At 63.2% G+C, this 227669-nt stretch carries 224 protein-coding genes and 1 tRNA gene (2 of these 225 cut by a window edge); 112 read left to right on the top strand and 113 right to left on the bottom strand.

Features of this window, described 5'->3' with window-relative positions; all coding sequences use genetic code 11:
* On the bottom strand, positions 1-141 hold the 5' end (the start) of the coding sequence (locus tag CH268_RS10055) for an ABC transporter ATP-binding protein (RefSeq protein WP_052054970.1). Its footprint begins 645 nt before the window's first position; only the first 141 of its 786 coding nucleotides appear in the window; the start codon lies at positions 139-141; its stop codon lies beyond the left edge, outside the window.
* A 184-nt stretch (positions 142-325) separates the two neighbouring features.
* Here CH268_RS10055 and CH268_RS10050 point away from each other — a divergent pair, with 184 nt between their 5' ends.
* From CH268_RS10050 to CH268_RS10035, 4 genes are all read left to right on the top strand, one after another.
* Positions 326-1630 carry a PucR family transcriptional regulator gene (locus tag CH268_RS10050; protein WP_303396372.1) on the top strand — a complete coding sequence of 435 codons (1305 nt, stop codon included), beginning with the start codon at positions 326-328 and terminating at the stop codon, positions 1628-1630.
* A gap of 228 nt (positions 1631-1858) precedes the next feature.
* The gene (locus tag CH268_RS10045; protein WP_094663673.1) at positions 1859-4099 is read left to right on the top strand and encodes a VanW family protein; all 2241 of its coding nucleotides are present in this window, start codon (positions 1859-1861) and stop codon (positions 4097-4099) included.
* A 170-nt stretch (positions 4100-4269) separates the two neighbouring features.
* Complete coding sequence (locus tag CH268_RS10040) at positions 4270-4761, top strand: flavin reductase family protein (protein WP_094663671.1); 492 nt, start codon at positions 4270-4272, stop codon at positions 4759-4761.
* 572 nt (positions 4762-5333) lie between these two features.
* Positions 5334-6320 carry a hypothetical protein gene (locus tag CH268_RS10035; RefSeq protein ID WP_141215124.1) on the top strand — a complete coding sequence of 329 codons (987 nt, stop codon included), beginning with the start codon at positions 5334-5336 and terminating at the stop codon, positions 6318-6320.
* Positions 6321-6464: 144 nt separating this feature from the next.
* Here the strand turns inward: CH268_RS10035 and CH268_RS10030 are convergent, their stop codons facing one another.
* The 3 genes from CH268_RS10030 to CH268_RS10020 all read right to left on the bottom strand — a co-directional run bounded on the left by CH268_RS10030 (position 6465) and on the right by CH268_RS10020 (position 10093).
* Positions 6465-8300, bottom strand: coding sequence for an acyl-CoA dehydrogenase (locus CH268_RS10030; RefSeq protein WP_027495393.1), 1836 nt, complete (start codon positions 8298-8300; stop codon positions 6465-6467).
* A 79-nt stretch (positions 8301-8379) separates the two neighbouring features.
* On the bottom strand, positions 8380-9003 hold the full coding sequence (locus CH268_RS10025) for a class I SAM-dependent methyltransferase (RefSeq protein ID WP_094663667.1): 624 nt from the start codon (positions 9001-9003) through the stop codon (positions 8380-8382).
* A 22-nt stretch (positions 9004-9025) separates the two neighbouring features.
* A complete protein-coding gene (locus CH268_RS10020; RefSeq protein ID WP_094663866.1) occupies positions 9026-10093 on the bottom strand; it encodes a DUF4185 domain-containing protein in 1068 nt (355 codons plus the stop codon).
* Positions 10094-10270: 177 nt separating this feature from the next.
* Here CH268_RS10020 and CH268_RS10015 point away from each other — a divergent pair, with 177 nt between their 5' ends.
* On the top strand, positions 10271-10705 hold the full coding sequence (locus CH268_RS10015; RefSeq protein ID WP_032367083.1) for a MarR family winged helix-turn-helix transcriptional regulator: 435 nt from the start codon (positions 10271-10273) through the stop codon (positions 10703-10705).
* Positions 10706-10710: 5 nt separating this feature from the next.
* Here CH268_RS10015 and CH268_RS27885 read toward each other — a convergent pair whose 3' ends face one another.
* From CH268_RS27885 to CH268_RS09995, 5 genes are all read right to left on the bottom strand, one after another.
* Positions 10711-10872 carry a hypothetical protein gene (locus tag CH268_RS27885; RefSeq protein WP_167328661.1) on the bottom strand — a complete coding sequence of 54 codons (162 nt, stop codon included), beginning with the start codon at positions 10870-10872 and terminating at the stop codon, positions 10711-10713.
* Between the two features lie 175 nt (positions 10873-11047).
* Positions 11048-11704, bottom strand: a complete 657-nt coding sequence (locus CH268_RS10010; protein WP_094663665.1) for a TIGR04282 family arsenosugar biosynthesis glycosyltransferase — start codon at positions 11702-11704, stop codon at positions 11048-11050.
* On the bottom strand, positions 11701-12354 hold the full coding sequence (locus CH268_RS10005) for a glycosyltransferase family 2 protein (RefSeq protein ID WP_094663663.1): 654 nt from the start codon (positions 12352-12354) through the stop codon (positions 11701-11703). The genes CH268_RS10010 and CH268_RS10005 overlap by 4 nt, the downstream gene beginning before the upstream one ends.
* Positions 12347-13405 (bottom strand): NAD-dependent epimerase/dehydratase family protein, encoded by a 1059-nt coding sequence (locus CH268_RS10000; RefSeq protein ID WP_094663661.1) that lies wholly within the window; start codon positions 13403-13405, stop codon positions 12347-12349. The genes CH268_RS10005 and CH268_RS10000 overlap by 8 nt, the downstream gene beginning before the upstream one ends.
* Positions 13402-14199, bottom strand: coding sequence for an S-methyl-5'-thioadenosine phosphorylase (locus CH268_RS09995; protein ID WP_032369478.1), 798 nt, complete (start codon positions 14197-14199; stop codon positions 13402-13404). Before CH268_RS09995 ends, CH268_RS10000 begins: the two co-directional genes overlap by 4 nt.
* Positions 14200-14311: 112 nt before the next feature.
* Between CH268_RS09995 and CH268_RS09990 the strand changes: the two genes are divergently transcribed.
* Positions 14312-15595, top strand: coding sequence for a hypothetical protein (locus CH268_RS09990; RefSeq protein WP_255182347.1), 1284 nt, complete (start codon positions 14312-14314; stop codon positions 15593-15595).
* Here the strand turns inward: CH268_RS09990 and CH268_RS09985 are convergent.
* The 5 genes from CH268_RS09985 to CH268_RS09965 all read right to left on the bottom strand — a co-directional run bounded on the left by CH268_RS09985 (position 15582) and on the right by CH268_RS09965 (position 20988).
* The gene (locus CH268_RS09985; RefSeq protein WP_032367078.1) at positions 15582-16247 is read right to left on the bottom strand and encodes a methyltransferase domain-containing protein; all 666 of its coding nucleotides are present in this window, start codon (positions 16245-16247) and stop codon (positions 15582-15584) included. The two genes, CH268_RS09990 and CH268_RS09985, sit on opposite strands and share 14 nt — an antisense overlap.
* Positions 16244-16714 carry a hypothetical protein gene (locus CH268_RS09980; protein WP_027495403.1) on the bottom strand — a complete coding sequence of 157 codons (471 nt, stop codon included), beginning with the start codon at positions 16712-16714 and terminating at the stop codon, positions 16244-16246. The genes CH268_RS09985 and CH268_RS09980 overlap by 4 nt, the downstream gene beginning before the upstream one ends.
* Positions 16715-16816: 102 nt before the next feature.
* A complete protein-coding gene (locus tag CH268_RS09975) occupies positions 16817-17515 on the bottom strand; it encodes a hypothetical protein (protein ID WP_032367076.1) in 699 nt (232 codons plus the stop codon).
* 155 nt (positions 17516-17670) lie between these two features.
* The gene (locus tag CH268_RS09970) at positions 17671-19257 is read right to left on the bottom strand and encodes a GMC family oxidoreductase (RefSeq protein WP_094663659.1); all 1587 of its coding nucleotides are present in this window, start codon (positions 19255-19257) and stop codon (positions 17671-17673) included.
* A 42-nt stretch (positions 19258-19299) separates the two neighbouring features.
* A complete protein-coding gene (locus CH268_RS09965) occupies positions 19300-20988 on the bottom strand; it encodes an aldehyde dehydrogenase family protein (protein ID WP_255182346.1) in 1689 nt (562 codons plus the stop codon).
* A 224-nt stretch (positions 20989-21212) separates the two neighbouring features.
* On the opposite strand from CH268_RS09965, the gene CH268_RS09960 reads away from it, so the two are divergent.
* On the top strand, positions 21213-22400 hold the full coding sequence (locus tag CH268_RS09960; protein ID WP_032367074.1) for a PucR family transcriptional regulator: 1188 nt from the start codon (positions 21213-21215) through the stop codon (positions 22398-22400).
* 4 nt (positions 22401-22404) lie between these two features.
* Here CH268_RS09960 and CH268_RS09955 read toward each other — a convergent pair whose 3' ends face one another.
* From CH268_RS09955 to CH268_RS27880, 5 genes are all read right to left on the bottom strand, one after another.
* Positions 22405-23379: an esterase/lipase family protein gene (locus CH268_RS09955; RefSeq protein ID WP_094663862.1), complete on the bottom strand. Its 975-nt coding sequence runs from the start codon at positions 23377-23379 to the stop codon at positions 22405-22407.
* Between the two features lie 188 nt (positions 23380-23567).
* Positions 23568-23641: transfer RNA gene (locus tag CH268_RS09950), tRNA-Gly, on the bottom strand.
* 19 nt (positions 23642-23660) lie between these two features.
* Complete coding sequence (locus tag CH268_RS09945) at positions 23661-25454, bottom strand: putative bifunctional diguanylate cyclase/phosphodiesterase (RefSeq protein WP_052067107.1); 1794 nt, start codon at positions 25452-25454, stop codon at positions 23661-23663.
* A gap of 143 nt (positions 25455-25597) precedes the next feature.
* Entirely contained in the window at positions 25598-27712 is a 2115-nt protein-coding gene (locus CH268_RS09940; protein ID WP_176457908.1) for an Rv1355c family protein, read from the bottom strand.
* Positions 27709-28422 carry a hypothetical protein gene (locus CH268_RS27880; protein WP_167326571.1) on the bottom strand — a complete coding sequence of 238 codons (714 nt, stop codon included), beginning with the start codon at positions 28420-28422 and terminating at the stop codon, positions 27709-27711. The genes CH268_RS09940 and CH268_RS27880 overlap by 4 nt, the downstream gene beginning before the upstream one ends.
* 139 nt (positions 28423-28561) lie before the next feature.
* Here CH268_RS27880 and dcd point away from each other — a divergent pair, with 139 nt between their 5' ends.
* From dcd to CH268_RS09905, 7 genes are all read left to right on the top strand, one after another.
* The gene (dcd, locus tag CH268_RS09935) at positions 28562-29140 is read left to right on the top strand and encodes a dCTP deaminase (protein WP_027495411.1); all 579 of its coding nucleotides are present in this window, start codon (positions 28562-28564) and stop codon (positions 29138-29140) included.
* Between the two features lie 105 nt (positions 29141-29245).
* The gene (locus CH268_RS09930) at positions 29246-30775 is read left to right on the top strand and encodes an Hsp70 family protein (RefSeq protein WP_176457907.1); all 1530 of its coding nucleotides are present in this window, start codon (positions 29246-29248) and stop codon (positions 30773-30775) included.
* Positions 30776-30860: 85 nt separating this feature from the next.
* Complete coding sequence (locus CH268_RS09925) at positions 30861-32300, top strand: CYTH and CHAD domain-containing protein (protein ID WP_094663860.1); 1440 nt, start codon at positions 30861-30863, stop codon at positions 32298-32300.
* Positions 32301-32382: 82 nt separating this feature from the next.
* Positions 32383-33456, top strand: a complete 1074-nt coding sequence (locus CH268_RS27875; protein WP_176457906.1) for a hypothetical protein — start codon at positions 32383-32385, stop codon at positions 33454-33456.
* A 149-nt stretch (positions 33457-33605) separates the two neighbouring features.
* A complete protein-coding gene (locus CH268_RS09915; RefSeq protein ID WP_094663651.1) occupies positions 33606-33893 on the top strand; it encodes an ANTAR domain-containing protein in 288 nt (95 codons plus the stop codon).
* A 137-nt stretch (positions 33894-34030) separates the two neighbouring features.
* Positions 34031-34999, top strand: a complete 969-nt coding sequence (locus tag CH268_RS09910; protein WP_176457905.1) for an Hsp70 family protein — start codon at positions 34031-34033, stop codon at positions 34997-34999.
* An 83-nt stretch (positions 35000-35082) separates the two neighbouring features.
* Positions 35083-36162 carry a fused (3R)-hydroxyacyl-ACP dehydratase subunits HadA/HadB gene (locus CH268_RS09905; protein ID WP_032374830.1) on the top strand — a complete coding sequence of 360 codons (1080 nt, stop codon included), beginning with the start codon at positions 35083-35085 and terminating at the stop codon, positions 36160-36162.
* Positions 36163-36574: 412 nt separating this feature from the next.
* Here CH268_RS09905 and CH268_RS09900 read toward each other — a convergent pair whose 3' ends face one another.
* Entirely contained in the window at positions 36575-37129 is a 555-nt protein-coding gene (locus tag CH268_RS09900; protein ID WP_094663649.1) for a CGNR zinc finger domain-containing protein, read from the bottom strand.
* A gap of 52 nt (positions 37130-37181) precedes the next feature.
* Here CH268_RS09900 and CH268_RS09895 point away from each other — a divergent pair, with 52 nt between their 5' ends.
* Positions 37182-37772, top strand: coding sequence for a LysE family translocator (locus CH268_RS09895; RefSeq protein ID WP_094663647.1), 591 nt, complete (start codon positions 37182-37184; stop codon positions 37770-37772).
* Positions 37773-37795: 23 nt separating this feature from the next.
* Here CH268_RS09895 and CH268_RS27870 read toward each other — a convergent pair whose 3' ends face one another.
* Together CH268_RS27870 and CH268_RS09890 are read right to left on the bottom strand one after the other, a co-directional pair.
* Entirely contained in the window at positions 37796-37960 is a 165-nt protein-coding gene (locus tag CH268_RS27870) for a hypothetical protein (RefSeq protein ID WP_155290302.1), read from the bottom strand.
* 29 nt (positions 37961-37989) lie between these two features.
* Positions 37990-38460, bottom strand: a complete 471-nt coding sequence (locus tag CH268_RS09890) for a winged helix-turn-helix transcriptional regulator (protein WP_094621350.1) — start codon at positions 38458-38460, stop codon at positions 37990-37992.
* A gap of 93 nt (positions 38461-38553) precedes the next feature.
* On the opposite strand from CH268_RS09890, the gene CH268_RS09885 reads away from it, so the two are divergent.
* Positions 38554-39723 (top strand): thiolase family protein, encoded by a 1170-nt coding sequence (locus tag CH268_RS09885; RefSeq protein ID WP_094663646.1) that lies wholly within the window; start codon positions 38554-38556, stop codon positions 39721-39723.
* A gap of 69 nt (positions 39724-39792) precedes the next feature.
* Here the strand turns inward: CH268_RS09885 and CH268_RS09880 are convergent, their stop codons facing one another.
* Positions 39793-40506 carry a GntR family transcriptional regulator gene (locus tag CH268_RS09880; protein WP_094663644.1) on the bottom strand — a complete coding sequence of 238 codons (714 nt, stop codon included), beginning with the start codon at positions 40504-40506 and terminating at the stop codon, positions 39793-39795.
* Positions 40507-40625: 119 nt separating this feature from the next.
* On the opposite strand from CH268_RS09880, the gene CH268_RS09875 reads away from it, so the two are divergent.
* The 7 genes from CH268_RS09875 to CH268_RS09845 all read left to right on the top strand — a co-directional run bounded on the left by CH268_RS09875 (position 40626) and on the right by CH268_RS09845 (position 48055).
* Positions 40626-41672, top strand: coding sequence for an alcohol dehydrogenase catalytic domain-containing protein (locus CH268_RS09875; protein ID WP_094663642.1), 1047 nt, complete (start codon positions 40626-40628; stop codon positions 41670-41672).
* Positions 41669-42874, top strand: a complete 1206-nt coding sequence (manD, locus tag CH268_RS09870; RefSeq protein WP_032374833.1) for a D-mannonate dehydratase ManD — start codon at positions 41669-41671, stop codon at positions 42872-42874. Before CH268_RS09875 ends, manD begins: the two co-directional genes overlap by 4 nt.
* Positions 42875-42882: 8 nt before the next feature.
* Complete coding sequence (locus CH268_RS09865) at positions 42883-43818, top strand: sugar kinase (protein ID WP_094663858.1); 936 nt, start codon at positions 42883-42885, stop codon at positions 43816-43818.
* The gene (locus CH268_RS09860; protein WP_094663640.1) at positions 43815-45227 is read left to right on the top strand and encodes a mannitol dehydrogenase family protein; all 1413 of its coding nucleotides are present in this window, start codon (positions 43815-43817) and stop codon (positions 45225-45227) included. Before CH268_RS09865 ends, CH268_RS09860 begins: the two co-directional genes overlap by 4 nt.
* Positions 45224-45883 (top strand): bifunctional 4-hydroxy-2-oxoglutarate aldolase/2-dehydro-3-deoxy-phosphogluconate aldolase, encoded by a 660-nt coding sequence (gene eda, locus CH268_RS09855; protein WP_094663638.1) that lies wholly within the window; start codon positions 45224-45226, stop codon positions 45881-45883. Before CH268_RS09860 ends, eda begins: the two co-directional genes overlap by 4 nt.
* A 158-nt stretch (positions 45884-46041) precedes the next feature.
* Positions 46042-47439, top strand: a complete 1398-nt coding sequence (locus CH268_RS09850; protein WP_027495424.1) for an MFS transporter — start codon at positions 46042-46044, stop codon at positions 47437-47439.
* Between the two features lie 175 nt (positions 47440-47614).
* Positions 47615-48055 carry an Hsp20/alpha crystallin family protein gene (locus CH268_RS09845; protein WP_027495425.1) on the top strand — a complete coding sequence of 147 codons (441 nt, stop codon included), beginning with the start codon at positions 47615-47617 and terminating at the stop codon, positions 48053-48055.
* 68 nt (positions 48056-48123) lie between these two features.
* Here CH268_RS09845 and CH268_RS09840 read toward each other — a convergent pair whose 3' ends face one another.
* The 8 genes from CH268_RS09840 to CH268_RS09805 are packed head-to-tail and all read right to left on the bottom strand — an operon-like array spanning position 48124 to position 55122.
* Positions 48124-48744 (bottom strand): TenA family protein, encoded by a 621-nt coding sequence (locus CH268_RS09840; protein WP_094663636.1) that lies wholly within the window; start codon positions 48742-48744, stop codon positions 48124-48126.
* Positions 48741-49493: a glutamine amidotransferase gene (locus CH268_RS09835; protein ID WP_027495427.1), complete on the bottom strand. Its 753-nt coding sequence runs from the start codon at positions 49491-49493 to the stop codon at positions 48741-48743. The genes CH268_RS09840 and CH268_RS09835 overlap by 4 nt, the downstream gene beginning before the upstream one ends.
* Before the next feature lie 9 nt (positions 49494-49502).
* Positions 49503-50528, bottom strand: a complete 1026-nt coding sequence (locus CH268_RS09830; RefSeq protein ID WP_027495428.1) for a phosphotriesterase family protein — start codon at positions 50526-50528, stop codon at positions 49503-49505.
* Positions 50525-51559, bottom strand: a complete 1035-nt coding sequence (locus CH268_RS09825) for an ABC transporter permease (protein WP_094663634.1) — start codon at positions 51557-51559, stop codon at positions 50525-50527. The genes CH268_RS09830 and CH268_RS09825 overlap by 4 nt, the downstream gene beginning before the upstream one ends.
* The gene (locus tag CH268_RS09820; protein WP_094663632.1) at positions 51556-52341 is read right to left on the bottom strand and encodes an ATP-binding cassette domain-containing protein; all 786 of its coding nucleotides are present in this window, start codon (positions 52339-52341) and stop codon (positions 51556-51558) included. The genes CH268_RS09825 and CH268_RS09820 overlap by 4 nt, the downstream gene beginning before the upstream one ends.
* Before the next feature lie 4 nt (positions 52342-52345).
* Positions 52346-53359 carry a substrate-binding domain-containing protein gene (locus tag CH268_RS09815; protein WP_094663629.1) on the bottom strand — a complete coding sequence of 338 codons (1014 nt, stop codon included), beginning with the start codon at positions 53357-53359 and terminating at the stop codon, positions 52346-52348.
* On the bottom strand, positions 53356-54252 hold the full coding sequence (locus CH268_RS09810) for a carbohydrate kinase family protein (RefSeq protein WP_032387635.1): 897 nt from the start codon (positions 54250-54252) through the stop codon (positions 53356-53358). Before CH268_RS09810 ends, CH268_RS09815 begins: the two co-directional genes overlap by 4 nt.
* Positions 54253-54255: 3 nt before the next feature.
* Positions 54256-55122, bottom strand: a complete 867-nt coding sequence (locus CH268_RS09805) for a BtpA/SgcQ family protein (RefSeq protein ID WP_230073156.1) — start codon at positions 55120-55122, stop codon at positions 54256-54258.
* 202 nt (positions 55123-55324) lie between these two features.
* On the opposite strand from CH268_RS09805, the gene CH268_RS09800 reads away from it, so the two are divergent.
* Complete coding sequence (locus CH268_RS09800; protein WP_032406079.1) at positions 55325-56350, top strand: LacI family DNA-binding transcriptional regulator; 1026 nt, start codon at positions 55325-55327, stop codon at positions 56348-56350.
* On the opposite strand, the gene CH268_RS09795 is transcribed toward CH268_RS09800, so the two are convergent.
* The 3 genes from CH268_RS09795 to CH268_RS09785 form a co-directional block, all read right to left on the bottom strand.
* Positions 56311-57393 (bottom strand): M20 family metallopeptidase, encoded by a 1083-nt coding sequence (locus CH268_RS09795; protein WP_094663627.1) that lies wholly within the window; start codon positions 57391-57393, stop codon positions 56311-56313. The genes CH268_RS09800 and CH268_RS09795 overlap by 40 nt on opposite strands.
* 84 nt (positions 57394-57477) lie before the next feature.
* Positions 57478-58311: an alpha/beta fold hydrolase gene (locus tag CH268_RS09790; RefSeq protein ID WP_094663625.1), complete on the bottom strand. Its 834-nt coding sequence runs from the start codon at positions 58309-58311 to the stop codon at positions 57478-57480.
* 19 nt (positions 58312-58330) lie between these two features.
* Entirely contained in the window at positions 58331-59548 is a 1218-nt protein-coding gene (locus CH268_RS09785) for a lipase family protein (protein ID WP_094663623.1), read from the bottom strand.
* A 108-nt stretch (positions 59549-59656) separates the two neighbouring features.
* Here CH268_RS09785 and CH268_RS09780 point away from each other — a divergent pair, with 108 nt between their 5' ends.
* The gene (locus CH268_RS09780) at positions 59657-60427 is read left to right on the top strand and encodes a TspO/MBR family protein (protein ID WP_094663621.1); all 771 of its coding nucleotides are present in this window, start codon (positions 59657-59659) and stop codon (positions 60425-60427) included.
* Here CH268_RS09780 and CH268_RS09775 read toward each other — a convergent pair.
* Positions 60414-60854: a type II toxin-antitoxin system Rv0910 family toxin gene (locus CH268_RS09775; RefSeq protein ID WP_094663619.1), complete on the bottom strand. Its 441-nt coding sequence runs from the start codon at positions 60852-60854 to the stop codon at positions 60414-60416. The genes CH268_RS09780 and CH268_RS09775 overlap by 14 nt on opposite strands.
* A 150-nt stretch (positions 60855-61004) precedes the next feature.
* Between CH268_RS09775 and CH268_RS09770 the strand changes: the two genes are divergently transcribed.
* Together CH268_RS09770 and CH268_RS09765 are read left to right on the top strand one after the other, a co-directional pair.
* A complete protein-coding gene (locus CH268_RS09770; RefSeq protein WP_094663617.1) occupies positions 61005-62225 on the top strand; it encodes an oxidoreductase in 1221 nt (406 codons plus the stop codon).
* 90 nt (positions 62226-62315) lie between these two features.
* On the top strand, positions 62316-63026 hold the full coding sequence (locus tag CH268_RS09765) for a TetR/AcrR family transcriptional regulator (protein WP_141215122.1): 711 nt from the start codon (positions 62316-62318) through the stop codon (positions 63024-63026).
* Between the two features lie 14 nt (positions 63027-63040).
* Here CH268_RS09765 and CH268_RS09760 read toward each other — a convergent pair whose 3' ends face one another.
* From CH268_RS09760 to CH268_RS09750, 3 genes are read right to left on the bottom strand one after another with little or no spacing between them, the layout of a single operon-like run.
* The gene (locus CH268_RS09760) at positions 63041-64816 is read right to left on the bottom strand and encodes an FAD-dependent monooxygenase (protein WP_094663613.1); all 1776 of its coding nucleotides are present in this window, start codon (positions 64814-64816) and stop codon (positions 63041-63043) included.
* Positions 64813-65739, bottom strand: coding sequence for a fumarylacetoacetate hydrolase family protein (locus CH268_RS09755; RefSeq protein WP_094663611.1), 927 nt, complete (start codon positions 65737-65739; stop codon positions 64813-64815). The genes CH268_RS09760 and CH268_RS09755 overlap by 4 nt, the downstream gene beginning before the upstream one ends.
* A gap of 28 nt (positions 65740-65767) precedes the next feature.
* Complete coding sequence (locus tag CH268_RS09750; RefSeq protein ID WP_032367048.1) at positions 65768-66403, bottom strand: VOC family protein; 636 nt, start codon at positions 66401-66403, stop codon at positions 65768-65770.
* Between the two features lie 154 nt (positions 66404-66557).
* Here CH268_RS09750 and CH268_RS09745 point away from each other — a divergent pair, with 154 nt between their 5' ends.
* Positions 66558-67181, top strand: coding sequence for a TetR/AcrR family transcriptional regulator (locus tag CH268_RS09745; RefSeq protein ID WP_072692027.1), 624 nt, complete (start codon positions 66558-66560; stop codon positions 67179-67181).
* A 28-nt stretch (positions 67182-67209) separates the two neighbouring features.
* Entirely contained in the window at positions 67210-67869 is a 660-nt protein-coding gene (locus tag CH268_RS09740; protein WP_032387644.1) for an enoyl-CoA hydratase/isomerase family protein, read from the top strand.
* Here the strand turns inward: CH268_RS09740 and CH268_RS09735 are convergent.
* From CH268_RS09735 to CH268_RS09725, 3 genes are read right to left on the bottom strand one after another with little or no spacing between them, the layout of a single operon-like run.
* Positions 67838-68608: a TetR family transcriptional regulator gene (locus tag CH268_RS09735; RefSeq protein ID WP_094663609.1), complete on the bottom strand. Its 771-nt coding sequence runs from the start codon at positions 68606-68608 to the stop codon at positions 67838-67840. The two genes, CH268_RS09740 and CH268_RS09735, sit on opposite strands and share 32 nt — an antisense overlap.
* Positions 68609-68620: 12 nt before the next feature.
* On the bottom strand, positions 68621-69406 hold the full coding sequence (locus tag CH268_RS09730) for an SDR family NAD(P)-dependent oxidoreductase (protein ID WP_094663607.1): 786 nt from the start codon (positions 69404-69406) through the stop codon (positions 68621-68623).
* The gene (locus tag CH268_RS09725) at positions 69403-70383 is read right to left on the bottom strand and encodes an SDR family oxidoreductase (RefSeq protein WP_094663605.1); all 981 of its coding nucleotides are present in this window, start codon (positions 70381-70383) and stop codon (positions 69403-69405) included. The genes CH268_RS09730 and CH268_RS09725 overlap by 4 nt, the downstream gene beginning before the upstream one ends.
* A 118-nt stretch (positions 70384-70501) precedes the next feature.
* On the opposite strand from CH268_RS09725, the gene CH268_RS09720 reads away from it, so the two are divergent.
* Both CH268_RS09720 and CH268_RS09715 read left to right on the top strand, forming a co-directional pair.
* Positions 70502-71131: a TetR/AcrR family transcriptional regulator gene (locus tag CH268_RS09720; protein ID WP_094663603.1), complete on the top strand. Its 630-nt coding sequence runs from the start codon at positions 70502-70504 to the stop codon at positions 71129-71131.
* A 237-nt stretch (positions 71132-71368) separates the two neighbouring features.
* Entirely contained in the window at positions 71369-73726 is a 2358-nt protein-coding gene (locus tag CH268_RS09715; protein ID WP_094663856.1) for a transketolase-like TK C-terminal-containing protein, read from the top strand.
* 12 nt (positions 73727-73738) lie between these two features.
* Here CH268_RS09715 and CH268_RS09710 read toward each other — a convergent pair whose 3' ends face one another.
* Both CH268_RS09710 and CH268_RS09705 read right to left on the bottom strand, forming a co-directional pair.
* A complete protein-coding gene (locus tag CH268_RS09710) occupies positions 73739-73945 on the bottom strand; it encodes a helix-turn-helix domain-containing protein (RefSeq protein ID WP_027495448.1) in 207 nt (68 codons plus the stop codon).
* Positions 73945-74427, bottom strand: coding sequence for a DUF2975 domain-containing protein (locus CH268_RS09705; protein ID WP_094663601.1), 483 nt, complete (start codon positions 74425-74427; stop codon positions 73945-73947). Before CH268_RS09705 ends, CH268_RS09710 begins: the two co-directional genes overlap by 1 nt.
* Before the next feature lie 174 nt (positions 74428-74601).
* On the opposite strand from CH268_RS09705, the gene CH268_RS27565 reads away from it, so the two are divergent.
* On the top strand, positions 74602-75450 hold the full coding sequence (locus CH268_RS27565; protein WP_053068691.1) for a GAF and ANTAR domain-containing protein: 849 nt from the start codon (positions 74602-74604) through the stop codon (positions 75448-75450).
* 255 nt (positions 75451-75705) lie between these two features.
* Here the strand turns inward: CH268_RS27565 and CH268_RS09690 are convergent, their stop codons facing one another.
* A complete protein-coding gene (locus CH268_RS09690; RefSeq protein ID WP_032400438.1) occupies positions 75706-76368 on the bottom strand; it encodes a TetR/AcrR family transcriptional regulator in 663 nt (220 codons plus the stop codon).
* Between the two features lie 157 nt (positions 76369-76525).
* Between CH268_RS09690 and CH268_RS09685 the strand changes: the two genes are divergently transcribed.
* From CH268_RS09685 to CH268_RS09640, 11 genes are all read left to right on the top strand, one after another.
* On the top strand, positions 76526-77728 hold the full coding sequence (locus CH268_RS09685; RefSeq protein WP_094663854.1) for a cytochrome P450: 1203 nt from the start codon (positions 76526-76528) through the stop codon (positions 77726-77728).
* Complete coding sequence (locus CH268_RS09680) at positions 77725-77922, top strand: ferredoxin (protein WP_032389698.1); 198 nt, start codon at positions 77725-77727, stop codon at positions 77920-77922. The genes CH268_RS09685 and CH268_RS09680 overlap by 4 nt, the downstream gene beginning before the upstream one ends.
* Positions 77919-79061, top strand: a complete 1143-nt coding sequence (locus CH268_RS09675) for an NAD(P)/FAD-dependent oxidoreductase (RefSeq protein ID WP_094663597.1) — start codon at positions 77919-77921, stop codon at positions 79059-79061. The genes CH268_RS09680 and CH268_RS09675 overlap by 4 nt, the downstream gene beginning before the upstream one ends.
* 8 nt (positions 79062-79069) lie before the next feature.
* Positions 79070-79462 carry a hypothetical protein gene (locus CH268_RS09670; protein WP_094663595.1) on the top strand — a complete coding sequence of 131 codons (393 nt, stop codon included), beginning with the start codon at positions 79070-79072 and terminating at the stop codon, positions 79460-79462.
* Positions 79463-79468: 6 nt separating this feature from the next.
* On the top strand, positions 79469-80227 hold the full coding sequence (locus tag CH268_RS09665; RefSeq protein ID WP_094663593.1) for a 1-acyl-sn-glycerol-3-phosphate acyltransferase: 759 nt from the start codon (positions 79469-79471) through the stop codon (positions 80225-80227).
* Positions 80228-80261: 34 nt separating this feature from the next.
* Positions 80262-80807 carry a TetR/AcrR family transcriptional regulator gene (locus tag CH268_RS09660; RefSeq protein ID WP_094663591.1) on the top strand — a complete coding sequence of 182 codons (546 nt, stop codon included), beginning with the start codon at positions 80262-80264 and terminating at the stop codon, positions 80805-80807.
* Between the two features lie 107 nt (positions 80808-80914).
* Positions 80915-82504, top strand: a complete 1590-nt coding sequence (locus CH268_RS09655) for a GMC oxidoreductase (protein WP_094663589.1) — start codon at positions 80915-80917, stop codon at positions 82502-82504.
* 20 nt (positions 82505-82524) lie between these two features.
* The gene (locus CH268_RS09650) at positions 82525-83817 is read left to right on the top strand and encodes a lipase family protein (RefSeq protein ID WP_239535037.1); all 1293 of its coding nucleotides are present in this window, start codon (positions 82525-82527) and stop codon (positions 83815-83817) included.
* The gene (locus tag CH268_RS27865; protein WP_176457904.1) at positions 83802-84089 is read left to right on the top strand and encodes a hypothetical protein; all 288 of its coding nucleotides are present in this window, start codon (positions 83802-83804) and stop codon (positions 84087-84089) included. The genes CH268_RS09650 and CH268_RS27865 overlap by 16 nt, the downstream gene beginning before the upstream one ends.
* Positions 84076-84819: an EAL domain-containing protein gene (locus tag CH268_RS09645; RefSeq protein ID WP_176457903.1), complete on the top strand. Its 744-nt coding sequence runs from the start codon at positions 84076-84078 to the stop codon at positions 84817-84819. Before CH268_RS27865 ends, CH268_RS09645 begins: the two co-directional genes overlap by 14 nt.
* Positions 84820-84959: 140 nt before the next feature.
* Entirely contained in the window at positions 84960-85292 is a 333-nt protein-coding gene (locus CH268_RS09640; protein WP_094663585.1) for a DUF3140 domain-containing protein, read from the top strand.
* A gap of 117 nt (positions 85293-85409) precedes the next feature.
* On the opposite strand, the gene CH268_RS09635 is transcribed toward CH268_RS09640, so the two are convergent.
* Genes CH268_RS09635 through CH268_RS09620 form a run of 4 tightly spaced genes read right to left on the bottom strand, consistent with a single transcriptional unit; the run spans position 85410 to position 89126 of the window.
* A complete protein-coding gene (locus tag CH268_RS09635; protein ID WP_032371760.1) occupies positions 85410-86012 on the bottom strand; it encodes a methyltransferase in 603 nt (200 codons plus the stop codon).
* 22 nt (positions 86013-86034) lie between these two features.
* Positions 86035-87027 carry a Bug family tripartite tricarboxylate transporter substrate binding protein gene (locus tag CH268_RS09630; RefSeq protein ID WP_094663583.1) on the bottom strand — a complete coding sequence of 331 codons (993 nt, stop codon included), beginning with the start codon at positions 87025-87027 and terminating at the stop codon, positions 86035-86037.
* Positions 87024-88547 carry a tripartite tricarboxylate transporter permease gene (locus CH268_RS09625; protein WP_032371762.1) on the bottom strand — a complete coding sequence of 508 codons (1524 nt, stop codon included), beginning with the start codon at positions 88545-88547 and terminating at the stop codon, positions 87024-87026. The genes CH268_RS09630 and CH268_RS09625 overlap by 4 nt, the downstream gene beginning before the upstream one ends.
* A gap of 3 nt (positions 88548-88550) precedes the next feature.
* On the bottom strand, positions 88551-89126 hold the full coding sequence (locus CH268_RS09620) for a tripartite tricarboxylate transporter TctB family protein (protein ID WP_032392149.1): 576 nt from the start codon (positions 89124-89126) through the stop codon (positions 88551-88553).
* Positions 89127-89269: 143 nt separating this feature from the next.
* Here CH268_RS09620 and CH268_RS09615 point away from each other — a divergent pair, with 143 nt between their 5' ends.
* Both CH268_RS09615 and CH268_RS09610 read left to right on the top strand, forming a co-directional pair.
* Positions 89270-90109: a MurR/RpiR family transcriptional regulator gene (locus CH268_RS09615; protein ID WP_094663581.1), complete on the top strand. Its 840-nt coding sequence runs from the start codon at positions 89270-89272 to the stop codon at positions 90107-90109.
* Positions 90109-91278: an MFS transporter gene (locus CH268_RS09610; protein ID WP_094663579.1), complete on the top strand. Its 1170-nt coding sequence runs from the start codon at positions 90109-90111 to the stop codon at positions 91276-91278. The genes CH268_RS09615 and CH268_RS09610 overlap by 1 nt, the downstream gene beginning before the upstream one ends.
* Before the next feature lie 97 nt (positions 91279-91375).
* Here CH268_RS09610 and CH268_RS09605 read toward each other — a convergent pair whose 3' ends face one another.
* Positions 91376-91810 carry a GNAT family N-acetyltransferase gene (locus CH268_RS09605; RefSeq protein WP_094663577.1) on the bottom strand — a complete coding sequence of 145 codons (435 nt, stop codon included), beginning with the start codon at positions 91808-91810 and terminating at the stop codon, positions 91376-91378.
* Between the two features lie 31 nt (positions 91811-91841).
* Positions 91842-92261, bottom strand: coding sequence for a DUF4234 domain-containing protein (locus CH268_RS09600; RefSeq protein ID WP_027495463.1), 420 nt, complete (start codon positions 92259-92261; stop codon positions 91842-91844).
* Positions 92262-92475: 214 nt separating this feature from the next.
* On the opposite strand from CH268_RS09600, the gene CH268_RS28190 reads away from it, so the two are divergent.
* Positions 92476-92868 (top strand): ankyrin repeat domain-containing protein, encoded by a 393-nt coding sequence (locus tag CH268_RS28190; protein ID WP_231578196.1) that lies wholly within the window; start codon positions 92476-92478, stop codon positions 92866-92868.
* Positions 92869-92870: 2 nt separating this feature from the next.
* Here CH268_RS28190 and CH268_RS09590 read toward each other — a convergent pair whose 3' ends face one another.
* The 5 genes from CH268_RS09590 to CH268_RS27860 all read right to left on the bottom strand — a co-directional run bounded on the left by CH268_RS09590 (position 92871) and on the right by CH268_RS27860 (position 98652).
* Positions 92871-95009, bottom strand: a complete 2139-nt coding sequence (locus tag CH268_RS09590) for a catalase (protein ID WP_045841075.1) — start codon at positions 95007-95009, stop codon at positions 92871-92873.
* Between the two features lie 70 nt (positions 95010-95079).
* Positions 95080-95724 carry a GAF and ANTAR domain-containing protein gene (locus CH268_RS09585; protein WP_176457902.1) on the bottom strand — a complete coding sequence of 215 codons (645 nt, stop codon included), beginning with the start codon at positions 95722-95724 and terminating at the stop codon, positions 95080-95082.
* 161 nt (positions 95725-95885) lie between these two features.
* Positions 95886-97346, bottom strand: a complete 1461-nt coding sequence (locus tag CH268_RS09580) for an aminotransferase class I/II-fold pyridoxal phosphate-dependent enzyme (RefSeq protein ID WP_094663850.1) — start codon at positions 97344-97346, stop codon at positions 95886-95888.
* Between the two features lie 26 nt (positions 97347-97372).
* On the bottom strand, positions 97373-98425 hold the full coding sequence (locus CH268_RS09575) for a YihY/virulence factor BrkB family protein (protein ID WP_027495467.1): 1053 nt from the start codon (positions 98423-98425) through the stop codon (positions 97373-97375).
* A gap of 74 nt (positions 98426-98499) precedes the next feature.
* Entirely contained in the window at positions 98500-98652 is a 153-nt protein-coding gene (locus CH268_RS27860) for a hypothetical protein (protein WP_167326464.1), read from the bottom strand.
* A gap of 105 nt (positions 98653-98757) precedes the next feature.
* On the opposite strand from CH268_RS27860, the gene CH268_RS09570 reads away from it, so the two are divergent.
* Both CH268_RS09570 and CH268_RS09565 read left to right on the top strand, forming a co-directional pair.
* Positions 98758-99828, top strand: coding sequence for an NAD-dependent epimerase/dehydratase family protein (locus CH268_RS09570; protein ID WP_094663571.1), 1071 nt, complete (start codon positions 98758-98760; stop codon positions 99826-99828).
* 42 nt (positions 99829-99870) lie between these two features.
* Complete coding sequence (locus tag CH268_RS09565; protein ID WP_032406103.1) at positions 99871-100251, top strand: VOC family protein; 381 nt, start codon at positions 99871-99873, stop codon at positions 100249-100251.
* On the opposite strand, the gene CH268_RS09560 is transcribed toward CH268_RS09565, so the two are convergent.
* Positions 100238-101203, bottom strand: a complete 966-nt coding sequence (locus tag CH268_RS09560; protein WP_094663569.1) for a bile acid:sodium symporter family protein — start codon at positions 101201-101203, stop codon at positions 100238-100240. The genes CH268_RS09565 and CH268_RS09560 overlap by 14 nt on opposite strands.
* 97 nt (positions 101204-101300) lie before the next feature.
* On the bottom strand, positions 101301-101981 hold the full coding sequence (locus CH268_RS09555; protein WP_094663567.1) for a FadR/GntR family transcriptional regulator: 681 nt from the start codon (positions 101979-101981) through the stop codon (positions 101301-101303).
* A 51-nt stretch (positions 101982-102032) separates the two neighbouring features.
* On the opposite strand from CH268_RS09555, the gene CH268_RS09550 reads away from it, so the two are divergent.
* On the top strand, positions 102033-103847 hold the full coding sequence (locus CH268_RS09550) for a 2-isopropylmalate synthase (RefSeq protein ID WP_255182337.1): 1815 nt from the start codon (positions 102033-102035) through the stop codon (positions 103845-103847).
* Here CH268_RS09550 and CH268_RS09545 read toward each other — a convergent pair whose 3' ends face one another.
* Positions 103848-104987 (bottom strand): alpha/beta fold hydrolase, encoded by a 1140-nt coding sequence (locus CH268_RS09545; RefSeq protein ID WP_094663563.1) that lies wholly within the window; start codon positions 104985-104987, stop codon positions 103848-103850. It abuts the gene before it with no gap.
* A gap of 64 nt (positions 104988-105051) precedes the next feature.
* On the bottom strand, positions 105052-105831 hold the full coding sequence (locus CH268_RS09540; protein ID WP_094663561.1) for a GAF and ANTAR domain-containing protein: 780 nt from the start codon (positions 105829-105831) through the stop codon (positions 105052-105054).
* Between the two features lie 41 nt (positions 105832-105872).
* Between CH268_RS09540 and CH268_RS28185 the strand changes: the two genes are divergently transcribed.
* Entirely contained in the window at positions 105873-106538 is a 666-nt protein-coding gene (locus CH268_RS28185) for a hypothetical protein (RefSeq protein WP_239535040.1), read from the top strand.
* Here the strand turns inward: CH268_RS28185 and CH268_RS09530 are convergent, their stop codons facing one another.
* Complete coding sequence (locus CH268_RS09530; protein WP_094663559.1) at positions 106539-107333, bottom strand: hypothetical protein; 795 nt, start codon at positions 107331-107333, stop codon at positions 106539-106541.
* 137 nt (positions 107334-107470) lie between these two features.
* Between CH268_RS09530 and CH268_RS09525 the strand changes: the two genes are divergently transcribed.
* The 5 genes from CH268_RS09525 to CH268_RS09510 all read left to right on the top strand — a co-directional run bounded on the left by CH268_RS09525 (position 107471) and on the right by CH268_RS09510 (position 111942).
* Positions 107471-109354: a hypothetical protein gene (locus CH268_RS09525; protein WP_094663557.1), complete on the top strand. Its 1884-nt coding sequence runs from the start codon at positions 107471-107473 to the stop codon at positions 109352-109354.
* Positions 109351-109515: a hypothetical protein gene (locus CH268_RS27855; protein WP_176457901.1), complete on the top strand. Its 165-nt coding sequence runs from the start codon at positions 109351-109353 to the stop codon at positions 109513-109515. Before CH268_RS09525 ends, CH268_RS27855 begins: the two co-directional genes overlap by 4 nt.
* Before the next feature lies 1 nt (position 109516).
* Positions 109517-109936, top strand: coding sequence for a hypothetical protein (locus CH268_RS09520; RefSeq protein WP_255182336.1), 420 nt, complete (start codon positions 109517-109519; stop codon positions 109934-109936).
* Positions 109933-111249 carry a hypothetical protein gene (locus CH268_RS09515; RefSeq protein ID WP_094663555.1) on the top strand — a complete coding sequence of 439 codons (1317 nt, stop codon included), beginning with the start codon at positions 109933-109935 and terminating at the stop codon, positions 111247-111249. Before CH268_RS09520 ends, CH268_RS09515 begins: the two co-directional genes overlap by 4 nt.
* Positions 111250-111333: 84 nt before the next feature.
* Complete coding sequence (locus tag CH268_RS09510) at positions 111334-111942, top strand: hypothetical protein (protein WP_141215120.1); 609 nt, start codon at positions 111334-111336, stop codon at positions 111940-111942.
* Here CH268_RS09510 and CH268_RS09505 read toward each other — a convergent pair.
* From CH268_RS09505 to CH268_RS09495, 3 genes are all read right to left on the bottom strand, one after another.
* Positions 111922-112230: a hypothetical protein gene (locus tag CH268_RS09505; protein ID WP_053068687.1), complete on the bottom strand. Its 309-nt coding sequence runs from the start codon at positions 112228-112230 to the stop codon at positions 111922-111924. The two genes, CH268_RS09510 and CH268_RS09505, sit on opposite strands and share 21 nt — an antisense overlap.
* A gap of 45 nt (positions 112231-112275) precedes the next feature.
* The gene (locus tag CH268_RS09500) at positions 112276-112968 is read right to left on the bottom strand and encodes a hypothetical protein (RefSeq protein ID WP_094663551.1); all 693 of its coding nucleotides are present in this window, start codon (positions 112966-112968) and stop codon (positions 112276-112278) included.
* 128 nt (positions 112969-113096) lie between these two features.
* Complete coding sequence (locus tag CH268_RS09495) at positions 113097-113954, bottom strand: alpha/beta fold hydrolase (protein ID WP_255182335.1); 858 nt, start codon at positions 113952-113954, stop codon at positions 113097-113099.
* Positions 113955-114495: 541 nt separating this feature from the next.
* Here CH268_RS09495 and CH268_RS09485 point away from each other — a divergent pair.
* Positions 114496-115092: a hypothetical protein gene (locus tag CH268_RS09485; protein ID WP_094663547.1), complete on the top strand. Its 597-nt coding sequence runs from the start codon at positions 114496-114498 to the stop codon at positions 115090-115092.
* A gap of 104 nt (positions 115093-115196) precedes the next feature.
* Here CH268_RS09485 and CH268_RS09480 read toward each other — a convergent pair whose 3' ends face one another.
* Positions 115197-116111, bottom strand: a complete 915-nt coding sequence (locus CH268_RS09480; protein ID WP_094663545.1) for a COX15/CtaA family protein — start codon at positions 116109-116111, stop codon at positions 115197-115199.
* Between the two features lie 201 nt (positions 116112-116312).
* Between CH268_RS09480 and CH268_RS09475 the strand changes: the two genes are divergently transcribed.
* Positions 116313-117596 (top strand): MFS transporter, encoded by a 1284-nt coding sequence (locus CH268_RS09475; protein ID WP_255182334.1) that lies wholly within the window; start codon positions 116313-116315, stop codon positions 117594-117596.
* Here CH268_RS09475 and CH268_RS09470 read toward each other — a convergent pair.
* A complete protein-coding gene (locus tag CH268_RS09470; protein WP_032371778.1) occupies positions 117571-118593 on the bottom strand; it encodes an ABC transporter substrate-binding protein in 1023 nt (340 codons plus the stop codon). The two genes, CH268_RS09475 and CH268_RS09470, sit on opposite strands and share 26 nt — an antisense overlap.
* A 96-nt stretch (positions 118594-118689) precedes the next feature.
* On the bottom strand, positions 118690-119112 hold the full coding sequence (locus CH268_RS09465; RefSeq protein WP_255182333.1) for a hypothetical protein: 423 nt from the start codon (positions 119110-119112) through the stop codon (positions 118690-118692).
* Between the two features lie 133 nt (positions 119113-119245).
* Here CH268_RS09465 and CH268_RS09460 point away from each other — a divergent pair, with 133 nt between their 5' ends.
* Both CH268_RS09460 and CH268_RS09455 read left to right on the top strand, forming a co-directional pair.
* Positions 119246-119722 carry a DinB family protein gene (locus CH268_RS09460; RefSeq protein WP_032372002.1) on the top strand — a complete coding sequence of 159 codons (477 nt, stop codon included), beginning with the start codon at positions 119246-119248 and terminating at the stop codon, positions 119720-119722.
* 163 nt (positions 119723-119885) lie between these two features.
* The gene (locus CH268_RS09455; RefSeq protein ID WP_032371780.1) at positions 119886-120347 is read left to right on the top strand and encodes a hypothetical protein; all 462 of its coding nucleotides are present in this window, start codon (positions 119886-119888) and stop codon (positions 120345-120347) included.
* Positions 120348-120413: 66 nt separating this feature from the next.
* Here CH268_RS09455 and CH268_RS09450 read toward each other — a convergent pair whose 3' ends face one another.
* Positions 120414-121193, bottom strand: a complete 780-nt coding sequence (locus tag CH268_RS09450; RefSeq protein WP_094663541.1) for an NAD(P)H-dependent oxidoreductase — start codon at positions 121191-121193, stop codon at positions 120414-120416.
* A 150-nt stretch (positions 121194-121343) separates the two neighbouring features.
* Here CH268_RS09450 and CH268_RS09445 point away from each other — a divergent pair, with 150 nt between their 5' ends.
* A complete protein-coding gene (locus CH268_RS09445; protein WP_094663539.1) occupies positions 121344-122207 on the top strand; it encodes a helix-turn-helix transcriptional regulator in 864 nt (287 codons plus the stop codon).
* Here CH268_RS09445 and CH268_RS09440 read toward each other — a convergent pair.
* The gene (locus CH268_RS09440; protein ID WP_094663537.1) at positions 122170-123324 is read right to left on the bottom strand and encodes an FAD-dependent oxidoreductase; all 1155 of its coding nucleotides are present in this window, start codon (positions 123322-123324) and stop codon (positions 122170-122172) included. The two genes, CH268_RS09445 and CH268_RS09440, sit on opposite strands and share 38 nt — an antisense overlap.
* A gap of 136 nt (positions 123325-123460) precedes the next feature.
* On the opposite strand from CH268_RS09440, the gene CH268_RS09435 reads away from it, so the two are divergent.
* Both CH268_RS09435 and CH268_RS09430 read left to right on the top strand, forming a co-directional pair.
* The gene (locus tag CH268_RS09435) at positions 123461-124477 is read left to right on the top strand and encodes a redoxin family protein (protein ID WP_217900903.1); all 1017 of its coding nucleotides are present in this window, start codon (positions 123461-123463) and stop codon (positions 124475-124477) included.
* The gene (locus CH268_RS09430) at positions 124474-125088 is read left to right on the top strand and encodes a LysE family translocator (protein WP_176457900.1); all 615 of its coding nucleotides are present in this window, start codon (positions 124474-124476) and stop codon (positions 125086-125088) included. Before CH268_RS09435 ends, CH268_RS09430 begins: the two co-directional genes overlap by 4 nt.
* Here CH268_RS09430 and CH268_RS09425 read toward each other — a convergent pair.
* Positions 125072-125746, bottom strand: coding sequence for a TetR/AcrR family transcriptional regulator (locus tag CH268_RS09425; RefSeq protein WP_032392168.1), 675 nt, complete (start codon positions 125744-125746; stop codon positions 125072-125074). The two genes, CH268_RS09430 and CH268_RS09425, sit on opposite strands and share 17 nt — an antisense overlap.
* Positions 125747-125787: 41 nt before the next feature.
* Here CH268_RS09425 and CH268_RS09420 point away from each other — a divergent pair, with 41 nt between their 5' ends.
* The gene (locus tag CH268_RS09420) at positions 125788-126222 is read left to right on the top strand and encodes a GNAT family N-acetyltransferase (RefSeq protein ID WP_217900902.1); all 435 of its coding nucleotides are present in this window, start codon (positions 125788-125790) and stop codon (positions 126220-126222) included.
* Between the two features lie 147 nt (positions 126223-126369).
* Here the strand turns inward: CH268_RS09420 and CH268_RS09415 are convergent, their stop codons facing one another.
* Positions 126370-126984, bottom strand: a complete 615-nt coding sequence (locus tag CH268_RS09415; protein ID WP_139278401.1) for a hypothetical protein — start codon at positions 126982-126984, stop codon at positions 126370-126372.
* Positions 126985-127484: 500 nt separating this feature from the next.
* On the opposite strand from CH268_RS09415, the gene CH268_RS09405 reads away from it, so the two are divergent.
* Entirely contained in the window at positions 127485-128708 is a 1224-nt protein-coding gene (locus tag CH268_RS09405; protein WP_094663533.1) for an IS110 family transposase, read from the top strand.
* 146 nt (positions 128709-128854) lie between these two features.
* Here CH268_RS09405 and CH268_RS09400 read toward each other — a convergent pair whose 3' ends face one another.
* The gene (locus tag CH268_RS09400; protein ID WP_094663531.1) at positions 128855-129520 is read right to left on the bottom strand and encodes an epimerase; all 666 of its coding nucleotides are present in this window, start codon (positions 129518-129520) and stop codon (positions 128855-128857) included.
* 99 nt (positions 129521-129619) lie between these two features.
* On the bottom strand, positions 129620-129919 hold the full coding sequence (locus CH268_RS09395) for a putative quinol monooxygenase (RefSeq protein ID WP_032406119.1): 300 nt from the start codon (positions 129917-129919) through the stop codon (positions 129620-129622).
* A gap of 173 nt (positions 129920-130092) precedes the next feature.
* Between CH268_RS09395 and CH268_RS09390 the strand changes: the two genes are divergently transcribed.
* Complete coding sequence (locus tag CH268_RS09390; protein WP_032392177.1) at positions 130093-131001, top strand: AraC family transcriptional regulator; 909 nt, start codon at positions 130093-130095, stop codon at positions 130999-131001.
* A 512-nt stretch (positions 131002-131513) separates the two neighbouring features.
* On the opposite strand, the gene CH268_RS09385 is transcribed toward CH268_RS09390, so the two are convergent.
* The 3 genes from CH268_RS09385 to CH268_RS28180 are packed head-to-tail and all read right to left on the bottom strand — an operon-like array spanning position 131514 to position 133609.
* The gene (locus CH268_RS09385; protein ID WP_255182332.1) at positions 131514-132509 is read right to left on the bottom strand and encodes a hypothetical protein; all 996 of its coding nucleotides are present in this window, start codon (positions 132507-132509) and stop codon (positions 131514-131516) included.
* Entirely contained in the window at positions 132479-132808 is a 330-nt protein-coding gene (locus tag CH268_RS09380; RefSeq protein WP_141215119.1) for a hypothetical protein, read from the bottom strand. Before CH268_RS09380 ends, CH268_RS09385 begins: the two co-directional genes overlap by 31 nt.
* A gap of 21 nt (positions 132809-132829) precedes the next feature.
* Positions 132830-133609, bottom strand: coding sequence for a hypothetical protein (locus CH268_RS28180; RefSeq protein ID WP_255182331.1), 780 nt, complete (start codon positions 133607-133609; stop codon positions 132830-132832).
* Positions 133610-133956: 347 nt separating this feature from the next.
* Between CH268_RS28180 and CH268_RS09370 the strand changes: the two genes are divergently transcribed.
* From CH268_RS09370 to CH268_RS09305, 14 genes are all read left to right on the top strand, one after another.
* Positions 133957-135423, top strand: a complete 1467-nt coding sequence (locus tag CH268_RS09370; protein ID WP_255182330.1) for a sugar transferase — start codon at positions 133957-133959, stop codon at positions 135421-135423.
* A gap of 213 nt (positions 135424-135636) precedes the next feature.
* A complete protein-coding gene (locus CH268_RS09365; RefSeq protein WP_094663529.1) occupies positions 135637-136956 on the top strand; it encodes a UDP-glucose dehydrogenase family protein in 1320 nt (439 codons plus the stop codon).
* Between the two features lie 491 nt (positions 136957-137447).
* Positions 137448-138959 carry a sugar transferase gene (locus tag CH268_RS09360; RefSeq protein WP_094663527.1) on the top strand — a complete coding sequence of 504 codons (1512 nt, stop codon included), beginning with the start codon at positions 137448-137450 and terminating at the stop codon, positions 138957-138959.
* A gap of 61 nt (positions 138960-139020) precedes the next feature.
* Positions 139021-140043 carry a GDP-mannose 4,6-dehydratase gene (gene gmd, locus CH268_RS09355; RefSeq protein WP_037147620.1) on the top strand — a complete coding sequence of 341 codons (1023 nt, stop codon included), beginning with the start codon at positions 139021-139023 and terminating at the stop codon, positions 140041-140043.
* Positions 140040-141035: a GDP-L-fucose synthase family protein gene (locus CH268_RS09350; RefSeq protein WP_094663525.1), complete on the top strand. Its 996-nt coding sequence runs from the start codon at positions 140040-140042 to the stop codon at positions 141033-141035. The genes gmd and CH268_RS09350 overlap by 4 nt, the downstream gene beginning before the upstream one ends.
* 207 nt (positions 141036-141242) lie before the next feature.
* A complete protein-coding gene (locus tag CH268_RS09345; RefSeq protein WP_141215118.1) occupies positions 141243-142019 on the top strand; it encodes a WecB/TagA/CpsF family glycosyltransferase in 777 nt (258 codons plus the stop codon).
* 46 nt (positions 142020-142065) lie between these two features.
* On the top strand, positions 142066-143001 hold the full coding sequence (locus tag CH268_RS09340; RefSeq protein ID WP_255182329.1) for a glycosyltransferase family 2 protein: 936 nt from the start codon (positions 142066-142068) through the stop codon (positions 142999-143001).
* A gap of 25 nt (positions 143002-143026) precedes the next feature.
* Positions 143027-143698 (top strand): acylneuraminate cytidylyltransferase family protein, encoded by a 672-nt coding sequence (locus CH268_RS09335; protein ID WP_094663519.1) that lies wholly within the window; start codon positions 143027-143029, stop codon positions 143696-143698.
* On the top strand, positions 143698-144624 hold the full coding sequence (locus CH268_RS09330; protein WP_255182328.1) for a phosphoglycerate dehydrogenase: 927 nt from the start codon (positions 143698-143700) through the stop codon (positions 144622-144624). The genes CH268_RS09335 and CH268_RS09330 overlap by 1 nt, the downstream gene beginning before the upstream one ends.
* Complete coding sequence (locus CH268_RS09325) at positions 144621-145349, top strand: SDR family oxidoreductase (RefSeq protein WP_094663517.1); 729 nt, start codon at positions 144621-144623, stop codon at positions 145347-145349. The genes CH268_RS09330 and CH268_RS09325 overlap by 4 nt, the downstream gene beginning before the upstream one ends.
* Positions 145350-145351: 2 nt before the next feature.
* Positions 145352-146272: an SMP-30/gluconolactonase/LRE family protein gene (locus CH268_RS09320; RefSeq protein WP_176457899.1), complete on the top strand. Its 921-nt coding sequence runs from the start codon at positions 145352-145354 to the stop codon at positions 146270-146272.
* On the top strand, positions 146259-147098 hold the full coding sequence (locus CH268_RS09315) for a 6-hydroxymethylpterin diphosphokinase MptE-like protein (protein WP_176457898.1): 840 nt from the start codon (positions 146259-146261) through the stop codon (positions 147096-147098). The genes CH268_RS09320 and CH268_RS09315 overlap by 14 nt, the downstream gene beginning before the upstream one ends.
* Positions 147088-147921, top strand: coding sequence for a glycosyltransferase family 2 protein (locus CH268_RS09310; RefSeq protein ID WP_094663513.1), 834 nt, complete (start codon positions 147088-147090; stop codon positions 147919-147921). Before CH268_RS09315 ends, CH268_RS09310 begins: the two co-directional genes overlap by 11 nt.
* Before the next feature lie 7 nt (positions 147922-147928).
* Positions 147929-149368, top strand: coding sequence for a lipopolysaccharide biosynthesis protein (locus tag CH268_RS09305; protein WP_094663511.1), 1440 nt, complete (start codon positions 147929-147931; stop codon positions 149366-149368).
* A gap of 1130 nt (positions 149369-150498) precedes the next feature.
* Here the strand turns inward: CH268_RS09305 and CH268_RS09300 are convergent.
* The 8 genes from CH268_RS09300 to CH268_RS09265 form a co-directional block, all read right to left on the bottom strand.
* Positions 150499-151836, bottom strand: coding sequence for an O-antigen ligase family protein (locus tag CH268_RS09300; RefSeq protein ID WP_094663509.1), 1338 nt, complete (start codon positions 151834-151836; stop codon positions 150499-150501).
* A 798-nt stretch (positions 151837-152634) separates the two neighbouring features.
* Positions 152635-153324 (bottom strand): SGNH/GDSL hydrolase family protein, encoded by a 690-nt coding sequence (locus CH268_RS09295; RefSeq protein ID WP_094663507.1) that lies wholly within the window; start codon positions 153322-153324, stop codon positions 152635-152637.
* Positions 153325-153346: 22 nt separating this feature from the next.
* Entirely contained in the window at positions 153347-154441 is a 1095-nt protein-coding gene (locus tag CH268_RS09290) for a glycosyltransferase family 4 protein (protein ID WP_176457896.1), read from the bottom strand.
* Positions 154438-155670, bottom strand: coding sequence for a hypothetical protein (locus CH268_RS09285; RefSeq protein WP_094663502.1), 1233 nt, complete (start codon positions 155668-155670; stop codon positions 154438-154440). The genes CH268_RS09290 and CH268_RS09285 overlap by 4 nt, the downstream gene beginning before the upstream one ends.
* A complete protein-coding gene (locus CH268_RS09280; RefSeq protein ID WP_176457895.1) occupies positions 155667-156863 on the bottom strand; it encodes a glycosyltransferase family 4 protein in 1197 nt (398 codons plus the stop codon). Before CH268_RS09280 ends, CH268_RS09285 begins: the two co-directional genes overlap by 4 nt.
* A 65-nt stretch (positions 156864-156928) precedes the next feature.
* Positions 156929-158260, bottom strand: a complete 1332-nt coding sequence (locus CH268_RS09275; protein ID WP_176457894.1) for an O-antigen ligase family protein — start codon at positions 158258-158260, stop codon at positions 156929-156931.
* A 55-nt stretch (positions 158261-158315) separates the two neighbouring features.
* Positions 158316-159716, bottom strand: coding sequence for a polysaccharide biosynthesis tyrosine autokinase (locus tag CH268_RS09270; protein WP_176457893.1), 1401 nt, complete (start codon positions 159714-159716; stop codon positions 158316-158318).
* Between the two features lie 56 nt (positions 159717-159772).
* A complete protein-coding gene (locus tag CH268_RS09265) occupies positions 159773-160636 on the bottom strand; it encodes a TylF/MycF/NovP-related O-methyltransferase (RefSeq protein ID WP_094663494.1) in 864 nt (287 codons plus the stop codon).
* Positions 160637-161217: 581 nt separating this feature from the next.
* Between CH268_RS09265 and CH268_RS09260 the strand changes: the two genes are divergently transcribed.
* Together CH268_RS09260 and CH268_RS09255 are read left to right on the top strand one after the other, a co-directional pair.
* Positions 161218-161922 (top strand): acyltransferase, encoded by a 705-nt coding sequence (locus CH268_RS09260; RefSeq protein WP_094663492.1) that lies wholly within the window; start codon positions 161218-161220, stop codon positions 161920-161922.
* Entirely contained in the window at positions 161919-162881 is a 963-nt protein-coding gene (locus CH268_RS09255) for a glycosyltransferase family 2 protein (protein WP_094663490.1), read from the top strand. Before CH268_RS09260 ends, CH268_RS09255 begins: the two co-directional genes overlap by 4 nt.
* Here CH268_RS09255 and CH268_RS09250 read toward each other — a convergent pair.
* Positions 162809-163945 (bottom strand): glycosyltransferase, encoded by a 1137-nt coding sequence (locus tag CH268_RS09250; RefSeq protein ID WP_094663488.1) that lies wholly within the window; start codon positions 163943-163945, stop codon positions 162809-162811. The genes CH268_RS09255 and CH268_RS09250 overlap by 73 nt on opposite strands.
* Before the next feature lie 783 nt (positions 163946-164728).
* On the opposite strand from CH268_RS09250, the gene CH268_RS09245 reads away from it, so the two are divergent.
* On the top strand, positions 164729-166342 hold the full coding sequence (locus CH268_RS09245) for a polysaccharide biosynthesis tyrosine autokinase (protein WP_094663486.1): 1614 nt from the start codon (positions 164729-164731) through the stop codon (positions 166340-166342).
* A gap of 339 nt (positions 166343-166681) precedes the next feature.
* Here CH268_RS09245 and CH268_RS09240 read toward each other — a convergent pair whose 3' ends face one another.
* Positions 166682-168478, bottom strand: a complete 1797-nt coding sequence (locus tag CH268_RS09240; RefSeq protein WP_255182327.1) for a DUF4012 domain-containing protein — start codon at positions 168476-168478, stop codon at positions 166682-166684.
* 186 nt (positions 168479-168664) lie between these two features.
* Between CH268_RS09240 and CH268_RS09235 the strand changes: the two genes are divergently transcribed.
* The 7 genes from CH268_RS09235 to CH268_RS27560 all read left to right on the top strand — a co-directional run bounded on the left by CH268_RS09235 (position 168665) and on the right by CH268_RS27560 (position 182056).
* Positions 168665-178525, top strand: coding sequence for a non-ribosomal peptide synthetase (locus CH268_RS09235; protein ID WP_094663482.1), 9861 nt, complete (start codon positions 168665-168667; stop codon positions 178523-178525).
* Positions 178525-179400, top strand: a complete 876-nt coding sequence (locus CH268_RS09230) for a cyclopropane mycolic acid synthase family methyltransferase (RefSeq protein ID WP_094663480.1) — start codon at positions 178525-178527, stop codon at positions 179398-179400. The genes CH268_RS09235 and CH268_RS09230 overlap by 1 nt, the downstream gene beginning before the upstream one ends.
* A gap of 105 nt (positions 179401-179505) precedes the next feature.
* Positions 179506-179811: a hypothetical protein gene (locus CH268_RS09225; RefSeq protein WP_141215117.1), complete on the top strand. Its 306-nt coding sequence runs from the start codon at positions 179506-179508 to the stop codon at positions 179809-179811.
* A 26-nt stretch (positions 179812-179837) separates the two neighbouring features.
* Entirely contained in the window at positions 179838-180014 is a 177-nt protein-coding gene (locus CH268_RS27850; RefSeq protein ID WP_176457892.1) for a hypothetical protein, read from the top strand.
* A 629-nt stretch (positions 180015-180643) separates the two neighbouring features.
* Positions 180644-180898: a hypothetical protein gene (locus CH268_RS09220; protein WP_141215116.1), complete on the top strand. Its 255-nt coding sequence runs from the start codon at positions 180644-180646 to the stop codon at positions 180896-180898.
* A gap of 103 nt (positions 180899-181001) precedes the next feature.
* Positions 181002-181937 carry a hypothetical protein gene (locus CH268_RS09215; RefSeq protein ID WP_094663474.1) on the top strand — a complete coding sequence of 312 codons (936 nt, stop codon included), beginning with the start codon at positions 181002-181004 and terminating at the stop codon, positions 181935-181937.
* Positions 181907-182056, top strand: a complete 150-nt coding sequence (locus CH268_RS27560) for a hypothetical protein (RefSeq protein ID WP_176457891.1) — start codon at positions 181907-181909, stop codon at positions 182054-182056. The genes CH268_RS09215 and CH268_RS27560 overlap by 31 nt, the downstream gene beginning before the upstream one ends.
* On the opposite strand, the gene CH268_RS09210 is transcribed toward CH268_RS27560, so the two are convergent.
* A complete protein-coding gene (locus tag CH268_RS09210) occupies positions 182053-182289 on the bottom strand; it encodes a hypothetical protein (RefSeq protein WP_141215114.1) in 237 nt (78 codons plus the stop codon). The two genes, CH268_RS27560 and CH268_RS09210, sit on opposite strands and share 4 nt — an antisense overlap.
* A 21-nt stretch (positions 182290-182310) precedes the next feature.
* On the bottom strand, positions 182311-182604 hold the full coding sequence (locus tag CH268_RS09205; RefSeq protein ID WP_094663470.1) for a hypothetical protein: 294 nt from the start codon (positions 182602-182604) through the stop codon (positions 182311-182313).
* Positions 182605-182836: 232 nt separating this feature from the next.
* Here CH268_RS09205 and CH268_RS09200 point away from each other — a divergent pair, with 232 nt between their 5' ends.
* On the top strand, positions 182837-183511 hold the full coding sequence (locus CH268_RS09200; protein ID WP_094663468.1) for a hypothetical protein: 675 nt from the start codon (positions 182837-182839) through the stop codon (positions 183509-183511).
* A 7-nt stretch (positions 183512-183518) separates the two neighbouring features.
* Entirely contained in the window at positions 183519-184130 is a 612-nt protein-coding gene (locus CH268_RS09195; RefSeq protein WP_094663466.1) for a YveK family protein, read from the top strand.
* On the opposite strand, the gene CH268_RS09190 is transcribed toward CH268_RS09195, so the two are convergent.
* From CH268_RS09190 to CH268_RS09175, 4 genes are read right to left on the bottom strand one after another with little or no spacing between them, the layout of a single operon-like run.
* A complete protein-coding gene (locus CH268_RS09190) occupies positions 184096-185472 on the bottom strand; it encodes a glycosyltransferase (protein WP_094663828.1) in 1377 nt (458 codons plus the stop codon). The genes CH268_RS09195 and CH268_RS09190 overlap by 35 nt on opposite strands.
* 20 nt (positions 185473-185492) lie before the next feature.
* Positions 185493-186920: a hypothetical protein gene (locus CH268_RS09185; protein WP_255182326.1), complete on the bottom strand. Its 1428-nt coding sequence runs from the start codon at positions 186918-186920 to the stop codon at positions 185493-185495.
* Positions 186921-186928: 8 nt separating this feature from the next.
* A complete protein-coding gene (locus CH268_RS09180; protein ID WP_094663464.1) occupies positions 186929-188326 on the bottom strand; it encodes a hypothetical protein in 1398 nt (465 codons plus the stop codon).
* A complete protein-coding gene (locus CH268_RS09175; RefSeq protein ID WP_176457890.1) occupies positions 188323-189627 on the bottom strand; it encodes a glycosyltransferase in 1305 nt (434 codons plus the stop codon). Before CH268_RS09175 ends, CH268_RS09180 begins: the two co-directional genes overlap by 4 nt.
* A gap of 135 nt (positions 189628-189762) precedes the next feature.
* On the opposite strand from CH268_RS09175, the gene CH268_RS09170 reads away from it, so the two are divergent.
* Positions 189763-191043, top strand: a complete 1281-nt coding sequence (locus tag CH268_RS09170; RefSeq protein ID WP_094663824.1) for a glycosyltransferase — start codon at positions 189763-189765, stop codon at positions 191041-191043.
* On the opposite strand, the gene CH268_RS09165 is transcribed toward CH268_RS09170, so the two are convergent.
* The 3 genes from CH268_RS09165 to CH268_RS09155 all read right to left on the bottom strand — a co-directional run bounded on the left by CH268_RS09165 (position 191035) and on the right by CH268_RS09155 (position 193926).
* Positions 191035-191976 carry a glycosyltransferase family 2 protein gene (locus CH268_RS09165; protein ID WP_094663460.1) on the bottom strand — a complete coding sequence of 314 codons (942 nt, stop codon included), beginning with the start codon at positions 191974-191976 and terminating at the stop codon, positions 191035-191037. The two genes, CH268_RS09170 and CH268_RS09165, sit on opposite strands and share 9 nt — an antisense overlap.
* A gap of 91 nt (positions 191977-192067) precedes the next feature.
* Positions 192068-192874: an ABC transporter permease gene (locus CH268_RS09160; protein WP_255182345.1), complete on the bottom strand. Its 807-nt coding sequence runs from the start codon at positions 192872-192874 to the stop codon at positions 192068-192070.
* 44 nt (positions 192875-192918) lie between these two features.
* Positions 192919-193926: an ATP-binding cassette domain-containing protein gene (locus CH268_RS09155; protein WP_094663458.1), complete on the bottom strand. Its 1008-nt coding sequence runs from the start codon at positions 193924-193926 to the stop codon at positions 192919-192921.
* A gap of 680 nt (positions 193927-194606) precedes the next feature.
* Between CH268_RS09155 and CH268_RS09150 the strand changes: the two genes are divergently transcribed.
* The 4 genes from CH268_RS09150 (at position 194607) to CH268_RS09135 (ending at position 199912) form a co-directional block, all read left to right on the top strand.
* Positions 194607-196076 carry a condensation domain-containing protein gene (locus CH268_RS09150; protein ID WP_094663456.1) on the top strand — a complete coding sequence of 490 codons (1470 nt, stop codon included), beginning with the start codon at positions 194607-194609 and terminating at the stop codon, positions 196074-196076.
* A 13-nt stretch (positions 196077-196089) separates the two neighbouring features.
* The gene (locus CH268_RS09145; protein WP_141215113.1) at positions 196090-197577 is read left to right on the top strand and encodes a condensation domain-containing protein; all 1488 of its coding nucleotides are present in this window, start codon (positions 196090-196092) and stop codon (positions 197575-197577) included.
* 18 nt (positions 197578-197595) lie between these two features.
* Positions 197596-198303: a GAF domain-containing protein gene (locus CH268_RS09140; protein WP_032383068.1), complete on the top strand. Its 708-nt coding sequence runs from the start codon at positions 197596-197598 to the stop codon at positions 198301-198303.
* A gap of 166 nt (positions 198304-198469) precedes the next feature.
* Positions 198470-199912: a sugar transferase gene (locus CH268_RS09135; protein ID WP_094663822.1), complete on the top strand. Its 1443-nt coding sequence runs from the start codon at positions 198470-198472 to the stop codon at positions 199910-199912.
* A 12-nt stretch (positions 199913-199924) separates the two neighbouring features.
* Here CH268_RS09135 and CH268_RS09130 read toward each other — a convergent pair whose 3' ends face one another.
* The 5 genes from CH268_RS09130 to CH268_RS09110 are packed head-to-tail and all read right to left on the bottom strand — an operon-like array spanning position 199925 to position 203473.
* The gene (locus CH268_RS09130; protein ID WP_094663454.1) at positions 199925-200989 is read right to left on the bottom strand and encodes an isopenicillin N synthase family dioxygenase; all 1065 of its coding nucleotides are present in this window, start codon (positions 200987-200989) and stop codon (positions 199925-199927) included.
* Positions 200990-201039: 50 nt separating this feature from the next.
* The gene (locus tag CH268_RS09125) at positions 201040-201471 is read right to left on the bottom strand and encodes a Sec-independent protein translocase subunit TatA/TatB (protein ID WP_094663452.1); all 432 of its coding nucleotides are present in this window, start codon (positions 201469-201471) and stop codon (positions 201040-201042) included.
* Positions 201459-202238 (bottom strand): twin-arginine translocase subunit TatC, encoded by a 780-nt coding sequence (gene tatC / locus CH268_RS09120; RefSeq protein WP_094663450.1) that lies wholly within the window; start codon positions 202236-202238, stop codon positions 201459-201461. The genes CH268_RS09125 and tatC overlap by 13 nt, the downstream gene beginning before the upstream one ends.
* The gene (gene tatA, locus CH268_RS09115) at positions 202235-202441 is read right to left on the bottom strand and encodes a twin-arginine translocase TatA/TatE family subunit (RefSeq protein ID WP_032366957.1); all 207 of its coding nucleotides are present in this window, start codon (positions 202439-202441) and stop codon (positions 202235-202237) included. The genes tatC and tatA overlap by 4 nt, the downstream gene beginning before the upstream one ends.
* Positions 202442-202474: 33 nt before the next feature.
* Positions 202475-203473 carry a dioxygenase family protein gene (locus tag CH268_RS09110; RefSeq protein WP_094663448.1) on the bottom strand — a complete coding sequence of 333 codons (999 nt, stop codon included), beginning with the start codon at positions 203471-203473 and terminating at the stop codon, positions 202475-202477.
* Between the two features lie 169 nt (positions 203474-203642).
* Between CH268_RS09110 and CH268_RS09105 the strand changes: the two genes are divergently transcribed.
* A complete protein-coding gene (locus CH268_RS09105) occupies positions 203643-204665 on the top strand; it encodes an ABC transporter substrate-binding protein (protein ID WP_094663446.1) in 1023 nt (340 codons plus the stop codon).
* A gap of 72 nt (positions 204666-204737) precedes the next feature.
* Here the strand turns inward: CH268_RS09105 and CH268_RS09100 are convergent, their stop codons facing one another.
* Positions 204738-205712: a GGDEF domain-containing protein gene (locus CH268_RS09100; RefSeq protein ID WP_141215112.1), complete on the bottom strand. Its 975-nt coding sequence runs from the start codon at positions 205710-205712 to the stop codon at positions 204738-204740.
* Positions 205713-205963: 251 nt separating this feature from the next.
* On the opposite strand from CH268_RS09100, the gene CH268_RS09095 reads away from it, so the two are divergent.
* Complete coding sequence (locus CH268_RS09095) at positions 205964-206887, top strand: GGDEF domain-containing protein (RefSeq protein ID WP_141215111.1); 924 nt, start codon at positions 205964-205966, stop codon at positions 206885-206887.
* Positions 206888-206897: 10 nt separating this feature from the next.
* On the opposite strand, the gene CH268_RS09090 is transcribed toward CH268_RS09095, so the two are convergent.
* The gene (locus tag CH268_RS09090; protein WP_094663440.1) at positions 206898-207692 is read right to left on the bottom strand and encodes an SDR family NAD(P)-dependent oxidoreductase; all 795 of its coding nucleotides are present in this window, start codon (positions 207690-207692) and stop codon (positions 206898-206900) included.
* A 155-nt stretch (positions 207693-207847) separates the two neighbouring features.
* Here CH268_RS09090 and CH268_RS09085 point away from each other — a divergent pair, with 155 nt between their 5' ends.
* Complete coding sequence (locus tag CH268_RS09085; protein WP_141215110.1) at positions 207848-208171, top strand: hypothetical protein; 324 nt, start codon at positions 207848-207850, stop codon at positions 208169-208171.
* A 163-nt stretch (positions 208172-208334) separates the two neighbouring features.
* Positions 208335-209303: an AurF N-oxygenase family protein gene (locus tag CH268_RS09080; protein WP_032366953.1), complete on the top strand. Its 969-nt coding sequence runs from the start codon at positions 208335-208337 to the stop codon at positions 209301-209303.
* Here CH268_RS09080 and CH268_RS09075 read toward each other — a convergent pair.
* Genes CH268_RS09075 through CH268_RS09065 form a run of 3 tightly spaced genes read right to left on the bottom strand, consistent with a single transcriptional unit; the run spans position 209276 to position 211659 of the window.
* On the bottom strand, positions 209276-210013 hold the full coding sequence (locus CH268_RS09075; RefSeq protein ID WP_176457889.1) for a TetR/AcrR family transcriptional regulator: 738 nt from the start codon (positions 210011-210013) through the stop codon (positions 209276-209278). The two genes, CH268_RS09080 and CH268_RS09075, sit on opposite strands and share 28 nt — an antisense overlap.
* A gap of 53 nt (positions 210014-210066) precedes the next feature.
* Positions 210067-210423, bottom strand: coding sequence for an ArsR/SmtB family transcription factor (locus tag CH268_RS09070; RefSeq protein WP_032366952.1), 357 nt, complete (start codon positions 210421-210423; stop codon positions 210067-210069).
* 30 nt (positions 210424-210453) lie between these two features.
* On the bottom strand, positions 210454-211659 hold the full coding sequence (locus CH268_RS09065; protein ID WP_094663820.1) for an MFS transporter: 1206 nt from the start codon (positions 211657-211659) through the stop codon (positions 210454-210456).
* A 135-nt stretch (positions 211660-211794) separates the two neighbouring features.
* Between CH268_RS09065 and CH268_RS09060 the strand changes: the two genes are divergently transcribed.
* Positions 211795-213021: a sensor domain-containing protein gene (locus tag CH268_RS09060; RefSeq protein ID WP_094663436.1), complete on the top strand. Its 1227-nt coding sequence runs from the start codon at positions 211795-211797 to the stop codon at positions 213019-213021.
* Between the two features lie 335 nt (positions 213022-213356).
* Here the strand turns inward: CH268_RS09060 and CH268_RS09055 are convergent, their stop codons facing one another.
* The gene (locus tag CH268_RS09055) at positions 213357-213650 is read right to left on the bottom strand and encodes a hypothetical protein (protein ID WP_094663434.1); all 294 of its coding nucleotides are present in this window, start codon (positions 213648-213650) and stop codon (positions 213357-213359) included.
* Between the two features lie 77 nt (positions 213651-213727).
* Between CH268_RS09055 and CH268_RS09050 the strand changes: the two genes are divergently transcribed.
* Positions 213728-213910 (top strand): hypothetical protein, encoded by a 183-nt coding sequence (locus CH268_RS09050; RefSeq protein ID WP_027495532.1) that lies wholly within the window; start codon positions 213728-213730, stop codon positions 213908-213910.
* A 58-nt stretch (positions 213911-213968) separates the two neighbouring features.
* Here the strand turns inward: CH268_RS09050 and CH268_RS09045 are convergent, their stop codons facing one another.
* A complete protein-coding gene (locus CH268_RS09045; RefSeq protein ID WP_141215109.1) occupies positions 213969-214241 on the bottom strand; it encodes a hypothetical protein in 273 nt (90 codons plus the stop codon).
* On the opposite strand from CH268_RS09045, the gene CH268_RS09040 reads away from it, so the two are divergent.
* Positions 214216-214602 carry a hypothetical protein gene (locus tag CH268_RS09040; RefSeq protein WP_141215108.1) on the top strand — a complete coding sequence of 129 codons (387 nt, stop codon included), beginning with the start codon at positions 214216-214218 and terminating at the stop codon, positions 214600-214602. The genes CH268_RS09045 and CH268_RS09040 overlap by 26 nt on opposite strands.
* Before the next feature lie 50 nt (positions 214603-214652).
* Here CH268_RS09040 and CH268_RS09035 read toward each other — a convergent pair whose 3' ends face one another.
* Together CH268_RS09035 and CH268_RS09030 are read right to left on the bottom strand one after the other, a co-directional pair.
* Positions 214653-215138 (bottom strand): hypothetical protein, encoded by a 486-nt coding sequence (locus CH268_RS09035; RefSeq protein ID WP_094663430.1) that lies wholly within the window; start codon positions 215136-215138, stop codon positions 214653-214655.
* Positions 215139-215184: 46 nt separating this feature from the next.
* Complete coding sequence (locus CH268_RS09030; protein WP_094663428.1) at positions 215185-215517, bottom strand: hypothetical protein; 333 nt, start codon at positions 215515-215517, stop codon at positions 215185-215187.
* Between the two features lie 41 nt (positions 215518-215558).
* Between CH268_RS09030 and lepB the strand changes: the two genes are divergently transcribed.
* Entirely contained in the window at positions 215559-216299 is a 741-nt protein-coding gene (gene lepB, locus CH268_RS09025) for a signal peptidase I (RefSeq protein ID WP_094663426.1), read from the top strand.
* Positions 216300-216302: 3 nt separating this feature from the next.
* Here lepB and CH268_RS09020 read toward each other — a convergent pair whose 3' ends face one another.
* The 4 genes from CH268_RS09020 to CH268_RS09005 all read right to left on the bottom strand — a co-directional run bounded on the left by CH268_RS09020 (position 216303) and on the right by CH268_RS09005 (position 219666).
* Positions 216303-216620 carry a hypothetical protein gene (locus CH268_RS09020; protein WP_094663424.1) on the bottom strand — a complete coding sequence of 106 codons (318 nt, stop codon included), beginning with the start codon at positions 216618-216620 and terminating at the stop codon, positions 216303-216305.
* A 28-nt stretch (positions 216621-216648) separates the two neighbouring features.
* Positions 216649-217023: a PLD nuclease N-terminal domain-containing protein gene (locus tag CH268_RS09015; RefSeq protein WP_027495537.1), complete on the bottom strand. Its 375-nt coding sequence runs from the start codon at positions 217021-217023 to the stop codon at positions 216649-216651.
* Between the two features lie 215 nt (positions 217024-217238).
* A complete protein-coding gene (locus CH268_RS09010) occupies positions 217239-218567 on the bottom strand; it encodes a glycosyltransferase 87 family protein (RefSeq protein WP_094663422.1) in 1329 nt (442 codons plus the stop codon).
* Between the two features lie 64 nt (positions 218568-218631).
* Entirely contained in the window at positions 218632-219666 is a 1035-nt protein-coding gene (locus CH268_RS09005; RefSeq protein WP_094663818.1) for a LacI family DNA-binding transcriptional regulator, read from the bottom strand.
* A 246-nt stretch (positions 219667-219912) separates the two neighbouring features.
* Here CH268_RS09005 and CH268_RS09000 point away from each other — a divergent pair, with 246 nt between their 5' ends.
* From CH268_RS09000 to CH268_RS08975, 6 genes are all read left to right on the top strand, one after another.
* A complete protein-coding gene (locus tag CH268_RS09000; protein ID WP_027495540.1) occupies positions 219913-220854 on the top strand; it encodes a dihydrodipicolinate synthase family protein in 942 nt (313 codons plus the stop codon).
* 353 nt (positions 220855-221207) lie between these two features.
* Positions 221208-222386 (top strand): Nramp family divalent metal transporter, encoded by a 1179-nt coding sequence (locus CH268_RS08995; RefSeq protein ID WP_032383150.1) that lies wholly within the window; start codon positions 221208-221210, stop codon positions 222384-222386.
* A 200-nt stretch (positions 222387-222586) separates the two neighbouring features.
* Positions 222587-223060 (top strand): DIP1984 family protein, encoded by a 474-nt coding sequence (locus CH268_RS08990; RefSeq protein ID WP_032386796.1) that lies wholly within the window; start codon positions 222587-222589, stop codon positions 223058-223060.
* Positions 223061-223317: 257 nt separating this feature from the next.
* Positions 223318-223887 carry a cysteine hydrolase family protein gene (locus CH268_RS08985; RefSeq protein ID WP_094663420.1) on the top strand — a complete coding sequence of 190 codons (570 nt, stop codon included), beginning with the start codon at positions 223318-223320 and terminating at the stop codon, positions 223885-223887.
* Between the two features lie 27 nt (positions 223888-223914).
* Positions 223915-224358: a hypothetical protein gene (locus tag CH268_RS08980; protein ID WP_094663418.1), complete on the top strand. Its 444-nt coding sequence runs from the start codon at positions 223915-223917 to the stop codon at positions 224356-224358.
* A gap of 3 nt (positions 224359-224361) precedes the next feature.
* Complete coding sequence (locus CH268_RS08975; protein WP_094663416.1) at positions 224362-224697, top strand: hypothetical protein; 336 nt, start codon at positions 224362-224364, stop codon at positions 224695-224697.
* Here the strand turns inward: CH268_RS08975 and CH268_RS08970 are convergent.
* Entirely contained in the window at positions 224684-225328 is a 645-nt protein-coding gene (locus tag CH268_RS08970; RefSeq protein ID WP_027495545.1) for a TetR/AcrR family transcriptional regulator, read from the bottom strand. The two genes, CH268_RS08975 and CH268_RS08970, sit on opposite strands and share 14 nt — an antisense overlap.
* Before the next feature lie 224 nt (positions 225329-225552).
* Between CH268_RS08970 and CH268_RS08965 the strand changes: the two genes are divergently transcribed.
* Positions 225553-226677: a DUF5938 domain-containing protein gene (locus tag CH268_RS08965; RefSeq protein WP_032386519.1), complete on the top strand. Its 1125-nt coding sequence runs from the start codon at positions 225553-225555 to the stop codon at positions 226675-226677.
* An 11-nt stretch (positions 226678-226688) separates the two neighbouring features.
* Positions 226689-227669 carry the 5' portion of an AMP-binding protein gene (locus CH268_RS08960; RefSeq protein WP_094663414.1) on the top strand. 579 nt of this gene lie beyond the right edge of the window, so the window shows 981 of its 1560 coding nt (coding positions 1-981); it begins with the start codon at positions 226689-226691; its stop codon lies off the right edge, out of view.

Here is a 227669-nt window from a genome sequence, read left to right as displayed (position 1 = left end):
GAGACCGCACGCGACGTTGAAGAGTGTGGTTTTGCCTGCCCCATTGGGTCCGATGACGCCGAGGACTTCGCCGGGTCGTACCTCGATGGTCACTCCGGAGAGCGCGACGATGCCGCCGAAGGACACGTCGACGTCCGTCATGGTGAGGACCGGATCCATCGTGTCGAGAGAGTTCAAGTGATGCACCTCACAATCTGTTGGGTCCACTATGGGGCGTCCAGCACAACGCGCGGTATGGGCGCTCCGCACAGAATGTTTGGGTGTCTGGGCACCAGTAACGGTCAAATCACCCTGTGATGTGGGCTCTGTGCGCAAAAATGGGCGGATGGCTTCTCCCGGGGTGCGACGCGCTACGTCGCAATCCGCTGCGCGCGGCGCTGTGAAGCCCTCCGACCAGGAGAAGATTCGCGGTGCGTGGGCCGCGCTGTTGCCGCGGGCGGATGCGATCGCCGACTCGATCACGCTGGCGCTGATAGAGCAGGAACCCGCATACCTGGCAAGCACCACTCCTGACATCGCCGGCGAAATTCGTCGCAGTACTCGCGCGCATATCAGCCAGGGCCTACGCACGCTGTCCGGTCTTGCGGCCGCGGGCGACAACGCCCGAGAGGTATGGCGTCGCACCGGGAGAGAGCGTGCGCGCCAGGGCATTCCGATGGAGTTGGTGCTGAAGGCGTACACGCTCGGGAGTCGGACGCTGTGGGAAGAGCTGATGCTCGAGCGTGAACAATGCAGATCCGTGATCGACGAGCATCTCCTGCTCGTCGCCGGCCAGCAGTTGTGGAGAGCGCTGGACAGTCAGTACGAAACTCTCGTCGAGGCGTACCGCCAGGAGAGCGCGCGTATGCAGCAGCGTGATCTCGCCAATGTGCTGGTGATCTTGGACGGTCTCCGGTCGGGCCGAGGCGGTGATCCTGCTTTCGTGATCGAGGCCCGCGCGACCCTCGGCCTTTCGGCCTCACAGCAGATCGCTTGCGTGGTCGGCCCGCTCGACGATCAGGGGTCGCCTCCGCTCCCCGCGCCCGAGGACGCGATGGACCAGATCGGCGCAGTGTCCCACTGGAACACTCGGGACGGGCACCAATTCGCGCTCGTGGCACTCGGGACCGGATCGTGGAGATCGGTCATCGACGCCCTTTCCGCGCGGGCGGTCGGCCCGGTCGGTGTCGCGCATTCGCCCGAGGGCGTGGCGTCGTTCGCGGCGGCGTATCGCCTGGCGGCACTGACGGCCGAGACCATCACCGAAGACAGTGGCGTCGCGTTGGCGACGGACCGACTGCCGAGGGTGATCATGGCCGCCGACGATCAGTCGTCGGAACTGCTGGTTCGCCATGCGCTCGGCGCGCTGTTCACGCATCCGGAACCGCACCGAGAAACGTTGCTCGACACGTTGGCGCACATGCTCGCTTCGGACGGTTCGCCCACCAACGCTGCGAAGGCGCTCTACTGCCATCGCAACACCGTCATCTACAGGGTGCGTCGGATCGAGGAGTTGACCGGGCGTGATCTGACCGATGCACGCGACCGGCTTCTGCTCACTCTTGCGCTGGTCAGGACGGGACATTGGGCGCGGGCCGTGGAGCAGGACGACGGTTCGACGACCCACGGTTCATTCAATCGAATGAAATGACGATGGCAATTCCGAACTCGCTGTAACGAGTGGTTGAAGTCTGCATATATTCCGTGTGGCTCCGTACTGCTGCCTGACCCCCGACCCGGCAGCAGTGCGGGGCCTTTTGCGTACGGCGCACGCGAGGGTCTCGGAACGAGCGGTGCTGTGCGGTTTGCGTAAGCTCGTCCGCGGGGTACGCCGCGCAGCAGGCCGGAATATGAATCGACGGTCCTGGAAGGGTCGAATGTGAGCGAGGGCAACAGTAGGTCGGGTGACGCGCCGAAGGGTGCCGAGCCCCGCCCCGACGTACCGCCGTACGACACGCCGACCGAGGTGTTCGGGGCCATCCGCGACGACGCCGAGGCGCCGAAGCACGCAGAGCAGCCGGTCTCTGAGGGCCAGGACGCCACGGAATCCGACGCGAACGAATCCGATGCGAACGATGCCGACTCGAACGATTCCGAGCTGACGCAGGCCGAGGGAACCGAAGCCGATGGCACCGCCGAGGTCGACCGATCCGAGCCGGTCGCCGACCTCGGTACCCCCGGTGATCCGGACGTCGACCAGATCCACGAGGCCGAGTCCGCTGCACCCGGCGCGGACGCGCAGCCCGCACCGGTGGCAGACGAATCGCCGACGGTGGCGCAGCCCGTTGTTCTACCGTCCTCTTCTGACGCCGGGCAACCTCAGCCACCGGCCGAACCTCCCTTTACTCCTCCTGAGAACGGTTCGGCGGAGCACGACGCATCCGGGTCCACGCCGCCGTGGAAGAAGATTGCCATCGGTACCGGCGCGGTGGTTGCCGTCCTCGGGTTGCTGTACGCGGCGGACTGGATTGCCTCCAGCGATCGGGTTCCGCGCGGTGTGGCCGTCGCCGGTATCGAGGTAGGCGGCAAGAGTCATTCCGACGCCGAGGCCGTACTGCGTGCCGAATTGGGACCTCGGGCGGAGGAGCCGATTCAGGTGGGCATCGACGACCGGCAGGTCGAGGTGTTGCCTGCCGCGGCCGGGCTGGGAGTCGATTGGAACGCGACGCTCGATCGCGCGGGTACGCAGCCCATCAACCCGATCACGCGTCTGACGTCGCTGTTCGGAAGCCGGGAGATCGGCGTCGTCTCCACCACCGACGAGCAGGCACTCTCGGTCGCCATCGACGGCCTGCGAGCGGAGACGGACCGTGCGCCCGTCGAAGGCGACGTCGTCTTCGAAGGTGCCACCCCGGTAGCCGTCGAACCGCTGGCCGGGCGAGTTCTGGACGCCGACGGGACGCGTCGAAATCTGCAGACCGAGTGGTCGACGGGTGCGACCGAGGTCGTGTACGAATCCACCCCTGTCACCGTGACGCAGGATGCGGTCGATCAGGCACTGTCCAACGTCGCGGCGCCCGCGGTCTCGGAGCCGGTGGTCATCGAAGGCCGCCAGAACGTCGATGCAACGTTGCCGGTGGACCGTGTGGGTGAGGTGCTGCGCTTCGATCCGGACGGGCAGGGCGGCCTCACGCCGATCTACGACACCGGTATCGCCACCGGCATTCTCGCTCCGCAACTGGTCCGCACCGAAGTTCCGCCCAAGGACGCGTCGTTCACGTTCTCCGGCGGAGCTCCTACCGTCGTTCCCGGAGTGATGGGTGAGCTCGTCGAGTGGAACAAGACCCTCGAGCAGCTTCCCGCCCTGCTGGCTGCGGACGGTCCGCGCTCGACCGAGGCCGTCTACGAACCGGCGCCGCCTGCCCTCACCACCGAAGCGGCTGAAAATCTCGGCGTGCGAGAGGTGGTCGCGGAGTACACGACCGGAGGTTTCGAGTACGCGTCGGGCGTGAACATCGGGCTCACCGCGCAGATCGTCAACGGCGCGCTGGTCAAGCCGAAGGAGACGTTCTCGCTCAACGGGTACACCGGTCCGCGCGGGACCGCTCAAGGCTTCGTCGAATCGGGAATCATCGACAACGGTCGACCCGATCGTGCCGTCGGCGGCGGCATCAGCCAATTCGCGACGACGCTGTACAACGCGTCGTACTTCGCGGGCATGGAAGACACCGACCACACCGAGCACAGCTACTACATCAGTCGATACCCCGAGGCCCGGGAGGCGACGGTCTTCGAAGGTGCCATCGACCTGAAGTTCACCAACCCCAACGACACCGGCGTGGTGATCGAGTCGTTCGCGGATTCGTCGAGCGTCACCGTCCGGCTGTGGGGTACCAAAACCGTCGACGTCGAGTCGATCACCGGGCCGCGGACGCGGCCCACCTCGCCCAATACCGTGACATTGCCGGCCGGTGCCGGCTGCGTCGCGTCCGGCGGGGGACCAGGATTCACCGCCAGTGACACCCGGGTGATCAGCGACGCCGCGTCGGGCAGGGAGATCTCGCGCAACACCAGAACCGTGAAATACGACCCCATCCCGATCGTGAAATGCGTCCAGCCCGATCGTCCGGCTCCGACCCCCGAACCCGACGACCCCCCGCGCCCGAACGACGACGAGTGACGTCCTGTGCTCGACGTGTCACTTCGAATCACGCGGATTCGGACTGTGGCGTCGACGCTCGATCGGGTGTTTGCTGGATGTAGACGTATGCCCGGAACGAATGCCGCCGCGACGAGGTTGCAACAGTAGAGGTGCGCTCGGCACCGCACGATCGAAAGGGAGCATCCTTCATGACGCTCACACGCACCGTCCTCGATCAACAGACACTTCGTGAGGCGTACGCGCAGTTCCCCAGCGGCGTCGTGGCGATCGCTGCGAAAATCGACGGTGTCCTGGTGGGCTTGGCGGCCAGTAGCTTCGTGTCGGTGTCGATCGATCCGCCGTTGGTAGCGGTGTGCATCCAGAACACGTCGACCACGTGGCCGAAGATGGAAGTTGCGCCGAACATCGGCGTCAGCGTGCTCGGGGAAGCACACAACGATGCCGTCCGCACTCTGGCTGCGAAGACCGGTGACCGCTTCGCCGGTCTCGACCTCACCGTCACCGACGGAGGCGCGGCCTTCATCGTCGGTGCCACCGCCTGGCTCGACACCACCGTCGAGCAACAAATCCCCGCGGGCGATCACGCAATAGTGTTGCTACGCATCCATTCCCTCGAAGTGCAGAGTGAAGTCAATCCAATCGTCTTCCACGGCAGCAAGTTCCGCAAACTTCAGCAGTAACCGCTGTTCGACTTGGTTCGGCCCCCTTCGGCCTGTTCGGCCCGCCCACGGGTTCGGCCCTGTCCGCCCACCTTCGGCCTGTTCGGTTCGCCCTCCGGTTCGGCCCTGTCCGCCCACCTTCGGCCTGTTCGGTTCGCCCTCCGGTTTTCGCAAACGCGCGCGCACTTGCTGAACGCGCGCGAAATAGTGGCCCAATCGTGGGCAATTCTGCGCGCATCTGACAAATGCGCGCGCGTTTGTCGGATCGGTCTCGTGAAGTCGGCCAGCGACGCTTTGCCGAGCCGGTTCTTCTGGTGGTGCAGCTGCGCTTCGTTCGGTGCGGCCTCGTTTGCTCGTCCACCTGTTTCGGCTCCGTCTGCTTCGCAAACGCGCGCGCACTTGCTGAACGCGCGCGAAATAGTGGCCGAATAGTCGACAATTCTGCGCGCACCTGACAAATGCGCGCGCGTTTGCGGGACTGACAGCTAGGCGAACTGGTACGCCGGTACCTGTATTCATCCACAAGCCCGGAGTTGTGCACAGTCGTCAGCTTTCGAGCTCGACTCCGTCGACGCATGGCCGAGACTCGGAGCATGAAGGACGACCGAATGATTCGACGCTCCGAGGCGCTGGCAGACGGGAGCGCCGATCACGAGTTGCGCGCAATGTATGAGCGGGGTGGCTGGGAGCGTTTTGTGAATGGCGTCTACGTTCCCTCGTCGAGATTGGCCGGGCTGACAGAACAGGAGCGGCACAGACTGTTGATCGATGCGGTTTTGCCGATCTTGTCCGGTGGTTACGTCGTCAGTCACCGTTCGGCTGCACTGCTGCACGGTTTACCCTTACCCACTGGCGGATTGAACAAGGTTCACATCACCCGACACCGCCGCGGCGGCGGTCGTACGAATACGGCTGTGACCGTGCACTGTGCACCGTCCTTATCGAGCGTGACGGTCGACGGTGTCTCGGTGACCTCGCTGGCTCGGACAGTGGTCGACCTTGCTCGAACCGAGACGCTGCTGTCTGCGGTAATCGCAGGTGACGTGGCGTTGAAGTGCTGTGACGAGAGTGAGCTCGACGCGGAGTTGCAGCGGGCTCGGGGCTGGAAAGGTGTGGCGCAGGCGCGACGAGCCGTGAACCTCATGGACGGGCGCAGTGAGAACCCCGGGGAATCGCAGAGTCGAATCATATTGCGCGAGGCTGGATTCGACGTCGAGTCTCAGGTGGAGATCCTGGATCGAAGTGGGCGATCGGTGGCACGGATCGATTGGATGGTCAATGGCCTCGTCGTATGCGAGTTCGACGGTAAAACCAAGTACACCAAATACTTACGACAGGATGAGAACCCCGGCGACGTGGTGTTCAGGGAGAAGGTACGGGAGGACGCGGTGCGCGATCTCGGATATCCGGTGGTGCGCTGGACCTGGGCGGACCTGGCGAATCCAGCAGAGTTGGTGGCTCGCGTTGCCCGAGCTGTAGAACGGGCCGCTGCCTTGCCGCCACCGCGAGGCAGCGTGCGAATTACATCAAGTCGGGAGCAAACGCGCGCGCATTTGCCGAACGCGCGCGAAATCGCCTAAGTAATCCGCAGAATTCGCGCGCATCTGACAAACGCGCGCGCGTTTGCGCCGCTACGCAGGCCGTCAGCCGAGGCGAGACCGACGGCGCACAAACAACAACGGCCGCACCCGTGAACAGGTGCGGCCGTCGAAGGTTTCAGGGAATCAGAATGCTGCTTCGTCCAGTTCCATGATGTCGTTGTCGATGTTGGTGAGGATGGCGCGCGTGGCGGTGAGCTGCGGCAGGATGTTCTTGGCGAAGAACGAGGCCACAGCGATCTTGCCCTCGTAGAACGCCTTGTCCTTGCCCTCTGCGCCGTTGTCCAGTGCGGCGATGGCGATTTCGGACTGACGCAGCAGCAGCCAGCCGATGAGCAGGTCGCCGAAGCCCATGAGGAAACGCACCGATGCCAGGCCGACCTTGTACAGCTCGGTGGGCTGGTCCTGTGCGCCCATGAGGTGCTGGGTCATCGAGGTAACGATGGCCTGGACGTCCTCGAGGGCGGTAGCGAGCAGTGCGCGCTCGGCCTTGAGGCGTCCGTTGCCTGCTTCGCTGTCGATGAACGACTTGATCTGTCCGGCAACGTGAGCCAGGGCTACGCCGCGGTCGCGTGCGATCTTGCGGAAGAAGAAGTCCTGCGCCTGGATGGCGGTGGTGCCTTCGTACAGCGAGTCGATCTTGGCGTCGCGGATGTACTGCTCGACGGGGTAGTCCTGCAGGAAGCCGGAGCCACCGAAGGTCTGCAGCGATTCGGCGAGCACCTGGTAGGCGATCTCCGAGCCGACGCCCTTGACGATGGGCAGCAGCAGATCGTTGACGCGGTAGGCGATGTCTTCGTCGGCGTCCGAGACCTGCTTGGCGGTGATCGGGTCCTGGTGTGCGGCGGTGTAGAGGTACACCGCGCGCAGGCCCTCGGAGTACGCCTTCTGCATCATGAGGCTGCGGCGCACGTCGGGGTGGTGCGTGATGGTGACGCGCGGTGCGGTCTTGTCGGTCATCTGCGTCAGGTCTGCGCCCTGGACGCGTTCCTTGGCGTACTCGAGTGCGTTGAGGTAGCCGGTGGAGAGGGTGCCGATTGCCTTGGTGCCCACCATCATTCGAGCGTGCTCGATGACGTCGAACATCTGCGCGATGCCCTTGTGGACCTCGCCGACGAGCCAGCCCTTGGCGGGGACGCCGTGGCCACCGAAGGTGAGCTCACAGGTGGCGGAGGCCTTGAGGCCCATCTTGTGCTCGACGCCGGTGACGAAGGCACCGTTGCGCTCTCCCAGTTCACCCTTCTCGAAGTCGAAGAGGATGGACGGAACGAAGAACAGGCTCAGGCCCTTGGTGCCCGGTCCGGCACCTTCGGGGCGGGCGAGCACGAGGTGGAAGATGTTCTCGAAGAGGTCGTCGGAGACGGCCGAGGTGATGAAGCGCTTGACGCCCTCGATGTGCCAGGAGCCGTCGTCCTGCTTGATCGCCTTGGTGCGTCCTGCGCCGACGTCGGATCCGGCGTCGGGCTCGGTGAGGACCATGGTGGCACCCCACTGGCGCTCGACGGCGACCTTGGCCCATTCTTTCTGCTCGTCGGTTCCGTTGTGGTACAGGATGTTTGCGAAGCCGGGGCCTGCGGAGTACATGAAGGCGGCGGGCTGCGAGCCGAGGAGCATCTCGTTGATGCCCCACAAGAGGTTGCGAGGCGCTGCCATGCCGCCGACCTCTTCGTCGAGGCCGACGCGCCACCACTCACCGTCGGCGAGGGCCTTGTAGGACTTCTTGAAGGATTCGGGCAGCTTCAGGCTGTGGGTCTCGGGATCGAAGACCGGGGGGTTGCGGTCGGCGTCCGCGAAGGATTCCGCCAGGGGGCCCTCGGCCAGGCGTACTACCTCGCGCAGCATGTCACGGGCTACTTCACCGTCCATGTCGCCGAAGTTGTCGCCCTCGAGGGTCTCGTCGAGTCCGAACAGCTCGAAGAGATTGAATTCGAGGTCCCGGAGGTTGCTCTTGTAATGGCCCATTGCTCGTTCGCTCTCCAGTCGGTGGTGCGGTCTCGTGAGTACCGCCCAAGTTAGCTACTCGTCGGTAACTTAACGGATATTACCCCCGATCGGTTCCGCTGCCAAGGGCGGACCTACTCGCCAGTAATAGAGCGTCGATCGCTGTGCCGCCGGTCACGTCTCGATACCGGTTCTCGGCCGTGGTGACGGTGAGTCGGTCCCCGACGTCCGCCGCCAGATCCTCTGGTGTGTACAGGATCTCGGCTTCCTGTGGACCGCCGACACCGTCGGTGATGTTCGACGAGTGATGGCCGAGAATCATGAGGATTCCATCAGGTTTCAACGCCGACACCGCAGCCGATACGGCTCGGCGTCGCTCGTCCGGAGGTAAATGGAGGTAGAACATGAGCACCAGGTCATAATTGGGCTTGGTTGCCAGCTTCGTCACATCGGCGTGTATCCAGGTCAGGCGTTCGCGCACCGACCGCGGTGCCGACTCGGCAACTCGACTCGCCCGCGTCAATGCCACCGACGAGAAGTCGACGGCGTCCACGGTCCAGCCGCGCGTCGCGAGCCAGATGGCGTTTCGGCCTTGGCCGGCCGCCAGATCGAGGGCTCGACCGCGCGGGATTGTCGTCGCGACTTCGACCAAGGTGGCATTCGGGGCCTCGCCGTAGACGAGTTCTCGACGTTCGTACTTGCGATCCCATTCGGCAGCGTCCACGCCGGAAGCCTAATGGGAACTGCTACAGCGTGGCCCGCAGCAACAGCACGTTGTAGTTCTGGAACACCGTCGCCAGGAAGTAGAGGTCGCGGCCCGTCGAGAACGGGTGGATGTACGGGGCGTAGATGGAGCTGATCTCACGAGTGTCGACCAGTACCTCGGGCGGGCTCCACGGTCCGACGGGCGATGAAGAACGCCGCAGCACAATGGAATTGGCGTTGTCGGTGGTCATCATCAGGTACTGGCCCACCGCGGCGTTGTATGCAACCGACAGTTCGCCGACGCCGTCGACGATGGGGGCGGCCGCAGCAGGATCGCCCTTCTTCCAATCCTTACCCGTCCAATATTCGTATTCGCCGAGCCTCGTGATGTCCGCTTCTCTGACGCGAGCGACGTGGCCGAGTGTGGAGCGACCCGGCGGTGTGCCGTACTGGTAGATGTATCCGTTGTCCTTCAGGTAGGCGCTTTGCTGGAAGTTTCGATCTCCGCCGGCGCTGGGCCTGTGGGTCTCGGGTAGTGCGGCCCAGTTCTCTCCGTTGTCGGTCGAGGCGGCGAGGCCGGAGAAGTTGGTGTCCCAGGTACCTGCGGGTCCCCAGTTCTTGACCGACATGAGGTTGAGGTACTGGGTGTCGCCCACGGCGACTCCGGCGGTGGGGATTCGGCTGATTTCGACGAAGGGGATCTTGGGGCTGGGGACGACTTCTTTGGTCTGTCCGACGGCGTCCTTGACGACGCTGTCGAAGTTCATGCCGTCGGCGAGGTTTCGGTCGTTGCTGCGGACGATGGCGTTGCTGCGCCAGGACCAGAGGCTGCCTTGCAGGAGGTTGGGGACGCCGACGCCTGCGGTGTCGCCGAAGGCGGTCAGGACCTCGCCTCGGCCGTTGTCCCACATGATGCCGAGGTCGGTGCCGATCATGTTGACGTTTTGGGTCATGTTCGGGCTCGACATTCCGGTCACCTGGGCGACGGCCTGTGCGCGGCCGTGCAGTTGCGGTAATCCGAATGTTCCGTTGAGACCGGCGATGGGGTTGATCGCGTTGGGGTCGGCGAGGGCGGTTGGTCCTGTGACCAGCACCGATGCGGTCATCATCAGTGCTGCGACTGTCAGGACTCTGGATCCCACGCGTGTCAAAATTGCCCCGTTTCATGGTGTTTCCCCGATAACCCCTCGGAACCATAGCAGCGGTTTGTTATGGGCGAGGTAAATAGACTCGAGCCCGGTTTCCCGAATCGGGCGAATGCACCTCCGTGTCGTAATCTGGACACCGTGAGTGATCTACCCGATTCCCAACTGGCGCGGGATCTGTCCGTCAGTGCGATGCGGCTGAATCGGAGACTGCGTCTGCGGCATTCGAGCGACCGGTTGCCGGTGGCTCAGTTGTCGATTCTGACGACGTTGCTTCGTGAGGGTCCGATGACGACCGGTGAACTGGCTTCTCGGGAGCGAATCAAGCCGCCGTCGGTGTCGCGGTCGTCGCATCAGTTGGTCGAGGCCGGCCTGATTGTCCGTGAGCCGCACCCGACCGACGGCAGGCAGGTGGTGCTGCAGTTGACCGAGGCGGGCGTTGCGACTGCTCGCGACGAGGTGGCGTCTCGCGAAATCGCTCTTGCCGAACAGTTGGACGAGTTGTCGGCTCGGCAGCGGGAAACGTTGGCCGCAGCGTCGGCAATTCTGATCGAATTGGTCGATAGAGTCGACTGAGACCGTCAGTTCTCGTGTTGAACTTCGCGATCGAGACCGTCGATATTCCACTCGATGGTGGATCCGAGTTCCTCGGAATCTCCTCGGTGCGCGACGCGGCCGAGGACGGTGGCGACTATTGCAGCGCACACCATCCAGACGACTACGCCTATCAGCAACCCGGTCATGGACACTTTGTAGCACTGATGTCTGAGAATTCGCCGTGAAACGGTGGTTATGAAGTGTTGCTGTTCGATATACATCGCGTGCGGTCCGGCAAATGCGACAAAGTGAAGCTTCTTGTTCCCCAACAGATGTAGAGACCCGACGGAGTGTTTTTCGTGTCCTTCTCGAAAACAAAAATCAATGAGTTTTGCGTAATTGTTCGACGACTCGGCGAAAGCGACTGTTCGGTGTGCACATATTCGACACCACATCGAGATCGGACTCGAAATCCACATCTCGCAATTGCGACACCATGGTGACCTCGGCACCCGCAGCGGTCAGTGCCATCCGAGTGTCGTCGCCCGTCGACGGTGCAGACATCGGTACGTCCAGCAGTGCTCGGGCCTGAGCAGGATTCCGTAGACCCAGGATCCACCAACCGCCGTCCTCGGCGGCACCGAGTAGATCGGTGTCGGCCAGCAACGCGGCTGCGTCGCTGAGCAGTCGCCCGGTGACCTGCGGGGTGTCCATTCCGATCTGAAGTACCGCACCCGCGGGCGCGGCATCGGCGTGCGCATTCGCCAGCCGTTCGCCCAGTCCGTCGCCGCGCTGCGGGATCACGGTGAACGACGCGAGGGCTCGGGTGAGTTCCTCGGCGCGGGCCGCGTCGTGAAGATGGCCGGTGAGGGCTACGACGCGGTGGTCGACGTCCGCTGCCGCGACGGCGTCGAGGGTGTCCAGCAGTGCGGCGGCTGCTACTTCGGCGGCGGCCGCGTCGCCGATCGTGGCAGCGAGACGGGTCTTGGCAAGTCCTGGAACGGGTGCTTTGGCCACGACGAGGGCGGTGACGGTCACGAGAGCACCTTCCAGAAGTCGCGCACGGCCACGATGGTGCCGCGGACCGAGCCCGAGACCTTGGACGTGCCTGCGGTTCGTGGCCGGTAGTCCACGTCGTGTTCGACGACGGTCCAGCCGGCCTCGGCCGCGAGCACGAGTAGTTGCAGCGGGTAGCCGGAGCGTCGGTCGGTGACATCGAGGTCGAGTAGTGCTTGTCGGCGGACCGCTCGGATGGCACCGAGGTCGTGTACGGGCAACTTGTACTTGGTCCGAAGCCGAAGAGACAGAACGGCATTGCCGATTCTTGCGTGCAGCGGGGAACTTCCCTTGGCGGGCCGGCGACGGCCGACGGCCAGGTCTGCGCTGTCCAGCGCAGCCACCAGGGTGGGTAGGTCGCGTGGGTCCATCGAGCCGTCTCCGTCGAGCACGCAGACGATATCGGTGTCGGCGGCGAGGACGCCCGCGTGCACGGCGGCTCCGTATCCGGGGACGGCTTCCGCTACCACTGCAGCGCCGTGGGCGGCTGCCACCGCGGCGGTGGCGTCGGTCGAGTTGTTGTCCACGACGATCGTTCGATATCCCGGCGGGATCGAATCCAGCACGGCCGGAAGCGATTCGGCTTCGTTCATGCAGGGAATGACGACGGTGACAGATCCGGGCTCAGACACGGGGTGGGCCCGTTCCCTCGGCGTCGCGCAACGGTGCGTCGGCGAACGCGGTGAGACCGTCCTGCGGCAGGATCTGCGCGCGAAATCCCAGAACCTCTTCTGCCCGCTGTGGACTGGCGACGATGTGCCGTACGTCCCCGGCTCGGTACTGGCCGGTGACCTCGGGGGCTGGCCCACCCCTCGCGTCGGCGAGAACGGACGCCACCTCCCCGATGGTGATCGGATGACCCGAGCACACGTTGAGCGCGGTGAAGCCGTCCAGCTCGGCGGAGATGGACGCGATGTTCGCTGCTGCCACGTCGTGCACGTGGACGAAATCGCGGGCCTGCTTGCCGTCCTCGTAGACCGTGGGCGGCTTCCCGAGTTCGAGCGAGGACCGGAACATTGCCGCCACACCGGAATACGGGGTGTTGCGCGGCATGTGCGGGCCGTACACGTTGTGGTAGCGCAGCGCGATGACGGAACCACCGGTCGACAGTGCCCACGCGGAGGCGTAGTTCTCCTGCGCCAGTTTGCTCGCTGCGTAGGTGCTGCGCGGTTGCAGCGGTGAATCCTCCTCGACCAGTAGCCAATCGAGTGGCTCGCCGGACGCAGGGTCTCGGTTGTCGAACAGCCCGGCGTCCAGATCGGCTCGGGTACGCGGTCGCGGCACGACGGTCTCGCCGGAGGAATTGAGGTAGCGCCCTTCGCCGTAGACCACCATCGACGATGCCAGTACCAGGCGGGAACACCCTGCCTCGTACATCGCCGCGAGCAGGACTGCAGTTCCGAAGTCGTTGTGACTGGCGTATGCCGGTGCGTCCGCGGCGTCGACGCCTGCGCCGACGACAGCAGCCTGATGGCACACGACATCCACACCGCGTAACGCTTCGACGAGTGAATCCTTGTCTCGCACATCCAGATCGGTGATGCCCTCGGCTGTCGCGCCGGGTCCGTGAGCGGAACCCAACATGGCGTCGACGGCGACCATCTCCAGATCGGTGTCGCGCGCTGCGTCGAGAATGTGGCCCCCGATGAATCCGGCTGCGCCGGTGAGCAGTACGCGAGTCATGGCAGCTCGACCGGCAGTGTGACTCCGGCGTGCACCCGGCAGTGCGGGCACTCGCCGGTCGGCGCGTCGCGCACCGCGGATCGGACGAGCGCCTTGAGCGGTTCGATGTTCTTCTGGAATTCGGCGAACACGTCCACTGCTTTGACTCCCTGACCGGATTCGATCCCGGCGTCGAGGTCGGTCACCAACGCTATCGGCGCGTAACAGAGTTCGAGCTCGCGGGCCAGGACGGCCTCGGGGTGACCGGTCATGTTCACCAGTGTCCAACCTTGGCGCGCGAACCATTGGCTTTCGGCGCGAGTGGAGAACCGGGGACCCTCGACGACCACCATGACACCGCCGTCGACCGCGGACCCCTGGACGGCCGCGCTGCGTAACTCCGCGCAGTAGGGATCGGCGAATTCGACGTGGATGCCGCCGTTGTCGAAGTAGGTCTGGGTGCGGCCGGACGTCCGATCGACGAGTTGATCCGGAATCACGACGGTTCCCGGACCGTATTCGGCCACCAACGATCCCACGGCGCACGGGGCGAACACGCGGCTGACACCGAGCATGCGCAGCGCCCACATGTTGGCCCGATACGGCAGGGTGTGCGGCGAGTATTCGTGAGCGCGGCCGTGTCGAGGTAGAAAGGCAACTCGTCGTCCTTCCACCTCCCCGACGGTGATCGGTGCGCTCGGTGATCCGTAGGGCGTGTCCAGCTCGATCTCTTCGGCGTCGTCGGCGAAGAACGAGTAGAAGCCACTGCCTCCGATCACCGCGATCTCGGCCTGTAACCCCGCTTGCGTGTTCATCTACCCATCCTCCATCACCGTCGGTCGATATGCTGGTCCGAAACCGTGTTCGTCTTCAAGTCCGCAGGGAGAAAACACTATCCGTTACTGGAGAGAAGCCGTCGCCGGTGCGCTGGCCGTCGTGCTCGTTGCCGTCGCGTTCGTCGTTCCGTATCTGGGCAACGAGATCGTCACCCCGATCATCAACAGAACACCGCAGCAGGTGCGCGATTTCGCCGACGCCGCACCGCTGTTCGGTTTTCGTGAGGTTCATGTCGGATGGGGAACGCCGTTCGCCGTCCTCATCGCGGTGGCGACCGTGCTGTGGGGACCGACCGTGGCTCGACGCCTGTCCTGGACGCGGCTGTTGTTCGTCGTCTGGGGTGCGTCGGCGGCGTGGACGATGGCGCTGGCGATGGTCGACGGTTGGAAGCGTGGGTTCGTCGACCGATTGGCCTCGACGGACGAGTACCTGCACGAGGTGCCCGGCATCACCGACATCCCCGAGACACTGCGCGGATTCTCCGAGCGCATTCTGGATTACCAGGCGGATTCGTGGACCACTCACGTCTCGGGCCATCCGCCCGGTGCGCTGCTGACGTTCGTCTGGCTCGACCGTCTCGGTCTGAGCGGCGGGGCCTGGGCGGCAACGCTGTGCGTGTTGGTGGGAACCAGTGCCGCAGTTGCCGTGGTTCTCACGCTCGGTGTTCTGGGCGACGAGGACATGGCCAGGCGCGCAGCACCGTTCGTGGCGATCGCACCGGCAGCGATCTGGATCGCCGTCTCCGCCGACGCGTTCTATGCCGGGGTCGCGGCGTGGGGTATCGCGCTGCTGGCGGTCTCGACGAAGCGCTGGCTGTGGCCCGCATCCATCGGTGCGGGAGTGCTTCTCGGATTCGGAATCTATTTGAACTACGGCCTGGTGTTGATGGGTCTGCCGGCGGTCGCGGTGCTGATAGCGGGCCGAAAGGTTCTGCCGTTCCTCGGCGCGGTGATCGGTGCCCTGCTCGTTGCGGGGATCTTCACGGCGTACGGATTCTGGTGGTACGACGGGTACGAGCTGGTGCAGGAGCGGTACTACCAGGGCATCGCCAAGGATCGTCCGTTCGAGTACTGGGGCTGGGCGAACTTCGCTGCACTGTTCTGCGCGCTCGGCGTCGCTGTGCCGGCGGCCTTCCCACGCATCGCCGCGCGGGTGCAGCCGATCAACCTGTTGGTGCTCGGCGGCCTCGCGGCGGTGGTGATGGCCGATCTGAGTCAGCTGAGCAAAGCGGAGACGGAGCGAATCTGGCTGCCGTTCGCGATGTGGATGTTGATCGCCCCGGCGGTGCTGCCGCGTCGAACACATCGATTCTGGTTGGCGCTGCAGGTGATCGGGGCCTTGGCCGTCAATCATCTGCTGTTCACGAATTGGTGAGTGGAGCCGGAGTCATCTGCGCGAACCAACGGCCGTCGATCGGAGCCACGTCCACCATCTGCAAGCCGGCGGCGCGGGCGAGGTCGGCGGTGGCGTCGGCGCTGACACTCGACCAGGCGAACCAATCGCCGACCATGGTGTCGGTTTCCCAGCGAACGGTGCGGTGCCGAATACCGGAGTCACTCGGTTCGTCCACCTCGGCGATGATGGCTCCGTGTGGTGCCAGCAGATCGGCGGCTCGGCGTAGCAGGCGCACCGGATCCCCGCCGATGCCAATGTTGCCGTCGGCGAGCAGCACACACGACCACGTGCCGGTGCCGGGCAGAGGCTCGAACAGGTCACGGAGAACGGCGTTTCCGCCGCGGCCGATGGTCAGGTCGACGGCAGCTTTGGACGTGTCGACGCCGAGCGCCGAGAGTCCTCGTCGGGCAAGAGCTTCGGTCAGCCGGCCGGGTCCGCATCCGAGATCGATGGTGGACCCGGTACATCGGCTGATCATGGCGTGGTCGGCTCGGCGATCCTCTTCCGAGGATGCGCTTCCGCCCATCCAGCGGGCCGTGGGCAGACGTTCTCTCGAGCCGTCGGAATCGCCGATCCAGCAGGGCAATCCAGCGGCGGCGCGGTGGAAAAGGGTGTCTGCGGTGACGCTCATGTTCGGCTCCGTACCACGGTGAAGCGAATGAAGTAGACGACGGCGCTGGCGGCGAACAACACCGTTGTCAGAACCAGCCATCGTTCCAAGAAGGGGTCTTGGGTCAAACCTGTTGCCGCACGATAGGTCTCCGCGCCCTGGGACAGTATTCCGGGGAAGAACATCAAGAACGTCAGCGCTGTGCCGAGAGCCGGGACGCGAATGTAGTTGATGGGCGAGACGGTCAGCTGTAGTCGTCCGAGCCCGGTGAGAAGGCGATCGGCCGCCGAGTACAGCGGGAACAGGACCGCGTCGTGCAGCAGTACCGATCCGAAGAACCAGACGGCGATGGAATGCCACCAGATGTCGCTGTTCCACAACGTTTTCGGCCCGGCGATGTGGACGACGTAGCCGACCAGCGCGAAAGAGAGCAGCAGGCCGACGGCATGCAGAGGGTGGCCACCGTATATCCGTCGGAAGGCTCTCATTCCCGGTCCCCTGTCGCGTTTTGCGAAACGTCTGTGAAAGCACCAGAGCGCGAGCAGCACCGACGTCGTCGGTGACTGCCCGCGCACGGGTTCAGGAGCTGATTATGCGGCGGTCTTGACCGTGATGGTCGCAACGCCGACGAGCAGTCCCGGGGTGACAGCGTCGGTCTTGAACGTGTCGTTGAGCAGTCCGGCTGCGGTCTCCGAGATCTTCACCTGCGTGCCCTGCAGGATGGCGGTGTTCTCGGGGCCGGTTGCCAACGGCTGCAGGGTGCGGCCGTCGAGGTCGAACAGCACGGCGTCGGCAGCAGCCTCTTCGCCGTTGACCGTGACGTCACCGGTGAGCAGCGACGTGCCCGGGTCGATGTCGAAGTTGGTCAGCTCGACCACGGTCTCGCCTGCGGTCAGCGACAATCCGCTGCCGTCGTGGTTGATCTCGCCCTGCACGTAGGGGTCGACCGTGCCGGGCTCCCAGTACTTCACGTCGCCACCGGTGATCGGGAAGCGAATGGAACCGTCTGCGAGAGTTGCGGTTCCGACTACGCCCGGCGTGAGGCCGAGGGTGGTCAGTGCGCCCAGGAAGCCGGGGTCGAGAGCAACTGCGGTGTCGACGCCGTTGCTGAGGTCGGCGACCTCGGCTGCGGGCTCGGGGGTGCTCTCGGTGGTCTCCATGGCCGACGATTCCGAGGAGGTGGCTGCGTCGGTGGTGCTGGATGCGTCGTCGCTGGAGCACGCGGCGAGCGGAACGATGGTGAGTGCACCGATTGCGGTGGCGGCCAAAGCTTTACGAACAGTGAACATGTCGGTCAACCTTCCGTGCTCGTCTCTCGAGCGTTGTGGGTTATTCGGCGCTGCTTGCCGATCGGATGGGTCTTCATCGCGATGCCTGCATTGAAGCGGTGCCGACCTGTTACCCCACGGTGTGAACGGTCAAACCAGACATGTTCACGTTCGGCTCAGCCCAGGATCAGATCCGCGGCTCGTTCGCCGATGATCACCGACGGTGCATGGGTGTGGCCGCGGATGATGCTGGGCATGATCGATGCGTCGGCGACCCGGAGTCGGTCGACACCCCGAACCCGCAGCGCGGCATCGACGACGCTGCCGGCATCGTTGCCCATCCGCGCGGTGCCCACCGGGTGGTACAGAGTGTGGGCGTTCTGCTCCAGGGCCTCGGTGAGCAGATCCGCCGGGGAGATGTTCGACGCCACCCTGGGGCGTACGACGTCCCCGAGCTGGCCCTTCAGGGACGGGGTCTCCGACAGCGCGACGCATACGCGCAGTCCCTCGATCATGGCCCTGCGGTCCATTCCGTCGGGGTCGCTGAGGTAACGCGGCTCGACGATGGGCTTGGCCAGGGGGTCGGCGGACCGGAGCGTGATCTCGCCTCGGCTCTTGGGTTGCAGCAGGACGGTGCCGATGACCGCGGCGTGTGCGTCGGCGGCGATCAGGCCTTCGTCGAAGAACGGGGCCGGTCCGAAGATGAGTTCGAGGTCCGGCAGCGGCAGATCCTCACGGCTCCGGATGAAGCCGTATGCCTCCGCGACGTTGGAGGTGAGCATGCCGCGTCGGCGCGCGAGATAGTTGATGAGCTCCGGAATCTTCTCGGCATGGAACAGGGAGTCCTTCTCGGTCTTCCACCCGATGAGGGCGGCCAGGTGGTCGAGGAGGTTCTGCCCGACGTCCGGCGAGTGGTGCCTGACGGTGATGCCGTGGGCTGTGAGCTGCTCCTTGTCTCCGATGCCGGAGAGCATCAGCAGCTGCGGTGTGTTGATGGCTCCGCCGGACAGAACGACTTCCTTGTGTGCGCGCACCGTATGGGTGACGCCGTCGGAGGTGTATTCGACGCCGACGGCGGCGCTGCCCTCGAAGAGAACCCGGGTGGCCTGTGCCTCGGTGAGGACGGTGAGGTTGGTGCGCTTCTTGGCCGGGCGAAGGTAGGCGTCGGCGGTGCTCCAGCGGGCACCGCGTTTCTGGTTGACCATGGTGCGGCTGAAGCCCGTGGGTTCGGGCAGGTTGGGGGTTTCCACCGAGTAGCCGGCTTCCTCGACGGCGGAGAGGAAGGACGAGGTGAGCGGGCGTGAGCTGCGCTGGTGGGACACGATCAGTGGCCCACCGGTTCCGGCGTCCAGTTCTGTTGTGCCCTCGATGTTCTCGATCTTGCGGAAGTATCCGACGAGGTTGCGGAACGACCACGAGTCGTCGGAGTTGGCCGCCCACTCGTCGTAGTCGGCGGCGAATCCGCGTACCCACATCATGGCGTTCATCGACGAGGAGCCGCCGAGCATCTTGCCGCGCGGCCAGTAGATGCTGCGGTCGCGTAGCCCCGGCTGCGGTTCGGTGAGGTAGTCCCAATCGACCTCGGTACGAAAGAGTTTGGAGAACGCGGCGGGGATGTGGGCGAACTTGTTCTTGTCTTCCGGGCCTGCCTCGAGCAGGATCACGCTGTTGCGGGGATCGGCGCTGAGCCGGTTGGCCACCACTGCGCCGGCCGAGCCCGCGCCCACGACGATGTAGTCGGCGGTTGTGTTCTGTGTGCTCATGATTGTCCTTCGGGTTCGTCGGCAGCTGTCGTTGGACGCTGCTCAGCCGCGCAGGGCGGAGGCGAATATTGCCGGAAGTTTGGTCCAGGACGGTGCTCCGGCGAACGCGGTGAGCAGTTTCCCGGTCGATGCTGCGGTTTTGTTGGTGACGAACCACGGCGGCTTGGGGGAGATGGACATCTCTCCGCTGATCAGCGACCTCGACAGTGGGCGGAAGGGTCCGCGCACCACGGTCCGTTCGGCACCGTCGATCAGTAATGCGTTGTGCACGATGCCGATTCCGCTCTGCACATCGTCGACGGTGTGGCCGGGGAACGCGCCCCAGGTGGCCGATGCGGTGAGGAATCCGAGGGCGGTCCAGGCATTGACGGCGATGGTGCCGTACCGCAGGTCTGCAAGCATGGAGTCGAACTTCTCACCGAGTTCCTTGATGGTGCTCGGCGTGCCGATGATGTTGATGCCGAGGGTGCCGGTGAACTCCTCGTTGGCCGTCTGGACGGCCTTGGCGGCGAATGCTGCTCCGGTGTAGGGCAACTCGATGACGCCCATCACGGGTGCGAAGTACTCGGTCTGCAGGAGCGGTGCGTACTCGCCGGGATCGAGGTCGGTGATGAGCACCCGGCCACCGCCGTCGCCGAGCCGTTCGGCCGACGGGTACGTGGCGGTGGCGTCGGACACTCGTCTGTCGCTGCCCGGGTAGTAGGGGGCGCGGGCCGGTGCCCGGTCGAGTGCGGCGCGCAGGGCTGCGATGAACTCGTCGCGCTGCTTCCATTCCGAGGACAGCACGACGACCTGCGAAGCGACACAGTTGTATCCGCTGTTGTGCAGTCGCTGGGTGGCTACGTGTTCGGCTTGGAACTCGATGTCCGCGCGGCTCCACTCGCCCGGCAACACGATGGTGGGCGAGACGCCACCGAGTTCACTGGAGATCTCCTTGGTCAGCATCGGCCGGTTCGCCGCCTTACGGGCGGCACCGTCGGGTCCCGGGCCGAAGACGATGGCGTCGTGGGTGATTGCGCTGCCCGTCATGTGGACGTGGTCGACGCGATCGTGGTTGACCAGGTAGGTGCCGACGTCGGCTCCACCGGTGAGCAGACGCAGCGCGCCGATGTCCACCAATGGGGCGAGGATCTTCTCGAAGACCGGCAGCAGTGGGTCCATGATGGGGTTGAGCTTGAGCGCGACGACGCGGTTGAAGGCGATCAGTTCGTACAGGGCGTCGAGCGGGGCGATCGAGGTGATGTTGCCCGCGCCCAGGACGACGCCGACGCCCGCGGTGCGCGTCGGGTCGAGTTGGGCGAGGCCTGCGGTGCGCTGTGCGGTGGCACGGTCGATTCCGGGCCGGAGCCACACCTCGGCACTGAACCCGTTGAGCAGTAGCTTCTCGAAGTTGTTGAGCGGCAACACCGATACGGTCGTTCGTCCGCCCGGGGCTGTTCCGAACTTCGCTCCGGCCAGCGGGCTGCCGCCTGCCTCGAGCGCCGAGAGGGTGTGCGCGAGCGTGCCGAGACCGCCGAGAAGCGAGTACGGGCCGGAAAGCCATTCCTCACCGAGCAGGTTGGACGAGGGGTCGAGGCCTTTGACCGACGCGGCGGCGGTCACCCATTCCTGCGCGTGCGTCGTGGTGAGGGCGTGCATGCGCTCGAGCAGTGCCCGGCGGTCGGCCAGGCCGAGCCTGCCCCAGGTCTGCTCGCCTGCGTCGAGGTCGGCAAGAGCGGTATCGACCGCCAGGGAGGCGTCCGGTCCGTTCGTCGGTACAGGCTCCAGATGCGGGGTGACTTCGCTGGTCAACTTTTCGTCTCCACTCGTCGTTCGGATACACGGCTTCGAGTGTGATTCTGGTCGCATTCGGGGCGGCAGGCTATGGGCCGCCGCTGTCAATCGAGCGCAGCGGATTGTGCCGTCGCACAGTTTGGGTGTGGTGTGGCTTACATCGGCCGGGCTATGGTTCAGTCATGACCACCACCGAGTCCGCTCTGCATCCGTCACCGACCGAGCTGGCGGCGGCGATGCTCGACGACGTCGACGAGCTGGCGAGCGAACTGGTCCGGCGCATCCTGGGAGCCGAGCACGCCTATCTGGAGGCGACGCTGCTCACCGCGGATCAACTCCACGAAGCGTCTCGCAGCAATCTGGCCTCGATGTTGGGCAAGCTGTCCGGGCGTGCGCCGGTTCGGCTCGAGTCGGCGCAGCAGGCGGGCAGGCTCAAGGCCGAGCAAGGTGTGCCGCTGGCGGCATTGCTGCACGCGTTCCGGCTCGGTGGTCGGCTGGTCTGGGACGAGTTGATGGTGCGTTCGCACGGCCGGGCCAGCCACGCGCTGCTGGACATGGCGGCGCAGGTGTGGGCATTGGTCGACGTGTATTCCGACGAGGCGGCCGAGGCGTATCGAGAGAGCGCCGACATGCGAGCCCGCGAGAGCGCCGAAGCTCGCGGCCGGCTGATTCGGGTGCTGTTCGCCGATCATGCCGCGAATCCGGCCGCGGCGGCGGATGCCCTGCGTGCGTTCCGAATTCCGGATCGCGGCTTTTTTGCGGTGGTTTCCCAGGAACCCTCGTCGACGGGACTCGGTATCGAAGGCGTCGTCGCTCGGTTGCGGGCCGCGGGTACCGAGTCGGTGTGGGATGCCGAGGTGGACGGCAGCATCGGATTATTCTGTGCCGCTCGGGAATCCGACATCGATACGGCACTGGCCACTTTCGGAGAACTGTGCCCGGGGCGGATCGGCGTCAGTTCGGTGTTCCGGTCGCCGTCGGGAATCGGTGACGCCGTGGGGCAAGCCCGTCTGGCCCGGTCGTGCAGCTTTCCCGATTCTGTGCCGTCGACGCCGGTGCGCTACGACTCGGTACCGGTGCCGTTACTGCTCGCGCGCGACCCGAAATCCGGCCGTATCGCGGCCCGTCAGATTCTCGGCGATCTGTTGGCGTTGCCCCGCGCCGAGCGGACGAGTCTGCTCGCCACTCTCGATGCGTGGTTCTCGTGCGGTGGCTCCACCAAGGATGCCGCGGAACAGCTGCACTACCACCGCAATACGGTGTTGTACCGATTGCGGCGTATCGCCGAACTCACCGGTCGCGACTTCCGTGATCCCGTGCAGGCCGCCGAACTCTATGTCGGGCTTCGAGCCCATCAGCTACTGACCTGACGGGTCAGTGGCTGGCCAGCACGACGTCGAGGATTCCCGTTCCCAGGGGTACCGGAACGCAGGACGGCTGACGGGCATTCGCGGGGTCGAGTGCGTTGAGCGCCAGACGCAGCGCGGTCGGGTCGTAGGTGAAGGTGAAGTGGGCGACCTCGGTGTCGGGGCACACGTCCTGGATCACGATGTTGTGCGCTCCCGGATCTCGCAGCAGCGCATTGGTATACGGCTGAATGACCTCGTCGACCTTGGTGGCGATCGAGGTGTAGTCGACGCCGGGGACGGTGTCGCCGCCGGCGTTGAGGTTTTCGAGAAAGTCCGATCCGGCCATCAGCTGGGCGAGGCCCGGGCCGAATTCGTCGGCTACCAGACCGGTCGCGCCGGGCACGGCCTGGACGACGGGGGCGACTCCGTACATGGTGCCGCCGTAGGTCGGTGACGCGATTCCCACCCATCGGTCGACGACATCGGCCCCGCCGAGCCGGTTGACGAAGTATCGGGCGACGGCAGCACCCTGCGAGTAGCCCACCACGTCCACCGCCGCGGCACCGGTCGCGTCGAGGATGGTTGCCGTCATCGATTTCAGTTGTGCTGCACTGTCTTCGATGACTCCGTAGCCGTTGGACTTACCGTCCGGCGACGCGCCGTAGTTGATCGCGAAGACGCAGAAGCCCGCGGCCTGCAGGATGGGGGAGAAGCCGGCCCAATCGGAGTAGGCGGTGGCGTCGGTGCCGTGGACGAGAACGACAGGATTGGGGTGCTCGGCAGAGGGCACGCAGCTCATGTCGTTGGCCCCGGGCGGGGCGGCGTCGCGGTTGGTCGACGCGTACCGAATGGCATCGGCGTGGTCGGGTTGCGGCGGTGCAGCTGCGATGGGCATGAGCGGGCCGGCATGTGCGAGTGGTGCCGCTCGGGTCGACAAGACCGACAGTGCAGCGGTGAGTGCGACGACGAGAAGAATCAGACTTCGGCGTGGTCCGCGCATGACCACACGGTATTCCTGCAGTTGTGAAATGTCCCTACGAATTCGGACATGAACGCATAAAAGTCACAATAATAGTTCTGTAGCGATTATTGTGTCGCATGCCGATTGCCGACCGAGCTACCGGTGACGGCGAGGGTGCAGACGCAGGGATCGATCGAAAGACGGGTTTACCGCCGACAAGGGGAACGTGGAGCCGGTGACGGGAATCGAACCCGCCTCTCAACCTTGGGAAGGTCGCGTTCTACCAATGAACTACACCGGCGTGTGGTGCGGCGTCCAGATTAGCAGGGTGGCCCGACGTCGATGCGTACACCGTGCAGCAGGGCCTGGGCGTCCTCGGCCGGCACCGGTTCGGAGAAGAGGTAGCCCTGAGCGCGGGTGCAGCCCAAGGCCACCAATGTGCTCCTGGCACTCTCGGTTTCGACGCCCTCGGCGATGATGCTCAGGCCGAAGGCGTGCGCGAGCCCGATGATCGACTGGACGATCGCGAGGTCGTCGGTCGCTCCCGATCCGAGGTCGGTGACGAACGCGCGGTCGATCTTGAGCGCGTCGACGGGCAGTTCCTTGAGGTGTGACAGCGAGCTGTATCCGGTACCGAAGTCGTCGATCGCCACCTGCACGCCGAGGTCCCGCAGTTCTCGGAGCGTCACTCGAGTACGCGAAAGATCCTGTACGACGGCCACTTCGGTGATCTCCAGGCACAGGTTGCAGCCCGCGATCGAGAATTCCTCGAGGGCGCTCGCCACGGTGGCCGCAAAGCCGGTGGTGACCAGCTGTACGGGCGAGATGTTCACGCGCATCACGATGTCGAGGCCGGGGATGTCCCGTTGCCACGCAGCCAAGGTCCGGCACGCGTGGTCGAGAACCCACCGACCGAGCTCGCCGGCGAGGTTCGTCTCCTCCGCCACTGGAATGAAGGCGGACGGTGGTAGCAGCCCGCGGGTGGGGTGACGCCACCGAACCAGTGCCTCCACCGCAGTGATGCGCCCGGTGACGAGGTCGACCTCGGGCTGGAAGTGCAACGTCAGCGAGTCGCCTGCAATGGCGTCACGCAGATGGATCTCGACGTCGTTGCGGAGTTCGGATTGCGCGTGCATCTCGTCGGTGAACAGCGAGATGTGGTGTCCACCAGCACGCTTGGCCACCAGAGCGGCTTGCCCTGCTTGCCGGAGCAGAGAGTCGGCGGTGTGGGTGCCGGGCTCGCCGAAGGCGATTCCGATGCTGGCGCTGCGACCGATTCTCTCGACACCGAGAGTGACCGGTGCCTGTATCGACTCGGCGATCGTGCGGGCACGGTCGGTGGCGACGCGGTGCGAGCACGGGCCAGCCAGGACCACGACGAACTCGTCGCCGCTCAGGCGGGCCGCGAGACTCGCCGATTCGTCGACGAACGCCTGCAGGCGTTCGGCGACAGCCTGGAGATACTGGTCGCCGGCGAGGTGTCCGAGAAAGTCGTTCAGCGCCTTGGTGCGGTCCAGGTCGATGTGCAACACCGCCACCGGACCGGGCATCGACGGATCGAGTCGGTCACGGAGGTGCTGCGTGAGTGCGGTGCGGTTCGGGAGTGAGGTGAGACCGTCGTGCAAGGCCGAGAACCTGATCTGTTCCTCGGCACTGACTCGCGCCTGCAACTGCGACAGCAGAGCAGCAATTGCTTTGAGGGCGTTCAGTTCTGCTTGGGACCAACTTCGGTCTCCCACTTTGATGAAGCCCAGAATCCCGGTGGTGCGTTCGGAGTGCAGCAGCGGCACGACGGCCATCGAGGTGGCGCTCAATCCCGAGGCGGTCTCGACGCGTCGGCGATAGTCCTCCTGCTCCGGGTCGGGCCGAAACACTGCCGGTTCGGACAGTGTTTCGGCCATCGCGAAGACCGAGTCGGCCTCGTCGAAGTAGACGACGGCCAGGGGGTCGGGATCGGGCACGCTGAGGCGCGGTGGCCATTCCGCGGTGAGTCTGGTTGCCCGGGCATCGAAATCGTGGTGCCGGAGAAAGCTGAAATCGATGCCGAGGTAGTCCACGAGCTGACGCAGTACCGACAGGTATGCTTCTCGCACCGTCGCCGCGTCGACGCCCATGAGTTCGGTGGCGACGCCGGTGACGAGGACCTCGAGTGTCCGACTGTTCTCCAGGGCCCTACTCCCGCCTCTCGTCGACGCGGTCTCGTGAACCGCTCCTGTAGACGCAGTGCAGGACTGTTCCCCCTGGTCTATGCCGGACTCTACCCCGGTAAGGACGCCGAAACCGCGACTCTGCGACTGTATATCGCGCCTCGTGGCGCAGTGCCGAGCCGCAACACCAGAGCGATCGACTCGGCCTCGTCCAGTTCCGCCAACGTCCGCAGCTCGAAGTTCAACTGCTGCAACGTCTCTGCGTGGGTCGGAGACAATTCTCGGTGCTCGTCCATCGTGCGCGCGTAGAGGAACGGTGGTGATACGGGTTGAACTGCCAGTGCGTGCAGATGTGAAGTCACCCAAACGTTCTCCGTTGCAAATCCACCCCGGATGTAATGCGCCGGAGTCGATCCGGGCACCACGATCACCGCGAGCGCGGAGCTCGCCGATACCCGATCGCGCATGTCGGTGGCCAGGGCAGCGCCTGCGTTCCAGGCAGACACGAGCGCCATGACGTCGGGCCGCCCGATGATGTCCAGCGTGGACAGGTCTGCGGCGTCTATGCCGAGGCTGGCGACGTCGATGCCCCGATCCGGGTCCGGATCGCCTGCCCAGCGCAGTTCGGAGAACATCTCTCGGTGCAGATGCGGCGTGAGATACCGAATCCGATCGGCGGCCGCGAGAATGTCTGCTGCCGCGGTGATGGACTCGCGCGTCGTCAACAGCACGGCACGTCCGCCTTCGGCGGCTGCGGCCGCAACGAGATCGGCGACCACCGCATCGTCCAGCGTCGACGGTGACCCGAGCTCTCGGTCCGTGGATCGGGTGAGCACGGCGTCGAGGAGGCGCCGATCGGTGATCGGCCCGGCGGTACCGTCGCGCAACGACAGCTCGACCGCCTCGTCGGTGATCTCGATGCCGGCGAGCATGCCCTGTGCGGTGGCGGCCACGCGCGCGTTGAATCCGGCTGCGCCCACAGCGACGAAGCTGCCGCGGTACGCGATATCGAGGGTGGACGTTCGGGATCGATCGACGTCGACCCGGAAGGTCCGGCCGTTCGAGGAGAAGGTCCACGGCTGACTGTTTCCACCGGAAGGCGCTCGGCGTGCTGCTTCGAGTATCGAGTCACGGGAATCCACGCTCAGCGGACCGGCCGCATCACCCGAGACCTGTCTGCGGGTGGGGGCCGGCGAGTTCAGCCCGTCGAGGTGCACCTCGAGATCGATGCGGATACGTCCGGACGGTAGGTGCGCTCCGGTCCCGAAGCGTCGGACCGCCGCGGCGATGGTCGCACCGCCGAGTTGGACGTCGCCGCCCAACTGGGGCCACGTCTCGATCGTTTCGCCCACCTCCACCATCGAGGCCGCCATCCGAGCCGAGAGCAGGGAGGCGTCGAGCTGATCGAGCACGATGGGAATCTTGTCGCGGGTTCCGAGTCCGTGCAGACCGGCGGACTCGATGTCGCCGAGTACGCCGTGAAACACCGGGCGCTGTGGTTCGAGGTCGAATCGCTCGACGTCCAGCAGACCTCGATCGGAGGTCTCCATCAGTACGGGGATTCGACGCGACCTGGCCGCCTCTCGTGCCCGGACCTTGATGTCGAGGGAGTCGCATTCCTCGACGAGCAGGTCGAGTCCGTCGAAGAACTCGTCGATCGTGGTCTCGTCGATCCCGTTCCGGAAGACCTCCACCGTCAGGTAGGGATCTATTTCGGCGATTCGCCGGGCGGCGACGATCGCTTTGTTGACACCCAGATCGATGATCGACGCCGGAATCCTGTTGAGGTTCGACAGTTCTATCTCGTCGAAATCCGCGAGGCGAAGAGTTCCGCAGATTCCCTCGAGTGCGAGAGTGTGCGCAATGGCGTGTCCGACGCTCAAGCCGATGACGCCGATCGTGAGATCTCCCAATTTCTGCTGTTCCTCGAGCGTTATCTTGTTTCTGTTTCGGTCCAGTCGGAGGTGCCGATACGAATTCGGACCGAGAACGGCGACGACGGTATTACGCCACGGGAAATAGACCCACCTGTCGCTTTCGTCGAGAAGGCTCTGCTCAGGGCTCGGCAACAATGCATGCAGTCCGGCTCGCTGGGTGGCGCGTTCGTCGAGAACGGTGATCGAGGTGTCACCCCGTAGCTCGTCCAAGGCGGCTCGCTGTGTGGCGACCGTCTCGTCGAATATCACAGGCTGCCAGCTGTATTCGGCAGTGATCGGAATCGTCACGACGCCACCGCCGAGTGCAGGTTCTTCGACGTGCCGTGCTGCGCGAGCAGCGAGACCGTGTTGCGTTTCATGCGCCGCCACGTCTCGAGTTCGGCATCGAACGCGAGAGTCGTTCGGTCCCACCAGAACACCTCGGTTCGGTATCGGTCGTCGGGGTAGGGCACCGGTTCGATGTGCGTTGCGATCGCTGCTCCGGTGCGCAGCCACGCGGCGCGGACGTGGGAGGCGGCAGTGGCCAGCGCGTAACGAGCGCCCAGCAGTGCTGTGCTGTACGCCGGTGACTGCGCGATCATGGTGGTGACGGCGCGGCCGCGGGGTGCTCCCGGGGCAACCCACGCCGACTTGATCTCGACGACCCCGTCCTCGATGCGGCTGTCGAGCATCGCGCGAACGCGATGTCGGCCCTCGGGATGCGCGGCGAATTCGACGAGTGCGTGTGATTGATCGGCCGAAGAATACGGCCCCTGAACGCGAACGCCGCCGAGGATCGTTCCGGTTCGGTCGAGAGCGGCGAAGAACAATGCGGTGGTCCCGCCGTCGCGAATTGCCGATATCTCGAGCGCTGGTGTCACGTCGTGGCGTCGATAGCTTTCTTCGGCACCGTCGAGAAATTGCGTCCACAAAGCGGGACTTCGGGTGGGAGTCGTGGCCAGAATGTGGCACTGGGAGGGATGATCGAAGTACGAAGGAACGTCGATTCGAATGCGCATTGGGCTCTTCCTGAGGGAGTGTCACCGAATGTGAGAGGTGTGACCGATCGATTGTCCGACTGTTCGGTCCGCCCGTACCTGTGGAAGTGGTCACTCGGGTGCTTCGCGTAAGGCCCGTGAGGACCAGTAACCTGCAGTGGTGCTGCTCTCCGACCGTGACATTCGTGCCGAAGTGACCCTGGGCAACCTGGCGATCGATCCCTTCGATCCGTCGATGGTGCAGCCGTCGAGCGTCGATGTGCGACTCGACAAGCTGTTCCGGGTGTTCAACAACACCCGGTACACCCACATCGATCCGTCCCAGCAGCAGGACGAGCTGACGACGTTGGTGGAGCCACGAGCGGGTGAGCCGTTCGTTCTTCATCCGGGGGAATTCGTCCTCGGTTCCACTCTCGAACTGACGACGTTGCCGGATTATCTGGCGGGTCGACTGGAGGGGAAGAGCTCTCTGGGCCGGCTGGGACTGCTCACGCACTCGACGGCAGGATTCATCGACCCCGGATTCAGCGGTCACATCACGTTGGAGTTGTCCAACGTCGCCAACCTCCCGATCACGCTGTGGCCGGGAATGAAGATCGGGCAGCTGTGTCTGTTCCGGCTGTCGTCGCCCTCGGAGAATCCGTACGGCAGCGCCGCGGTGGGCTCCAAGTACCAGGGGCAGCGTGGTCCCACTCCGTCGAAGGCGTATCTGAACTTCATCCAGTCGGACGTGACATAGACCAACGTTCGGTCTGTTTTCTTGGACGAAACCTGGTGAGTTCCCGGTTGTAGCGGTATTCTGGTGCTCGAACGTGGGTTGGGGCCTACCAGAATGAGGTTTCTCGTGTCCGCGGTACCCGATCCGTCCGTGCTCGGCGCTTCCCTGGGGTCGAGTGGCGTCCGCAGTGTGATCAGCGACAGCTCGGGTGTCGACACGGTGCTCCACGTCCTCGAACCGGTTGCCACCGGGCCCGCGCCCAACGGTCTCGCCCCGGATCCCTGGGATGCCGTCGTCGCATCGGTGCACAGCACGGCAGACGAATACGCGTCCGCTCGCTACTACCCGGTGCTCGCCCTCCGCGAGAGCGATCCCGACACGGCCTTTCGCGAGGACTTCTCCGACGGCATCGTGCTCGTATCCGAACTGGGTGCGCAGCTGGGCGCGTTACGAGAAACCGGAGTGCTCGCCGGTGAGCGTTGCGTCGCGCTGTTCGACGTCGGCGCATCCGGCACCAGCGTATCGGTGGTCGACGTCGAGTCCGGTCGCGTCCTGGCCTCGCGTCGCACCGAAGAACTCCGCGGCGACGACTGCGACCGTGTGCTCAGCGACCACCTGATCGAGACGTTCGGCGCGGCGGAAGCCTTGACGGTGGCAGCTCGTCGACAGCTCGTGCACGACGTGCGAGACGGCAAACACCAGCTGTCGATCCTGCGCAGCGTCTCCGTCGTCGGGCCGTTCGTCGGCGGTCGCGCCTCGTTGTGGCGACACGACCTCGACGAGATCATCGGCGACGCCGTTCGTGCGGCAGTCTCCACAGCCGTCGACGTGCTCGAGTCCGTCGCAGCGAGCGGCGTTCACGTGGAGGCGATCGTCGCAGTCGGCGGCGGTGCCAACATGCAGATCGTTCGGCAGACACTGTTCGACGCCGTGTCGGTGCCTGTCTACGTTCCGGAACGACCGGAATTGTTGGCCGCCCGTGGGGCGGCCGGGATCGCGCGGACCGTGGGAGCCAGGCCTGCACCGGCCCCTGCCGTGACCGCCGTGACCGCCGTTCCCGCCCGTCGTCCGCGGCACAGCGGCAGCCCGTCGAGGCGAATGGCCAGGGCAGCGAAGTCCCGCCGCGTCGGGGGCGCACTCGCCGCGCTCGTTGCGGTGTGCGTGGCCGGAACCGTGGTCGCGGCAGCGGCCCGAACCACCGACGACACCCCCGAACCGTCGATCGCGACCTCGCAGAACGCGTCGCCTTCCGCCCGATCGCAGGCTGTGATGCCGGCGGTGGACGGCTCACCGTCCGTGTCGACGCCGCCCTCGGTGTCGGCCACGGACGTGGCCGCGTCGTCCTCGACGTCTCCGACATCCGGAGTCTCGACGTCCTCTCCTGCACCCACCTCGCCGAACAGTGCCGAGCCACCGCTTCCAACCCGCACGATTCCTGACGTCACTGTCCTTCGGCCCGCGCGTGAAGGCACTCGAGTTCCGACGACGACCACGGCTCCGACCACCACGACGGCTCCGACTCACCCCACGACCACCACTGCGCCGACCACCACTGCGCCGACAACCACTGCACCGACCACAACGACGTTGCCGCACACCACCACTCGCGCCTCGACCCCGACGAAACCCACGATAACCACGCCTCGGCGACCGTAGACACCGCCGTTCGTTTCGCCGTGGCGGCAATAGATCTACGGTTTCGACCGCCACGGGGCCGCATCCTCGAGGCAGGATGGTCGGTATGGAGTCACAGACCGAGCGCGAAGACAAGTTCGATGTCGATGCAGACTTCGAGTTCCCCTCCCTCACCTCGCTCGTTCCTGCCGACGGCGCGGCGGTGGAGACCGACACCGAACTGGTCAGCGAGTACTTCGACACCACCGGTCACGATCTGCTGCGTCGGGGGATCACCCTTCGGCGACGCACCGGAGACTCCGACAACGGTTGGCACGCAAAGGTTCCTGCGGAGAAGGCGCGAACCGAGATCAGGCTTCCACTCGGCCACGGCGACCCGCAGGTCGTGCCCGACGAGCTGGCCGACGTACTGCGCGGGGCGGTCATGGGCAAGCAGTTGTCGGCTGTCGCCACCCTGACGACGCGTCGGAAGATTCGTACCGTCACCGATGCATCCGGAGCCGTCGTGGCCGAATTCGCCGACGACGCGGTGTCGGTCGTCCTGATCGGCGGCGCGACCGGGCCGCAGTGGCGTGAGGTGGAGGTCGAGCTCGGGCCCGCCGGCTCGGAATCGTTCCTGAAGAAGGCGAGCAAGGTGCTTCGCGCGTCGGGTGCGACGCCGTCGGCACATCCGTCCAAGTTGAACCGTGCGCTGTCGGTGGTTCGGGAGGAGCCGGCCCACGACGGGCTTCGGTTGCTCGTCGATTATCTCGACGAGCAGGCGCAGGCCATCGTGGCCGGCGACGTGTATCTGCGCCGCGGACTGGATCCGATTCACTCCACGCGGGTGGCCATCAGGCGCTATCGCAGTACGCTTCGCGTCTTCGGCAGCGTGTTCGAGGACGAGCCCGCGGCCGCACTCGAAGACGAATTGTCTTGGTATGCAAGCCTGCTCGGCGAGGTGCGAGATCGGCAGGTGCAGCGGGCGCGGTTTGCAGCGGCGCTGCGAGACCTTCCGTCGGAACTGGTTCTGGGCCCGGTGGCGTCGCGTATCGAGAACGACCTGCTGGCCGAGCAGATCCGACACCGCGAAGCCGCGATGGCCGAGCTCGACGGCGAGCGCTACCGAGAGTTGCTCACGACCGTGGCTGCCTGGTCGAGGGGATTGCCGATCGACGGCGAGGTGAGCGAGCGGTTGCTGATCAAGCTGGCGCGCAAGGCCGGTAAGAAGGCCGTAGACCGCACCGAGAAGGCAGTACGAGGCACCGACGACGAGCAACTGCACCGCGCGAGGAAGGCCTCGAAGCGGGCTCGGTATGCGGCCGAGTTGGTGGCACCCGTCGTGGACAAGAAGGTGTCCAAGTCGAATATCAAGAGATACAAGCAGATTCAAGAAGTTCTGGGCGAGCATCAGGATGCCGTCATCGCGGCGGAGATTCTGCGCACCCTCGGGGCTCGAGCGGGAACCACCTCCGGCGAGAACGGGTTCACGTTCGGACTCCTCTTCGAGCGTGAGCGCCGTGCAGCCGAACTGGCACGTGACGAGGCGAGCAAGCTGGAGTTCTGACCCCGCACACAAACCGTCGTTTTCCCCGTTTAGGCCCTCGAAGTGTACTGTGAGGCCGAATCGAGTAGGGGGGTCGACGGGTATGTCCGTTGCGTTGGGCGTTCACGTCGGAACCGACGAGATCTCGGCCGTCTTGGTCGAAACCGATCTGCCGGGTTTGGGCCCGGTCACCTCGCGACCCGTGTCGATCGCCGCTGCCCCCGGCGGAATCGGTGACGCCGTTGCGACGGTTCTCGGAATCATGCGTGTACAGGCAGCTCAACGAGACCTGATCGTCGACGGTGCCGCCGTGGTCTGCGACAACCTTCTGCACGGCGAGATCGTTCGGGCCGCGCTGGCCGACCACCGCGTCGTCGATGTCGAGGTATTGGCGATGGACGATCCGCGGTTGCCCGACGAGTACCCGTTGGACGTGGCCGCCGCCGTCGTCGGTGCCGCGTCCAGGACGGGCCGCCCGACGGGTGACGAGATCGCTGCGGGGCAACCCGGCTTGGACGATCGGGCCGGAGAATACGATGCTGCGTCGCGGGGATCTCGATGGACCATGGTCGGATTGGGTGTGGCCGTGCTGGCTGCTCTGAGTGGGGCAACCGTGTGGGCGTTCTCCTCGCCCGCGCCGACTCAGGACGCAGTACTCGATACCGCAGATTCCAGCATCGCCCCATCGACGCCTGGTCGGCCGGCGTCGAGCGCCGGGCCGGTTGTTCCTGTGGCTGGGCCGTCCGCGGTTCCACCGATCGACGCGGGTGTTCTGGATGTGTCGACCGTCGGCTCCGGGTCGGGCGACATCTGGATCGACGCGGTCCCGGCGGCCCCAAGTGCGACGTCGAACGCACCCAGTTCGTCGTCGACGGGACGGGGCAACTCGGGTGGCGGCAATTCCGCCCCCGGCGGTCGGGATACGAAAACAGAGATCTCGAAGCCCGAGACCGAGACTCCGCCGACCGACGACGAAACCACAGCTCCCACCGATACGGACGTCCCCGATCCCACGGAACCGGGTCCGTCCGAGCCCACGGAGCCGACGGAGCCCACGGAGCCGACGGAGCCGACGGAGCCTTCGGGGCCGACCGAACCCACGGAGCCTTCGGGGCCGACGGATTCCGAGCCCGCGCCTCGGATGGAGGAACCACCTGTCACCGATCCGGCCGAGTGACGATTTCATCGATAATCCGTTGTGAGCGAGCGGGTTCGCTACTTCGAAAAGTCCGTGATGTGACAGGTGTGTGAATTCGACTCGGACACCTGAACTTCTGCTCGAGCCTGGCTACCATCGGGTGATCGACCAGTAGACGGTGAGTTCTGATGACCGACAAATCCGCAGTAGAACCGGTGACGCGCACGACCATCGACAGGGCGGTGGGTGTCCTCATTGCCTTGCGCGGCTGCAGTCCGGATGAGGCGTTCGCCGAATTGGCAGCGCACAGTTTCCGGTTCGATGTTTCTCTAGTGCAGTCGGCTCGATCCATCGTCACTGCGGCACGAGGAATGGACTCCGACAACGGCGTGGGCGGTGCCGCGATGTCGTCGGCGCAGGCGGAGTGGGGCTCGTTGCTTGCCGACCGTCGGGACGGGTTCGGGCACGTCGCCTGACCCAACTCGTCGCCCGAGTGGTTGTAACGAATCCCAAAACAAACCGAAAGTTGAATAGAATAGGGCATTTACCGACTCACCGACGGTTCGAGGCGCTACGATCGCCAGGTCGGAGTAGCTAGGCGAGTCGAGGGAACATGAGATCTATCCTTGGTGTCTCGGTGGGTTCAGCCATTGCCCGGGGTGTAGCCCTGGATGCGTCGGACGAGTCGGTCCGTTCTGCGCACGTCGTGCGATCGTTCGATCCGGACGACCATCTGCAGGTCGCGCTCGATCTGTTGGATTCGATGTCGCGGGATCAGATGGTAGATCGACCGGACATCGTTCTCGCCGTTCCGGACGATCCCGGTGCGCGCGGACGCACGTCGGCATATTCCACGTACGAGGCCGATCGTCTGCTGGTGGCGTCGGAGCTCGGGGCGCAACTTCGGTATCTACGCGGCACGGGGATGCTCGAGGGTGCGCGCACCGTGGCCGTGTGCGACATCGGGGCGTCGGGAACCACCGTGTCCATTGCCGACCCCGCCACGGGAGCGGTGCACAGTTCGGTCCGCACCACGTTGTTCGGCGGGATCGGGTGTGACGCCCAGATCTCGCGTTACCTTCTGTCCGTCTACGGGGCAGACGAATTGGCCTCGGAACGGGCCCGCGCGGAGTTGCTGGTGTCGGTTCGCACGGCACGCGAACAGCTGTCACGCCTGCGGGTGGCCGAGGTCGCCGGGCCGTTCGTCGGCGGACCGGTCCGGTTGTGGCGCAACACGTTCGACGATGTTCTCGAGCGCAGTATCCGATCACTGGAAGATTGGGTGGCCAGCATCATCGTCGACGCACCCTGCGCTGTGAACGCGTTGGTGATGGTGGGCGGATGCGCCAACCTGCCGTCGCTGCGTCGGATGTTTCGACGCGATTTGATGTTGCCCGTCATCGCGCCTGCCAATCCCGAGTCCCTCACTGCGCACGGGGCGGCCCTGATGGCAATCGATGCGGTCGCGTCGCGCCAACACCGTCCGCGCGGCGCGATGAGCAGTGCGTCGGTGCTGACTCAGCCGGCCGCGATGGTGGGCATGGTGGGGTACCGGGACGCCCCGCGGCACCGTTCTGCCTGAGCCCCTTCCTGGCCAACGTGCGTCGTCGTTGGGTAGGTTGCTCGGGTAATGATGAACAGTAGGGACGAGACGGTGGGGCAACAGTGGCAGAGCAGGTAGCGGAGTCCGGCGCAGCAGCATCCGATGCGGGAGCATTCGACCCGGCGGAGCACGCGCGCAGCATGGTCGGGTATCACTACCGCACTGAGGACTACTACGAGGTGGGCCGCGAGAAGGTTCGCGAGTACGCCCGTGCCGTTCAGGATTTCCACCCCGCCCACTGGGACGGCGATGCCGCGGCAGCGCTGGGCCACAGCGCTCTGGTGGCCCCGCTCACGTTCATGTCGTTGGTCGGCACTCTGGCGCAGAAGAAGCTGTTGCAGTCCATCGCCGAGGGCTACGACCTCAGCCAGATTCTGCAGACCGATCAGGTGCTGGTGTTCCAGAAGCCGATTCTGGCCGGTGACCAGTTGACCTGCGATGTCTCCCTCGACGCGTTCAAGACGGTCATGGGTCGAGACATGATGATCACCAAGAACGTCGTGTCCAACCAGAAGAACGAACTGGTGCAGACCACGTACACCACGCTGCTCGTGGGGCGATCCGGCGAGATCGATCCGGCCATCTCCGAGGCGGCTCGCAACATCGTGATGTTCGGTGCGACGACCGACACCAGCAGTGCCGAGGCGAGTGAGCACGACACCCTGTCCACTCCGCAGGAACACGAGCCGCTCATCGTCGAGGAGTACCGGGGTCAGCCCACTCGGAAGTTCGACGAGGTGAATGTCGGCGACGAGTTGCCCTCGCGCACTGTGCGTTTGACTCGCGGAGATCTGGTGAACTACGCCGGCGTCGCCGGTGACGCGAACCCGATCCACTGGGACGAGAAGTTCGCCAAGATGATCGATCTCGAGAACGTCCTGGCGCACGGCATGCTCACCATGGGTGTCGGCGGCGGATTCATCAGCGAGTGGCTCGGCGATCCAGGCGCGGTGAAGGACTACACCGTTCGATTCACCACCCCGATCCCGGTGGACACACACAAGCCGGCCGAAATCGTCTTCGGCGGCAAGATCAAGTCGAAGGACGAGGAGTCCCGTACGGCCGTCATCTCGATCGGCGCGACCTTCGAGGGCAAGCGAATCTTCGGCCACCGCGCTACTGCGACAGTGCAATTGGGCTGAGCCTGTTGCCGCGTATCGGCTCCCCAGTTTCGGATTTCTGACTCCGATCGGCGGCGGGTTTCCGAATGTGGGGAGCTGATGTGTCGGTGGGGGCGCGGATGTGTGGGTGGGGGTTGCAATCTACGCCTCGGTTCGGAATTTACGCCCCGTGTGGGGGGTGTGGATTGCTGCTGGGGGCGTAGATGTGTCGGCTGAGCTTGTTGCCGCGTATCGGCTCCTCGGTTTCGGATTTCTGACTCCGATCGGCGTCGGGTTTCCGAATGTGGGGAGCTGATGTGTCGGTGGGGGCGTGGATGTGTGGGTGGGGGTTGCAATCTACGCCCCTGTTCGGAATTTACGCCCCGTGTGGGGGGTGTGGATTGCTGCTAGGGGCGTAAATGTGTCGGCTGAGCCACCTGGCGTACTGAACTGTTCATGATCCGCGCTTCTCCTTTGCGTGGTGTCGTGCCGCACGTGCTCGATTTCCGCATGCGCTGCAACACCATTGCTGATTGGGCCGATCCTGCAGAAACAGTTGACCGCATCGCGGAGCGTCGCAGAGTGACAATCGTGCGCGATCCGGGCCATTCAGTAGATCGATGACCGCTGACGCTGCACGGGCGCGTATCGCGTCGACCGGATCCGACGTCCCCACCACATGTCCGACGCCACCGCCGCTCCCGAGATCGAGCCGACGGGTCACCGGATGGCGTCGGGCAATGTCGTCGATGTGATCGACGGTGTCTCCCGGAACTTCCATGTCCGACGCCACCGCCCGCAGCAGCGCCAGCAGGTGATCTCGCGTCAGCCGGAACGTGTCGATGTCGGCATCGTCGGGGATTGTCTCGGGCACCCGGGCACCCTGTAGCTCGGCCCATTCCTGGAGATCGGCGGTGGAGGCGATCAATTCGACGTAGGTGCCGCGTTGCAACTGCACGGTGTTGACCACGTCGAGCGCGAAGTGGTCGCCGAGCCAGTTCCAGTCCATCGCCCGAGTCTAATGGTTTACGGATGTAAAAGCATCAGATACCGTCGAGACGATGACGGACATCCAATGGTTACCGTTCCTCGGCGTCGTGCTGTTGGCCTACGCGATACCCGGTCCGGACTTCGCGGTGGTGGCCCGGGCGGCAGCGAGCAGCCGTAGTGCCGGGTGGCGAGCGGGCCTCGGCGCGCAGACCGGACTGTGCGTGCACATGATCGCTGCGGTGGTGGGGCTGTCACTGCTCATCTCACGATCACCGATGGCGCTGAGCATCATTCAGATTCTCGGGGGTCTGTACCTGGTGTGGCTCGGTATTTCCGCGCTGCGACAGTCGTCGTCGGAGAGGCGTGCGACCTCCGATGTGCGCTGGTTTCGCATGGGCCTGGTGACGAACGTGCTCAATCCCAAAGCCATTCTGTTCTTCGTCGCGCTGCTGCCGCAGTTCGTCGATGCCGACGGACCGCTTCCCCTGCAGATCGGGTTACTCGGAATCGTGGATGTGGCAATCGGTTTGGTGGTCTGGGCGGTGGTCACCGCGGCTGTGGGCCGTCTGACCGGTGGTTCGTCGAAGTCGACATCCTGGAACCGAGTGATCGGAGTCCTGTTCATCGGTATCGGAGTCGCACTCGCCGTCGAAGCGGTGTGACCCGAAGAAGGCACTTGCGCAAATCAGCGAACGATGTCCATGCTCGGGTCGTTCTTGGGTTTGTGGTCCCAAATGGAGGTGTCGGATTCCAGGGCCTGGCCCTCGTGGCTGGGCTGCACGGGGTCTGGTAGCTGTCGCCACTGTGCTCGCGGGTCATTCTCGGGTTCGATGCACGATTCATCGTCCATGGCGGAGACGCTACGCGTCGGCCCGGCAATCATCCGGCAACGCGTACTCGCAGCTCGTTCATCGGCACTTCGGAACCGACGCGGTCGGTGACCCGTACGCGCACGGGCTCGCCTCGGGAATCGACGACGTCGAGCGGTCCGTCGTCTTGTTGCAGGTACTGGTCGCCCCACTGCATCAATCCGAGTACGACGGGCAGCAGATCCTCGCCCATTCTCGTCAGAACGTATTCGTAGCGCGTTCTGCCCTTTTCGGGGCGGTAGGGCTTCTTGACGAAGATTCCGACGTCGACCAGTTCTTTGAGTCGGGCCGCACTGCTGGCGTCGGTGATGCCGACGCGTCGGCTGAAGTCATCGAAGCGGGTGGTTCCGTAGAACGCCTCGCGCAGGATCAGCATCGTCGATCGGGTGCCGACCACCGACAGCGCGCGTGCGATGGAGCAACGGTCACCTGCTGTCCAGCTGTCGAGATCGGACAGTGGGCCGTCCATGTGGAGGGGCATGCCACGATCCTACTGACTTTACAAAACTATAGCCAGCTCGTACCGTGGTGTCAGCGATCCGATAGGACCGGATCGATCGGACAAGGAGCCGTCATGAGAGACGCAGTCATCGTCGAGGCAGTCAGAACCCCGGTCGGGCGGGGCAAAGCGAACGGCACGTTGCATCCCGAGCATCCAGTCGACCTGATGGCCCACAGCCTGCGGGAAGTAGTGCAGCGCAGTGGGATAGACCCGACCCAGATCGACGACGTCATCGGCGGAGTTGTCACCGCGGTAGGGGATCAGGCGTCGAACATGACTCGGCGCGCGGCGCTGGCGGCGGGCTATCCGGAATCCGTACCCGCAACCACCGTCGATCGGCAATGCGGAAGTAGCCAGCAGGCAATACATTTCGCCGCACAGGGCGTGATCTCCGGTGCTTACGATCTGGCCGTGGCTACCGGTTCGGAGTCGATGAGCCGCACTCCGATGGGGTCGAACCTGGTGGGAACCGAGGATCCGGCAGGTGTCGGTTTCATCGAGAGGTATCCGGAAGGGTTGGTGCCGCAGGGCATCAGTGCTGAATTGATCGCGGCGAGATGGGGTATCAGCCGTACCGAGATGGACGAGTTCGCTCTGTCGAGTCATGCGAAGGCTGCCGCAGCCACCGAAGAGGGGCGTTTCAAGCGGGAGATCACCGCAATCCGCGGACTCGACCGCGACGAGGGAATCCGCACCGGATCCACACTCGATGCGCTGGCGGGACTGCGACCGGCCTACTACAGCGACGCCATGGCGCAGCGGTTCCCGGAAATCGGTTGGAACATCACCGCAGGCAACGCAAGTCAGGTCAACGACGGTAGTGCGGCCGTCATGATCACGACCAGTGAGAAAGCGAAGGAACTCGGCCTGACTCCGATGGCGAGGCTGCACAGCTTCTCGGTGGTCTGCGACGATCCGTTGATGATGCTCACCGCAGTCATTCCGGCGACGAAGAAGGTGCTCGCCAAAGCCGGGCTGACGATGAACGACATCGACCTGTTCGAGGTGAACGAGGCCTTTGCGTCGGTTGTGCTCGCCTGGGCGAAGGAAACCGGCGCAGACATGAACAAGGTCAACGTCAACGGCGGGGCCATCGCCATCGGCCATCCGCTCGGCGGCAGCGGTGCCCGAATCATGACGACCATGGTCCACGCGCTCGCCGAGCGCGCGCAGCGTTACGGCCTACAGGTGATGTGCGAGGCCGGTGGGCTCTCGAACGCCACCATCATCGAACGCCTGTAATGCCTGCGGCAGTGGCGCGGATATGTGCTCTAGAGGGCACATAATCGCACCACTGCGGCGCAGCCGCACTCATTCCCAGCTGGAGACGACTTTGCGCGTCGGGCGTTCGTTGCTGTTGGAGAACAGGTGTGGGCTTTTGCTCTTGATGTATTCGACGTCGGCGAACACGGCGCGCAGGTGCTCGCGCATCGACTGGGCCGCGGCCTCGAAGTCTCGGGCTTCGAGGCCGTCGACTATTGCGGTGTGTTGTTCGATCAGGTCGGGGATGGGACGGGTATCGCGCAGACCGAGTCGTCGGGCCCGGTCCAGATGAGCTTTCGCGGATTCGACGGATCGCCATGCGGCGGAATGTCCTCCGACTGCGAGGAGTAGCTGGTGGAATTGCTCGTCCAATTCGAAGAATTGGTCCATGTCGATTCCAGGCTCGGCCTGCGCTGCCAGATTGGCGCGCAACGCAGCGAGGTCCTGGTCCGAGCGAGACGTGACTGCATCTTTCAAAGACGCGGTTTCGATTGCCTCCCGGACGAATTGGGCATCGGCAACACGGTCGGTGTCGACCCGCGAGACGAAGGTGCCGAGTTGTGGGAAGACCTGAACCAGACCCTCTTCGGCCAACAGGATCAAGCTTTCGCGAACGGGTGTGCGGCTCACGGACATCTGCTCGGCGAGGTCGTTCTCTGACAGCGGGCTACCCGGGGGGAGCGTCAGCGACACGATGCGCAGGCGCAATTCTCGGTACGCCCGCTCTCGTGCGGTGACTTTCCTGCTGCTCTGTGTGCTCACCGGTCAAGACTAACGTGACCTCGTGGGTGACCCACAGGGCCGAAGCCTTGACGAAGTGCTGCCCGTCACTAGTATGGTAGTACTGATATTCAAGGCACTACGGCGGAGGCTCTACAACGATGGCAGTGATCAGCGGCAACGACGAGGCAGCCGTCCTACACGGTCCACGTGACCTGCGGATCGAGAAGATCGACCGTATGCAGGTCGGCGACGGCCAGGTCAGGGTGGATGTGCACGGCGTGAGCCTGTGTGGCTCGGACCTGCACTACTACGCCGACGGCCGCAACGGCTCCAACCCGCTGACGCAGCCCACCGTCTTGGGCCACGAGGGATTCGGGGTCGTCACCGAGGTCGGCGCGGGCGTGTCCCAGGACCGGATCGGCCAGCGAGTGGCCATCGAACCCGCGATTCCGAACGGCACCTCACCGCTGAGCCTGAGTGGTCACTACAACGTCTGCCCCAGCGTTGTCTGTTTCGGATCCCCACCGAACCACGGACTGCTGCGGCAATCCGTCGTTCTCGCAGCCGAATTCGCGCACCCCCTCCCGGATTCGATCGGCGATGACGTCGCTGCGCTGATCGAGCCCCTGGCCGTCGCAGCGTGGGCTGCCGCACGGGTCGGGTCGGTGCTGGGCAAGCGCATCGCGATCACCGGTGCCGGGCCCATCGGTCTGTTGGTTCTGCAGACGGTCATTGCCCTGGGCGCGTCGGAGACAACCATCACCGACGTCGCACCCGCTCGGCTCGAGGTCGCGGCAGCGCTGGGTGCCACCACGACGTTGCGTTCCGGCGAAGACGCACTGCCGGAGGGCGCTTTCGACATCGCCTTCGACTGCTCGGGACATCCCGGAGCCATTGCCGACGCGGCACGCTCACTCGGCCCGGCAGGAATTCTGGCGCTCGTCGGCGTGCCCGGACGCGCGTCTGCCGAATTCCCGATCGGGGCAGTGCAACGCTGGGAGCTCGACATCCGCGGGTGCTTCCGTTACGGCCCTTCGGCATTCGCCGACGCGATCGCACTCGCCGGATCGGCTCGAGTGGACCTCGCGGCGCTCGTCACATCGACGTACCCGTTGGCCGAATCTGCCGCAGCGCTCGAGGCCGCGCTCACCGACCCCACCCAGCTCAAGATCGTCATCGACACCACTTCGCAAGGACCGCAATGAAAATCATCGATGCCACCGTCATCGTGACGGCTCCGGGCCGCAACTACGTCACGCTCAAGATCACCACCGACGAGGGCATCGTCGGGTGGGGTGATGCGACGCTGAACGGACGCGAGCTCGCAGTCGAGTCGTACTTGAAGGACCATATTGCGCCACTTCTGATCGGACGCGATCCCCATCGGATCGAAGACATCTGGCAGTACCTGTACAAGGGCGCGTACTGGCGACGTGGCCCGGTGACCATGACGGCCATCGCAGCCGTCGACGTCGCACTGTGGGACATCAAGGGTAAGGCCGCCGATATGCCGGTCTACCAGCTCCTCGGTGGTGCTGCACGAGACGGAATCATGGTCTACGGGCACGCCAGCGGCGGTAGCATCGAAGAGATGCTCGACGACGTCCAAGCGCATCTCGACAAGGGCTACAAAGCAATTCGTGCTCAGTCGGCCATTCCTGGCCTGAAGAAGACCTACGGAATTCCGGTCGACGGCTTCTACGAACCAGCCTCCGGCGCTGCGCCGCAGGAAGATTCGTGGGATACCGCCCCGTACATGCGGTTCGCACCGCAGATGCTCGGTGCCGTGCGTGAACGTCACGGGTTCGACTTTCACCTGCTCCACGACGTGCACCACCGTCTGAGCCCGATCGAGGCTGGACGACTCGGGCGCGACCTCGAAGAGATGCGCATGTTCTGGATCGAGGATCCCACGCCAGCCGAGGATCAGAGTGCCTTCGCCACCATTCGCCAACACACGACCACCCCGATTGCCGTCGGCGAGATCTTCAACTCGATCTGGGACTGCCAGGATCTGATCACCAACCGGTGGATCGACTACATCCGAGCGTCGGTCTCACACGCCGGCGGCATCACCCATCTGCGCAGAATCTTCTCGTTGGCGGATCTCTACGGCGTTCGGTCCGGATCTCATGGTGCGGGCGATCTTTCGCCCGTCTCCCTCGCAGCCGCATTGCATGTCGATCTGTCGATCCCGAACTTCGGCGTGCAGGAGTACATGGGTCACGTCGACCCGACCGGCGATGTGTTCCAGACCAGCTACACCTTCACCGACGGTTTCATGCACCCGGGAAACAAGCCGGGCATCGGCGTCGAGGTGAACGAAGAGGCCGCCGCGAAGTACCCGTACAACCCCAAGTATCTGCCCGTCAATCGCCGTCTCGACGGCAGCATGCACGATTGGTGAAGCGCCACATGACCACAACGCAATTCGATGTCGTCCTGCTCGGCGAGCCCCTCGTGGAGGTTTCGACCACCGAGGCCTTCCGGCACGGAGTAGGTGCTGCGCTCGGGGTGTCGGGAGACGTCGTCAACGCAGGTGCCGCGGCCGCTGCTGCAGGTGCTTCGGTAGCGCTGATCGCGCGGGTATCCGACGACGAACTCGGTGATGCCGTCTGTCGGCGTATTCGTGAACTCGGTATCGACGACACCTACATTCGGCGAGTTCCCGGACAGCAGGGTGTCTATTTCCTGCACATCGATCCGGAGGGGAATCGCCAGTTCTCCTATGCCCGATCCGGATCGGTGGGCAGTCAGCTCGATGTGGCGGACCTGCCCGAGGGTGTGATCGAGCAGGCGGGTGCCGTGCTGGGCGGCGGAATCGCTGCGGCACTGTCGCCGACGCTCGCCCGCACGATGCTGCACGCGGCGCAGCGCTCGGGCAGATTCGTCTACGACCCCAACTTTCGCCCCAGGTTGACCACGGCCGACGAGGCCCGCGCATTCCTGCAGAGCGTTGCTCCCTGTACCGAGGTGATGGTGCCATCGGCACCGAGTGAGATCGAATTGCTTCTGGGCACAACCGAACCGGAGACTGCTGCAGCAACACTGATGGGCTGGGGTGCGCGTTCCGTGGTGGTCACGCAGGGGTCCGAAGGATCCAGCATCTTCACCGCTGCGGGGACGTCGCACCAGCCGGTGATCCCCGCGCTCGACGTCATCGATCAGACCGGTGCCGGTGATGTGTTCGCCGGCACCCTGACGGCGCGTCTCGCTCTCGGCGACGATCTTCGCGAGGCGGCGGCCATGGCAGCTGCTGCGGCATCGCTGAGCGTCGGCGGGCGGGGCGGCACTGGTCTCATCGCACCGCTGTCCGAAATCCGACGTCACAGAGAACGAGTGACGACATGACGGTGGCCACGCGATTGTCCGATGCGACCGCCGAGGTCGTTCGTCCCACCGCCAGCGGAATCGTGCATCTCGGCGTCGGGGCATTCCATCGGGCGCATCAGGCCGCGTTCACCTCCGAGGCGGCGCTGCTGACCGGTGAGACCAATTGGGGCATCACCGGTTTCACCCAGCGCAGTAACACTGTGGTGGAACAGCTTGCCCCACAGGACGGGTTGTTCACTCTGGTGCAGAAGGGAACCGAGGAGACGACGGCGACCGTCGTCGGTTCGATGCTCGACGTACGGAACGCAGCCGCGAACCCCGACGCGGTGGTCGAGGCCATCGCCGATCCCGCGACGCACATCGTCACTCTGACGGTGACCGAGAAGGGCTATCGACTCGACCCCGCGTCGGGTCGACTGCGCCTGGACGATCCGGAGATCGCGGCGGATCTGGCAGGCAGGCCGCCGCGCACCGTTGCCGGACAATTGGTGGCGGGCTTGGCTCGACGCATGGCGGGCGATGCGCCTCTCACGGTGTTGTGTTGCGACAACCTACCGTCGAACGGGCGGATTCTGTCCGAACTCGTCAGTGCTTTCGTCGAGGCACGCGGCATGAACGACGGCCTGGCCGAATGGATCTCGCGTCGAGTCGCATTCCCCAGCAGCATGGTCGATCGAATCGTGCCGGCTACCACGGATGAGGACAGGGCGGACAACGAACGAAGAACGGGACTGCGCGACGACGCCTTGGTGGTGTGCGAACCCTTTCGGCAGTGGGTGATCGAGGACAATTTCGCGGGTCCGCGTCCGGCCTGGGAACGAGTGGGCGTGCAGTTCGTCGACGACGTGGAGCCGTGGGAGACCATGAAGTTGCGCGTCCTCAATGCCACCCACTCGGTGTTGGCCTACCTCGGAATTCTGCGTGGACACAACACCATCGCCGAGGCGGTCCAGGATCCGGAGCTCGACGAGATATGCCGGGCCATGGTTCTCCGAGATGTTGCGCCGACGACGACCGGCGGAATGGACGCTGTCGGGTACGGCAACGAGGTACGCACGAGATTCGCCAACCCGGCGCTGAAACACACCACCCGGCAGGTGGCGATGGACGGATCGCAGAAGCTCGGACCGCGCCTACTCGGAACCGTGCGGGATGCGGCGTCGGCGGCTGGTTCGACGGACATGCTCGCCCTCGCCGTCGCAGCCTGGTGCGCCTTCGTTCTCGCCGAGACGGAAGCCGGACGTGCACTGGACGATCCGTTGTCGGCGCAATTGGCTCGGGCCGGGTCGGCGTCGGACCTGCTCGCTGTCGAGTCCATCTTCGGGTCCGATCTCGGGCCCACGTCACCGTTCGGCACGCAGGTCGTTGCGTGGACCGACTTCCTACGGACCAACTCGCTCGGCGAGTGGAAACGAGTACTCGTATGACCTTCGAACTCACTATTTCTGGCGAAAGCCTTACCGCTCGCGACGTATTGCGCGTGAGCCCGGTGATTCCTGTGGTGGTCATCGATCGGGTCGAGGACGCAGTGCCGCTGGCGCGTGCACTCTATGCGGGCGGTATCGGCATCATCGAGATGACGTTGCGGTCCGAGGCCGGGCTCGGTGCCATTGCGGCGATCGCTGCGGACGTGCCGGAAGTGGTCATCGGCGCGGGAACGGTGTTGAACCGCGACGATGCCATGAGATCGGTGGATGCCGGCTCGAGGTTCTTGGTCTCACCCGGATCGTCGAAGGGTCTTCTCGACGCGGTACGCACGCTACCGGTGCCTGTTCTGTCGGGCGTGTCGACTGCGACCGAGGCGATGACCGTTGCCGAGGCCGGATCGACCGAGATGAAGTTCTTCCCGGCCGAGTTCTCGGGTGGCGCAGCGGCACTGGGCGCGCTGGCAGGCCCGTTGCCGCACTTGACGTTCTGCCCCACCGGTGGGATCACTCCGCGGAACGCCGTCGACTACCTGGCGTTGCCGAATGTGGTGTGCGTCGGCGGTAGCTGGCTCACCCCGCGCTCACTGGTGCAGGCGGGGGACTGGGCCGCGATAGAGGAACTGGCCCGTTCTGCGAGTGCGCTCGGCACCGCGTAGTTCGGTTCGCGAAGGGTCATTGACGTATTGGTATAACAGTGCTTGTATATCACTGTGGCGAGCGCCACCAACCCTCCTCGATGAGGCACAGGTCTCGCGGAGGCCGCGGCGAACTCGCATCATGAACTCATCGATCATCACCAGCAATGGAGCTTCGGATGTCACAGGACACCAACGAGTCGACGGACGATCGCGGTAACACCGCCGTCCCGACTCGCAGCACTAAAGACCTCACCAAGGCGGCGATGTCCGGTTGGCTGGGTACGGCAATGGAGTTCATGGACTTCCAGCTGTATTCGCTCGCCGCCGCGATCGTTTTCAATCGCATCTTCTTCCCCGACGTGAGCCCGGCGATCGGCTTGATCGCCGCCATGGCCACCTACGGAGTCGGCTACGTGGCCCGCCTGGTCGGTGCCATCTACTTCGGCCGGATGGGCGATCGGATCGGTCGAAAGAAGGTCCTGTTCATCACCATTGCGATGATGGGTGCATCCACCACCCTCATCGGTGCACTGCCGACATACGACGCGATCGGCATCATGGCGCCGATCCTGCTCGTCGCCCTTCGCCTGATCCAGGGGTTCGGTGCCGGAGCCGAAATCGCCGGGGCGACGGTCATGTTGGTCGAATACGCACCGGACAAGCGTCGAGGCCTCATCGCATCGCTGGTCTCCCTGGGGACCAACTCCGGAACCCTTGCGGCCTCGGCTATCTGGGCCCTGCTGCTCGCTGTCCTGTCCGAGGATCAGTTGCTCAGCTGGGGCTGGCGAGTGCCGTTCCTCGCGAGCTTCTTCCTGATGATCTTCGCGGTGTGGTTGCGCTCGAACCTGAAGGAGAGCCCGGTCTTCGAGGAGCGTGCCGACGTGGTCGACGGTGTGGCTCTCTCGCGCGACGAGATCGAGAAGACCGACGAGGACGTGAAGGTCAGCGTTCTCGAGTCCGGTCTCAAGCAGAAGAAGGGGCGCGCGTTCTTCATCGCGCTGGGTCTGCGGTTCGGTCAGGCGGGCAACTCCGGACTGATTCAGACGTTCCTGGTCGGTTACATCGCGTCGACGCTGCTGATCGATCGTTCCATCGCCACCAGCGCGATCGTCTACGGCTCGCTCATCGGGTTCGCCACCATTCCGATCATTGGAATCCTGGGCGACAAGTTCGGCCGCCGTCCGATGTACATGGTGCTCAGTGCGCTCACCATGATCCTGGCGTTCCCGCTGATGCTGATGGTCACCAGCGGCAACACCGTAGCCCTCGTCGTCGCAATGGTTCTTGCTCTGAACCTCGGTGTGCTGGGCCTGTTCTCGCTCGAAAGCGTGACGATGGCGGAGCTGTTCGGCGCACGTACCCGCTTCACGCAGCTCGCGCTGTCCAAGGAGATCGGCGGCATCCTCGCCACTGCCATCGGACCGCTGCTCGCGGCCAGCCTCACCGCATGGACCGGTAGCTGGTGGCCCATCGCGGCGATGCTCGTGATCTACTCCGCGATCACCCTGGTGTCGGCCTACCTGGCACCGGAAACCAAGGGGCGCGATCTCGTCAGACTGGCCGACGCAGCCTGAGATGTCCGCAGTGGTGCAGTTGAGCCCACAGCTGCACCACTGCAACACAATTGGACACAAAAAAATCGAACTACCCTATTGGCACTCTCCGGTGGAGAGTGCTAATTTGGGTTCTGCACAGTGAAGGGCGGCCCGCCACAGGGGCGGACGCTTCGTCGTACAGGAGGTGGTTGCTGTGCTTCGCTTCGATCCGTTCCGTGACCTCGACTCCATTGCTGCCGGCATGCTCGGCGCGACCAGTGGTTCGGACCGTGCGCCCAGATTCATGCCGATGGATCTGTACAAGCTCGACGACCATTACGTACTCAACGCAGACCTACCCGGCGTCGATCCCGGCTCCATCGACGTCGACATCGACCGCGGCACACTCACTCTGACGGCGCATCGCACCGCTCCGAGTAGTGATGGTGTGCAGTGGCTTTCGTCGGAGCGGTTCGCCGGAACGTACCGTCGGCAACTCTCCCTAGGAGACGGCGTCGACGCGGAGAAGATCTCTGCCTCCTACGACAACGGCGTCCTGACGGTCACCATCCCGCTGGCGGAGCGGGCGAAGCCGCGCAAGATCGAGATCGCTCACGACAACACGCAGAAGACCATCGAGCCGCAGAAGAGCTGAGTGCGCTTCGCGCAGTGGTGCGGCAATGCGCCGCCCAGGGCACATAACCGCACCACTGCCGAAGGCACTCACACTGCGTCGTGAAATTCGTTTTCGGCGGCCAGCATCCCCTCGAACCACCTGTCGAGCGTCTCGTCGTCCACGGCGTCCATGCGGTCGACTTCATGGGCCAGTGCGTCGACCTGAGCGACGAAGGTCGACCGGGTGTGCATGGCAATCCATTCTTGAAGTGCCGGTTCGCGTTCGGTGGAGAACGTCAGCGCAGTTCGGCACCACGACAAGTACAGAGTCTCGGCAGCGAACATCGCTACCAGAGCGGCACTTCTACCTTCTCGCTGCGCGAGTCCGAGGGCATAGTCCGACAACACCGAGGAGCTCGCGATCAACTCTTCGGTATTGCCGTCGAACGGAAACTTCTCGCGGAGACCGGCGAAGTACGCTCGCTGTTCTCCGACGAGGTTCGACATCGACATCACATGATCCGACGCGTCGTCCAATGACGTCGACTCCGCGACGACCAGCCCCAGAATGCGGACTGCAGTGAGTACGAACGCCTCCTCGATCACCAGGTACCTTCGAAAGGCCTCGTCGGAGAGTGATCCGTCCGTCGATTGCACGATGAACCGAACTTGCTGAGCAGCAGCGAGGTTGGGCTGTTGACGCTCGACGAGTTGCTGCGAGCGGGTCACGCGCCGGCAACCCACGTGATCAAGCCGTCGAACAGGTCGGTGTAACCGGGCCATTGTTCGCAGAACTCGGGCGGGGCCCAGTGCGGCGAGCAATCGGAGGTGAAGACCGCGGATCGGCCCGAGCCGTATTCGCCGACCGCGACGAGCGGATCTCCATTGATGGTGGCGGGCACGGCAGCGCCCTCCTTCGGTACCACTCGGTTGTAACCGAGCAAGGCGGGCCACTGTGTTCCGCTGGCACCCAGTGCGGCGTGCGTGCTGTCGACGACATCGGGAACCATTCCGCCGGGAGCCTCGACTCGGTCGTCTTCGGCCAGCAGTGTCACCGGCAATACGTCGGCGAGCACAGTCTGCCGATACGCGGCGCGCGCTTGGAAACCGGAGAACGACAGGTACCCGCCGATCATGATCAGTCCTCCTCCGCTGCTCACCCACTCACGCAGTGCGGCAAGCCTGTCGTCGCCGGCCTGGAAGCGGTCGAACACGTTGGGCGCGAGCTGAATCGAATTGGCTCCGATGTCCGAGAGCACAATGACGTCGAACTCGGACAGGGCCTCGGCCGTGCCGGGGAATTGTGTGGGAACGAGGTGCGCGGGCATGTGAACCACTTCGTGCCCGCGCGAGGTGAGTGCGTCACGCAGGGGTCCGACCCCTTCGACGTAGGAATGGACGGTGAATTCGTCGACGCCTTTGACGTGGGTGGACGAGGTCATCCAGCTTTCGCCGGCGATCAGAACTTTCTTACCCATGGTGGTTCTCTATCCTTTTCCGGCGCTCTCGAAGAGCGACCTGGGGTTGTCCTGCATGAGCGAGGAGACGTGGTGTGCGTCCATTCCGCTGCGGACCAGCCGCGCTGCGAAAGAGACTGGAACGTAGGCCAATCCGTTGCCACCGAACTTGCGGAGCATCGACTTGAGAAACAGATCGTGGCTGAGCAGCAACTGGGATCGATAGCCGCCGCCGACGAGGCCGCAGATCGCGAACGCGGTATCGGCGGGCGACGGCGACTGGCCCTCGCCTGCGAACTCGAAGGGCATGCCGATCATGTCGAACTCGAGGAAGACTCCGCGATCGGCGAGGGCGCACTGATAGTCGGGGTCGTCGCCCGAGGGGTCCATGTGGCAGAGCACCACAGCTGCCGGGTCGACACCCATCTCGTCCACGACGATGTCGAGGACTTGATGTCCTCTGCGTTGCCAGCCCGGGAGATGGACGAACAAGGGGACGTAGGTTTCTCTTTGGGCGATGCAGGCGGCTCTCAGTGCTTTGGCCTCGGCGTCGGTGAAGGACGGCGAAACGCCGATCTCACCGATCACCCCCGGCCGCGGCCCGTCGCCGGTGAATTCGGCGATGAGCCGGGCCGCGAGGTTGTCGATACCGAGCGCGGTGACCTCGGGCGGGTGCGTGGGTTCGAGATACCAGCCCGAACCCATGACGACGCGTACTCCGGACTCGCGTGAGTAGTGCTCGAGGATCTCGGGTCGCCGCCCGATGCCCGGCGGCGTGAGGTCGACGACCGTGGTACCGCCGTTGTCCGCGAACACTTTCAGGTCGTCGAGTACGGCCGCCGCGTCGTCCACTCGGCAGTTGTCTGCGCTGTGGTACGGGTTGTCGTGCAGCAGCCAGGCGCGGTCCGCCGATACCGGACCGGACAGCAACTGCGCCAGAGCCGGGTCGGCAGCTTCGGAATACGCGGTCGAGGCGTCGTTGTGCAGATGCTCGTGCGGTAGCACCAGTCCCAGTTCGCTGGAGTCGATCGGCCCGGTGACGGTCTGGACGATCATTGCTTACCCGGTGCGCTCTGCAGGTGCTTGAACAGCGAAGCCAGGGAGTGCCCGCGCATGTTGATCCAGATGGCAACGAGCAGAACGACACCGGTGATGATCGGTGTCAGGAACGGGCTCACACCGAGTAGCGTCAGGCCGTTGGCGATGATGCCGGTCAACACTGCACCGATGACGGTGCCGATGACCGTTCCCCTGCCGCCGAACAGGTTGGTGCCTCCCAATACCACTGCGGTGATGACGGTGAGCTCGAAACCATTGGCGGAGTTGGCCGATCCCGAACCGAGTCGTGCAGCGATCAACAGGCCCGCGATGCCCGCGGCGAGCCCGGTGAACACCAAGGTCATCATCAGCACGCGACGGGTGTTGACGCCGGAGCGTCGGACGGATTCGACGTTCGAGCCGATTCCGGTGACGTAGCGGCCGAATCGTGTGCGGTTGAGCGCAACAGCGCCGACGATCACTACGGCCAGAGCAATCCATGCGCTTGCCGAAAAGCCCAGCCACGACGCCGTACCCAGTTTCGCGAAGGCGGTACCGGGAGTGATCGGTACCGAGAAGCCCTCGGTTCGATAGAGCGCGATACCGCGGATGATGGACAGGGTTGCCAGGGTGACGATGAACGGCGGAATGCCCTGGTATGCAGCGAGCCAGCCGTTGACCAGGCCCCATGCTGCGCCCATCAGTGGTGCCGCGACGAATACCACCGACGAGTCGACTCCGGCTTGGATGAGTTCGGCGCTCATCGCGGCGACGAAGGCAACCGTTGCTCCGACCGACAGATCGATCTGACCGGTGGTGATCACGAACGTCATGGCGACGGCGATGATGAGAACCGGTGCGATCTGCGTCGCGAGGTTCGAGATATTGGTGAAGGTCAGGAACGAGGACGTCGTCACCGAGAACACCAGGGCCACTGCGATGGTGACCGCGAGCATGGCCAGGGTCGGCTTGTTGGTCTGCTGCCACAGAGTCGGGCGAGCCGCGAGTTTCTCCACGGTCGGCTGGTCTTTCTTGTCCACGGTGATCATGGGCGGCCTTCCGACGAGGAGGGTGAACGCTGGGGAACCGGCGTGCGCGTGATCAATCCGACGAGCGACTCGATGTTCAGATCGCCGATCGGAACATCGTCGACGCTCTGCCCCTCGTACATGACGGTGATGCGGTCGCAGACCCGGAACAGGTCCTGTAGGCGGTGCGTCACCAGGATGACTCCGACGCCTTGGGCTGCGACGTCGGTGATGAGCTTGAGGACCGATTCGACCTCTGCCACAGCAAGAGCGGCGGTGGGTTCGTCCAGAATCAACACGTCCGGTCGAAACGAGACCGCGCGTGCGATGGCTACTGTTTGGCGTTGCCCACCGGAGAGTTGCCCGATCTCCTGGTATGTCGACTTCACCTTCACGTGCAGGTCCGCCAGAATCTTGGCGGAACGTTCGTGCATCCCGTGGCGATCGAGGAACGGCCCTTTCCGCGGCTCGCGGCCGAGGAACAGATTGCTTGCGACGTCCAGGGTGTCGCACAGGGCGAGGTCTTGGTAGACGATGCCGATTTTTTTCTGTTGTGCGTCCAGCGGTGTCGAGAAGCGCACGGGTTCTCCGTTGACGCGCATCTCGCCACCGTCGTGTTGGACGGCGCCGGCAAGGATTTTCATGAGCGTCGACTTGCCGGCGCCGTTGTCTCCGACGACCCCGAGTACTTCGCCGCGACCGAGTCGAAGATCGACTCCGCGAAGCGATTTCACCGGGCCGTACGATTTGGTGATTCCCGAGAGTTCGATCAGTGGCGCGACCGTCAGGTCTTGTTGAGCCATAGGGCTACTTCTCCAGGTAGTACATGTAGTCGCCGACGTTCTCCGGAGTGACGATCTGGGTCGGTACCGGGATGTCAGCGGGTGCGGTCCGTCCGCAACCGAGGTCGATGGCGGCATTCATGGCCTCGTAGCCGAACTCGAAGGTGTTCTGCTGCACGACGCCTTTCAGCCAACCTGCGTTGAGAGCGGAGACGGCCTGATCGGACAGATCCCAGCCGACGGCCTGAGTTCGGTCCTGGGCGTTCTGGCTGTTCACCGCGGCGACCAATCCGATCAGAGCAGGCTCCCCGGTGGCGTACACGTACTGCATGTCCGGGTTGCCGGTGAGTAGGTTCTCGGCTGCGGTCTGCGCATTCTCTTGGATGTTGCGGCCATCGACCACGGTGCCGACGGTCATCCCGGCCGCCGAGACGGTATCGGTGAAGCCCTTCTGACGCTCGAGTTGGATGGTGCTGTTGAGTGCGCCGACGATTCCCACGGTGCCGGTGTTGTCCGCCAACGCAGTGAGAGTGTCGCCGATCTGAACGCCGCCTTCGGCGTTGGCGGTGCCGACCTGCGTGTCCACGGCAGGATCGTCGACGGTCGCGTCGACGGCGACGACCGGAATGCCCGCAGCATCGGCCTTGACGATCGAGGGCTTGATGCCGTCCGTGTCGATGGCGTCGACGATGATCGCGTCCACGCCCGAGGCGATGAGATTGTCGAAAGCGTTGGCCTGGCTGACCGAGTCGTCGTTACCGCTGATGATCTGCAGCTCTACGCCGGTCTGGTCCGCGATCTTCTGGGCAGCATTGTTGATCTGATTGAAGAACAGCGCCTGGAGGTTGATGGTGACGAGACCGACCTTGAGGGCACCGTTCTTACCGTCGCACGAATCGGCGACGCGGCTCGGATCCGGGATGCTCGACGCGGCTGCGTCGGTTCCGCCCGCGGTGTCGCTGCTGGATGCGGAATCGCACGAGGTGAGGGTGAGCGCAAGTGCGGCACCGAGAACGAGGGGGAGTGCGCGTTTGATCATCGGGTCTCCTGAAGGTCGACAGTGGCGAGCGTGGTCGTGAAGTCGGTGAGTTCGGTCGGCGTGGGGCATCCGCGTGGTCCGGCTGTGGCGCAGGCCAGAGCTGCCGAGGCTCCCGCCATTCGGGCTGCGTGGATCGGGAGTTCGCCCGCGTCGATGAAGGCGATGTAGGTACCGCAGAAGCAGTCTCCGGCTCCGACGGCATCTATGACGTCGACCGGTACTGCCGGTTCGGTGATGGTCTCACCCGAGGGTGTGACCAGGGTCCACCCGCGTTCGCCGTCGGTGACGACGAGGTGGGTGTCGTGCTCGGCGGTCAGTATCGGCCACCGTTCGGCTGGAATGCCGAAGCTGTTCTGCCACAGACTGCGTCCGACGATGACGTGGTCGGCGAGGGCGAATGCGTGCAGTGCGGCGTCGAGGTCGTCACAGCCGTCGAGGTCGATGGCGAGGCCGACGTTGTCGGGGAGTGTGGGTGGGAGCATCGATGCGCGGTAGCCGTCGAGGAACACGCGTCCACCGTCGATCGAGAGCTTGTCGAGGACCGTGCGTAGTCTGCCTGCGTCGTTGGCGTCGTCCTGGCTGATGATCGATCGGTCCCCGCCGTCGGCGATGAGAACCACTGCGGTGGAGAGGAATGCGTCGCGCGGTGCCCAGCTGGTGTCGACTCCGTCGCGTTCGAGGGCCGCGAGGAATTCGGAGGATCGAATGTCCGGGCCCACCGCGCCGGCGAACGCGACGCGGGCTCCCATGCGGGCTGCCGACACTGCGGCGTTGGCATTCATGCCGCCGTCGATCGACTCGATCGTCGTGGCCTGCACCCTCTCTCCGAGGGTCGGAACATGCGGAACATGAACCGTCACATCGTTGTTGGCGTAGCCGAAAAATACGATCATCGTCTACTTCCCGGCTGCGCGGGACACGTCGCGAACCTTCTCGCCGGAGACCCGGCCCCACCAGCGTGCGTTCTCCTTCACCGAAGAAGCGATGATGGCACCGTCGCATTCGTTCATCAGGTCGGCGACGTTGGCCGCCGTGATTCCCGATCCGATGATGACGGGGAGGACCGTGTTGTTCTTGATGACCGACACCTCGTCGACCGAGGCGGCGTCACCGGTTCTCGAGCCGGTTGCGATGAGCACGTCTGCGTCGAAGAATTCTGCGTCCTCGGTCTGTTCGGCGATGGTGCGATCGGCAACGATGGCGTGGGCACCGTGCTTGACGTGAACGTCGGCGAAGATCTTGACCGGGTCGGCACCGATGCGGTGGCGAAAGCGGGTGGTCTTGGCTGCTTGGCCTTCGATGAATCCCTCGTTGGCGATGTAGGCGTTTGCCCACTGGTTGACCCGCACGAAGCTTGCTCCGGCGGCCCACGCTGCGGCCACGCCGCATTCGCCCGCGTTGGACAGGATGGATACTCCGACTCTGCTGCCGAACTCACCGACGACGGAGGCGGTGACGACACCCATGCTGGCCGCTGTTTCGTATCCGTGCTCTCCGGGCTTGAGGAAGGGTATGTCCCAATGATTTTCGACGATGACGCCATCGAATCCGTTGTCGATGTACGCGTGCGCCTCCTCCACGGCGAACGCTGCGATCTCGGAGACGGGCTGGCCCTTGTAGTGCGGGCTGCCCGGTAATGCGGGCAGGTGGATTGCGCCGATGAGTGCGGGCGCGGAGGTGAACATCTCGGCCAGCGCCGACGGCTTGGTCGGAAATACCCCCAGCGCGGCTGAGGGGTTCGGATCCGACGGGGACGTACTCACGTAGGGAGCTCCTCTGGTGTGGTCGTCGACCGAGGCGATGTAATCGATTGCCTCGTATGTATGCACCGTAGGCGATCGGCACCGGGTCGTGTCAAGGAATTCGCGAGTCGTTTATGTAAACGATTACCTCTACTGTGTAAACAGCATCGCAAGCGACCGTGCGGTTCGCTAGCCTCGGTTTACACGCGAGAGTAGGAGTTGGATGCGCAAAGCAACCATTCGCGACGTCGCGGAGCGCGCGGGCGTCTCGACAGCCACGGTGTCCCGGGCGCTCTCGGGGTCACGTCCGGTGTCGGACGACGTGGCCGCGAGCATTCGGCAGGCGGCGGCCGATCTCGGCTATTCGGGCAACATCATCGCCAGTTCGCTGCGCCGCAACCGCACGGACACGGTTGGGATGGTGGTGCCCAGTATTGCCAACCCGTTCTTCACCTCGCTCGTCGTCAACGTCGAACATGTTCTCTCGCAGCGTGGACTGCAGTTGTTCCTGTGCGATTCGCGATCGGATCCGGAAGTCGAGGCGCAACGGCTGCGTAGTCTGGTCTCGCGTCAGGTCGACGGCATCATCATCAGCCCGTGCCATGGAGAACGTTCTGCCGAGGCGGTTCGTGCGTCGGCCCGTGCGATCCCTGTGGTCCAGCTCGACCGCTTCGCTCTCGATACTCATACCGATTGGGTCGGCGTCGACGATGATGCCGCTCAGGGCCTGATCATGGATCACCTTGCTGCACAGGGTGTTCGGAGTGCCGCATTCATCAGTTCCGAGCTGACCAATTCGTCGACGGAGTTGCGGCGGGCGGGCTTCTTCCGCCATGCCGAGCGCGTGGGGATTCGGACGCGGGACGAGTGGACGTTGTTGGGTGACTATTCGATCGACTGGGGGCGTGAGTCGTCGCGCTCGATCCTCGCTTCTCCCACGCGGCCCGATGCGGTGGTGGGTGCGGACGACCTGATCGCCCTCGGGGTGCTGCAGAGCTGCCAGGCTCTGGGATTGTCGGTCCCGGGCGATGTGATGGTCACCGGGTTCGACGACATTCCGTTCTCTGCATTGAGCAATCCGCCGCTGACCACCATCCGGCAACCCCAGGAACGAATCGCTGAAGAGGCCACTCGCCTACTGGATCAGGCCATGAACAGCGATCACACCGGCACTGCGCACATCGCGTTGCAGCCGGAGTTGGTGGTCCGTCAGTCGACGGTCGGCCACGCACGCGTCGCCGCGGTGTAGGCCACGATCGCCGCATCGAGTTCGGCGAGCGTGACGGTTTCGTCGGCGGCGTGCATCAGTGCCGGCGTCCCCGGCCCCCACACGACAATAGGGGCACCGGGGGCAGCGGATCCGATGATGGACGCGTCGGTGAAGTACGTGACCGGTTCTGTAGCAACGGTATGCGGAAGGCCATCCACCCATCGGTCGCCTTGGGGTGTGCGAACTCCTGGCAGATCGATGCGAGCGTCGGCGTGATCGACCTCGGGTTGATCGCGCCACCAGGACAGCAGTGCCGAGCCGTCCCCGACGGTGCGATGGTCGACGACGACGTGTGCGGTGTCGGGAACGATGTTGGGTGCCGAGCCGCCGTCGATCAATCCCACGTTGAACGTTTCGGCGCCGAGGAACTGATCCGTAGACAGCGGGAGCTCGGTGCGGGCTCGTGCCAACACGTCGACCAGTTTCATGATTGCACTCTCACCCCGATGCGGAGTACTTCCGTGTGCTGCAATGCCTTTGGTGGTCACATCGACCCACAGTGCTCCTCGATGCCCCAGGTGTACCTGGTTCCCTGTCGCCTCGGGAACCACGACCGCTCCTACGGCGCACTTGGCGACGGCGTGGCGAGCGGCACGCGCACCGAGTGACCCGATCTCTTCGTCGCTGGTGAGCAACAGGGCGGCGGGAACCCCGTTGTCGAAGGCGTCCATCACCGCAGCGGTGGCGGCAACAAGCCCGGCCTTCATGTCCGAGGTGCCGCGGCCACGGAGAACACCGTGTTCGATATCTGCAGCGAAGGGATCGAACTGCCAATTCGACAGATCACCCGCCGGCACGGTGTCCACGTGGCACGCGAACATCAACCGCTTCGACGTCGGCGGGGAGGGATTGGTGATCAACAGCCATGGGTGGGGACCATCCGGATCGCCGTCGATGGCAAGGTCACCGACGCGGGCCCTGAGGACGGACACGATTGCGTCCATCGACGAGCGCTGGGGACGAGGATCACCCGACACAGTGGGCTGGGTGACCAGTTCGGTGAGAAGTCCGACGGAATCCATGACTCCAGTATGCCCGTGGTGCCTGCGGCAGTGGTGCGGCAGAGCGCCGCAGAGGGCACATGACCGCACCACTGCCGCAGGCATCTATGAGGCGTTGGCGATGATTGCCTGCGCGGCTTCGGTCGGTGCCTGAGTCGGGATCCAATGTGTCACTCCGGCAAGCACAGTCAGGGTGTAGCGGGCATCGACGTACTGTTGTGCGCGTTCGATGGCCGAGCGGCCGATGAAGGTGTCGCCGTCACTCCACACCATCGATGTCGGGACTGTGATGCGCAGACGGCCGATACCAGGGTTGGAGAACGGCAGTCCGCGATACCAAGTGACAGCGAAGGGAAGTGCGCCGTAGTCGACGACGTCCGTGCGCGTGCGCTCCAGGTCGTCCGCATTCATACCGCTTTTCTCATACCACTTTTCGGCCCTCTGGCCAGGCCGTGTCATCCATTTCTCGGGGAGCACCGGCAGTTGGAAGAATGCGAAGTACCAGGAGTGCAGAATTTGTCGTGAGGTGAGCAGAGCCGTCATGAACGACCCGGGATGCGGGACGGAGAATGCCGTCAGCGACGACACCAGATCGGGGCGTCGGCCTGCGGTGACCCACGCGATCATCGCTCCCCAGTCGTGGCCGACCAGATGCACCGGGGCACCGATTTCGTCGATGAGGGCCACGACGTCGTCGACGAGCGCACCGACGCGATAGTCGCGTCGGCGTTTGGGTCGGGCACCCGGCGAGTACCCGCGTTGATCGGGCGCGATTGTTCGGAACCCCGCCTCGTTCAGCTCGTTCATCACGGCGGACCACGACGCGGCACGTTCGGGAAAGCCGTGCAGCAGCAACACAATCGGTCCGTCCAGAGGTCCCTGGTCGAGGACGTCGAACTCGAGTCCGTCATGGGTGTAGCGTGCGATCCTCTCGTTCACCGAAGAATCCTTTCGTTGGTCAGCACGTGCTGGGAACCGATGCACCGGCGAATTCGGCGGCGAGGAATTGCATGGCCTCGTCGTCGCTCACGTTGTGTCCCTGCTCTGGTTGTTCCTGAGCGACAACCCGATCGCCGAGCGCACACGCTGCGCGGACGGCGTCGGCCGTCCACTGCGGTAGCACGATGTCGTCGCGCGCACCGTAGGCGACGAACATCGGCGCGGTGGTTCGTACCTGCGGGAGGGTATAGCGGCCGATCAGCTCGAAAAACTTTTGTTCTGCCTCGGGGGATCTCGGCGCGAACTCCGTCGGTGCCATCTCGCTGACCGCGCGCTCCTTGGTTGCGGTGTTCGTGCCCTGGCACGCGAGTAGCAGTTCTGCGTTGGTCTGGGCCACCGTGCCGCTGTAGTCCCGAGGGTCGAGGGTGGGATCGACCTGTTGCGCCCCGTAGAGCAGGTACGGCAGCAGCCCTTTCTGCGGTGTGGTCAGGGTGCCGTCCTTGGCGGCACGCGCAAGCGGTGTCAGATCCGTGGGCGGGGACAGTGAGACCGAGGCGATCAGTTCCAGCCCCTCCCCATAGCTGGAGTTCAATTCGTTTGCAGCCCAAGCAGCTTGCCCGCCCTGTGACAGTCCGACGGCCGCCCACCGAGCAGAGGTCTCGGGCAGGGCGTTGTGGACGGCGCGAGCCGCGTCGATCATGTTGTGGCCCGCAGTGCGCGGCTCCAGGTACGGGTGGGTGCCGTCTCCGCTGCCGAGTCCTTGATAGTCGGGTAGCACCGTGACGTAGCCGAGTTCGGTGAAAGCCTCGACCGTGGAGTCCAATCCGAGTAGGTCGGGGTAGAGGGACGGTCCGCAGTCGGCTTGTACGCCGGTGGTGCCGTGGCCGTAGACGACGATCGGCCATCCACCTGCGGGAGGTGTGCCGGGCGGGACAGCGGCGACGCCGGAGACCGCAGTCGCAGAATCATCGACACCGGATGTCGATTCGTACACGAAGCGATAGACGGTCGCGCCCGTCGCAGTGAGTGTGGCTGACCGGGACCCGAAATCCTCCGATTCGAGCAGCGTCCCCGGAGTGCCCGTCAGCTCGTACGGCGACTGTGCTGCAGACGTCGTTGCGGGCGCGGGTGAGTCGGGCGCAGCGGGCGACGAACTGCATCCGACGGCCGTCAACAGCGTGAGCCCGCACGCAGCTGCGAAGACTCGACGAGACGACAGGGCAATGGATGCGGGCATATCGCGTGTCTACCAGACGTCGGTCGACATCAGGACAATGCCAACATCGAATCACCGGCATCGCAGTTCAGGGTTTGTCGCTTCTGTTTTTCGGGGACTATCGCAGCCATGAGGATTGGCGTCGTTGTCAGTGCGGTCGTTGCGGTTGTGGTGTCGTTTCTCGGCTCCGGCGCGTGGATCGGGACGCCCATTGCCGAGGCGGCCGGCGGGGCGCTCAGTGCCACGTCGACGCTGGTGGCTCCCGCTGGTCCCGCGTTCTCGATCTGGTCGGTGATCTACACCGGTCTCGTCGTCTATGCCGTCTGGCAGTTCCTACCCGGTCGAACTGCACGTCATGACGCCTTGCGGGCACCGGTCATCGCGTCGATGTTGCTCAATCCGGCGTGGATTCTCGCGATTCAGTTCGGGCAGGTGTGGCTCAGCGTGGTGGTCATCGTCGCGCTGTTGGCCGCTCTCGTGCGAGTCTTCGTACTCCTGCAACAGCAGCGCCCGGAATCCGTGGTCGACGCGGTGATCACCGACGGCACGATGGGTCTCTATCTCGGGTGGGTGTGCGTGGCCACCGTCGCCAACATCTCGGCGTGGCTGGTCGATCTCGGAGTCACCGGTGGCGCAACGGTCTGGGCAGTCGTCGTACTCGCCGTCGCAGCACTGGTCGGGGTGACTCTGGCGCGTTACTCGAACGGAGCGATCGCTCCGATGCTCGCCATTGTGTGGGGACTGGGATGGCTGGCGCAGGGGCGTCTCGGCGGCGAGTTGACGAACGCCACGGCCGGATGGACGGCCGTATTTGCCGCAGCGATCGTCGCCGTCGTGACGGTGGGAATCAGGCTCCGATCACGGCGGTCGACGGTCCATCGCCGCGTCAGGGCTGTGTGACATAGGTCGAGAGTCCATCGAGGGTTTCTCCGAGCCGCTTCTTGAATGTCCCCTGTAGCGCTTTGCCGATGGGCCCGACCAGCAACGGGCTGGAGACGACGAGGTCGATGGTGACGGTCGTATTCTCGCCTGACGCTTGGCATCTCACGCGCATGTGAATTTTCGAGCCGGTCGATCCTTTGCCGTCGAAGATGATTTCGTGCGGCGGGTCGAATGCTTTCACCTCGAAGGTGATGGTGTCGATCAATGCCGCAACCTTGATCTTTTCGACCATCACCGCCCCGACCGCGATGGTCTGCGGTGGCAGTTCCTCCCACCCGACGTGCAAGGCATGCCAGTGCTCGAACGTGGTGACGTCCGAGACGGTGTCCCAGACCTTCTCGGGCGAGGCGGCGATGTCTCGGTTCATGGTGGTCGTCGTACTCATCACGGTCCCTTCGATGGCGGATGTTCCTGACGATTAGGCACTTTTATTGACTTGATGTCAATATTGACTTCGAGTCAATCGGCTCGTACGGTCGGGTGACTCAGATCTCCTGCCGCCTCAGTGACTCGGGGCCGAATCGAAGGGAACACCATGACTGCCGCCACAAATCCGCCCGTTCTCGAGAACCACCCCATCGACACCGGCGCAGCCGTGTTGGCCAATGTGGGCGCGTTGCTGCCCGAACTGAAGAAGGGTGCCTCCGAGAACGAGAGAGCCCGTCGGCTCTCCGACGACACCGTCGACGCCCTCCGGCGAGCGGGCGCATTTCGGGTCGCGGCACCGACCCGGTTCGGTGGACTCGAAGCCGGCCTACGCACGATGCTCGACGTCTCTGCCGCTGTTGCCGAAGGTGATGGCGGCGCGTCCTGGGTAACCACGTTGTCCAACGTCAACCATTGGGCGCTGGGTTTGTTCTCCGAGCAGGCGCAGGCGGAGGTGTATGCCGATGGGCCCGACGTCATCATTTCGGGCGTCGTGTCGCCCACGGCCGTCGCGAAGCCGGTCGAGGGTGGGTATCGGGTCAGTGGTCAGTGGCCGTACGCGTCGGCGAGCCTGCACTCGACGTGGTGCACGGGCGGTGTGGTGATCGAGGACGAAGACGGATCGGTGATGGATCAGGGCATGGCGCTGATCCCTCGTAGCGACTATCGCGTCGACGACACCTGGTACGTGGCGGGCATGCGAGCCTCCGGCAGCAACACCGTCGTGGCCGAAGATGTGTTCGTGCCCGAGCATAGGATGCTGTCGATGATGGGGGCTTTCAGCGGATCGTATGTCGCCGAACGCTCGGATTCGGCCTTCGCGCGGTCCGCGTTCGGGCCGATGCTGGTGATGGTTCTGGTGGGTCCACAGCTCGGAATGGGCCGAGCTGCTTTGGAATTGGTACGAACCAAAGCGGCAGAGAAGTCCTTGGCCTACACGGTGTTCGACCGCCAAGCCGATTCGGTCGCCTTCCAGATGATGGTTGCCGAGGCCGCGATGAAGATAGACACCGCCCATCTGCACGCCTATCGCGCCGCCGACGACGTGATGCGGTGGGCCGACGCAGCCGAATATCCGAATCTGCTTTCACGCGCACGGGTGCGCGGGGACGCGGCAACAGCACTGCGCAGCATCAACGAGGCGTTGAACATTCTGTTGGACGCCACCGGAGCGGGAGCATTCGCAGATGTCAATGCGCTGCAACGTATCTGGCGTGACTCGAATGTCGGAGCACGACATGCGGTGATGCTGCCGCGAGTGTCGATCGAGACCTACGGCAAGGCGCTGCTGGGGGTCGAACTGCACGACCACATCACTCCGATTATCTGAATCGAGACCGCCCATGATGAAGCCCTATACGTCGACGCGCGTCGTGCCCGGGCCGATGGCCTAAGCTCGTCAGTGTTTCACGGAGGTGCCGTGAGCCGACGCGATGAGATGGGATCTACAGTGCCGGAGGCCTCGTCGAGAAAGCAGGCGCGCTCTGCGCAGGCGGCGGAGACTCGTCGACGGTTGATCGACACCGCGGTTGCCCTCTTCGCCGAGAACCCTTACGACAAGGTCGGTGTCACCGAGATAGTCGAGGCCGCCGATGTCGCGCACGGCCTCTTGTTTCACTACTTCGGTAACAAGCGGGGCATCTATCTCGAGGCCATGCGTGCGACGGCCGACGGGTTGTCCCAGTCGTTCGTCGATCTCCCGGATGCGGAACCGGACGTGCAGTTGCGTGCGGCACTGAAAGCTCATCTCACGTACCTCCGCATTCATCGGGGCCTGGCGCTCCGCATGGTGCTGGGCGGACGAGGGGCCGATCCGGAGGCGTGGCAGGTGTTCGAGGAAGCTCGGGCCGGCGTTCTCACAGCCGGGGCGATGCTGCTCGGTCTCGATCCGCACAATACTGCGATCGCTATGGCCGGGCGGGCCGCCGTCGCTGCCATCGACGAGACCACGGTCAGATGGCTGGAAGACGAGAGCGCCTTCGAGATCGACGCGGTCGTCGAGATGCTGATCCACCTTGTCGCGGGGTGCCTCGAATCGGTGTCGATACTGGACTCGAGTGTCTCGGTAAACGCCGCAGTGGCCACAATCCTCGGTAACGGCAATCGATCTGGCATCGATTCCCGGTCCTGACAACTCTCTGCCTGTCACACGGTCTCGGCGTAGTACCTCCGCCAATGCGTTTCGAGGAAGTCGGACAGCGAACTCCCCGAATCGTTGGTACGCCAGGCGACGTGACCGTCGGGTCGGACGAGGACTGCTCCGGACTCACCTACCTCGTACAGCGATATCAGTTCGTTCCGATCGACGCCGACGGGTGCGTCCAGCACGACGAGCGACATACCCGGGCGTGCATCATGCATACTCTCCACCACCGGCTCCCATGCAGAACCATCGAAGGTGAACAGCGTCAACATGTTCGGGTCCAACACGTCGTGCGGCGAGACCAGTTGCCCGTCGACCGAGACGAGCGCGTGCGGCAATCGCGCACCGGGGTACGTGGTGGGCACGTAATCGACAACATCTTCCACGGGTTTCGTCGACGCGTCCTGGGCGATCAGTGGACTGTCGTAGAGGTAGCCGAATTGCAGGCCGGTGGAGACGAAATGCTCCAACTGCAGTGGAATCGCGGCTGCGATTTGGGCACGCAGTTCCGCCGACCCGGGGACGTCCGGGCGCAGGCTTCGTGACCGACTCATCTGTTTGCGGGTTGCTGCGGCTGCGATGGGCGCGATCAGTCGGCCCGGGATCTTGTTCAGTGGTGCCCGCCCCATCGCCTGAGTTGCCTTGGCCAGCATGGCGTTGGTGATCCCGACGCGCTTGCCGATGTCGTCCATGCGGAAGTGGTTGGCCACGCTCTGTTCGGCGAATTTCTCCACCACCGGGCGGCGCTCGGTGTCGTAAGTGTCCAGCAGCTCCGGGCCTGCCGCACCAGAGAGCACGGCATCGAGCTTCCAAGCGAGGTTGTGGGCATCCTGCACTCCCGAATTGAGCCCGAAGCCGCCGGTGTGCGGAAAGCGGTGAGCGGCATCGCCCAGCAATAGCAGCCGATCGTGGCGGAAGGTGTCGGCCGTCTGTGACGTCATCACCCACGTGCCCGTCGATTCGAGCGTGAAGTCGTTCGTACCCAACGCCTTCGGTAGCGTCTTCTCCCAGAATCGGCGGCCGTTCCTGGCGATCTCCTGCGCTGGGTGCAGATAGGCCGTCATCAGGATGTAGCGGTGGTCGGCGTGCGAGATGAGCACTCCGCACAGGTCCGGGGTGTAGATCCAACTCAACAGCGGACGCGCGTCGTCGGGAAACAGTGTGTTTGACGTGAAGAACGCACTGCCCATGTTGGCGAGTACCGGTCCGGTCAGCGATATCCCTGCTGCGTCGCGGGTCGCGCTGTTGGCACCGTCGCAGGCGAGGACGTACGGCGCACGTACTTCGGCGGCGTCACCCGTGAGGGTGCGGAAGGCGACGCGCGCGTTACCGGAGTTCGATTCGACCGATTCGACGGAGACTCCGCGGCGAACTTCGATCAGCGGTTCGGCGTCCACGGCGTCCCACAGCACGGGCATCAGAATGTGCTGGCCGATGTGCGACACCATGTACGGGCTCTGGCTTTCCACGATGGCTTTGCGTTCGGGATCGGACAGCAGATCGATCGACCCGATGGCGTCACCGGCCAGGTCGCCGTACCAGCTGATCAGATTGACCTGTTCGTGCGGAGGCGACATCGCCGCTATCGACTTGGCCAGTTCGGGGCTGTACTCGTTCCAGATCTCCAGCGTCCGAGCATTGATGACGTGAGCCGCCGGATGGAACAAGGGACTGGTTCGACGCTCGAGCAATACCGTTCGAATGCCCCTGCGCGCCAGCAGAAGCGCTGCAGTGGTACCCGCCGGGCCGGCACCGATGATGACGACGGGAGTGCTCATCGGACGACGGTTTCCTGGGTCCCCAGGTCGATCGACCCGTCCGGAGTGCGAATGGTGGCAGTGACGACGTCGTCGACCGAAAGGTACTTCGGGTTCTTGGCTTGGCGTGCGAAGAAGAACTTCCACTTCAGCGCAGGCGGGATGAGTTCACCGATCTTCTGGATCGCTTTGGGCGGTGCGGAGATTGCCGTGCCGATCGGAGTTCCGGTCAACAGGACGTCGCCTGCGGTCATGTTCTGAAAACGGGCCAGTCTGGTGAAGGCCTCGGCGGGCGGCGTGATGAGGTCGTCGCCGACGGTCTGGTCCTGACGGATCTCCCCGTTGACCGCCAGTGTCATGCGTAGCTCGGGCAGTCGTCGCAGCTCATCGTTGTCGAGCAGCACCAGCCGAGGGCCGAGTGGAGTGAAGGTGGGATACGACTTGCTCTCGTACACCTGCACTTTCGTCAACTGGATCTCACGAGCCGACACGTCGTTGGCCACGACGAAGCCGGCCACGTAGGACGCGAGGTTGTCGTCGGTGACGGTTGTCCCGATGGGGATATCGGCACCGACCACCACACCCAGCTCGATCTCGTAGTCCAGCAGGGCTACCTCCGGCGGTTGCCGAATGGGATCGTTCGGGCCACTGATCGACGCGGACGACTTACGAAAGAACGTCGGCTGCAGGGTTTTCGGGTCCGAACCGGCGTCGATCGCATGGGATCGGTAGTTCAGCAACTGCGCCACCACTCGGCAGGGTGCGGTGATGGGCGAGACGAGCCGGAGCTCGGCGACGTTCGTCCCGACCCCCGACGCGGCGTCGATAGCCGACCGGTCGGCCAGTAGCTCACGGGTGGTCTGCGCAGTGGTGTCGATCCTGACGGCCTGGTCGCCGTCGAGACGCCACCAGCCGTCCGTGGTTCGAATGATGTTGATGGGCATAGCTTTCGATCCCCCCCCTAGCAATCGGTCACAAAGTTTTCGGTGTGATGGTCTTCTTGTTGGCGATCACCGGCCGGCCGGGCCTGGTTCCGGCCTCACGCTGCCGCAGTTCCTCGTGGGTCGCTCCGTTGCGGAGTCGGCTGAGGAGGTAGTCGGGGTCGATGTTGACGCCGATGGGATTGCGCGCGAATTCCTCGGTGAAGAAGAAGGCAGCGGTGTGGTCGGGGTCGAAGTTCTCCACTTGGAACTCGAGCCGAATGCCGTCGGGGTCCTCGTAGTACAGCGAGATCGTGGGTCCGTGGTTGATGGACCACACCGGGAGGATGCCCTGGCGCTTGAGCCGCACGTAGTTCTCCAGCAGTCGTTCCAGCGATCGGAACGTCAGGGCGATGTGATCGATGCCGTAGGCCTTGCGCCGCAGCTTGGCGAAGGGGAACAGGAACTTCACCGGCTTGGGTACTGCGATGATTGCGAGTCGATGCGACTCGTCGTCCCAGGTCAAGAACGTGATCTCGTCGTCCTGGTAGGCGATCTCGGCCCCGAACACGGTGCCGTACCAGCGCACCATCTCCTCGGTTCGCGCAGATTTGACGACCCAATGCGCGATGTAGTCGGGCGCGACCCGTTGCGTCTCGATCGTCGGTGCATCGTGCGTTGCGCTCATGAATCGACCTTTCGTCGCGATCGGAGTGTGATCCAGATTAAGTGCAGTTTGACTGTCAGTCAATAAATTGACTGATGGTCAGTCGAAAATCCGGAATGGGTGCGGTGCCGAGCGTGTCGTTGTAACAGAGCAGTTGCTCTGTTACGGTCACGTCATGCCCCGCCCACGCGTGCACGATCTCGACCACCTACTGGATGTGGCCGAGGCGTTGGCCGTCGAGTCGGGCCCGGCCGCGGTCACCATTCGCGCGTTGTCTGAGCTGACCTCGGTGTCCAACGGGGCGATCTACCACGCGTTCGGGTCGCGGGCCGGACTCCTCGGCCGAGTGTGGTTGCGCGGCGCGCAGCGCATGCTCACCGTGCAGCGAGGGTCCGTGGACGACGCATTGGCGACGGGCACCGCGGTGGACGCAATAGTGGCTGCTGCGGATGCGCCGGCGCGCTTTCTACTCGATCATCCGACGGCCGGACAGTTTCTCATGATTGTGTCGCGTCGAGAGTTGTTGGGCTCGAACGATATTCCGGACGCGCTTGCCGACGACCTTCGTATGCTCGATTCGACGCTCGTCGAGTTGTTCGTGCGGTTGTCGACCGAGATGTGGAACCGAGCGGATCGCACGGCCGTAGCCGTGATCAAGGATTGCACCGTCGAGCTCCCTGCCGCGTTGCTCCTGCGGGGTCGCCGTGCGCCAGACGCATCGGTGCGCGAACGACTCGCTGCCGCCGTGCGCGGCGTCCTCACTCTTCCTCCGCCCCCTCCACCGCCGAAGTCTTCATAGCCTCGGCACCCTCGAAAGGTAGCTCACGATGACTCCTACGCTAGAAATTCGCGGTGACATAGCGATTTTGACGCTCGGCTCGGACGAGAATCGATTCTCACCGGACTGGCTCGATGCGGTCGACGCCCACTTGGACCAGATAGAGCGGTCGGCGCGCGGGCTGATCACGGTAGGAGCGGGCAAGTTCTACTCCAACGGACTGGACCTCGACTGGCTGATGGCCCATGGTGATCGCGCCGATTGGTACGTCGATCGAGTGCAGACGCTGTTCGCCCGAATACTCACGTTTTCGATACCCACCGCCGCGGCGGTCAACGGGCACAGTTTCGGTGCCGGAGCGATGTTCGCCATTGCCCATGACTACCGCTTCATGCGCGAGGATCGTGGCTACTACTGCTTTCCGGAAGCGGATATCAACATCCCTTTCACTCCCGGCATGTCCGCTCTGATTCAGGCGAAGCTCTCTCCGCAGACGGCCATGGTCGCAATGACCACGGGACATCGGTACGGGAGCGCGGAGGCCCTCACTGCAGGTCTCGTCGACGGCGTAGCGGCCGAGGACTCGGTGATCGATGCTGCGCTGGAGCGGCTCTCGGCAATTGCCGGTAAGGACAAAGCCACCATCGGAGCCATCAAGACGACCATGTTCGCGTCGGTCACCGCTGCGCTGCGTCAGGGCCGACAGTGACGTCGTAGTCGGTCGCGTCGCGCCGCGCAGGCGGGATCAGAAGGTGAACGCGGCCGACGAGGGTCAGAGCCGTGTCGGCGTCGGCACCGTCGAACACCGCTGTGTGGATGCCGCGCATGGCACCGGTGAGCAGTCGGGCTGAGGCGGGGAGGTCTGTGGCACTGTCGATCTGCCCTGCTTCGGCAGCGGCGCGGAGTAGTTCGGTGATGGCATCGACGAAGCTGTCGTGCCAACGCTCAGCTGTGCCTTCGGATTTGGGGACTCCGAGATTGCGGAACAGCACGTGCGTGCGCGGTGTCTCGTAGATGCTCTCGGCAGCTATTCGCAGAAATGTCTGCAGCTGCTCGAGTGGGGTGCTCGGCCAGCCGGCGTCCGCAGACCGTTCACGGATGCGTTCGATCAGAACGGTGGCGGCGTCGTCGACGGCGGCCTGAAAGAGTTGGCGTTTGTTGGGGAAGTGGTGGAAGGCCGTTCGGGGTGCCAGACCGCATTGCGCAGCGACACTTTCGATCGTGATGTCTGCGTAGTCGGCGTGCCGAAGCAGCTCCTGGGTGGCCTCGATGAGGCGTGTCGGTGCGGGCCCGGGTTCGTCAGTGGTGGACGACCCGGCCCAGCGGTACAGCGTGGTGATGTGGATGCCCAAGTCCGTGGCTACGGCTGTCGGGCTTTCGGAACCCCCGAATGCCCGTGCCACCGCCTCTCGGCGATCGGCGAGTGTGAATCTCGAGACCCTGGCCATGATCGTGACAGTCTAGTGCAGCATTCGTGCGAGGGCCGGGAGTAGAACTCGTGCGGGGACGATACCCGCCGTCGCCGCCTGCAGAGCATTGCGGCGACCCGAAACAACATGTGGCCGTGACCGTTTGGCGTCTAGTGCCTTCATGGCGGTGGCGACGACGTCGGTCGGTGTCTGGTAGGTACCGGTGGCTGTGGCCGCATCGCCTATGACGTCGAAGAATTCGGTGTGGGTGGGGCCGGGGTTGAGTGCGAACACTCTGACTCCGTGTTGCGCTGCTTCGTACCACAGCGACTGGCTGAAGCTCAGCACGAAGGCTTTGGCGGCCGCATACACGGCAAGAGTCGGGACAGGTTGGAATGCCGTCGTGCTGGCCACATTGACGATGGTGCCTGCTGTGCGGGCGATCATGTCCGGCAGGAACGCCGAGCAGATGTCCACGACCGCGCGGATGTCGACGGCGACGAGTCGCTCGAAGTCGTCTGCGTCGCCGTCGACGAACGGTCCTTGGACCGCAAATCCTGCGTTGTTGACGATGAGGTCGATGCGCTCGGGAACGGCGGCGCGGAGCCGCCGACCACTGGCCTCCTCCGACAGGTCCCAGGGCACTGTTCGGCAGCGCACACCGTAGGTCGATTCGAGCTCGTCCGCCAGCGCTGTCAGACGATCTTCCCGTCGGGCGACGAGCACCAGATCGGAGCCGCGGGCAGCCAGCACACGCGCGAACTCGGCACCGATTCCGGAACTCGCGCCGGTGACCAGCGAGCGGCCCGGACTGTATCGACCTGCTGTGCGGCTCATCGGTCCGAGCGCCCGAGCTCAGCGGCCGAGCGACGGGCGAACTCCTCGTACGAGGTGGGTTCTCGTCCGAGCAGGGTCGGAAGAACCGTCAGGTCTCCCGCGGGCAGACCATGGCCGTCGTAATGGGTCATCATCGTGCGGTACGCCTGACGTGCGTCTTCCAGCCAATTCTTCATGTCGCGGGGGTTCGAAGCGGCCTGCGCGCCGCGAACGAGGTGCCCGAGCGCATTCAGTTTCGTCGATCGCACAGCGTGACCGATGACAGTGGGGAGTGCGGGTAGTACATCGAGCGAGTTGGTCAGCGACGAGGGCGGGATTCGGATGGCGGTAACCGGATGCCCCAGCACGCGCGACCAGATCTCGGCCATCTGGTGTCGGGTGAGTTCGACCGTGGACAGGTCGTAGGTGCGGCCGGTGTGCGGCGGCGGGTCGATCAGTACGTTCGCCGCGGCCTCGGCGACGTCGGCGAGATCGACGACCCCCATGACGCTGTCCGGCGACACCGGGTACGGCATGACGCCTGCCTGCAGGAACTCCCACACTTCCAGATAGTTCTGCATGTAGTGCGACGGCCTGAGCGCCGTGGTGGGGATTCCGCTGTCGCGGAGCAGACCCTCGGCGATGTCCTTCTGGTGATGGTGTGTCAGCTGATGCAGGTCTGGATGGATGACGGAGTGAAACACGATGTGCTGCAACCCAGTTGCCGGCGTCGTCGCGATCAGGTGCTCGATGATCGGTCTTTCGTCGATGACCTGGGTCGGAGCCGCGTGATAGAGCGCGTCGGCCCCGGCCAGGGCTCTGTCGAGCGTGTCGGGCGACCTCAGATCGCCCACGACGATCTCGGTTGCCCCGTCTCGACGGGTGGTCGCAGCCTGGCTGTCGTTCTTCACGACAGCGCGGACGGGCATCTTCTGCGCAGTTAGCTGCCGGACGAGCAACCGTCCGATCCCGCCTGCGGCACTGGTCACTGTGATCATCGCACCTCCTCGATGGTGAGCGCGGCAACTCCGGCTCGGTTGCATATATTGCAGAGGATCTGCACATAACGCAAGGGGCCGACGCAAAAGCCGCCTCGATCTGCATTAGTCTCGGACGGTGCCTTCGAACGACGTCGACGATGCAGAGCAGTCGCGGCGCGCCCGCCCACGTCGCGATCGCCGTCAGGCGTTGATCGACGCCGCGATCGAGATGATCTCCGAAGGTGCCAGCGCAGACATCAGCGCGGCGGCGATCTCGCGCAGAGCGGGTGTGGCGCACGGGTTGCTCTTTTACTACTTCACCGACAAGCAGGGCCTGGTGCAGGCCGCACTGGCCGACGTTCTGGGCAAATTGTCCGACGCGCAGGGGCCGCAGTCCGAGGAGCGGACCGTCCGAGCTCGGCTGGAAGGATTCGTCCGACGGCACATCGAGTTTCTGCGGGATCACCGCGCGCTCTACCTGCGGGTGGTGCGCGAGGAGGAATTCGGCGAGGCAGGCGTCGAGAGCGCCCTCTGGCAGGCTCGGGCCGAGGGCGAGCGTCAGGTCGCAGCCCTGGCCGAACTCCCGGATCCGTTGCCACCACTGGTCGCTGTCGCGATTTCGGGGTGGACCGGCTTTCTCGATCGAACCGCCGATGCCTTCTTCGAGACGGCGGATCTCGATCTGGACGAGTCGGTCGCGCTGATCGTCGACGCATTCGAGGCCGTGGTCGATTCCGCGACTCGCCGAGGGGCCGGGCCGCGGTGATCAGGTCGACCAGAAACTGCAAAGGCCGATTCCGAAAATTGCGCAGATTGCTCAATACCGAAGACTACTATTGCGCAGCCCGCCGGGTTCTGGTCGACTGACGCCGGTTGCATCACAGACGCGACTGACTCGGCGCTTCGCAATCCGAACGCTTGCCTCATGGAGTGACGGGACCCATCCGGTCCCGCCACTTCCACTCGATGCAATCTTTCGTCGCCTATTTCAGGAGTGCTCGCCATGACCAGCCTCAGCTCGACCACCGGCAATTCGACCGACGGAGACGCGGTCACCGGGGGGCGCGAAACCCTGCACGACATTTCCGAGCGGGTGCTGTGGTTGTCGACGTCGATGATCCACCACGCCAACCGAATCCGGCCCAATCCGACGGGTCTCAAAGTGGGCGGTCATCAGGCGTCGTGCGCGTCGATGGTCACCATCATGACCTCGCTGTGGTTCGAGCAGCTCGAAGCGGGCGACCGAGTGTCGGTCAAGCCGCACGCGTCGCCGGTGCTGCACGCCATCAACTACCTTCTCGGTGAGCTGGACGAGAAGTATTTGACGACGCTGCGCTCGTACGGTGGTCTGCAGTCCTACCCGTCGCGCGCCAAGGATCCCGATACCGTCGACTACTCGACGGGATCGGTGGGTATCGGTGCGACGGCACCTATTTGGGGCGCTATGTCGCGCCGCTTCGTCGACTCCGCATTTTCCGCAGACACCTCGAGTGGGTTTCGCGGACGGCAGTATTCGCTCGTCGGAGACGCCGAGCTCGACGAGGGTGCCGTGTGGGAAGCCGTCATCGATCCGGGCATCGGTGAGTTGGGCGAGATCGTCTGGATCGTCGACCTCAACCGGCAGTCCCTCGACCGAGTGGTGCCGAACATCGCGGCGCGTCGCCTCGAGAAGATGTTCGACGCGGCAGGCTGGCAGGTCATCACCGTGCGGTTCGGTCGGCTGCTCGAGAACCTGTTCGCGCGTACCGGGGGCGACGCCTTGCGGCGTCGCATCCTCGACATGCCCAATCCCGAGTATCAGCGGCTGTTGCGGTGCTCGGCGTCCGAATTGCGTGATCGACTGCCCGGCAACGGTTCCGATGCCGCGGCGATCACCGCGCTCATCGGTGACCTCGACGATCTGATTCTCACCGAGTCGATTCGCAATCTCGGCGGCCATGATCTCGACGCGCTGCGCGAGGCCTACGCGCAGATCGACGACACCCGGCCCACGGTCATCATCGCCTACACGGTCAAAGGCTTCGGCCTCCCCACTCAGGGGCATCCGCAGAACCATTCGTCTCTGCTGACTGTCGACGAATATGCAGCTCTGGCAGATACTCTCGGCACCGACGTCGGTTCGCCGTGGGGCCGCTTCGACGACGCCACAGTGGCCGGGCAGTTGTGCGCCGATGTTGCCGAACGGCTGCGCCGCGAACCGGTGCCCGTCTCGGCACCGCCGGCAGTTCCCACCGACATCGGCCGTACTCCCAAGGGCACGGCCACGACGCAGGCCGCGCTCGGCCGCACCCTCATCGACCTGACGCGTGAGGCTCCGGATGCGGCTCGACGCGTCGTGACGGTCAGTCCCGACGTCAGCTCCACCACCAATCTCGGCGGTTGGGTCAACAAGGTCGGTGTCTGGTCGTCGTCGGAGCGGCACGATTGGTTCGGTGACGATGCCGAAACCATCATGCACTGGCGTGAGGGTCCTACCGGTCAACACATGGAACTCGGTATCGCAGAGACCAATCTGGTCGGATTGATGGGCGAGCTGGGTGCAACGTGGAGTCGGTGGGGAGAGCCGTTGTTCCCCATCGGGGTGATGTACGACCCGTTCGTCGAACGCGCCCTCGAACCGTGGTCGTACGGCATCTACGCGGGCGGTCAGTCGATTCTGGTCGGTACGCCGTCGGGTGTCACGTTGGCTGCGGAAGGTGGTGCGCACCAGTCGATCAAGACTCCATCGATCGGTCTGGAGCAGCCCGGGTGCATCTCGTACGAGCCGGCGTTCGCCATCGACGTCGAGTGGACGTTGCTCGCCAGTATCGCCAAGTTGGGTCGTCCCGACGGCACCTCGGCGTACCTGCGCCTGTCTACCCGGCCGGTCGATCAGACGTTGGCCGACGTGCCCAGCGATCCGGCGGCCCGCGAACGCAGGCGCAAGCAGGTGGTGGCCGGCGGCTACCCGCTCGTCCGACGTGACGGTGCCACCGTCACGATCGCGGCGATGGGTGCGCTCATGCCCGAAGCTCTCGACGCCGCAGCACGATTGGAACGCATCGGCATTCTTGCGGACGTCCTGTGCATCACGAGTCCGGGCCAGCTCTATCAAGCCGTCCAGGCTCGACAGGGACACGGCGACGCGGAGTCGTGGATTCTCGATCAGCTGTTGCCGGCCGATCGGGCGACACCGATGGTGACCGTCCTCGACGGCCATCCGCACACCCTGGCCTTCCTCGCGAACGTGAACCGCGTGGCGTCGACGTCATTGGGCGTCAGCAACTTCGGTCAGGTGGGCTCTCTGGACGAGGTGTACAAGCATCATCACATCGACACCGATTCGATCGTCGGTGCCGCTCTGGATGTCACCGGTCAGTAGTGCCGCGGGTGCTCATTCGTCCACCCATTCCAAGAGGTCTCCGGGTTGGCAGTGCAGCACCCGGCACATGGCGTCGAGGGTGCTCAGTCGTACGGCTTTGGCCCGTCCGTTCTTGAGGACTGCGATGTTGGCGGGCGTCAGCCCCACGCGTTCGGCAAACTCGCCGACGCTCATCTTTTGCTTGGCCAACTGAACATCGATGCGCACCACGATGGCCATCAGATGACCGCGTCCATGTCGCTGCGCAGTTCCGTGGCCTGACTGAGCAGGGTCCTCATGACGACCATCAACAATGCGGCGACGGCGACGATGACGACGAGCAGGAAGAGCAGTAGCGGCAGGCCCGGGTCGTCGGCTCCGAATCCGACGTAGAGAAAGACGCCGACCAGCACCACCCAGGCCGCGGCGATCGACCACGTGATCGTGTCTACCCACACCAACGAAGCGCGGGTGAAGATGGCGTTGCGGTTCACCATCGTCATTAGCTTCCATGTCGCGATCACGACCACCTGAATGCACAGCACCCAGAAGATCGACACGATGGTCAGCGGCCATCGCAGGTACGCGGATTCGGGAGATTCCTGGGCCATGTGGGCGAACTGCCCGGGCAACGACATGACTTGCATCAGCACCAGCACCGCGAACAACGCGGCGAGAAACAGGCGAAGCAACAGGACTACCACTCGATATCCACTCAGCATTTAGCGAGTATCGACAGGAATCTATCGAAAGTCAATAGATCAATACGGTGTCCGGATCATCCAGTTCCGATTGACAGTGGGCGTACGGTTGTAACATTCGGCGAGGGCCAACGCCGTAGGTTGCTCGTTCACGGCGAAGGGTGTGATGGCCGCATCGTATGGGGGCGGGACCACGTGACCGATCGGACATCCGAGGAAACGCCGGACGATTCGGCTGCCGAGAGAGCGGCCGCAGCCGCGTTCGACGAGCAGATCGCGGCGGCACTCCCGAGGCGATCACACGTGCCGGGTGCGACGACGTATTTCGCGGAAGACACCTTCGAGGCGCTCGATGTGTTCCGCGGAATATTGCTCGAGCACAGCCGATTCGAGACTGTGCTGCAGGGCCTGTGCGAGCAGGCCGTCGTGGCAATTCCCGGGGCGGATATGGCGGGAGTGACCCTGCTGCATCATGATTCGGAGAATCCTGCCACCGCTGCATTCTCGGACGCTCGTGTGGTGGACATCGATGCCGATCAGTACCGAGCGGACGAGGGGCCGTGTCTCGAAGCTGCGCGCCACGATCGGTTGGTGTGCGTCCGAGTCGACGAGATCACCACTCGCTGGCCTGCATTCGCAGCCGCAGCAGCAGACATCGGAGTGCAGAGTTACCTGTCGGCACCGCTGGCAGTCGATTCCGAGCATGCAGGCTCGCTCAACATCTACGGCTTCGATGCCGGTGGCTTCAACGATATCGACGAAGTGGTGGTGAAGATGTTCGTCACGTCGGTCGAAGCGGCAGTATGGAATTCCCGGCACACGGCTGAGGCGAAGCAGGAAGTCGTCGGTCTTCGTGCGGCGATGGCGACCAGGGCCACCATCGAGCAGGCCAAGGGCATCCTGATGGCAACGCAATCTATGACTCCTGGGGCCGCGTTCGCCGCGTTGGTTCAGCAATCGCAGCGAGAGAACACGCGAGTTGCAGTGTTGGCGGCACGGATGGTCGATTCGGTCGTCGGACGGCAGGATGCCGAATGGCCGTAGTGTCGGGGTAGCACGGTCCACCGAGCATCATCAATGGTTCAGCGAAGCCGAACGATCTGCATCACCGAAGGTCGAGAAGGTCAAGGCCCATGACGGACACTCCGATTCACGACGAACTTCAGCACTTTCTCGACATGGATACCGGCGGGGGGAGTCGGAAGAACGAGCCCATTGCTCGGCCGGCACCGGCCCCGGCGGCCGTGCACGGCCCACCCCGGCACCAGAGAGCCTGACGGCAAACCCAGGGTGAGTCCCTCAGTGCGGCGCAGTGGGTACGACCGCCGCATGGACGTCGCCGCTGTAGGACGCAGGCAAGGGACTACTGCACAGTGTGCGTGCCTCGTCGGTCGAAATGCCGAGTGCGCGGAGCACTCGCTCGGTGGTGCCGTCGACCGTCGCCGCTTCGTCGCGGTCGGGCTGTGCAAGGAGCAGACGGCCCATGGAAAGCAGTGAACCGGCGACGATCGCGAGGGCGAGATCCGGGTCGTCGACGTCGAATCTCCCCTGCGCTGCGGCCGATTCGATATCGCGACGCGACCGTGGTGCCAGGCCACCGGCCGCGGCGAACGCGGCGGCCTCGGAGTTGAGCAGGACACGGCTTAGTTGCGGTTCGAGGCGGAACAGGCGTCCGGACAGTCTGAACGATTGGGTGAACTTCTCGACCGGATCCTCGAAACCGACGGTGAGCGAATCGAGGTAGTCGCCGACGGACTCGAGAGCGGCGTCGATGGCGGCCTGCCACAGTTCTTCTTTGCTCTCGAAGTAGTTGTAGAACGATCCGTTGCTGACGTCGGCGGCCTGCGTTATTTCGAGCACGGGTGCGTTGGTGTTCCCGTTGGCGAGTAATCCTTGCGCGGCCTGGATCAGCGCGGCTCTGGTGCGTGCCTTGCGGCGCTCGACGCGGTTGCCTTCGGTCACGATCTGCTCCTGCTCTGCGGTGTCGATGCAGCCTATCGCGAATCAATGATGACGAATTCGTCAAAAACCCTTGACGTACGGCCGTGCCGTGAGTGACGATATCGTCAACACCTCGCGAAGGCAGGGGTATCGACTTCCGGCGGCACCGAAGGACCTCATGACGACGAACGCGACGATCCCGCAGTACCGCACCGATCTGTACTCCACCGATGCGATTCTCGATCCGTACCCCCACTACGCCCGGCTACGCGCCCTCGGCCCGGTGGTGTGGCTGCCGCGCCAGCAGGTGTTCGCCGTCTCGCGCTACGCGGACTGCAAGGCGGTGCTGCTCAACGATGAGACCTTCATCTCGGGGGACGGCGTGGCACTCAATCCCGTCGCCAATCGGCTCGGCCGCGGAACGACACTGAACAGTGACGGCGACGAGCATGCAACCAAGCGATCGGTGCTGGCGCATCGACTCACGCCGAAGGCCGTCCGAAAGATGAAGGCGGCGGTGGAGGAGAAGGCCGAGGCCATCGTCGACGCGGCACTGAAGAAACAATTCGTCGACGGCGTGGACGATCTCGCGACAGCGCTGCCGATGTCGATCGTGCCCGATCTCGTCGGGTGGCCGGAGGACGGACGCGAGGATCTACTCCGTTGGGCTGGTGCGACATTCGATTCCCTCGGCCCCGTGAATCGACACTCGATCACCGCTGTCAAGGGTGCCGCAGAGATGCTTGCGTTCTCGCGGCGCGTGGTGCGAGATCGATCGGTGATTCCGGGAAGTATGGGCGACGACGTTCTGAAGGCCGCCGACGACAACAAGATTCAGAAGTCGGCATGTCCCGCGTTGATGATCGACTACCTCGGTCCCTCGCTCGATACCACCATCGGAGCGATTTCCGGTGCCCTCGACCTGTTCGCGCGGCACCCCGAGCAGTGGCAGGCGATCAGGCAGGACCCGGACCTGATACCCAATGCGATCAACGAAGTCGTTCGATACGAGTCGCCGATCAGAGCATTCTCGCGTCGAGCGGTCCGTGACGTCGAGATCGACGGATCACGAATCCCGAAAGGTGCTCGCGTACTGGTGGTCTACGCGTCGGCGAACCGCGACGAGCGTGAATGGGACAACCCCGATGCCTTCGACATCACCCGTGACGCGGCGCGTCAACTCGGCTTCGGTTCCGGCGTGCACGGGTGCGCCGGCCAGGGGCTTGCTCGTCTGGAAGCCCAGACCATGCTCCGAGTGCTGGCGCAGCGGGTAGAAAAGTTCGTTCCCGCAGGAACACCCGTACGAGCTGTCAACAACGTCATTCACCGATACGAACGGTTGCCCCTGAAATTGGTGGCGGCAGAAGGGACACAGCCATGAGGATCGACGTCGATTGGGATCGCTGCGAGGGCCACGGCATCTGTGCCGAACAGGCACCCGAGGTGTTCAGCCTCGATGACGAGGGCGAACTGCACTACGCCTTCGATGGCAACGACATTCCCGACGACCTCGCGGCCTCGGCCCGGTCTGCGGTCGGCGTGTGTCCGGTGGCGGCACTGCGAGAACAGGCGTGAGCTCTCTCGAGAGCAGGATCGTCGTCGTCGGAGACTCCATAGCCGCGTGCACCGTTGTCCGCCAACTGAGGGCCCGCGGACACGAAGGTCCACTGACGATGATCGGGGCCGATGCCGACGGTTGCTATGCCCGGCCGCCGTTGTCCAAGCACGTGCTCAAAGGCGAAGCAGCCGAGGCGGAAACGTGGGATCTGTCGGACCTCGGCATCATGACAATCGGCGATCGGGCCGTATCGGTGAATGTCGAGGCCCACACAGTCACGACCGCCGCCGGTACCGATCTTCCATACGATCGGCTGATCGTCGCCACTGGAGCGGCTGCACGTCGCATCGCGGCTCCCGGGCAAACGGGCGAGACGGTGCTGCGGACCTTCGACGATGTTCGGGCACTACGTCCGAAACTCGATGCGGCGCAGACGGCGATCGTCGTCGGTGCCGGATTCCTCGGCATGGAGGTAGCCAGTGCCTGCGTCTCTCGCGGAATCGCAGTCACCGTCGTGGACGTCGACCCTCCGTTGACACGGCTACTGGGTACCTATCTGTCCGACGCGATTACCGCGCGTGCCGAGGCCGCGTCGGTCGAGTTTCTCCGCGCGGACAGCCCGGTTACGTTGACGGGCAACCCCGTTACCGGGATCGAGTTCGCGGGCCGCACCCTCGACGCCGATGTGGTGGTCACCTGCGCCGGTGATGTGCCCGAGACGGAGTGGTTGAACGGTACCGGTATCGCCGATGATCGCGGTGTTGCGATCGACGATCGTTGCACCACTACGCTTCCCGAAGTGTTCGCCGCAGGCGACGTCGCGTATTCACGTGCTGGTTCCGGTCGAGCCCCGTTCTGGTCCAATGCCGTCGCGCAGGGCAAGGTCGCAGCGGCCTCCGCACTCGGCCTCGAACCCACGTGTGCGCCCACCGACGACTACTTCTGGACCGAGATTCTGGGACTGTCCATCAAGGTCGTCGGTCCTCTTCCGCTACTGGGTAATCCGACCGTGCTAGAGGGTTCCGTCGACGACGGATCGGCGCTGCTGCAGTGGAACCACGAGGACGGCCGCACGACCATCGTTGCCTACGGCATGAAGAAGGCTGTCGGCCTGCTCCGACGGCTTGCTCGCGAATCCGCTGTTCCCACTACGTAAGGAATTTCATGGCTATCGGCTCTGCGTCCGGTCTGGTTCGTCGTCTTCCCGAGGCGGTCGGGCTTGCTCGGGCAGCGATCGGCATCGCCCACATGGTTGCGCCCACTCGCGCCAACGAACTCCTCGCCGGGCCCGATGCTGCGGTAGCAACGACGCGAGCTGCGGCTCGCACCTTCGGAATTCGGGAAATCTACATCGGCGGCGGCCTGTATGCGGCAACTCGGCTCGCGCCGAAGGCCGTGCGCGCCCTGCTGCGAGCAGGTGTGGCCGTCGACGTCTGGGACACCGCGGCGTTCGCGCTCACCGCTCACCTGCCGCAACGAACGAGAACAGCCGGCTGTGCAATTGCCGGAGGCTTCGTGATCGCCGGCGCGCTGGCAGACCTGCAACTGGACCGGTAGTCGGCGATGGACAACATCGCTCGAGTCGTTCGCGCGGCGAGCATCAGTGCTGTTCACCTCTACAACCGATTGGAAGTGACCGTAGCGCAACCGGTTCCGGACACCCCGGTTTTGTTCGTCGCCAACCACGGGTTCGGTGGAGTCATCGATCTCAACGTGTTCGCATTCGCGGCCGCATACGACGAGCTCGGTATCGACCGCGAGCTGATCACGCTGACGCACCAGATCGCGTGGACTCTGCATGCCGAGAAGCTGATCGAACCGTTCGGTTCCAGGCCCGCCGGGCGACGAACGGCTCTGGACGCTTTTGCGGAGGGCAGCAATGTCCTGGTCTTCCCGGGCGGTGACGTCGATGCTTTGAAATCGTGGCGGCATCGCAACGACATAGTGTTCTCGGGTCGGACCGGGTTCGCCCGTTTGGCAATCGAGGCGGGGGTGCCGGTCGTCCCCGTCGTCACAGCAGGAGCGGGGGAGTCCCTGCTGGTACTCAGCAGTGGTAAGCGGTGGGCGAAGGTGCTGAGGTTGGATAAGGTGCTGCGGCTCAAAACGTTTCCGTTGTCGGTGTCCATTCCGTGGGGCGTCAATCTCGGTCTGGTTGGGCTTCTTCCGTACCTGCCGCTCCCCACCAAACTCGAGACCTCGGTGCTCGCGCCCATGCACCCCGACGCCGACGAGTCGGCGGAGGAGTTCGCGGGGCGGGTGCACGGGGCGATGCAGGCCGAACTCGAAAAATTGACGAAGAATCGGCGGCCTCTCATCGGATGACTCGCCGAGCCGGCGATGCAGTCATACTCGGACCATGCGCTCGAAGCAGAAGATTCTCGACGCCACCCTCGGGCTCATTGCCGAGGGTGGGTTCGAGGATGTCACCATCGCGGCGGCCGCGCGGGCCGCGGGCGTGACGCGCCAGACGGTGTATTCGATCTTCAGCACGCGCGAGGACATGATTTCGGAGGCCATGGTCGGCCTTGTCGTCGGCATCATCGGTGGCATCCGAGAGGAGGCCGATCGAGCCGAAACGCCATCGGAGTTCATCGTCGAGATGATCGTGTCCGCACGCAACCTCGTTCGCAGCGAGCCTGTGCTCAACTCGCTGCTACGTTCCGGCAACGCAAACCCGTTGTTCGATCCGGACGTCGTGGATCGGGCCGAGCCGGTGGCGCGTCAATTCCTCGATGGCTACATCGAACGGAACCCACAATTCGATTCGACTCGGTTCGAAGGTATCGAGCGAGTGCTGGTTCGAGTGGCGCTGTCCGTCATCTTGTTCGACGACGCGCAGATCCACGACGACGACGGTTTGCGGTCATACCTGCGTCGCTGGCTGATTCCGCTCCTGTTCTGACGGACCCCCAAAAACTTGACACCATAAGCCGCATCTGTCTAGTTTTGCTTCGCACGTGCACGTGACACAGGTCTCGATGCGCGCTGCTGCACACCATTGGGGGGTACGTGTCGAATTTGAATCGCCGGTCGTTTCTCGGCGCAACTGCGGTTGCGGGGTTGGCCGCACTATCGGGCACCGGGGTGGCGCGAGCAGCCGGCGGGCGACGCGTCCAGATCCCGCTGACCCGCGAGGATCATCGTGTGATGATCATCGGATCGGGGTTCGGCGGCGGCGTCGCCGCATTGCGCCTTGCCGAAGCCGGGGTGCCGGTTCTGGTGCTCGAGCGCGGAAGGCGTTGGAACACAGGCCCGAATGCGGACACGTTTCCCGATGCCACGTCACCGGACAAGCGGATGTTGTGGCACGGTTCGAGTCCCAACCTGTTCGGAAGGCCAGTTCCGTTCGATCCGTATGTCGGTCTGCTCGAGGCGGTGTCCGGAGACAACATGACGGCGTTGTGCGCGGCCGGGGTCGGCGGCGGGTCGCTGATCTACCAGGGGATGACGCTGCAGCCCTCGCAGTCGGTGTTCGAGGAGCATTTCCCGGCCGGGCTGGACTGGCCGACCCTGAACCGCGTGCACTACCCACGCGTGGCGAAAATGTTGCAGCTCGAGCAGGCTCCCGACGAGCTGATCGATACGCCCAATTATCAAGCGGCGCGGGTGTTTGCGGCCAATGCTCGTCGAGCCGGCCTACCGGTGTCGAAGATCCCGATGCCCATCGACTGGAACTTCGCCCTCGACGAGACTCGCGGGGTGATGGCCCCGTCCTACACCGATGGGTCCGGTGCATTCGGAGTCAACAACGGCGGCAAGCACTCCGTGGACGTCACCTACATCGCCGCCGCCGAGGCGACGGGGCTGGCCACGGTCGCGACGCAGCACGATGTCACGAGTGTCGAGCGGCGTGCCGACGGCCGCTGGACGGTCTATGTCGATCGAATCGATTCCGACGGAACGGTTCTGGAGAACAAGGTTCTGACCGCCGGCACGCTGATCATGGCAGCCGGAAGCCTGAACACCACCAAACTGCTCGTACGCGCCGGAGCGACCGGAGGCATTCCCGATCTCCCGAACGAGTTGGGGCAGGGCTGGGGCACCAATGCCGATCGCATCTACGTGTGGTCGAGCATCGAGCAGCAATTCGGTGCACCCCAAGGCGGACCGGTGGTGTTCGGCAGCCTGAACTGGGACGACCCGAACACTGCACACACCGTCATCCAGGCCTCGATACCGCCGTTGTCGTTCGATGCCCACAGCACGATGCTCGTCGGGTACGGAGTCAGCAGCGGCCGCGGCCATTTCGGCTACGACTCCTCCATGGACCAGGTGCGACTACATTGGCCGGCCACCGGCGACAGCCTGATTCAGGACGGTTCGATCGATCCGACGGTGCGTCGTATCGCCGGATCGGGCAGTGTTCTCACCGATACCAATGCACTGTTCCCGTCCACCTGGCATCCGTTGGGTGGGGCCAACATGGGCGCAGTATGTGATCTTGACGGTCGTGTCCACGGCCAGCGAGGACTGTATGTCCTCGACGGGGCACTCATGCCCGGCACCACCGCAGCGTGCAACCCATCCATGACCATCGCCGCACTGGCCGAACGTGCGCTGGACAGCATCGTTGCCGACGACATCGGCACCGTTATCTGACCCCCACCAGAAAGAGACCGATGCATCTGTACCGCAACATGATCGGCGTCGCAGTCACCGCCGTGCTCGCGTCTTCCCTGACCGTGCTTGGAGGCTCGGCAGCGAATGCCGACCCCGTCGACGACTTCTACGTCCCTCCGGCTCAGGTCGTCGACGACCCGGGGGCCGTGTTGCGGACGCAGCCGATGTCACTGTTCGCGGCTCTGCCCGGTGCGGACGGTGCCTACCCCGTTCAGGCGCAGCGGGTGCTGTACACGTCACGGACGCAGGACGATACGCCGGTGGGCGTGTCGGGCACGTTCATCGAGACCGAGGTGCCCTGGCGTGGTGCAGGCCCGCGGCCGACCATCGTCGTCGCGCCCGGCACGGTGGGTCAAGCCGATCAGTGCGCTCCTTCTCGTGCGTTTCCGACGACTGTCAACGCTGTGACACAACCATTGTCGATCTCGTTCAATCAGGAGTTGTTGTCTTCCACTCTGTGGGGATCGATGGGTGCCAACGTGTTCGTGACCGACTACATCGGGTTGGGAACGCCCGGTGTGCACACCTATGTCAATCGTGTCGAGCAGGCTCATGCGGTGCTCGACGGTGCTCGTGCCGCGAACGAGCTTCTCGGTGATACCGATGCACCCGTTGGTATCTGGGGGTACTCCCAGGGCGGTGGGGCGGCAGCCGCGGCGGCCGAACTCGCCTCGGAGTACGCACCAGGTCTGAATGTGAAGGGTACGTGGGCCGGAGCTCCCACAGCGGACTTGCTCGAGGTGTTGAAGACCGTCGACGGGACGCTGATCGGAGGGGTGATCGGCTATGCCCTCAACGGGTTCGTAGAGCGGGATCCGAGCTTGCTGCCGCTCGTCGAAGAGCGACTCACCGATCACGGCAAGGCAGTGCTGAACGATCTGTCGACGCAGTGCATCGGCGACACCATTCTGAAGTACCCGTTCCTGCGAACCGAATCGTTGACCGCGGACGGTAAGTCGATGCTCGAGAATCTGGGCACCATTCCGCAGGCGGGTCGCATCCTCGAGGCTCAGCGGATCGGTCGCAGTACTCCGAACGCACCGGTGATGATCACCAGCGGACTCAACGACGACACCGTGCCGTACGGTCAGGCCCGGCAGTTGGCTCAGGATTGGTGTGGGCGAGGGGCCACGGTGGAGTTCCGAACCAACCCGTTGCCGCCGATCCTGCAGGGTGCGGTGTTGCCCAACCACTTCGGGCCGCAGCTGATCGACGGGTACGGCGGTGCCGCTGCAGCGTTCCTGATGGATCGGTTCGCCGACGTCCCCATGGCACCATGCTCCATCGACTGATCGGCGGCCGCAGGCGCTGGCGGCTGGTGCGAGAATTCGTACTCCGGCACCGCTGCCCCGCACGCCTGAGCGCCGAGCAACGCGCCGCCGACTATGTCGCGATAGCAGAATCGTTCGGGGCCTTCTGGCCTCGCGACACACGACGAGTTCGTGTGCTGATCAGCAGTTTCGGCGATCGGGATCCCGATGCCGTCCTTGCCGCTATGCGCCCGATTGCAGCTCCGGTTCAGCTCCACCCGGTGGTTCGGGTGTGGAATCGTGCCGTCGACTAGGGCCGCGTCGACACCGCTGCGCTCGACACTGCTGCGGTCGCGGCGTCGGGTGGAGGCTGTGATTGCAGGCGGTGGCCCGGACATAGTCTTTCAGCCGATCGTCCGTGCACGCGATGGCGTGATCGAGGGATACGAGGCCCTGTCGCGTTTCCCTGCGGGTGGCGGTGACACCGAGGCGTGGTTCGCCGATGCAGCGCAGTGCGGCCTCGGTCCTGCTCTGGACAGATCTGCAGCTATCAAGGCATTGGGAGAATCAGCGCGTCTGCCGGATGGTTGCTTCGTTGCCGTGAACCTCAGTGCTGCAACGCTACTGGTCGATGCTGCCCTCGTGGATGTGCTGCTCGACTTCGGCCGACGACGGTCACTGGTAATCGAGCTCACCGAACATGCCGCCCAGGACGACGAGGACGCGGTGATGGCGGTGTTGGCCGAACTTCGACGCGGCGGCGTCGCCGTTGCAGTGGACGATGTGGGATCCGGATACGCAGGTATGCGGCAGCTCGTCGTGATCGAGCCGCAGATCATCAAACTCGACGCGTTCGTCGTTCACGGCATGAAAGGCAATCGAGTGAAGTCTGCGCTGGCCGAACTGGTGCTCGAGTTCGCGCGAAAAACCGAGGCCAGGTGCGTGTTCGAGGGCATCGAGACCGACGACGATCTCGAAGCCGCCACGTCGATCGGGGCCGACCTGCTGCAGGGCTTCCGAGTGGGCCGTCCTGCGACGGTGTAATCAGATCTGACCAGCAGGTTGAGTACCGCCCAACTGTGGGTATGCGGCGGACTAGGAACGAGACGAGTTCCGACGGCCGATGCGGTCGAAAGGGAGACACGCGGCACCACCACCGAGGGTGAATCGAAGGAGACGGACCGATGGCCGATGACGACAGTGACATCAAGACGGAGTTCGAAGACCTTGTCAACATGACGGCGAAGGAACTCGACGAGTTTCTCGGCACCGACGACTCGAAGGATGTCGGCCAAAAGAAGGACGGCGGCGAGTCGACGGGCCACGAGAGCGGCCGCCGCATCGTCGAAATCCTGAAGACGAAGAAGGCGGACCTGTCCGACGACGACTACGAGCACATGCGAAAGGTCGTCGGATACTGCAAACGACACCTTGCGCAGCGGCCCGACGGGGACATCACCGACACCAAATGGCGCTACTCACTGATGAACTGGGGCCACGACCCGAAGAAGAAGTGATCTCGGTTCGCTGACGGGAGGTTTGCTCCACTCGGGCCCCGGCTGCGGGAATTCCGCCACCGGGGCCCAGGAGTGGAGCAGACATTGCTCACACCGTGGAGGACCCGACTAGCGCATCTACGACGAGAAGCTCGCTCGCTTCGAGGCCTCGCGCGCCACCACTTCCTCGGCCGCGACGATGACGTCGTCCACATCGGCACTCTTGACGACGACCACTCCGTCGGCGTCGGCGACGATGAGGTCACCGGGTGAGACGACGACTCCTCCGAGCGCGACCGGCTCGTTCAGTCGGCCCGGCCCGTTCTTGTAGGGACCCGCCGGTGTGACACCGCGTGCGAATACGGGCAGACCCAACTCGGCCAAGGCGTCGGCATCGCGCACGGCACCGTCGATGACGAAGCCGGCGATGCCGAGCGATTTGGCGCGAATACCGATGAGATCGCCGATGAGGGCGCGTGTGTCGTCACCTGAGCCGTTGACCACGATGACGTCGCCGGGGCGGGCGTCGTCGAGAGCCTTGTGGATGTAGAGGTTGTCGCCCGATCGGGTCCAGACGGTGTACGCCCGGCCGGTGACTGCTGCTCCGGCCCAGATGGGCCGCAGTCCGGCGATGATGCCGAAGCGCTCCTGGGCATCGCCTACGTTGGCTGCGGGCACTCGAGAGAAGCGTTCGATCATATCGTCGGATACGGCAGTGGCGGAATAGGTTTCGGTACTCATGAGATCAATGCCTTTCGGTGACTTATTGCTGGTCGGCGAGCAGTTCGGCGATGATCGGTTCGATCTCGGTTTCACGCTGTTCCCACAAGGTCGCGACGTCGGCACCGGACACCCAATCGGGCTGCGTCGCTGCGCCGGTCAGCTTCTCGGCGACCGCCGGATCGGCCAGTGCAGTCTCGAGGGCATTCTGCAGCGTGGTCATCGTCGCGTCCGGGGTGCCCGCGGGAGCGCTGATGGCGAAGTTGTTGGTCATGAACGGGGCGTCGTATCCCTCGCTCGCAAGCGTCGGTACCTCGGGGATGAGCTTGTTCTGCTCCTCGGTGAGTACCGAGAGGATGTTCACCTCGCCCGATGCGAATTGGCCGTAAAAGCTCGAGACTCCGCCGAGGGCGAAGTCGGTCTCACCCGAGACCAGGGCCGAGATCTTGTCGGCACCACTGTTGTAGTGGACGATGTTGAAGTCCAGGCCGAGGGTGTCTTCGAGGGTGCGGAGGTTGACGTGGTCGTCGCCGGCCCTGGAATCGGTGCCCACGGTGATGGACCCCGGGTTGGCCTTCACGGCGTCGAAGAGCTCGGCAATGTCTTTGTACGGGCTGGACTTGTTGACCCCGATCACGATGTCGTTGGAAGCGAACGACCCGATGGGCGAGAAGCTTTCGCGATCGAACCCGGCTTTCTTGCTCGGGTCGAGGTATCGCCCGAGGATCGACGGGATGTTGGTAAAGCCGATGGTCTCGCCGTCCGGCTTGGCGTTGGCCAGGTAGTTCAGTCCGACGACCTGGCTGCCGCCCTCCTTGTTGACGACCTTGACCGGCACGCCAAGTTCGTTCTCCATGGCGGGGGCCATGATTCGGGCCAGGATGTCGTTGCCTGCGCCTGCGGCGGACGGGACGACCCATTCGACGGTGGCACCGTTCCGTGGGAACGGCGCTCCGGAATCGGTTGTGCTCGAGCCGCATCCGGCAATCAGGGCGACAGCGGAGATGGCCGCGACCAGGGTGGGCAGTGTTCTCATGAGACGGGCTCCTTGATGGGCTGGGTTCGGGTGGCGCGGCGGGAGAGGATGCGAGCGAGGACGGGGCGCAGCATTCCGAACAGAACGGCTGCGATGAAGACGAGCAGGAGAACCTTGTTGATGGGACCTTCGACGAAGACGCCGTAGTCCCCGCGAGACAGCGAGAGTGAACGCTGAAAGTTCTCCTCGAGCAGAGGCCCGAGGATCAGGGCCAGCACCAGTGGAGTCAGTGGAATCTTGTTGAGGTGGAACAGGTATCCGATGACGCCTGCGCCGAGCATGATGAAGATGTCGAAGACGCTGCCGTTGATGCTGTAGACGCCCAGGAACATGAAGGCCAGGATCATCGCCATCAGGTAGTGGAACGGGATCTTCAGTACGGCAATCCACAGGCGAACCAGTGGCACGTTGAGAATCAGCAGGATGATGTTGCCGACGAGGAAGCTGGCGATGATGGTCCAGGCCACTTCAGGGTTGTCGCGGAACAACAGTGGGCCGGGGATCAGACCGTTGATGGTGAAGGCGCTGGCCATGATGGCTACGGTCGCGGAGGTGGGGATGCCGAGGGTGAAGAGCGGAATCATCGACGACAGTGCGAGTGCGTTGTTGGCCGATTCCGGTCCGGCGACACCCTCGACGGCACCCTTACCGAATTGCCCGGGACGCTTGGTGAGCTTCTTCTCCATCGCATAGGACGCCAACGAGGTTGCAGCACCCGGAGATCCGGGGAGCAGGCCCATGAAGAAGCCGATGACGGAGCCGCGCATCGTGGGGCCTGCAGACCTGGTGATGTCCGTCTTGGTGGGCAGCAGCTTTCCGACGGCGAGTGGTCGTCGGCCGGCACCGCCCGCCGAGCGGGCTTGGATGAGAATTTCGGTGAGACCGAAGCAGCCCATCACAACGGCCACGAGTGCGACGCCGTCGAACAGTTCCGGCATGCCGAACGTGAACCGCTGGATGCCTTGGCCGGAGTCGATGCCCACCGACGCGATGGCCAGGCCGAGCCCCACGCTGATCAGCGCTTTCGCGGGGTTGTTGCCCGAGAAACTGGTGATCAGGGCCATGCCGAGTAGTGCGACGAGAAACAGTTCGGGAGCACCGAATTCAAGTGCGAATCGGCTGAACGGGGCGACGACGACGAATCCGACGACGCCGACCAGTCCGCCGACGAACGACGCGAGTGCGGCAACGACGAGGGCGGGACCGCCGCGTCCGCTCTTGGCCATCTCGTAGCCGTCGAGTGTCGTTGCGATGGACGACGCCTCACCGGGAATGCGCAGTAGGACCGCGGTGACAGTGCCGCCGAATGCTGCGCCGTAGAGGATGGCGGCGAGCATGATCAGCGCCGTGGTGGCGTCGAGGCCGAAGGTGATCGGGATCAGCAGCGACACCGCGGCGGCGGGGCCGAACCCAGGGAGGACGCCGACGAGCATGCCCAGTACGCAGCCGAGGAGTGCGAAGAGCAGATGCGTCGGAGTGAGGACGTTGACGAAGCCTGCCATCAGATCGGGAAATCCCATGACTCACAACCCCCAATCGGCGAGGAACGGAATGGAGGAAGCCGGCAATGCGGTGCCGAGCCAGACGTCGAACACCAGTCGGGTGGCGAGTGTGGTGGCCACTGCGACGCCGATGGCAACCACTGGGGTGCGCTTCCCGACGAACGTCAACACGACGGCGAGCATCAGCGCCATCGAGAGCGTGTAGCCGAGGGTGGGGAGGACCAGTGCCGCGCCGGCAATCGCGGCGACGACCACTCCGATTCTGATCCAGCCTGCGCGGTCGGGGAGTTCGGTCTCGTCGGCGTCTTCCTCGTTGTCGCTGGAGAGGAACGCGACGGCCGCAGAGGTGGCGGGTTCGAGTTCGAGTTCCGGTTCGGGTGCCGTCACCCGCGGCGCTCGGACGAGCTGTATCGCCCACATCGCGCCGCCGAGGATCATTCCGAGGCCGCCCACCAGGGGCAGGAAGCCCGCGCCGACGCCGGGTTCGGCGGCGATGCCGTACCCGGTTGCCATGGTGACGGTCGCCAAGCCGACGACCAGCGTCGCGCCGAGCACGATCCATTCGATCGTGTGTTGAGTGCCGAGCAGTATCTTCACGGCCGGCTGCCTTTCTGACGATATGTTCGGATGTGGCCTGGAGGGGTCGGCCGGATTGCTGTGCTTCACGTCACTTGCAATCTTGCACAGTTTTACAGGATTGTGGTTGAGTGTGTCAACAGACACAGTGGAAAGTGGAGGGTATGAGCTTCCGAACAGTGGTTGCCAGTAGCGGGAAATCGCTCAGCGCGTCCGAAAAACGTGTCATCGCAGTACTTCTCGGAGAGCCCGAACCGTCGAGTCTGCGGGCGGCCCCGGTCGCAGCCCGTGCACAGACGCATGAGTCGACGGTAGTGCGTCTTGCGCAGAAGCTCGGCTACAGCGGCTTCCCCGACCTTCGTGCCGACCTGGAGCGCGACAGCCCAGAACCGGTTGAGGCATCTGCACTGATGAGGAGCGACACCGGGCATGAGCTTGCCGTGTTCGCTCGCGACGAAGCGCGTGCTCTCGAACGATTGTCGAGTTTCATCCCACAGGAGCAGTTGGTGGAGGTGGCTACGGCGATTCACCGTTCGCGAGTGGTCTACCTGTTCTCCAAGGCCGACGAGCGGCCCGCGTTGGACATGCTGGCACGACGGCTCCGCAGGCTCGGCCTGGTGGTCGTCGAGCTCGGGCTCGGAGGGAAGGACCTTGCCGAGCGGTTCGTCAGCTTCACCGAGGACTCCGTCCTGATCGCCTTTGCCCTGCGCGAGGCACCGTCGCAGCTGCCTGCGCTGGTCCGGGAAGCGGAACGACGCGGCGGCACGTCGATCCTCATCAGCGACGCGCCGGGATATCACTTTCGGCCCGCGCCGACGCATCTGCTCGTCGCCCAACGTGGTGACGATTCGGAATACAACACCCTCATCATTCCCATTGCCATTGCGTACGCGCTGCAGTTGGCCATCTTCCACCTCGATCCCGATCGGTACGGGGCGGTGCGCGACGACATCAACGACGTGTCGAGGTTGGTCGGAGGAACCGACGAAATTCCCTTGCGCTGATGCCTTCTCGTGACTCCATTGCCCTGACCGTTCAGGCGACGACTGCGCAAGCAGGGTGGGTCGGGGTGCGGTTGATGATCGGCTATCGGGCGATCGCCGAGGGTGCCGACACTCGAACGCTTGCGGTGATAGCGGCACTCTTTGCTGCCCCCGCAGTATTGGCGGCCCTGCCGATCGGCCGCATCGCCGACAGGTTCGGCGGGCCGGTGGTCATCGTATCGGGAATCGTGTTGTGCTCGATCGCAACCGGTGTACTCGTCACGTTTTCGGCAATGTGGGCGTTGCTCGTGTGCACGGCTGCGTTCGGACTGGGCAATCTGCTCATCATGATCGGGCAGCAGGCGTTCGTTGCACACGTCCACGTCGACGGCAAGAACGAAAGTGCCTTCGGCGCACTGACTGCCGCCGCGTCGATGGGTCAGTTGGTCGGGCCGCTCGCCGTGACGGCCGTCGCGTCGAGATTCGGCGGCGCGAGCATCGAGAGCCCGAACACGACGGCAGGCATCCTCACTGCCGGTGCCTTCACCGCGGTCGCGCTCCCCACCGCACTGTTCTTGATGCTCGGCCGCAACCACATTCGTGCCGAGAAGCCTGCCGAAGGGGAAGCGTCGGGGCTGAAATTGCTGAAGCTGCCGGGTATGTGGCAGTCGTTGACGGTCAGCGGCGCAGTGCTGGTGACCGTCGATCTGCTCTACGCCTTCGTGCCGGCATGGGCCGTCGAGCGTGGGGTGTCGGTGACGACGGTGGGCTGGCTGCTGGCATTGCGTGCCGGAGTGTCGGTGGTCAGCAGAGTGGGGCTCGGCAAACTGGACGCGAGGTTCGGCCGCACTGTGCTGCTCAATGTTTCGTTGGCGGCGGGCGCGATCGCTCTCGCTGTGCTGCCGTTCGTGCAGGCCGTCGGAGCCATCGGAGTCATGATTGCACTCGGCATCGCGCTGGGCATTCCGCAGCCACTGACCATGTCGTGGGTGGTGTCGATCGTCCCGAAATCCACTCAGGGGGAGGCGTTGGGATTGCGGATGTCGGCCAACAGATCTGCGCAGATCCTCATCCCGCTGACGGTCGGCGCACTCGCCGGCCCGTTCGGGGTGACCGGCATTCTGCTCGGCAATGCCCTGGTGCTCGGAGGATCGATCGTCGCGGCCTCGCACCCGAGAAGTCGGCCCTGAGCAATTGACGCTCCACTCGACGTCTCGGTCGCGGGGATTCTCCAACTCGGGGCCCAGCGTGGAGCATAAGTTGCACACGCACCGACACTGACCTGACTCAGCTGGAATGGGTGGACATCTTCACGTGCGGGATTCCCGCTTCCAGGTATTGCTCTCCCACTCGAGTGAACCCGAATCGCCCGTACCATTTTTCGAGGTGTGCTTGCGCGGACATCTCGACCACCCCGGGATATGCCTTCAGCGCGGCCTCGACCAGCTGTCCGGCATAGCCTCTGCCCCGGCCCGCAGCCGCGGTCGCGACGCGGCCGATGTGGACCGCATCGTCGACGAGCACTCGGAGAGTGGCCACCACCTCGCCGTCCTCGTCCTGGATCCAGAACAATTCGGTCGTCGGAAGTAGGTCCGCGCCATCGAGTTCGGCTTCGTCGACGATCTTCTGTTCGTGCACGAATACCGCGACCCGAAGCGCCATGATGCGGTACAGGGTGCTCGGGTCGACGCGGGAGAGCGGTGCGTGATGGAGGGTGGTCATCGGGTCCGTTTCGTCGTTTCGGTTACGGGATTCACACCGCGAGCGGCACAACGGTTCCCGGCGGTACGTCGTTGTATCGGGCCGTGATCTTGTTCAGTTCCAGCTGGTAATACAGGGACTGCAGGCCGAAGACGAACGTGAGCAGAAGTCCGACGACCGAGCTGCACGTCGGCTGCAGGCCGGCCGCGCGTTGAGCGTCGGCGATGCGGTTTCCGGTGTTGTAGTAGCTGATCAACGGCGCAATGATGGTCCAGCCGAGGAGGAGCAGAACCAGCAGTGGGCCGACGACCGGCGGGTCGACCTTGCGTCGGTCGAAGTCCGCCATCTCACGGTGGATGAGGTAGTACCAGACGAAGTGGTAGATGCCGAGAGTGATGAGCGGCAACAGAATCCAGACCACAACGGGATTTCGCCGCTTCATAGCGCTACCTTGGGCAACCGGACCGGTCATGACGCTCCCCCCACCTTGTCGGACACGACAGACGCCGCATGTCCGTGGACCGCACGATTCTCCCACGTCGGTGGGTCCGTACGCGAGGTCTCGCTCCGTGCGGGAACACTCGCACGGTCACTACACGGAGCATGCGGTGGATAGACCGGATCAGCGCTCGATCCAGATCGACGGTGCTTGGTTGGAACCTCACTGCTCGGGGAATCATGTGTTGGTGGACGACGACGATGTTCTGGCGGTGTTTCGGCATGCATTCGACTGCGCGCGCAGCGGTGACGCCTCGTGGTTGCAGTCGTTCTTCGAGGCCGGGGGCTCCGTCGACTTGACCAACGACAAGGGCGACACACTGTTGATTCTCGCGGCGTATCACGTACAACCGGGTGCGGTGAGCACGCTGCTCACGCTGGGGGCAGCGGTGGATTGCGTGAACGACAACGGCCAGACAGCGTTGGCGGCCGCGGTGTTTCGTCGGTCGACGCCCATTGTGAGGATGTTGCTGGAGGCAGGCGCGGACCCCGCAGCCGGAGCTCGATCGGCGCACGCAATCGCCCAGTACTTCGAGTTGGACGACATGGCAGCGATGCTGACCGAGCCCCAGTCGGGGTAGCCCTACTTCCTGGCCTTGGCCTTGGCTGCCCGCTTACGAGCAGGCTTGTCGGGGACTGCAGGCGGGATGTTCGACGCCATCACCGCGGGGGCACGATCCCAGGCTCGATGCAGTCCGACCGCAGCGAACAATGCGTCGTTGAACGCTTTCACCGCTGTCTCGCCGATGACGACGCCTGCGTCGTCGGCACCGATTCCGGCCTGCTCGAGCAGTGCCGCTCCGTCGCCCCAGGCACCCATCGCTTTGCAATGACGGAATGCTTCCTGCAGCAACAAGATCAGCTTGATGTCGTTCGTCGGCGTTGTTCCGCCCGCGACGACGAAGGCGTCGAACTCGATCGAACGAACTGTCAGGAATGTTCGCTCGACCACCTGAGTGCGCATGCCTTTGCCGAGGATGCCGCCGGCCGCAGCGATGACGTGCACTGTGGCACCGCGGCGCGCGGCTGCCGTCCGTAGCTTGCCGATTCCGGACAGGTCCGATCCGGCGTCGGCGATGACGCCGATCTTGCGTCCGGCAATCGGTCCCGGAGCCTCGACGATCTGAGACAGTGCGGGGGAGAGCAATACGTCCTCAGCGGGTGTGCCGACAGGTGCAGGCAGGCCGAGGCCGGCGGCGACGCGCTCGCACAGATCGGCGTCGACGTTCGACAGAACCTCGAGCTCACGTTCCTTGATCGACTGCTCGAACACTTTGCCCAGCTCGAACGTGAATGCCTCGACGAGGTGATCCTGCTCGACGGCACTGAGGCTGCGATAGAACATGGTGGGCTGAGTGAAGTGATCGTCGAAGGATGCGGGGTTCGCTCGTACAGCGCGGCCCTCGATGAGGCGTTCGGTCTGCACGTAACCGTGGTCCTTCTCACCTGCTACCGCTGGTTCTCCGTCGTCGATGGAGTTGCTGAGGTACGGGGCAAGGCCGGTGTGAACGGCGGTCTGGTGCATGCCGTCTCGCAGCATGTCGTTGACAGGTGCATGCGGTCGGTTGATCGGCAGTTGCGAGAAATTGGGGCCGCCGAGACGCGTGATCTGGGTGTCCAGGTAAGAGAACAGACGCGCCTGCATCAGTGGGTCGTTGGTCACTTCGATGCCCGGCACCAGGTGGCCCGTGTGGAACGCGACCTGCTCGGTTTCGGCGAAGTAGTTCGTGGGGTTCGCGTCGAGGGTGAGCTTGCCGATGGGTTGCACCGGAACCAGTTCTTCGGGAACGATTTTCGTGGGATCGAGCAGATCGATGCCCTCGTAGGTCTCGGTGCCGTCGTCGGGCATGACCTGGATTCCGAATTCGTATTCCAGTGGGGCACCGGCCTTGATGCCGTCGGACATGTCGCGTCGGTGGAAGTCCGGATCGACGCCCGCGGCGATCTGGGCTTCCTCCCACACCAGCGAGTGCACTCCGGCAAGTGGCTTCCAATGAAATTTGACCAGCCTGGTCTCGCCGTTCTCGGCGACGAGGCGGAACGTGTGGACGCCGAAGCCTTCCATCGTGCGATACGAGCGCGGGATACCTCGATCGCTCATGTTCCACATGACGTGGTGAGTTGCCTCGGTGTGCAGCGAGACGAAGTCCCAGAAGGAGTCGTGTGCCGACTGAGCTTGCGGCAGTTCGATATCGGGCTGCGGTTTGCCGGCATGAATGATGTCGGGGAACTTGATGCCGTCCTGGATGAAGAAGACGGGCATGTTGTTTCCGACCAGGTCGAAGGTTCCTTCGTCGGTGTAGAACTTGACCGCAAAACCGCGCGTGTCGCGGACCGTGTCGGCGGAACCACGCGATCCGAGAACGGTCGAGAAGCGGACGAAAACCGGTGTCCGCTTGCCCTTCTGGGCGAGGAATCCTGCCTTGGTCACGGTCTTCGCCGACCCATAGGACTCGAACGTTCCATGTGCGGCGGCACCGCGTGCGTGCACGACGCGCTCCGGAATTCGCTCGTGGTCGAAGTGGGTGATCTTCTCGCGAAGATGGAAGTCCTCGAGCAGCGTCGGGCCTCGATCGCCCGCCTTCAGGGAATGATCGGTGTCGGGTAGACGTACGCCTTGCGCAGTGGTCAGGAAATCACCGGTCTGGGCTCTCGTATCGCGAGCTCCGGTCGGGCCGTTGGGTGCCGGCGACGATTGATCCGGGCGAGGGATGGGTGGCATGTTCGGCCTTCTTTCGTTGTTGGAGCTGTCAACTCGGACGTTCGTGGTCGATGGACGGTGGGCTTCGATGTCACGCGCTCCCCGGGTCGTCGTAGAACAAGCCGTCTCCGCGGACGATGTCGAACGCGAGGGAGGAGATCGAGCGGGCATCGGCGTAGGCACGGGCACGCAGCCGCGCGGTTGCCTCGTCGAGCGACACATGCAGACGTTCGGCCAACACACCGACTGCGATGTTGATGTCGGACCGAGCGAAGCGGAATGGGCCGTCGGGTGGGCGAAGTGTCGACTCGTCGAAGAAGTCCGGTCGGGCTGCGACTTCACTGACGACGATGTCACCGAGGGTCGAGGCTGCGGCCTGGGCAGCAGTGATCTGTTGTGCCGTCATAGTTCCGGACTTCTGGGTGTAGAGCTCGAGGACGCCGAGTCGAGCACCGCCACTGAACAATGGGAACGCGTACACCCCATGCACGTCGAGCTCCTGAAGAACTTCCGACGCGAACGACGGCCATCCCGTGGTATCGGGCCGATTACCGATGTCCGGGTGTAGTTGCGGCTCTCCGGTGACGAAGGCATCGATACAGGGGCCCTCGCCGGTGGTGAATTGGAGCTCGTCGATCCGGGCAGCTTCGGAGTTCGTGGCGTACAGCAGATCCCGAGCATCGGCATCGTCGGTGAGGATGGCGACCGCGGCTCCATCCACGCCGGCGTCGGTCACACACCTCTTGCTGACTCGTGCAACCCCCTCCAGATGGTGTCCGTACATCGATGCGCTGAAGCTATCGGAGTCCGGGGCGTGGGCGCGTCGGGACTCTTCCGTATTTTCTTCCTCGGCCACGTTGCCTTGCCTCTCTGTGTCATTCGAACCGCCACACCGAATCAGCGCACCACGCGGAACTGTTTCATCGACCGGTCGGTGGCGTCCGGGATGTTCATGCCTGCTTCGATTCCCGACGTCAGGTAGTCGACGACACCGCTGCTGAGCTGCTCGCCGGGAACGACGGTCGGGATTCCCGGTGGGTAGGGCGTGAGTTGCTCGGCGGCGATGCGACCGGGAGCGGCCCGGGCGTCGACCATTTCGGTCTCGGCGAAGAAGGCATCTCGTGGCAGCATGAGCGACTCGAGCGACAGATCGTTCGGGTCGGGGAGATGAATCTTCGGTGGTGTGTCGAAAGACGGAGCCGCAGAACTCAACTCCTGCAGTGCGGTCAGTAGTCGGCCGGTGGTCTGCGCGTTGTCGGCGAACGACAGGGTGGCGAGGATGCGGCGGTGGTCGCTCATTCCGACGTCGAGGTGATGGTGTTCACGTAGCCAGTCGGCGCATTGGTAACCGCTGACTCCGCCGGCGGACACATCGATCAGCACTTGCAACCGGTCCAGGTCGGACGATGCCTCGGCTCCCAACAATTCGCTTTCGAGTACGGACATTCCATCGATGGCGTCGATATCGCGTCGTACCGATGTGGCGAGTTCGAGTGCATTGCCGAGCAATTCGTGCCCTCGCTCCACCATTTGCCGACGCCACCCGTCCATGGCCGCATAGATCAACACGTTGGGGCTGGTCGTCATCAACAGATCTGCGCAGAGGGCGACGTGCCGATCGTCCACCAGATCGCCTTGCAGGTGGTACACCGATCCCTGCTCGAACCCGGCACCCATCTTGTGCACACTCACCACACAGATGTCGGCACCGGCATCCATGGCCCACGTCGGCAGGTCCGGGTGGAACGGAAGGTGTGCACCCCATGCCTCGTCGACGATGAGGGGTTTGCCGCGCTCGTGGCAGATGTCCGCGATCGCGGAGATGTCTGCACAGGTGCCGTACGGGGTGGGGCTGACGATGAGCGCTCCTGCGGCGTCGGGATTCTCATCCCACGCCCGACGCACTTGTTCAGGAGACGGTGGGTGGGAGATGTGGTGCTCTGCATCCCATCTCGGTGAGATCCAGCGTGGTCGTACTCCACTGAACACCAGGCCGGCCACGATGGATTTGTGGCTGTCCCGTGCGACCAACAGGCCGCCGTCGCTGTTTCCGGCGACGGCCATCATCGCGGCCTTGACCGACAGCGAACTCCCGCAGGTGGAGAAGAACGCAGATCGTGCGCCGACGGCGTCGGCCATCAGTTCCTCGGCGCGAGTGAGGTATTCGTTGCGGGAACGACGGTCGTCCATCCCGCCGGACGCCAACAGATCCGACCGGAAGCTGTCGGCCTCGAGTACAGCCGTCACCCGTGGATCGATACCGACGCCTTGTCGATGGGCCGGTGGGGTGAAGCTGTAGCGGTCATCTCGGTGGTACGCGGCGATGCCGTCGAGTATCGGGGCCGACGACTGATCCATGGGTGCTCCCTTCGAGGCGGCGTGATTCACGGAGTCCGGTTGTGTTCCTCCCGCAATTTTCGACCTTGCTCGACGGCCTGTGCGTCTTTTTCGTCGTTCTTGTCCGAGACCCGGGTGTCTCGGGGCGGCAGTTGCAGGCGTTCTTCGGCGACGATTCCGGCCTGGAGTTGGCGGCCGCGTTCGAGTTCGGAGTCCAGTTCGGCACCGAACAGCAAGGCCAAGTTGGTGATCCACAGCCACAGCAAGAACACGATGGCTCCGGCAAGGGAGCCGTAGGTCTTGTTGTAGCTGGAGAAGTTGGCGACGTAGAAGCCGAACGCGACGGTGGCGAGAATCCATACGATGATGCCGACCGCGGCACCGGAACTGATCCATTTGAACTTGGGCTGCTGCACATTCGGTGTTGCGTAGTACAGAATCGCGACCGCGAGTACCACCACGATCAGGACCAGCGGCCAGCGTGCGATGTTCCAGATCGTCAGTGCGGTGTCGCCCAGTCCGACGGCGTCGCCCACAGCTTTGGCCACGGGGCCACTGATGGCCAGCATGACCGCGGCGAGCGCAATCAGGGTCAGGGCGATGAGCGTGACCAGAAGCATCACGGGGCGCAGCTTCCAGATGGGCCGTCCCTCGTCCACCTCGTACATGCGGTTCATCGCGCGGCCGAATGCGCCGACGTAGCCGGATGCAGACCACAGTGCGCCTGCGATACCGATGATCAACGCGAATCCGGCAGTGGGCGCTTGGACCAGCTGTTCGATGGTGGGACGCAACGTGTCGACAGCGGATTGCGGGCCGAGATCGCCGACGATCTGCAGCACGCCGTCGACCGTGGCCTGTCCCTGGCCGAACACACCCAGCAACGACACGATGGCCAGGATGGCGGGGAAGAGCGAGAGCACGGCGTAGTAGGTCAACGCGGCTGCTAGGTCGGTGCACTGATCCCGGGAGAACTCACGGGCAGTCTTCTTCAGAACATAGATCCACGACGGCTTGGTCAGATCGGCGGGTGAATCCGCTTTGCGCGGATCGTCCGGATCTGCCTCGGTGGGTGCGGGTGATGCTGCTGAATCGGCCATGGCGATCGCATACCCGGGGTTTTTCGGTGGAAACCGGGAAATGCGACCGCCATGACGGTCGTTCGATTCGGCCGTCAGTTCACTTCGTTGCGCTCGTGCTCGGTACGCGCGTCGAGGTCGCTGTCGTCGAGATGCTTCGGCGTCTTGGCGTGCTCTTTGTGGTCGGGGTGAGCTTCCTCGGTGGGGATCATGACGTCGTCGAGGGTCGGTTCGTTGTTTTCACTCATGGTGATTCGATGCCCGGGAGAATGGCGGCTCAAACTCCTGAGCCAGTGTGGTTTCGATCGATGTGCAGGGGGCACTTCGACTGTGGTCGATTTTCGGAGGTAGAGATGCGAACTGTAGTGATCGGCGCGACCGGCAATGTCGGCACCGCCCTGCTGCGAAGGCTCACCGACGAGCATCCGGGCAATTCCATTGTCGCCGTAGCGAGGCGTCCGCCGAGCCTCAATCCTTTTGCCGAGCAGGTCGACTGGGTTCCGCTGGATCTCACCGGCGAACACGCACCGTACGAGCTACGCGCGTTGTGCCGCGGCGCAGACGCAGTGGTTCATCTGGCCATCGCCTTCCAGCCGATGCGTGACCGCGATTATCTGCGAGCAGTCAATGTCGACGCAGTGCGCACGGTGGCAACTGCCTGTGCGGACGCCGGAGTTCCTCATCTGGTGCACATGTCTTCCGGCGGGGTGTACGCACCAGGGTCGTACGGCGAGAAGGTCGACGAGTCGTGGCCGAGAACGGGGGTGTCCTCGTCGACGTACAGCATGGACAAGGCCGCCGCCGAGGATGTGCTCGACGAGTTCGAGGCAGCGCATCCCGATGTCGCGGTCGCTCGAATCAGGCCGGGCCTGATCGGGCAGTACGAGTTCGGAAGTGCGCTGCTGCGTTACGCCCTGCCCGATCTCGTGCCGTCGGCAATCGTCGATCATCTTCCGATCCTGCCCATCGACAGGTCGTTCGCTGTTCCGGCCGCACACAGCGACGATGTCGCCGATGCCATCGTGCGAGTGCTGGATAGGCGTGCAACCGGGCCCTACAACCTCGGCGGCCCGACGCCCGTGCGAGCCCACGACGTGGCCGACGCGTTCGGTGCGCGCATCGTGCCCGTGCCCTCTCGGGTGTTGTCCGCTGCTGCGCGCCTCGGCTTCGAGACCCACGTGTCCGCAGTCCATCACGGTTGGGTCGATCTCGCGTTCGCCACCCCGATGTTGAACACCGACCGCGCTCGACGGGACCTGGACTGGGCTCCGCGAATCGATGGTCCGGACGTGGCCCGAGAGGTCATTCGGGGTATGCGCGACAACGCGGGTGCGTCCACCACGTCCCTGCGCTCGCGTACTGCGAAGGACCGCCTGCGAGCCTTCGGTCGACGGGGATTCATTTCTCGCGCGAAAAGGCCGTGAACACGACATGTCCGACGCCGGGGCAGGTGTAAATTCCCGCCCATGGCATGTCGAATCAGTGAACTCGTACTCGAAGGCCGCGATCCCGAGGCCTTGGCGACGTTCTGGTGTGAGGTGTTGGACTTCGTCGTATTGGACAGGGAGGGTGACGGTTCCGTCGAGATCGGTGCGCGCGACGGTTTCGGCGGCTCGCAGCCGACCATCATCTTCATCCCTAGCGAGAATCCCGAGCCGGCGAAACCTCGACTGCACATCGACGTCAATGCAACCGATCGAGATCAGGACGCCGAGCTCGAACGACTGCTCACCCTCGGCGCCAGACGAGTGGATATCGGCCAAACCGGCCAGGAATCGTGGCACGTGCTGGCGGATCCGGAAGGCAACGAATTCTGTTTGCTGCGTCCAAGACTCAGTCCTGTGTGACGGTACTGTCCTGGCGGTGATCGGCACCCGTCGACCGTCTGGACCAGTAGCTGGCCAGCAGCGATCCGGATACGTTGTGCCACACCGAGAAGATCGCCGCGGGGAGTGCTGCAGCGGGTGAGAAATGTACCGAGGCCAATGCCGCTGCCAAGCCGGAGTTCTGCATACCGACTTCGATGCTGATCGCGCGGCGGCTGGCCACATCGAGTCCGCATGCTCTGCCGATTCCGTAACCCACCGCGAGCCCGAGCGAGTTGTGCAGCACGACGGCAACGACGATGAGGGCACCGATCGACAGCAGGGTCGGCGCGCTGGCGGACACCACGAGGACAACCACAGCGGTGATTCCGGCGACCGAGATAAGCGGCAAGGCGTCGAGCATACGATCGATGATCTTCGGGAACAGAAGTCGCAGTACAACTCCCAGTACGACGGGTACCAGCACGATCTGCAGGATCGAGACGAACAATCCGCCTGCATCCACCGGCAGGTATTCGCCTGCGAGCCATAGAACCAGCAGTGGTGTGAGTATGGGCGCGAGGAGTGTGGACACCGACGTCATCGCCACCGACAGTGCGGTGTCACCCTTGGCCAGGTAGACCATCACGTTCGACGCCGTACCTCCGGGGGCGGAGCCAACCAGCACCATCCCGGCAGTGAGCGCAGCGGACAGACCCAGGACATTCGCAATTCCGAGACCGAGGAGCGGCATCGCGATGAACTGCGCTGCGACGCCGAGCAGCAGTGCCCATGGGCGGCGTGCCACCACGGCGAAGTCGGAGAGCCGCAACGTCATTCCCATGCCAAGCATGATGATCGACAACAACCACGGAACCGCGGGTGTCCCGCCGCTGAACGTGTCGGGGGTGATCAAGGCCAGAGCCCCCGCCGCGACGACGATCAGGGCAAACCATTTGCCGGTGAATTCGCTGACGGTCTTCAGCTGGGGCATGTGGAGACTCCAAAGGTGGTGGTCGAGGCGTCGGAAGTCTAGCCCGATTCTGTACTCGGACTGTTCCAGTAGCCGAAAAGCCTTGACCGGCCGGTGCTCACGTCGGATGGGCGATGGTCGTCGACAACTCCAGTAGATGTGTGCGGGTGAGCGCGTGAGCGCGGTGCTCTTCGCGTGCGGCGATTGCCTCGACGACGTCGGCGTGGGTGTCGTGGTCCGAGTCCTCTCCGAACGCGCCCTTGATCTTCAGCATGTCGATCATCGCGGTCCGTAACCGTGGAGTCATGGAGTCGAAGAGTTCGAGCAGGATGTCGTTGTGCGACGCGACCACGATGGCGCGGTGAAAAGCCATGTCCGCCTCCACCAGATCGACCGCGTCGGCGCGGGCGGTGTTGCGTAGCTCGAGTGAGCGACGGATGGCGTCGAGGTCGGTGGGGGTGCGTCGGGCTGCGGCGAGAGCTGCTGCCTCACCTTCGATGGCGAGGCGGGCCTCAAGGACGGCGGTGATGTGTGAGCGCTGGAGAACTTTGTCCCAGTCCGTCCGCGCCTCGTCGAGCGATTCGACAAAGACTCCGGATCCCTGCCGGGTGACGAGGATTCCGCGCCCCGCCAGTTGCCTGATGGCCTCGCGCATCGTCGATCGGCCGACGTCGAACATGGGGGCAAGGGTCGTTTCACCTGGCAGTTTGGTGCCGACCGGCCACTCACCGGACTGAATCTTGGCATGCAACAGTTCGGCGGCCTGATCGGCCAACGAGGTTCGGCGTATCGCGGTCACAGTGGAACAATACTCCTCAGCTTGTCTGAGGAGTGGTGCTACATTGCTCGTATGCGCACAGATTTCCCCACTCTGTCCACTCCCGCCGGACCCGTTCCCGCCGGCGCGCCCACCTGGAATCGGCAACGGCACTCCCAGATGCCGTCGCATCGTTACCGTGACGTCTACGCCAAGGTCGACATTCCGCTGACCCGGCGTCGCTGGCCGGAGCGACGGTTGACCGAGGCGCCGCTGTGGGTGCCGGTCGATCTGCGCGACGGCAACCAAGCGTTGCCCGAGCCGATGGATCCTGCCCGCAAAAAACAGTTCTTCGAGTTGATGGTTGCGATGGGCTACAAGGAAATCGAAGTCGGGTATCCCTCGGCATCGCAGACCGATTTCGATTTCGTGCGGCTGCTGGCACACACCGATCTGGCACCCGACGACGTCACCGTGGTCGTCTTCACCCCGGCTCGACGCGACCTGATCGAGCGAACCGTGGAGTCGATCCGCGGAATCACCAACGACGTCGTGATCCACATGTACACCGCCACGGCTCCTACGTGGCGCGAGGTCGTGCTCGGCCGGGAGGCCAACGAGCTTCGCTCACTGATACTTTCGGGCGCAGCCGACGTTCTCGAACTTGCCGGCGACCTGCCCAACGTGCGATTCGAGTTCTCACCCGAGGTCTTCAATCTCACCGAACCCGACTACGTCCTCGATGTCTGCGATGCGGTGACGACTCTGTGGGACGCGACGCAGCAGCGGCCGGTCATCCTGAATTTGCCTGCCACAGTGGAGGTCGCGACGCCGAATGTCTATGCGGACCAGATCGAGTACATGAACGACAACCTTGCGCGACGAGACAGCGTAATCCTGTCGGTGCATCCACACAACGACCGCGGGACCGGCATTGCCTGCGCCGAGCTGGCCGTCCTGGCCGGAGCGCAGCGGGTGGAGGGCTGCGTATTCGGCAACGGCGAGCGCACCGGAAACGTCGACATCGCTACTCTCGCACTGAATTTGCACGCGCAGGGTGTCGATCCCATGATCGACTTCTCCGACATCGATCAGATTCGACGCACCGTCGAATACTGCAACCAGCTCGAGATTCACCCGCGGCATCCGTATGTCGGCGACCTCGTACACACCGCCTTCAGCGGTACGCACCAGGACGCCATCAAGAAGGGTTTCGTCGAGCATCGCGCTCGGGCGCTGAGCGAAGGCCGTTCCGAGCGCGATATCGAATGGCGGGTGCCGTACTTGCCGATCGACCCCGACGACATCGGTCGATCGTACGACGCGGTCATTCGCGTCAATTCGGAATCGGGCAAGGGAGGAATCGCGTATCTCCTCGAAACCCACTACGGCATCGAACTTCCGCGTCGCCTGCAGATCGACCTCGCCCGGCACGTGCAGGCCCGCACGGATTCGATCGGTACCGAACTGTCGGCCGAGCAACTCTGGGACGTCTTTCAGGAGGTGTACATCGGTGTCGACGAACCCGACGTAACCCTGATCGGTTTCGACTCTCACGACGACGACGGGTCCGCCGACACCTGCATCACGTTGAAGATCGACGGCACGTCCTTCGAGTCTTCACACACGGGAGTCGGACCCGTCGAGGCACTCGTCGACGCGTTGTCTGCTCATGGCAGGCACGTGGACATCCTCGGTCTGACGCAGACGAGTGTGCGAGCCGGCAACGACAGTGATGCGGTGTCGATGCTCGAATATCGCACTGCCACTGGGTCTCGATGGGCGGCAGGGATCGATCGCTCCGTTCTGTCCTCCACCCTCGACGCAGTCCTTCGTGCCGCCGGCTCGGCGACCCAGCGGGACTACGTGCTCGGCAGTGATCGTCGTCCACCGCATGTCGGTGGCTGATCAGCGCAACATGTCGAGTATGCGGGGCAGGGCGTCGTCGACGGTTGCGGCAATGACGTCGTAATGAGTGGCACCGGGCACGGGCAGGTAGGTCACGTCGCGGATGCCCTGTGCCGCCAGTTCCGCAGCGAGGGCGGTCGTCAGAGCCGGCGGCACGACGGTATCGGCGAGCCCCTGCTCGATGGTCACCGGCCGGGTGTAACCGGTGGTCGGCACGGATAGGTAGTCGCCGATAGCCGAGGTCATGGCGGGGTCGGACAGCGGTCGAGACAGGAGTTGTTGTGGTGCAACACCACTGACCTTCTGTCGTATGTCGCTGATGCAATTGTCTTCTGCATGCGCCAGGTAGTCGCGCCCCAGTTCGCTGAGATAGCTGTTCACGTCGAGATCCGGCCGTGAATCCCTGAGCCCGTACAGGACGTAGATCAGGGTGGCTGTGATGTTGTCGAGAGGTGTGATCCGGGGAGTGGTGGGCGAGAGCAGCGGAAGGACGGCTTCGAGGTTCGACGACGGTGCGAACGACATCACCCCGCGAAAATCCGACCGTTCTCCGTAGTTGTCGGCGCGAGCCCCGGTGGTGAGTGCTGCTGCGCCGCCCTGAGAGTGTCCGGCGGCAACCCAGGTGCGCGACAGCTCGGGAAGTTCGTCTGCGGCAGCGCTGACGATGTCGGTGACGGCGTTCGCCTCCGAAATGCTGTTCAGGTAATGGTGGGCGTCGGTGGTTCCGAGTCCGATGTAGTCCGTCGAGACAACGGCTGTGCCGCTTCGTAGAAGTTGGGTGAGCAGGGGCTTGGACAGTTCGACGGCCATGGGGTCCTCTGCGGCCCCGTCGTCGAGTGCTGTGCTCATGGCGCATGAATCACCCACGCCGACGGTCCCTTTGGCCCACGACACGACCGGCCATCCTCCCGGTGGTGGTGTGCCGGAGGGGAGGTAGACCTGTCCGTGGGCAATCGCGGGACGGCCGTGCTCGTCGGTGGTTGTGTAGGACAGTGAGTAGCCCGCGGCGGCACCGTCGATCAGCCGGGGAAGTACATCGATGGACGTTGCCGGTGCCGCGCCGGCGATGGGCGTGAGAATGCCTGTGGCAGCGAGCAGTCCGGCAGCCAGCGTCGTAATTGCAGCGGATCGAGTCGTCATGTCTTCTTCTAGGTGCTCGGTGAGTGTTGCGGCGAGGCTGCCGGTCGAGGGGTGCCGAATGGAGTCAGCGCGTTTCGGTATTGATCGAGGCGATCAATGTGGCGGCGATGTCGGTGACTTTGATGTTGCGGTTCTGGGATTGTTCGGAGAGGAATGCGAAGGCTTCATCCGCGCCGATACCGCGCATCGCCATGATGATTCCTTTGGCCTGTTCGATCTGTGCACGGGTCTTCATCGCGGTCAGAAGCCCGTCGACTTCCTCTTCTGCAGTTCGAGCCCGTCGAGATACCATCACCGCGGTTTCGATCGAGCTGACGAACAGCCCCACCAGGGCCTCGTCTATATCGCTGAAGCCGTGCTGGTCGTAGCTGTAGATGTTCAGAGCCCCGAGGTGGCGGTCGTCGACCGTCAGAGGGGCCGACAGATAGCTCTCGACGCCGAGACCGGACACATTGTTCGCGAATCGTGGCCAGCGGTCTTCGACATCGCTGACCAGCAGCCGGACCATCTGTTGGGTGCGGGCCGACTCCAGGCACGGTCCCTCGTTGCTTCGGTATTGATCGGCGTCGACGTCGTTGACGCGGGGATCAGTGGATGCCACTGTCTCCGGCTGCTCGCCGTCCTCGTCGAGGAGTGTGATGCCTGCCAGATCCGCGGTGGTCAATGCCTGAACCACCTCTGTGCATGTGGCTTGCAGGATCACGGACAGATCCATCCGGGCCACCAACTTCGATCTCAAATTCTCGAGCGCCTGTGCGTACCCTGCGACTTCGGACGAGACGGCGGCTGCGGATGTGGACGCGGGCTCGGCGCTGCTGCCTCGCTCTACCGGTTCGGTTGTCATCACGCACCACTCACTTCCGTAGACCGACGCCACCGAAGGCGGTGACACACAGCGATACGCGGCGCGGGCTCGGCCGTTTCCTGCAATCTACGTTGATACAAACCCAGTGGCAATCCGGCAGCGACAACCTTCGCAACGGCGATGCGTCGAACAACGTACTCGGTCGCCCTGAGCTGCTGCAGAAGAACAAGACCGATCGGCCCGATTCTGGCAGAATCAACGATCATGCGTGCGGGCCCGTCACAACTCGGGTCGACGCTGCTCCCGCAACCGAAGGACGACGAACACATGACGTCACCGTGAACAAGCTATCGACGGTGGCACTGCTGATCCTGCTGGGTGCAGCCGGAACGTTCAACGGAATGTCGTTGACCTCCGACCCCACCGGGCGGTCACTGGGCTTGGATGTCGACATGCTCCCTGCGTGGCATACCTGGGACTACCGCATCTCCGGGCTGTTCGTGCTGATTTTTCTCGGACTCGGATCGTTGATCTCGGTTGCTGCTGTGCTCGTCGATGCATACGACGCTCCGACGTGTGTCGTGTTCGTGGGGTTGGTGACCATCGGGTGGGTGGTGTGGCAGATCCTCGTACTCGATATCGACGCGCCCCGCGCCCAAATCCCCCTCACCCTGTTGGGGGTCGCGTTGACCATCCTCGCGATCGGCCAATTCCGCGCGCGTGCCCGCGACCGCAGCCGGCAGTAGTTACACGCCGACTGATCCGAGGAGCGCGTCTCCCGGATCGACGACCGCCACGACGGCAGCGACGAAGAGCAGCGCCATCCCGATCGTCATCACCGCGCCGAGTGAACCGAGGGTGACGAACATTCGACGGTGAGCAGCGGCTGTCGTGTCCGTCGCCGCGTACCGACGGAACGCGATCACGGTTGCGGGACCGACAACGGCGATCACCACACCCGTCGCGAGGACCACCGCCCAGTTGTAGTGCTCGACCTGCGTGAGCAGCTCGAGCAGAGGCGGCCTCGTATCTCCGCTCCGCACACCGCTTTCGATCAGTGACTGCGCCGTCTTCCCGTCCGCGGTGTCGTCGGAGAGCATCGGAAGCAGGGCGACGACGGGAGCGACCGTCGACTGGATGTTGATCACGGCCACGAACACCGAAAACAGTGACAGCACGGTCGAAGTACCCGCAGCGATCACGTAGCCCATGCCGGCAGTCAGGGATCGCCTCCACAGCGTCGCCGCCAGCAGGCCCAGAACAGCGGTCAGCAGTACCGAGATGACGATCTTGATGGCGTGCCACGCGAACCAGTAGTCCACCATCTCCGCCAACCCGGGAGGAAAGGTGCGAACACCGCTGCCCCAGTACTCGACCAATTCACGGCCGAGCAGCTCGCCCATGGTGGACTGATCCTGGAACTGGGGATAACTTCCGCGCAGCAGAGCGGCCGGTCCGATAACGAACGCGGCTACCAATAATGCCCCTGCACATGCCAACAGAACGATCGACAAGCGGTCGCGTGGGATGGACTTACTCATCGGACGGCTCCTTTCCGCACGAGAGTCAATCACCGAGAGCTCGGGTGCACATCCCTCTGTAGGACTAGATCGCAATCAGCAGGCACCGATTGTCCCGAACTTCACCGAAACGACGGCCCGTGGTTCATACTTTCGCTATGGTCAATGTAAGTGTGACGACGGGTAACGTCATTGCTCAGTCGGAAAGCGGAGGCGCGGCGCTGGACCAGGTCTTCGGTATGACGGCAGCCGCGGCCGTCGTGTCGTTGTTTCTGCTGTACCTGGCATTCATGCACCGCACTCGCCGCATCACGTGGTTGGCGAGGCTGGCGGACTACGCGGGATCGAAGCTGAACCTGCCCGGCTGGGCTGCGTTGCCTCTGGTCCTGTTCGTCTCGACGATCCTGACGGCATTCTTCGGGTTCATCTGGGACGTCAGCCTGCACATCGGACGAGGGCGCGACGAGGGACCACTGGCCAACCCGGCCCACTACTTCATCCTGGTCGGCTTGTTCTTCCTGTTCATCGCGGGCGCGCTGGCGATCATCCTGCCGCTCGACGAGAAGCCTGGTCGCGCGGCCGTCAAGATCACCCGCACCTGGTACGCGCCCACGGGCGGTCTGCTGATCGCGGGCAGTGGTTTGTATGCGCTCATCGGTTTTCCGTTGGACGACATCTGGCACCGCATCTTCGGCCAGGACGTCACGCTGTGGGGGCCGACGCACCTGATGCTGATCGGCGGTGCCGGACTGTCTCTCATCGGCGTCCTGCTGCTCGAGCACGAAGGCAGACTGGCGCTCGCCGCAGCACGGCAGACCTCCCCCGACGAGGTGGACGAAACTGCGCAGGGCCCCAGACGCTCGGTGTTGTCCTGGATTCTCAAAGCCAGCGCCTTCGGTGGTCTCCTCATCGGACTGTCGGTGTTTCAGATCGAATTCGACTTCGGAGTCGAGCAGTTCCGGTTGGTGTTCCAACCGATGCTCATCGTCGGTGCCGGAGCGTTCGCACTCGTCGCCGCACGACTTGTCGTGGGACGGGGCGCGACTCTGTTCGTCGTCGCATTTGCCGCGGTCATTCGTGAGCTGACGGCATTTGTCGTCGGTCCAGTTCTGGGTGAACCGCACAACGTCTTTGCGCTGTTCCTCGGGATCGCGGTGGTGGTCGAACTCGTCGGTCTCACTCCGCTCGTGGTGCACAGACTTCGATTCGGAATGCTCGCTGGATTCGCTGCCGCAACCGTGGGCCTGTGGCTCGAATCGTTGTGGATCGATGCGGTATTCGTCTATCCGTGGCCGACGTCGATGTGGGTCGAGGCGCTTGCGATGGCAATACCCGTCGGCGTCATGTGTGGGCTGACGGCGGGACTGTTCGCGCAACTGCTCAGCGGTGACGGGCTGCCGGCACCTGCCGTCCGGCGCACGATCGTCGTCGCGTTGGTACTCGTACTCGGCGGCGCGACAGCCAACGGTTTGATGATCGATGTACCGGAAAATGCAACGGCGACGGTCACTCTCGCCGATGCTGCGCCGCAGGACGGTGGCCGCATGGTGACGGCGACGGTCCGTCTCGATCCGGCCGATCTGGTGTCCGACGACCCCGAGTGGGTGGCGATCCTGGCATGGCAGGGAGCCGGCGATACTCTGCGTGGTCTGGTCGTCGATCGTCTCGAACGGACAGGGCCCGGCATGTACCAGTCGACCCGTCCGGTACCGGCGCACGGAACGTGGAAGACGTTCCTGCGTATCCAGGACGGTCGAAGGTTGACCGGAACGCCGATCTTCATGGCGGCCGATCCCGGCATCGGCGCATCCGAGGTCTCGGCCGACGCCCAGTTCACACGGCAGCTGCAGAGCGAGACCGCTCTGCTGCAGCGTGAGCGGAGCTTCGATCACCCGGCGTGGCTGTTCGGTGCCGCATCGCTGGTTGTGCTCGTCTGCACTCTGGCATTGATCTGGGCACTGTCGTGGGGCGCAGTGCGCATCAGTACCGAGACCCCGGGAGCATCGGTGTCACGCAGGACGCTGGATTCGAGCTCCGTATGACGGCAGCATCCGACGTCGTCTATCTCGCCGATCATTCTGTGGTGCTGGCCATTCCGGCGGTCGCGCCTGCGTTGATCATCGTGGCCGCGGTGCTGTACGTCGTCAGGAAAGATCGCCGGGCGGAGCGCGCAGAGAAACTCGAACAAGAAGGAGAGCCCTGACATGGGACTGTCGCCACTGCGGGCAGCGGTCATCGGATGTGCAACAGTGGCGTTGGTGGCCGGCTGCGGATCGTCGTCCGGCGGTACCTCGCCCACCACAGCAGAACCGGTGACCAGCACCGATTCCACCCCGTCGGTCTCCGCGCAGCTCGATACCCTGCGGATGAATGTCTCGATCGTCGGCGACACGGTCGAACCGACCAATCAACGCCTCGACGCCTCTGTGGGGCAATTGATTTCGATGTCGATCAGCAGTGATACCACCGACGAACTGCACGTGCATTCGGTTCCCGAGCACACCTTCGAGATCGAGCCAGGCAAAGATCAGGTGTTCACGTTCACCGTCGATGTACCCGGACAGGTGGATATCGAACTGCACCACAGCGATCGCACTGTCGCCACGCTCGTCGTTCGTCCGTGATTCTCGCCCACGGCCTCGGCGGGTCGACCGATCTGCCGATTCCTGTCACCTACGCCCTGATCGGAGGGGCGTGGGCGCTGGCGGCGTCGTTCGTGCTGCTGTTGTTCGCATGGCGTCGCCCCAGACTCGACCCCACGCGTGTCGTCGTGGCGTTGCCGCGGATGACGGTGGTGGCTGATTCGGCGATCGTCCGGGGACTCGTCGGGACCTTGTCGGTGCTGCTGGCGGGCACTGTCTCCGCAGCATCGGTGTGGGGGCCACAGGATTCCAGCAACGCGTTGCTCGGCACCTTCTACGTTCTGGTGTGGGTGGGCATCGTTCCGGCGTCGCTGGCGTTCGGACCGTTCTGGCGAATCGTGTCTCCGATGCGGGCACTACACCGCGTCGTGTGCGGACTGTTGCGTCGTCCGACGTCGTCGGCGATAGTCGCCTACCGTCGCGAATGGGGCTGCGTACCAGCAGTTGTCGGACTCTTCGCATTCGTCTGGCTCGAACTGGCTTCACCCGACTCGGGTTCGGTGTCGGCTGTTCGTCTGTGGTGCGCGGTGTATGTCATGTCGATGGCGGTCGGTGCGGCGATCTTCGGCGACGAATGGTTCTCTCGTGCAGATCCTTTCGAGGTGTACAGCGACACGGTATCTCGGTTGTCTCCACTCACCCGAGATGCCGCGTCCGGCCTGCTGGCGCTGCGGTCTCCGCTGGACGGTGCGGTGAGCCTGCCGGTGCAGCGGGGCACGGTGGCAGTCCTCGCCGTTCTGCTCGGGTCCACCGCTTTCGACAGCATCGGGCAGATACCGGCGTGGCGTTCGTTGGTCGACGAATCCGCTCTCGGATCGGTGCCGACCAGAACCCTCGGGTTGATTGCCGTGATCTGCGTTGTCGGAGCGGCGTTCTGGTCTGCGGCCCGTGCCACCGGGGGAGTGACGCGTGTTCGCCGTGTCGCGCTACCTGGCCTGCTCGCCCATTCCCTGATCCCGATCGTGGTGGGTTACATGACGGCTCACTACCTCACGTACTTCGTCGAAAATGGCCAACAGACAATCATTTCGCTATCGGATCCATTGGGCAACGGTGCGAATGTACTGGGGCTGCGGGATGCATCGGTTTCCTACGTCCTGTCCAACCACCCGTCGGTCGTCGCCGGCATCGCCGTCCTGGCGGTCGTGGTGGGGCACCTGGTGGGTATCACCCTCGCCCACGACGCCTCGCTGCGAACACTGCCGAAAGAGCACGCGGCTACCGGACAGCTCGCCATGATGGTCGTAATGGTGCTCTACACATTCGGTGGATTGTTCCTGCTGTTCGGTGCGTGATCGGTCCGCTCGCGAATTTAGGATTGTCCGAAATTCGGAACAATGACGGGGCAGGAACGCTACTCTTCCTGCACGATGTGCACTGTGGACCGCCCGATACCCAAGCGAGAGAAGCGGGTGCGCCCTCCCGGAAAAGTCCTGGCCGCTATCACTTTCCTGTTGTGCGCGGCGGCGTTGTTCGGGTCGATGAACTACTGGCCTGTTGCCGGGCGAGTCTTCAACCTGCTCAATTTCGTTGTCTTCGTTGCAGTTGCGCTGATCCTTCTCGTCGTGGGCATCGTCTGGTGGTACAAGACTGTGAAGTACCTACGGTCAGGGCAGCCGTGGTCGCGGATGATTGCCGTGGCACCGGTCATCGTCGTGATCGGACTGGTTCTGGCGCTCACCATTCCGGAGCCATCGTTCGAGCGGTCGAAGCCGAAGTTCGACGCGTTCGTCGCTACCCTTCCGGCCACCGGACCTGTGAATGTGGACAACGTGTCGATCGACGCGTTCGATCTCACCAGGGTCAGCCGCGGGTTGAACGAATCTGCGATCTATTTCGTCGACGCGGATACCGTGTTCTTCAGCTACATTTCCGGCTGGATCTACTCTCCCGACGGTCCGCCGCAACCACGATCATCGAGCGAAGAGCTCGACTACACCAGCCTGGGCGGGCCCTGGTACAGGTTTTCACTCACCTTCGACTTCTGACCTGTGAGGGGTCTGCGTTCTAGTCCGCCCGCGGCGGACCCTGACAATCGTCACCGCTGCCAACACCAACCCTGCGAGTGTCATGAAGTCGGACTCGGTGAGACCCCGTTCTGCATCGACCACGTACAACGTCCTGCCTTCGATGGGGGCGTTGAAGAACAGCCACAGCACCGAGACGACACTCAGCGATATCGCCGCGGGCCACGACGGCCTGGCCAGAGACCATGCTGCTGAGGCGAACACGGCGTTCATCAGAACGAGGGCATGGAACGGATCGATAGATGGCACCGGTACATCATGACGGAGTGCGTGACGGACGACGACATCCTGAGCTCAGCGTTCACCGCGACAGAAAACCCGCGCTTCGGGATCTGCCGAGGGGTCGGGCGTCAAGTCGGCACAGTCCTTCATGACGGGCAGGCCCTGGTAGTCGGCCAGTTGCGGACATACGTATGCCAGTGCCGAATAGACGAGAAGATCGAACTGAGCCACCTGATCGCTAGGCATCGACGGGGCCGCACGGTCGTTCGGATGCAGTTGTTCCCACATCTGGCGAACTCCGGAACCGGCGATCGAGTTGCACGTTGCTCGTCCGTACTGTGCAACCTGGCCTCGGAGGGCGCGGAACTCGATTCCCGAGTGCAGCTGCCCGTCGTTGATCGGCAAGCCGCACACTGCATTCGAGAAGGCTGCGTCTGCGCCGCTCGGAACTTCGTCGTTCGGCCCCTGCCGCCATTCCGCGCTCTTGTCCTGGGCGATCTGTGCAGGTAATGGGAACGATTGATCCGGGTAGGCGGCACGCTGGTCGTCGAACACGGTCTGCCAGTACGTGACGTAGTCGTCCTCGGTGATGTTCGGCTGGTCGGAGTCCACACAAACGGCGGTTTCGTCGACGGGGGCGTTTGTAGGAGCGGTCGTGTAATAGCGCTCGGACGTCGGCGACGCGGTGCTAGGCGGGTCCTCGGCCGGGGTGCCGCATGCGGTTGCGACGAACAGCGCCGCGATCAGGGCGATCGACCACCTCATGTCGGCAAACCCTAACAGGGAGTAGCGCTTCCCATGCTTTGAACGTCTGGCGCTGAGCCGACCTGCGGCCAATCGGGGTGGAGGGGCGAGTGCGTCAGCTATAGCTCGCGGTCATCAGACGGTAGATGTCAGCCCAGAGCATTCAGCAGCACTGCATCCAGTTTCCCGGCCGGCAGCATCGGCAACATATGGTGGCTGCAGCCGGGCAGGACGACGGTGTGTGCGTTCGGAAGAACTTCCCCAACAGCGTGCGCGATACGAGAACTGTTGTGCACCTTGCTCTCACCGGCAAAGACGACGGTTACGTCCGCGGACAGCGTCGCCCATCGATCTTTCTTAGGACGGCGCGGAACTACTGGTCTGCTCGACGGGAAGTCGGTGCCTCGCTCGGTGAGGTCGAGCCAGTCTGCGTCTATCGGAGCATTCTGCGTTTCCCACCGGATCAGAGAACGCATTCGCGTGCGAGTCGGTCGCACCAGAATGGGCACCGCGTGCAGAAGATATGCCAGTCGCATGCCGGCGAAGCACGATGGTGGATCCAGTAAAACAAGTCTGCCGACGCGCTTGGGCCGGTGCAGCGCATAGTCGAGCGCCACCTTCGCCCCGTACCCATGTCCGATTACCGAAGTCCGTGTGACTTCCAGCGTGTCGAGTATTTGATCGAGCCAGGACATCAGGTCATCGACTGCCCGGATCGGCTTCTCGCCGACCACGCTCCGTCCGGGCTCACCCATAGGGTCGATTGCGAAGACCCGATTGCCCCGGGCCAGGGCTGCGATGTTGGCGAACCAGACAGTAGAGGTTGCTCCGCCACCGGGCAGGAGCACCACTGGAGTTCCCCCGGCGGGTCCGGAAGCGTTGATTCGGGTTGTGCCGTATTCGGATTCGACATCGATGGTGTCAGTGAGAACCGGCCACTTGGCCAGCACGCGGTCGTAGGCCGAGAAGAATGCCTCGGCTGCTGGGCTACGACTGAACTGATTCACTGATCTCCCTAATATCTCGACAATCGAGATATTAGATCATCGTGATACTTTCGGGCAACGCGTTCATCAGAACGAGGCATGGAACGGATCGATAGATGGCACCGGTACATCATGACCGAAGGCGGACGGTCAGGCCCTAGTCTGGCTACGTGCACAACGAGGATCGGAGCGAAACCAACCGACATCTTCTGGACTCGCTTCTATCGGTGGTCGCCCTTGTCGTCGGAGGTGCCCTGGGTTTCGTGGGTGCCGTGTGGGCACTGAGAGTGGCACCGGATCTTCCTGGAATCTTCGCCGTTCCGGTGAGCGATCGGGGCGCGAGCGCGCCTGACGTACCTCTTACGTATTGGCTGACCTGGTTGCTTCCGCCGATCGCCGTGTACGGCTGCTACGGACTGATCGTGTGGGCTGCGCGCCCGTCGATTTGGGTGAGCGTGTGTGCCGTTGGATCTTTCACAGCCGTCTACGGGCCAGTGGCCCTCTTGTGGATCTCCCTGGATGTGGGCGGTTTTTCGCCGAGTTGAACCAGGAAGGTGAATTCATGGCAGAAGACACCACGCGGGTGACGCGGCGTCGGCCGGGGATCGGCACCGCTCTGGCGACGGTTGTCTTTCTCGCACTTCTCGCAGGGAACCGATTCGAGTGGTGGGACTATCGCTCACCGTGGAATCTGTTCCTCGACTTGGTGATCGTGTGGATGGCAGTGGCTGGCCTCATTGTCGTCGGTGTCGTGTGGATCTACCGGCTGCACCGTTATCGGACCTCTACTGGGCGTTGGCCGTGGCAGAGTGTGGCCGCCCCGCTGGTGGTTCTGGCTGCCGCTGTGGCATTCATTGCAATCGAAAGGCCGGTCGAACGGGACTTCGACCGCGCCAGACCCGAGATGGAAAGCCTCGCGGAAACCATGCTCGACAAGCACATCCAGCGCATCGGCTCGATCCGGATCAGTGGCGTTTCGTTGTCTCACGTACGCGTCGAATCTGACAACTGTGTGTCTTTCGTGGATAGCAAACGCAGCAACACGCTGTCGCGGTCCGGCTGGCTCTACACCGCTCGATGCGCACGGGACCCGCGGCACTACGGCCCATTGGTGCAGTTGGCGCCCAATTGGATGACCTACTCGGAGCGTGGAACGTGATTCCCCATGTCCAGGATGCGCGTCATTTCGCGCTGCGTGCTCTGTTGATGACACAGCTCGTGAACCAAATAGGGCGTGTTACCTACTGGCTCAACGATCCTGGCCTACCGATCAACATCGGCTGATGACGGAGCTGGTACTCGGCGAGCCTCTCGTTGCCATGGTCCGCCGGCGTCGATCCGACGGGTTTCGAACACGATTCTCAGAACGCCGGCCCAAATCAGCGCTGATCCGATCAGATGCAACACGATCAGCATTTCGGGCTGCACACCGAGGGATTGCAGCACCCCGATTGCGCCCTGCGCGACGATCAGGCCAACCAACACGCCGGCCGACCGAGTGAGTCTGCGAGCGCCCGCAGAACGAGCATGCAGAATCATCGCTACTGCCACGACGGCGAGGACGAGGGCGACGGTGCCGTGCACCAGAGTCATGACGGTCCAGTCCAACGGAATGCGGTGCACATCGGCGGAGTCGCCAGCATGTACACCTGTGCCAGTCACCACGGTGCCGATGAGGATGAGCGAGGCGGCAACCACAAGTAGGAGCATCCCGTGCAACCGAAGACGGCCGGTGGCAGTCACAACAGTTACGTCGTGCGATTCGATGAGATCGAAGGTTCGTGTCGCTACCGTCAGCAACAGCATGGCGGCGATGAAGTGAGCTGCAACCATGTACGGGCTCAGACGAGCGAGCACGGTGATACCTCCGACGATCGCGTTGAGAATCACGATCCAGAACTGCCACCATGCCGTAGTCAGTACGTCGCAGCGCGGCGGTTGCTGGCACCGCGCTACTAGGATCACGAGACCAACAGTGGCGCATAGCACCCAGGTCAGCAGTCTGTTGACGAATTCGATGACGCCATGGATCCCCATCTCTGCTGTGGGACCGAGTGAACCGTCTGTGCACGAGGGCCAAGTTGGGCACCCCAGCCCGGAGCCCGTCACCCGGACGAACGCACCCCCCGCCACTACGAGGATGGTCATCACGATCGATGCGATTGCGGCACGGCGCATTGCGGTCGGCCCTAGGCTTATTCGGGCCGCCGCCAAGCTCAATGGTGTTTGCACTCGTTCACTTCCGATGGGTGGCGTAAGCGGTCGTGTTGCAGCCGCTCGAACCTATCGCAGCTCCCAAGTGGATGGCTCATCCCGATGAAGGAAGTCTGCCAGGCTGAGGGGACCGCACCGGCCGTCGCGCCAGTAGTGTCGACGTTCGTGACGATCAACCCTGGAGTCGGTGGTGCGTCGGCGCGAGGTCGGCTACGAGACCTTCCGTCGGTGGTCAAGCTCGTGTTGGCATCGATGGTGTTGTTCAATGTCGGCTTCTACCTGGTGGTTCCGTTTCTCGCGGTGCATCTGTCGGAGGAGCTCGGATTCGCGAGTTGGATCGTCGGGCTCGTGTTGGGTCTGCGCACGTTCAGTCAGCAGGGCATGTTCTTTCTCGGCGGCAGTATTGCCGATCGCTTCGGTCGTCGACCGGTCATTCTGTGGGGCATAGCAATACGCATCGTCGGGTTCGTTGTGCTGGCGCTTGCGAGCAGCCTCCCCGCTGTGATCGTCGGGATTCTGCTGATCGGTTTCGCCGCAGCATTGTTCGCGCCCGCGGTGGAATCGGCCAACGCCGATATCGGTCGACAGCTCGAAGACTTGGGCGTCATCAAGCGCACCGAACTGTTCGGTTATGAGCAGATGAGCAGTCGGCTCGGCACCGTGCTCGGGCCCGCGTTGGGGGCGGTGCTCCTGGTGTTCCCGTTCTCGGCGTCCGCCGCCGTGGCCGCAATCTTGTTCGCCGGCATGTGGTTCGGGTTCTACTTCCTGTTCCCCAGGACAATCGAAACCGGCAGTGTCGTCGGTACTTCCATCACCCGGGTCTGGCGTGTGGTGTTGGGCAATCGACGCTACGTCGTGCTGGCCACGCTGTGCAGCGCACAGTTCGTCGCGCTCGCTCAGCTGTATCTGATGCTGCCCGAGCAACTCTCACTACGTATCGGCTCGCAGGATCTGCTCGGCTGGTTCTACGTCGGGGCAGCGGTACTGGTGATCGTCGGTCAGCGGCCGATGGTGGCAGTCGCCGCACGGATGGGATCGCGGGCCGCGACAACCATCGGCTTGGCCGTCATGGCGGCATCGTTCGTGATTCCGGCGGTAGGACCAGGCACCGTCACCGACTCGGTGTGGCCGTACGCACAGATTGCAGCGTGGATCGCGCTACTGCATCTGGGGCAGATGTTGATGGTGCCGTCGATGCGAGACACACTGGCCCGAATTGCCGGAGAACGTTATCTCGGAGCACATTTCGGACTGCTCAACACCATCGGTGGATGTCTGTCGCTGATCGGCACGATCGGCGTGGGGTATCTCTACGATCGCCTCGACGACGGCAGCGTTGCAGCGGCGACCCCATGGTTGGTGGTCGCCGGCTGCATCGCCGCGCCTGCCGTCGTGCTCGGTGTGTGGTCGTCGATGTCCGACGCTATCTGGCCGCGTCGACAGCCTTGATGTCGTCGATGAACGCAGACAGCACAAACGGGATGGTCAGCGGATTCGGCATCGACACTGCGTCGGAGACAATCGGATCCAGCGCGATCAATCCACCGTTGCGCACGACGCCCAGATTGGTGAATGTCTCCTGCGATTCCATGGACTCGCGGTGGAGTTCGTAATTGTCGAAGAAGAGGTAGTCGCAGTCGAGCAAGCTGTAGCTTTCCGCCGACAGTTCGGTGTTCAGCTTGCCTTCGAATTGGGACGCCAATGCGGCGGGTGCCTCGAAGCCGAGTGCGGTCAACAGCTGGGCCCGCGCCGAGTCGGGACTGAACGCCCGTAGCTTGCCGTCACTCCACCTGATGACCAATGCAGCCGTCTTGCCGACGAACTGCGGATTGTCGGTTCGAGCCTGCGCCACAAGGGCTTCGACGCGGTCGACCTCGGCCTGAGCGGCACTCGGCAAACCCACGGAGCGTCCGATTCTGGTGGTCACCTCCTGCCACGGCAGCACCCAATCGGTCTGACCCGCAGCGTGCAGCACTGTCGGTGCAATCGCACTGAGCTTCGCGTAGACGTTTTCGTCGATGGCGTTGTTGACGGCGATGATCAGATCGGGGGCGGCGGCCGCGATGGTCTCCACATCGAACTCGGTTGTCGCATTCGCCAGTGCTACCGGTTCGTCACCCTTGACGGTCGGTTCGGCCCAGATGCCGATGCCGTCGTCGGTCGAGCCCTTCCACACCGGCACCAGTACGGGCGTCAAACCCAACGAGAGCAGGACGTCGGAGTCGCCGATGCCCACCGCGGCGATACGAGTGGGAGCGGCCTGGATGGTCGTCGAACCGAGCTTGTGCTCGATCGTCACAGGGAACGCGCCGCTCTCGACGTTCGCCGCCGAACTGGAGCCATCCGAACGTTCCGCCGAGCCGTTGGCGCAGCCGGCAACAACGAGACCGGCGACCGACACGAACGTCATCGACAACGCAGTCCGCCGATTCACCACGGGATTCATCGAGTCTCCTTCGAGCGTAGTTTGGATGCCCTAATCTAAACCACCCTCGCCCGATTGTGCTGTCCTACGTTCTGCGGTCGATACCTTCTCGAATGGCTACGGAACGTAGAACGTCGCGAACCCCGGCACGGTGGTTGCGGAAGTCGGTAGTCCGACGAGTACCACTTGCCCTGGCCCGCTGTACACAATTGCCTCGTGCGGGGATCCGAAGAGGGCGTCGGACAATCGGGCGTTGCCACTGGCCCCGGTAGTCAGGTTCACCCAGCGCACGTCGGAAATGAGGTAGCACCCGGTGTTCGCGTTCGGGACGTCCGTGACCTTGGCGATCCCGGGTTGCTCGCCGACCACCACGGCACAATTGCTCGGGGGTGAATCGACACTGCCCCTGGGGTTTCCGTAGGGCGCTGGGTTGAATTGAAACGGGATCGTCACCTCCGCGGACGCCACTGCAGTTGACGTGAACGCCGCACCGACCATCACCGCACCGCACACTGCAAGCCGCTGAACGAGTCTTGCCATGACAACCTCCACTGGTTTCGGAATCCGGCGATGGCCCCATCCTCTCTCCTATTCGAGGCGAGATGGTGGCAAACGAGCTATCGAGACGCCATCGACACTGGGTACGGGAGAGGGTCAGGTGTACGGTCCGGTGATGCAGGACGACATCGAAAGACGCGTAGCCGACGCCACTCTCGTGATCGTCGGCGAGAGTCTGTCGTCGATGACGGAAATCCTCAGGGGCCTGGGTGACGAGCTGGCCAACACCACACCGGATCTGCCGGGTGCCAACAGTCCGTACGCCATCGTCTTCCACTGTGTCGCCGTGATCGAGCACTGGGGAGGCTCGGTGATCGCCGGCCTGAAACTTCCGCGGGACCGCGCCACCGAATTCACGGCCACCGGCCGGGTAGATGACCTGATCACACGGGTCGACGACGTTCGTACGCGTCTGCCCGAGTGGGTGGATATGGCATTGCGCGAAGGGATTCGTGATCGGACCGTCATGGGTTCCACGCGCCCGGAACTTGCAACCGCCACCCCGGAATGGGTGTTGACACACCTGGTGCGCGAGCTGTCCCAACACCTCGGCCAGCTCGAGCTCACACGCGACGTCCTTCGCCGGGCGTGACAACTGCCGACGTTTCTGTTGTCCGCGTTCTCGATGAACGAAGGTACGAATCATCACGTCCTCTGCCGCCGGAGCCCGGGGGAGTGCCACATGGGGGGGTCGCCCACTGCAACGGCGACCGTTGTCGTTGTGGCTATGCGAATCTTGGTGTGAAGTAGGTGCGATGAAGAGTCGGTGGTCGGCAGTGTCCAGCCTCGGTGCCGTGCTGGTGCTCCTGGCGTTGGTGCTCGCAGGGTGCACACACAGCGGCACCGCTGGCGAGTCGGTTGAAACGGTCGATCGGCAGGACCCGGCAGCGGTGGTCCGAGGTTGGGTCGATGCGGTCAACGCCGGCGATTCGTCGACGGGTGAGTCCTTGGTCGCGGACGAGGGGTGGCAGGGGATGCAGGGCTGGTTCAACGCACCTCGGGCACACCTGGACAACCTCGAGATCGTCAGAGTTACCGAGGAAGACCCGACCCCGGGTACAGCCGCCGAAGGCTATCGATTCGAGGCCTGGGTGTCGGTGCGCTTCGATCTCACCGGCGGCGACGGGTCCATGCACGAAGGGGCAACAACCTGGGGATACATCCTCGCACGGCAGGAATCGTCGGATCCGTGGTCGATCGTGAGCAACGGCATGTAGCACCCCTGCACCCGCAGCCACCTGACCATTCATCGCCAGCGCGGAAACGCGCTCGGCGACAAGTGATCACGACCGCACGTGCAAGGCGAAACTCGACTGCCCGGGTTCTTCGAGGCCCTCTTTGAGACGAAGGGACGGCATCTCGTAATCGCCGAAGTTCTGCTTCCTGAACGCTATCGGTTCGGTCGTCTCGAGTTCGAGTAGTCGCCGTTCCCAGTTCTTCGCCGCAATTGCGTACTCCTCGGCCGTCAATCGATCGGATCCGTGGACGACGAACGGAGGTAGAACGTCGATTCCCGGGTAGTAGAGGATGCCGTGGTGAATGGGGAACAACAGGTCGTCGATCGGGCCGTTGATGCCTCGATCCGAGTAGTGGGCTTCAGGGCCGCCCACGGTGACCGACAGCAGTGCTCTCTTGCCGGCGAGGGTTCCTTCGCCGTAGCGCTCACCGTACTTGGTGTCGCTGTGTTCGCCGACGCCATAAGCGAAGTGGTAGGTGAACACTCGATCGACCCACCCCTTCAGGATCGCGGGCATCGAGTACCACCACAGCGGGAACTGGAAGATGATGGTGTCGGCCCACAACAGCTTTTCCTGCTCGGTGCGGACATCGGACGTGAGAGTGCCGGTGTCGAAAGCCCGTCCGGAATCTGCAGCCACCCGCAGTGGCGAGGACGCGGCAGGGCCGTAGTCCGAGGCGTCGAGTGCAGCTTTCCACTTCGATCCGTACAGATCGGTCACCTGCACTTCGTGGCCTGCGGCTTCCAACGTGGTGACGGCCAGATCTTTGAGGGAGTGGTTGAGCGACTGTGGTTCTGGGTGGGCATAGACGATGAGCGTCTTCACGGGTGCTCCCTGTTGTCGAGTTGTGTTCGAGTGACGCCTTCACCCTGTCTCGTTCTGCCCGTCTCGTTCAGGGGCGCGATGTCCTGTGGTCGGTGTTCCTGGTATCGGCGGTACCACTCTCGACCGACGAATACGGGGGATACTTCAGGTGTGGACGATTTGGCGAACTTCTTGAGAATTCGGCGGTCCCGTGTCGATCCGGCGTCGGTCGGAATTCCCGTCGACCGGTATCGCCGCGTCGACGGGCTGCGGCGCGAGGAGGTCGCTCACCTGTCGGGTGTCAGCATCGATTACTACGTTCGTCTCGAACAGGGCCGTGCCACACAGCCGTCCGAGCAGATTCTCGATGCTCTGGCGCGGGTGTTCGCTTTGGACGACACCGAACGGGCGCACCTGGATCGGCTTGCCCGTCGACGTCGTCGACCTGCGAAGACCCCGAAGGGGCGCGTGCGCCCCGAACTTCTACGCGTGCTCGATCTGGTCGAGGGAGCGCCTGCGTTCATCATGGATCACCGTATGAATGTGCTTGCGGGCAACCGACTTGCGCGGGTGCTGTACGGCCAGCCGATCCCGGGGTTGAACACTGCGCGACACATCTTTCTCGAAGAGACCGAGCGGGGGCTGTACGACGACTGGAACACCTGCACCATGGATGTCGTCGGTCATCTTCGGCTTGCTGCGGGACAATATCCGGACGATCCCCAGTTGGCGTCGCTGATCGGGGAATTGTCCATGGGAAGTGACCGATTCCGTCGACTGTGGGCCCGCGCTGATGTGTGCGCTCGAACCCACGGGCGCAAGGCCTACCGTCACCCGCTGGTGGGTTTGTTGGAGCTTCATCAGGAGAACTTCGCTCTGCCGGGTGAGCCGGGAATGGAGATGATCGTCCTGAGCGCCGCGGCCGGCAGTGCCAGCGAGGACGGCCTGCGGCTGCTTGCAGCCCTTGCGCTCGATACGGCGTCGGACAGTGAATCTGTTACTGCGAGAGACGATCACCCGAGCTCACAGGGGTGACGCCGGTGATCAGATCGATCATTCCGAACGGGGAGCGTTCCCCGAGGCAGAGGTCGAGCGTTTCGTGTGACTGGATGGCCACCGCTTCACTTCGGATGAACATGGCCTTCTCGTAGACGGACACGGCTGCATCGATGTTGCCGCGGTGATCGGCGATGGCGCGAGCGAGTTCTGCGCCGTCGAACATCGCCAGATTGGCGCCGTCTCCGGAGGGAGGCATCAGGTGTGCGGCATCGCCCACGAGTGTCACTCCCGGCGTGGGATCCCAGCGGTGGTCGTTGGGGAGCGTGAAGATCTTTCGGGGAACCAGCGCGGTCTCGCCGTCGGTGATCAACGCGGTCAATTCCGGTGCCCATCCATCGAATTCGGCTGCGATCGCGGCTTTGGCCGAGGCGGCGTCGGTGAAGTCGATCGCGTCGATCCAGTCGACGCTGCGATTGAGCTGAACGTACGTGTGCAGGATGTCGCCGGCCTCGCGATGCACGGAGATCCCCTTACCCGGGGTGAGGGCGAACATCGCACCGCCGCCGACTGCGCGAGCCGTCGCGGGGTGACGTGCGTCGACGTCGTGCAGGTAGGTCTCGACGAAGACGGTGCCCACGTATTCGGGTTGGGCAGCCGAGAGCAGAGAGCGGATTCGTGACCACGCGCCGTCGGCACCGACGAGCAAATCGCTGACTGTGGTGGTTCCGTTCGCGAACTCGAGTGCGTGTTGCCCATTGCCCAATGGGCGGATGGAGGTGAGCTTGTGCCCCCACTGAACGGTGTCGTCCGGCAGTGAGTCGAGCAGAATGCGTCGCAGATCGCCGCGCAGTACCTCCGGTCGGCCTCCGGTGCCGTCGTCGGCTTCGTCGAGTAGAGCCTCACCGTTAGGACGCAGGACGCGAGTCGCTTCGCCTCCCTCGTGAATGATGGCGCGGAACTGTTCTGTGAGCCCGGCTGCGGCGAGGGCGACCTGCCCGTCCTCCTCGTGGATGTCGAGCTGCCCGCCTTGAGTGCGCACATCGGCCGCAGCGTCGGCCTCGTACACCGTGGCGGCGATTCCGTGAACGTGCAGTACTCGTGCCAGCACCAGGCCGCCGAGTCCTGCACCGATGATCGAGATGGATGAACCCATGACTGTCTCCGCTCTTCGTTGGAACACTGTTCCAACGAAGAATGGAACACTGTTCCAATGCTGTCAAGTAGGCGGAAGCCCGCGGTCGCGTTTCGCGTTTGACCTGTCCCCTGGGGGCCGGGTTTACGGTACGGAGATGGACGACCTGCTGAGCGTTGGAGATGTGACCCGCGAGACCGGTGCCTCGTCGAAGGCGTTGCGCGGATACGAGGCATTGAATCTCGTTGTCCCCGAACGGGTCGCCAACGGTTGCCGCATGTACGACCGCCACCAGGTTCGAGTCTTCGCGCAGATCCACCGCCTGAATGCACTCGGAATTCCGCTCGCGGACATGCACCCGTTCATCGACTGCCTGAACGCCGGAAGCCTGCACGCGGACACCTGCCCCGCCTCGCTGTCCGGGTATCGCCGGGCGATCCAGCGGGTCGAACAGGCCATCGACGACCTCGACCGACAACGCGTCGCGCTGGTCGCCAACCTCGCCGAGGCAAGCGCACGGATGGCCGACGAGTGGGCCACCGCCGATGCGCGCAATCCCAATCTCGCCCCGCTGCCGGCCGACCTCGACGTCCCACACGACGATGGTGCGACCGATCATCTGCGCGGGGTGGCAATGCCGACCACCCAGTTACCGTCCACAGACGGTGGCCACGTCGACCTCTCTGCCCTCGGAACGGGCCGTGTCCTGGTCTATGTGTTCCCGATGACCGGTGCACCAGGGCATGACATGCCCGACGGTTGGGACGCTATCCCCGGTGCCCGCGGATGCAGCCCGCACAACTGCGACATGCGTAACCACTATGCAGAGCTGGTGCAGGCCGGGATCAGCGCGGTCTATGGACTGTCGAGTCAACCCGTCGAATATCAATCGGAACTGGTTGGGGCACTGCGACTTCCCTATCCGCTGCTCACCGACAGTGAACTGATTCTGCACGACGTGATCGGACTACCGACGTTCAGCACAGGGGATCTCACGGTCTACCGACGACTTGCTCTCGTCATCACCGGGGGAATCATCGAGCACGTGTTCTACCCTGTGTTCCCGCCGGACCGACACGCGCAGACCGTCCTCGACTGGCTCGATCAACACCCCCGGCACGTGACGGCACCGACGCGGATTGCATCGCGCACTGTCGACGGCGACGGGCAGTGATCGGCATTGCCGATCTCGCGCTGTTCGCCGGAGTGTTCGCGGCATCAGCTGCCACCCCCGGCCCCGAAGTTGTTGCGGTGACGGCTCGATCCCTCGACTCCGGGTTCCGGGGCGTTTCTGGACTGGCCGCCGGCATCATTGTCGGAAAGCTGACTCTCCTCGGCATGGCCATGGCAGGACTCGCCGCGGCGACGGCGGCCTACGAGCCGATCCTTCGCGTCCTCACCTGGGCCGGCGCTGGGTATCTCTGTTACCTCGCCGCGAAGAAGTGGAGGACAGCCGGAGCGCCGGCGCTATCAGTGCCCACACGCGACACGCCCCGCCGAGCTCACAGTGTCGGCCTCGGAATAGTGCTCACCATGTCCAATCCCGTGGCCATCGGCTTCTACGTTGCGCTACTTCCCAGCGTCATCGACCTCACACAAGTGCACCTCGACGACTATCTGTTGCTCGGACTCACCCTCACCACGGTCATGGCGGTGATCATCGGGCTCTACGGTCTCGCTGGATTGCGCCTTCGGCGCTTCTTCGACCGCGGCGGTCAACGCATAGTGGACCGAACCACCGCCGGAGTATTTCTCCTGTGCGCTGTCTTCATCGTCTTGCGCTAGTTCGGTCGATGCCGGCCAGGATGATGTCGACACCGGCCTGAAACTGTTCTCTATCATCATGTTCGGCGAATTGTGACGCGATTCGGGTCAGGAACGGATAGTCGCCGGTATCCGTCACCGCCGAGCGTGTGGAGTCGAGAAATGTCGCGCGGTCCGTCACCGTGGCGGCTAGTTGCCTCCCGGCATTGCGCTGGCTCGCAGCCCCGAGAGCGTGGTACATGAGCACGGACGCGGCGTCGAACTGCTCATTCTCCGGAATTCCGCGGACGTCCAGTTCGGTTCCGATGCGGTCGAACAGATGCATGACGGCCGGCTGCCACGGTGCGCCGGCGAGTTGCGTCGCCACCCATGGCCGCGTGGTGATCATGTCGAACACCCTCATCATCACGCCGCGAACGCCCTGCTCTGTCGACTCGATCTCGGGCGAGGATTCCAACACTGACGCCATGACGGCTTTGGCCGCTGCCGCGAGCAGATCTTCCCTGTTCCCGACGTGGTGATAGAGCGCTCCGGCGCCCGTGGACAGGTGTGCGGCGAGAGTGCGGAACGTCAAAGCATCGGTGCCACCCTCGTCGAGCATCTCGATCGCTGCCTGCACGATGCGCCCTTTGGACAGGGCGTCGGAACGTCGCGCGGGTGTCGGCTTCTTCTCTGGCATGGGCCGATCCTGTCACAACTGGAACGTCGTTCCATGCCTGAATGCGGGCTATCGTCAGCATTTCTATGCTATTCGGCATGGCTATCGATTTCCGAGTCCGCTTCGACGTGGATGATGTCCAGCTATCGCAGCTTCATCACGATGCGTTCGGGGGGAACTACGAGTTGGTGCCGTGGGGATCTCGGTTGCAGCGCCACAGCAAATCGTGGGTTGGTGCCTTCCATGGCACTGTGCTGTGCGGATTCGTGAACGCAGCATGGGACGGTGGCAAACACGCGTTCCTGCTCGACACCGCAGTTGCTACGGAATGGCGACACCAGGCGATCGGCACCAGGCTCGTCTCCCATGTCGCTTCCGATCTACGTACAACCGATATCGAGTGGCTGCACGTCGATTGCGAGGCACATCTAGCCGAATTCTACTCTGTGGCATGTGGATTCGATTCAACCTCCGCTGGAGTGCTGCGGCTGAAGTGACTGTCGACCGTGAATTCGAGCCTACGGGGAAGGCGATTACCCGATCTGACCGCGGTTTCGCCGGTAGTTCAGGTCCCGGCAGCGCTGTGGGTGACGCGGGAATCGATCGATTAGAACAGAACAGATCTCATCCACGACAGGTGATCGTTACCGAAGTAGTCGACGCACGAGCAGAACAGAACCGCCGGCGACGACAATCACCATTGCGACCACACCCAGAAGAATCGTCCCCGCCCCGTCGTCACCCGTGCTGCCGTCGTCGACCATGTCACCTTCGATCGCCAACGGTGTCTCACTACCGGTAGGCGCGGCAGTGGAACTCGTCGACGTCGTCGGCCATTGGTCGGCGAATGCTGGACTCAGCTCGTCGAGAGCTGCTGTCGGGCTGCACGCACCGTCCGCGTAGGAAGCCAAACGAGTGAGATCGCCGCTCCCGGAGTCCTCGCCCGACGCGAACGGAGCGAGGAAGTATCGTTTGCCGATATCGAAAGTGCGTGCATTCGAATTGTCCTGAGGTGCAGCAACCTTCACAATCTCGTTAGCTTCTACACCCTTGATGCCAGTGTCGATGGCGAACGTGTACACGGCCACCGGAAGTCCACCCGACGGAGGGCGAGGGGTCGTCTCCACAGCAGTCGGAGTCGCTATCGCAGCTATCGCAGCTCGATCGCGGGCGAAGGTCACCCGTTCTGTTTCCGATCCGAATCCCACACAGTCCGCAGAGGCTGTGGGTGCAACCAGGACACCGAGCGACACTGTCATCAGCACAGTCAACACCGCTCGGCAAACCCTTCGGTGGGTCGGGAAACACCGCATCGGTTACTCCTTCATGAGGGATCGACCGTCACGCTTTTCTCACCGACGTAAACCCAACGGTTTGTTCCAGGATGGCAAGTAAACCCTGGTGCAATCCCTGGCACAAGTAAACGAGCAACACAATTTTCCAAAAGCCGGATCCCCGCTTCCTGCCGAGGATGATGCTCGACGCTACCGCGACACCGAGCCTGGCCGATCTCAGTCTCTCCCGCACAATCACCTCTAAAATCGTCCCCACCTGGAGGTGATCACTTCAGGTGCCCGACGACGTTCGAGGCGAGGCTGACAATCACCCGCCGTTGGTGTGGCTTTGGTGGGATGGCCACCTCGTCCGTCGCGGACACTCCGGCCGCTGATTGAGACACGTATCTGCGAAAGAGTCGCTACTTAGAGGAATGCCGGCGGAGCCGTCCACCCAGTCGGGGCACTTCGACGGAAGGGACTCTGTGACAGCACAACCGCAAGCGGTGTGGATCGGTATCGACATCGGTAAGACTCACCATCAGGCCGCGGCGATCGACAACACCGGCCGGCAACTGTGGTCGGTCCGCGTCCACAACGACCAACACAGCATCGAACGTCTCCTCGACAAGGCGCGCACGACTGACGGCTCACCCGTGATCCGGTGGGCGGTGGATCTGACATCACCCGAATCAGCTCTGCTTCTCGCTGTCCTCGTCGCAGCCGACCAGACGGTCACCTACGTGCCTGGGCGAGTCGTCAACCGCATGACCGGTGCCTTCCCCGGTGAAGGCAAAACCGACGCCAAAGACGCCGTGGTCATCGCCGAAACGGCTCGCCTACGCCGCGACCTGACCACGATCACGACCCCGGACGACGTTGTCGCCGAACTCGGACTATTGACCGCCTACCGGGCGGATCTGATGGGGGAGTGGGTTTCCCGCATCAACCGACTCCGTGCACTTCTACTGCGGATCTTCCCTGAACTCGAGCGTGCCTTCGACTACACCACCCGCACCGGACTGGCCCTGCTCACTCGCTACTGCACCCCAGCCGCGATCCGCACCGCCGGCACCGACGAGATCGGTACCCATCTCCGCGAACTCGGTGTCCGACGGCCGACAATCCCCGGTATGGTCACCAAAGCGCTCGCCGCCGCCGAGGCGCAAACCGTTGCAGTACAAGCAGAATCGACCACCGAACAACTCGTCATTCGTCTCGCCGAGCAGCTGCTCGACCTAGACCACGAGATCAAAGCTCTCGACAAACAGATCGTCGAACGCCTCCGCAGTCACCACCAGGCCCACATCATCGAGAGCGTCCCCGGTATCGGCGCGCGCCTGGGAGCCGAGCTCCTTGCCATCACCGCGGGTGACCTCGCCGCATTCGGCACCGCCGCCAAGCTGGCCGCCTACGCAGGGCTTGCTCCCGTTCCCAACGATTCCGGAACCCGCACCGGAATCCTGCACCGTCCCAAGCGCTACCACCGACGACTACGACACGTCCTCTTCATGGCGGCCTTCAGCAGTGCGCAAAGAGAAGGACCGTCACGAGAGTTCTACCAACGTAAACGCGCCGAACACCAACGACACGTCCAGGCCACCATCGCACTCGCTCGCAGACTGGTCGACGTTCTCTGGGCATTACTGCGTGACCAACGTGAATGGCGGCCAAGTGGCCCGCTCGGGGTTGCATCTGTGGCTGCATAGATGCAACCGCGAGCGAGTGGGCACATTCGCAGGAGTGAGGACGAGTCGTCGCTAACCGAAAGGGACGATGGATCGGACTCCACCCGAATAGGTTTGCTGCTCGCATTCTGCGCCGCAGCCCGCCCATGCGGACTTTTAAGTGAGCGTCAGGAGGCCGCGAGTTGGTTGATGTGGGCCGTGGCCAACACATGACGGGGCATGCCGCCGCCTGCGGTTCGGATCATCGCGTGACCCAGTTGCAGGCTCGTGGTGACGTAGCGTGGGGCGATTCTCCGCAGCACGGGGTAGAGCGGGCCGAGCACCTTGTACAGCACGACGTACAACGCAGTCTTCGATGTTGTACCGGGCAGAGGGAGGACGAACGCGGGGCGGAACATGTATGCGCGTGGTGACAGTGCCAGCAGAGCGTTCTCCGTCTCGCCCTTGACGCGCGCCCACATCATGCGGGTCGTGCCAGTGCTGTCGGTGCCGACGCCGGAGACGTAGGTAAAGACGAGATCGGGATCGGTGGTCAGCAGTGCCCGGGCGGCGGCCAGGGGGAAGTCGTAGGAGACCCGGCGGTACTGCGTCTCACTCATCTTGAAGGCAGAGGTGCCCAGACAGTAGAAGCAGGCGTCGAACCCGACCAGATCGTTCTGAACGGTGGTGAAGTCGGCGAAGTCATCGTGGGCAAGTTCGCGGAGCTTGAGGTGGGCGCGACCGGTGGGTGTACGGCCTACGGCGAGAACATCGGTGACCTGCTCGTCACGCAGGCAGGCTTCCAGTACTCCTTGCCCGATCATGCCGGTGGCTCCGAAGATGACAATGCGCACAATGGATCCTTTTCCTACGGTCAGCGGTGGTGTCGGCTCGGTTGCTGTGGATGGTTTCGGGCATGGGAACCCGATGCCGGTGAGCCGGCGGATTCGAGCTCAGGCGTTGATCTCTTCGTAGAACTCGATCCTGAGAGGTGCGGCGAGTAGTTCGCCGAATTGCGCCATGACCTCGCCGCCGGTCTCGGCTCGCCATGCGGCATAGGCCTCTTGGTCGCGTTTGTCGTCCCATTGCTCGATCAGTGCGAATGCGGTGTCGTCGTCGGCGCTGCGCACCACCCGTACGCCGATGCAGCCGGGCCGTGAGCGGGTGGCGGCCAAGGTCTCGCGGTAGAAGTCGACGACATCGTGACTGCGGCCGGGTTTGGCTTGGGCGTGCAGGATGACAGTGAAGGCCATGGGGAACTCCGATTGTTCGGTGAGCTGGATGGATGACCGTCAGGCGCGCTGTGTGCCTGCCCGCCGCAGCTCGAATCGGCGAGAAGTGGGTCCTGTCCAGTCTGACGTCAAGACTTTGGATTGTGAATCATCGAGACGCCGCAATACCTTCGCCAGAGTCCTAGATTGTGTGTATGGATCTCATGTCCGATCTTCTCCGGATCTCCCACGCGCGATGCGTGCTGTCCGGCGGTATCTCCGGATCAGGTGCGTGGGCAGTACGGTCCCCGGCCCCGGGACGGATCAAAATTCTGGGGGTCATCCGCGGGTCCCTGTGGTTTCGGCTCGACTCCGAACCAGCAGACCTGAGGGTCGACGCGGGCGAGGTTCTGGTGGTGGACGGCCGCACGTCTTTCGACATGGGAAGCGATCTGCATGAATCGCCGGTACAGCTGCGGGAGAACGACCCGGTTCATCCGATCGATCGCGACGCCGACCACGTTTGCGTCACCGCGCACATCGAGTTGTTCGACGCCGCCGACGACTTCCTTCGAGACGCAATCCCACCCGTCCTGCATCTACACGGTCGAGCGCGCGAGGCGACGACTGCGGCCTGGGTCCTCGAGGAGCTCTTCGACGAATTCGCCCACGAACGCGCTGGTCGCACGGCTGCCTCGGCTCAGCTGACGCAGTTGCTGTTGGTGCAGGTTCTTCGGGCATGGGTGGCAGCGGCGGATGAGCTGCCATCAGGGTGGGTCCGTGCCGCCGCCGATGACCGGTTGCGTCCGGCATTGCAGCTCATGCACGCCGATGTGGGCAGAGATTGGCATATCTCCGAACTTGCTGCGGCGTGCGCGATGTCGCGGAGCAGCTTCGCCCACCGGTTCACCACGACCGCCGGCGTTCCTCCTCTCACCTATCTGTTCAGGTGGCGAATGCGCTTGGCCGAACGGTCGCTGGACGATGGATCGTCATCGGTAACCGAACTCGCAACGCAGCTCGGCTACCGGTCCGAGAGTGCTTTCAGTGTCGCGTTCAAACGTTGGTCCGGGCTCGCGCCGAGTCGATTCCGGCAACGCGACCCGCGATCGGACCTGTCCTGAGCCGGTCTCGATCCAAATGTCGTTGGCTGACAGGCGAAGCCACGACCTGCGACAGCGAAGGTCGTCGTCATGGCCGCGATCAGTGCCGCCCGGGGCGATGCTCACTCAGGCGAGTTCAACCGGCGCAGGACACCGGAATATGCATGGCACGCCTACACCGTCATCGCACTCGGCTGCAGACATGCGATGTCTAGGCGCGCCACGGCAGCGTCATCCATTTGCTTCACGCATTGAGATCCTTCAAAAATTGTCCCACCTGGAGGTGACCACTTCAGGTGCCCTTGCGGCCGACCCGCAAGCACTCCAGGTCGCGCGCCACGGCGTCGAGCCGTCGACTCGGCAGAAAAGAGTTCGGACACAGCCTAATTGCTCACCGCGACGTGTGGAGCGCATCCTTTGGACTCACTGCCATGCCCTTCGATTGCACAGGACGCTCCACTCGACGGTTCAGCAGCGGGGATTCCGCGACACGGGCCTCAGAGTGGAGCGCACAGTGCACTGACCGGCACCGCTCACCCGGTACGGGTCAGCGCGGCCATGGCCTCCGCCGGGATTGTGCGGTAGTATCCGAATCCCGAGGCGCGTTGGCAACCATCGAGCTCGAAGGATACGAAGGAGCGGCCCGATCCGTCGGGCCTGTGCAATTCGGTCGATGCAATACGGGTACTGGTCTGATTGCACGCCGGCGCAATTGGCGCGTCCGCCACCGACCTGACAAGCCGAGCGCTGTCCGATCGGCTCATTGTTGTCAGAGACCCGACCGCTTCGACTGGCGGTTCCGCAGTCGTTTTGGCGACCGTGCACAACTGCAGCCGGTCCACGTCGTCTATCGGCATCACCAAGGAGGGAACCACCAGAGCATCGCGTTCCTTGGCGGCATCCACTTGCTCGGGTGTCGTGTGGTCGAATCCCACTCCGTAAGAGCTGCGTTGGCAGGTTGTGCTGTATCTGTCGTCGTAGCCCGTGGAGTGTGAGGAGCGGGATACTTCGGTGAGATCGGCGAGTGCTTCGACCGGTGCGTTCTGCAGACCGCACGGACTCGCAGGCCACGCAGGGCGGAATGCCTCGCCGGCATCGTCGACGAACCACAGACCAGCCGGTGGGATCATGTCGTAGACGCACGATGCCACGACATTGTCGGGGAAGCGTTCGGAATCAACCGAAAATGAGGCGTCGACGGCATCGATGTTGCCTTCGAGTCGTACCGAGTCCACCGTCTGAATCCCGGACTCGTCGATGCCTCGCTCGCATCGCAGCACCGCAACCGGCTCGAAGTTCCTTGGCGGGTAACCCGGATCCGGAGCATCGGACGTCAACGCCGGATCCCACGGCCCAGAGCCGGTCAGTGCGGTGTAGATGTTCCCGTCCAGACAATCAGGGGCGGAGACAATCTTCGCCGTCGGGGGACGGTAGGAGACGCGGTCGGCCAATGGGTTCAGGTTGGTACACGCCCATGCGGCCGCGACTGCGACGCCCATCAGAAGTAGTGACGATCCGACGCGACGCATGCCGAAAGAGTAGTCGCACAGAACGCTCCACTCGACGGTTCAGCAGCGGGGATTCCGCGACATCGGCCCCAGAGTGGAGCGAGAGTTGCAGCGCTACGACCCCGCACCACGTCGAATGCCGGCTTGTGGGTGAAGTCCGCCCGCAGCAGTCCAAAGTTCTGCTCGGCATCGGCGGGGTCGGTTCCAGAGTCACGTAACGAATGCACGAAGACCGGCCCGATGTAGGGCAGGGTCGACGCCTCGTTCAGGCTCCCCATGAATCCGGCTGCCCCGGCGGCGTACATCTGCCGCAGGAACATCACCGGCGTCCATGCGAATCCTCAATCCCCTGGCGTTCGACGAAGGCTGGCAATGATGTCGTCGATCGTGCCGCGCGAGATCGACCGGTCTGTCTGTTGTTCGGCCAAGACCATGAACACGGCGACGGTCGCATTCGAAAAACCCTGCATTGCAACAATGTCGATGGATGCCGCTGGTGGATCGCAGTCGTACTCTTGCAGTAGATTCGATGCAGTGACGGTGTACCGAACCGCCGGTGCGCCATTGATCTGCAGGTTGACGGGCTCCGAGTACTGAATAACGGCGTCGTCGTCGGGGGCCCGCCGAAAAATGATGTCAGTTCGACGACTCACTTCCAACGCCGCAGTCTGTACGTCCACTCCGCTACGGCCGGTGATTCCGGTGCTTGCCTTCGAGACTCCGTCCCGAAACTCGGGACAGTATTCGTATTCGAACTCCGCGAAGTCGCCGAAGCGCAGTGACTCCTCGTCGTTCTCCCACCCCATAACCCCACCCCGCTGGAATTGCCAGTCTCCCGGCACTGTGTAGCGGATGCCGTATTTGGTGTCGATGGGGATCGGGTCGCCGTCAGGAACGTCGTTCTCCGGGGGAGCAAATTCCATGGATGGAAATCCTGGCGGAGGCTTCGAGGCAGTCGTGGTTCCCGTCGGCGGCAGCGTTGTGGCTGCCTCCGACGTCGGCGCGGTGACGCCCTGGTACGAGTTCGGTGCTTGTGGGCCGAGCTTGGGCAGCAGGTAGCCGACCGCCAAGAACAGTCCCAGTAACGCCGCGACGCGCAGTAGACGCATTTTCAGACTCACAACGCTCCCCCCGAAGTCGCCACACGCTAGCACCTCGGTATCGGTCCGACGTTCGACCGACAACCCTTGACTTCGATCTGACGATTCGGAGCTAATGAATGGGCGGGAACCTCCCGAGGGGGAGTTCCGAGAGCCGTTTGCAACGTAGCGGACACGTCGAGGCAATCCCGCAAAAACATGTAACGACCTGCGTCTACCTGCCGATCTTCATCAGGACAAAGCAAGTAGGACCAGCTAGTCTGCTCCGTGGGGTGGCACGCAGTCGTGTCGATCGCGCAGGGCGCGATACAGCGGATGCATAGGGGAATCAGTTGGCGATCAGCGGCTCGGGCGCGCTGGGATCGGTCGTGTCTCGACGCGACGCTCGGCGGTTGCGCAAGGTGACCTCCCGTCGCGAGTGGGAGTCGCACTACATCGATGGACTGCGCATCACCGACACGCTCGTGGTGCTCCTCGCCGTGACGGTTGCGCAGATCATCCGTTTCGGTGAGATCGACTTTCGCAATCCATGGTCGATTGCCGGCTACATCGGCGTATCGGGTGCCCTCGCTCTTCTGTGGCCGACGTTCCTCGCCATCTTCCGCACCCGTTCCCCTCGGGTCATCGGCAATGGCTCGGAAGAGTATCGACGCATCATCTCGGCCACGTTCCGCCTCTTCGGCACCGTGGCAATTCTGTCTCTGCTGTTTCGCTTCGACATCGCGCGTCTGTACCTCGCCATCGCATTTCCCGTCGGCCTGATCGGGTTGCTGCTGAGTCGATGGGGATGGCGCAAGGTGGTCGCTCGCAAGCGTGCGCGCGGTGAGTATCAGACGGCGGTGCTCATCGTCGGAAGTCGGAGCTCGGCGTTGTCGATGGCTCGGTCGTTCGAGCGTTCGCCCGGAGCGGGTTACAGCGTGGTCGGCATCTGCCTGCCCAACTACGAGCCCAGCAGCGCCGCGTCCTTCACCATCGACGGCATCGACATTCCGGTGCTGGGGGACGAGCACAGTGTCGTCGAGGCAATCGAAGTCTCCGGCGCAGACACCGTCGCAGTGACGGCAACCGAGCACATCGGCCATCACGGGCTCCGAAAGATGGTGTGGGACCTCGAGAAGAAGAAGGTCGATCTCGTCGTTTCTCCCGGCGTCATGGATGTCGCCGGCCCGCGCCTGGTGATGCGGCCGGTATCGGACTTCCCGCTCATCCACGTCGAGAAGCCGCAGTACAACGGGGCCAAAAAATTCGGGAAGACGGCCTTCGACCTCGTCTTCGCCGCGTCGGTGTTGCTGTTGATCTCGCCGATTCTGCTCACCCTCGCCGTGATCATCAAGTTCACCAGCAAGGGCTCGATTTTCTACAGGTCCGAGCGAATGGGTATGGACGGCAAGCCGTTCCAGATGATCAAGTTCCGCAGCATGGTTCAGGATGCAGACAAGCGGGTGCAGGATCTCGCTGCCCTCAACGAGGGTGCGGGCGTGCTGTTCAAGATGCGCGACGACCCCCGCGTCACATCCGTCGGCAAGGTGATGCGCAAATACAGCCTCGACGAGCTTCCGCAGTTCGTCAACGTCCTCACGCGCGAGATGAGTGTGGTGGGTCCGCGGCCGCCACTGCGCAGTGAAGTCGAAACGTACGACGGCGAAGTGCGGCGACGGTTGCTGGTCAAGCCGGGCATCACTGGCCTGTGGCAGGTGAGTGGCCGATCTGATCTGTCGTGGGAAGAGAGCGTCCGTCTGGATCTCTCGTACGTCGAGAACTGGTCCATGACAGGCGATTTGCTCATCATCGCGAAGACAGCTGTCGCGGTCGCCAAGAGTGAAGGCGCGTACTGACGGCGCTGGATGGATTGGCCCCACTGTTGTTCCGTTATGTTCGTGTCTCTCTGACAGTCGCTCAGTTTGGCTACCGGGCTCCCGGGTAACTTCTCAACGCTCATTTGTCATTCAGCCGGTATTGTCCGGAAGTTGTCTTTGGGCGCTCACAATGTCGACCCGATACTGCGGAACCGTCAGGGTTGCGTTCGAGACCGAGGAGATTGCCGACGTATGCGCATCACAGTGTTCGGAACCGGGTACCTGGGCGCTACCCACGCAGCGTGTATGGCAGAGCTGGGACACGACGTCCTGGGAGTCGACGTCGACGAGTCCAAACTCCGCAAGCTGGAATCCGGTGAGGTGCCATTCTGGGAGCCCGGGTTGACAGAGGTTCTGCAGCGCAACATCGCTGCCGGCCGTCTTCGCTTCACGTCGTCTTACGCAGAAGCTGCCGAATTCGCCGAGGTGCATTTCTTGGGTGTGGGAACTCCTCAGCGACGGGGCGAGTACGCCGCCGACATGAAGTACGTCGACTCAGTTATCGAGACGCTCGCACCGTTGCTGACCAAGCCGGCCGTGATTTTCGGTAAGTCCACAGTTCCCGTCGGCACCGCCGAGCGGCTCGGCAGCATGGCCCGCGAACTAGCCCCGGCCGGCGATGGCGTCGAGGTTGCCTGGAACCCCGAGTTCTTGCGCGAGGGCTATGCCGTCACAGACACTCTGCGCCCGGACCGTCTGGTGCTGGGTGTCGATCGTCAGCGGCCAGGCAGGGCGGAGGAGCTGGCCCGCGAGGTTTACGCGCAGCTGCTCGACGAGCAGATCCCTTTCCTGGTGACCGACTTGGCCACGGCCGAGCTGGTCAAGGCCTCTGCCAATGCCTTCCTGGCCACCAAGATCTCGTTTATCAATGCGATTGCCGAAGTATGTGAGGCGGCCGGAGCAGACGTGACCGTCCTCGCCGACGCCATCGGCCACGACGAGCGCATCGGTCGCAAGTTCCTCAACGCCGGCATCGGCTTCGGCGGTGGCTGCCTGCCCAAGGACATCCGCGCGTTCATGGCCAGGGCCGGCGAGCTCGGTGCCGATCAGGCGCTGACGTTCCTCCGCGAGGTCGACAACATCAACATGCGACGACGCACCCGCATGGTCGAGTTGGCGCGGGAGGCGTGCGGCTCGCTGCTCGGTGCGCGGGTGGCAGTGCTGGGCGCGGCCTTCAAGCCCGACTCCGACGACGTTCGTGATTCACCGGCACTGAACGTGGCCGGTCAAATCCAGCTCCAGGGTGCCACGGTCAACGTGTACGACCCGAAGGCGATGGAGAACTCCAGGGCGCTGTTCCCCACGCTGGCGTACAACAACACCGCTCTCGAGGCCTGCGAGGGTGCCGATGTGGTGTTGGTTCTGACGGAGTGGAAAGAGTTCAAGGCCCTGGTTCCCAGCGACCTGGACGGCGTGGTGCGCAGCAAGAAGCTGATCGATGGCCGTAACTGCTTGGACCCGGAGCAGTGGCGGGCGGCGGGGTGGAACTACCGAGGCCTGGGTCGTCCCTGAGCGCGACCAGGCACTTCGATCGCACAATTCATTCGATGGAATGAATTGTCGGCCCGTTGTGCTTGCAGGTATCTGTAATTCGCATTCACGCACACTGTAATATGAGGCGAACGCCTTGCTTTGCACACGACGACAAGTGCTGTCGTTTGTTAAAAGCGGTCGACGCCGCGATTGACGGGTAAATTACCCGATAAACAGCGCCGAACACTGTGAGTGATCACCAAAGTGCGTCGATCGTGCTCGTGTGTAACGTTTTTGGACCTCGCGGCGGTTACACCTTGGAAGTCCCAGCCACCTGTTTCGCCTCGTCAGCGTATGTGTGGTAAACCGAACGGACGCTGTTATTTATCTGTGATCTGCGCCGCTCGCGTGGTGCTTCGCATAGCAGCGTGGGACCATTTCAATTCGATACCAGTTGCATTCCGGATTGGTTCGGATGTCAGACCAGCGTCCACCGGAGGTGGCGCAGTAGCGCAGAAGGAGGGGAGCAGGTGGCATCTGTCGGGGCTGCACCACGCTCACTCTGGGGCTCCTCGCGCCGGCTCGAGGACCCTAAGACTCGCAAGCTCACGTCCAGGCATGTGTGGGAACGGCAGTACATCGCCCGCCTTCGCGTCACCGACATACTGGCCGTGGTCCTGTCCGTCGGCCTCGCTCAGATAGTGCGATTCGGTGACGTCGAGATGTCGGGCCTCACCAACTCTGCGATCTACACCGGCGTGTCCGTCGCACTTGCCGGCTTGTGGATCGCGTTCCTGGCTATTTTCCGAACCCGGTCACCCCGCGTCATCGGTAACGGAGCCGAGGAATATCGCCGCATCGTGTCGGCCACCTTCCGGCTCTTTGGTGTCATCGCGATCGTCTCGCTGTTGTTCCGTATCGAGTTTGCGCGTCTCTATCTCGCCATAGCCCTGCCAGTCGGGTTGATGGCTTTGCTTGTCAGTAGGTGGCTGTGGCGAAAAGTGGTCACTCGACTTCGCAGCGATGACAAGTACAAGACATCGGTTCTGATCGTCGGAAGCCGCGGAGCTGCGGTGTCGATGGCAGAGTCCTTCGAGCGCTCGCCGTCCGCTGGCTATGCGGTGGTGGGTATGTGCATGCCCGGTTACGAGGTGCCGATCGATGGGATCGTCCACGTCGAGGGGGCCGACATCCCGGTGCTCGGTAGTGAGAGAGACGTCCTCGCGGCGATCGACGAGTGCGGTGCCGACACTGTTGCGGTGACAGCCACCGAACACCTCGGCCACAAGGGCATTCGTAAGATGATCTGGGATCTGGAAAAGAAGGATGTCGACCTCGTGGTTGCGCCCGGCGTGGTTGATGTGGCCGGCCCTCGTTTGGTGATGCGGCCAGTGGCTGGCTTCCCTCTTATCCATGTTGAGAAGCCCCAGTACAACGGCGCAACTCGTTTCAGTAAGACCGCGTTCGATCTGACATTTGCGGCGCTCGTTCTCTTGATGATCTCGCCGATTCTGCTTGCCGTCGGGATCGCGGTGAAAGCGACGAGTCGCGGACCTGTGCTCTACAAGTCGGAGCGGATGGGTATCGACGGCAAACCGTTCTCGATGATCAAGTTCCGCAGCATGACCGTGGATGCGGACCAGCAGGTTGCGCAGCTTCTCGACCGCAACGAGGGTGCCGGTGGCGTGTTGTTCAAGATGCGTGACGATCCGCGGGTAACACCTGTCGGCAAAATTTTGCGACGTTTCAGCCTCGATGAGCTTCCGCAGTTCATCAACGTTCTAAAGCGCGAAATGAGCGTCGTGGGCCCTCGACCGCCACTTCGGCGCGAGGTAGAGACCTACAACGGCGAGGCTCGACGGCGCCTGTTGGTCAAGCCCGGGGTCACCGGACTGTGGCAAGTCAGTGGGCGATCGGATCTTTCGTGGGAAGAGACTGTCCGGCTTGATCTTTCGTATGTCGAGAACTGGTCGATGGTAGGAGATCTGCTGATCATCGCCAAGACCATGAAGGCCGTAGCTGGAAGCGACGGAGCTTACTGAGCTGCATGTCCAAGTTCATTACAAAGCCAGATCTGTGCTGGGCATTAGAGGAGTGGAAAAGATGAAACGCGCACTGATAACCGGCATTACCGGCCAGGATGGCTCGTACTTGGCGGAACTGCTGCTGAGCAAGGGCTACGAGGTGCACGGCCTCATCAGACGGTCGTCCACCTTCAACACCTCACGCATCGATCACCTGTACCAGGATCCACACGACAAGGACGCCAAGCTGTTTCTGCACTACGGCGACTTGAGTGACGGAGCGCGACTGGTCACTTTGCTCACCGAAATCCAGCCGGATGAGGTTTACAACCTGGGTGCTCAGTCCCATGTGCGCGTCAGCTTCGACGAACCCGAGCACACCGGCAACACCACCGGCGTCGGCTCCATTCGCCTGCTCGAGGCAGTACGCCTCGCTGGCCTGCAATGCCGCTTCTATCAGGCGTCGAGCTCCGAGATGTTCGGCGCCACTCCGCCCCCGCAGAACGAAGAGACCCCGTTCTACCCCCGCTCGCCGTACGGCGCAGCCAAGGTCTACGCATACTGGGTTACCAAGAACTACCGCGAGGCGTACGGAATCTTCGCCGTCAACGGCATCCTGTTCAACCACGAATCTCCCCGCCGCGGTGAAACATTCGTCACCCGCAAGATCACCCGGGCTGTCGCACGTATCAAGGCCGGACTCGAGCAGAACGTCTACATGGGCAATCTGGACGCCATCCGCGACTGGGGCTATGCACCCGAGTACGTCGAGGGCATGTGGCGGATGCTGCAGGTCGATGAGCCGGACGACTTCGTGTTGGCCACCGGCGGTAACTTCTCGGTGAAGGACTTCCTCGTCGTCGCCTTCGAGCGAGCCGGTTTGGACTGGGAGAAGCACGTCAAATTCGACGAGCGCTATCTGCGTCCCACCGAGGTGGATGCTCTGATCGGTGACGCGAGCAAGGCAGAGGCCAAGCTCGGCTGGAAAGCGACGGTCCACACACCTGAGCTGGCGAAAATCATGGTCGACGCCGATATCGCGGCCCTCGAACACGAAGGTCGCCCGTGGATCGACCGCCCTGCACTGCCGGATTGGGCATGAGTACCGCTGAGACGGATGCGTCGAGGGCATCCGACTACACGCCCGGTCCGCTCGACCGTGATGCGTCGTTCTACGTTGCCGGGCACCGCGGGCTCGTCGGATCGGCGATCTGGCGTCAGCTGGAGGGGCGCGGATTCACGAACTTGATCGGAAGGTCGTCGTCCGAGTTGGACCTCAAAGACCGTGACGCGGTCTTCACGTTCTTCGAGGAAACTAAGCCGGCAACGGTGGTGCTGGCAGCCGCCAAGGTAGGCGGGATCTTGGCCAACAGCACGTACCCGGTCGATTTCCTCTCGGACAATCTCCGTATTCAGGTGAACGTGCTGGACGCAGCGTTGGCGCAGAACGTGCAGCGTGTGTTGTTCCTCGGGTCGTCGTGCATCTATCCGAAGTTGGCACCGCAGCCGATCAAGGAGGAGTACCTCCTCACCGGGCATCTTGAGCCGACCAACGATGCTTATGCCATCGCGAAGATCGCTGGCATCCTGCAGATTCAATCGGTACGTAAGCAGTACGGCCTGCCGTGGATCTCGGCCATGCCGACCAATCTGTACGGCCCAGGCGACAACTTCTCTCCTAAGGGCTCGCACGTCTTGCCCGCGCTCATTCGTCGCTACGACGAGGCCCGCAGAGATGGTGTCGAAAAGGTAACCAACTGGGGTAGTGGTTCTCCGAGACGCGAGTTCTTGCATGTCGATGACATGGCCGCCGCGTGCATTCACTTACTTGAGCACTACGACGGACCTGATCAGGTCAACGTGGGCACCGGCGAGGACGCGACGATTAAGGAGATCGCCGGTATTGTCGCATCCGCAGTCGGCTTCGAGGGCGAGACCGAGTGGGACACCTCCAAGCCAGATGGGACGCCTCAGAAGCTACTCGACGTAAACAAGCTGCGGCGTGCGGGTTGGAAGCCCCAGATCGATCTCACCGCAGGCATTGCTTCCACGGTGGATTGGTATCGCGAGCACTTAGGAGACCTCCGAACTTAAACAGCAAACCCAACTTGGACGACGATTGGATCTATCTTGGAAGGGGATTGTAGTTAACATTAGTATCCGAGAATTGGTCCATACGGTGGTTCTCGAACTTATACGCTGAGCGGCTCGGGCAGAAGCTGCCCGGGAAGGCTCACAGTTATAGCAGCCAACATATCGTCGACACTTCCAGATACTATATCCACGCTCAGGAGATTACGAGTGGCCATAGATGCTACACCCGCTATCGTCAACGTTGCCGGCGTTCCTTTTTTAGGGACTAATTTGGTCGCCGCCGCGGAGGACATCATTGAGATGGCCCTAACTCACACCCCCACCCCGGTAAGACTGACGAACGCGTACTGCCTCGCAGTGGCCGATCAAAACCCTATGTATCTCGACTTGTTACAAGGAGTCGGTAGGAACTATCCGGACGGTGCACCCGTTGCCATGCTAATGCGGATCGCGCAAGGTGGTTCGAGCTCGCAACGAGTGCGTGGTCCTTCGTTGTTCAATACCGTAATAGAGCGCGGTCAGATGCGAGGAGTCAGGCACTTCATGGTTGGTTCGACACAAACCACCTTGAATCTCCTTACGCAAAAGCTGGAGCAAGAATATCCTGCCGCAGACATCGTTGGTACCTATGCTCCTCCCTTCGCACCCCTAGACGACGAGTTCTATGACGACGTCGAAAGCGCGATAGTCGGTCACCCGGACCTTTTGTGGATCGGTTTGGGCACCCCCAAACAGGACTTTGCTGCAGTGGAGTTGGCAAGCAGGCTCAACATTCCATGCGTAGGTGTCGGCGCGGCCTTTGATTTCGTCGCAGGCACGGTAGCGGAAGCGCCGCCTTTTATTCAAAAGAGTGGGTTTGAGTGGCTGTATAGATTCGCCAGGGAGCCCCGCAGGCTGTGGCGGCGATACACAATTGGAAACATTCGATTCGCGAAATCCGTAGTTCAACACTCCTCAGTCGGTAGGAGGATTTGGAAAAGATGAATTTAGTCGAATTTAAACACATATCCAGCCAGGAAGGATGCGGCGCATGAAATCGGTGTCTGTGATAATTCGGGCGCTCAATGAGGGTGCGCACTTGGGTAAGTTGCTATACGGACTTAGTCAGCAGGACCAACCGGCTGATGAAATAATTCTGGTTGATTCCGGCTCCACTGACGACACTGTCGATATCGCAAAGAATGCCGGATGCAGGGTCGCAAACATTAGAAAAGAGGAGTTTTCTTTCGGCCGGGCCCTCAATATTGGCTGCGAGGCGGCCTCGGGGGAACTGCTGGTAATGATGTCGGCGCACGTCTATCCTGTGTACGACACCTATCTCCGCTTGCTGACAGAGCCGTTTGATAAGCACGGCGCCGACATTTGCTATGGGCGACAGGTGGGCGACCACAGAACAAAGTTTTCTGAGACGCGGGTAATGAACAGGTGGTTCCCGAACCAGAGTATTTGGGATCAGGGTCATCCGTTCAGTAATAACGCAAGCGCAGCAGTACGGGCATCTTTGTGGCAAAAGCACGGATACGACGAGAGTCTGACCGGCCTCGAAGATCTTGCATTTGCGAAGAAAGCACTAGCAGATGGCGCGAAAATATCTTATGTCGCCGAGGCTCCTATCTTCCACGTTCACGAGGAGTCGTGGGCGACTATTAGAAATCGATACAGACGGGAAGCGATTGCTTATAAAAGAATCTTTGCCAGTGAGGAATTATCACGGACTCAGGCTGTCTCCCTTACCGCAAAGAACGTCCTGAGCGATTACTATCATGCGTTCAGGCTAGGCCAACTAGCCGACAATATTGTCGAAATTCCAAAGTTTCGCGTATCCCAGTTTCGGGGCGCGTGGCAGGGTTTTCGTGACCCCGCAAGCCCGCCCACCGACTTGTTGAAGCGATTCTACTACCCTTCCGAAATAATCCGACGGGGAAAGAATGACCGTGATCACACCTTGATCGAGTATCCCGAATAGAGATCGAAAACAGAAAGGGCTTTACATGACTAAGGTAACCGCAATTGTGCCAATGCGTCATAACAGTGAGCGTGTTCCAGGGAAGAATTACCGCGACATTGGCGGAGTGCCATTGTTCCACCACATCGTCAAAACGCTTCTGTCGACGCCGCAAATAGGCACCGTCGTGGTTGACACTGACAGTGACACGATAGTCGACCAGTGCCGTCGAGAGTTCCCGAGTGTCGAACTAGTCGAGCGTCCGCAGCATTTGAGGGACGGCGGAACGCCAATGAACGACGTACTACTTCACACAGTTTCACAGGTCAGTTCCGACTTATACTTGCAAACCCACTCAACCAACCCGTTTCTATCTTCCGACACCATCGGTCGCGCTATAGTCGATTTCGAAAGCGCAGGGCAAGAATACGATTCGCTGTTTGGAGTCACAAAATTCCAGGGTAGATTCTGGACGTCATCGGGGCGGCCACTGAATCATGACCCCAGTGTGCTGGCCAGAACGCAAGACCTTGAGCCGATGTTTCTCGATAACTCATGCCTTTACATATTTTCCGCGCAGTCGTTGAGGGAAAATAACAATAGGATTGGCCGGCGTCCCATGATGTTCTCCATCTCGGGAATTGAGACCATTGATATTGACAACGAAGAAGATTTCGTCCACGCGGCCGAAATTGCACAGAATCGGAGAGCGCAGTGATGGCAGGGTCGAAGTTGCTGATCACATGTAAACAGATGCAAGTTGAGTTACCAGCGCATCGTGATCGGCTTGAAGATCTTGGCTATACGCTCGTGGTGCCGGAACTGCGGGGGCAGCAATTCTCGGCAAGTGAGCTATCCAGTTATGCCGACGATGTGGTGGGGCTCATTGCAGGCGATGATGAACTTTCGCGGAAATTCTTCGAATCTGCAAAAGACCTTCAGGTGCTTATTCGTTGGGGGATCGGTATGGACTCAGTTGATCATCAGGCTGCGGAGGATCACGGCGTTACCGTGAGGAACACGCCCGGAGTATTCGGCGATGAGGTCGCCGACTTGGCAATTTGCTACGCGCTTATGCTTGCACGATCGCCACAGCTCATCCACGATTCGGTGGTCGGAGGCGATTGGCCTAAAGTTGAGGGGATCTCACTTGCTAACCAACAAATCGGTATAGTGGGGCTTGGCCATATCGGCGACGCTGTTGCTCGACGCGCTCAGGCTTTCGGAATGGAAGTCAAAGGTTACGACCCTTACTCGACATCGAGCTATGCGGAAAATATCGGGCTTGAGGAGCTACTCAGTACCAGCAGATTTGTGGTGCTGACCTGTCCCGCGACCCCGGATACCATAGGCTTGATAAACGACAGGACCGTTAGACTGTTGGCACCCGACAGTTACCTAATCAATGTAGGGCGCGGGCCAGTCGTAGACCTTGTGGCGTTCGAGCAGGCGATGTCTGAGGGTGCGATTGCCGGCGCGGCGCTAGATGTATATGAAATTGAACCTCTACCGGAACAGTCGGTTCTGCGTTCACTTCCCAACGTAATCTTAGGTGCGCACAATGGATCGAACACCCGTCAAGGAGTTGAACGGGCTAGTGCGAGGGCCGTTGAGATCCTGCTAGAGGAGCTGGCAAAGAAATGAAGACCCGGGCTGTCTTATTGACGGGCGCTGCGGGTGGTATTGGTGGATCGATTCGAGAACAGTTAGAAAAGAACGTAAAGCATTGTGTCGTTGGCTTGGATAGCGCCTACTCCTCAGACACTGATCGCGAATTTCGGGTCGACTTGGCTGACCGGTTAAGGCTCGTCGATGTAGTGGACACCATACAACGGAGCTATACAATTGTCGGCATCGTCCACTGCGCTGCAGTTCAATTTGCCAAGCCGGCTGGTTCAGCGTCTTACGACGACTGGCTCACGTCCTTTGCAGTCAACATCGTGAGTCTCGACTACCTCGTTGGGCGGTTCTCGGCAGATCTCCGCTCAAGTTCTGGAGCTGTGGTAGCGGTGTCTAGCGTCCACGCGACCGTGACGAGCCGCTCCATGGCTCCATACGCGGCTACGAAGGGCGCGTTAGAGGCGTGGACGAGGGCTGCCGCTCTTGATCTCGCACCCGATGTGACCGTCAACAGCATCGCGCCCGGTGCGATAAGTACGGCGAAGCTGGAGGAGGGGTTCTCCCGATGGGAGAATGGTGAATTGCGACGATCGCTTCTTAACGAGCGAACCCCTGCTGGACGCATCGGGTCAGCCGAGGAAGTCGCTGCTTTGACTGAGTTCTTACTGTCGGATAGCGCGAAATTTATCACAGGGACTACTGTGAAACTCGATGGAGGCGCATCGGTCTTGCTCGGCACGGAGGTCTGATTGTGAAGTTGAGTCGTACCATTCATGTACCCGGTGCGGGGTATTCTCTTTTCGAGAGCGCTCGCTATTCTGCGGAAACTTCGTCGTTCAGTTGGGTCGATATCGAACAAGCAGTGCTTTTCGGGATGAGTCCTAATGGTGACGTTACTGTTAACGAGATGGACCAGGACTTCCTACCCTTGGCACTGCCGTTGGCATCGTCCGAGTTTCTGCTCGCAAGTGGTTCCGCTCTTCACATTTTCGACCTAAAGGTTCGCACTTCTTCAGTTTGGCTAGAAATGGATAATTTCGACAACGGTACACGGTTCAATGATGGCGCGTTCGACTTATTCGGTATTTTGTGGATTGGAACGATGCGACTTTCAGAAGAGTCTGAATGCGGCGTGCTGTACCGAATACAACCCGATAAGTCCGCTAGCATTGAGTATCGGGGCGTTGGCATCTCAAACGGAATTCATTGGGTCGACCAAAAAAATGGCTATTATGTCGATTCGGCGTCAAAGAAATTAATGCGAATTGTACAGAATTCCTCAGGCTTCTTGCAGTCAGTTCAACAGATAGCCGAATGGGAGGAAGGCGAACCCGACGGCATCGCCGTCACAAGCACTGGCGAGGTATGGGTTGCGGTGTGGGATGGGAAGCGCATCGACCGCTTTTCTAGCCGAGGGGAAGCATTGGGATGCATTCCGACCTCGGGGACAAGGCCAACGTCTATATCATTCGGGAGTGGCAGAGCCAGCCAGTCCATGATAATTACTTTTGCGGCAGAACCTGGCACCAAATCCGAGGCGGCAAAGGTCGAATTGTTCTCTGGTCCGGATGTCCCCTTGCCGCACCAGTCCTACAATTTAACTCCAACAGTGTGGCCGGGGAATCTACTCGATCAAGCGTGTCAAACGAAAGGCGACCATGAACGAGCGTAATGACGACGGTCAACGTACAGCTTTCCGTAAATCGGTAATCAGCCTCTTAGGTGAAGACAAATCGCGACGCATGGCAGCGATGCGAGACATGGCCAGCGGTGCTATAAAAAATGCGGCTAGCTCCGAAGGCAGAAGAAACGTTCAATCGATTCGACAATTCAAGAACACCCATGTGGGCGAGCGTTGCGTCATTATCGGGAATGGCCCGAGCCTGAATAACACCGACATGAGTCTGCTGAAGAACGAGACCACCTTTGGGCTTAACAGGATATATCTAATGTTTGAAAAAATGGGGTTTGAAACGACTTACAATGTTGTGGTCAACCAGTTAGTTGTGGAGCAGTGTGTGCCCGAATTCGAGTCTTTGTCTTCACCGCTCTTTACTACCCAACCCAGCCGTAGGCATCTACGGGATGTTGGCGGAAACATTCACTTTATGAATAAAGTCGCTGGTCCGCGTTTCTCGAAAGATGTCTCTCATGGTTTATGGGAGGGTGCAACGGTGACCTTCGTAGCAATGCAACTCGCATACTACATGGGGTTCAGCCAAGTCATCCTGGTTGGTGTCGACCACAGCTTCACCAGCAAAGGGGTGGCGCACAAGACCGTCGAGTCAGAGGGTGACGACCCAAACCATTTCGACCCTAACTATTTCGGTAAGGGCTTCAGATGGCAACTGCCGGACCTGGAGCGGTCGGAAGTTGCATATATATTGGCGAGACTGAATTTTCAGCTTGATTCTCGTACTATAGTCGATTCCACAGTCGGCGGTAAGTTGGATATATTTCCGAAGATTCCGCTAGAGGAGGCGCTGCGTGAACGGTGAGAGGTGCTCAAAGGAGACTCTTTTCACTATCGTAACAGTTTGCTTCAATGATCTACAAAACTTGAAGTCTACGTGTGCAAGTGTAGAGGCGCAGAATAGTCCAGAGGTTTTTGAGCATGTCATTATTGACGGTGGTTCTACCGACGGTTCAGTGGAGTGGCTGAACGGCCGCGATCGCGATATCCGCCATCGGTGGCAATCGCAACCAGACAAGGGCATATTCGACGCTATGAACAAGGGAATTCAGCAGTCTTCGGGCGAGTATTTATGTTTTTTAAATGCCGGTGATATTTTCGCGAGACCGACGGTTGTGCAGTCTGCAGCTCATCGCATGCGCGGATCAGGTGCTATCTGGGGATATGGTAAGGCTCGGGTTGTCGACGAGCTCGGTACTGCAGTACGTCCCAACGTCGGGATGCTCCCTTACTCGCTGCGGCGGCATAAGTATGGTAGAGCGACTGTCTGTCATCAAGCGGTGTGGATGAGTAGAGAGTATTTGATGTCGGTGGGTGGATTTGACGATGTATATGGGTCTGCTGCCGATTACCATAGGCTTTTGTCAGCAGGCCGGCGTCAACCTCCTATTGTTTGGGCAGATATCGATGTCGACTACCGGGCAGGCGGTGTTTCTGACATCGACGTGTACAAGCAACTCTGGCGGCGTCATCGAGCCAGAACGGTTGGTCTCAATGCACCGGGGCTACTTGCAGGATTAGATACTGTTTTCACAGTTGTTCAAATTCTTAATGTTCGACTGCGAAAGTCTTTAAAACCTTATTTATTATGGTTAAAGTCTTCAATTTCGCGAATTCGCCGAGCCTAGCGGTTTAATGTCGGATACCGAAAATTCAGTGAAACGCCGAAGTGGGCGGCGGATAGCCTGTGGTGCCGCCGTATACACAGCGATGGCATTGACCCAAAGGTCGGTTGCTCTGCTCCTATTGCCGTTTGTGACGCATGTGATGTCACCCTCGGAGTATGGTCTGGTAAGCGTGGTCACCGTCACTAGTCTTTTATTTTCCACTATTTTCGGATCCGCAGTAGAAAACGCGGTATTTCGGTGGTCAGTGCGCCGGGTAGATCAATCCGCGGCCTTAGTGTGGCTATGTCAGATGTATCTCTATGTTCTTCTACCTGTGCTGGGTTTCGTTATCGCTGCGATCGGTTTCATAGTTGATATTCAGCTTCTGGGTATATCGACTTCTGTATGGGGTATGAGCGTTTTGGCGGCGTTTTTGCTTTCTTCATCTTCGTTTTACGCGCTTCCAATAATTAGATCCGCAGATCGATTGTTGGCCTTTGTTTTCTTGGTCGGTGCTACCGTGGTAGTTAACGTTGCGTTCAAAATCGTCTTCGTCATCATGGGGCAGTTGGGAGTGCAAGGATGGGTTTATTCAGAGCTGCTGAGCGGTTCTGTCGCGTTTCTTCTCTCTTTGGCTTTAGTGCGGAGGCCCCGGGTCATGTGTCCAGGTTCTTTCAAGTCTCTGCTGTTATTTTCGCTGCCATTGCTCCCGCATAGAGTCGCCTTTTGGGCGTTGAGTGGATTAAGCAGGCCTCTCCTCCTGCTGTTTGTTTCGGCGTCGGTCGTAGGCATTTATTCACTTGCCCTGAATTTGGTTATGGTTGCTTCGCTTGTTCTGGCGGAAATAAACAAGTCGGTTTTAGCGGAGTACTCAGGCGAATCTTCGGATCCCCCCACTGATAAGACCGCGAGGGTCGTCCAATCGCAGTTTGTTGCGGCATTTCTTGTTCCATATTTCCTAGGCCTGGGTGTTTTCGTCGCGTTTGACCTTATTTTTCCGGCTATATACTCCGATGCACAGTGGATGATCGGGTCGATGCTGTTTGGGCAGGCCGCCTATGGGATATACCTTGTACCCGTCAACTATGTGGTACAGACTTCTGGTGTAACGGTCTGGAGTTGGATTCCGTCCACCGTTGGAGCCGCCATAGTTTTTGGTGGTATTGCCTTATTCGCAGGAGATCACGGAGTCTCATCGGCTATTTGGGCATCGGTTGCCGGATATGCCTTGATGGCGATTCTTGCGTTCTTGGTCCTGCTTCTAAGCCCCTCTAATGTGCGCTGGGGTAAGTTGCTGTCGCTCTCATTGCCGACGCTACCTTGCCTAGTGGCGCTGGTTCTCGTGTGCGCAGCGCTGACGTCGTCGGGCGTGGATGCGCTGGTCCTGGCGGCCGCGTCTTTACTTTGTGTGCTAGTGGTGTCCATTTCAGTTGCTGTTCCATGTCTCCGTTCGGCATGGTCCGGCTAGCGGCTGACTTTTGTAGAACGTATTGTCTTCGACTTGATAACTAGTCAACCGGTCGCATGGAGCTCGTTCGATGACTAAGGACGCTGAAACTTGCTTGCGCTTTGCTTGAACGACTGCACCGGCGCAGGAATGCAAACTGAGTGACCTCGATTTACGGACCGTCCTTACCGATGAAGTGAAGCGGCGGGTCTCTCCGTATGCGACATAGCGAAAGCGCGGCTGGCCCGGGGGGCGACGCGCGAAATCCAACGGCGATGTTTGGTAGGGCTCGACTGTGCTGGGCGATCTGAACTCGCGGTTTCTCGATGTTGACCAGTCTTCGAACGTATTTGGCCCGGTTAGGGTGGGGATGACGCTTTTATAAATGCGTTCGGGCCGCATTGTAATTCGGGCACCACCCAGTGTCTTGCTCTAGCGGTTTGCCAAAATGTGTACCGGGGCGGCTGCGCGCCGCCCATCTCGTTAGCGCTGACGACCCCATCAATGAATGCCACCGCATGCTGCCCACCATCGTCACCGTGAACCTTAAGCTGTTTCAGTGACTGAGCAAACTGCTGACATCCTTCTCGTTTCGTCTGCGGTGGAGCGGTAACGGCAACTGCACACACCCTAGTGAACGAAGGGCCGGCCTACCGCCAACGCGCTTTCCGGGAACGGTTGACGCCAACACAGACAATGAGTGTCGTTATTCATGTTCCATGCTGGTCCCCCACTTGCGATCAGGCGTCCCATCGTCCTGGCAACCGATACCGGTGTTCCCACGGTTGCGGTTCGATGTCCCTTGCGTGTCTAGCCGTCCTAGTCGGCGCGGTAGTTCGTTGAAAAATCTGAGCGACGATGTGGCCTAATTGGGTTGCGAGATTCGGCTTTCTAGTGCGCGCGGGGACGGGCTTCCTCTCGAACAAAATGAATGCCGAATCCAGAATGCTGTTGTTTCCCCTCGAATCATTAAGTTTCGTGCTGCATTTCCATGATGCACCACTGTTCTTCGGTAGTTGTTACGGGACTTGGTTTGCATGAGTCTCAGCCTGCCGTGACCAGAGCTGGAGTGACGCGGCCACAACGTCCATTTTGTCCTATCGCATGGCAAGTGCCGTATGCTAAGTCTTAACACCTGTAGCCGGAATAGCTTATGGCAAGACCTTGCTGAGTTTAATCTGCTCAGACGGAATCGTCCGGCGACTAGCAGTTGGTGCTGGCGTGTGTGCGAGTGGTGACGGTACCTTCAGTCCCGCCGCCGCCACGATCATGACGAAAACCCACCAGGTTAGTTGTGCGTGCGCAACCGACAACGTGACCTCGGTCGTGGAAGCAATCATGAGGGCCGCGATCATGCCTTGCGCGGCCTGCGCCGGTCGAGTGCCAGGCTGTTTTCTTAAGGTAAAGACGACGCCGAGCACAGCGACCAACATCAAGACCGAACCGACGAAGCCCGCATCGAATAAGATCTGGACTGCAGTGCTGTGCGGTGTCATCAGGCTCGCGTCGCGGCCAAGGCCGTCGAACTGTGGGTAGTACGATTTCGATCCACCGGACGCGGCGTGGCCAAACATTCCGGAGCCGAAGAATCGCTGCGGGTACGTTGCATCGGACTCGATGAAACTGATGGACCTGCTCCAGATAAAGTCGCGCTGGTTGAGTGACCCAACCTCCTCCCCCGCCCTCGTCGCGTTTGGTAGTAGCGCTTCAGCGCGAATGGTGGACTCCGCGACCAAACTTTGCACACTGGGATAAACGAAGGGGAGCGCAGCTGCTGCAATTGTTATTATGGGCGTAAGAGTGCGAAGTAACTGAGGCACGAATAGGGCAACTAAACCAAGCATTGGAGCGGCAAAGAGTACAAGCCTTGCCTCCGACAGCACCAGCATTGCAATTGCTAATACAATTGCCGCGATGCGCGTCTTTCGCAGGGGTGAATCACGACGGACAAGGGCTGCGGCTCCAACGATGAACACCGCGGCGAGCGCAGGCGTTGTGGCCAGCGAGTTCGATAGTGGGAAGATGACGCGCTCCATGCCGGTCAGGCCGTTTTCTAACCCGGCTGAGCGGCCCGAGGCGGCCGAAGAGCGCATTCCTGCGAGATATAGCACTACGGATGCAAGGAGATAGATACCGACACCATCTAGAATTGCTATGAAGGCCGTCGCTCTGTCCCCCGCCAGTTGAACGGCCCTCACCGACGCTGCGATCGCAAGTGCGATGAATACAAGCTGCACAGGCACGGCTGGGTAATTCGGCCTGCAGATGATCAAGGCTATGACCAGCGCGAGGCAGATTACATGCGGCTGTACCAGGAAGGCGCGTCCTGTCGTTCGGATGGGGGACATCAACAGCAACAGGACAGCAGTCGCGAAGGCTGCGGCGGTTGCGCTGCGAGAGGCCACGGCCAAGATGGTCGGAAGCGCCACCAGCCATAGAGCATGTCGGGGATAAGATTTCACCATGATCTCCGAACCGGCGTTAGCCATCGTCGGGCAATAGATCGGTGCCGATCAACGTCCACGGTGGCAGAGCAAACGCAGTAATGGATGGACGCTGCAATCAGCAGTGGTAGGCGGCCAGTTTTCGGCGTCAACGCGACGCCAGCGCGCCCGATGACATGAAAGATCAAGGCAACCACACCAACCTCCGCTCGGTCTGGTCCAGTTCGTGGCTCGCTTCGGTCATTCACGCATCATGCCGCACCGGGCAGTCTCGGCGCGTGTCGAGACCCCGTAGAGGCCGGTCGTGGCATGAGTGCCTCGCTGAGAACGAGCGCACAACGTCAGCGACGGACACTAACTGGGTCGTATGCGAAACTGGTCATCGGCTCTGCCTAAAAACCAATACCTGACACTGATCAGCGTCAGGTTGAGAACATTTGAAGGGCAGAATTGGTGTATTAAGCCAAGTTCGTTTCGGTCCTTCGCTACGGACACCGGGCAACTGGGAGTGTTTTCCTCCGCGCCGTCGTGCCGAGCGGCGCAACGGCCCTGTCGGGGTCGGGAGAGTCCGCATCACAGCTGGCGTAGTGATCTCCATTCTTGCGGTCGTCTTGGTCATCCCATCTCGGTTCACGTGCACGTTGCGCCCGCAGTCGTTCGAGCAGTTAGTGTCTTGATACAGCGCCAACATGGAACTGATAGCGGAGACCGTTGTTCGCTCTGGTATAAGCTTTCGCCGCCAGCTGGCCGGCCAATCTCGGACTGCTGATCGCCGTATGGACGATGATCGTTCCTTAGATCGTAAATTGTGCGTCGAACCCGAACAGCTGAGTCGAGAAAGTCTTACACCAACGCACTGACGACCGCGCTTGCGATGGCTCGGTGACCCGCGTTGTTCGGATGTAGGCGGTCGGGGTCGATCATGTCGGGATGATCGGCCAGTGGCTCACCGATATCAAGATATCGACCCTCTGCGCTCGCGGTTGCGGCCTTCACCCCGTCGATCAGGGTCGGGAAGTTCGCCGGAGGTTCGGTTGAATCCCAGATCGGGCTGGTGACTATTACCTCCGTGTTCGGTGCCGCAGACTTGATGGCGTCGAAGAGCGACGATGCAATCGCGCCGGTGACGCTCGCGGTACCGGCCTCGTAGTCGTTACGGCCACCGGACACGACGACGACATCGGGCTGGGCCGCAGCAATCACATCCAGCTTGATTCCGTAGTCGGTTTTCTGTCCGAGATAGCTCGTGGTGTAGCCGGAGCCGTCCTCAGCGAGGTTGAGCTCCGACCACCCCATCGCCGCCGACACGAGCGTCGTCCAGCGCTGTCCATTCGACGACGCACCGATGCCCTTTCTGTACGAGTCACCCAGAAATGCGACCACTTGCACGGAATCCGGAATCGACCAGGCCGGGGGTGCTGCTGTCTGCGGAGCCTCGGACCGCGACCCGATGTGCCATCCCACGATTCCGCTGAATGCCACGACCAACACCGAGACCGCGATCGAGATGAGTACCGTCCTGCGCGCCGTCATAGTGCCCCCACTTGCCGCCGCGTCACGAGGTCGACCGCCGACGGGACACGCCTTTCGGATCGGTCATCGCGACCCGCATCGTGTGGACCATGTGCTCCCACGACGGAAACTCGAAACCGGACGGCAGTGGGTGCGGACCGGTGGACAGGCACATGGTCATGCCCTGCGCTACCGCTTCCGTGTCGGTGGGATCGCAGTACCGCACGGACTCACCGAGCAACTCTCGAAAGATGGGGCGGTCGCTCACCAACACCGGTGCCCCGAGGCGTAGTGCCTCGAGTGGAGGCAGACCGTAGCCCTCGTTCAGCGAGAGGTATACGAACAGTGCGGTATTGCGATACAGCCACGCCAGCTGCTCGGTCTCGACGAAACCGGTGTAGCGAATGGAGCCGTCGTCGATAGCAGCAAGTACCTCTTGCTCGAGCTGGTCGGCCTTTCCGTTGGCCGGCCCCACGACCACAAACGGGCGGTTGGGTGAGATCGCTCCCGAACGCACGGCTGCGGAGAGTGTTGTTGCCAGATTCTTCCGAGTGTTCAATCGACCGACGGACAACATGAAGGAGCCGGGGCGGAGGTCGAGTGCGAAACGTGGTTGCGGAGGCGCGTCGAGCAAAGCGTGAGAGATGCCGAAGCCGGTAACTGCGGTAGGCGTCAGGCGCGGGTTGTGCTCAACGATTCGTGCCGCCTCGGTTCGACTACTAACGAACAGCACACTCGCCGCGCGAGCGGCGATCATGATGGGGGAGAGGTAGATGCGCTCGATCGTGGTGAACCACTCCGGGTTGGATTGGAACAGAGCATCGTGTACGAAGACGGCCGATTTGCCCAGCAGCGGAGAGTAATTCGACCCCCATGCCATGTCATACGGACCTGTGCGTACTCGTATCGAAAGCTCCACCATGTTCTTCAGCGGCTGCGTCGGCAGGTATGTGCGGATCCATCGCACGCCTTGCCGTTCCAAGTCTGCCGCCTCCGCCGGTGTGGGACTGCGCCGCAGCGCCACGGTCAGCACATCGTCCGGAAACTCGCGTCGCCACGCCGCGATCTTCTCGTGTGTGATGACGATGCCGGCGGGCGGACCGTCGAACCAGTAGTACCCGTCGAACAGGACCCTCATGTCGTCTCCGTTCTGTCGCGTCGGGGCAGTACGACGAGCATCGCCACCGAAACCGCGATGCGTAGCCCGCTCAGGACTATCAACGTCCATACCAAACCTGCTGCACCGCCCACGAATACGCCGATCGTTTGGCTACCTACGTCGACGAGCACCGAGGCCAGTCGGGTTCGATGTGTGAACACAGGGCCGACGAAGAATCTGGTGGCCATCAGTGCCACCTCGAAGGTCTGCGCAGACAGGATCGCCATACCCACCGGAACCACGTACGGCAGCGCGGCGGCGGGACCGATGCCGGAGAACACCGTCGAAAGCGCCGTGTGACCCACCACCCCACACGCGCCGAGGCCGAGGGCCACCGCGATGTTCCAACGCACCGAGACCGCGAGTACTGCACGGGTGCCCCGCGCACTGAGTGTGGCGAACTGTTTGAAGATCAACGGCTGGATGCTCTGGATGATCACGAACGCCGGCGCGAACACCAATGAGTAGGCGAATCGGATACCGGCAGTGGCGGTGTCGTCCTGGATCGAATAGAGCAACAACGTGGCGATCTGACTTCCGAATCCCAGGTAGACGGCCTCTGCGGTGATTCGCCACGCGATGGAGAAGTGGGAATCGGACTTGCTGGTGGAGGTGGCTGTGCCGCAGAAGACGACCCCGGCCGCGAGCACAATCAGCAAAGTACTGAACCAGATCGGCAGCAGCGCTGTGTTGTCGACACCGAGTGCAGTCATACCCGCAGCGAGGAGCGCGCCGACGGCATAGATCCCCGCCAACAGTGCCGCACGGGAGTAGCTGCCTCGGATGATGAGGACTTGACGCGGCAGATCGGAGATCACCATCGTCGCCGCCAGAGCCCCTACTGCGGCGGCATAGCCCCATTCGCCGCCGCGGCTTATCCATGCGAACGAAGCAACACCGACAACGGTCGCGAAGGCAAGGGTTCCGCGCCAACTCGACCACCGGTCGATGGAATCCTCGGGGCGGATACCTATTCGTGCTGCGTCGACGATGGGGGCGTAGATCCCCCACGCTCGTGAGGTCCCGACGGCGATGAAACCCAGTGCGGCACCGACCGACAGCGATGCGAATTCGCCGACAGTCAACGACACACCGGCCGTGACGTTGAAGACGAAGAAGCCGAGTGACCACAAACCTTGATCGAGAGTGCGGACAAGAATGCCGGCTCGGGTGACGGTCGAGTTCTCTACCGAGGGGCTCGCGGTCATCGTGGCCGACCTACCCGGCCGGACATCGCTGTGCCGAATGCCAGGCCCTCGGCGTAGAGCTGCGCGGCGAGGTCGACGAATCGCTGCTTGGTCCACTGCGTCGTGCTGACGCGTGGCATGGTCGACGCACGGACTACGGCTTCCGCCAACATGTCCCGTGTGGTCGCCGGGTCGGCAGGGAGCACGACCCCGGATGTTCCGGAATCCTCGAGCACAGAACTGGCTCCGGTTCGCTCGAAACACACCACTGGCAGTCCGCATGAGGCCGCCTCGCCCACGACGCCACTTGCACCTTCCCGACCTGAGGGATGCATCAGCACATCCGATTGGACCATCATGTCCAATACCGCTGCGCGGTCGAGGGATCCGTGGAAGGTCACCCGATCGTGGACGCCCAGAGTCTCTGCCCGTCCGCGCAGGTAAGCGCCGTGGCTCGTGCTGTCGAAGCCCACGATGTGCAGGTGAGCGTCCCTCAGCACGGTGGATGCCAGCGCTTCGATCGCCAGTTCCTGACGCTTACGGGTGATGAGATGACCGACGACCAGGATGACGATGCCGTCGTGCTCGGCCCGCTGCGGCAGGTGTGTCGGCAGGGCGACGACGACGTTGGGAAACCGTCTGCATCGAGTGCCCGTGCGAGCGACAGTCGATTCCATCGCACCGTTCTGTGCAAGTACCAGATCGCACCGTCGAGCAATACGCACGGCAGGGATCGATGCCACTCGGTCACGTGCTGTCTGGAGAACCCGTTGTCGACGTGTCGCAGACGAGGTCGGCGCGATAGCGAAAACATCGGCAACGCCCCCTGCACCGACAGGGCCCCACACCTTGCAGACCGTCGAAGACGCAGCGGTGATCGGCGTCCCGAGAATCTCCGAAGCAAACGTCACGTGATGTGCGTAGACGATACGAAAACGCTGTTCCAGCATCGGTATTCGTTTGGCGGCCAATCGCACCCACAGCTCGTGTTCGATGCGGGTGAACCGGGGATAGTGCCACCGAAAGAACGGCGGGGACAAGGGAAGATCGACAGCAATGATCTCGAGAACATCTCGGAATTCCTCGGGAATCCTGCCACGGCATGCCTGTTCCGAGCGACGCATCGTCAACAGGATCACGTGGGCGTCGACTGCCCTCGCGTGCTCGAGGGTCGCCAACAGAAACTGCCAGCCGATCCCCGGTTCGCTCGGCATGTCCGGGTGAACCGTGAACGAGGACAACACGATTGCACGCGGTCGACCATCGGACGCCGCGAAGGTCATCGCGACCCCGCGAGGCGATGCCGTCTGCGCCGTCGGGGCGATCCGTGGGACGCCGGCGTCCGGGCATGCGTCTCTGCGTTCCGAATCGGTGTGGTCGCCGTCAGTGCGAGGAAGACCCAGGGGAATGCAAACCAGATCACGCTGGTCACGGATGTGCAGATCGCCAAGCCCAGAAACAAGGGAAGGGCGTGCGCTTTGTCTCGGGCGGCCAGGAACAGTGCGACGGCGAAGACGGCGAAGAAGGCCGAGCCCACGAAGCCCACGTCGTACAGAAGTGACAGCCACATCGAGCTGAGATACGCGGGGCCGGTATTGGTCGGGTCGACGGGGTTGAACTGCGAGAACGTGTTCAGTCCGGTTCCGAACGACGACGCGCCCCAGCCGCGTGCGGCAATTTGATCGATGGCGTTGTTCCACAGTTGGACGCGGTAGGCACCGGTCCCGCTCTGTGTGTCGATCACGTGGACCACGCGCCACAGAAACGTGTCCTCGTCACCCACGCGGTAATACACGTCCTGCAGGTAGAAGGCGACGAGGGTGAACGCGGCCACCGCCGAGACTACGGCTGTGGGATAACGCTTGACGCAACGGAACAAGACGCAGACGGCGAGGAGCACAAGGGCAATCCAAGCCGATCTGGTGGACGTCAGTATCAGTGCGATGGTGATCGGGATTGTCATCACCAGAACGTGTTTGGTCACGGCCGGTGTGCCGGCGAAATAGTAGACGATGCCGAGCCATCCGAAACACAGGCAGCCCATGATGTTGTACTCGAAGGCCAGGCCGTCGATGCGGGTACTCGGATCGAGTACGAAGGCCGCGATGCTCACGACGCAGATAGCCCCGAGAATGGTTGTGCCGGATCGTACGACGAACGTCAGATCGAGAGCCGAGGTGACCAGTGGAACTACCGCGACGAGCGCGACGAGCAGCTGGATGGCCATGCGCAGGCTCGCTCCGGGGTCGAGAGCGAAGACCATGCTCGACGCGAGTCCGACTGCGATGAGTCCGGCCCCGCCGACGATCAGACCCGGACCGAGCGGGTTGCCGACGCTCGCGGACGGGTTCCGCCGCACATGGGCGTGCAGCGCGAGCAGGAACAACGGAGTCGCGAAGTACTCGGGACGAACGCTCAGCCCCGCGACCGTCACCTGAACACCGTTGGCGCACAACGCGAAGAAGAAGACGCACCATGCCCATTCCATGCTTCTCAACGATCCGACAGCGAGGACTGCAGCAATCGCCGCAGCCAGCGCGATCGAGGCGACCGTGGGAACGGCGAGCGCCAGGTACACGACGACGGAGGCAGCGCAGACGAGTCCTGTCATTTCTGCAGAGGATGGGCCTGCTCTGCGGCCTTTTCGACCGGTGAGGAACATCGGGTCAGTGCCGGTTGGTGCGCACGGGTGCCGATTGCGTCGGCGGTGTCGGCACTCGACCAGGCTCGAAGTCGTAACCGTACTGATCTCGCCCGCGTCCCGTTGCCGGGACCATCGACATGACCACACCGAGCAAGGAGGCACCCACGTTCTCGAGGTTGGCCGCAGCTCGGGTCAACTCCTCGCGCCGGGTGTATCCGTACCGCGTGACCAGGATGGTGCCGTCGCATTGCGTGGCGAGAGTGGCGGCGTCGGTGACCGGCAACAGGGGAGGCGAATCCACCACCACGTAGTCGAAGGCCCGTCCCAGATCACGCAGAAGGGATTGGGCAGTGGCGCTTCCCAGCAGTTCGCTCGGATTGGGCGGGGCCGGGCCCGAACCCAGTGCCCACAGATCGGTGTGGCCGGTGGTCTGCACCACCTCGTCGAGGCCGGCGTCGTGTGCGAGCACGGAACTGACCCCTACCGAGCCGACGATGCCGAGGTATTCGGCAATGTGTGGCCGTCGCAGGTCGGCATCGACCAGGACGACCCGGTTGCCGGATTCCGCGAGCGAGAGGGCAAGGTTGACCGCAGTGGTCGATTTACCTTCGCCCGCAATGCAACTGGTGACCAGCAGCATGCGGGGCGGATTGTCGACCGAAAGGAATTTGAGGTTCATCCGCAGTTGACGGAACGCCTCGGCGATGGGCGCGGTGGACGAACCGAAGTCGATGGGCGGGGTCTCACGGATCTTCTTGTCCAGCGGGATGGACCCGACGAGCACGCTATCGGTCAGCGCCTGGAGTTCGTCGGGTTCCTTGACGGTGTTGTCCATCCTGTCGCGAACCAGTGCGCCCGCGATGCCGACCAGAAGTCCGAGGACGAATCCGAGGGCAACGTTGCGGACCTTTTTGGGCGAGACCGGGGTGGTCGATGCCTCCGCGGTCTCGGCCACGGTCACCGCAGCGCTGGCCGTGCCCCCGTCGACAGGCTTCTCCAGTTCGCCCACCAGCGTGGGGAACAGCTCGCCGATGGCGTTGGCGATGTCGCGGGCCCGAGCCGGCGAGGAATCGACAACGGACGCGTCGAGTAGAACCGAATTGGGTTTGGCCGTGGCGGTGATGCGGTCGGTCAGTTCGTCCGGACTTATGGGCAGCCCGAGCTGGTCGACGACACGACGAGCCAACTCTCGGCCGGTGAGCAACTCGGTGTACGAGACGACTCGCTGCTGCGACGCCAAGTTGTTTTGGTACACGTCGCTGGACGACACCGCCGTCGTCGTGACGAAGAATTGCGTGGTCGATTGATACATCGGTGTGGACACGAGCGAGAACACGACAGCAATGAGGGTGCCGACGATGGTCGTGGCCACGATGACGAGCCACCTCGCGCGCAACGCGGCAGCGTACCGGCGAACTGTCATTCGCATCTCTCCCTCGAACTGCAGACCCTCGAACTTCGGTGTTGTGTGCCGAGCGATCAGGGAACGGTGCGTCGCCAGAATGCGCCGGAACCGTCGATGTCGATGATCTCGTCCTGAATTGAGTGAGCCCGGCGGTAGTCCCGGACAGCTTGTCCGGCCTGAGAGGAATGACTCCCGTAATCGTCCACGATGCAGAACCCGCCCGGTGAGAGCTTGGGGTACAACGACTCAAGAGCTTGAATTGTCGACTCGTACATGTCGCCGTCGAGTCGCATCAGCGCCAGCGCATCGATGGGTGCAGTCGGAAGCGTGTCCTTGAACCACCCCACGAGAAATCGCACTCGCTCGTCCAGGAGGCCGTACCGCTCGAAGTTGTGCTGCACCGTGCGGGGGCCCACCGCGAGGCCGCCGAGTTGATGGTTGCGATCGCCCGCGTCGGCGGGATACCGGGTGGCGTCCGGGGGCGGGAGTCCCTCGAACGAATCCGCAACCCATACGGTCCGACTCCGGTCACCCCAGGCGACCAAGTTCGCCTTCATGAAAATCGATGCGCCGCCGCGCCATACGCCGGTCTCGATCAGATCGCCGGGGACCCCGTCCGAGACGATCGTTGCGACGCACTCCTCGATGTTGGTCATCCGGCGCAGACCGATCATGGACTCCGCCCGGGACGGCCAGTCGAGGCCGGATTCTCGCTCGCGCTCGTCGTACGGTTTCTTGATCGCAATCTCGACACCAAATCGGCCGGCCGCATGGGCGAAGGAGCTCGCCAATCGTTTGGGTAGCGATGGATTTCCCTGCCACCGAACGCCGCCCAGCACCGAATCGTTGTCTTCCGCCAGAGCGCCCGTCAAAGCGCGTTTGACCGTGTTCAGATAGAGACCTCTGACCGAGTCGATATCGGTGACTTCCGTCGTCATTGGCAAACCATAGCAACGCATTACGTGACTCGTCGGGTGCAAGAACGATATTCGTGGCGGGACAATTCAGGTCGGTAGCAACGCTTCTTGCATTCTGGGAATCAGGTATTCGCCGTATTGTCGGGTGATGTGACTGGTATCCCAGCTGATTACAGTGCCGGATACGACCAATGGGCGCGTATTGCGGCAGTGGAACCAGGAACGAGCGTCGAGCAACGTGGGTCCCGTCGGTTGTGTGACAGCGTCGCCGGCGCTCCGTTTTGTCAACCAGTTCTTGGAGATGATGCTGACGCAACTGGACGAGACCGCCTGCCTGTTCGCGCGAGTTCGAAGTTTCGCTAAGAACATGGAAATCACTGACGAGCCGATCGGCGGTTAGAAGGCAGTATCCCTTCAGGGTGGTCCGGCGAATGGCCCGCTAACCTTCGTGTCGGTTGTTTTGCGCCGTCAACAGATGATGTCTATCTAGTTCATGTTGTGCGACAAAGTAGTTCGCCAAGCTCATAGCGCTCGAACAGGGTGCCGATCGTGACGCAGGCGGTTACCGTGAGCGCACCGAATTGAGTTCTAGGGAGTGCGAGATGCTGCACGCATTGATCGACACCGTCTATTGGAAGCTGCGTCGGAGGCGGATGCCCGAAGACATCCCCTCCACCGCCCTGTTGACCTTTGTGGTCGATCGAGTCGGTCAGGCGCTACGGGGGCAACTGCTGGGCATGCCCTATTTGAGGGGGCCGGCACTGCACTTTCGGGGCCGCGGCGTGAAGGTGCGCAACGCAGCCAAACTGCGCGTGGGCACCGCAGTGGTGTTCGGCGACGGCGTGGCCGTCGACGCGCACTCGGCGCACGGAATCACGTTCGGCGACAGGACCACTGTCGGCCGTGGGTCGTCGATCAACGGATCGGGGGTCATTTCGGAACCCGGTGTCGGCGTCGTGATCGGCGAGGGTGTCGCGGTGGGCATGTACAACGTGATCTGGGGTCAGGGTGGGATCACCATCGGGGACAACGCCATGATCGGGCCCCATGTGTCGATCTTCAGTGAGGATCACGGTTTCGCCGACATGTCGGTGCCCATGAACAGGCAGGGGTACCTCCGGAGCCCGACGGTCATCGGAGCGGACACGTGGATCGGGGCGGGCTGCGTGATCACCCGCGGGGTCACTATCGGTGAAGGCGCTATCGTCGGCTCCGGTTCGGTGGTCACGAAAGACGTTGCGCCCTACACAATCGTAGGAGGCGTACCGGCCCGTTTGATCAAGGCCCGCGAACACACCGCCACATGACTCGACCCGAGGTCTCGGTTCTGATCGTCACCTACAACAGCTCGCACGTGATCGGTGACTGCCTCTCGGCCTTGGGCTCGGACCACGAGGTGATCGTCTACGACAACGCCTCCGCCGACGAGACGGTGTCACTAATCGAACGTGAGTGGCCGCACGTGCGCGTGATCGCCGGCGAGCGCAACCTCGGATTCGCCAAGGGTGTCAACAGAGCTGCGGAGGCAGCGACCGGCCGAAACATCATGCTGCTCAATCCCGATGCCGTCATCGCCGCCGAGGATGTACAGATCCTGGCCAGGACGGTGACGTCGACCCACGGCGGGATCGTGGCACCCGTTATTCATACCGGCGGCGTGCGCGTGATGGCGGCCGGCCGAATGCCCACGATCTGGGCGATGGCCAGTCACTACTTCGGGATATCCCGGCTCTCGCGGGGCCGTGCGCGGTTGCAGGGTCACTATTTGCTGCCCTCGGACGTAGGGGAGGGCGTGGTCTCCACCGACTGGGTCACCGGTGCCTGCCTGATGGTCGATACCGAAACATGGTGGCGATTGCGCGGATTGACCGAGCGATGGTTCATGTATGCAGAGGACATCGAATTCTGCTGGAGGGTGGGCCGCAGTGGAGGTGCCGTGCTGATTCAGCCGCGGGCGCGGGCGCAGCATCTGGTGGGCAGGAGCAACGGTGCGCCGGAGGCAGGCACCAACTCCGCCTGGGTACTCAATCTCTACGGGTTCTACTGCGCAGACATTGCCGAGTCGCGCATGCACCGGATCGTGTGGGCGCTGGTAGTGGGATGTGGTCTTCGGTTCCGGGCCCTCGTGTTCTTGTTGCAGTCTCTGGTGCATTGCTCGGCCGAATTGCATAGCGCAGCCGGCGATTTCACTCGTCATTCCAACGCAGTGTTCCGAGCACTGACGGCGTCTGCCGACGTCAGATGGGCGCGCAAGGCACGGTCGTAATCGGCACAGACGCGTTCCCACGTGTAGTGGTCGTGAGCGCGGCGGATCGATACTGTGCTCAACTCTTGTTGTAGTTCGCTGTCGTCCAGAACGGTTTCGAGTCCGGCGCTGATGCACTGCGGAGTGGTGCCGACAAACACCGCTCCGTCGCCGAGAACCTCCCGGTTGTACACGGTATCGCGCGCGACGACCGGCGCGCCGCAGGCCATAGCTTGGACCAGCGCAGGGTTGGTTCCTCCCACGCTGTGCCCGTGGAAGTACGCACCGGCGTTCTCCCACAGTGAGAACAGCACGTCGTCGTCGCTGAGGTGCCCGTACCATCGCACGTTGTTCTGTCGGGCGGCTATATCGGCCACCCGTTCCTCCAGGGCACCGCCGTACCCTGACGAACCGACGATCACCACTTGCCAACGCTCGCAGAGTGTTTCGATGGCGTCCAAGAACGGTCCGATGGTGTTCTCGGGAACAAAACGAGCCACCATCAGAATGTACTTCCGGCGCGCGAGACCGTCGGGCGGATCGTCTCCGGTTCGAGGATCGCCGCCGTACGGAATGAATACACCTGCCCGGCCGGAGAGTTCCTTCCATCGAACACCCAACGCTCGGGAGTCGTAGATGAGAGTGGTCGCGTACCGCGCTGTCGCATGGCCGCCGATGGCGAAGATCGCCTTGGCTATGCGTCCCCACTTCTCCCGTTCCCACTCGATTCCGTCGACATTGACCAACGTGGGGATTTTGCGAAGCCGAAGCAACGGCAACCAGAAGCCGTTTGCCACGTTCATTACCAGTGCCGCATCGGGTTTCGTCGCCACCGCATGGATCGACGACGTGGCCCCATACGTGATGGTGCTGGCCGACTTGCTGTCGATGCCAGGGGTCACCACGGAACGAACACGGGGATCCATATCGATCGGGTTGGTGCTCATTGCCTTTTCACGGCCATACACAACCACGTTCCAGCCGTGATCGGCCAGGTAGGGGGCCAAATGTCGGACCAAGGTTTCGAAACCGCCGTAGAAACTCGGGTATCCCCGTGTGCCGATGATGGCGACCGTACGAGTCATAGTGCTCCCGCTGAGCGTCGACGTATTGTGCGCTCGTCGTTTTGTCTAGCATTCGACGTAGCAATTTGAAGAGGATGTTATACACGCGGCAACGCTTTTGTCCGTCCAACGTGTGAAGACGAAACATTGCGTGCGCAAACCGATTTCGCGAACTCGGTGTCGGTTTTGAAAGTTGCTTATAACAGAATCGATTCTGTCTAGTAGGCGATATTTAGAGCCCGAAAGTCTATTTTTCGTTCGTTCGAGGGACCCGCAGTTTGTTCCAGCGTCCCGGGGCTCCCGAAGGTGAAGGACGTCCGCTCTACCTGTTCGCGCAGTAGCGCCATGGCCTGCGGGGGCTGGTGCCATCGTTTCGGCCGTCGCAGAGGCGGGCGGCCATGGCGATGGCACAGCTGGGAATTGCTGGCAATAGAAACGCGGGGCTCGCCGTGGTTCGGGCTGTCTCGCTGCTCGAACGAGAGGGGTGCATGGGTCTCGAGGTGTCGAGAATCACCCTCGCTTGGACCTGGGTGGCGAAGCTCTTTGTCGCTCCTGTTCTAGCTGGGTCGAATGCTGCTGGCGCTCCTGGCCCGCTAGCGAATTCTGAGGTCGAAATTGGGGATACGTATTGTCGTGAGACGTCACAACAGGGAATTCGCCGAGTAAAGCTCGTGAATCGAACGAATGAGTGATTGGCTGCAGGGCCGATAGTCATCCGGTGCACGGCGATCGAATACTTATGTAACGATTGAGCCACACAGTGGCCCGTTGCGGGGTTGTACGAACGGACGAGGAGCTCGAAGCATGGAGATACAGGATTATCTGAAAATCCTGAAGGCGAGATGGATCATCATCGCCGTAACCGTGGTCGTAGCGATCCTTGGTGCGTTAGGTGCGTCCCTGCTGACGACGCCGCTATACGAGTCGAGCGCAAGGATGTTCGTCTCCACATCCGGGGGAACCTCGGTCAACGAGGCATACCAGGGCAACTTGTTCTCCCAGCAACGCGTAGCCTCCTACTCAGAACTGGTGACCAGTGAGGCGCTGGCAACTCGGGTTCTCGCTGTGCTGCCGCTGAATCTGACTCCATCGCAGTTGGCGGCAAAGGTGAAGGCGTCCTCTACTCCTGACACCGTGCTTTTCGACATCACCGTCTCTGATGCGTCCCCTTCGACAGCACGCGACATCGCTAACGCGATGGCGTCCGAGTTGACTACGCAGGTTGAGGAATTGGAGACACCCGCGGACGGCGGGAGTCCGTCGGCCGGCGTCAAGACTTTCCAGCAGGCGGATGAGTCGTCGACTCCGGTAAGCCCGAAGACCATGCGCAACCTCGCCCTCGGTGCTGCGGTGGGTCTGTTGCTCGGCATCGCGTTGGCGGTTCTGCGCGACCGCCTCGACAATACGATCAAGGGTCGTCGCGAGATCGAAGCGATCTCCGGCAAGGCGCTCGTCGGCACAATTCCGTTCGACAAAGAGCGTAAAGCGCACCCGGCCGTCGACTTCCAAGATCTCACCCAGTCGGCCAGTGCCGAGGCGTTCCGTGAGCTTCGCACCAACTTGCAGTTCCTCGAGGTCGACCATCCACCACGAGTCATCGTCGTCACCAGTGCGATTCCCAGTGAAGGCAAGACGACCACCGCGGTGAATCTCGCCGTAGCGCTGGCCGAAGCAGGCCACCACGTGGCTCTCGTGGAAGGCGATCTGCGTCGGCCGCGCGTCTCGAAGTACATGGGTCTCATCGGCTCGGTCGGAATGAGCACCGTTCTCGCCGGCCAAGCAACAGTAGAAGAGGTGCTGCAGCCCACCAAGTACGAGGGTCTGCAGGCCATGGCCTCGGGACCCATCCCGCCGAACCCGTCCGAGCTGTTGGGCTCGGAAGCCTCGCGTGCTCTGTTGGTCGAACTGCGTTCGAGGTTCGACTACGTGATCGTCGACGGTGCACCGTTGCTGCCCGTCACCGACTCGGCTGTCCTCACCACCCATGCGGATGGTGCTCTGCTCGTCACTCGCTACGGACACACGAAGTCCAACGAACTCGCGCGAGCGATCGGCAATCTCGAAACCATCGGTGCCCGTGTCCTCGGCGTGGTGCTGGCGTTGACCCCGTCGAAGAAGGGGGACATGTACAGCTACTCGTACAACTACACCGCCGATACCAACCTGCCGCGTCAGGTGGTGCCCCCGGTGCCCGCACCGGCACCGCAAGGCCCGGTCGAGCCATCTGGCCCGGTCGCTGCACCCACGCCGCCGCCCGCTGCATCGACATCCACAGGCTCGGCGCAGTCGGCGCCCTCGGGACCGACCGAGTCCGCACGCACGGCCGTCAGCGCGGCTCCATACGGACGAGCGCGCCGTCCTGAGGTGCATACCGACCCGTCGACAAACGGCACCGACAACCCCCGTTTCCGTAAATAATCGGTTCCGCCGACAGAACTAGCGCGGCCGAGATTACTCACAGCCACAACCCGAAATGCCCCGCCACAATTGCTGTGGCGGGGCATTCTCGACTGTTGGAGGCTAGACGCGACCCTCGAATTCCGCGACCACGAACAGCACGATCAGTGCAAGCGTCAGGACTACCAACGCGATCCAAACAAATGGATGCGCATTTTCTGGTGGCCTGACTCGGTCCCTACGTCGTTTTACGAACACGGAACGAACTGTAAGTCAGTCGAAGAACAACCGCAGCCCCGTCGCGCCTAGTGTGACGAAGACGCGCGGGGCTGGGGTTATCGGGCTGTCAACGCTGGGGAGTCAGCATTGCGGGACGTCGATGCTGACCGTCGGCTGATCGACCAAAGGTTGCACGGGCACCGTCGCCTCGCCCGGAGCGGAGGGTTCTTCGAGCTCCCAGGTGACCGTCTGCGATTTGCCCGGCGGGATGGTCAGATACGCGGCCTGCACAGGACGACCCAATTCGGTGCCGGCCTGGATGGAGAATCCGGAGATACCGTTCACCTTCATGGACGTGATTTTTGCGCCCTGGGTGCCGTACAGATAGACGATCGACTCGTTGGTGCCGTAGGGGACGTTGGGCTGAAATGTGCTCGCCACGTACGACGTCAGGCCGTTCGGATCGACGTTGTTGGTCAGCGTTGCCGTCACCGTCGACTTACGGGTCCCGGCGGTGCAGGATTCGGCCGAATATTTGATATCGCGGGCCAGGTAGTAATCGAGCTTGTTGCCACCGGCATTGTTGACCACCACATTGGCGTAGGGAGCTGGGCTGTCCGGCAACACGTGACCCACCTTGGTGCCGGCCAGAATCGCCTGCTCCGCCGGATCTGCGCTCCACACCGAGATGCGACCTTCACTGCCGGCGCGGCCCACCGCGTCGAGCAAAGATCTGGTGGGGGCAGCGCCCGTCGTCATCTTCTGCACCACCGCGGACGCGATCTGCTGCAGGTACGCCTTGCGTGCCAACTGATCGTCGCCGAACTTCGAATAGGCTGTGCTGAGGGTGATTTCGACGACGTTGTCTGCCGTGATCTGCTCTCCGTCGGCCAGCGTGACCGGCCCGGTGGCTCCGAGAATGTAGCTCAACGCAATCGGATCGGTCGCGATGGCACCGTTCAGAACCTCACCCGTCTGCTCCGTCCACATGGACGACCAGATCTGGCCGGCATAGGGAAAGTGCGGGCTCGCATTCGAGTTACGGAAGTCGGTCGTGGTGTTACGCGGAGCCCACAGTGCGTTGTATTCGGGCCCCAGGTCGATGGGCTGCTTCGCGAATTCGAGTTCGTTGTTGGCACCGAGAGTATCGACCCGTGCCGTGCCGTTCTCGGCCCGAATGATGCCGTAGCCACCGAGCAGGCCGCCGGTACCGCGGGCCTCCGCGTTGGTCTGGAACGCGAGAAAGTAACTGCGCGGGCCGTTGTCTCCGAGCATCGACGGCAACAGCTGACTGGCGATGCGCGTGTTGGTGAGCAGGCCTGCGAGATCGTGTGTTTGATCGATCAACGAGGTACGTGCATCGCTCACGACACCGAGGAATGCGGGCTCGTCCACCTGCTGGGCTTGGAGGCTCAATTCCTCGGCTGCGGCAGCGGTCTGCTCCAGCACGGGTTGTGCGTCCCGCAGAGCGGCGGTATCGACCTTGCCGCCGCCTTCGACGAGGCTGCTCGGGTTCAGGCTTTCGCCCGCCGTCGATGCCGGGGTGAGGACGTCCACGGCCAGTCCGTGCACCACATCGGTGATCTGAGCTACCGATTTCAGCGGACTACCAAGGTAAGGAACGGCTTTCGCTATCGAAAACGGGATGGACGTCGTTGCCGACATCGCGTCGTCCGCTGATTCCGAGGCCCGAGCGGCCGCGGCCTCGGCACCGGCCGCATCACCGTCGAGCAGAGCATCTTTCGCCTGCGTGGCGGAGTCGCGCGTCGCGTTCAGGCTGGACTGAGCGGTGTAGGCCTCGTACCCCAGCCACACCAGAAACGCGACAAGTACGACCAGCAGCACCCCCACCGTGAGGAGAATCGGCCGCTTCTTGCCGGATCGAGAACCACGAACATCGGTGGAACTGGTCGCCATTGTCGGTGGCCTCTCGGTCATAGGAAGTCGGTCGAGTGCATAGCCTAAAGGGGAGCGGCGGTTCCGGCGTACATGTCGTTCGATCCGGGTAGAGCATTCACAATGGGTCGACTAGGTTTGTCACGGGCGATGTAGATCGACGTTGCTGGGCGGCACGTCAGCCGAAAATTCACGCCGTCGAAGCATATGCGTTGAGGAGGTCATCGAGTGTCGCCAGAGGTTGGTGAGCTGTTCGAGGATGGCCGCTTCCCTTTGTCCGCTGCGCAGATGAATATCTATCTCGCCCAGCAGCTGGCACCGGACGTACCGTTCACCATCGCCCAATACGTCGAAATTCGCGGCGATATCGATCCGGCCGTACTGATCCGAGCCACGGACATCGCGTGCAGGCAACTCGAATCGCCCGCAGTGCGGATCGGACTGCACGACGGTCATCCGTACCAGTGGCGAGACCTCCGGGTGCCGTACGCGATGATCTATCGCGATTTCCGAGTCCGCGAGAATCCCGTCGAGGATGCTCAGCGCTACATGGACGAGCAGTACCGTCGCCCCGTCGATCTGGTTCGCGATCAGTTGATCGCCTCCGAGATCATTCAGGTGAACGATGCGCACTACTACTGGTACAGCCGCGCCCACCACATCGTCATGGACGGTCTCGGCGCGATCTCCGTCCAGGAACGCACCGCGGCGGTGTACACCGCGTTGACCGAGGGCACCGAGATACCCAAGACGCGCGCCATCGGTGTCCGTGAGATCTACGACTACGAGGCCGCGTACCCCAACTCCTCCCGCTACGACACCGACCGCCAGTACTGGCTCGGCCGACTCGACGGACACCTCGACGCACCCCGACTGGCCGGCAACACGTACACGCGCGCGGCACCGAGCGGCGTGACGGTGAGTGTGGGGGCCGTGTTGGACGCAGACCTCACCGAAGCCGTGGCAGCCGTGGCACATCGGTACAACAGTTCCGATGTTCCCGTCGTGCTCGCCACGTTCGCGCTGTATCTCGCGCGCATGACCGACACCGACGACGTGATGCTCAGCCTGCCGGTATCGGGGCGAGCCACCACCAAACTGCGGGAATCCTCCGGCATGATGTCCAATGTCGTGCCCCTGCGCATCGGTGTCGAGCAGGGTGTGACGGTCGAAGAACTCCTCCGCCGAATTCAGGTGGAACTCACCGGCGCACTGCGCCATCAGCGCTTCCGCGTCGAGGACATGCAGCGCGAGACCGGCGACGGCACCGGCAGCGCCGCCGCGGGACGCGGAGTGTTCGGCCCCACGGTCAACATCATGATGTACAACAGCACAATTCGGCTCGGCGACGTCATCGGCGAATACCGTGTGCTCTCCAGCGGGCCCATCGACGACATGATGGTCAACGTCTACCCCGGAGTCGCAGGCACCAGCACCCGCGTCGACTTCCTCGGTAATCCGGCTCTCTACTCCACCGACGAGCTCGCAGCCCATCACCGCCGGTTCCTGGTTCTGCTGCGTGCGGTGGTCAATGCCCCTGAGGGCCTTGCGGTATCGGAACTCGATGTGCTCGACGCCGAGGCCGAATCAGCGTTGGTGACAGCACGTCCAGTAGACGCGGTGTCGCCTAGGCCGTTGCCGGCGCTGCTGCGACGCGGGACGGTGGTGCGTGCCGCGGGTGTCGATCAGTCCAGTGAGGACTTCACCAGGGTCGCAGAACACATTGCTGCGCAACTGGTCTCGCTGGGCGCAGGCGTGGAGAAGCGCATTGCCGTGGCGATGGAACGCTCCTACGAATTTCTGCTCGCCTCGTGGTCGGTCTCCACTGCCGGAGCCTCGTTCGTTCCGCTCGACCCCACCGAGCCCACCGAGCGGCTGGCTACGGTGCTGGCCGGCGCAGACATCGAGTTCGGTATCACCACCAAGGATGTGTTGGAACAGCTTCCGAGCACCATCGAGTGGTTCGACATCGAGGATCTGCTCGACGCGAACGAGCGCGCGCTGGTGCCGCCGGCGCTGCACGTCGACAACGAGGCCTACGTCATCCACACGTCGGGCTCGACCGGAAAACCCAAGGCTGTCAGCGTCACTCATCGTGGCCTCGCGCAATTGGCCGACAACGTCGTTGATCGGTATGCCGTCACCGCCGACTCGCGAGTTCTGCACCTGGCCTCGCCGGTGTTCGACGCCTCCATCCAGGAAATTCTTGCTGCATTCGCGGCGGGTGCCACCCTGGTGATCGCCCCGGCCGAGGTCTACGCCGGCCCTGCCCTCGCCGAGTTCCTGGCCAGCGAGAAGATCACCCACCTGATCACCTCGCCAACGGTGCTGGCGACACTCGACCCGGAGGATCTGCACTCCATCGAAGTCTTCGACGTCGGCGGCGAAGAGTGCCCACCCATGTTGCGCGACCGGTTCGCCTCTCCCGAACGAACGATGCTCGACGCCTACGGCCCCACCGAGGCAACGGTATTGGCGACGCTGTCTGCCCCGATGGTCGTGGGTCAGCGTGTCACGATCGGTGCGCCACTGCCGGGTGTTCGTGCGCTGGTGCTGGATTCGCACCTGCGTCCCATGCCCCACGGAGGCGTCGGCGAGCTGTATCTCGGCGGCGACGGACTCGCCCGCGGATACGACGGCCAACCCGGTTCGACGGCGGCGCGATTCGTCGCCGACCCGGGTGTGGCGGGTGCGCGGCTGTACCGGACGGGCGACATCGTCCGGTGGTCGTTCGATGGGTCCTCGCTCGAATACCTGGGCCGCTCCGACCATCAGATCCAATTGCACGGGCGTCGACTCGAACTCGGTGAAATCGAATCCGCAGCAACCTCTTTCGCTGGAGTGACCGCGGCCGCGGCCGTCGTTCGTGACGATCGACTGGCCCTGTACGTCACCGTTGTCTCCGACGGGCTCGACAGCCACCTGCGGAACCGGTTGCCGGCATGGATGATTCCCCGTCACATCGTGGTTCTGGACGCACTGCCGATGACGGCAGGCGGCAAGGTCGACCGCCGCGCACTACCGGCCCCCACCGCGCCGACGGACACCGAGTACGTGCCGCCGCAGACCGCCACCGAACGCGCGGTCGCCGCGGCCTTCGCCGACGTCCTCGGCGTCGAGGAGGTGGGGCGTGAACACTCCTTCTTCGAGCTCGGTGGTGATTCGCTCAGTGCCACCCGAGTTCTCGCTCGCCTCGGCTCGGGAGTCTCGCTGACCGCATTGTTCGCCGACCCCACCGTCCGCGCCGTCGCGGCCGCCATCGATTCCACCGCCCAGCGTGAAGTCTCGCTCGACTTGCTCGATACCGTTCTGACGGAACATGTCCCATTGTCGTATGCGCAGCAACGGCTGTGGTTCCTCAACCAGTTCGACCCCACATCGCCCGCCTACAACATGCCCATCGCCATCCGGGTCGCAGCGGGTAGCGATGCGTCACTGGTTCTGACGGCACTGCGTGACGTCGCCGAACGTCACGAAGCGCTGCGCACCTACTACCCGGACGACGGCGACGGTCCGCAGCAAGTGGTGCGGCCCACCGACACCGTCCTGGTCGACGTTCCGGCCCGCACTGTGCCCGAGCATCACCTCGACGACGCCGTCGCGTCTATTGCCGGGCAGGGGTTCGACGTCGCTGCCGACGTGCCCATCCGGGCAGCGCTGCTGAGCGTGGAGGAGTCCGGCGACACGGTGGTCGTCGTGGCAGTGCACCACATCTCGATGGACGGATGGTCCCTCGACCCACTCGTGCGCGACTTCGCGTTCGCCCACGCATCACGCACGGCCGGTCATGCACCGACGTGGTCGCGCCTACGCGCGCAGTACGGCCAGTACTCGGTGTGGAACCGCGCGACGGTGGATGCGGTTGCCGACGAACAACTCTCGTTCTGGACGTCGGTGCTCGGGGAGCGCGACACCGCGTTGGCGGAATTGCCGTCCGATTTTCCCCGGCCTGCCGTGCAATCGATGATCACCGACGCGGTTCCGTTCGAGATCGGACCGGACCTGCATGCGGGAATCCGTGAGCTGGCGCGGTCGAACAACGCGACCACGTTCATGGTGGTCCATGCCGCGGTGGCTGCAGCCCTGAGTCGATTCGGAACGTCGAACCGCGTGGTGGTCGGATCTCCGACGGCCGGGCGAGGCCACGAGGCGCTCGACGAGATGGTCGGAATGTTCGTCGGAACACTGCCTCTCGCAGTCACAGTGGACCCGGCCGGCAGTTTCGCCGACCTGCTGGGTGCCGTCCGTTCCGCTGACCTCGACGCCTTCTCTCACTCGGACGTGCCGTTCGAGCGCATCGTCGACGCCGTGACCACCGATCGATCGCTGGACCGGCACCCGCTGTTCCAGGTGATGCTGGCATTCGACAACGCACCGCACCGATCGGTCGAGGACCTTCCGTTCTCGGTGCTGGAGATCCCCACTCGCACCTCCGAGTTCGACCTCAATGTGGTGCTGGAGGAATTCTCCGCCGGACAGGCCGAGTCGGCCGGTCTCATCGGACAGATCGAATATGCGCTGGACTTGTATCAGCGGGCCACCGTCGAACAGTTCGCATCCGCGGTGACGGCAATCCTGCACGCGGCGGTGTCGGACTCCGCTTTTGTCGTCGGCAACCTTGCTCTCGCCGATGCACCGGCACTACCGGCCGAATCCGAGAGCGGCACGATCCTCGACGTGTTGCTCGGTGGCACAGCCGATTCGGTGGCGATCGATGGCCTGGAATCGCTGACGTACTCCGAACTCGATCGCCGATCCAACCGGATCGCACGACTGTTGATCGCCCACGGCGTCGGACCGGAAACCCTCGTCGCGTTGTCCCTCGAGCGTTCGGCCGAGTACATCGTGGCGCTGTGGTCCGTGGTGAAGGCCGGTGGAGCATTCGTACCGGTGGATCCCCGCTACCCGGCGGCTCGCCGGGAGCAGATGCTGGGGCCCGTCGACATCGGTTTCGGTGGAACGGAACCGGGAGTGCTGTGGGTCGAGGAGAGCCACGCACAGACGTTCAGCGACGCGCCATTGACCGACGACGACCGACTGGCGACGCTCGAACCCGCACACCCGGCCTACGTGATCCACACGTCGGGTTCCACCGGCACGCCCAAGCAGGTCGTCGTGACGCATCAGGGTGTGTATTCACTGGCGCAGCAGGTGGTGTCGCGCTATGGAGTCGAAGCGACGTCCAGGGTGCTGCACGGATACTCGGTGAACTTCGATGCCGCAGTGCTCGAGCTCGTGCTCGCGTTCGGGGCCGGAGCGACCATGGTCATCGCGCCACGTGACCTCCTCGGCGGTGAAGAGATGGCTGCCTTCCTCACCGAGCACCGGGTAACCCACTACCTGTCCACACCCGCGGTACTCGCGACCGTTCCGCCGGTCGCCGTTGTCGAGACCGTCGCCGTCGGCGGAGACGTGCTGGGTGCCGGGGTGGTCGACGAGTGGTCGGCCGGACGGTCGATGCTCAACGCCTACGGCCCCAGCGAAGCCACGGTGGTGGCCACCCTGGCCGAATCCCTGCGCGCCGGAGAGCCCGTCACGATCGGCCGACCGCTGGACCACGTCGGAGCATTCGTGCTCGACGACCGGTTGCAGCCGGTGCCGCTCGGAGGCGTCGGAGAGCTGTATCTCGCGGGGTCCGGTGTGGCTCGCGACTACCGCTCCGATCCGGCGTCGACCGCCGCGCGTTTCGTCGCAACCGCCGGCGGTGCCCGGATGTACCGGACCGGAGATCTTGTTCGACGTGAACTCTCGGGACAGCTCGATTACCGCGGTCGGCGCGACGACCAGGTGCAGATCAACGGTGTACGCATCGAACTGGGAGACATCGAGAGTGCGCTGACGGCACATCCCGACGTCAGTGCCGCAACAGCACTGGTGTTCGACAACAGAATTCACGCCTGGGTGGTGGGAATCGGCGAGTTCGACGCGGCTCAGTGGCTCCTGGACCGGTTGCCGTTGGCGATGCAGCCGGCCGTCATCACGTCGATCGATCGTATTCCGTTGACCGGCAACGGAAAAGTGGACAAGGCGGCCTTGCTTCCGGCGGTACCGTCGGACTCCGAGTCTGGGGCCGGACGCACGTTGACGCAGGACGTCATTCTCGGAATCTTCGCCGACACGTTGGGGATCGACGCACCCGCAGTCGACAGCAATTTCTTCGTCCTCGGCGGAGACTCCCTCGCGGCCACCCGCGTCGCCACGCGCATCAGTGCGGTTCTCGGCGTTCGGGTGCCGGTGCGGACGGTGTTCGAGGCCCCCACCGCGGCGCAGCTCGCGTCGGCGATCGAGTTGCTGTCCGACAACTACACCGCGCTCCCTGCGCTGGTCCACCACGCCGATGCGCGCTCCTACTCCGGCCTCGCGCCGGCCGAGCGACGCATCTGGCTGCAGAATCGATACGACCCGACATCGGCGGCGTACAACATCGCCTTCGAAGTGACGCTTCCGAAAGCCCTCGACCTCGAGGTACTGCGTGCGGCGATTGCCGATGTGCTGGAACGGCATACGCCGCTCCGCACGGTATACCCGTCGACGGGTGATGGGCCTGTGACCGTCGTCCTCGATCCGCAGATCGTGCTCTCGACACTGGACGACGCTCACGCGGGTATCGGCGGGGTTGCGCAGCAGGGCTTCGACCTGACCGTCGAGGCACCGCTACGACTGATGCTCGCGGAACGTCGCGGTGAGCGCGTGCTGACCGTCGTCGCCCACCACATCGCGGTCGACGGCCTGTCGCTACGTCCACTGAGCCGCGACATCGAGACGGCTCTGCTGGCTCGAACGGCCGGAGCTACACCCCAGTTCACTCCACTCGCCGTCGACTATGCGGACTACCGGGTGTGGCAACGCGACGTCCTGGACGCGGTGGCGTCCGACCAACTCGACTTCTGGCGTCGCACCCTCGCCGGCCTGCCGGAATTCCTTGACCTGCCCACCGGCACTCCTGACGCCGAGCAGGAGGCGTCGGGAGTCCAGTTTGCCGTCGACGCAGACACTCTCGCGAGTCTGCGGTCGCTCGCACATCGTCTGGGCGCGACGGTCTTCGTCGTCGTCCATGCGGCGCTGGCCGCCGTACTCGCCGAGGCCAGCGGCACGCGGGACATCGCCATCGGAACTCCGGTGTCGGGCAGAGCAGATCCGGCGCTCGACCGCCTCGTCGGCATGTTCGTCGGCACAGTCGTCCTGCGGACCGATGTGGATCCGGCGACGACGTTCGAGGACTTCGTGACCGAGGTGCGCAACCGAGACCTCGATGCCTTCGCGAACTCGGACGTCCCGTTCGAGTGGGTGGTGGACGCGGTGCAACCCACCCGTGCCGTCGACACGCACCCGCTGTTCCAGGTGCTCCTGGCCTTCGGTGATGTCAACACTCCCACAATCGAATTGGGCCAGAGCGTTGTCAGTCTGCGCCGGGTGGACATCACGACGACGCAATTCGATCTGGAATTCGTCGTCGAAGAATCCGATGCCGGGCTGCTGGGCACGCTGGCGTACTCGGCCGACCGGTTCTCCCGGGCCGTCGTCACCGGACTCGCGGAACGTCTGACGACCGTGTTGAACGCAGTCGCCGCGGCACCGGATCTTCGGCTCGGCAGTGCAGAATTCGGGCAGAGTGGATCGGCTGTTGTGTCCCGTCGAGACGGTACGGCCGATCAGTCCACACTGGCTGAGGTGTTCGCGCGGGCAGCGAGTAGCTGGCCCGACAACATCGCGGTGATCGGCGACGCACGATCGGTGACCTACCACGAGCTGGACAGGCAATCGAATGCATTGGCCGACAAGCTCATCCGGGCCGGCGTCGAGCCGGGATCGTTGGTGGCGATCGCTGTGCCGCGGTCTGTCGAGTACCTCACCGCGATCTGGGCCGTGGCCAAGACCGGTGCCGGCTTCCTGCCGATCGACCCGTCTCAGCCCGCCGCGCGAGTACGGGAGATTCTCGATCGCGCAGCCCCCGTCACGGGAGTCGCTTCCGTGGACTTCCACTCGGCCGGAAACGACTGGCTCACGGCTGATGGTGACGAGCTCGACCAGTTCCAGGTACGCGCAGTCCCCGTCGACAGCACGGCGTACGTCGTCTACACCTCGGGATCGACCGGGGTACCGAAGGGTGTGCGGGTGACGCACCGCGGCATCGCGAATCTCGTCCAGAGCCAACGAGACCTGTTCGACGTCGAGCCGACATCACGCGTGCTGCAGTTCGCGTCACCGAGTTTCGACGCGTCGATCTTCGAGACGCTGATGGCCGTCGGTGCCGGAGCGAGCCTGGTGATCGTGCCGCCCGACGTGCACGGAGGACGCGAGCTCGAAGCGCTCATCGACCGGCACCAGGTGACCCACGCCTGCCTCACGCCGACCGTGCTGCAGGTGACCGACTCCGCGGAGCTGCCCTCCCTTCGTGTGGTCGTCATGGCCGGCGAGGCCGCCAATTCTGCACTGCTGCACCGATGGTCGCAGGATCGCTCGGTGTTCAACGCGTACGGACCCACCGAGGGAACCGTCATGAGCACCTGCACCACGCATCAGCGGGACTGGGCATCGGCTGCGGTGACCATCGGCGAACCGACCCTCGGATTCGACACGGTGGTTCTCGACGCCCGTCTGCGACCGGTGGGCACCGACGTCGTCGGGGAGCTGTACCTGGGTGGGGCCGGTCTGGCCGAAGGGTACGTGGGCGACGCTGCGTTGACGTCGAGCAGTTTCGTCGCCAATCCGTTCGGCGACGGTCGGCTCTATCGCACCGGCGATCTGGTGCGGTGGGTGGCGCGCGAGACCGGTCGCGAACTCGAGTATCTGGGCCGAGTCGATTCACAGGTGAAGATCCGCGGCCATCGCGTCGAACTCGCCGAGGTCGAGGCGTCATTGCTGCGTCACCCGACTGTGCGTCAAGCCAGCGTGATCGGGCATGCGAACTCGTTGGCTGCTTACGTGGTGGGTGCGGTCGAACCGCGAGAGACTCGCGACTTCCTGGCGAGAACAGTGCCCGCGTACATGGTGCCCAGCACCGTGACCGTCGTGGATGCACTGCCGATGACGTTGTCGGGCAAAGTCGATACGAGCAGGCTGCCTGAGCCCACAGTGATGTCGACCGAACGACGCGCGCCGGTCTCGTCCACCGAAGTACTCGTACACACCGTGTTCTCCGACGTGCTGCACCTCGCTGCCGACGATATCGGTATCGACGACAATTTCTTCGACCTCGGCGGGCATTCCCTCTCGGCGGTGCAGGTGATGGACGCGCTGGGCGACAAGCTGAGCCGTCGAATCCCGATCAGTGCATTGCTCGAGCACCCGACGATCACAGCATTGTCCGCGCGCCTCGACATGGACGACGGGGATGCCGAATCGAGTGGCGCGTTCGATGTGCTGCTGCCGCTGCGGACCGACGGCGTGGGCGCACCCCTGTTCTGTGTGCACCCGGCCATCGGAATTGCTTGGAGCTACCTGTCGTTGCTCGGGGAGACGGACCGCCCGGTGTACGGACTGCAGGATCCGGGCATCTCGAACCGTGACGCTGCGCCGTCGTCGATCGAGGAGTTCGCTTTCGCCTACGTGCGTGAAATCCGAAAGGTACAGGCGCACGGGCCTTACCACTTGCTGGGGTGGTCGCTCGGCGGTGTGATCGCCCACGCGGTGGCCGTGCAGTTGCAGTCTGAAGGCGAGGACGTCGCGCTGCTGGCCCTCGTCGATGCGCAACTCGCGGCACCCGAGGGTGCCGAGGAATTCGGCGTCGACGATCTGGCTCGTCAGCTCGGGGTCGAGGCGACGTCATTCGAGGACATCGTTGCCGAATTGCGGAGTACGCGAACCGAACTGACATTCCTCACCGAGGACGATTTACGTGCCATGTATAGACCGGTCGTCTCCGCTGTCAGCTGGGTCGCGTCGTACCGGCCGGCGGTGTACGCGGGCGATGTCCACTACTTCGCCGCCCGGGGCTCGGACGGCGCGAAGCACTGGGCGGCTCTGATCGACGGCCGGATCTCGGTGACAGAGGTCGATGTGGAACACGAAGACATGCTGGGCGAGCAGGGTGCCCGTGCACTAGGCCGAGTGATCGGCGCCGATGCTGTGGGGAAGGGTGTGGCGTGATGAACCAACAACTGGAGCCGTTCGTCGACGATGTGCGAGCACATTACGACTTGTCGGACGATTTCTTCGCGCTGTTCCTCGATCCGAGCATGACGTACAGCTGCGCCTACTTCGAGCGCGACGACATGACGTTGGAGGAAGCGCAGACGGCCAAGATCGACCTGGCGCTGGGCAAGCTCGATCTGAAGCCGGGCATGACACTGCTCGATATCGGTTGCGGCTGGGGAGCTCTCGTCAAACGGGCGGTGGAGAAATACGACGTCAATGTCATCGGTCTGACGTTGAGTCGAAACCAGTACGACCGTGGCCGCGCGCTCGTCGCCGACCTCCCGACCGAACGCAACGTCGACATCCGGTTGCAGGGCTGGGAAGAATTCGACGAACCCGTCGATCGGATCGTCAGCATCGGCGCGTTCGAGCACTTTCGACGTCAGCGGTATTCGGCGTTCTTCGCCAAGTGCCGTTCGGTGTTGCAGCCGGGTGGGCGAATGTTGTTGCACACTATCGTCATTACCCCGCCCGACCCGGCTTCCGGGGGTGGACTCACGCGCGAGGATGCGCACTTCTCTCGCTTCATCCTGCGCGACATCTTTCCCGGTGGGCAGTTGACGTTGGTCAAGGTGGTGAAGGCGAAAGCGGCCGAAGCGGGATTCGAGTTGCTCCGCGAGCATGCGCTGGGACCGCACTATGCACGCACACTCGACACGTGGGCCGAGAAGCTGATCGCATCCAAGGACGAGGCCATCGAACTGTCGTCGGAAGCGACCTACGACAAATACGTGCAATACCTGACCGGGTCGTCGGAGCGATTCAAGAACTCGCGCATCAACGTTGTGCAGTTCACCCTCGAAGCCGGGGACGCGCTTACGGAGTGATGGTGCGACGAGCCCTTGACTGGGGAGGTCAACTAGGTACTCTGGCTAACGATAGGGTCCATGTTCGTGAAACGCGGGGCAGCGGTTGGGCCCGGGATTGGAGATATGAAGAGCATCCGGACCCCGTGGGGTGTGACCCTGCCGTCGGTGGTCTACGCAGCAGTAGTGTCGTTGGCCATCACGCTGGGTTCCGTGTTGACAATGGCAAAACTCGACTTGCCCTGGTGGGCATGGGTTATCGAGTTCTTGCTCTTGCTCGGGGTCACTTTCTCGATCGCCGAAACTAACGCCGTCCCAGCAGGCGACGGGATTTTTACAGTGACCAACGCACGAACACTTGTTCTGGCCGGCGGTGGCCTGTTGCTGTTCGTCGTCTTGTTCGTAGTAATTCTCGTCTTCTGGTCCGAGTGAGACTGCTTCCGATGTAGGAGGAATCCGTGCACACAGTGTTTTGGGCACCACGTTTTGCCGCCGTGTACTTTCTCGCGGCTCTGGCGGCGGTGGTCCTGTTCACTGCCATCGGCGCGAACATGGCAATAGCGGCACCGCTGATTCTAACCCTGATCGGGATGGGAGTTGCCGTGTTGATTCGAAGTCGCACGGTTCGTTCGTAAAGCGTTCCTGAAGCCGGCTCGCAGTGACATCGCTCGACTACGCGGCGTCCTTTTCAGGTGGTGGTTCCTGTATCGACCTGCTCGGGGACTCGGTTGCCGACTCCTCGACGTCGGCTCGACGGATGCCACGGCCGACCCACACGGCAACGAGCGCGCCGATCAGCAACCACACGGCGACGATGCCGACAACCCACCACACGAGTCGCATTCGTAGCCGGGCGCTGGTTGGATGGGCGTGAAACGCAACCACCGTCGTGGCGTTCTCGGCGGTGTTCCCCGGACCGCTGCCGCGTCACCCTGTCGGTCGTCGGCACCGGTCGTGGATTCATGAGACAGAGGATTCGAATACTTCTCCGTCTGCTCCGTCCGCTCCGTCCGCTCCATCGCGACCGTCGGACATAACTGCGCTGTCATCCGAAGCAAGCTGCGACAAGTACGTGCTCACTTCGCCCAAGCGGTGCAAGAACTCGTGAATCAACGGCTGGCACTTTAGGCTGATGCTCTGGCGTGTCTGGGGCCTTCTTGAGGCAAGAACCCTGGAGGGGTTACATCAGTCGACTACTCCACAAGGTCCGTCAATGGCCTGACGGTTTCGCGCTCTGCTTCGCTCCCAACGCGGAAGTCGCCAAATGTTATGCCCCCTCTGGCAGCCGAACACCGCCTACGCATTGGGCGCTCTCGCAGTCTCTCCGACGACCGGACAGATCGGCACGGCGAAGGCCGCATTCACCTCCGGCGCGACCTACAACGCAGCCAACTGGACCCTCGCCACAGGCGGCGGCACCAACCTCACCAAGGATCCCGCGACCGGCATGTACGCCATCGGTGCCGGATCTTCTCTGACCAAAGATTCGTCCACCGGCATGTACCCGATCGGAGTCTGACCAATGGCTGACCAACTCATCCCCTTCGACGCTGCGCAGGCCGTCGCCTCACGGCTCCCCGCGCCCGTTCGCAAACGAACTCTCCGCATCGTTCATCCCTCGCGTGCTGCCCGCCGAGCTGGCCGACCTTTACGTCTATGGCGACAGCTACGGCGCGGGCGCGTGGTCGACAGCGGCGGCCCACCGCTACTTCAACCGCATCGTCGCCCGCTTGCGGTCGGTCAACTCGTCGAACCGCGCAACCAGCGGGAACACTCTGGCGGACACTGTTGCCGACGCCGCGAACGGATCGGGCAAGCTGTGGGCCCCAGGCGCGAAGGGCGTCGTCGTCGTGGACGGTGCACTCAACGAGGTCATCAAGGCAACAGCGGCGACCGGGTCTGCACAGGACGTGATCGGCGCGCCCAACAACCTTCGATCCCTGCTCCGCATCCTCCGCGCTGGCATATGGGCGGACGAGTTGGACGCCTCGTTTACGTACACCGGCACATGGCCGAACGTGGCGCTCCCGGTGGCCCGCGCCGGATCGGCGAAGCGCACCACCGTCGTGGGTAGCACCGCCGAGATTGCCGGGTACGTGCCCACCGCCATCGACCTCGTTTTCATCGGATGGGCACCGACTCTGGCGGCGTGCACGTTCGACGTGAAGGTCGGCGGTACGACTTATGCCAGCGTGGTCGCGAGCAATACCTTCTACTCGACCAACGTCAAGACCGCGGGCAACAACTCCTACGGCCCGCTCGTGTTCCGAGTGTCCGGACTGCCCGCGGGGTCGAAGACGATCAGCGTCGCGTTCACGGGTGGCGACATGTACTTCGATGGGTACCTCAACCCGACGAACCTGGCACCGCCGAGCATCGTCCTCGCGAAGGCGCTCAAGCTGTCCACGTATCAGGCGACTCAGACGGCGTCAGCAAGTCTGCTGGTGACGCGCAGGTCGACGCGCTCAACGCGATGTATGACGAGGTCGCGGCCGAGGCTGCGTTCGGTGGGCCGTCGCAGATTCAGGTGGTCGACTACAACGGCAAGATCGACCTGACGACGATGATGCACACCGACCTCACGCACCCGAACAACATTGGGCAGGGCACCGAGGCGGACGTCATCATGGGCGGGATCGTGCAGTTTCCGTACCGCGTCGGAATGAACTCGGTCTAACCGATCCGGTCCAACCACGCTTCGTGCGAGCACTCTTCGCTGCACGTCCGCTCGGGGAACGGCTCGACGTCCTCGCGCAGGATGCGGCCACAGTGTGCGCACCGACCGTTCGTCAGCTTGCGGTCAGTGCGTGACTGGAAGACCGATAGACCGGCGCGGTGCATCAGGTAGAAGATGGCCACTGCCGAGGCGAGCACCAGCACAATCAGGCTGATGCGCGTGTAGGTGTCCACGCCCGACATCATGCCGTACCGCTAGGGGCCGTGCTGCACCCAAGGCTCGGAGATTGGCAGCGGCGAGACGACCCGCTCTACCTGATCATCAACGTCGATACTGACGACAGCAAGAAACTTGAGCGGGTCTGTCCCCGGCGTTTCCAATTCGAAGTCGTACCTATCCGAGTGGGTGCTGTCTGGCTCTTCAACTCGGCGAACTGTTCGGACCTCGTAGTGACGCGGGCCGTTGGGGTCGTCAGCCACGATGTTGGTCCACAGGCGGATGCGGTCGCCCACGGCAATCAATTCGGGGCTGACCTTTTCTGTCTCCATGTCCGGTGACGCTACCGATGCAGTACTCGTTCGCCTGTCCGGTTTCCGCTTGATTCATCCGATTGAACGACAGTTCCCAAACGGGCGCATAACGCGAGAAATGCCTTTGCTCGTGTGGATGCCTCAAGGGATGCGGTCCACGCTTCGCAGTGCGCGTGCGCGAGTCATCTGTGCCAGGATCAAGCCGCGCAAGCGCCCCGCCCCGAATGCTGATCGACGAGGAATGCCCACCATGAAGACTGCTCGACTCGGTGTTGTCAGTGGACTGTTCACCGCCTTGGTTCTCGCGTTCACCGCGACGTCCGCCGGCACCGCAACCGCGGCGCCACTTCCGGTCGTCGGCCCCGGTAGCGGGTTCGTCACCACCGGTGGCCTCGACGACCTCACCGTCTGTTCCATCGCCGCTGTCGGCTACGACGACGCGGGCCGACTCGTCGCCCTCACCGCCGGCCACTGCATCCTTCGCCCGGGGCTCCCCGTCACGCTCGTCGGATCGTCCGCGGCCCCGGTCGGTACTACCGCCGTCGGACATTGGGGCCCGGATTACGGCGTCATCGTTCTCGACCCCACCAAGGTGACGCCCGTCAACAGTCTGGGCGGAGTCACCGTCACCGACGTCGGCACCGCATCGGTGGGGCAGCCCGTCTGCAAGACCGGCCTCGGCAGTGGAGTGACGTGCGGCAGCATCGTTGACGCCCGCGGCAGCGACCTGATGTCCGATGCCGTCACTGTGTGGGCAGACTCCGGCGCTCCGCTGGTAGCCGGAACCACGCTCGTCGGAATCGCCAGCCATGCCTCGGGCACTCCGTTGGTCAGTCCCACCGCCTACGCATCTGCGTCCGAATCGGTGCGCTTGCTGAGCGCATCGGGCGCGCCGGGTGCGGGTTTCCGGCCAATAGGAAACTGATCCACCGGTGGGCGACGGACACTTCGGAGACATCGTCCGAGCCGGCTGGCGGATCGTCGCGACGTCAGTCACCGTATTCGTGGCCGCGGCATTCGGGATAGCGGTGTTGGTAACCCCGGTGTACGAATCGCGGGCTGAGCTGTTCGTCTCTATGCCGAACCAGGCTGTCGGAGATGATGTGTACGAGTCGAACTTGTTTTCGCAGCAGTTGCTCCCGGCCTATGCAGAACTGGTGAAGGGCGATCTGCTCACGTCGAGAGTCGTCGACGAACTCGCACTCGGTCTCAGTCCGGCGGAGCTGGCCCAGAAGGTGTCGATGTCGTACGCGGTGGAGAGCGTCGTGTTCGACATTGTCGCCACGGACGACTCTCCGGAGCGTGCACGCGACATCGCGAACACCATGGCTGTCGAACTCAGTGCGGTGGTAGCGGATCTTGAAGCACCCGAGAGCGGTGAGGCTCCAGCGGTAGCGCTCAGGATGCGCAGTGAGGCCGAAGCGTCCGACGCGCCGATCAGCCCGAACACCGTGACGTATCTATTGTGCGGTGCGGGGGTGGGGTTGCTCGTAGGAATTGCTCTGGTGCTTATGCGTCACCGTGCACGCCCAGCCGGACAGTAGGCGCTCCTGCTGTCGAAAGCTTCAGTGCCACCAGGTCGACTGCGTCCGCCACCGCCTTGTGTGACGGAACCATTCCTAGCCCCAATGCAGTTGCTGTGGCGACAGTTTCGGGTGTAAGTACAGCACCGAGCGCGTCTGCCAACTTCTCCGCGGTAATCGCGGACAGCTTCGTCGCTCGACCGATTTCGAGCTCGGTGATCCGTGCGCCCCAGAACGGTTGATCTGCCGTCACGGTGCAGATGACCATCGGCAGTCCGGCTCGCATCGCCGCCGCGGTGGTACCGGCACCGCCGTGATGAACGACGGCCGAGCAGTGGGGGAGTACAGCCGCATGGTCGACGTTGCCGACGAAGAACACGTCGGGGTCAGCGCTGTCGGGGCCCCGTCGGTCGCCGATGGCAATCAAGCAGCGGGTGCCGACGATCTGCCCGGCCCGGCGCACGGTCTCGATCAGTTGGTCGGGGTCGGTCAACGGCATGCTGCCGAATCCGACGAACACGGGCGGGGTGCCGGCCGCCATCCACTCTGCCAAAGAGTCTGTGCCGGTCCCGGAATGGCCGTCGGGGGTCGGTGTCAACACCGCTTCGTCGAGCCCTGCGCGCTCTCGTCGCGGCAGGTCGAAGAACCCGACGATGGGCTTGTGCGAACCCCATTCCTCGGCAAGACCGGGCACGATCACCGGATCGTATGCCTGGATCTGCACAACTCCGAACTCGGACAGCCGGGTCGGCAACGGTGATCGCGCTTTCGGGAGACCGAGTCGCCGCCGAAAAGCGTTCTCGTTCCAGCCGGTTGCCCACCAGGTGATGCGGTCGGCGATTCTCCACGACCGTCTCTTCCAGGCCGCAGACCAGTTCGAGGTGAGGCCGGGAATCGCGCCCAGGACGCCGTTCTCGGACATCGGCCCGTACCGCAGGACCGTCAGCGGAACCTCGAGCTTCTGGGACAGCGCGAGCGCACGATCCTGGCCGAGAGGCGAGACCACCAACGCGTCGACGCCGGACATCGGGGCATCCTCGTCGAGGAACAGCTCGACGAGAGCGTCATCGAAGGCGCGAAAGCCCGCACGGACCGTCGCGAGGGCGAACCGCACCTTCGCAATGGGATTCCTGCTTCGGGCGGTGTTCGCCTCGTCCGACGACCATGCCGTATGGGTGTCCAATCCGAGGGGCAATACCGACTGCACGCCGACCGACGTCGCGAAGTCGACGAGGTTGGGCGGTACCGCGACGACGGGACGAGCCCCGCGCGCCTGCAGCTCCAACGCCAGACAGACTCCTGGCTGGATGTCACCTCGACTGCCGTACAGCATGATTCCGATCCGGCGGTCCGCCTCGATCATCGCGTTCTCCTTCGGGTCGGTCACCAGAATGTGTGGGGGAGGTCCCACGCGGACAGCTGATCGGTGACCAGGGCTCGCAGCTCGGCCTCGTCGCTGAAGTGCTCGGGATGTATTCCGAAGAAGCTGAGGGTGATTCGGTCCCCGTATTCGACGAGCCAGGCGGCCACGCCCGGCCCCTGTATGCGCCGCTGCGCCGCAGGCGTACCGAGTGTGACGGCCCGAACGGTGAACCACGACGCTTCCCGGCCGCCGAGCGTCAGTACGTCGTCGGGGACGATGCCGAGATTGGAGACCGTGGTGTCGGGACCAGGGATGGCGCGCATCAGTCGTCCGACGAGCCATCCCGGCAGCAACCGGACCAGCGGTTGGAGGTTGTCGGCAGCTCGATCCGCACCCGATTCTGCGTAGCTGGCGAACGCGCTCTTGCTCAGTGTGCGGATAGGGGAGAGGTCGCCCCCGGCGATGACCGGGTTGTCCAGACGAATCCACACTCCGCCCGACGCATTCGCCCGCTCGTCGGTGGCACCCTCGCGTCGGTTCACTGCGATACAGACCCGAAGTCGATCACCGACGGGATAGGTCGATGCCTGCACAATGCCCGCCAGTATCGCGGTGAACAGACTGTTCGAGGTGCCGCCGTGGTCGGCGGCACGCTGTAGCCAGGTATTCCGATCGATGTTGACATTGACGAGTGTTGTTTCGGTACCGGAATTCTCGGGTGCAGCTCCCGAGTCGGGCGGCCGTGGTGGCTTCTGGAACGGGAAAGCTTCGCCGACGCCGGTCGTCGGTGCCACCGCAGTCGACTTCTGCTTACGTGCACGCACGAGTTCGGCGAGCAGGGCGCGCACCGACATGGCCGCGGCGCGAACCTGATCGACGCCGTCGAGCAGATCCTCTCGAATCTCCTGCACACCGCCGAGAGCATCGGGCAGCGGCCGTGTGGTTGCGGGCCCTGCGGCTGCCGCGAGCGCGAGGTACACGCCCTGCCCGTCGGCGATCATGTGCGAGACCGCCAGCGACACGACCCGACGACCACCGGTGGTAGTCGTCGTCTCGAGCCGCCAGCCTCTCCCCTCGGTGGGTGCCAGATCGGACCGCCGGACGGCCGCCTCCGTCCACTCGCCGATCGCATCGTCGTCGATCTCGTTATCCACGAACACCTGCGGCGGCTGTGTGGAGCGGACCCACGCGTGCCGGGCCGCCGGAATCCTGGTTCGTCGAACCGCGCGGTGCAACGGACCGTGGGCGAGGCGAGCGCCCAGCATCTTGATCGCGGCCTGCCCGGGGTCGTCGTCGAAAACCCACGCGAATTGCATCGGAGCCGCCATGCCGAAGAGATCCTCCGCCAGCAGGTAGGACTCGTCGGAACCGGTCACTCGCGGGCTCGGCCCGACCGCCGCGCCCTGTTCCGTTGTTGCCGAATCGATTTCATCGATAGTCGTGCTCATCGTGCTCCTCACCAGATCTCGTTCGGCAGCTGCCACGCTGCCAGTTCTGCGGCCAGCAGGTCGCGTAACCGCGACGCTCCACCGAAACTGTTCTCATCGAACCCCAACACCGAGAACGTGAACGTGGTGTCGGTGCGTAGTGCCCAGGCCTGGGCACCGTCACCGAATCGGTACGGCTGGGCCGCGTCGACGCCCTGTGCGTTGCCTCGGAACGCGAGGCGTGTCGCATCGACGTCCCCCCACCGCATTGCTTCCGAGGGGACGACGCCCAGATTGGACACCATCGCGTCGGGCATGCCTGTTCCCGACGTAGCCACGCCGACGAGCCACGACGGCGGGAGCAGCCACGTCAGCGGGTACAGGTGTGCCACGGCGCTCCGGTGCCCGGACTCCAGCCGTTGGTACGCGGCCTTACACGCGGAACGAATGCTGCGTAGGTCGCCTCCCGGTACCGGCTGATCGGTCAACATCACCGACACGCCCGCGGTCGCATTGGCGCGGTCGTCATCGCTGTCACCGCGCCGGTCGACGGGAATTCCCACCTTCACCGTGTCTCCGAGCGGGGCGTAGCCACTGGACCTCAGCAACCCGGCGACGACGGCCACGAACAACACGTTGGCAGTGCCTCCGTGTCGTGCGGCCACTGCATCCCAGGCGTCACTGGGAACGGTCACTGTGGCCCACGAGCCCACTGCCTTCGGTGATCTGTCGGCCATCGGTGCCCGGACCGGACGCGTCGGGACGGGGCCGGTGTCGGTGTCGGTGTCGGCGCCACCGAATCCTGCGTGTTCGGCCACCATATCTCCGATGGCCCGCAGTGTGCCTCGCCCGGCGGCCAGAACTCTGCCGCTCGCGTCGATCGTGTCGGCGATGATCGCGCTCGCGGTGCCCGTCTCCGAGGCGAGTGCAGGCTCGGCAATTGCGTTCGGCAACAGCGTTTCCTGTTGCACAGCCGCCAGCGCTGCCGCTGCAGCTGTCACCATGGTCTTGCCGTCCGCGACGAGATGCAGTGCGCACAGCGAGATGACAGTGCCCGCCCCCGCGCGGCTGGTGGTGCGCAGCCGCCAGCAGTCGCCCTCGACCGCGTCCAACTCGACCGACGCCAACTCCTCCGCCGCCCAGCGATCGATATCGGAGCTCTCCACTGCATCGTCGTCGAATCGGCAGGCGGGTTCGCCGGTGGCGCGTACCCAGCGTGGACGCGCCCCCGGCACTGTGGGTGGGACGAGCCGTCGGTGCAGGCGTCCGTTCGTCAACGCGGAATTCACCTCGGTGAGTACTTCTTTGGATACCGGAGCATCGGTGGTCCAGACCAACTGCAGGACTACCGACCACCCGAATGCCCGCCTCAGGAACCAGTAGGTGGCATCCTCGTCGGCGAGTCTGCTCTGTACGGAGTGCATCATCGACTCTGCCCCACTCGTCCGGATGTCATGCACGTCTCGATTTCGTCGACGGCCCGCGCCAGCGCTGCGTCGCCCGTGGTCAATTGTGTTGCTGCGCTGACGGTTGCGTGTCTCACACGGAGGTCGAGCACGTGGGTGAGCGCGTCGATGAGGCGAGCAGCGTCCAGCCGCCGCGCGGGTAGCGTCGCACCTACCCCGAGCCGCTCCAGTCCACGACCCCAGAACGGTTGGTCGGAGCCGTACCAGCAGATCACCGACGGCGTCCCCGACCGCACTGCGGCCGCCGTGGTGCCCGCCCCGCCGTGGTGGACGATTGCCGCACACCGACCGAACACCGCGTCGTGGTCGACGGCCCTCACGACGCGGATGTCCTCTCCTGCCAAGGAATCCGTCGGCAGGTCGTTCCAACCGGTACACAACAGGAGTCGGCGACCCAGCCGACGTGTGGCGGTGACGGCCGCGTCGATCATCTTGGCCGGGTCGCGGACCGGCATGCTGCCGAATCCGACGTAGACGGGGGGATCCCCGGCATCGAACCAGTCCGACAGTTCCTCGGTAGAGTGCATCTCGTCGAGGCCGAGTCGACGCGTGCTCGGCAGTTCCAGGAAGCCGACCACTGGACGGGGTCGGCGGGCTGCGTCGGCGTCCCACACCGGGTCGTTCCGTATCGCGAACAACGGATCGTATGCCTGGATCTCGATTCCTGGTGCCGCGACGAGCTGAGCCGCTGGTGATCGGCGCGCCGGGGCGCAACCCAGACGCTCGCGCAGAAGAGCGTCGCGACGTCGGGTCATGAGACCGAAAAGCCGGTCCAGCAGCCACCATTGCGCGAGAACCGTGCGTGTACCACCCCAGTGCAGACTCGGTAGCGGGCCATGGACCGTGTTGCGGCGTATGGGTGCGTGGTGCAGCGAGATCAGGGGGATATCGGCACGTTCGGCGTACGCGAGCGTGATCTGTTCGGTGGTGAAACCGGTGACGATGGCATCGGCACCGGCCACGATGTCGTTCAGGTCGGTGATCAACTCCGAGTACCCGAGATCACGCAGCTGTGCAACGGCTCTGATCTGGCGCAACGGGTTTCGGCCCGCCTCGGCCCGCGCCTCGGTGACCATCTTCATGTGTGTTCGCGTGTCGGGGCCGAGAGCAGTTGCCTCCAGTCCGCAGCCGCGGGCGAACTCGACGAGGTTCGGCGGCACTCCCACCGAAACCTCGTGTCCCCGTTCGGTCAGGGCTGCGGCAAGTACGACGGCAGGTTGCACGTCGCCGCGAGTACCGTTGATGGCGAACGCTATCTTCACTTGTTCGCCCCCAAGAATTGCGCCGTACCGAGGTATTGCACTACACAGCACCATCTTTCGTCTCGCAGGGGCAGATCGGGTGTTGTCGCTTAGACTGATCGGGCTCACCGAGCACCGGGGAACGAAGGGATGCGCATGAAGTTCGTTCTGGCAGCCAATGGAAGCCGCGGCGATGTTCAACCGGCAGTGGCTGTAGGTCTCGAGCTGCGTTCGCGTGGGCACGACGTAGTCCTGCTCGCTCCGCCGAACATGCAGGAATTCGGCACCGGTGCAGGGTTGTCCACGTCCGCGTACGGAGACAGCACCCGCGCGGTGCTCGAGTCCGATGCAGTCCGCACCCGGCTGAAGTCTGCCGATCCGCGCGCCAGGCTGTCTGCCGCCACCGAGATCACCGTTCGCGGTGGCCGACAGATGCAGCAGGCTCTGCTCGACGCCAGCGAAGGTGCCGACGCGATCATCTCGACCAGTGCGGGACAGGAACGAGCGCATAATGTTTCGCAGGTGAGAGGAATTCCTCACGTGCCCCTGCACCTGTGCCCGATCCGGCGAAACTCCACTACGTCCCTGCTGTCGCAGGCGGGTGTCGATGTGTCCGGCCCGCTCGCGTCGGCAAGTTGGACGGTGGTGGAGTGGCTGTTGTGGAAGGCGTCGAAGCGAGCGGAGAACGACCTGCGTTCCGAATTGGGACTGGGGCCCATGCGAACTCCGTTCGCAACCGCGATCGCCGCGACCGGGATCCCCGAGATACAGGCGTACGACCCCGCTCTGTTTCCGGGTCTGGTCTCCGAATGGGGTGACCGACGACCGTTGGTGGGCTTTCTCGGTTTGCCTGCGTCGGCTCGGGAGGGGGTGGGCGACGTCAGCGCAGACGACGACCTCTCGGAGTGGATCGCCGCCGCGGACGCGCCGGTCTACGTCGGCTTCGGGAGCATGCTTCCGAAAAATCCCGACCGACTCGGCGAGGCGATCGTGGCCGCTGCGGACCAGTTGGGAGTGCGGTTGCTGGTAGCCGGTGGGTGGAGCGACTTCCTCGGCAATGCAGGCGAACTCGGAAGTCGAGTGCGAGTGGTGAAGCACATCGACCACGATGCCGTTCTGCCTCGATGCCGTGCTGCGATCCATCACGGTGGTGCCGGCTCGGTCGCGGCCTCGCTGCGAGCGGGGTTGCCCACTGTCGTCACCTGGATCGGTGCGGATCAGCCCATCTGGGGGCGAGCTGTTGCCTCCGCACATGTCGGTTCCTCACTTCCTCTGTCCCGGGTGACTCCGTCGCGCCTCACCGATGTCCTTCGAGATGCCCTGTCTCCGCAAAGGCGAGTTACTGCAACGCAATTGCGTGACAGATTGATTGCCCCGTCGATCGCTGTATCCCACGCCGTCGATCTGGTCGAGCGGGTCGCGAGCGGCTCACGGTAGCGCGCGCGTCGGTGTCGAGGTGCGCTGCAGCAGTCGCCTCGGGTCGAGCTGCCCCGTCTCGGAATCGTAGAGCCGGAGCATCAACAATCGGCCGGTGTGCAACACCGTCAGTGCCGGCACGTAGATCAATGCGGTACCCGCTGTATAGGAAAACCTCCGATGCAAGGCAAAGGTTCTGGGCAGAAAGCTCATGTACTGCACGAACTCCGGCAGGCTGCTCTGCATACGCCGGGGCGATACCCCCACGGTCAACGACGCGAGGAAGGCGTTGCGACCACCGTCGTCCAGGATGCACAACCCCATGTCGACGTCCTCGAATATGTCCCGCCGCATGCTCACTCGGGTACGTATCCGATTCCACACCTCTCGCCGCACGACCATGTTGGAGCCGTACAGGACGGGGATCTCCTTGACCTCGTCGGAGGGGCCGCGGTCTCCGAGCGGATGCAACTTGATCTTCCACTTGTCGAATCGCCCCGACATCGGCACGTCGTAAGCCTCACCGCGACCGCACAGAGCGGACCATTTGTGGTCGAGATCGGCGGTGAAAAAGTCGACGATGGTCCGCGACCAGTCGTCGCCGACCATGGTGTCGGAGTCGATACGGGCGATGAGATCACCGGTAGCGGCGTCCATTCCGGCGTTACGGGCAAACACCAGGCCCTGCTCGACCTCGTGTATCAATCGAATCGTGGGGTCACGCCGGGCAAGATCCCGCACTATCTCGGCGGTCCGGTCGGTCGAGTTGTTGTCCACGACGACGATCTCGGTGATGCAGTCGGCCTGCGCCGTCAGGCGTTCGAGGCAGGCCGCGATCGTGTCCTCCTCGTCGAATGCCGGTACCACCACCGACAGCGTCGGAGCCGTGCTCTCGGCGAGGAGATCCATGGTCGGTTCGGTGCCCTCTTCCATCGTGCTCGACTCGCTCACCATCACTCCTGTCGCTTCGGTCGGTCTGTCTAAGCCCATCGTGAAACCCTCATCGTGAAACCCCCATCGTGAAACCCCCTCGTGTGGAACGACTTCAGGTCTTGGCCATGTAGACGCGCAGAGTGACCGGGACGAACACGGCCAGGACCACGGCCGCGCCGATGAGTGTGTACGCCACCTGAAGCCCCGCGTCAGTGCCGTCGGCGAGTCCGCGCACCGCCGACACCAGGTGAGAGACCGGGTTGGCACCTGCGATCGTGCGCATCCACGCGGGCATGGTGTCGATGGGGACCAGAGCGTTGGAGACGAAGGTGATGGGCATCAGAACGAGCATCGATACTCCCTGCACCGTGGACGCCTTGTCCAGCAACACTCCCACCAGAGCGAAGATCCAGCTCAACGTGAACGCGACGGTAACGACCAGCAGACATGCCAGTGCGAGGCCGGCGGGGTCGTTCGGACGGTAGCCCATCGCGACTCCAACTCCGACAGTGATGACGGTTGCCACGACGTATCGAAAGGCGTTGGCCGACAACGCGCCTGCGAGAGGCGCGATGCGGGCGATGGGCAGCGATTTGAACCTGTCGAAGACCCCCTTGTCGAGATCTTCTCGAAGCTGCACGCCGGTGACCACCGATGCAGCCACGGCGACCTGCACGAGCACCCCGGGAATCAGCAGCGGCAAGTAGTTGTCGACATCGCCGACGATGGCCCCGCCGAAGATGGTCGAGAACATCACCGTGAAGACGATCGGTAGGACGATGACGTCGAACATCTGCTGGGGATTGTGCTTGATCTTCAGCAGTCCCCGAAACGTCATGGTCATCGACTGTGCGAGTGCGGCAGAAAATGGTTGCGCGTTGCGAGGAGTATCGCTGACCGGGGTCGCGGTGTGGGTGATACCGCGCTCTCGACGGGCGAGCCCGTCCGTCGACGTCGTCGTGTTCACGCGGCGGGCTCCTTGCTCGTCGTTCTCGCGCCGGTGATGCTCGGGACACTGTCCAGAACGCGGGGTGATGCGTCGGTCAACTCGAAGAACACGTCGTCGAGCGTCGGCCGAGCGACGTTGACCGCGCTCGCCGAGATCTGCATGGACCGCAGCGCCAGGAGCATCTCCGGGAGACGCTCGATGTCCGGCATGGGCACGGACACGATGTTCCCGTCGTCTTCGACGGTGACCTCGAGCGGCGAGAAGGCCGCGCACGTTCGTGCCGCGGCAATCGCCTGCGTCGAATCGACCAGCGTGAGTTTCACAGAGCTGCCGCCCACCTTGGCCTTGAGTTCGTCCACAGTCCCGTTCGCAACCACCTTGCCGCGATCCATGACCGCGACACGGTCTGCCAACGCGTCGGCCTCGTCCAGATATTGAGTGGTCAGCAGCACTGTCGACCCGGCTGCCACCATCGCTCGGACGGTGTCCCACATCTGTGCGCGGGTGCGGGGGTCGAGCCCGGTGGTCGGCTCGTCGAGAAAGAGCAGGCGTGGGCGCGTGATCATCGAGGCGGCGAGGTCGAGGCGTCTGCGCATCCCACCGGAGAACCCACGAACCTGTCTACGTGCGGCATAGCCCAGTCCGAACTCGTCCAACAATTCGGCCGCGCGGGCACGGGCGCGACGCCGTGATGCGCCGACGAGTCGGGCGAAGATGAGGAGGTTCTCCTCGGCAGTGAGATCTTCGTCGACCGATGCGTACTGCCCTGTGACACCGATCATCGACCGCACGATTCCAGCCGAGGTGCGCACGTCGTGGCCGAATACTGTGGCCGAGCCGGAGTTGGGTCGCTCCAGTGTAGCGAGCATCCGCACTGTGGTCGTCTTACCCGCACCATTGGTACCGAGCACGGCGAACACTCCGCCGACAGGAACCTCGAGGTCGACGCGGTCCACGGCGACGGTCGACCCGTAACGACGAGTCAAACCTGATGCAGCGATGGCTAATTCGGAATCCGTCATTCGCCTACTCCCGTGCTGTGACCGACGGTGGACGAGTGGTGGTACCTCGTCTTCCGGCGGGCAGTGATGTGGTTGTGGTCGTCGCACCTCGGTTCGGTGTTGGCACCTGTGGCTTTGTCGGTCGAACGTTATAGGCGCGAACGAGGCGGTGCAAGAGATCGGCATCGGCGCTGCACGGGGAGAAGTGTTGCATCCGTGCATCGTTCGTAACGGTTGATTGCTCGACTACCGGCGGTGAGGTGGGGTCGTCCGGCAGAGGAACCGCTGTTCGGACGTGGCCCCATCGGGGGCTTTACATCTCCGAAACATGCTGGTTACGTTGAGAAATCGCGATATCCGCGGGGAATCGCGTCCCTCGCCGGACAGCGGTGATCGCCCGATTGTGACATGATCGGACCGTACCTCCGGCAGTGACGAAGTCCACTCGTACTCCACTGGACGTGGCAGCTCCTGGGGTCGATGCTCGATGTGTGCACCGCCTCTGCTGATGTCGTCGATGCTGTTGACAATAAGCAGGATTCGGACCACAGGGTCCGAATGCGCGGTACAGAACCATCGTGTGAGGCCTGTAGTGTCCACAACGAAGTCATCGGATCCGCACGCGCGCAACTCTATTGACGAAGTGATACTCCGACGCTTTCCCAACGGACAGCGCGTCGCCGGAAAGCAGGTGTCGAGCAGTGAAATTCACCGAAATCGCTGATTATCAACTCCCTGGTGGGAGAGTTACCAAGTTCTCTCCGCAGGCCGACTCCGGCACGTTCCGCTGGGATCCCGACGATCGTCCTCTCGCGTACGACCACGAAACGTATGTACGTCGAGCTGCCTCCGGAAGAGCGGAAAGCTCATGGCTCGGAGCTGTATTCGACGTAACCGGTCATCTCGACACGGCGGCGATGAACCGAGCTCTGTTGGCGTGGCACCGCCGCCACGAAGTGTTCCGTACAACTGCAACGATCGCGGAAGACGGCGCAGGAAATCAACATCTCGTCCGAAGGACGTGCGAACCCGACCGCCTACGTTTCGGTTCGACCGACCTCGGCTGGATCGAAGCGGACGCCGTCGGGACCACACTGACCGACATGTTCGACGGCGAACTGTCGCCGTTGCGATGGCCACATTGCATGGTCGTCACCATCTCGGACGCGCCCGATGCCGATGAGGACCGTTTCCTGCTTCTGTTCGCTGCAGATCACTCGGTCATGGACGCGTACTCGATGCTGTTGTCGATCGGTGAGCTGTCCAGGCTGTACGACGCCGAGTTGCGCAGCCAGTCCGTCGAGATGTCCGATATCGGCAGCCACGTCGACTTCAGCGTGCGAAGCCGCACCATGGGTAACGAAGTGACGGTAGTGCACGACACGGTCGAGCGGTGGCGGCAATTCCTCGCCGCGACCGGAGGGTTCCCCGCACTGTCGTCGGTCGCCGCGACGCGTTCGCGGATCAGCTTCTCGCCCCCGGCGGACGCAGTCCAGCGGGGGTGGGCGTTGCAAGTGGCCGGCGGGGAACAAGTCGCAGCGGTGAACTCGGTATGCCGCGCTGCCGGCCACACGACGCAGACCGCGGTGATGGCGGCGATGGCACTGGCCCATCGCCGACTGACCGGGGAGCCGACTCTAAGACTGGTGATGCCTCTCCACACCCGTGACGAGGCCAGATTCCTGGAGTCGGTGGGCTGGTACGTGGGCATCGGGCCGCTCGAAATCGACGTTCGACACGCGCGCACCTTCGCCGACGCATTGAGCGCCGCTGCCACCGGTATCTCCGCGGCCAAGAAGCTCTCTCGGGTTCCTTTTCCCCGCGTAGCGGAACTGCTGGGCACGGTGGCCGAACCGCAATTCGTCGTCTCCTACCTCGATCTTCGTTTCGTCGCCGGAGCCGCGGACTGGACCGCGAGGCGGGCACAGACGTTGCGCAGTGCCGCCAGGTCGGAATCCGAGGTCTACATCTGGGTGGCCAGGACCGCCGAGGGCATCACGGTCTCGGCACGGCATCCGGCGGACGACGCCGCGACAGCGGCCGTGACGGACCTCGTCGTCTCCACGTTCGAGACCATGTTCGAGGTGATCGACGCCGGAATCGGTGCCCCTGTCGGTGTCGACTCCGTCGGTCTCGATTCCGTAGGTGCGGCCGACGTGCACATCGCCTGACGAGAGGGAAACAGTGAAGATCACCGCGCTCGATTCGTGGTACTCGGCTCCCGGCACCACGATCGAATGGCATCCGACCGTCGGCTCGGTCGCCGGAACCGCCCATGCCTCGCCGACATCCGGAGGCCTGACGTTTCTGGCCGAGAACCACGTTCGTGGTGCCCACGCTGCGGCCCTGAACGGCCGACCTCACCTGTCGTACATCGGTTCGGGAACCACTCTCGACGGGGTGCTGAACGAAGCGGCGATGACCAGCGCCCTCACGCAGTTCGTCGCGCGTCATTCGATCCTTCGCATGTGGTTCGACGTCGAAGGCGGCACGGTGGTGAGCCGCTCGCTGCCGGCGGACGCGGTGGAATTCGAGGCCACCGTCGGATCGCGGCTGACGAATGCCGCGGACGTTCACGACCACATCCGTGCCCGGTTGGGTGCGGAGACCCGTAGCGACTCGTACCCCGGCTTCGCGTTCGGCGCGATCGTCCGCGAGGACGACTTCTCGATCTTCTTCGGTGCTGACCACGCCCTGAGCGACGGCTCGTCACAGGCGTTGGCACTGACCGAGATCGTCGGCCTGTATCGCCGAGCTCTTACCGACCCGGAGGACACGTCGACGCCGGTGGCCGAGTCCGCTTCGGGTGGGTTCGCCGAGTACGCGCAGATCGAAGCGACACTCGCCGTTACACATGTCGCCGGCACCGACGAGTTCGCGGCGTGGAAAGACACGTTCACTCGAAACGATCTGCAGATGCCCAGGTTCGCCCTCGACCTCGGACTGGCACCGGGCGAGACTGCACCGGTGAAACCGATCGAGCTGCCACTGCTCGACCGGGCAGGGATCGCTGGTTTCGATCGCGCCTGCAAAGCTGCGGGCGGCCGGTTTCTCGCCGGACTCTACGCGGCCCTGGCGATCACCGACCACGAACTCGGCGGAGTCGACAACTACTACGGCATGACCGTGTTCGATTGCCGTGCAATGCTTCCCACCTATGCGGCCGACCAAGGGTGGATCTGCTCGTTCGCGCCGGTGGAATTCGCCGTGTCCGGGGCATCGACCTTCAGCGAACTCGTCCCGCGTGCCAACGTCGGCTACGAACGCGCCAAGAAGCTCGCGACGGTGCCGGTAGGAGCTGCCATGGCAGCCATGATGGCTGCAGGCGCGTCACCCGAGGCAGTGGTCACTGCGCCGAACATGCTGTCCTACATCGATTTCCGATGGTTTCCCGGCTGCGGTGACGACGCGTACGATCGTGGCGTCATCTTCACCGGCGAGGGACGCACGGGCAATGCGTCGCTCTGGATCAATCGTGATCACGACAGCGTGTATCTCGGTAGCCAAACCCCGGATACCCCGTTTGCGCAGTATCAGGTGCGACGGTATTTCGAGCATCTCGCAGCGGTGATCGACCGGGTGGCTCAAATTGGAGAACGAGTGATTTCTCCGACAACGGACCGATCATGCCGTTATTTCGATAGGCCGGTAGGTACGCGCAACAGCGCATAGTGAACTACCGTCCGATAGGTGGACTTGGGAAAAACCGGATTCGGAGATCGAATCAACAGGCTGTTGACGCACCATGCCGACAAGGCCGGCGAGTCCCTCAACACCTACGCACGTCGGGCAATCATCACTCGACTCGTCACCGAACTCGAACGAGAGTCTTCACCGGAAGTGGCCGCCGTGCTCGCGGACGCCCGTAGTTTCGAGTACGAGAACATCGAGTTGTCCGATCCCGATTCGACGTCACTTCCGCAGACGTACTTACAGATCGGCGACGTCGATCGTCTCGCCGCGGTACGAGCTACCGGCATGATCGGCAGTTCTCGTGACGAGCAGTTCGACAAACTGGCTCGGATGACATTGCGAGCCATGGGAGCACAGGGTGCGTCGATCTCGTTCGTCGACGATCACACACAATTCATCAAAGCCAGCGTCGGAACATCGGGAACGGCAGCGCAGCCACAGACCGTAGCGGTGGAACGGTCGGCGTGCCGTGTCGTGGTGGAAACCGGCGAAACGCTGGTGGCGCAGGACATTCGAGAGCACGCGCTATTGAGGGATCACGCGACTGCGGATCTGATCGCCTATATGGCAGCGCCGATCAAGTCCGACGCTGGGTTCACCGTCGGAATGCTGGATGTGTGGGACTACCGACCACGTAAATGGACGTCGGGCCACGTGAAGACCCTCGAAGACATCGCCTGGCTCATTCAGCAGCGAATTCGTTGACAGCGGCCCTGTTTCGACAGTGACAATGCTTGCGTTGCACGCCGGATGAAGGTGAAGGGTGATATGTCTTCGGTGTACGAAATGTCGACTGCCGAACGGCGTCACCGCTCTGAGGACATGAAACGTGGAAGGACCGGATATCGAGTCGAACTCGCGCGGATCGACGATGACGATATCGACACCGCAGTCAGTGAAAGCCCGCTTCGGGAGGAACGTATCGGATCGAATACGGAGCAACCCTGTTCGTACGATCCTCACCGTTCTCTTCGACGTGCTCGCCGCCGCCATCGGCGTAGCCGAAGGTGTCCACTGGAGCTCCGGCAGCGTCGCTGTGTTGGGTTGGTACCCATGGTTGTTCATGCCCACGGTCCTGGTGCTGCTCGCGTCGAGAAAGCTCTACCGGCGTGGGCTTCGACGAAACTTCATCGATGAAATCGGCCCGGTTCAATCCGCCGTCGCTTTCGCGACCCTGATCACGCTCGCCCTGATCCTGGCCATCGAGACTGCCTATCGCCCAGGTGCGGTCATGGTCCGTGTGTGGCTGTGCGCAGCTGTTGCGCTCGCGATCGCGTGCCTGGCACGGGCGTGGGGGCAGCGCTGGCTTCGCGCGAAACACCATGCGAGTGCACCGACTGTCATCGTCGGTAGTGGTCCCGTCACAGAGCAACTGGCGCGCAGAATGAAGCAGTCCTCTGAATACGGGATGGACCTCGTCGGGACAGTCGACTCCTCGCCCGACGTCGACCCCTCTGTGCAACAGGGGCTTTCGTATCTGGGACCGCTGACCGACCTGACTCGAATACTCCGAGCGCATCGGGTGGAAGAGGTGGTGATCGCGTTCGCGTCGGCTCCGCACGAACAAATAGTCGACGCGATCCGTGCGGCACAGCATGCCGGTGCCCGCGTCTGGCTCGTACCCCGCATGTTCGACACCGTCGGAATGCACGCGCGCATAGAGCATCTGGGCGGGCTGCCCCTGATGGTGTTGCGGCACGTCGACCCGAGGGGGTGGCAGTTCGTCCTCAAGGGCGCGCTGGACCGCGTCACTGCGGGACTGGCTCTGCTGCTGCTGTCGCCGGTGTTCCTTGTGCTCACCGTGCTGGTACGGGCGAGTTCCCCCGGGCCAATCTTTTTCGCGCAAGAACGAATCGGCCGAGACGGAGTTCCGTTCGACTGCTTGAAGTTCCGATCCATGCGGCCACCACGTGACTCCGATGCGGACTTCGTCCGGACCGAGGGAGCGGCACCCGGCGGTGTGGAAGGCGTGGATCGACGCACCCGGATCGGCAAGATCATGCGGCAGACCTCGCTCGACGAGCTGCCGCAGCTCATCAACGTGCTGCGCGGCGACATGAGCCTGGTCGGCCCCCGTCCCGAGCGGCCGGAGTACGTCGACCTGTTCGCAGCGCAGATCAGACGCTACGGCGAGCGACATCGCGTCAAAGCGGGTCTCACCGGATGGGCTCAGGTGAACGGACTACGCGGTCAGACCCCCATCGCGGATCGGGCGGAATGGGACAACTACTACATCGAGAACTGGTCCCTCCGGCTCGATATCAAGATCGTCTTTCTGACGTGCATCGCCGTGCTCAAGAGGTCGGAAGACTGACCGACGCGTCCGTCATCGGCCTTCCGCCGCGCGTACGCGTGCGGCCTCGCGGACCGCGCCGACATTCGCCTTGCCCTGCCGTGATCCGGCGAGCTTGGCGGCGATGTGATCGCGTACCGACACCGACTCGTAGGCCAGGCCGGAATCCGCGTCCAGGTGCGACGGCAAGGCGGAGATCACCGCGTCGACATTGCCGTCGTGGAAGAACGCTGCCGACCGCCGACGCACGATCGTGCCGTCGACGACGGGTGGCTTGACGCGATGCAGAGTGGACAGCCACCGGTCGTTGGTCAATCGCGCAGTGAGATCTCCCAGGTTCACCAACAGCGCTCCGTCCTGAGGAGTGACGTCGTGCCACACGCGGTCGGTACCCAGCACCTGAAGACCGGCCACCTGGTCGGCCCACAACACCGTCACGATCCCGAAATCGGTGTGCTCGCCCATCCCGGTGAGGTCACCGTCGAGGGTGACCATGCCCTCGGGCGGGGCGTAGTTGTTCATCCGCAGCACGTCGATCGAGTGGTCGGTGAGCGTGCCGAAGAAGTCGGCCGGGAGTTCGAGTGCCGCAGCGAAGATTCCGGTGAGAGTGCGGGCGACCCGAGACGCCTCGGCGAAATACGTGTCGACATCGCGGCGGAAATCAGGCAGCTCGTCGGGCCACACGTTGATCCCGTAATCCGATTCGTCCAGATCGAGGGAGTCGAAGGACCGCGCTTCCACCCCCACATTGAATGCCTCGAAGAAGTCGTTCATTCGCGACGCCGACTCGACTCCCACACTGAGGCTCAATGATTCGCTCTTGGGCGGGCTGTATCCGCGATTCGCGTCGGGTATCCGGTACTCGTTTTTGGTCGCAAGCGGCAAAGCGAAGAACGAGTCGATGGACCGCGCCAGACCGTCGAGCACATCGTCTCCGATGCCGTGCCCGGTGATCTGCATGAATCCGGAACGGGTGCAGGCATCGTCGATCTGGGCCACCACATGAGCGCGGGCCGCCGCATCGGCCGTACTGCCCGAGGCGAAGGGGCCGATGTCGATCGTGGGAATCTCGAACTCGTGTGCACGGTGATCGGACATCGGCGTTCACTCTCCTGGAGTCCTGGCTGCTGAGCCGACAATTTACCGCCTCAGCACGCATTCTCGCGCGTCGATGCCTCGGCCGCGATCCGGCGTGGATCGTTCTCGGGCAGTGACTCGATGAGCACGCGACGCGGATGCGAGGACGGTCCGGTGATCAGATACTTCTGACCGGGTCGCACTCGGGCGGCCTCTGCGACCAGATCTGGATCGGTCGGCAGCGCCGTATCGTTCTCTCGCAGTGCGTCGGCGACGATGCGGCGTGGGTCGTACTGCTTGAGGTCCAACGACTCCCACTCGCTGCGGCGCAGCGGGACGCCCATCTCGGCCTCCGCTGTGCTGCGGGTGCTGTCGACGAAGTGCCGGAGCGTGCGCACCGCCCGTCCGAGTCGGTGGGCGTAGCCGGGCAGTCGTTGCGGGCCGAGGACGAACCCCGCAATGATCGCGACGAGGAACAATTTCTCGAATGTCAGGCCGAACATGATGAATTCTCCTGTGCAGTAGCACGTCTGGACGATCGTCTGTCGTGTATCTCGGTGATCGCGAGAGCCGCGCCGAACAGGGTGACCATCGGCAGCGCGACGAGGAACATGGAGAGCACGTCTGCCGCGGGGGTGACCAGTGCGCTGAACAGGGCGATCGCCACCACGTTGACGCGCCAACTGCTGCGCAGCGTGTGCGCGGAGACGACGCCGAGGCAGTTCAGCATCACCAACACTGCCGGCAGGACGAAGGCGATACCGGTTGCCAACACGATCTTCATGACGAAATCCACGTAGTACGACGCGTTGAGGATGGTGCTGTCCTCGTCGGACGAGAAGCCCGCGAGCACGCTCACCATACGAGGAAAGATGCTGAACCCGAATGCGCACCCGGCGACGAACAGTGGGGTGGCAGCCGCGGAGAAACCGAGTACGTACGTCTTCTCGCGACGGGTCAATCCTGGAGTGAGATACGCGAAGATCTCTCGCAACCACACCGGACTCGACACGATGACGCCGGTGAACAGTGCGATCCGCAGCTGGAGATCGAATGCGCCCGTGACGGTCTCGAAGTTGAGGCTGGCCTGGCGGGACAGTGCCAGTTCCTCGACGGGGCCGCGGAGGATGTCGAGAATCCGATCGGAGGTTGCGAAGCCGATCACGACGCCGACGAGCAGCGACACCGCCGCACGGATCGCACGGCGACGTGCCTCGCGCATATGCCCGGCAAGGGGCATCGCACCCCGAACGGCGGTGGCTGCGGTCATGAGGCGTGTCGGTACGGAACCGGGACCGAGACGTCGTCGGGCGTCGCCGATGTCTTCGCTTTGTCCTCACGCACTTCGTCTTTGAGGATGCGCATCGACTGGCCCACACCCTTGGCGAGCGAGGGGAGTTTGGTCGATCCGAACACGAGCAGAACGATGGCGAGAACGACGAGGGCGTGCCATCCAGTGAGGTTGTGCAACATGATGTTTCCTTCGGTGGGTAGTGTCGGGGAGGGTCAGTTGGTGGGAGCGGTGCCGGCAGGTCCGCCGGCCGGGGGTGTGCCGCCCATCGGCGGTTGTCCGCCACCCGCACCGCCGCCGGAAGGCGCTGCGCTCATGGTGGGCTCGGTGGTGGTGTCGATCGCGACTGCCAGCGAGCCGACATAGCCGCTCGTGGGGTCGCCGGTGAAGGTGCCCATCTCCAGGTCGTAGCCGTCACCGAACACGTTGTCGTTGTCGAGACTGCCGAGCTGGGCGAGGTTGCTCGCGGAGCCCGGATAGGTGTCGAGCTGGTAGATGTCGTTCAGGATCTCCTGCGGAAAGGCGACCTGCGACGTGGCAATTGCGTTCTCCGCGTTGGTTGCCGACGCTGCGTCGGGGTAGACTTCGAAGTGCATGTGCGTCCAGCGGCCGGAGTAGCAGCCGGGCACGATGGTGTCGAAGGTGGCGCTCCCGCTCGCATCGGCCGTCTGCACACCGCGCAGGTACGTCTCGTCCTCGGCACCCTCGGAGTACATCGAGTACTTGCCGTTCGCGTCGCACTGCCACAGGTACACCGCTGCCCCCTCGAAGGGGCGGTTGTCGTTCGCCATGTCGGTGAGGGTGAACGTGAACGACAGTGGGACACCGCTGACCGTGGTGCCGCCGTCGAGGCTCGACGTCACGTCGCGGCGAACGATTCCCGATTCTTCGAGAACGTTGACGCCGTTGGTGCCGTCGGCGGGATACGGGCCGTTGGTCTCCTGCGGAATCTCGCTCGTGGCCGAGGCAGTGGTCGCCGTCGTGGATGCAGCTGTGGTGGTGGTACTTCCGGCGTTCGACGTGCTCGAGCACGCCGCGAGGGCGAGTGCTCCGGCACCGGCTCCGACGATGCTCAGAACGCGGCGACGGGTCAACAGGGTGGTGATGTCGAACGCGGCACCCTGATCGACCACCTCCTCGTCGGGACGGTCGAGCAGTCGACCTTCGTACGCGGGTCCGTCGGGGGTGTTCGTGGGTTCGGGAATGCGAGGCATCGCGTTGTGTCTCCTTCGATGTGGCACTGGATGTTTCGGTAGTGCCAATACTCTGCGGAGATCCGGGGAGAACCCTGGGCTCCGGCTGGGAGGTTCCTGGGAGCCCGATTCGCGGTTCAAGCAAGCTAAGGCTAACCTCTAGTCACTACCCCGACATACAGGACTTTTCATGAATCATCGTGTACTGACCAGCCTCGCTGCCGCGGTGCTCACCTCGCTCGCCCTGGTGAGCTGCGGCTCGTCCGATGCCGACGACGCTTCCGCCCCCGCCGCGTCGTCCACCGACTCGTTTCCGTTGACCGTGCAGCACATGTACGGCGAGACCACCCTCGACGCCGTGCCCGAGCGGATTGCCACGTGGGGCTTCGGCACCACCGACGCCGTGCTCGCACTGGGTGTGGTGCCGGTGGCCATGCCGTCGGCCGAATACGGCGGCGGCGACGACCTGATCTATCCGTGGATCTCCGACGCCATCGACGCCAGCGGTGGCCCCGCTCCGACGTTGCTGGACAACGTGACAAACGCATTGACGGTGGAAAAGTTGCTCGCTGCCGACCCCGACGTTCTGCTCGCCCCGCATTCGGGTCTGATCCAGGCCGAGTACGACGCGGTGACCGACGCCGGAATCCCCGTCATCGCCCCGCCGGAAGAGCTGTGGTCGACGCCGTGGCGCGACGTCATCACCACCACGGGCGACGTGCTGGGCGTGCCGGATCGGGCTCGTGAACTCGTCGCCGATCTGGACAAGCAGGTCACCGACGCAGGTTCGCAGCACCCCGAATTCGAGGGTCGCACAATCGCTTACGTGTCCGAGGCCGCAGATGTCTACTACCTGCTGCTGCCGTCCGACCCGCGAGTGGAGCTGCTCGAGAATCTGGGCTTCACCTCGGACCCGTCGGTGACGGCCCTGGCGAGCGGTGACTCGACGTTCTCGACCACTGTCTCGGCGGAGAACATCTCGAAAATCGACGCCGATGTGGTGTTCACTCAGGTCGACACCGACGCTGCACTGGCCGAATTCACGGGTTCACCGGTGACGCGGCAGATCCCGGCCGTCGCCGGGGGAGCAGTGGCAGGATTTGTCGGGCAGGAAGCCGGTGCTGCAGTAGGCCCGACGGCACTGTCGATTCCGTACTTCCTGCCGACCCTCGTCGACGGACTCGCTCGGGCTACCGAGGTAGCCGGGAACTGACGCGGCAGCGATGCGGGTAGGGATTTGCTTTGGCGGCGTGGTGGTTTCTCCAGGGCACCGTCGACTGGATCCTCAAGGGCGTTCTCGGCGAACATGTTTGACGCCGTACAGATTTTCGTCCGCGCGGGCGAGGATGTCCGAGACAGACTCCTGCGGATCCGTGGACTGAGCTGTTCCGACGCTGGCGTAGGGCAACGACTCGGTGGTGATCCGGGCGAACTCGTCGACCACGTCATGGCTGTGCCCTGTCAGGAGCGCCGCGAACTCGTCACCACCCAGACGTGCGATCACGGCGTCGGAGGGAGCTGCGCGGGTCCAGGACTGCGCCAGATCGATCAGCAGTTCGTCACCCGCACGATGTCCGCCCGAATCGTTGACGGCCTTGAAATCGTCCACGTCGACGATCACCACCGCGACCGGAAGCTCCGCAGTCCTGCTGCCTGCCACCTCGGCCGCGGCCATCTCCCATCCCGCCCGGTTGAACACTCCGGTCAGAGGATCGGTGCACGACGCCGCGATGAGAGCCTTGGTCACCACACCGAACGCCTCGCCTGCGGCAATCACCGCGACGCCGAAGATCAGGTACGAAATCGGATACATCGGAGCAGGAGAAACCCACACCGCAGACAGCACACTCACCACGAGCACGCCGACCAGCACTCTGCCGGGTCCGTCCCGATGGAACGCACGGATGTACATCGCCAGAAACATCGCCGCGATCAGACACTGGCTCTGCGCCGCCGCGAGCCGATGGAACGCCATCACCGCGGGTGTCGCCACCATAGCCGCGGCCAGGGCAAGCCGAAGCGCCACCGCGGTACCGGGTCGAACCCACAGCAGCACGACGCCGGCCGCTCCCAGACCGACAGCCATGACACCACCGGTGACAACGGAGGTCACCCGGTCGCCGTGAGGCAGCAAGGTCAAGATCACCCCCACGGCATAGAGACCGGTTGTGGCCAGCAGAAAGTACATCAACAGCCGCGTCCGTAGACCCGCCGTACCGTGCACCGAACTCGGATGCGGAACGTGAGGGAACGAGGGCATGGCCAATACCCTGCCAGGGCGCACGGCACCTGTCTCGACCACGACCCCGCCGTTCCCTTGCCTGCGACGACTTTCGCATCGGACGAGCTCATCGGCGGCGGTGAATGCCGCCACAGCGTGCCCGCTTTTTCGGCTGATCGTGTGCTGGTGCAGGAAAAGTACGGGGCGGTCCGGTAACGCCAGCGAGTAGGCGGCGATGATGAGCTGTGTCCCCACGGCGAAACAGGCAGCCGGCGAGCGCGGGGTCGGTGGTGATCGACTCGCGTCGCCGCGTTCTGTCGTCCCTTCTCGCTGTACAGCTGGTGCTCTATTCGGCCGCGTTCATCGCATCCTGGGCCGACACGAACGGTGCCGGGGCCATGGGTGAGATGTGGGCCGCAGTGGTCGCTGCGGTGGGATTCGTCGCGATCCTGTCTCGTCGACCAGGCCCGGTGCGGCAGGGGATCGCCATTGCGTGTGCGGCACTGGCTCCAGCGCTGACGATGCTGACCCATCAGAATCTCGCTGCCCAGGTGTGGGCGTTGATTCCCGCAATGTTTCTGGCGCTCTACCTGCGCGCGACGTATCCCGTCGTCGTGGCACGGGTCCTGTGCGTGGCGCTGGCTCTGCTGTCGGCCACGGCGCTGCTGCTCGCGCCCGCACCGGCACCGATGCTGTGGGGCGCGCTCTACGTCGTGTGCATTCTCGCTGCCGCCGAGGTGTTCGGCGCTCTCGGCGCCGCCCTGATCGCCGGCGCTCTCCGTGACCCGCTCACCGGGGTGTTCAACCGCGCCGGTGCCGTCGACGCGGCGACGAATCTCGCTGCCCGAGCGGCTCGTCGATCGGAGAACATCGCCGCGATCGTGTTCGATGTCGACCACTTCAAAGCGGTCAACGACAGGGACGGCCACGCTGCGGGCGACCGTATTCTCATCGGGCTCGCCGACACACTGACCGAGAAAGTACCGGCCGGAAGTGTGATCGCCCGGCTCGGCGGCGACGAGTTCATCGTCCTCGTCGCCGGACTCGACACGGCGCAGATCGACACTCTCGCGCAGGAACTCGTCGACGGGCATGTCGTCTCGGTCACGTACGGTATCGCCGTCGGTTCCCCTGGACCCGACGTACTCGAGGCGCTGACCCAGGTTGCCGACGCCGACATGTACCGCCGAAAGATGCTGCGCCGCAGCCGCTGACAGTGCTCGGTCAGGGCAGGATGGAATCGACGTAACCGCCGTCGACCCGCAGAGCGCCACCAGTGGTGGCCGACGCCTGATCCGAGCTCAAGTAGACGATCATGTTGCCGACTTCCTCGGGCTCGATCAGTCTGCCTATCAACGAGTTCGGGCGATGGTTCTTCATGAAGGTCGCCTGAGCCTCGTCCCACGGGAGGTCGTCGCCGACGAGCTCGGCCACGAAATCCTCCACCCCGCCGGTATGGGTGGGGCCGACGATGACGGAATTGACCGTAACTCCGGTCCCGGCAGCAGCTTTGGCGAATCCGCGACTCACGGCCAGCAACGCCGTCTTCGTCATGCCGTAGTGGATCATCTCCTCGGGAATGACCACGGCGGAGTCGCTACAGATGTTCTGCACTCGGCCCCAACCGAATTCCATCATCCCGGGCAGGTAGGTGCGGATCAGGCGGACGGCCGAGAGCACGTTGACCTCGAAATAGCGACGCCATTCGTCGTCGTCGATCTCGAGGGCGGGCTTGGATCCGAAGATGCCGAGGTTGTTGACGAGGATGTCGACCGCGGGGACGCGCGCGGTGAGTTGCTCGACGCCCTCGACGGTGGCGAGGTCGGCGGCGACGCCGATGACGCGCGCGCCCGGAACGGTGTCGAGTATCTGCTGCTCGGCTGTGTCCACGGTGGCCTGCGAGCGCCCGTTGATCACCACGCGGGCACCCGACTGTGCAAGCGCTGTAGCGATCGCCAGCCCGATTCCCTGCGTGGAGCCGGACACCAGGGCGGTACGTCCGTCGAGATCGATGTGCATGGATCCTCCTTGTTGTGTTCGTAGTGAGCCTACGCCGTTATAGCGCGTATGCAACTAATTTGGGATTAGCACTCTCGGGCGTCGGGTGCCAAAATGGAGAGGCATACTTTCGTGCAACAAACCCCAGCTCAGCGAGCCTGAGGAAGGAGAGAACAGTGACAGTGACATCCCCCGATTTCGACGCTCACGACATGGACGACGTGCCGCCGCGGTGGTGGAATCGACATATTCGCACCCGAACGCAGGTGACCGAGATCGCCGTGATGTTCGGCGCTCTGTCGATCGTGTCGTTCTGGGCCGCCGGTCTCGGCATCGCAGCCGGCCTGATCGCCATCGCGTCCGCGCTGTGGGCGGATCGAAGCCCGGATCTCTCCGGGGCGCGTGCCGAACGCAGCGATACGGCGCTCGCCATCGGCACCGGAGCGGTCGGCGTGCTCATCGGTCTCGGCTTCCTGTTGATGGTGCTGCCGCACTGGTGAGGTAAGGGTTCGTGGCGAGAGCCGGTCGACGCCGCGTCGGCCGGCTTTCGTCGTCTTCGGCAACATTTCGGTAAGTATCTGCGACGGTCCGTTGCACTAACGGGATTTATATGTGACGCTCTGTAGCGTAAAGATTGTTCGGGACGCAGGCGGAAGGACCACCATGACTGCAGTCGACGACGCACGAACGCACTACCGAGACACCTTGCACTCCTTGTCGACGGCATCGGTGCATCAGCACTTCGACGCCTTCCTCGACATTCCCTGGGACGAGCCCGAATACGCGATCGTTCCCAACGATCCCCGGTGGGTACTCCCGGACGAGGATCCTCTCGGTCACACCGATTGGTACAAGTCGCTTCCCCTGGATCGGCAGATCCACATCGGCATGTATCGCCAGGCCAGCATGGTCAAGGTAGGCCTGCAGTTCGAGCAGATCCTCATCAGCGGCCTCATGCAGTACGCCCTGACGCTGCCCAACGACTCACCGGAATTCCGGTACTCGACGCACGAGGCCACCGAAGAGTGCCACCACACCCAGATGTTCCAGGAGCTGGTGAACCGCATCGGCATCGACGTGCCGGGTGGACCCGGATGGTTCCGCAAGATCGTGCCGATGCTCACGGTGTTCGCCAGCCGCTCGGCACCGTTCGGATTCTTCGTCGGCGTCCTCGCGGGCGAAGAGCCGATCGACCACATGCAGAAGGGCGTTCTGCGCGGAGGCTCAGTCGGCCACCCGTTGGTCCAGCGCGTCATGCAGATCCACATCGCCGAGGAAGCGCGCCACATCGGCTTCGCGCATCAGTACCTTCGGTACAAGGCTCCACGCCTCGGTCCCTTCGAGAAGGCGTCGATCTCGATTCTCACGCCCGTCATCATGCGGTTGCTGTGCGACGTCATCATGAAGCCGAGCAAGCAGATGCGACGCGAACTCGACATCCCCGACGAGGTAGTGGACGCCGTGTGGTGGAACAGCGAATCGTCACGAAAGGCATTGCGCGACACATTCGGTGACGTCCGCATGCTCGCCGGCGAACTGGGACTGATGAACCGCGTCTCCAAGCGCGTGTGGCGCGCCCTCGGAATCGACGGACGTCCGTCGCGCTACCGCAGTGAGCCCTCGTTCGGCTGAGCTGTCTGGGGGCCGGTGACAGATTCGAGAGGGACTTGGGGTATCACGATTCCGCGGGATGCCCCAAGTCCTTTGACCTGCAGCCAGATGGTGTCGGCCAGGAACGTCGCGAAATGATCCAGGCCGGTGCGTGATTCGGTTTGCGCGCTCCAGCTGCGCACCGCGCCCATGCATCCGGAGACCAGGCCCGCGACCCACGGGCGCACCAGCGACCAATCCTCCGGTGACAGATCCGCATTCACCAACGCGAGGAACGCCGCGACGCTGACCTCCAGCTGCTCGGCGAGCAGTGCGTTGGTCTCCTCGAGCGGACTGGGCGACTCGGCACTGACGTCCTGCTCGACGAACCGCGTCCACGCGGGATGCTCGGCGACCCAGCGGACGTACGTACTCACCACCCGATGCACCACATCGCGTGGAGTGCCGGTCAACGCGAACGAGGCGACCAGCGCAGCGCTCAACTGCTTGCAGATGGCACGCTGAATCGCGGTGTCGAGATCGGTGCGATCGTTGAAATGCCGGTAGAGGCCGGTGCGATGAACGCCCGCCTCGGCCGAGATCTGTGCAGTGGTCAGCCGCTCCCCGGGAGCGATGTCACGGGCCAGTACCGTCATCGCGGCCTCGATGATGTGGCGTCGACGATCGGTGTTGTGCTGTTCCCACCGCCGCTTGCGGCCGTCGGCCTTCGGTCGTGCGCCACCGTCACTCATGCTGCATGGTCTCATGTTCGACGGGCTGCTGTGGGCGCGTTGGGGTTCGGAGGTCACTCGTGCGGGGGTTCACCGGTCACCTTGTGGTCGGCAAAATTGAGGCCCTCACGCACCAGTCGAGCGAGGTGCCCGTCGGCGAGGTTGTAGATGACGTTGCGACCGTCGCGGCGAGTCTCGACCAGACCGGTGAACCGGAGCTTGGCCAGATGTTGGCTGACGGCAGTGCGGGACGTGCCGGTGGCCGCGGTGAGCTCGCTGACGTCGGCGGGGCCGCGATCGAGTAGCCAGAGTATGTGCAGCCGAGTGGGATCGGACAGCATCCGGAACGTGTCGGTTGCCGTCGCCAGTCGCGCGGAGTCGGGTTGTGCCTCGTGATGGAGACTGATGCGCTGTTCCTTCTTCGGTGGCATCGAGGTGTCTCCTTTGTGGACGGCGTCTCCTCATGCGGAGGCGGCGACCGGGATTCGGGAGCGACTCCACAGGCGTGCTGCGGACAGTGCCGCAAGTGTAGCCAAGGCCGTGAGCACCGTCGCCGCGGCGAGCAGTCCGAACTGCGCCCCGACCCAACCGGCCAACGGATACGTGAGCAGAAACGCCGCATGGGACAGGGAGAACTGAGCAGCGAAGATCGAGGTTCGGCTGTGTTCGTCCGACTCTCGTCGCAAGATCCTCGCCGACGGCGTGTTGATCAGCGAGGTGCCGATACCCAGGATCGACCACGTGATCGCCAGAGCGGTCCACGCGGTCGGCCCGCCGCCGAGGGTGGCGACGAGTGCTGCGGCTGCGGTGCCGACGACAGCGACGGCGGCACCGGCGAGCATGAGGCGATGGTCGGAGATCCGCTCGAGGGTTCTCGGAACGAGCAGCGCCGCCGCCATCGACCCCGCACCGAAACAGCCGAGGGCGACGGCCAATTGGGTGCTCGAACCGCCGAACAGATCACGCACGTACACAACGGTATTGACGAGTACGAGAGCCGTGGCTGCGGCGACTACGATGTTCAGCGCCAGCAGACCCTGGAGTTCCCGCTGCCGGACGAACGTCGCTATGCCGTCGAGCGGTTTCTTGTGTTGTGGTGCAACGTATCTGGGAAGGGCTGTGCCGACCACCATTGCTGCGGAGGCGACGAACCCCACCGCCGTCCCGACGAACAGGGTGTGGAAGGTGACTACCGTCAGCAGTGCGGCGGCGATCAGCGGGCTCACCAGGGATTCGAGGTCGTAGGCCAGGCGGGAGAGCGTGAGCGCGCGGGTGTACTGCTGTGCGTCCGGCACGACGGACGGGATGACGGCCTGAAAGGTGGGTGTGAACGTGGCCGACGCCGCCTGCAGCACGAATATCAGGACGTAGACCTGCCACACCTGATCGACGAAGGGGAGCGCCAGCGCGGTGAGCGCTCGGACGAGGTCCGCGGCGACGAGGACGAGCTTGCGCGGCAAGGTGCCGGTCAGTGACGAAACGACGGGCGCAACAACCACATACGAGATCATCTTGATGGCCAATGCGGTGCCGAGGACGGCTCCGGCGGCGCTGCCGGCGATGTCGTAGGCCAGGAGCCCGAGCGCCACCGTCAGCAACCCGGTGCCCACGAGCGCGACCACCTGTGCGGTGAACAGGCGTCGGAAAGTGTGATTGTGCCGAAGCATGCGTTCACTGTACATATGCGTGCGCACTTGCGCACTCATATGTTTTATTGAAGACGCACCGACGAACGCCCCACGAAGGGGCTATTTTCGGTAGCGTTGTCGGTTGTCGGCTCAACGAATATCCAGGGGTGGTCAATGGCCGATCAGCGCACGTATCCAGTGGGGCAACTGGCACGCGCCATCGATCAGCTGCCGTCGATGATCGGCTACTGGGACAGCTCGGAGCGCAACGTCTTCGCCAACAAGGTCTATGCCGACTACTTCGGCATCGAGCCGGCGCGCCTGGTCGGTATGCACATCAGCGAGCTCCTCGGTGAGGGACTGTACGAACTGAACAAGCCCTACATCTCGGGAGCGCTCGCCGGCGAGCAGCAACAGTTCGACCGCACACTCATCGACGTCAACGGCGTCGTACGCGTCACCCAGGCCACCTACGTCCCCGATATCGTCGGCGGCGTCGTCGTCGGATTCACGGCAATGGTCGTCGACGTCAGTGCCCGTGCCGAGGCAGAACGCGAACGCGACCGTGCCGTCCGCCTCTTCCAGATCGCCATGGAATACGCGCCCATCGGCAAAGCGCTACTGACGATCGACGGCCGATGGCTGCAAGTGAACAAAGCACTGTGCGATCTCCTCGGATACACCTCGGAAGAACTGCTGCAGAAAACCTTTCGAGACCTGACACATCCCGACGACATCGCGATGGCAGACGAACACCTCGCCGAATTGGCCGGCGGGACCCTCACCAGCGTGGCATCGGAAAAGCGATACATCCGCAAGGACGGAGCCACCATTTGGGTCCAGCGGAACGCCACCGTGGTTCGAGACAACGACGGCGACGACATCATCATCGCCCAGATCCAGGACATCACCGCCCGGAAGGGAGCCGAGGCGGCACTCGAGCGCCAACTGTTGATCGACGACCTGACCGGCCTGGCCAATCGCCGACGGTTGATGGCAGAACTTCAGGCCCTCAAGGAAGCCGCCGACGAAACCCCGGTCGGAATCCTGTTCGTCGACGTCGACTCCTTCAAATCCGTCAACGATCGATACGGCCACGCAGTAGGCGACCGACTGCTCGCCGCCATCGGAGCCCGCATCCGCGCCAACCTCCGCGCCGGAGACATCGCCTGCCGCACCGGAGGCGACGAATTCGTCGCTCTGCTGCGTAGCTCCCGATCGGCCGACGGAGTCGAACGCCTCGCCGCACGAGTGCGGTTGCTACTGGCCGGCCCGTACCTCATCGACGGTGTTCCGGTACCCGCATCGGTCAGCGTCGGATGGAGCTGGGACAAACCCGTCAGCCCCGAGAAGTTACTGCACATCGCGGACGAACGCATGTACTCGTCGAAACGACGCTGACCCCTCGTGCGGCTCCCCGACGTGCGGCTGACCCCTCGCGCGGCTCCCCATTGCGGATCAATGTGGCTTGCAGTCGCTTGGAGTGCAACAAAGTCGCATTGATCCGCCGGTAGGGGTGAGCGGCGAGGTGCGGGTCCGGATCGTTCGCAAACGCGCGCGCACTTGTCAGAAATGCCCGGAACGGTGTGGCAATTATGGGAGCGTTCGGCAAACGCGCGCGCGTTTGCGAAGGTCTGCGAGAGCGTGGACCTCCGCCAGGACGATGTAGACGCCACTCTTGCGGGAGGCCTCTAGGTACTCCGGTCGGCGTGTGAGTCGGCTACGAGGGTGGTGCCTCACAGCCGTGTCGGACGTGCCCCCAGTATCGGTGCGGGAGCAGGGTCTTGCTTCTTGCGTGAATCGACCCGATACGCGAGATAGAGATACAGGAAGCCGGTAATGGTGCCGCCGAGACATCCTGCTGCGATATCGAGGGCGGTGGATTCCGAGTTCACCAGTAGCTGCATGAGAAGGAAGCCGACGCCGACTGCAGGAGTGAGTGCCAGAGCGTTGATGTAGTCGGCGCGAGTTGCGCCGCACTTCTTGCTCAACGCGCCGGTCATGACCCACTCGCGAAATGGCTTCTGCATCTCAGGCTCCTCGTATGGGTCTGATTTGTCCCGTTCAGCCAGGATACCGGAGAGTTGGTTTAGGTAGGGTTCGAGTTATGCGCGCTGTTGTCTTCCTCGCTGTACTCGCGATCATCTACAAGTGGCCGGTGTTCGGAGACAGCCCCGGCCACTGGTCGGCCCTGAGTCAGGGAATCATGTTCGGCGCGATCATCTGCACCGTCGCTACTCCTGCGGGATGGAAGGCTATCCGCCGCATAGACGGACGGATGCGGTCTTAGATCGATGCTCGGGGGTCGGCGTCGGGTCGGCGTGGCGGCGCAAACGCGAGCGCATTCGTCAGGTGCGCGCGGATTCGTCGCCAATTTCGACCGCCAGAGAGGGCCATTCGACAAAAGCGCGCGCGTTTGCGGCGGGGTTCAGTCCCGTTTCGTGACTCGGCCGGAGCAGTTCGGCGTGGGCACCCGTTGCCTCCCAATCCACCTGAATCGGGTGCAGATAGCCGCGCTCAGCTGCACCCGATTCGAGGGTGGTGAGGCCATGTGTTTGGGTGAGTCCCATGGACTGGGTCGGCAGGGAGCTGAGCGTGGCCGCCGGGAGTGGGGTAGTCACGTCGGCGGTACTCATCGCACCGGTCATCGATGGCAAGTGGTTGGATCTGACTCTCCCAGCCGTACTCGGTGCAATTGGTGGACTGCTGGTGGGATTCGCGGCGGTGGTCGGCGGAAAGTACGCACTGAAGACTGCGGTGCCGTGGCCGCCTAGCGGTCGAAAACAATGGCGACACCGATTCGCCCTGTGCACTGCGGCAGTGGTGACACTATTCGTTGCCGGACTCTCGGCATGGGCGAGCGCTTCCTCGGCGATGGTCGCGTCGGACAGCGCGGAGCCGCCGATACAGCTGATGGTGACAATTGCGTTGACTGCAATCAGTTACGTGTTCGCGTACTTCCTTGCGCCCGAGGTCAACTGACTCCGGCTGGAGCGATTCAGTCCGAACCGGTGAACGCGCCGAGGACACGCTCACCGACAGGCGTCAGGGCCGTCGAACGCGCCCACCAAGCGGCAGGCGATATCACGCGGAACTCTCCACTGATTGTCGTATCGCACGAATGACATCGGTCCGACGGGATAACTGTCCATGCTTCGGAAAGTTCCGACACCCATGGCCTCCACCGAATCGGGACCGGTCGAAGCGACGGTTGTGAATTCGATGTGTTGCGGTTCCGGCTGAGCGCCCCAGGCGCGTGCGAGCCGCACGTTGTTCTCGGCCGGTCCGTCGAACAATCGAGCTCGGTCTTCTTCGCGAATCGAGTAGTCCACGCTCGCTGCGAACAGAGCCGTCAACTGGGCTGCGGTCGGCACATCGTCGGTGATGGGCGGTGGCGGAGAGGCGAATTGCGTCGGTCTGATCGATGCGACTGGCGACTTCGGCTCGTCCACCTCGGCGGGGGAGCAGGCGCAGGCGAGCAACACCACAGCGACCGCGCTCACTCCGACAAGTTTCACCGGCCCAGTATGAACCGAAACAGCATGGTGGGTAGGTGAATCGGCGTCAGATACCCGACGTCGTCAGGCACCGGTTGTGTTGGGCGGTGATCACCAGTACCGGTACGGCGATCGGCAGGATCAGGGCCGCCGCTGGAAGCACGAGGGCAGCAGAAGCAGTCGTCAGGTTGTGGACCGCTACAGCCACTATCCATGCACCCACGGCCGCGATGGCCTGCGCACCCACTCGGAGGGCCGTCACTGTCCCCGGTGAACGAACTGCGAATTTGCCTATGGTCATCGGCAGATAGTGGCCCTCGTTCACCTGTGACAGCTGCAGCGTCGCGACAGTCATCGTGGCCGCGCTGATGGCGGCGATCAGGAGGCCGAGAAACAACATGCTCAGTACGATACGCAAACTTGTGGCCCTAGGCTGCTGGTATGACTGCCGCTGCGAATTCCGATGCGACCCGTCGTCGGGTGCCGTCCTGGTTACGAGAGTTGACGGTTCTGGTCGTGGTCGCATTGTTACTGAGTGTGCTGCTGCAAACTTTTGTCGGCCGTGTCTATCTCATCCCGTCGCAGTCCATGGAACCCACGCTGCACGGCTGTCCCGGTTGTACCGGCGATCGAATCGTGGTGGACAAGATGACGTTTCGATTCGGAGATCCGCAGCCGGGTGATGTGGTGGTGTTCAAGGCTCCGACGGAGTCGTGGAACAGGGGATACACGTCGAGCCGATCGAGCAACGCAGGAGTGAAGGCGTTGCAGGACGCGGGATCGTGGGCCGGACTCGTCGCGCCCGACGAGAACGACCTCGTGAAACGGGTGATCGCAACAGGCGGGCAAACCGTCCAGTGTTGCGATGTGCAAGGAAGAGTCGAGGTCGACGGGCAGCCGCTCGACGAGCCCTACGTCGCGTTCGACTTCCCCTACGACGCGGACACACTCACCTGCGCAACAGTTCCGCAGTCCGGTCGCTGTTTCGGGCCGGTGAACGTACCGTCCGGCAATCTGTGGATGATGGGCGACAATCGAAGCGGCTCAGCCGATTCGAGGGCACACTCCCGTGACGAGCTGGGTGGAACGGTCCCCATCGAGAATGTGATCGGCAAGGCCAGATTCATAGTGCTGCCACCGTCGAGATGGGGAGTTATCGACTCGCCTGCGATACAGCGCTGATCGCTAGTCGGCGTCGCGCCTGCGTGTGATTCGAAAACCATTGCAGTACAGAACAACGGCGAGGACGGCTCCTATCGCCGATCCCGCGAACGGAGCGAGCCACAGCCACAACCAAGTGCGTGAACGCACCTCGAAGGACAGATCCAGCGCATTCACATAGTCCGAATTCATCGTGACTCCGGACAGCGGCGTGTACGCGCCGTAATAGATCTCAGGTGATGCGATGTCAGGGGCCAACGCCAGCTCGACGAGGTGAGCGCCCATGGGAAGCAGCCCCACCACGAAGCCGAGGGTGGTGAGAATCAGAACGATCGAGCGCATTCCCACGATCCTGTCGAGTAGCGGCGTCTTAGAACCCGAGATCGCGCTTACGACGCTCGCGTTCGATGCGTCGCTGTTCCTCGGCTCGTTCGCGGCATTGCCGGAGGAATTCGGCGTCCGCATCCGGATTCTGGGCGGCCTGACGTCCCGGCCGCGTCTCGTACTCGGGGTAAGCGGAGTTGCTCGCGCGACCGTATCCGGACCCGCCGGCACCTCCCCAAATCCCAGCACCGACGGGTCGGCCCGCAACGAGCCAGGCCAACGACCCAGCGAACGGGAGGAAAACGATGAGCAGAATCCAGACGATCTTGGGCAGATAGCGGATGCCACCCTCGTCTGCGGTGATCGCGTCGATCAGACAGAACACCCACAGCAGCATGACCAGCAAACCGAAATACGGCATTGTGTCCCTCCATGTCCAAGACCGCTCGGTCCGTTGTATCGAAGATCGTAGCGCTGTCCTCGCGATTTCGACAGACGAGTCGGTTTGGAAATCTGGGTGGGGCTCGGACGCGGTCGGATGTCGCGTCAATGTCCTGGGCAGTAGATGTACAGAGATGATCGCTGCCCATCCCTGGTGAGCAGGACGGTCACCGGATCTGTGGGACGCGTGTGCACCTATTGGCGAGCATCGTCATGGCCCGCAGTGGGCCTGATCCTCAGACCGACGAAAACAACGACGAGGGTCGTCAGAAACACCGCGGGATAGGTGAATTGGACGGCGAACTCGAAGGCGGGGGAGCCCTCGAACATGAAGATTCCGATGGCCTTGATGCCGCGGTAGTCGGTGAAGTACCAGGCAATCATCGGCATGGTCACGGCGATCGGGGCCAGCCAACTCCACCAGGTTCGGCGTCGGTTGGCGTAGTCGAGAGCGAGGACGGTCAGCGGAATGCACCACACCCAGTGATGGCCCCACGCGAAAGGCGAGACCATCGGCGTCGCTATTCCACATATCGTCAGGGCCAGCAACGTCTTTCCGGCTGCCTGTGCGCGTGCCGCCACCCACAGCGCCAGGGCGGCGACGACGAGGGCGAGCGCCAGCCACACGGCGAAGGGAGGTGTGTTGCCCGGCCACAGTCGAGCCAACACGCCATGAATCGACTGGTTGGCGGGTGAGGCCAGTGCGCCGATTCGTTCCGAGTCGATCATCGTCGACGTCCAGAATCTCCACGAATCTGCGGGAATGACGATCAGTCCTGCAAGCACGGTCACTGTGAACGCAGCGATCGCCGTGACGGCTGCTCGCCACTGTCTCTGTGCGAGAAGATGAAGCACGAAGAATGCGGGCGTCAGTTTCAGTCCTGCAGCGATGCCGACCCCCACACCGCGGAGCCGACTGCCCTCGCCGCGGGTGAGATCGAGCAGAACGAGAACCAGTAGAAGCACATTGATCTGGCCGAGCCAGATGGTCATGCGGACGGGCTCGAGCCACGTCAGTGCCACTGCCAATCCGACACTGACGAGATACATTGTTGCGCTTCGATATCCGAGCGCGCGCCAGCTAGCGACCACGGCCACGTAGATCAGTAACAGATTGATCGCCTGGACCACCGTCACAGCGCTCGTGACCGAGAGGAGGGCGAGCGGGGCGAAGGCCAACGCCGCGAAGGGCGGGTAGGTGAACGGTAGGCCGATGTCGAACAATGCGAACTCGTAGAGGGGCTCGCCATGCTGAACGACGTATGCACCGTGTCGATAGACGATGGTGTCGATTCCGTTGCCGAACAGACCGAAGGGGGTCGTCCATCCCAAGAAGTAGGCGTGCGCAACGACCGCGACGCACGCGGCGATGGCCGACGCAAGGAACCAGCGCCAACCGAGCCGGCCAACGCGCGTCGCATGCACTTCCGGTTGCGTCTCCCGGATGGCTGTCTTCTGGTCGTTCTCTACGCGCACGTCCGAGTCTGACCGCGCGTAGAGCGGCCGAAAACTGGACGTCGTCATGGCTACACGATAGATCGTTGTACCTGATACAAGGAACCCGACACGGACAGACCGGTACGTTTTGTCAGCGGATTGCTCGGCTCGACGATTGCCTGGGTATCAGGGTGGGGAGCGCTTTGTGTACGGCCGCCGAGTCGTCGGTTCCGTTGATCAACAGATCCATCGCGGTGCCGGCGATCTGATCGAACGCGGTACGCACCGACGTCAACGGCACCGGCAGCAATTGGGCGAGGGGAATGTCGTTGTATCCGACGAGTGACAGGTCCACGCCGACGGCCAGATTGTGGCGGTGAGCTGCGGACAACACGCCGAGGGCCAGATTGTCGTTGGCCGCGAAGACCGCGGTGGGACGGTCTGTGGCGTCGAACAATTCGTGTCCTGCGCGCGCGCCCGCTTCGATTCCGTAACCGGTTTCGACAGTCCACTCCGACCTCGGTGACACGCCGGCCTCGTCGAGAGCACGTCGGGCACCCGCGAGCCGTCCGACGGCGCTTGAGGTGAACAGCGGACCGGTCAGAACCGCGATGTCGGTGTGGCCCAGATCGATGAGGTGTCGAACTGCCAGGTACCCGCCTGTCTCGTCGTCGCCGATGGACGACGGACTCTTGCCGTCGGTTCGTAGGACGAGAACGTGCGGAATGCCGTTGTCGCGCAGGTGGCTGGGGAGAGGATCGTCGGTTCGGCTGGTGGCGAGAACGACGCCGTCCACATTGCGTTCGAGCAGGGACTGCGCGGCGTTCCACTCGTCGGTGGGGTCGTCGCCACTGGTCGCGACGATGGCGTGATAGCCGTCTTTGCCCGCGGCCCGATCGATCGCCTCGAACATCAGGGCCATGACGGTGTCGGACAGGCGCGGAACCAACACTCCGATGGTCGCCGTTGCACCGCGCCTGAGGTTGGACGCGAACGTGTTGCGCCGATAGCCCAGCTGCTCGGCGATCTCTCTCACCCGGACGGCCGTCGCGGTACGGGAGGGGGCGACGCGGTCGTCGAGCACGCGGCTGACCGTCGACACACTGACGCCCGCCGCCTTGGCGACGTCGCGGAGCGTGACGACGTCCGTCCGTTCCGCCGAGAGCCCGGTTCGAGTGGGACGCATCCACACCTCCTTGATCGATCGGCCCGATCGCACGACAGGACCGAACTTACCGATCCCCAGCTGATCGCACATGCAAACGTCCCAGGAACGTTTGCATGAAGTGTTGCATGAGGGGTCGGTGCCGTGTGCGAGCCCTGTCACCTCTCGGTCGGCGAAGTGATGGTTGACACATTCGGGGTCGCAGGTTTAGCGTCATGCAAACGTTCCCGACAACGTTCCCAACCGCCTCTCGAAAAGGACGTCACCATGAATTCACTCGATCTCCGCGGACTCAGCCCGGCACCGATCACGCCCTTCACCCGCGACGGCGAGGTCGACTACGACGCGATACAGCGACTGGGGTCGTGGCTCGGCAGTGTCGACGGGGTCAAGAGCCTGGTCGTCCTCGGCCATGCAGGCGAGGGCACGTTCCTCACGCAGGCCGAGCAGGCCAAGGTCATCGGTGCGTTCCGCGATTCGGTGGACGGCAAGCTCCCGATCGTCGCCGGCATCACCGGTGAGGGCACCGCCGTATCGGTCGAGGAAGCCAAGCGTGCAGTCGACGCCGGTGCATCCGCCGGTCTGGTCTACCCGTCGCACGGATGGCTGCGTTTCGGATACCAGGACGGTGCGCCGCAGGATCGGTACAAGGCACTGTACGAAGGCTCGGGCCTGCCGCTCATCCTGTTCCAGTACCCCGACGTCACCAAGGCGACGTACAACCTCGACACCCAGCTCGAAATTGCCGCTCAGGAAGGCGTTTTCGCCACCAAGAACGGTGTCCGCAACATGCGTCGTTGGGATCGCGAGATTCCGGTGCTGCGCAAGGAGAACCCCGAACTGCAGATCCTCAGCTGCCACGACGAGTACCTGCTGCACACCATGTTCGACGTCGACGGCCTGCTGGTGGGGTACGGCGGCCTCGCACCCGAGCCGCTCGTCGAGCTCATCGCGGCAGGCAAGGCCAAGGACTACCCGGCAGCGCGCGCCATTCACGACCGGCTGCTGCCCGTCACCGCGAACGTCTACCACCGCGGATCCCACATGGAAGGCACCGTCGCCCTCAAGGAAGGCCTCGTGCACCGCGGCATCCTCGAACACGCCACCGTGCGTTCGCCATTGCTTCCGCTCGCTGCGGGTGCCCACGAGGAGATCGCAGCGGCACTCGATTCCGCGAACCTCGGCTCGGTAGTACCTGCGCTGGTCTGACCCGGTCGACGGTCACTCCCTACCCTCGGTGCCCTTCCGTAGTAGCCGCTACGGCCCGGAAGGGCACCGAGCACCACTTCTTTCGGCATGCATCACCGCACACGCGGACCGGGTCGAGTCCGTTCGGTTGGACTGCCGAGCTCTGCATCAGATCCACCCCACGTATTCGCCCCTTGCCACATCAGGCCGACAGCAGACGTGCGCCACGTCGCCGGCTGGAAAAGTGCTTCGAGAAAGGGCTCGCAATGAGTCAGCACCAAGCAACACCGGTGGTACCGTCCGCAGCCGTGCGAACTTCGCAAACTCCCGCACCCCGCTCCGGCAAATGGAGAGCCTTCCTGAGCACCATCGCGATGGCCGGCCCCGCATTCATCGCCGGTGCATGGCAATTCGGCCCCGGCAACCTCGCCAGCGCCGTCGAAGCCGGCAGCAAATACAGCTACAGCCTGATCTGGGTCATCGTGCTCTCGACGGTGTTCATGCTGGTGTACGCGGACATGAGTGTCCGGCTCGGAATTCGCACCCCGAAATCGATGATCAGCTCCGTCAAAGACGTCCTCGGCCAGAAGGTCGGCGTCGCTGCGGGATTCGGCGTCTTCATCATCACGCTGTGCTTCTCGGTGGGTAACGCCGTCGGCTCCGGCCTCGGGCTCTCGATGGTGTTCGGCGGTTCACCGCTGATATGGACCATCGCCTGCACCGTGTTCGTCGCCCTGATTCTGTTGTTTCGCAACGTGTATCGAGTTGTAGAGCGTGTACTTCTGGTAATCGTCGGGCTTCTCGGTGCTGCGTTCGTCATCAGTGCCGTCATCGCAAAACCCGACTGGTACACAGCCGTCAGTGGAGTCGTCCCCACCGCTCCACCGGGCAGCCTGTTGCTGATCGTCGCACTCGTGGGTACCAACTTCTCGCTCAACGCCGCCTTCTTCACCTCGTACGGCATTCACGAGCGCGGACGAACTCGGGCCGAATACCGTCAGACCTCGATCGCGGACACTGTTCCCGGCATCGTTGCCCCCGGCATCATGACCGCGCTCGTCATCGTGGTCGCCGCAGCTGTTCTGGGACGCCAGGACACCGAGGCAGCGACACTGGTCGGCCTCGCCAAAATATTCGAACCCATTGCCGGCCCGGTCGGTTCGACCATCTTCGCTCTCGGACTCTCCGGTGCCGCATTCTCGTCGATGGTGGCCAACGCAACCGCCGGTGGCACGATGCTCTCCGACGCACTGGGCCGGGGAGCGTCACCCAGCACCCCTACGGCCAAGATGACCTGCGCCGCCATCCTGGCATTCGGTCTTGCGATCACAATCATGTTCACGTCGTCGCCGATCCAACTGATCATCGTCGCTCAAGCTCTGACCGTGCTGGTGGCACCATTTCTCGGCTTCCTGATCTACGTGATGAGCAACAACCGCCAACTGATGGGCGATCTCCGAAACACGTGGTGGAAGAACGCACTCGGCGTGCTCGGCTTCCTCTCCATCCTCTCGCTCTCCGGACTACTGATCTACGAACTCGCGACGCGATAATTCGACTGAAGTCCCGGGTGGATGCTCGACGAGCATCCACCCGGGGCGTTCCGATTTCCCAACCGGATCTTGAAAGCAGGCCTATCGCCGGCCACAGAACTGTGGTACTTCTTGAGTCATGAACACATTCGACACGTCGAAAGGCGCATGAGCGCCCGTAGCTATCCCACCTCCGGTTCCACTACACCGAGGTGCAGATCATGAAGCTTGCCGAGGCCCTCGCTGAACGAGGGGAACTGATCAAGCGCACCGAACATCTGAAGGTTCGGATTCTGGCGAACGCTCGCCACCAAGACGGTGAATCACCGGCTGAGGATGCAGGGATCTTGTTGTCCGAGTACAACTCTGCGCTCGATCGTCTCGAAGTTCTCATCCGTAGGATCAACCGAACCAACAGTGCTGCCGCGGTGCGGGATGGAACCATCACCGATGCGCTCGCGTCCCGCGACGTGCTGCGTATGCGACACAAGGCGATCTCTGCGGCCGCGGACGCAGCATCGGGACGCAACCAGGAGCACAGATACGGCCCACGTCAACTGAGGTCGGAATTGGTCTACGTCGCAGCTCTTCCGGTTGCCGAATTACGTTCTGCCGCAGATGATGTTGCCAAGCAGATTCGGTTGGTGGACTTGGAGATCCAACGCGTCAATTGGGAGTTCGACCTAGTCGAATAGCATGCCACATGCCGGGTAGTAGGTAGTTTTCGGTCGAGGCGAGCACGTACCGCGGGTCGGCGGTCTTCCGGCCCTTCTCCTGCGTGGTGAGCAGCGTTCCGGGCATTCACTCGGTGACAGTGCAGCTCAGTACAATTCACGCAGAACGGTGCACAGCTTACCGTGCATTACCGTGTGCTGATCGAACGGAAACGAGGGTGGGTACGGGGCCACCCGGCATGTGGCCTGAGCCTCTGTTCCCGACTAGTCTGGTCCGAATGACGGCTTCATCAATATCCCTCGCACGACCTGCGCTGATCGTCGTCGACGTGCAGGCAGGTTTCGACGATTCGGAATTCTGGGGTCCACGGGACAACCCGTCGTGCGAGGCCAATATTGCTGAGCTCGTTCAGTTCTGGCAATCCAGGGCTTGGCCCGTGGTATTCGTTCAGCACGATTCCGACGATCCGCAGTCGCCGTTGTCGCCGACGCAGGACGGGCATCGCTTCAAGGACATGCTCGACGGGACTCCGGATCTGCTCGTTCGCAAACGCGTCAATTCGAGCTTCTACGGAACTCCCGATCTGGATGCCTGGTTACGCGGCGAGGACATCGACCAGGTGGTCATCTGCGGAATCACCACCAACCACTGCTGTGAGACCACCGCGAGGATGGCTGGGAATCTCGGCTACGACACCTACTTCGTCATAGACGCGACGCACACCTTCGATCGCGTCGCGCCCGACGGGACAGTCGTACCTGCCGCAACACTGTCTGCCATCGCGGCAACCAACCTGCACGGCGAGTTCGCGACGGTGATCGAAACGAAAAACATAACTTCCCGCTGACGTCGCCCCAATTTGATACCGTTCGGTATGGCCGATCGGGGAGCAGTAGCAGGGCTCGCGGGACCCATTGTGCTGCTGTATCTGGGGTACTTCGCGTCGGTGCCGACCCTCTCATCGCTGATCCACGGGATCTTCGACCCACGAATAGACTGGGCCGACAAGGGCTTCGGTGAAGTGTTGCTGTTCTCGTTCATGATTGTGGGCGGTCTCGCTGCATGTGTTGCGGCAGTTCGCGCACTGGCCGAGTCTCCGAGGTTCCCAGGAATCGTCGTCATACCGGGGTCGTCGATCGGGCGGAAAGTCGACGCAGTAGTGGTGACACTGATTGCCTACGCCGTCGTTGTTCTGGTGTTCGTGACCGCTACCGCATCAGCCGGATTCCTGGTGCCCCTCATTGCGGCGTGGGCTTGCTCCAACACGATTCGGAATTACCGTGAACTGAAGAGTCGACGTCGAGCGTCCGCAGCATAGCGCATGAACACCGTGCTGATGCTGATGCTGATGCTGTGGTTCGTCGTGTTCGCGTACGCGGCATCCGTCGGATTCCGCGGCAGGGCAACGCATTCCGACTACTACGGTGCACGAGTGTCGGACACGGTGAAATCGACACCCCGACTGCGTGCACGAGCCGATCGATCGGTCGGAATCTGGTGCACGGTCAGTTCCGTGATGGCTGTGGTGCCAATCGTATGGATCGGCTCCGACTTTCACCGTGAAAGAACGACTTGGGAGCTGGCCGGTCTGGCTGCTTACGTCTTCATCATCGTGGTGGTCGGCGGTTACCCGTTGGAGAAGATCAAGAAGTCGTGACGTTGGGATGGTCCAACAACGCGAACGCGGCCGTCAATTGCGCTCGGGCTGCGTCGACTTCGGATGTGTTGCCCGCCAGATGGTGCAGCAAGGCGCGTTGGAAGATCCCGTCGAGCAGGATGTAGGCAGAGGGGCGGTCGAGGGCCGACTCGGAGCCGCGTAGCTCGCAGTACTTCGTCACCACGCGCCAGATCATGTCTTCGCGACGTTCCTCGATGTCCAGGACGTCGCCTCGAAAGGAACCGTCGAACAGGGCTTGGTTGCGGAGGTCGTACCAGAGTCGATGAATTCCGGCGTCCGCCACCAGGGTGGCGAAGTACTTCGTCTCGAAGTCCGCGTACAGGCCGGGGGCGTCGACGGCGTTGGCCACCACCTCGTCGTACCGGGTGACGCAGATGGCCTCGTACTGGCGAACTGCGTGGGTGATGAGGTCGAGCTTGTCGGTGAAGTAGTAGTGCAGAACGCCGTGCGAGTACTCGGAGTTCTGCGCGATCTCCCGCAACGACGTGCGGGCGTACCCCAGCTCGGCCAGCGTGTGGAGCGTCGCCTCGGCCAGCTCGGTTCGCTTGGACTCGAACTTGTTGCGGGCACGTTCCTCGATGCGCGCGCGCGGATCGACCGTCTGGGTCATGTTCGGTGTCCTTTCCGCGCGGCGTTTCGCTGATCAGTGTATGCCCGGCCGTCGAAAACCGGATTCTGGGCAGTCGTCAAGAAAAACCTTGACGTGTGTACAAATTCTAACTTAGTGTGATCCGCAGCACACGTCAGAGGGGTGGATGCACACCTGCCTCCGGTGCTTCACGGCTCGATCAACCTCGGCCCGTCCGACGACGGCCGATCACGAGAGGACTCTTCATGCCAACCGACAAGCGCGTCGTCGTCTACGGGGCATCGGGATACACCGGGCGACTGATCTGCGAATACCTGCGCGAGTACAACATTCCCTTCCTGGCCGCCGGCCGCGACGAAAGCCGAGTCAAGGGCATCGTCGACGCCGTCCCCGGCGTCGAGACGGTCGAGTACGACGTTGTGGAGGTCGAGCACACGGCTTCCGCACTGGCAGAAGCGTTTCGAGGAGCCGAGATCGTGCTCAACACGGTCGGTCCGTTCTCGCGGTTCGGACACGAGGTGGCGCAGGCATGCATCGAGATCGGTGCGCACTACACCGACACCACCGGTGAGCAGGACTGGATCATCGATGCCGAGAAGAAGTACGGTGCAGAATTCGCCGCCCGAAACATCGTTCTGACACCGGGTTTGGCGCAGATGTACAGCATCGGTGAGATCGCAGCCAACATCTGCCTCGAGACCCCGGGTCTGGACACCCTCGACATCGAGGTCTTCTGGAAGGGGCATCCGACGGTCGCGTCGACCAACACCATCCTGACCAATGCCGCCTTCTCCAAGGCGTACTACCTCGAACAGAACGAGTACGTGGAATGGCCCGACGACGGGGTGTTCCAGGTGGTCGTGCCGGGCCAGCACGATCTGGGATTGGCGCTGCCGTGGGGCGGTACGTCGCATCCGGTGTGGTTCAAGAACGACCCTCGAGTCGCGAACGCCCGCGCCTACGGCGGGGTGATGAACAAGCCCCTCATGCTCGCCGTGCCTCAGATCATCGCCGGCGCAATGGCGCAGATGGAAGGCAAGACCGACGCCGAGAAGTACGACATCATCGACACGGTGTCGGCGTCGGTGCGCAGTGAGACACCGCCGCGGGAGAATCCCCGCATCAACACCTCCCTCGACTCGGTCTACGCATCGGGCCCACTCGGCCGCGTGCACACGGTGATTCACGGCAACTGCAACTACAAGCAGACCGCTCTGCTCAACGCATTCGCAGCGGCACACGTGTTGCAGGGGCCGCCCAAGAAGGTCGGATTCGCCTCGAGCTGCCAGGCATTCGGACACCGCGAACTGCTCGGCGTGCTCCGCGCCTTCGGTCTGGTGCTCGACCCCGTCGTCACAGCACACAGCTGAGGACCCGGCCGATGCGGCTATCCGACTACCTCGACAAGGGCATGTCCCTGGGCCGAGACGCCCCCTGCCTCACGATGGGTGACACCACGAAGAGCTACGGCGAGGTGTACGACGACACGGTCTCCATCGCCGGAGCGTTGCAACACAACGGTATCGAGACCGGGGATCGTATTGCGGTGCTCTCCGGTAACGATCCACTCGCCCTGACGTGCGTTTTCGCAATCTCCCGCGCAGGCGCAGTGTGGTGTCCGATCAATCCGCGAAACGAGGCCGACGAGAATCGACAACTGTTCGATCTGTTCGGGTGCCGATTCCTGTTCTTCCAGAAAGCATTCGCGGATCTGGTCGGCCGCATCAGAGACCACCTGCCGCAACTGGAGTGGCTCGTCTGCCTGGACGGCGACGTGCCGGGAGCACTGTCGTACGACCGATGGCTCGTCGAACACCGCTCGGACTCGGTCGTCGACAGGCGACCGGCCGACGGGCTCGCCATGATCGCCGGAACCGGCGGAACGACGGGAAAACCGAAGGGCGTCAGACTCACCGAAGAGAACATGATGACCTCGACGGCTACGGCACTGATGAGCTATCCGTTCGGGGACCGGCCCCGATACCTCGCACTGGCACCGTTGACCCATTCGGCGGGGGTACTGACATTCCCCATCCTGAGCCTGGGTGGCCACGTCGTCGTGATGCCGGCTCCGGACATCAGAGAGTTTCTCTCACTCATCGAGCAGCACCGGATCACACACGCATTCTTGCCGCCGACGGTCATCTACGGGGTACTCGACCATCCCGACCTCGACACGCGGGATCTGTTGTCGCTCCGATGCCTCTGGTACGGGGCTGCGCCGATGTCACCGACACGGTTGGAGGAGGCGCTGACCCGAATCGGGCCGGTGCTGGGGCAGCTCTTCGGGCAGACCGAGGCACCGAACATGATCGCGACGCTCGCACCGGCCGATCACTTCCGGAGTGACGGTTCCATCGCG

The sequence above is a fragment of the Rhodococcus sp. 06-1460-1B genome (genome assembly GCF_002258475.1).
In the GTDB taxonomy this organism is placed as follows: domain Bacteria; phylum Actinomycetota; class Actinomycetes; order Mycobacteriales; family Mycobacteriaceae; genus Rhodococcoides; species Rhodococcoides fascians.
Note: the sequence above shows the minus strand (reverse complement) of the source record. Positions and strands in the feature narration are given on the sequence as shown.

What these genes read in the sequence shown, in the direction of transcription:
- CH268_RS10050 (WP_303396372.1), top strand. Translation starts at nt 326, where the DNA reads ATGGCTTCTCCCGGGGTGCGACGCGCTACGTCGCAATCCGCTGCGCGC.
- CH268_RS10040 (WP_094663671.1), top strand. Translation starts at nt 4,270, where the DNA reads ATGACGCTCACACGCACCGTCCTCGATCAACAGACACTTCGTGAGGCG.
- CH268_RS10035 (WP_141215124.1), top strand. Translation starts at nt 5,334, where the DNA reads ATGAAGGACGACCGAATGATTCGACGCTCCGAGGCGCTGGCAGACGGG.
- CH268_RS10030 (WP_027495393.1), bottom strand. Translation starts at nt 8,300, where the DNA reads ATGGGCCATTACAAGAGCAACCTCCGGGACCTCGAATTCAATCTCTTC.
- CH268_RS10020 (WP_094663866.1), bottom strand. Translation starts at nt 10,093, where the DNA reads ATGATGACCGCATCGGTGCTGGTCACAGGACCAACCGCCCTCGCCGAC.
- CH268_RS27885 (WP_167328661.1), bottom strand. Translation starts at nt 10,872, where the DNA reads ATGACCGGGTTGCTGATAGGCGTAGTCGTCTGGATGGTGTGCGCTGCA.
- CH268_RS10000 (WP_094663661.1), bottom strand. Translation starts at nt 13,405, where the DNA reads ATGACTCGCGTACTGCTCACCGGCGCAGCCGGATTCATCGGGGGCCAC.
- CH268_RS09995 (WP_032369478.1), bottom strand. Translation starts at nt 14,199, where the DNA reads ATGAACACGCAAGCGGGGTTACAGGCCGAGATCGCGGTGATCGGAGGC.
- CH268_RS09985 (WP_032367078.1), bottom strand. Translation starts at nt 16,247, where the DNA reads ATGAGCGTCACCGCAGACACCCTTTTCCACCGCGCCGCCGCTGGATTG.
- CH268_RS09980 (WP_027495403.1), bottom strand. Translation starts at nt 16,714, where the DNA reads ATGAGAGCCTTCCGACGGATATACGGTGGCCACCCTCTGCATGCCGTC.
- CH268_RS09975 (WP_032367076.1), bottom strand. Translation starts at nt 17,515, where the DNA reads ATGTTCACTGTTCGTAAAGCTTTGGCCGCCACCGCAATCGGTGCACTC.
- CH268_RS09970 (WP_094663659.1), bottom strand. Translation starts at nt 19,257, where the DNA reads ATGAGCACACAGAACACAACCGCCGACTACATCGTCGTGGGCGCGGGC.
- CH268_RS09960 (WP_032367074.1), top strand. Translation starts at nt 21,213, where the DNA reads ATGACCACCACCGAGTCCGCTCTGCATCCGTCACCGACCGAGCTGGCG.
- CH268_RS09955 (WP_094663862.1), bottom strand. Translation starts at nt 23,379, where the DNA reads ATGCGCGGACCACGCCGAAGTCTGATTCTTCTCGTCGTCGCACTCACC.
- CH268_RS09945 (WP_052067107.1), bottom strand. Translation starts at nt 25,454, where the DNA reads ATGGGCGTCGACGCGGCGACGGTGCGAGAAGCATACCTGTCGGTACTG.
- CH268_RS27880 (WP_167326571.1), bottom strand. Translation starts at nt 28,422, where the DNA reads ATGCGCATTCGAATCGACGTTCCTTCGTACTTCGATCATCCCTCCCAG.
- CH268_RS09925 (WP_094663860.1), top strand. Translation starts at nt 30,861, where the DNA reads ATGGAGTCACAGACCGAGCGCGAAGACAAGTTCGATGTCGATGCAGAC.
- CH268_RS27875 (WP_176457906.1), top strand. Translation starts at nt 32,383, where the DNA reads ATGTCCGTTGCGTTGGGCGTTCACGTCGGAACCGACGAGATCTCGGCC.
- CH268_RS09915 (WP_094663651.1), top strand. Translation starts at nt 33,606, where the DNA reads ATGACCGACAAATCCGCAGTAGAACCGGTGACGCGCACGACCATCGAC.
- CH268_RS09910 (WP_176457905.1), top strand. Translation starts at nt 34,031, where the DNA reads ATGAGATCTATCCTTGGTGTCTCGGTGGGTTCAGCCATTGCCCGGGGT.
- CH268_RS09900 (WP_094663649.1), bottom strand. Translation starts at nt 37,129, where the DNA reads ATGGACTGGAACTGGCTCGGCGACCACTTCGCGCTCGACGTGGTCAAC.
- CH268_RS09895 (WP_094663647.1), top strand. Translation starts at nt 37,182, where the DNA reads ATGACGGACATCCAATGGTTACCGTTCCTCGGCGTCGTGCTGTTGGCC.
- CH268_RS27870 (WP_155290302.1), bottom strand. Translation starts at nt 37,960, where the DNA reads ATGGACGATGAATCGTGCATCGAACCCGAGAATGACCCGCGAGCACAG.
- CH268_RS09890 (WP_094621350.1), bottom strand. Translation starts at nt 38,460, where the DNA reads ATGCCCCTCCACATGGACGGCCCACTGTCCGATCTCGACAGCTGGACA.
- CH268_RS09885 (WP_094663646.1), top strand. Translation starts at nt 38,554, where the DNA reads ATGAGAGACGCAGTCATCGTCGAGGCAGTCAGAACCCCGGTCGGGCGG.
- CH268_RS09875 (WP_094663642.1), top strand. Translation starts at nt 40,626, where the DNA reads ATGGCAGTGATCAGCGGCAACGACGAGGCAGCCGTCCTACACGGTCCA.
- manD (WP_032374833.1), top strand. Translation starts at nt 41,669, where the DNA reads ATGAAAATCATCGATGCCACCGTCATCGTGACGGCTCCGGGCCGCAAC.
- CH268_RS09865 (WP_094663858.1), top strand. Translation starts at nt 42,883, where the DNA reads ATGACCACAACGCAATTCGATGTCGTCCTGCTCGGCGAGCCCCTCGTG.
- CH268_RS09860 (WP_094663640.1), top strand. Translation starts at nt 43,815, where the DNA reads ATGACGGTGGCCACGCGATTGTCCGATGCGACCGCCGAGGTCGTTCGT.
- eda (WP_094663638.1), top strand. Translation starts at nt 45,224, where the DNA reads ATGACCTTCGAACTCACTATTTCTGGCGAAAGCCTTACCGCTCGCGAC.
- CH268_RS09850 (WP_027495424.1), top strand. Translation starts at nt 46,042, where the DNA reads ATGTCACAGGACACCAACGAGTCGACGGACGATCGCGGTAACACCGCC.
- CH268_RS09835 (WP_027495427.1), bottom strand. Translation starts at nt 49,493, where the DNA reads ATGGGTAAGAAAGTTCTGATCGCCGGCGAAAGCTGGATGACCTCGTCC.
- CH268_RS09830 (WP_027495428.1), bottom strand. Translation starts at nt 50,528, where the DNA reads ATGATCGTCCAGACCGTCACCGGGCCGATCGACTCCAGCGAACTGGGA.
- CH268_RS09825 (WP_094663634.1), bottom strand. Translation starts at nt 51,559, where the DNA reads ATGATCACCGTGGACAAGAAAGACCAGCCGACCGTGGAGAAACTCGCG.
- CH268_RS09820 (WP_094663632.1), bottom strand. Translation starts at nt 52,341, where the DNA reads ATGGCTCAACAAGACCTGACGGTCGCGCCACTGATCGAACTCTCGGGA.
- CH268_RS09815 (WP_094663629.1), bottom strand. Translation starts at nt 53,359, where the DNA reads ATGATCAAACGCGCACTCCCCCTCGTTCTCGGTGCCGCACTTGCGCTC.
- CH268_RS09810 (WP_032387635.1), bottom strand. Translation starts at nt 54,252, where the DNA reads ATGATCGTATTTTTCGGCTACGCCAACAACGATGTGACGGTTCATGTT.
- CH268_RS09800 (WP_032406079.1), top strand. Translation starts at nt 55,325, where the DNA reads ATGCGCAAAGCAACCATTCGCGACGTCGCGGAGCGCGCGGGCGTCTCG.
- CH268_RS09795 (WP_094663627.1), bottom strand. Translation starts at nt 57,393, where the DNA reads ATGGATTCCGTCGGACTTCTCACCGAACTGGTCACCCAGCCCACTGTG.
- CH268_RS09785 (WP_094663623.1), bottom strand. Translation starts at nt 59,548, where the DNA reads ATGCCCGCATCCATTGCCCTGTCGTCTCGTCGAGTCTTCGCAGCTGCG.
- CH268_RS09780 (WP_094663621.1), top strand. Translation starts at nt 59,657, where the DNA reads ATGAGGATTGGCGTCGTTGTCAGTGCGGTCGTTGCGGTTGTGGTGTCG.
- CH268_RS09775 (WP_094663619.1), bottom strand. Translation starts at nt 60,854, where the DNA reads ATGAGTACGACGACCACCATGAACCGAGACATCGCCGCCTCGCCCGAG.
- CH268_RS09770 (WP_094663617.1), top strand. Translation starts at nt 61,005, where the DNA reads ATGACTGCCGCCACAAATCCGCCCGTTCTCGAGAACCACCCCATCGAC.
- CH268_RS09760 (WP_094663613.1), bottom strand. Translation starts at nt 64,816, where the DNA reads ATGAGCACTCCCGTCGTCATCATCGGTGCCGGCCCGGCGGGTACCACT.
- CH268_RS09755 (WP_094663611.1), bottom strand. Translation starts at nt 65,739, where the DNA reads ATGCCCATCAACATCATTCGAACCACGGACGGCTGGTGGCGTCTCGAC.
- CH268_RS09750 (WP_032367048.1), bottom strand. Translation starts at nt 66,403, where the DNA reads ATGAGCGCAACGCACGATGCACCGACGATCGAGACGCAACGGGTCGCG.
- CH268_RS09745 (WP_072692027.1), top strand. Translation starts at nt 66,558, where the DNA reads ATGCCCCGCCCACGCGTGCACGATCTCGACCACCTACTGGATGTGGCC.
- CH268_RS09740 (WP_032387644.1), top strand. Translation starts at nt 67,210, where the DNA reads ATGACTCCTACGCTAGAAATTCGCGGTGACATAGCGATTTTGACGCTC.
- CH268_RS09735 (WP_094663609.1), bottom strand. Translation starts at nt 68,608, where the DNA reads ATGGCCAGGGTCTCGAGATTCACACTCGCCGATCGCCGAGAGGCGGTG.
- CH268_RS09730 (WP_094663607.1), bottom strand. Translation starts at nt 69,406, where the DNA reads ATGAGCCGCACAGCAGGTCGATACAGTCCGGGCCGCTCGCTGGTCACC.
- CH268_RS09725 (WP_094663605.1), bottom strand. Translation starts at nt 70,383, where the DNA reads ATGATCACAGTGACCAGTGCCGCAGGCGGGATCGGACGGTTGCTCGTC.
- CH268_RS09715 (WP_094663856.1), top strand. Translation starts at nt 71,369, where the DNA reads ATGACCAGCCTCAGCTCGACCACCGGCAATTCGACCGACGGAGACGCG.
- CH268_RS09710 (WP_027495448.1), bottom strand. Translation starts at nt 73,945, where the DNA reads ATGGCCATCGTGGTGCGCATCGATGTTCAGTTGGCCAAGCAAAAGATG.
- CH268_RS09705 (WP_094663601.1), bottom strand. Translation starts at nt 74,427, where the DNA reads ATGCTGAGTGGATATCGAGTGGTAGTCCTGTTGCTTCGCCTGTTTCTC.
- CH268_RS09685 (WP_094663854.1), top strand. Translation starts at nt 76,526, where the DNA reads ATGACGACGAACGCGACGATCCCGCAGTACCGCACCGATCTGTACTCC.
- CH268_RS09680 (WP_032389698.1), top strand. Translation starts at nt 77,725, where the DNA reads ATGAGGATCGACGTCGATTGGGATCGCTGCGAGGGCCACGGCATCTGT.
- CH268_RS09670 (WP_094663595.1), top strand. Translation starts at nt 79,070, where the DNA reads ATGGCTATCGGCTCTGCGTCCGGTCTGGTTCGTCGTCTTCCCGAGGCG.
- CH268_RS09665 (WP_094663593.1), top strand. Translation starts at nt 79,469, where the DNA reads ATGGACAACATCGCTCGAGTCGTTCGCGCGGCGAGCATCAGTGCTGTT.
- CH268_RS09660 (WP_094663591.1), top strand. Translation starts at nt 80,262, where the DNA reads ATGCGCTCGAAGCAGAAGATTCTCGACGCCACCCTCGGGCTCATTGCC.
- CH268_RS09650 (WP_239535037.1), top strand. Translation starts at nt 82,525, where the DNA reads ATGCATCTGTACCGCAACATGATCGGCGTCGCAGTCACCGCCGTGCTC.
- CH268_RS27865 (WP_176457904.1), top strand. Translation starts at nt 83,802, where the DNA reads ATGCTCCATCGACTGATCGGCGGCCGCAGGCGCTGGCGGCTGGTGCGA.
- CH268_RS09640 (WP_094663585.1), top strand. Translation starts at nt 84,960, where the DNA reads ATGGCCGATGACGACAGTGACATCAAGACGGAGTTCGAAGACCTTGTC.
- CH268_RS09635 (WP_032371760.1), bottom strand. Translation starts at nt 86,012, where the DNA reads ATGAGTACCGAAACCTATTCCGCCACTGCCGTATCCGACGATATGATC.
- CH268_RS09630 (WP_094663583.1), bottom strand. Translation starts at nt 87,027, where the DNA reads ATGAGAACACTGCCCACCCTGGTCGCGGCCATCTCCGCTGTCGCCCTG.
- CH268_RS09625 (WP_032371762.1), bottom strand. Translation starts at nt 88,547, where the DNA reads ATGGGATTTCCCGATCTGATGGCAGGCTTCGTCAACGTCCTCACTCCG.
- CH268_RS09615 (WP_094663581.1), top strand. Translation starts at nt 89,270, where the DNA reads ATGAGCTTCCGAACAGTGGTTGCCAGTAGCGGGAAATCGCTCAGCGCG.
- CH268_RS09610 (WP_094663579.1), top strand. Translation starts at nt 90,109, where the DNA reads ATGCCTTCTCGTGACTCCATTGCCCTGACCGTTCAGGCGACGACTGCG.
- CH268_RS09605 (WP_094663577.1), bottom strand. Translation starts at nt 91,810, where the DNA reads ATGACCACCCTCCATCACGCACCGCTCTCCCGCGTCGACCCGAGCACC.
- CH268_RS09600 (WP_027495463.1), bottom strand. Translation starts at nt 92,261, where the DNA reads ATGACCGGTCCGGTTGCCCAAGGTAGCGCTATGAAGCGGCGAAATCCC.
- CH268_RS09590 (WP_045841075.1), bottom strand. Translation starts at nt 95,009, where the DNA reads ATGCCACCCATCCCTCGCCCGGATCAATCGTCGCCGGCACCCAACGGC.
- CH268_RS09580 (WP_094663850.1), bottom strand. Translation starts at nt 97,346, where the DNA reads ATGGATCAGTCGTCGGCCCCGATACTCGACGGCATCGCCGCGTACCAC.
- CH268_RS09575 (WP_027495467.1), bottom strand. Translation starts at nt 98,425, where the DNA reads ATGGCCGATTCAGCAGCATCACCCGCACCCACCGAGGCAGATCCGGAC.
- CH268_RS27860 (WP_167326464.1), bottom strand. Translation starts at nt 98,652, where the DNA reads ATGAGTGAAAACAACGAACCGACCCTCGACGACGTCATGATCCCCACC.
- CH268_RS09570 (WP_094663571.1), top strand. Translation starts at nt 98,758, where the DNA reads ATGCGAACTGTAGTGATCGGCGCGACCGGCAATGTCGGCACCGCCCTG.
- CH268_RS09565 (WP_032406103.1), top strand. Translation starts at nt 99,871, where the DNA reads ATGGCATGTCGAATCAGTGAACTCGTACTCGAAGGCCGCGATCCCGAG.
- CH268_RS09560 (WP_094663569.1), bottom strand. Translation starts at nt 101,203, where the DNA reads ATGCCCCAGCTGAAGACCGTCAGCGAATTCACCGGCAAATGGTTTGCC.
- CH268_RS09550 (WP_255182337.1), top strand. Translation starts at nt 102,033, where the DNA reads ATGCGCACAGATTTCCCCACTCTGTCCACTCCCGCCGGACCCGTTCCC.
- CH268_RS09545 (WP_094663563.1), bottom strand. Translation starts at nt 104,987, where the DNA reads ATGACGACTCGATCCGCTGCAATTACGACGCTGGCTGCCGGACTGCTC.
- CH268_RS09540 (WP_094663561.1), bottom strand. Translation starts at nt 105,831, where the DNA reads ATGACAACCGAACCGGTAGAGCGAGGCAGCAGCGCCGAGCCCGCGTCC.
- CH268_RS09530 (WP_094663559.1), bottom strand. Translation starts at nt 107,333, where the DNA reads ATGAGTAAGTCCATCCCACGCGACCGCTTGTCGATCGTTCTGTTGGCA.
- CH268_RS09525 (WP_094663557.1), top strand. Translation starts at nt 107,471, where the DNA reads ATGGTCAATGTAAGTGTGACGACGGGTAACGTCATTGCTCAGTCGGAA.
- CH268_RS27855 (WP_176457901.1), top strand. Translation starts at nt 109,351, where the DNA reads ATGACGGCAGCATCCGACGTCGTCTATCTCGCCGATCATTCTGTGGTG.
- CH268_RS09520 (WP_255182336.1), top strand. Translation starts at nt 109,517, where the DNA reads ATGGGACTGTCGCCACTGCGGGCAGCGGTCATCGGATGTGCAACAGTG.
- CH268_RS09500 (WP_094663551.1), bottom strand. Translation starts at nt 112,968, where the DNA reads ATGAGGTGGTCGATCGCCCTGATCGCGGCGCTGTTCGTCGCAACCGCA.
- CH268_RS09485 (WP_094663547.1), top strand. Translation starts at nt 114,496, where the DNA reads ATGGCAGAAGACACCACGCGGGTGACGCGGCGTCGGCCGGGGATCGGC.
- CH268_RS09480 (WP_094663545.1), bottom strand. Translation starts at nt 116,111, where the DNA reads ATGCGCCGTGCCGCAATCGCATCGATCGTGATGACCATCCTCGTAGTG.
- CH268_RS09470 (WP_032371778.1), bottom strand. Translation starts at nt 118,593, where the DNA reads ATGAATCCCGTGGTGAATCGGCGGACTGCGTTGTCGATGACGTTCGTG.
- CH268_RS09465 (WP_255182333.1), bottom strand. Translation starts at nt 119,112, where the DNA reads ATGGCAAGACTCGTTCAGCGGCTTGCAGTGTGCGGTGCGGTGATGGTC.
- CH268_RS09460 (WP_032372002.1), top strand. Translation starts at nt 119,246, where the DNA reads ATGCAGGACGACATCGAAAGACGCGTAGCCGACGCCACTCTCGTGATC.
- CH268_RS09455 (WP_032371780.1), top strand. Translation starts at nt 119,886, where the DNA reads ATGAAGAGTCGGTGGTCGGCAGTGTCCAGCCTCGGTGCCGTGCTGGTG.
- CH268_RS09440 (WP_094663537.1), bottom strand. Translation starts at nt 123,324, where the DNA reads ATGGGTTCATCCATCTCGATCATCGGTGCAGGACTCGGCGGCCTGGTG.
- CH268_RS09435 (WP_217900903.1), top strand. Translation starts at nt 123,461, where the DNA reads ATGGACGACCTGCTGAGCGTTGGAGATGTGACCCGCGAGACCGGTGCC.
- CH268_RS09425 (WP_032392168.1), bottom strand. Translation starts at nt 125,746, where the DNA reads ATGCCAGAGAAGAAGCCGACACCCGCGCGACGTTCCGACGCCCTGTCC.
- CH268_RS09420 (WP_217900902.1), top strand. Translation starts at nt 125,788, where the DNA reads ATGCGGGCTATCGTCAGCATTTCTATGCTATTCGGCATGGCTATCGAT.
- CH268_RS09415 (WP_139278401.1), bottom strand. Translation starts at nt 126,984, where the DNA reads ATGACAGTGTCGCTCGGTGTCCTGGTTGCACCCACAGCCTCTGCGGAC.
- CH268_RS09395 (WP_032406119.1), bottom strand. Translation starts at nt 129,919, where the DNA reads ATGGCCTTCACTGTCATCCTGCACGCCCAAGCCAAACCCGGCCGCAGT.
- CH268_RS09390 (WP_032392177.1), top strand. Translation starts at nt 130,093, where the DNA reads ATGGATCTCATGTCCGATCTTCTCCGGATCTCCCACGCGCGATGCGTG.
- CH268_RS09385 (WP_255182332.1), bottom strand. Translation starts at nt 132,509, where the DNA reads ATGCGTCGCGTCGGATCGTCACTACTTCTGATGGGCGTCGCAGTCGCG.
- CH268_RS09380 (WP_141215119.1), bottom strand. Translation starts at nt 132,808, where the DNA reads ATGTTCCTGCGGCAGATGTACGCCGCCGGGGCAGCCGGATTCATGGGG.
- CH268_RS09365 (WP_094663529.1), top strand. Translation starts at nt 135,637, where the DNA reads ATGCGCATCACAGTGTTCGGAACCGGGTACCTGGGCGCTACCCACGCA.
- gmd (WP_037147620.1), top strand. Translation starts at nt 139,021, where the DNA reads ATGAAACGCGCACTGATAACCGGCATTACCGGCCAGGATGGCTCGTAC.
- CH268_RS09350 (WP_094663525.1), top strand. Translation starts at nt 140,040, where the DNA reads ATGAGTACCGCTGAGACGGATGCGTCGAGGGCATCCGACTACACGCCC.
- CH268_RS09340 (WP_255182329.1), top strand. Translation starts at nt 142,066, where the DNA reads ATGAAATCGGTGTCTGTGATAATTCGGGCGCTCAATGAGGGTGCGCAC.
- CH268_RS09335 (WP_094663519.1), top strand. Translation starts at nt 143,027, where the DNA reads ATGACTAAGGTAACCGCAATTGTGCCAATGCGTCATAACAGTGAGCGT.
- CH268_RS09330 (WP_255182328.1), top strand. Translation starts at nt 143,698, where the DNA reads ATGGCAGGGTCGAAGTTGCTGATCACATGTAAACAGATGCAAGTTGAG.
- CH268_RS09325 (WP_094663517.1), top strand. Translation starts at nt 144,621, where the DNA reads ATGAAGACCCGGGCTGTCTTATTGACGGGCGCTGCGGGTGGTATTGGT.
- CH268_RS09315 (WP_176457898.1), top strand. Translation starts at nt 146,259, where the DNA reads ATGAACGAGCGTAATGACGACGGTCAACGTACAGCTTTCCGTAAATCG.
- CH268_RS09305 (WP_094663511.1), top strand. Translation starts at nt 147,929, where the DNA reads ATGTCGGATACCGAAAATTCAGTGAAACGCCGAAGTGGGCGGCGGATA.
- CH268_RS09300 (WP_094663509.1), bottom strand. Translation starts at nt 151,836, where the DNA reads ATGGCTAACGCCGGTTCGGAGATCATGGTGAAATCTTATCCCCGACAT.
- CH268_RS09295 (WP_094663507.1), bottom strand. Translation starts at nt 153,324, where the DNA reads ATGACGGCGCGCAGGACGGTACTCATCTCGATCGCGGTCTCGGTGTTG.
- CH268_RS09290 (WP_176457896.1), bottom strand. Translation starts at nt 154,441, where the DNA reads ATGAGGGTCCTGTTCGACGGGTACTACTGGTTCGACGGTCCGCCCGCC.
- CH268_RS09285 (WP_094663502.1), bottom strand. Translation starts at nt 155,670, where the DNA reads ATGACCGCGAGCCCCTCGGTAGAGAACTCGACCGTCACCCGAGCCGGC.
- CH268_RS09280 (WP_176457895.1), bottom strand. Translation starts at nt 156,863, where the DNA reads ATGCCGAGCGAACCGGGGATCGGCTGGCAGTTTCTGTTGGCGACCCTC.
- CH268_RS09275 (WP_176457894.1), bottom strand. Translation starts at nt 158,260, where the DNA reads ATGACAGGACTCGTCTGCGCTGCCTCCGTCGTCGTGTACCTGGCGCTC.
- CH268_RS09270 (WP_176457893.1), bottom strand. Translation starts at nt 159,716, where the DNA reads ATGACAGTTCGCCGGTACGCTGCCGCGTTGCGCGCGAGGTGGCTCGTC.
- CH268_RS09265 (WP_094663494.1), bottom strand. Translation starts at nt 160,636, where the DNA reads ATGACGACGGAAGTCACCGATATCGACTCGGTCAGAGGTCTCTATCTG.
- CH268_RS09260 (WP_094663492.1), top strand. Translation starts at nt 161,218, where the DNA reads ATGCTGCACGCATTGATCGACACCGTCTATTGGAAGCTGCGTCGGAGG.
- CH268_RS09255 (WP_094663490.1), top strand. Translation starts at nt 161,919, where the DNA reads ATGACTCGACCCGAGGTCTCGGTTCTGATCGTCACCTACAACAGCTCG.
- CH268_RS09250 (WP_094663488.1), bottom strand. Translation starts at nt 163,945, where the DNA reads ATGACTCGTACGGTCGCCATCATCGGCACACGGGGATACCCGAGTTTC.
- CH268_RS09245 (WP_094663486.1), top strand. Translation starts at nt 164,729, where the DNA reads ATGGAGATACAGGATTATCTGAAAATCCTGAAGGCGAGATGGATCATC.
- CH268_RS09240 (WP_255182327.1), bottom strand. Translation starts at nt 168,478, where the DNA reads ATGACCGAGAGGCCACCGACAATGGCGACCAGTTCCACCGATGTTCGT.
- CH268_RS09230 (WP_094663480.1), top strand. Translation starts at nt 178,525, where the DNA reads ATGAACCAACAACTGGAGCCGTTCGTCGACGATGTGCGAGCACATTAC.
- CH268_RS09225 (WP_141215117.1), top strand. Translation starts at nt 179,506, where the DNA reads ATGAAGAGCATCCGGACCCCGTGGGGTGTGACCCTGCCGTCGGTGGTC.
- CH268_RS09220 (WP_141215116.1), top strand. Translation starts at nt 180,644, where the DNA reads ATGTTATGCCCCCTCTGGCAGCCGAACACCGCCTACGCATTGGGCGCT.
- CH268_RS09205 (WP_094663470.1), bottom strand. Translation starts at nt 182,604, where the DNA reads ATGGAGACAGAAAAGGTCAGCCCCGAATTGATTGCCGTGGGCGACCGC.
- CH268_RS09200 (WP_094663468.1), top strand. Translation starts at nt 182,837, where the DNA reads ATGAAGACTGCTCGACTCGGTGTTGTCAGTGGACTGTTCACCGCCTTG.
- CH268_RS09190 (WP_094663828.1), bottom strand. Translation starts at nt 185,472, where the DNA reads ATGATCGAGGCGGACCGCCGGATCGGAATCATGCTGTACGGCAGTCGA.
- CH268_RS09185 (WP_255182326.1), bottom strand. Translation starts at nt 186,920, where the DNA reads ATGAGCACGACTATCGATGAAATCGATTCGGCAACAACGGAACAGGGC.
- CH268_RS09180 (WP_094663464.1), bottom strand. Translation starts at nt 188,326, where the DNA reads ATGATGCACTCCGTACAGAGCAGACTCGCCGACGAGGATGCCACCTAC.
- CH268_RS09170 (WP_094663824.1), top strand. Translation starts at nt 189,763, where the DNA reads ATGAAGTTCGTTCTGGCAGCCAATGGAAGCCGCGGCGATGTTCAACCG.
- CH268_RS09165 (WP_094663460.1), bottom strand. Translation starts at nt 191,976, where the DNA reads ATGGTGAGCGAGTCGAGCACGATGGAAGAGGGCACCGAACCGACCATG.
- CH268_RS09155 (WP_094663458.1), bottom strand. Translation starts at nt 193,926, where the DNA reads ATGACGGATTCCGAATTAGCCATCGCTGCATCAGGTTTGACTCGTCGT.
- CH268_RS09135 (WP_094663822.1), top strand. Translation starts at nt 198,470, where the DNA reads ATGACGATATCGACACCGCAGTCAGTGAAAGCCCGCTTCGGGAGGAAC.
- CH268_RS09130 (WP_094663454.1), bottom strand. Translation starts at nt 200,989, where the DNA reads ATGTCCGATCACCGTGCACACGAGTTCGAGATTCCCACGATCGACATC.
- CH268_RS09125 (WP_094663452.1), bottom strand. Translation starts at nt 201,471, where the DNA reads ATGTTCGGCCTGACATTCGAGAAATTGTTCCTCGTCGCGATCATTGCG.
- tatC (WP_094663450.1), bottom strand. Translation starts at nt 202,238, where the DNA reads ATGACCGCAGCCACCGCCGTTCGGGGTGCGATGCCCCTTGCCGGGCAT.
- tatA (WP_032366957.1), bottom strand. Translation starts at nt 202,441, where the DNA reads ATGTTGCACAACCTCACTGGATGGCACGCCCTCGTCGTTCTCGCCATC.
- CH268_RS09110 (WP_094663448.1), bottom strand. Translation starts at nt 203,473, where the DNA reads ATGCCTCGCATTCCCGAACCCACGAACACCCCCGACGGACCCGCGTAC.
- CH268_RS09105 (WP_094663446.1), top strand. Translation starts at nt 203,643, where the DNA reads ATGAATCATCGTGTACTGACCAGCCTCGCTGCCGCGGTGCTCACCTCG.
- CH268_RS09100 (WP_141215112.1), bottom strand. Translation starts at nt 205,712, where the DNA reads ATGCCCTCGTTCCCTCACGTTCCGCATCCGAGTTCGGTGCACGGTACG.
- CH268_RS09090 (WP_094663440.1), bottom strand. Translation starts at nt 207,692, where the DNA reads ATGCACATCGATCTCGACGGACGTACCGCCCTGGTGTCCGGCTCCACG.
- CH268_RS09080 (WP_032366953.1), top strand. Translation starts at nt 208,335, where the DNA reads ATGACTGCAGTCGACGACGCACGAACGCACTACCGAGACACCTTGCAC.
- CH268_RS09075 (WP_176457889.1), bottom strand. Translation starts at nt 210,013, where the DNA reads ATGAGTGACGGTGGCGCACGACCGAAGGCCGACGGCCGCAAGCGGCGG.
- CH268_RS09070 (WP_032366952.1), bottom strand. Translation starts at nt 210,423, where the DNA reads ATGCCACCGAAGAAGGAACAGCGCATCAGTCTCCATCACGAGGCACAA.
- CH268_RS09065 (WP_094663820.1), bottom strand. Translation starts at nt 211,659, where the DNA reads ATGCTTCGGCACAATCACACTTTCCGACGCCTGTTCACCGCACAGGTG.
- CH268_RS09060 (WP_094663436.1), top strand. Translation starts at nt 211,795, where the DNA reads ATGGCCGATCAGCGCACGTATCCAGTGGGGCAACTGGCACGCGCCATC.
- CH268_RS09055 (WP_094663434.1), bottom strand. Translation starts at nt 213,650, where the DNA reads ATGCAGAAGCCATTTCGCGAGTGGGTCATGACCGGCGCGTTGAGCAAG.
- CH268_RS09050 (WP_027495532.1), top strand. Translation starts at nt 213,728, where the DNA reads ATGCGCGCTGTTGTCTTCCTCGCTGTACTCGCGATCATCTACAAGTGG.
- CH268_RS09030 (WP_094663428.1), bottom strand. Translation starts at nt 215,517, where the DNA reads ATGTTGTTTCTCGGCCTCCTGATCGCCGCCATCAGCGCGGCCACGATG.
- lepB (WP_094663426.1), top strand. Translation starts at nt 215,559, where the DNA reads ATGACTGCCGCTGCGAATTCCGATGCGACCCGTCGTCGGGTGCCGTCC.
- CH268_RS09020 (WP_094663424.1), bottom strand. Translation starts at nt 216,620, where the DNA reads ATGCGCTCGATCGTTCTGATTCTCACCACCCTCGGCTTCGTGGTGGGG.
- CH268_RS09015 (WP_027495537.1), bottom strand. Translation starts at nt 217,023, where the DNA reads ATGCCGTATTTCGGTTTGCTGGTCATGCTGCTGTGGGTGTTCTGTCTG.
- CH268_RS09010 (WP_094663422.1), bottom strand. Translation starts at nt 218,567, where the DNA reads ATGACGACGTCCAGTTTTCGGCCGCTCTACGCGCGGTCAGACTCGGAC.
- CH268_RS09005 (WP_094663818.1), bottom strand. Translation starts at nt 219,666, where the DNA reads ATGCGTCCCACTCGAACCGGGCTCTCGGCGGAACGGACGGACGTCGTC.
- CH268_RS09000 (WP_027495540.1), top strand. Translation starts at nt 219,913, where the DNA reads ATGAATTCACTCGATCTCCGCGGACTCAGCCCGGCACCGATCACGCCC.
- CH268_RS08995 (WP_032383150.1), top strand. Translation starts at nt 221,208, where the DNA reads ATGGCCGGCCCCGCATTCATCGCCGGTGCATGGCAATTCGGCCCCGGC.
- CH268_RS08990 (WP_032386796.1), top strand. Translation starts at nt 222,587, where the DNA reads ATGAAGCTTGCCGAGGCCCTCGCTGAACGAGGGGAACTGATCAAGCGC.
- CH268_RS08985 (WP_094663420.1), top strand. Translation starts at nt 223,318, where the DNA reads ATGACGGCTTCATCAATATCCCTCGCACGACCTGCGCTGATCGTCGTC.
- CH268_RS08980 (WP_094663418.1), top strand. Translation starts at nt 223,915, where the DNA reads ATGGCCGATCGGGGAGCAGTAGCAGGGCTCGCGGGACCCATTGTGCTG.
- CH268_RS08975 (WP_094663416.1), top strand. Translation starts at nt 224,362, where the DNA reads ATGAACACCGTGCTGATGCTGATGCTGATGCTGTGGTTCGTCGTGTTC.
- CH268_RS08970 (WP_027495545.1), bottom strand. Translation starts at nt 225,328, where the DNA reads ATGACCCAGACGGTCGATCCGCGCGCGCGCATCGAGGAACGTGCCCGC.
- CH268_RS08965 (WP_032386519.1), top strand. Translation starts at nt 225,553, where the DNA reads ATGCCAACCGACAAGCGCGTCGTCGTCTACGGGGCATCGGGATACACC.